We start from the raw sequence: 230,686 nt of genomic DNA on the forward strand, positions 1-230,686 counted from the left end.
CCGCGACCGCCGCCAGCAACTCCGCGCGGCCGGGGCGGTACAGGGGGGCGCGGTAGACGGCGGCGTACAGCTCGTGCAGCAGGTCGGTGGCGGTGCGGCGGTAGCCGGAGAGGCGTACGACCCCGTCGGGCGCCAGGTCCTCGCAGTCCGCGGCGACGGCGTCGAGCAGCGTGCTGCGGCCCGCGCCGGACGGCCCGGTGACCCGCACCGACCGGCCGCGGGCGAGCAGCCGGGCCAGCCGCTCACGCTCGTCCTCGCGCTCCAGTATCGGCACCTCGAAGGCCACCGCGCCCGCGGGCAGCGGCGGCGCGGCGGCCCGGCGCAGCTCGGCGCGCTCGTGGGGGCCGCGGCGCTCGGGGCGGGCGGGCCGCTCGCCGGGCGGGCAGGGCTCTATCTCGCTGCCGTCGACCGGATTGATCGTCAGCAGGTAGTCGCCGGAGACCAGTTTGACGGTGCGCACGGGCGCGGGTGTGGGGCTGCCGCCCTCCGCCGGGCGCGGGGGCGGGGTGTCGCGGCCGTGCTCTTCGGGTCTGCGGTTCGTCGGATCCATGGTGAAAGCCCCCCAGGTGCGTGGCGTTGTCCCAAGCTTCCGGCCTGTCCGCACGCTCGCCTTGCCGTCGCTTCCGGTGCGGTGCCCGCCGAAGGGAAATCGTGTCCGGCGGAGTTACCGAACCTAGATCTCCCCACAGTATCCACCGACGGGGAGCGGGCTCGCGCCGCCCCGGAAGCCCGCGCGCCGCGCTCACACCCGCGGCAGCGACACACCCACCATCAGCACACCGCCGGCCCTCGCACCAGGCGGCAGCCCGCGCTCACACCCGCGGCAGCGACTCCGCTTCGAGCCCGCCCTCGATGGCCAGGATCCGGTGCAGCCGGGTGGCCACCAGCAGCCGCTGCATCTGGGGCGGCACCCCGCGCAGGACCAGCCGCCGGCCCGCTCGGCCGGCCTTCCGGTGCGCCCCCATGATCACGCCGAGCCCGGTGGCGTCCCAGGAGTCGAGCTCGGTCAGGTCGAGTACGAGGTCCCCACCGCCGGATTCCAGGGCGGTGTGCAAGGCCGTACGGGCGTCCGCCGCGCTCCGAACGTCGAGTCGACCCCCGACGGCGAGCTCGGTGTGGTCGCCCCTGATGTGCATATGCGCTCCCCAATATGGTGCTCCCCCGGCTACCGCTCGGAGGTGCCCCCTGTCTCCCATGAGTCAGTCTGGTCTACCGAACTGACTGTGTCTCATGCGGTGAAGTTGCCGCTTGTAAGCGAACCGATACCGAATTCACCCGCAAGGGTGCACCTGCCCCTGATTGTGTTTGAGATGCGCGACAGGGGCAGGATCGCCGTGCGGGCGGGTCGGGTCAGTAGGGGTAGAACCCGCCGCCGCTCTTCCGTCCGATGTCACCGGCGTCGACCATGCGGCGCATGATCTCCGGCGGCGCGAACTTCTCGTCCTGAGACTCGGTGTAGATGTTCTCCGCGGCGTGCAGCAGGATGTCCACGCCGGTCAGGTCGGCCGTCGCGAGGGGTCCCATCGCATGGCCGAAGCCCAGCTTGCACGCGATGTCGATGTCCTCGGCGGTGGCCACCCCGGATTCGTACAGCTTGGCCGCCTCGACGACGAGCGCGGAGATCAGACGGGTGGTGACGAACCCCGCGACGTCGCGGTTGACGACGATACAGGTCTTGCCGACGCCCTCGGCGAACTCCCGTGCGGCGGCGAGGGTCTCGTCGCTGGTCTTGTACCCGCGCACCAGCTCGCACAGCTGCATCATCGGCACGGGCGAGAAGAAGTGGGTGCCCACGACCCGCTCGGGGCGCTCGGTGGCCGCCGCGATCTTGGTGATGGGGATGGCGGAGGTGTTGGAGGCGAGGATCGTCTCGTCCTTGACCAGGCCGTCCAGGGTGCGGAAGATCTCCCGCTTGACCTCGATCTTCTCGAAGACGGCCTCCACGACGACATCCGCGTCGGCGGCGGCCTCCAGGTCGGTCGTGGTGGTGATGCGCGCCAGGGCCTGCTCGGCGGCCTCGGCGTCCAGCTTGCCCTTGGTGACGAACTTCTCGTACGAGGCGCGGATGGCGTCCGTCCCGCGGCGCAGCGCCTCGTCGGTCACGTCACGGAGCACGACGTCCCAGCCCGCCTGGGCAGAGACCTGCGCGATGCCGGATCCCATGAGTCCGGCCCCGATGACCGCGAGCTTCCTGGCCACGTCCACGTCCTTTCGTACGTTGTGTAACTGACGCCGTTGGCCGGACCTTAACGCCCGTTCACCTCTCCTGGCAGCCCCTAGTAAGGCGAGTCACGGTGTGTTCTTCACCGCATAGTTGAGCACGCGATCGCTGAGGAGCGACTCCATCACGTCGATCTGCCGCAGCAGCTCCGCGGAGATCCGCTCGGGGGTGCCGCCCTCGGCCTGGGCGCGGCCGATGCTGCGGTGGACGGCGTTCTGCATGCCGACGAGCTGGTGGGCGATGAACTCGGGTGTCGGATCGTCCGCGGCGGCGCCGGTCTCCTCGCGCAGGGTGGCGGCGAGCCGGTCGACGGTCCTGCCCTGCATCCGCAGCACCCGGGCCATCAGCGTCGGCGATTCCTGGACGACCTGCATGAAGCGTGGATAGCCCGGATCCATGCCGGCGTACGGGTCCCGCTCCGCGATGTCCCGGCGCAGCCGGTCCAGCACCGCCCGCGCCGCGGACACGCCCGCCGCGCGCTCGCGGACGAGCACCGAGGGGCGCTCGACGACCTCCTCCTCGCGGTCGAAGAAGAGGTCTTCTTTGGCGGGGAAGTAGTTGTAGATGGTGTTGACCGAGACGTCGGCGACCTCGGCGACCGCGGCGATCGTGACCGCATCGAAGCCGTGCTCCAGGAAGAGCCCGGTGGCCATGTCCGAGATGCGCTGCTTGACCTGCCGCTTCTTCCGCTCCCTGAGTCCTTCCGCCATGCCCTCATCCTAGCTTCGATGGAGCCTTTCAATTTTTGGGGTCATTGCAAACTTTAAGAGACCCTGCTTTTCTAGGCGCATGCCAGTCATCAGCACGGCCGGGCTCGCCCGGACCTTCCAGACCAAGCACGGCCCCGTCGAGGCCGTCCGCGGCATCGATCTCACCGTCCGGCCGGGCGAGATCCTCGGCTTCCTCGGCCCCAACGGCGCGGGCAAGACCACGACCCTGCGCATGCTCACCACGCTGCTCCCCCCGACCGGCGGGGCCGCGACCGTCGCCGGATACGACCTCGCTGGCGACCCGGCGGGGGTGCGCCGGAAGATCGGGTACGTCGCCCAGTCCGGCGGCGTCGACCCGTCCGTCTCCGTCCGCGAGGAGCTCGTCACCCAGGGGCGCCTGTACCGGCTCGGCAAGACGGAGGCAGCCGCGCGCGCCGAGGAACTCGCCGCCGAACTCGGCCTCACCGAGCTGCTGGACCGCAAGTGCGGCGCCCTGTCCGGCGGACAGCGCCGCCGCCTCGACATCGCCATGGGCCTCACCCACCGGCCCGCGGTCCTCTTCCTCGACGAGCCGTCCACCGGGCTCGACCCGGGCAGCCGGGCCGATCTGTGGGAGTTGATCCGCCGGCTGCGCGCCGGCCACGGCATGACGGTCTTCCTGACCACCCACTACCTCGACGAGGCGGAGGCGCTGGCCGACCGGCTGGTCATCGTCGACCGCGGCACGGTGGTCGCCGAGGGCACCGCCGCCGCCCTCAAGGCCGAGTACGGCGGGTCGCCCGACGCCACCCTCCAGGACGCCTTCATCGCCATCACCGGGCGCGGAGCCGCACAGCCCGACACCGCCCCTCTCACCGTCTGACCGCCCAGGAGGATTCCGCCGTGTCCAACCTGCTCTCCGACACCGGCCTGATCTTCGGCCGCTATCTGCGCCAGGCCCTGAACTCCAAGGTCGGCGTTGTCTTCGGGCTGCTGCAGCCCATGTTCTACCTCGTCTTCTTCGGCCCGCTGCTGCACGACGTCCCGCTCGGCGGCGAGGGCGACTCCTGGCAGACGCTGGTCCCCGGACTGCTCATCCAGCTCGGCCTGTTCAGCGCCGCGTTCTCCGGCTTCGGCATCCTCGTCGAGAAGCAGTTCGGGGTGATCGAGCGGATGCGGGTCACCCCGGTCAGCCGGCTCGCGCTGCTGCTGGGCCGAGCGCTCAAGGACGTGGTCCAGCTGCTGGTCCAGTCGCTGGTCCTGGTGGTCGTCGGCGTCGCCCTGGGGCTGCGCGCACCGGTGCTCGGGGTAGTCGTCGGCTTCGTCTTCGTCGGCCTGCTCACCATCTCGCTGGCCTCGCTGTCGTACGCCCTGGCCATGCGGGTCGACAGCCCGCAGGGCTTCGCCCCGGTCGTCAGCACGGTCAACATGCCCGCGATGCTGCTGTCCGGCGTCCTGCTGCCGATGGCCCTGGCGCCGGGCTGGCTGGACACCGTCTCGCGCTGTGTGCCGTTCCGCTACCTCGTGGACGCGGTGCGCGCCGCGTATGTCGGGGACTACGGCTGGGACACGGTCGGCCTCGGCGCACTGGTCGGACTCGCCCTGTGCGCCGTCTCCATGACGGTCGGCACCCGGGTGTTCCGCAAGGCCGGCGCGTAGGGCCGGCGACGTACCGCGCGTAGGCTCGGAGACATGGTCAGACTCACCCGCATCTATACGCGTACCGGGGACACGGGCACCACGGCCCTCGGCGACATGAGCCGCACCGTCAAGACCGACCCGCGGATCGCCGCGTACGCCGACGCGAACGAGGCGAACGCCGCGATCGGGGTGGCCATCGCGCTGGGGGCGCTCCGCCCGGAGATCGTCAACGTGCTGGTCCGCGTCCAGAACGACCTGTTCGACGTGGGCGCGGACCTGTCCACCCCGGTGGTCGAGAACCCCCCGCACCCGGCGCTGCGCGTCGAGCAGAGCTACATCGACAAGCTGGAGGCGGACTGCGACCTCTTCCTCGAAGGGCTGGAGAAGCTGCGCAGCTTCATCCTCCCCGGCGGCACACCCGGTGCGGCCCTGCTGCACCAGGCGTGCACCGTCGTACGCCGGGCCGAGCGCTCCACGTGGGCGGCGCTCGCCGAGTACGCGGAGTCCATGAACCCGCTCACCGCCACCTATCTCAACCGCCTCTCCGACCTGCTGTTCATCCTGGCCCGGGTGGCCAACAAGGAGGTTGGCGACGTGCTGTGGGTGCCCGGCGAGAACCGCTGAGCCGTTACGTCCGCCGCATGCCGGTGGAGCTTTCAACTGATGAACAGGCCGCGGCGTATGTGCCGTGGCCGGTGGTGGAGCACCTGGCCGGGCAGCTGGGCATCGAGGACGCCTCGTGTGTGCCAGCGGTACACGGACCGGCGGCAGACGGTGTACGACCACGCACGGGAGATCCGCGATGCGTACGGCTACCACCAGTACGAGGACCACGACCGGGGGCGGAAGTTCCGGGCGTTCCTGCACGGGCGGGCGTGGACGGCGCACGCGGAGGGTCCGAAGGCGTTGTTCGATCACGCGGTGGGCTGGCTGCGCAGGCACCGGGTGCCGCTGCCGGGGGTGAGCGTGCTGGCCCCGGCAGGTCGCCCAGGTCCGCGTCATCGCGGACCGGCGGCTGCACACAACGGTCGCCAAGGCGGCCCGGCGGGCGGATGCGGCGCTGCCCGGGGACCTGGTGGCAACGCTGAAGACGCCGGAGGGCAGGCGGTATTCGGAGCTGGAGCGGACCAGTGAGCCCAAGCGCACGGCGATGCTCACCGCTGTGATGTGGACGTGGCCGCGCTGTGGCGGGCGCTGGAGGAGGTCGCGCCGAGGGCCGCGCTCTCCAGCGCGGCCGCTACGGTGGTGAGCCTGGTGCCGGAGAACGACGACACGGCCGAGACCGCGCTGCGCGGGGCGCTGGCGCTGCGCTACAACACCGTCAAGCCCTTCCTGTCGCTGCTGGGCGAGACCTCGGCGCTCGGCGCGGTGACCGGCGGGATGCGCGTCCTGACCGGGGTGCGGCGGCTCCCGGCCCTCTCACGGCGGAAGGTGAGCGAGAAGCCGCTGCTGCCGCGCGAGATCGACGACAAGCTGGTGCCGCCGCACTGGCGCAAGGCGGTGTACGCGCGAACGCGGACCTGCCGGAGGGGGCGGTGGACCGCGACGCGTACGTGGTGTGCGTGGCTGGAGCAGCCGTTCCGTGCCCTCAAGCGCCGCGATGTCTTGGCCTCCCCCTCGCATCGCTGGTCCGACCCTCGTGCTCGCCTGCTTCAGGGCAAGGGCTGGGAGGCGGTGCGCGAGGACGTCCTGGCGGGCCTGAGCTTGGACGAGAACGCCGCACAGCGCCTGGGGGAGCTGATCGAGGTGCTGGACGCGACGTGGAAGCAGATGGCCGAGCGCCTCGAAGAGGCCGGCACCGACGCGAAGATCGGCGTCGAGGTGCAGCCAGGCGGACGCGCGAAACTGAACGTGGAAAAGCTCCACGCGCTCGGTGAGCCGAAGTCACTGGACTGGCTGCGCAAGCGGGTCGAGAAGATGCTCCCGAAGATCGACCTGCCCGACCTGCTTCGCCAAGACCCTGCACCTGCTTGCCGTCGTCGACCCGGTCGACGACACCTACCGCCGCCAGATGCACAAAGAGCTCACCGTCCAGGAATCCCGCCACAAGCTCCAAGGACAGGATGGAGGACCAGCTCGGCTCGCTCGGCCTGGTCCTGAACGCCGTGGTGCTGTGGACGACGCGGTACATCGACGCCGCAGTCGCCCAGCTGCGCGCCGAGGGCCATGAGATCCGGGACGAGGACGTGGCCCGGCTTTCGCCGCTCAAGCACCGGAGCCTCAATGTGCTGGGCCGCTATAGCTTCACCGCCTCGCAGCCGGTCGACGGGCTGCGGCCCCTGCGCGACCCGGACGCCGTCGACCTGGACGATGACGACGACGGCGAGGAACAGGCATGCGCCGGGCGGGGCTCTCACTGTCCCCGCCCGTGCAGGTCTCCAGGGTTCAGCCTCGGGGCTTCTTGGCTGGCTCACATCGCCACTTGCGGTGTGCTGCCAGCAGGCTCTCGCGCTGGTCGGGCTTGGCATCGCGCAGCACCATGCGCAGGGTGATCAGGTCGCGGACGTCACGGACCAGTCCCACCGGCTTCGACTGGGCCTTGCGCCGCCGCAGCACAAGCACCCCCAGTAGCAGAACGGGGCCGCTGACCAACGCCAGTTCGATGGTCATCTGGTACTCCTCAACAACGATCGTGCCGATTCAGACGGGACCGGCCGGCCGGTCGAGTACAGAATTGGCACACGAGGCGTTCACCGGGTTCACGTGAACAAGATGAACAACAAGGTCAGGGGGCAGGGGTGGCCTATACGGGGTCGGCAGGGCGCGACGGCGCCAACAGGGAACTGAAGAATCGGCTGAAGGCCACTCTGGCTCGCCAAGGGCTGAGCCAAGCCGACATCGTCAGGCAGACACAACTCAACGGCGAGTCGGTCAGCAAGGCGGCGGTCAGCAACGCGCTCAACCCCGAGAAGGGGCCGCCAGTGGCCCTTACTATCGGGGCAATCCTCAACGCGGCGGGCATCAGCGGTACGGAGAGAGACGAACTGTTCCGTCTGCACGATCGGGCGGAATCTCATGGCACGACCCAACTGGAGGCGTACCTCGAAGCCGCCGAGAAGGCGGCACGCCAGCACTCCTATCCAGGTGTCATAGGCGCCCCGAACCCGCCGGCGCTGGCCGATGTCTACGTGCACCAGCAGGCTCGTACCCCGGCAGCGGACAACGAAGCTGCCCCCGCAGTGCCCGCCGCCGAGGTCTTCGGGGAAGACCGTGCCCTGTGCGTCCTCCTGGGTGGGCCCGGTGTCGGCAAGTCCACGCTGCTCCGCGCTCACTTGGCCGGCTGGATGGGCGCCATGACCGGGAAGACGATCCCGGTCATGGTGAGCGCATCCGCTCTGACCGGCACGGACCCTCTGCCCACGGCCCTCGCCAAAGCCGTAACCGGCGACCTTCGGCAGGTCGGGCTGCTTGACGAACTGGGCGCGGACTTCTTCCGTCACCCCCCACGCCCTGGGGTGTCCTGGCTGGTGCTGGTCGACGGCCTCGACGAGATCCCCGACACCGATACCCGCAGCGCTGCTCTGACGATGCTCGCCGGCGCGGCTTCGGCCGGGCCAGGGCTGTACCGGTTCGTTGTAGCAACCCGTCACCTACCGGTAAAGGAACTCGGCGCGCTGGGTCGGCACGTGCCGCACTACGAACTACAGCCCTTTTCCCCCCACGACCTCCTCGCCTACGCCGCGCACTGGTTCCGAGACCTGGACGACCCCAGCCGCCACGCCAACGCGTTCATGGCAGGGCTCAAGCGCTCCCACCTGGAGACCCTGGCCCACACCCCGCTGATGGCCTTCATGCTGTGCCAGCTCTACGCGGCCGATCCCGCCCGTCCTCTGCCCGACGGCCGTACCGGCGTCTACCAGTCGTTCGTCGAGCTGATCTACGAACAGAACGCCCACAAGAACATCAAGAGCACCCACGACGAGGCCATCCGCCGCCTGAAGGACCGCTACCAGATCCCCAAGGACAACCTGGCCGCCGAACAGGCCACCCGACAAGTACGCGATCACCTGCCAGAGCTGATCGACCACCTCGCCTACGAAAGGATCAACGGCAGCAACGCGCCCGCTGTCGACATACTGGCCTCACACTTGCAGGCCAGCCGCCCGCAGAAGGTGAAACCGCACCTGTGGAACTCATTCCTGACTGACCTCCTGCGGCCCACCGGCATCCTGGCCCAGCGCGCGGACGACTTCGACTTCCTCCACCAGACCCTCCTCGAATACCACGCCGCCCGCCACGCCACTCGCGACGAAGACGCGAGCAGCCAGGTGCTCCGGGACCTGTTCCCCTTGCGATTTGATGCAGACGGAGACAGCTGGGAGCCACCGAATCTGGAACCGTCCTATCTCGGATTCCTCATCGACCGGCTCCTCACCCACCAGGACTCCATCTCAAAGGCCACCACCCAAGCCATGGAGCGCGTCACTTCAGTCGCGTTCTGCTTCTTCCTTGCACGCCAGGTCCAACTCGGAACCAGCCTTCCCACGCACATCACCGCCCGCCACCTCAACCACTTCGTCAACAGGCTTACTGATGAGGGCCACATGCGTGTGAACATCGTCTCGGTCCTGGCTCGGGTAGAGGGGCAACGAGATCATGCTGCCGGACTGCTCGTCGGCTTCGCCCACGACACCGATCTGGACGAGGACGTCCGTGTACACGCTGCCCAAACTCTGGCGAAGGTAGATGGGCACCGCGAGCATGGCATCGAGCTGCTCACCGCTCTCACCACCGAGAGCATCCTGAGCGGACATGGCCAAGTCGCGGCCGTCCGGGCCTTGGCTGAAATCACCTCGGCACGGCTCACCGCGCTTGCCAACGACAGCACCGTGGACAGCTACACCCGTTTGTCGGCCGCCAAAGCTCTGGCTGAAGTAGACGGGCACCACGAGCACGGCGCCGAGTTGCTCGCCGCCCTCACCACCACCCTGGAGGGCTACGACCGTGTGGACGCGGCCTGGTCGCTGACCAGGATCGAAGGGCACCGCGAGCACGGCGCCGCGCTACTCGCCAGCCTCACCACCGATACCGCCCTCGCCGCCAGGCTCCGGTTGCAAGCTGCCCAGGCCCTGATTGAGGTAGACACGCACCGAGATCACGCGGTCGAGCTGCTGGCCGCCCTTACGACCGACACCACAATGTCTCCCCACGACCGCATAGGTGCGGCCAGCGCGCTGGCGAGGGTGGACGGGCACCGTGAGCATGCCGCCGCACTGCTAACCACTCTCACGACCGACATCACCCTGCCTCTGCACAGCCGGATGGGTGCGGCGAGGAAGCTGGCCGGATTTGACGGGTACGGGCAGCAAGCCGCCGATGTGCTCGCCGCCTGCGCCAACGACACAACCTTGGACGACCGCACCCGCGTACATGTGGCTTGGGACCTTGCCAGGGCGGACGGGTGCGGGAAGCGAGGCGCCGCCCTGCTGGCCGCCCTCTCCGCCGACACGACCCTGGACGAGCACAAACGAGTGGAGGCTGCCCGGTTCCTGACCTTGGTCGATGAACATCAGCAGCACGGGACCGTACTGCTTGCCGCCCTCACCGCCGACACCACTTTGAGCAAGTACGGTCAGGTCGCGGCTGTCCGGGCTCTGGCTGAGGGCGCCGCCGAGTATGCCTCAGAACCGCTCGCCGCCTGTGCTGTCGACACCTCGCTGGACGGCTACACCCGAGTGGATGCCGCCAGGGCTCTAGCTGGGATGGACCGGCGCGAAGCGCTCGGCGCGGAACTGCTAGCTGCCCTCACCACCGACGCCGCCCTCGACATCGCCGACCGGGTGGGAGCCGCCCGGGCCCTGGCCGAGCTAGATGGACACCAAGATCAGGCCGCCGAACTGCTTACCACCCTCACCATTGACAGCACTTTGGGGGACTATGGGCAGGGGTACGCGGCTGAGGCCCTGTCCGAGGTGAATTGGGGCCGGGAGCATGCCGACACACCACGCTGGGGAGATTGGTAAGCCGGTCCCTCATACCGCGAGCTGTGGGACAAGCAGGTCACCTTGCTCAAGATCGACGGCACCAGCGATCGCCGTCTCATTGAGGGTGTCCGGTGATCTGTACGGTGAGCGGGGGCTATGGTGCCGGTCAATCCGCGGTCGAGGTGGATCCGATCCTCGGGGACACCGAGGGAGAGCAGGGTCTCTCGCAGGGCGGTGAGGTCTTGGGAGTCTGTCGAGCAGCGGGCATAGCCCGCCAGGAGTCCGGCCACGGATCAAGAGTGTACGGATCAGAGCCTGGTGAAGGTCATGGCCTGGTGAGGGACCGGGGCCGGCCCTGGTCCCCCTCGCCGGCCCGCTTCTTGTTCTTCGAGGGCCAGACGGTGTAGCTGACGGCCACCAGCAGGTGGATGCCCACCACCATCAGCATCTGCCGCTGCCACCCCACCATCGGGTCGCTGCGGTCCGCGTCGCCGATCAGCCATACGCACACCTGCAGCACGGCCACCGCGATCACCGCGGCCAGCAGCGTCATCAGCCACAGCCGCCACTCGTGGCGCGCCCGCGCCGCCCCGTACTTGGGCGGCTTGACCGGGGGCGGCCCGCCCGCGAACCGGTGCGCGAAGCGCCCGTCCGCCCACTTGATCATGTAGTGCCCGTACGCGACGGAGAAGCCGAGGTAGACCGCGGCCAGCCCGTGCGCCGTCGACGGCTCGGCGCCCCGCCGCAGATCGATCACGGTCGCGACCAGCAGCACCAGGTCCAGCAGCGGTACGCAGGCCAGCAGCGCCGCGCCCGCCCGTGGTCGGCGCAGGAGGTATCGCACGCACAGGCCTCCGAGCAGCACCACCCAGAAGCCGACCTCACTCGCGACGATCAGCCCGACGATCACAGCTCGTTCTCCCTTCCCTGCCCGTCTTCCGTGCATCTCCCTTTACCGTCCCGCGCGATCGGGCTGGTTTCGTCGTCGGCGACGACGAAACCGGACTGCATCCTTCGATGTACGCCGCGCGCCCCCGGACTCGTCCGGAAGCGGACGCGGCCGCGGCGGGCTCGTGTTGTGATGGACCCATGCCGCCCCGACTGCCGCCGCCGCACCGCGTCGACGTCGCCATCGCCCTGGGCGGACTCCTCGGCGGACTGCTGCTGACGGGGCTGGGGCTGCGCGGCGGGGTGTATCTGGGCGAGCTGTCCCCCATCGCGCTGCCCTACTGGTCGACGATCACCGCGCTGGTCGCCATGGCGGGCGCCGAACTGCTGCGCCGCGTGGCCCCGCGCACCGCCCTGTCGCTCGGCACCGCCGCCCTCGCCGTGGACCTGTGCGGCGGCTCGCTCATCGCGACCGTCCTGATGTACACGGACCTGGTGTACGCGGCGGTCCTCTACGGCCCGACCTCCCTGGCCCGGCGGCTGCCCTCCGGGTGTGTGCTGGCCACCGTGGTCGCCACAGTCGCCCCGCTGGCGCTGCTGCGTACCCCCGAGTCGCTGTTCATCGGCCTGGTCACCGCCCTGCTCACCCTCGCCCCGGCCGGCACCGGGGCCATCGTGCGCAACCACCAGGAGGCCGCCGAGGCCGCCCGGCTGGAGGCCGAGCGGACGGCGCTGCTCGCCGAGTTGGACCGGCGGGAGGCGGTGGTGGCCGAGCGCGGCCGCATGGCCCGCGAGCTGCACGACCGGGTCGCCGGGCATCTGTCGGCCATCGCCATCCACTCCACCGCCGCGCTGTCCCTGGGGGACGCCGCCGCGACCGACCAGGCGCTCGGCGTCATCCGGGAGAACAGCGTGCGGGGCCTGGCCGAAATGCGCCGCCTCATCGAGCTGTTGCGCGACGCGGACCGGGAGACGGAACCCACCGCGGCGCCCACTCTCGACGCCCTGGACGCGCTGGTCGAGCGCGCCCGCTCGGACGCCGCCTCCGTCAGCGGGCTGAAGTTCACGCTGTGCGACGACCGCCCGCCGGGCGGCGCCGCGCTTCCCGCGCCGGTCGAACTCGCCGCGTACCGCATCGTCCAGGAGTCCCTGACCAACGCCCTCAAGCACGCGGCCCCCGGCGAGGTGACCGTACGCCTCGCCCAGGACGCCGACGGGTCCCTGGATGCCGGCGCGCTGGAGGTCAGCGTCACCAGCCCGTTCGACACCCGCCCCGCCCCCCGCGCGCCCGGCTCCGGCATGGGCCTCATCGGGATGCGCGAGCGCGTCTGTCTGCTCGGCGGCACCCTCGAAGCGGGCCCGCACACCGGGCCGTCCGGCACGGTGTGGCGGGTACGGGCGGCGCTGCCCCTCGACGGCAAAGGAGCCAGGACACGGTGAAGGAGCTGCACGGCGGGGCGAAGGAATCCGAGGGGGAGGCGGCGAGCGGCGAGGGGCCGGTCAGGGTCCGGGTCCTGGTCGCCGAGGACCAGTTGGCCGTACGGGCCGGGCTGGTGCTCATCCTGCGGTCCGCGCCCGACATCGAGGTGATCGCGGAGGCGGCCGACGGTGAGCAGGCCGTGCGGCTGGCCCGGGAGCTGCGCCCCGACCTGGTGCTGATGGATGTCCAGATGCCGCGCCTCGACGGGGTCTCGGCCACCCGCGAGATCGTCGCCGGGCAGCTGGCCGACGTGCTGATCCTGACCACTTTCGACCTCGACGAGTATGTCTTCGGCGCCCTGCGCGCCGGGGCCGCGGGCTTCCTCCTCAAGGACAGCGACGCGGCCGGCCTGCTGGAGGCCGTACGGACGGTGGCCCGCGGCGAGGGCATGATCGCCCCGGCCGTGACCCGCCGCCTGATCGCCGAGTTCGCCCGCCCGCGATCCGCATCGGCCGTCACGACCGCCGACCCGGCGGTGCTCGCGTCCCTCACCCCGCGCGAGCGCGAGGTGTTGGGCGCGGTGGGCCAGGGGCTGTCCAACGCCCAGATCGCCGACCGCCTCGCCATGGCGGAGGCCACCGTGAAGACCCACGTCAGCAGGGTGCTCGGCAAGCTGGAGCTGCGCAGCCGGGTACAGGCGGCGGTGCTGGCCCAGGAGTTGGGGGTGGCGGGGCCCTGAGGCCGGCTGAGGCTTGCGGGGCCCGGCTGCCCCGACCACGTCCAGGTGCGTGAAGTCCGCCGAGGCGCCGCGACGCCCGCTCGCCGCCGCTCCGTCAGGCCACGTTGACCCGCTGTCCCGGCGGGGCAGCCTCCAGCCAGGCGAGGAAGCCGGTCAGCGCGTCCTCGCTCATCGCCAGTTCCAGCCGGGTGCCGCTGTGCAGACACGCCAGCACCACGGCGTCGGAGAGCAGCGCCAGCTCCTCCTCGCCCTTCGGCGTGCGGCGCTCCAGCACCTCGATCGAGGCCCGCTCCAGCACCCGGCGCGGCCTGGGGGCGTACGAGAAGACCCGGAACCACTCGATCCGGTCGCCGTTGTAGCGGGCGACCCCGTACACCCAGCCCTTGCCGCTGGGCTCCGGCTCGGCCTCGGGTCCCGGCGCGTGCCACCGCAGTGAGCAGTCAAAGGTTCCGCCGGACCGCTGGATCAGCCGCCGCCGCAGACCGAAGACGAAGAGTCCCACCACCACCAGCGCGACGACCACGCCGCTCACGAGCAGAGCGAGGACCATCTTCACCGACCTCCTCGCGTCATCCGGAAAAACCGCACCTGCATTGCCTCAGCCGCGGACCGGCGCAGGAGGGTTCCCACGCGGCCCGCGGCTGAGGGTATCGACCGTTCGTGACAGGCTTCAGTGCACTCCCGCCACCGCGCGCAGCCGGACGTCGGCGCGCCGCTCCGCGGCGGCGTCCGTCTCCGCCTTGGCACGCTCCAGCGCCCGCTCCGCCCGCTTGACATCGATCTCGTCGGACAGCTCCGCGATCTCGGCGAGCAGCGAGAGCTTGTCGTCCGAGAACGAGATGAACCCGCCGTGGACCGCGGCGACGACCGTCCCGCCCTCGCTCGTGCGGATGGTCACCGGGCCGGACTCCAGCACACCGAGCAGCGGCTGGTGGCCGGGCATGACGCCGATGTCACCGGATGTGGTGCGCGCGATGACCAAGGTGGCCTTGCCGGACCAGACGCTACGGTCCGCCGCGACCAGCTCGACATGCAGCTCAGCAGCCAACGTGGCTCCTCGGGTCTCCACCTGCCGGGTACGACAGGGCTTTCGTCAAAGGATAACGGGCGTACGGAGAGGGGCGGGACGCGGCCCACCCCTCTCCAGGAAGCTCGGGCCTCAGGAGACGCCCAGCTCCTTCGCGTTCTTCTTCAGGTCTTCCAGGCCACCGCACATGAAGAACGCCTGCTCCGGGAAGTGGTCGAACTCACCGTCGGCGATCGCGTTGAACGCGGCGATGGACTCGTCCAGCGGCACGTCCGAGCCGTCGACACCGGTGAACTGCTTCGCCGCGTGGGTGTTCTGCGACAGGAAGCGCTCGATACGGCGGGCGCGGAAGACGGTGAGCTTGTCCTCCTCGCCGAGCTCGTCGATACCGAGGATGTTGATGATGTCCTGCAGGTCCTTGTACTTCTGCAGGATGGACTTGACCCGCGAGGCACAGTCGTAGTGGTCCTGCGAGATGTACCGGGGGTCCAGGATCCGGGAGGTGGAGTCCAGCGGGTCCACCGCCGGGTAGATGCCCTTCTCCGAGATCGGGCGGGAGAGCACCGTCGTCGCGTCGAGGTGCGCGAAGGTGGTCGCCGGGGCCGGGTCGGTCAGGTCGTCCGCGGGGACGTAGATCGCCTGCATGGAGGTGATCGAGTGACCGCGGGTCGAGGTGATGCGCTCCTGCAGGATGCCCATCTCGTCGGCCAGGTTCGGCTGGTAGCCCACCGCGGAGGGCATACGGCCGAGCAGGGTCGAGACCTCGGAACCGGCCTGGGTGAAGCGGAAGATGTTGTCGATGAAGAACAGCACGTCCTGCTTCTGCACATCGCGGAAGTACTCCGCCATGGTCAGACCGGCCAGGGCGACCCGCAGACGGGTGCCCGGGGGCTCGTCCATCTGGCCGAAGACCAGCGCGGTCTTGTCGAGAACGCCGGCCTCCTCCATCTCGACCATGAGGTCGTTGCCCTCACGGGTGCGCTCGCCGACGCCGGCGAACACGGAAACGCCCTCGTGCAGCTTGGCCACACGCACGATCATTTCCTGGATGAGAACGGTCTTGCCGACGCCCGCGCCGCCGAACAGGCCGATCTTGCCGCCCTTGACGTACGGGGTCAGCAGGTCGACGACCTTCAGGCCGGTCTCGAACATCTCGGTCTTGGACTCGAGCTGGTCGAAGGCCGGGGCCTTGCGGTGGATGGACCAGCGCTCGGTGACCTCGGACTCGGCCTCGGGGTCATTGAGGATCTTGCCGAGGGTGTTGAACACCCGGCCCTTGGTCATGTCACCGACCGGGACGGTGATGCCGTCGCCGGTGTTGGTCACCGGGGCCTGGCGGACCAGGCCGTCGGTGGGCTCCATGGAGATGGCGCGTACCAGGCCCTCGCCGAGGTGCTGGGCGACCTCGAGGGTGAGCGTCTTGGTCTTGCCCTCCTCGGAGGGGTCGGCGACCTCGACGTTCAGGGCGTTGTAGATCTCCGGCATAGCGTCGACGGGGAACTCCACGTCGACGACCGGGCCGATGACCCGCGCGACGCGGCCGGTGGCCACGCCGGCAGGAGCGGTCGGCTCAACAGTGGTGGTCATAGTTGTCAGTCACTCCCCGCAGAGGCGTCGGCCAGGGCGCTCGCGCCACCGACGATCTCGCTGATTTCCTGGGTGATTTCGGCCTGGCGGGCCGCGTTGGCAAGCCGCGTGAGCGACTTGATGAGCTCTTCGGCGTTGTCGGTCGCCGACTTCATCGCCCGGCGGGTGGCCGCGTGCTTGGACGCCGCGGCCTGCAGCAGGGCGTTGTAGATCCGGGACTCGACGTACCGCGGCAGCAGCGCGTCGAGCACCTCCTCCGCCGACGGCTCGAACTCGTACAGCGGCGCGATGACATCCTTCGCCACCGCCTCCTCCGCCGTCTTCTCGAGGCTCAGCGGCAGCAGCCGGTGGTCGACCGGGGTCTGCGTCAGCATCGAGACGAACTCGGTGTAGACGATGTGCAGCTCGTCCACGCCGCCCTCGGCGGTGGCCTGCTGCACGGCCTCGATGAGCGGGCCCGCGATCTTCTTGGCGTCCGCGTAGGTCGGGTTGTCGGTGAACCCGGTCCACGACTCCGTGACCTTGAACTCGCGGAAGCCGTAGTAGGCGACACCCTTGCGGCCGACGATGTAGGTGTCGACCTCCTTGCCCTGCGCGGTGAGGGTCCGGGTGGCCTGCTCGGCCGCCTTGATCACGTTCGAGGAGTAGCCGCCGGCCAGACCGCGGTCGCTGGTGATGAGCAGCAGCGCGGCCCGGGTCGGCTTCTCCGCCTCGGTGGTGAGCGGGTGCTGGGTGGTGGAGCCGGCGGCAACCGCGCCCACCGCCCGGGTGAGCTCACTGGCGTACGGAGTCGACGCGGCCACCTGGCGCTGCGCCTTGACGACGCGCGAGGCGGCGATCATCTCCATCGCCTTGGTGATCTTCTTGGTCGCCGAGATGGACTTGATCCGCCTCTTGTAGACCCGGAGTTGGGCACCCATGCTCAGCCCTCGCCCAGCAGCTTGCCGTCCGAGGTCTCGAACTGGCGCTTGAAGCTGTCCACGGCCTCGCCCAGCGCGCCGAGGGTGTCGTCGGACATCTTGCCGCCCTCGACGATGCTGGTCATCAGGCCCTTGTGCTCACGGTGCAGATAGTCCAGCAGCTCGCGCTCGAAGCGGCGGATGTCCTCGACCGGTACATCGTCCATCTTGCCAGTGGTGCCCGACCAGATGGAGACGACCTGGTCCTCGGTGGCGAACGGGGCGTACTGCGTCTGCTTGAGCAGCTCGACCATGCGCGAACCGCGCTCCAGCGAGGCCTTGGAGGCCGCGTCCAGGTCGGAGCCGAAGGCGGCGAACGCCTCGAGCTCACGGAACTGGGCGAGGTCCACGCGGAGCCGGCCGGAGACCTGCCGCATGGCCTTGTGCTGGGCCGAGCCACCGACGCGGGAGACCGAGATACCGACGTTCAGAGCCGGGCGCTGGCCGGCGTTGAACAGGTCGGACTCCAGGAAGCACTGGCCGTCGGTGATGGAGATGACGTTGGTCGGGATGAACGCCGAGACGTCGTTGGCCTTGGTCTCGACGACCGGCAGACCGGTCATCGAGCCGGCACCCAGGTCGTCGGAGAGCTTGGCGCAGCGCTCCAGCAGCCGGGAGTGCAGGTAGAAGACGTCACCCGGGTAGGCCTCGCGGCCCGGCGGGCGGCGCAGCAGCAGCGAGACGGCGCGGTAGGCGTCGGCCTGCTTGGACAGGTCGTCGAAGACGATCAGGACGTGCTTGCCCTGGTACATCCAGTGCTGGCCGATGGCCGAACCGGTGTAGGGGGCCAGGTACTTGAAGCCCGCCGGGTCGGACGCCGGGGCGGCGACGATCGTCGTGTACTCCAGAGCGCCGGCCTCCTCCAGCGCGCCGCGCACGCCGGCGATGGTGGAGCCCTTCTGGCCGATGGCGACGTAGATGCAGCGGACCTGCTTCTTCGGGTCGCCCGAGCGCCAGTTGTCGCGCTGGTTGATGATCGTGTCGACGGCCAGCGCGGTCTTGCCGGTCTGCCGGTCGCCGATGATCAGCTGACGCTGGCCGCGGCCGATCGGGGTCATCGCGTCGACGGCCTTGTAGCCGGTCTCCATCGGCTCGTGCACCGACTTGCGCTGCATGACCGTGGGGGCCTGCAGCTCGAGGGCGCGGCGGCCCTCGGTGTCGATCTCGCCGAGGCCGTCGATCGGGTTGCCCAGCGGGTCGACGACGCGGCCGAGGTAACCCTCGCCGACGGCTACCGAGAGCACCTCGCCGGTGCGCTGCACCTGCTGGCCCTCTTCGATGCCGCTGAACTCGCCGAGGACGACCGCGCCGATCTCGCGCTCCTCCAGGTTGAGGGCGAGGCCGAGGGTGCCGTCCTCGAACTTCAGCAGCTCGTTCGCCATGGCCGAGGGAAGACCTTCGACCTTCGCGATGCCGTCGCCGGCAACGGTGACCGTACCGACCTCCTCGCGCGAGGCCGCGTCCGGCTTGTACGCCTGGACAAAGTTCTCCAGCGCGTCCCGGATCTCCTCCGGCCGGATCGTGAGCTCCGCCATCTGGGTTCCCTGCTCTCCTTGTTGGGCCCGAAGTATCTGACTACGGCCCAACTCGGGCCGCTTACATGCTTGTTGAGTTGGCTTTTGAGTTGGTACGGCCTGCGTCAGCCGGCCATCCGCCGGGCCGCCTCGTCCAGGCGGTCGACGATGGTGCCGTCGATGATCTCGTCGCCGATGCGGACCTCGATCCCGCCGAGGACCTCGGGGTCCACGTCCAGGTTGAGGTGCACCTTGTGGCCGTACAGCTTCTCCAGAGCCGCACCGAGACGCTGCTTGTGCCGGTCGCTGAGCGGCACGGCCGAGGTCACCACCGCGACCAGGCGGTCGCGGCGGGCCGCAGCGAGCCGCGAGAGGGCCTCCAGCCCCGCTTCCAGGCTACGTCCCCGCGGCTGTGCCACAAGACGGGCGACCAGCCGCTCGGTGACCGGCTTGACCCGGCCGCCCAGCAGCTCGCGCACCAGCGCGACCTTGGCCGAGGTGGTGGCGATCCGGTCGGTCAGCGCGGACCGCAGCTCGGTCGACGAGGAGATGATCCGGCCGAACCGGAACAGCTCGTCCTCGACGTCGTCGAGGACGTCGGCGCGCTGGGCCGCCACGAGGTCGGCGGAGGCCGCCAGCTCCTCGATCGCGTCCACCAGGTCGCGCGAGCGCGACCAGCGGGACCGGACCATGCCGGACACCAGGTCGATGGCCTCGCCGCCGACCTGGCCGGACAGCAGGCGCGTGGCCAGCTCGGCCTTGGCCTCGCCGGGCTGCGCCGGGTCGGTGAGGACCCGGCGCAGCGAGACCTCGCGGTCGAGCAGCGCGGTGACGGCGGCCAGCTCGTCCGCGAGCTTCGTGGCGTCGACGGAGGTGCTGTCCGTCAGCGCGTCGAAGCGCTCGCGCGACGCGGCCAGTGCCTCCCGGCTCGCTCCGTTCATCGGCCGGCCTCGGCCTTCGTCTCGGCCGCGGCGTCGGCCTTCGTCTCGAGCTCGTCGAGGAACCGGTCGATCACGCGGCTCTGCCGGGCGACGTCCTCGAGGGACTCGCCGACGAGCTTGCCGGCCAGGTCGGTGGCGAGCTTGCCGACGTCCTGGCGCAGCGTCTGCGCCGCCTGCTTGCGGTCGGCCTCGATCTGGGCGTGGCCCGCGGCGATGATCTCCTCACGCTGCCGCTGGCCCTCCGCGCGCATCTCGGCGATGAGCGCGGCGCCCTGCTCCTGCGCCTCCTGGCGCAGCCGCGCGGCCTCGTGACGGGCGTCGGCGAGCTGAGCGCGGTAGTCCTCGAGGACCTGCTGGGCCTCGGCCTTACGGGCCTCGGCCTCCTCCATGCCGCCCTCGATCGCCGCACGGCGCTCCTCCAGAACCCGGTTGATGTTCGGGAGGAGCTTCTTGGCGAAGAAGAAGAAGACGATGGCGAAGGCGATGAGGCCGATGACGAGCTCTGGGATCGGCGGGATGAGCGGGTTCTCCGGCTCGTCAGCCGCCAGGATTGTCAAGGCGTTCACATCATTGCCTTTCGTCCGGTGGACCGGTCGTTCGCCGCGGTCACTTGTACGGGTAGACGAACGGCATGACCAGACCGATCAGGGCGAGCGCCTCACAGAGGACGAAGCCGAGGATCTGGTTGGCGCGGATCAGACCGGCCGCCTCGGGCTGACGGGCCAGCGCCTGGGTGCCGTTGCCGAAGATGATGCCGACGCCCACGCCGGGGCCGATGGCCGCGAGGCCGTAGCCGATCGAGCCGAGGTTGCCCTTGAGCTGGACAGCGTCGGCAGCGAGGGTCTGGAGAGCGGACATGCCGTTTCTTCCTTCTCTTTCACGGACCGGTGGGGGTTGGCCACCGGACGCCTGTTTGGGACGGGACTGGCCGGTGGCTCAGTGGTGCTCGGCGAGAGCGCCCTGGATGTAGGCGCAGGCCAGCAGGACGAAGACATAGGCCTGAAGGGCCTGGATGAACAGCTCGAAAGCGGTCAGCAGGATGACCATCACGAACGAGACGCTCGCGTACGCGATGCCGATCCCGTTCAGCAGGTACCAGCTGGCGATCGTGAAGATCAGCAGCAGGACGTGGCCCGCGAACATGTTCGCGAAGAGCCGGACGGCGTGGGTGAACGGCCGGATGACGAGGTTGGAGAGCAGCTCCAGACCCATGACCAGCGGCAGCACCGGGCCCAGCGACTTGTCGTAGCCGCTGATGTTCTTCCAGCCGCCGACGAAGCCGTGCTTCTTGAAGGTCAGGCTCACCCACAGGATGTAGACGAGCGCGGCGAGGCCCGCCGGGAAGGCGATGATCGACGTCACCGGGAACTGGGCCAGCGGAATGACCGACCAGAGGTTCATGATCCAGATGAAGAAGAACAGCGAGACCATGAGGGGGACGTACTTGTCGCCCTCCTTCTTGCCCAGGGCCTCGTAGACGACGCCGCGGCGTACGAAGTCGTAGCCCGCCTCGCCGATCAACTGCAGCTTGCCGGGGACGACCTTGGCCTTGCCGAAGGCGGCCCAGAAGAAGACCACCACGACCACGGTGCCCAGCAGAGCCAGCAGGATGGGCTTGTTGAGCTCGAAGCCTCCGATCGTGGCGATCGGCTCGAACGTGAACGAGTGGAGCCCTGGGGCCGGGAAGCCGCACCCGTCGAAGATGTGGCAATCGGTCTCGAAGGCGAGCGTCTGGTCAGGACTCACCGCGAGCTCCTTCAGCGTGGCGCATGGGTACGGCAACCTCGTTGTGTCGGCGCGGCGCATGGCCCGCGGAACGGCACTGGACTGGTCTTACGAATGTGGGGGCGGCTTGCCGGCGCAAGTCCGGTGTAGTCGGTGGGCAGCAGCTGCATGGGCCGCCGATTCCGTCCCGTGGAATCCGGGGGTTCAGCCGCCTGCGCCCGCTGTGCCTCAGATGGCACCGGACGATAGCAGGTGAGCGGACGTGCCCTTATACCGGCCCTACAGATCACGATGGGGACCCGGCGGGGGAGGCCTTCTTCTCCCCCGCCGGGTTCCGTTCGTCTTCGGACTCGGGCTGCACATAGAAGATCTTGGCCTTCATGTGCGCGCGGGTCTGTGCGGTGATCCACGTCAGCGTCGCGGCGAGCAGCGAGAACGCGAAAGCCCGGGTGCTGAAGAGAGTGGTGTCCTTGAAGATGCCGAGCACCACCGCCATCAGCAGGAACTGCACGGCGTAGAGCGCGAGACCCATCATCTGGAAGATCTGCGGAAGCTTGTTGGCGGTCCGCACCAGCACGATCAGGTCGATCGTCATCAGCGCGATCACCAGAATCGCCCCGAACGCGGCCCCCAACGCGCCCTTGCCTCCGGCGAGCACGGCACCGACGGCAATAGCGGCGGCGCCGACGACTGCGGTGGGCAGGGCACACTGCAGGAGCGTTCGGGCGTCGTTGGACTGCATGAAGGGTTCTCCGGCAAGAGTCGGAAGCAACGGTTCGTCGTTGACGAGCGTATCCCCGGGGAAGAAAGGAACCTCACGACGAAGGGCGGTCGCACTACGGCCCTTCGGCTCTGGCACCGGGTTTTCGTGAACGGTATCACAAACTATTTGATGAGGTCTTTACCTACCCGATGTGCTGCATGTCACACGGAAGGGTTAATGGATCCGTCTCACGCTGACTACCAAGAGCTACCGATCTTGCTCCCTCGGCTACCGCTGGGAGGTGTCCCCTGCTGCGAGAAGCGGGAGCGGTCGCCGATCGCGGTGGCTCCGTTGATCCCCGCCGGGACCGGGCCCCCCTGCTCACGCCCGGACTCACGCCCCGGCTCACCGCCCGGCTCGCTCCCCGGCTCGAGCCCCGGCTCTCCGTCGACAGCCTCCCGCGCGGTCTCCTGCGCGGCTCCGGCTGCCACCACCCGGCCCTTGCGGCGGTACCGCGGCGGAACGAAGCGCTCCGCCCAGTGCGGCACCCGCGGGGTGAAGCGCGGCAGCAGCAGAAGGACCAGCCCCACCGCGCTCAGCCCCACGATCGAGAGCACGAACCACATGCTGACCGAGTTCACCGAGTACGCCACGGCGCCGAAGGCGATCAGCGCCGACCAGAAGTACATGATCAGCACCGCGCGGCTGTGCGAGTGGCCGATCTCCAGCAGCCGGTGGTGCAGATGGCCGCGGTCCGCGGCGAACGGCGACTGGCCCCGCCAGGTGCGGCGGACGATGGCCAGCACCAGGTCGGCGAACGGCACCGCGATCACGGTCAGCGGCAGCAGCAGCGGGATGTAGACCGGGACGGTGGCGTGCACCGCGGCCGTCTCGGAGCCGGTGAACAGCCTCATCGCGTCCGGGTCCACCTGGCCGGTGATGGAGATCGCCCCCGCCGCCAGCACCAGGCCGATCAGCATCGAGCCGGAGTCGCCCATGAAGATCCGGGCCGGGTGGATGTTGTGCGGCAGGAAGCCCAGGCACATCCCCATCAGGATGGCGGCGAACAGGGTCGCGGGGGCGGCCGACTCCAGGCCGTAGCCGTACCAGATGCGGTACGCGTACATGAAGAACGCCGCGGCCGCGATGCACACCATGCCCGAGGCCAGGCCGTCCAGGCCGTCCACGAAGTTCACCGCGTTGATGGTGATCACCACCAGCGCGACCGTGAGCAGCGTGCCCTGCCAGGGTGTCAGTGAGACCGGGCCCACCCCGGGCACCGGCAGCCACAGGATGGTGAGCCCCTGGAGCACCATCACGCCCGCGGCGATCATCTGGCCGCCCAGCTTGATCAGCGCGTCCACGCCCCACTTGTCGTCCAGGACACCCAGCAGCCAGATCAGCCCGGCCCCGGACAGCAGCGCGCGCGGCTCGTTGGACAGCTCGAAGACGCCCTTGAGATTGGTGAGATGGGCGGCCACCAGCAACCCCGCGCACAGCCCGCCGAACATCGCGATGCCGCCGAGCCGCGGCGTGGGCTCGCGGTGCACATCGCGCGCGCGGATCTCCGGCATCGCACCCGCCACGATGGCGAACTTACGAACCGGCCCGGTCAGCAGATAGGTGACCGCGGCCGTGACGCACAGAGTCAGCAGATATTCACGCACAGACTGCCCCACAGATGTCGCCGGCCATCTCAGCAACACACACTAGCCGCCTCCGACGAATGAGACGGGCCATCGACGAGGACGTTGTCCATCCTTGAGTCGGTTCCGCCGACTCCGGCCCGCGCATTCTCCGGCGGTCCGGACGATCAGGACGACCGGGTCGGTTCGGGCGCGGAGTGACTCTCCCGCTGAATTTCCTCCAATACCCGCACCGCGTTCTCCGCTCCGTTCTCCCCGGCGACCTTCCGGGCCAGCCGGTCGGCGTTCCGGGCGATGTCCGCATCGGTCAGCGCCGTATGGACGGCGGCGGCGAGCGCGTCCGCGGTGAGATCGCGCTGCTTCACGGGCGGCGGGGCGACACCGAGGTCGTGCAGGTGATTTCCCCACATCACCTGATCCTTGTGGAAGGGGCAGGACACCTGCGGTATCCCGGCCTCCAGGGCCGTGTTGTGCGTCCCGGGCCCACCCGCGTGCACCGCCGCCCGTACCCGGGGGAACAGCCAGTCGTACGGGACGTCGCTCTCGATCCGCACCTGCTTCGGGGGGTCCGCGACGCTGATTCCGCCCCAGCCCGTGACGATCAACGCGCGCACCCCGGTACGCCGCACCGCCTCGATCACCAGCTGCCCGGTGGCCTCGGGGTCGACGCCGAGCAGACTCCCGAAACCGATGAACACGGGCGGCTGGTCGCCGTCTTCCAGGAAGCGCAGCAACTTTGGCGAGGGCTGCCAGTCGGCCTGCCGCGGAAGTGACCAGAAACCGGTGGTGTGTACCCAGGCGGGCCAGTCCGGCGCGGTCTCCAGAACATGTGGGCTGAAGCCGTGCAGGACGGGGGCCGGACTGCCGTCGGCACGGTGCCGGAAATCCAGGAACCCCTCGCGAGGCGGAAGTCCCAGGGTCTTCTCCCGCCAGGTCGAGATCAGATCCACGAGCAGCGGCTTGAGTGGCTGCCGAGCGGCCCGCTGGTGCTGTTCCAGGTTGTCCGGCCGGGCATCGAAGGTGCCCATCTGGCTGGGGTACCGGCGGGAGGCGACGAAGTGCGGATACAAAGTGGCCAGCACATGCGGGACGCCCAGTTTCTCCGCTATCTGGTGCATGACCTGGCGTGAGTGATGGGAGTGGATCACGATGTCGGCACCGTCGCGGGCCGCGTCCCACAGCTGCTGGAGCATCACGGGATAGGTCCTGGGCATGACCTCGTTGAATATCTTCTCCCGGGCCTTGCGGTATTCGCCGATCTCGCTCTCGGGCCGGTCGCTGTTCAGCAGGATCCTGCGGAAATCCGGCCGGGAGAGGGTTTTCACCCCTTCGTCGGTGAGCGGCTCGAAGCGCACGCCGTACGCGGCCGCGAAGGAGGCGTACATCTGCGGTCCGACCAGCGTGGCGGTGTGCCCCGCTCGGTTGAGGGCGTACGCCAGGGCCAGGTACGGCTGCAGGTCCCCACGGGTGCCATGGGAGTAGATCAGCGCCTTCACGCTCGTAGCGTAGGCGGGGTCCGGGGCGGCCGAATGGACGCGTTCTGCACGGCCCAAGCTGCCTCTTGTCCACCCGTTCCGCGGCCCGCGAGGATGCGTGGCTCGGGACCGGACCGGAAAGGGCTGAAGCCGATGAGGGCGCTGGTGTACTGCCACGGAAGCCGAGGCGATGTCGAGCCGTATCTGGCGCTCGCGTACGCGCTCAACCGCGCCGGGCACACCGCGGTGCTGGCGGCCCCCGCCGTCTTCGCCCCGTTCGCCGCCGCCTACGGGGTGGAATTCGCCCCGCTGGACGACTGGTCGCTGACCGTGTGGCGCCGCCCCGAGGTCCGGGAGCTGCGGTGGACGAGCGACCGGCGGACCCCCGAGGCGGAGGCCAAGCGGGCCGCCCTGCGGCAGGAGGCGACCGAGCGCTATCCGGTGCTGCTGCGTGACATGTGGGAGGCGGCCGCGGACCACGCGGACAGCGCCGATGTCATCATTCACTCCCAGTCGTCCCGGGAGCAGATCGCCCAGATCGCCGAGAAGCTGGGGATCCCGAATGTGCTGGCCGTCCTCTATCCGAACTTCGTGGTCTCCCGGAAATATCCGGCGTTCGGCCGGCTCTCGGAGGTCTTCACCGAGCGGGAGGATCCGCGGGGCACGGACCCCAGGAGCTATATCTCGCCGGAGCTCATCGAAATGATCGCGCACTGGCGGGCGGAGACGCTCGGGCTGCCGCCCCGGGAGGGATTCCTGGATTTCCGGTACCGCGCCGACGGCAGCCCGACCCCGGTGCTCCATATCTTCAGCCCGCGGGTCATCGAACCGGCCGCCGACTGGCCCGACTCGGTCCACACACACGGCTTCTGGCATCTGCCGCCCGCGCCCGGCTGGGAGCCGCCGGGCGATCTGGTGCGCTTCCTCGACGAGGGGGACACACCGCTGTTCATCGGCTACGGATCCACCATGAGCCCGGACCCGGAGGCGAACGCACGGACCGTCCTGGACGCGCTCCGTGACACCGGACACCGCGCCGTGGTCGTCGAGGGCTGGGGAGGGATCGAGATCAGCGACGCCCCCAACGAGGTCATGGTGGTCAAGGACGTGCCGTACGCCTGGCTGCTTCCCCGGGTGCGCGCGGCCGTGCACGCGGGCGGGCCGGGCACCTACAACGCCGCGCTGCTGGCCGGGATCCCCCAGGTGATCTGCGCGTTCGAGACGAGCCAGCGGATGTGGGGCGAGCATCTCCACCGGCTGGGCGTCGCGCCCGCCCCCCTCATGCAGCGCGAGGCCGCGGAAGGGCTCGCGGCGGCCGTCCGCGAGGCCGTCACCGATCCCCGGATCACGGCCAACGCGGCCCGGATGGGGGAGGCACTGCGGGCGGAGGACGGGTTGGGGGCGGCGGTCAAGGTGCTGGAGGAGATAGCGGGGTGAGCTCCGCCGCCTTGCCCCGCCGCCCCGCCGCCCTCATCAGGTCCAGGTGACCACCGTGGCGTCGTCGATGAACCCGAAGATGCCCGCCAGGGTGGTGCGCCTGCTGCCTGCGCTGGTGTTGGGCTCCACGGCGTGGACATGCGTGCCGTTGAAGACGTACACGTCGCCGGGGGCGATGTCGATCTCCTGCCGCGCGATGCCCTCCAGCGCTTGGGGCGGATACGGCGAGCCGGTGTAGTGCAGCCCCAGCCGTTGCTTGGAGGCGTCGTCGGGCCGGATGTTCCACACCAGCAGCCGGCCGCCGTCGCCGTTCTCCAGGCAGATGTTGAGGGCCGTGACCTGGTGGTCGACCACCCGCTGGATCTCGAAGTCCGCCTGCTGTGGCTCGGTGCACTGGGAGCGGTCCTCGTGCGGGTCCAGGGCGTAGCGCCCGTCGCCGTGCCAGGAGCGCAGCAGCGCGCGGCACGCACGGCGGCCGCCGTGCTCGGCCGGCCGCACGGTCACCCCCTCCGGGGCGAGTGCCTCGGCCAGCCCTCCGTAGAAGGCGGTCAGCGGATCGCCGGGGATGTCGAGCACCCGGTCCAGCGCCGCGGCGGTCCGCTCGGAGTCGTCCAGGTAGTCGGCGGTCGTCTTGTGGTAGTGGTACGTGCCCAGGTAGTAGCTCGGAGCCTCGGTGCTGCGCCGCAGCCGGTCGGGGCTGGCCCAGAACCTGGCCGACAGCTCGGCGCACGGAGCGGGGCTCACCATGCCGCGGAAGACGACACCCGCGCTGATGCCCCGCAGGACGTCGATGACGGCTCGCGGACGGAACTCCCGGTACTCACGGAAGGCGAAGTACTCGTCGTCACCGCTCCAGCCGGTGAGCCCCTGGCTCTTCCCGGCCCGTACCGCCGTTGCCTCGGACGCGGTCATCCACTCTCCTCCCTGGGGGCCGGCCGATCCGGTCGATTCCGTCGCTAGCCACCCATCTGCTCGATGAGGCTCTTGGGCCGCATGTCCGTCCAGTGCTCCTCTATGTAGTCCAGGCACGCCTGGCGGCTGTCCTCGGGGTGGACGATCGTCCACCCCTCGGGCACCTCGACGAATTGCGGCCACAGCGAGTGCTGACCCTCGTGATTGACCAGAACGACATACCGGCCGTCAGGGTTCTCGAACGGGTTCGTCATTCGGTCTCTCCTCAACGTCCCGAAATCACGAATGCGGCGTTACGGCAGAAGGGCACGCGTCTTTATGCGGCGCTACTTCCACCGAAACCCAGATATTGCCCTGCGGGCGCCCGGACGGACTGTACTCGACCTATACGCGAAACTGCCTGTTCCGGGTCTCCCCGGTCTTCGCCAACAACATCTGGCATGGCCGGGAATGGAGTTGTAGGCTGCGGCTGCTGAAGCAGGTGAATCGGTCCCCACATGCGAGCGGAAATCGCGGGGCAGCAAGGAATGTATGCCCGGATATCGACCCTGGGAGTGCCGTGAAACGGGGAATCGGTGATCTCGCGCTGTTCGGAGGGCGGCCCGCCTTCCTGCATCCGTTATATGTCGGCTCGCCCGGCCCGGTGGACCGCGGTCGGCTGTTCGACCGGATCAACTGGGCGCTGGACAACCGGTGGCTCTCCAATGGCGGGCCGCTGGCCCTGGAATTCGAAGGGCGGATGGCCGAGCTCGCGGGCGTTCGCAACTGCGTCTCCACCTGCAATGCCACGGTCGCGCTGCAGCTGGTGTGCCAGGCGGCGGAGCTGACCGGTGAGGTCATCATGCCCTCGCTGACCTTCGTCGCCACGGCACACGCGGTGCGCTGGATCGGTCTCGACCCCGTGTTCGTGGACATCGACCCGCTGACGGGTCAGCTGGACCCCGCCTGTGTGGCCGGCGCGATCGGGCCGCGGACCTGCGCGATCGTGGGCGTCCATCTGTGGGGTCGGCCGTGTCCCGTGGAGGAGCTGGAGAAGATCGCGGCCGACCACGAACTGCCCCTGTTCTTCGACTCGGCACACGCCATCGGCTGCACCGTGGGCGGCCGCCCGATCGGCGGCTTCGGCACCGCGGAGGTCTTCAGCTTCCACGCCACCAAGGTGGTCAACGGTTTCGAGGGCGGCGCGATCGTCACCGACGACGACGCGTTCGCCCAGCGCATCCGCTCCCTGCAGAACTTCGGCATCGGCCTGCCCCCGGGGGGCAGCCCCGCCGGGGGCACCAACGGCAAGATGAGCGAGGCGTCCGCCGCGATGGCGCTCACCTCGCTCGACGCCTTCGAGGGGGCGGTCGAGCGCAACCGGGCCAACTTCGAGAGCTATCTCGCGGAGCTGGCCGCGACGTCCGGCATCTTCGTGGTGCCCCACGACCAGCGTGAGTCCAACAACTACCAGTATGTGATCGTCGAGCTCGACGAGGACCTGACGGGCCTCAGCCGGGATCTGCTCATCGAGGTGCTGCGGGCCGAGAACGTCATGGCGAAGCCGTACTTCTCCCCCGCCTGCCATGAGCTGGAGCCCTACCGGTCCCGGCAGCCGGTCCGCCTTCCGCACACCGAGCGGCTGGCGTCACGGGTGCTCGCGCTGCCGACGGGCTCGTCGGTCTCCCGCGAGAGCATCCGGCGGATCTGCGACGTCATCCGGCTGGTCGTCGCCAAGGGCCCGGACGTGACCGCCCGTCGGCAGAAGGGGTGACCGAGATGACTCCGGCAAGCGATCCGAGGGCGGAGGCCGTCGCGCGCTGCGCGGCTCCCGGCGGCGACCGGGAGGAGGCCGCCGCGGCCGTACGGCGGCTGCTGGTGGCGGACGGCCACTGCCCGCCGGAGGAGGCGGACGCCGCGGCGGCCGACCTGGTCGGTCTGGCCCGGCACTACGGCAACCGTCCCTTCACCCCGCTGGAGGAGGTGCGGCGCGAACTCGGCCTGGACCGGGGTGGCTTCGGTCGGCTGCTGGAGCTGTTCGCCCGCCTTCCCGAGCTGCGCTCCGCGGTGCTGGCGGGGCCCGCCGGGAAGTACTGGTCGAACACCCTGCTGCCGCTGGAGGAGCGCGGGGTGCTGGACGCGGCCTTGGCGGGCAAGCCCGCGTTTCCGCATATCGTCGGCCTCTATCCTGGGCCGACCTGCATGTTCCGCTGCCATTTCTGCGTCCGGGTGACCGGGGCCCGCTATCCGCACTCCGCGCTGGGAAACGGAAACGCGGCGCTGGCGTCGGTCATCGACGAGATGCCGACCGACAACCCCCACGCGCTCTATGTCTCGGGCGGTCTCGAACCCCTCACCAATCCCGGCCTCGGCGATCTGATCAGCCGGGCGGCCGGCCGCGGGTTCTCGATGACGCTGTACACGAACTCCTTCGCGCTGACCGAGAAGGCGCTCGCCGGCGAGTCCGGGCTGTGGGACCTGGGCGCCATCCGCACCTCGCTGTACGGCCTGACCGACGAGGAGTACGAGGCCACCACCGGGAAGCGGAACGCCTTCCGCCGGGTCGACGCGAACCTGCGGCGCTTCCAGCGGATGCGCGCCGAGCGCGAGGCTCCGGTACGGCTGGGGCTGAACCACATCGTGCTGCCGGGGCGCGCCGAACGGCTGCTGGACGTGGTGGACTTCATCGCCGAGCTCAACGCCGTCGCTCCCGAGCGGCCAGTGGACTTCCTGAACCTGCGCGAGGACTACAGCGGCAGGCCCGACGGCGCCCTGTCCGTCCAGGAGCGCGCCGAGCTGCGGCGGATCCTGCTGGAGTTCGAGGAGAAGGTCCGGCGGGTGACGCCCACCCTGGCCGTCGACTACGGCTATGCGCTGCACGCGCTGAAGTCCGGCGCCGACGCGCAGCTGGTGCGGATCCGCCCGGAGACCATGCGGCCCGCCGCACACCCCCAGGCCGCCGTCCAGGTCGATGTGCTGGGCGATGTCTACCTCTACCGCGAGGCGGGCTTCCCCGGCCTGCCCGGGGCGGACCGCTATATCGCGGGGCGGGTGGGGCCCGGCTCCTCGCTCTCCGGCGTCGTGGAGCGCTTTGTGAACGAGCGCGTCCATGTCGCGCCGAGGCCCGGCGACGAGTACTTCATGGACGGCTTCGACCAGGTGGTGGCGGCCCGGCTGAACCAGCTGGAGGCCGATGTCGACGCCGGGTGGCGGGAGGGCCGCGGCTTTCTGCGCTGACTCCTGGCGGCCACCGGCGGGGCTCAGGTCCCCGCCAGCCGCGCCACGACGGGCTCGAACTCCTCCGCCCGCGCGGCGGGCACCACCCAGTAGCTGATGCCGTACCGCTCCCGCCGGGCCCGCAGCCGGTCGCAGATCTCCGGGACCTCGCCCGCGAGCACCACGGGCGAGTCGAGGACCTCGTCCGGCGGCAGTCCGAAGGCCGGGGCCAGGACCCGCTCGGCGTGGTCCCGGCTGTCGCGGACCACCGCCGCGGCGGTGAGCAGGCACTGCAGCTCCAGTGCGGCCAGCCGGTCCCCGGCGTCCTCGCGGATCCAGGCCACCCGCTGGTCGAAGCGTTCGGCGGCCGCGTTGGCGCCGAGCGGGACCTCCTTGCGGGCGGCGGAGAGCTGAGCGGTCAGGGAGATGATGTCCGCGTGCCGCGCGGCGGTCCGCAGCATCGTCCGGCCGCCGCCGCCCATGACCCACCGGGCCGGGGCGGGGCGCGGTTCGCCGATGGCGTCGATGGCCGAGCAGTACCGGCCCCGGTAGGTCACCGCGCCCTTGTCCCACAGCTCGCGCACGATGTGGACGGTCTCCTCCAGCCGGGCGATCCGGATGGCCGGGGGGTCCATGGGTACCCCGGCCCGCGCGAAGTCGGGGGCGAACCACCCGGCCCCGAGCCCGATCTCCAGCCGTCCGGGCGCCGCCTGGTCCAGCGTCGCCAGCTCCTTGAACAGCACGGCGGGACGGCGCAGATCGGCCGCGAGCATCAGCGTCCCGAGCGTGAGACGCGAGGTCCACCCGGCCGCCAGCGCCAGGGAGACCAGCGGCCCCCACCGCTGGTCCAGGTGGTCGGGCACGAGCAGGGAGGAGTACCCGGTCTCCTCGGTCCGCCGGACCAGCCGGCGGAAGGCGGCCAGGTCGGGGCAGGCCCCGGCCAGGACGCCGAAGCGGAACGGGCGGTGGCCGGGCACGGCCTCGGTTCTGTCCGTCAAGCGTGGTCCTCCTCGCCGGCGCGGTCCCGCCACTCCTCGAGGCGGGCGGTGATGACCGGGCCGATCTCGGCGAGCGGTTCCGGCAGCATCATCTCCTGGTGGCGGCAGCGGACCGGGTGGGTGAGTACCCGCCCCTCGACGTAGGGGCGCCAGCGCCGGGCGCCGTCGCCCGGGCCCTGGTCGCCGTCCGGCCGGGCGGCGACGAGCAGCGCGTCGCCGTGGAACACCCGGGGCACGAAGGCGTACCGGAGGGCCACATGGTCCCCGAAGGCCCGCAGGATCGTCTCCAGGTTGTCGGCGAGCAGGTCGATGAGGGGATTGCCCTGGGCGCGCAGCGCCTCGGCAGCCGCCTCCCGGGTCAGCGGCTCAGCGGCGCCGGGCTCATCGGCGCCGGGCGCGTCGCCGCGAGCGGTGGCTCCCGGGGCGGCCACCTCCAGCAGCGCCCGCATCAGATCGCTGTCCGCCTCCCCGGCCTCGTCGGCGCGGTCCCGGGCGGGCGGGGCCGTGCCCGCCGCGACCGGGTACGCGTCCAGCATCGCCAGCAGCCCCACCTCTTCGCCCTGTTCCTGCAGCCTGGTGGCCACGGCGTGGGCGACAAGACCGCCGAAGGACCAGCCCAGGAGGTGGTACGGCCCGCTGGGCGCCACGCTCCTGATCCGCTCCAGGAAGTCGGCGGCGATCTCCTCGATGTCCGCGGGCCGGTAGCCCGGGGTGCTGAAGGCGCGCGCCTGCAGGCCGTACACCGGGTGCTCCGGCGGCAGATGGCGCAGCAGCCCGGCGTAGCGCCAGCTGAGGCCGCCGCCGGCGTGGAAGCAGAAGACCGGGGGGCGGCTGCCCGTGGTCCGCAGCGGCAGCAGGACCTCCAGGCTGTTGTGCTCGTCCGGCCCGAGCCCCGCCTCCAGACGCTCCGAAAGACCGCCGGGGGTCGGCGCGGTGAACAGCGCCTGCATGCTCAGCCGGGAGCCCAGCGTGGTGCGGATGCGGCTGATGAGGGCGGCGGCCGTCAGCGAGTTGCCGCCCAGCATGAAGAAGTTGTCGTCGATGCCGACCTCGGGGACGCCGAGCGCGTCGGCGAACAGCCCGCACAGCACCTCCTCCTGGGGGCTGCGCGGCCGGCGCGCCCGTTCCGCGGGGTAGTCGGGGACGGGCAGGGCCGAGCGGTCCAGCTTGGTGTGGTCGGTCAGCGGCAGCGCGTCGAGCACGACCAGGGCGGAGGGCACCATGAAGTCCGGGAGCCGCGCGGCGAGCCGCGCCCGCAGCGCGGCCGGGTCGGGAGCGGGGGCGCCGGGCTCCGGCACCACGTATCCGACCAGGCGCTTGTCCCCGGGCCGGTCCTCCCGGACCAGGGCCACTGCCTGGCCGATGCCGCCGCAGGAGGTGAGGGCGATCTCCACCTCGCGCAGTTCGACCCGGAAGCCGCGCAGTTTGACCTGTTCGTCGGCCCGGCCGGCGAACTCCATCAGGCCGTCCTCGCGCCACCGCACCAGGTCGCCGCTGCGGTACATCCGGGTGCCGGCCGGGCCGAACGGATCGGCGACGAAGCGTTCCGCGGTCATGGCCGGGTTGTTCTCGTAGCCCCGGGACACCCCGGAACCCGCCAGATACAGCTCCCCGACCACCCCGACCGGCACCGGCTCCAGGCCGGGGCTGAGGACGTAGGCGCGAGTGCCGTCCAGCGGGCGGCCGATGGGCACGCTCTCCGGCACCGGGTCGCCGGCGCGCATCGAGTGGCGGGTGGAGAACACCGTGGTCTCGGTGGGCCCGTAGCCCGCGGTCACCACCGTGTCCGGGCAGTTGGCGAGGGCCTTGCGGACCGCGTACGCGGGCACCACGTCGCCGCCGGTGCGCACCTCCCGCAGCCCGGCGAAGCAGTCCGGACGCACCTCGGCGAGCAGCCGGAAGAGGCCGCCCGAGGCCCACAGCCCGGTGATCCGCTCCTCGACCACGAGCTCGGCGAGGGCGTCGAGGTCGAGCCTGCCCGGCGGGGCCACCACGATCTCCCCGTGGTTCAGCAGCGGGACCCACCACTCCAGGGTGGAGGCGTCCCAGGCGTGCGGGGAGTGGAAGAGCACCTTGTGGGCCGGATCCAGCCGCCACCACTGGTCGTCCGCCAGTTCCACCACGTTCTCGTGGGTGACGGCCACGCCCTTGGGGGTGCCGGTGGAGCCCGAGGTGTAGATGACGTAGGCCAGTTGGCCGGGGTCCACGGTGACCTCGGGCGGGGTGGGGGCCTGGGCGGCGAGCCGGGGGTCCGCGTCCACGGCGACCGTCCGGACGCCGTCCGCCGGCTCCGTCTCCCAGGCCGCGGCGCGCCGCCGGTCGGTCAGCAGCACGGGCGCGGCGGTCTCGGCCAGCAGCAGCCGCAGCCGCGCCCTCGGGTGGTCCGGCTCCAGCGGCACATAGACCGCTCCGGCCTTGAGTACGGCCAGAACGGCGACGACCAGGTCGAGGCCGCGGTCGAGTTCCACCACGACCCGGGTCTCGGGGCGCACGCCGAGGTCGCACAGCAGCCGGGCCAGCCGGTTGGCCCGCCGGTCCAGCTCGCGGTAGGTGAGCCGGTGCTCGCCGTAGCGGACCGCGGTGTCGTCCGGGCCCTTGGCCACGGCCTCGGCGAATCGCCCGTGGATCGTCATCGCCCCCGGCGGCGGGGGCGGTTGGTCACCGTTCCAGCCGTCCACCAGCCGGCGCCGCTCGTCCGGGCCGAGGATGTCGATCCGGCCGACGGGCCGGTCCGGGTCCGCGCTGACCGCTTCGAGCACGCGCACCAGCCGGTCCAGCAGCGTTTCCACGGCGGGGCGGTCGAACAGCTCGGGCCGGTAGTCCAGCCGCAGCCGCAGTCCCCCCGGTGTCATGGAGGCGATCAGCGCCAGCGGGTAGTGCGCCGCGGCACGGCTCTCCGACGCCCTGGCGCGCAGCTCGGTGGGGGGCCGGCCGCCGGCCGGGGGCAGGGGGAAGTTCTCGTAGACCACGAGAGTGTCGAAAAGCTCGCCGACCCCCGCGAGCTGCTGGATCCGGGCCAGCCCCATCTGGTGGTGGGCACTGAGGGCGGACTGCTCCAACTGGAGCCCGGCCACCGCCGACCGCCAGCTGCGGGCCGGGTCCAGCCTGACCCGTACGGGGAGGGTGTTGATGAACAGGCCGACGATGGACTCGATCCCGGGGATCTCCGGGGGGCGGCCGGAGACCGTCGTCCCGAAGACCACGTCGTCGCGGCCGAGCAGCCGTCCGATCAGCACCGCCCACGCGCCCTGCAGGATCGTGTTGATGGTGACCGCTGAGCCGGCCGCGTGGTCCCGCAGCGCCGTCGTGAGAGGGGGCGGCAGCTCCCGGACGATGGTCTGGGGCATCCGGTCCGGGGGGCCGGCGTCGGCGGGTGCCAGCAGGGTGGGCTCGGTCAGCCCGGCCAGGGCCCGGCGCCAGGCGTCCTCGGTCGCCGCGGGGTCCTGCTCGGCGAGCCAGGTCAGATAGTTCCGGTACGGCACCACCGGGGGCAGGGCCGCCGGGTCGCCGCCGTGGTGGTAGAGCGCGATCAGGTCCCGCAGGAACAGCGGCACGGACCAGCCGTCCAGCAGGATGTGGTGCTTGAGGATCAGCAGCCGGTGCCGCTCCGGCTCGACGCGGATCAGCCGGAAACCGAGCAGCGTCGACCGGCCGAGGTCGAAGCGGTGGTGGCGGCCCTCCTCGGTGAGCCGGGTCAGCTCGGCCTGCCGCTCGGGCCCCGTCAGGCCGGACAGGTCCGACTCCTCCCAGGGGAGCTCGGCGTGGCGCGGAATGATCTGCACCGCGTCGCCCGCGGCCCGGTGGCGGAATCGGGCGCGCAGATTGGGGTGGCGCTCCAGCAGGGCCCGCGCGGCGGCCCGCAGCGCCCCGGCGTCCAGCGGGCCCTCCAGGTCCAGCGCCATGTGCATGGTGTAGACATCGGGCCCGGTGCCGGCGTACAGGGCGTGGAAGAGCAGCCCTTCTTGCAGGGGCGAGAGCGGGAGCGCGTCCGCCACCCCACCGGGCTCCGCCTCCCAGGCGTCGATCTCGGCCTGGGTGGCGTGGACCAGGGGCAGATCGGCGGGGATGAGTCCGCCGGCGCCGGGCCGCCGCGCCCGGTCGGCCAGCGCGCGCAGCGCCCGCTGCCAGGTGTCGACCAGGTCCTGGATCTCCGCCGCCGTGAACAGGGCGCCCGGCCAGCTGCAGTTGACGCTCAGCCGCGGCCCGCCCGAGCTGCCGGGGCCGTCCGGGCTGTCCCGGGTGATCGCGCTGATCTCCAGGGCGTGCGCGAAGGGCATGTCGCCGTCGGCCGGGGCGAGATGGAGTTCGGGGTGGGAGGCGATCGACCACGCGGCGGGCTCGGGGCCCTCGCCGAGCGCGCCGCCGTTCATCCGGCCCAGGTAGTTGAATCCGATCTGCGGCGCGCCGTATTGGGCGAGCGGTCCGGCGGTGTCGGGGTTGAGATAGCGCAGCAGTCCGTATCCGAGGCCGTTGTCCGGGAGTTCCCTGACCCGGCCCTTGATCCGCTTCAGGGCGTCCGCGACCGCGCGGCCCCCGGTGAGGGCCTCGTCCAGGTCCAGCTCCCCCGGGTCCAGCCGGAGCGGATAGACGCTGGTGAACCAGCCGACGGTGCGGGACAGGTCCACCTCGTCGGCGATCTGCTCCCGGCCGTGCCCCTCGACGTCGACCAGGAGCGTACGGTCGGCGCCCCAGCCGTGCCGCTCCCGCCAGCTGGCCACGGCGAGGGTGAGCCCGGTCAGCAGGATCTCGTTGATCCGCGCCTGGTAGGTCTCCGGTACGGCGGTCAGCAGGGCGCTGGTGAGGTCCGTGGGGAAGGGTACGGTCAGGTGCTCGGCCGTGGCCCGGGTGTCCCGGGAGCGGTTGAACGCGTCGGCGCCGAGCCGGGGGTCGGGTCCGTCGAGCATGTCCGTCCACAGCTCCAGCTCCGCCGCGCGCTCCGGGTTCTGGCCCTCGGCGAGGAGCAGCTGCGCCCAGCGACGCAGCGAGGTGCCGACCGGGGCGAGCCGGGGCGTCCCGCCGTCCTTGGCGGTCTGCCACGCGGCCACCAGGTCGGGCATCAGAACGCGCCAGGACACCCCGTCCACGACCAGGTGGTGGGCGATCAGCAGCAGCCGGCCCGGCCGGTCGGCTCCGGCGTCGAACCAGACCACCTGGAACAGCGACCCGGACTCCGGGTCCAGGCGCAGCCGCGCGGCCTCGCCCTCCGCGGCCACCAGGGCGGCCAGTTCGGCGGAGCCGTCGGGGTGTCCGCTGATGTCCACCCGCCGTATGTGGTCCTCGGCCCGCACGCTGCCGTGCGGGGTGACCTTCAGCCCCCAGGTGATGCCCTTCGGCGTGCCGGACAGAACGGCCCGCAGGGCGTCATGGTGGTCGAACAGGCTCTGCACGGCGGCCGTCAGCGGGGCGAGCCCGAGCGCCGGGACGGCCAGCAGGACCGACTGGTTGAGGTGGGCCAGGGGTCCGCGCCGCTGGGCGAGCCAGCGCATGACGGGGGTGGGCGGTACGGCTCCGACCCCGTCGCCCCGGGGCCGCTCCGCCTCCTGTGGCTCGGGCTCCCGCACGGCCGCGGCCAGTTCCGCCACGGTCTGGTGGCGGAAGAGGTCGCGAGGGGTGAGGACCAGGCCGGCCCGGCGGGCCCGGCTGGCCACCTGGAGGGCGGTGATGCTGTCCCCGCCGAGGGAGAAGAAGTTGTCGTCCACCCCGACGTGCGGCAGGCCGAGGAGGTCGGCGATCACCTGGCACAGGATCTCTTCCGGGCGGTTGCCGGGGCGGCGGCCCGCGTCGTCCTCCGGTCGTGCCCGGCGCGCCGGCACCCGGGGTGCGGGCAGCGCCTCGCGGTCCACCTTGCCGTTCACCGTCAGGGGGATGCGCTCCAGCACCACCAGGGCCGCCGGGACCATGTAGTCGGGCAGCAGCTCGCCGAGTCGGGCGCGGATCCGCTCCACATCGACGCCGCCGCCGCCGGCGCCGGGGGCCGGGGTCACGTATCCGACCAGGCGCTTTTGGCCGGGCTGGTCCTCCCGTACCAGCGCGACCGCCTGGCCCACCTCCGGGAGGGACTCCAACCCCGCCTGAACCTCGCCCAGTTCGATACGGAAGCCGCGGATCTTGACCTGGCCGTCCGCGCGGCCCACGAACTCCAGCTGCCCGTCGGCGCGCCACCGTACGAGGTCGCCGGTGCGGTACATGCGGCCCCCGGGGGGTCCGAAGGGGTCCGCCACGAACCGCTCCGCCGTCAGGGCGGTACGCCCCAGATAGCCCCGGGCCACGCCGATCCCGGACACGTACAGCTCGCCGGGGACCCCGACCGGGACGGGCCGCAGCAGGTCGTCCAGGACGTAGGTGCGCAGGTTCGGCAGCGGGCCACCGATCGGCGGTATGCCGTCCACGGCCGGAAGCGGACCGGCCATGGTGCACGAGACGGTGGTCTCCGTGGGCCCGTACGCGTTGAACATCCGCCGGCCGGCGGCCCACTTGGGCACCAGTCCCGGCTGGGCCGCCTCGCCCGCGATCACCAGGTTCCGTACGGACGGCAGGCTGTCGGCGGGCAGCTGGGTGAGGATCGCCGGGGGCAGCGTGGCGTGCGTGATCCCGTAGCGGCGGATCAGCTCGGGCAGCTCGTCCGCCTGGGCGAGCATGTCGGCCGGCCCCAGCACCAGGCACGCCCCCGCGCTCAGCGGGGTGCAGATCTCGGACATGGCGGCGTCGAAGCTCAGCGACGCGAACTGGAGCGCCCGGCTGCCCGGCCCCATCCCGTAGGGCCCGATTCTGGCCAGCACGATGTTGGGGACGGAGCGGTGCTCCACGACCACGCCCTTCGGGCGCCCGGTGGATCCCGAGGTGTAGATGACATAGGCCGGGGTGCGGGGGGTCAGCGGCGCTCGGCGGTCCGCGTCGGTCAGGTCCGTCCCCGGCAGGCCCAGCGACTCCTCCGCCGTGGCCGGGCTGTCCAGGACGACCCGGGTGCCGGGCGCCGTCTCGGGCAGGGTGCGCGCCGTCTCGGTGGTGGTCACCACCAGCGCCGGACGGGCGTCGTCCAGCATGTACGCGATCCGGTCGGCCGGGTACGCGCTGTCCACGGGCACATACGCCGCGCCCGACTTCAGCACCGCGAGCACGGCGACGATCATCTCGACGGAGCGCGGCACCATCAGCGCGACCCGCCGCTCCGGACCGGCGCCCCGCTCGACCAGCAGCCGGGCCAGCCGGTTGGCGCGCGTGTTCAGCTCCGCGTACGACACGGTGGTGTCCTGGCATCGCACGGCCGGGGCCTCGGGGATGCGGGCCGCCTGCTCCTCGAACATCCGGGGCACCAGCGTGCCGGGCAGCGGACGGGAGGTGTCGTTCCAGCCGCGCAGCAACTGGTGGCGCTCCACCGCGTCCAAAATCTCCACCTCGGCGATCGGGCGGCCGGGGTCGGCGACGGCCGCGGTCAGCAGCCGGACGAACCGCGCCACCAGCGCGTCCACCGTGGCCGGGTCGAACAGGTCCCGCGCGTAGGCGAAGGAGCCCGTCAGGCCCTCGGGGCCGCCCTCGGCGGAGCGCCGCTCACGCAGCCGCACGGACAGATCGAACTTCGCCTTGCCAGGGCCCTCGACGGGCGGGGTCATGCCCTCGACGGGCGGGGTCGTGCCCTCGTCGCCGCGCAGCCCGTCGAGGGCCGCGTCGGGGCGGGCGAAGTTGTCCAGCACCAGCGCCACCTGGAACAGCGGGTGGTACGCGGGCGACCGGGCCGGGTTGACCGCGTCCACCACCCGCTCGAAGGGCACGTCCTGGTGCGCGTAGGCGGCCAGGTCCGTCTGCCGCACCCGGTCCAGCAGCTCCTGGAACGAGGGGTTCCCTGAGGTGTCGGTGCGCAGCACCAGCATGGTGACGAACAGGCCCACCAGGTCGTCCAGCGCTTCGTCGCCGCGTCCGGCCAGCGCGGTGCCGATGGGGATGTCCTCACCCGCTCCCGACCGGGTCAGCACGGCGGCGAGGGCCGCCTGCAGCACCATGAACGCCGTGGCCCCGCGGGAGCGCGCCAGCGCCAGCACGGCCTGGTGCACCCCGGCGTCCAGCTCGAAGGGCACCACACCGCCGCGGTGGCTCTGCTCCGGGGGGCGGGGACGGTCGGCGGGCAGGGCCAGCTGCTCGGGCAGACCGGCCAGGGTCTCGGCCCAGTAGCCGAGTTGCCGTGACATCTCGCTGTCGGGATCGCCGTCGTCGCCGAGCAGCTCCCGCTGCCAGAGGGCGTAGTCGGCGTACTGGACCGGCAGCGGGGCCCAGCCCGGGGCGGTGCCGCCCCGGCGGGCGGCGTAGGCGACGGACAGGTCGCGCAGCAGCGGCCGGACGGACCCGGCGTCACCGGCGATGTGGTGCAGCACCAGCACCAGGATGTGCTCCCGCGCCCCGAGCGTCAGCAGGGTCGCCCGCAGCGGGGGGTGCGAGGTCAGGTCGAAGCCCTCGCCGCGCGCGGCGGCCAGGGCCTCGTCCACGGCGTCCGGCGAGGTGACCTCGACGGCCCGCAGCAGCGGACCGGGCACCTCGGCCGGGGCCAGCACCCGCTGGCAGGGCTCACCGTCCACCTCGGGGAAGACGGTCCGCAGACTCTCGTGGCGGGTCACCACATCGCCCAGCGCGGCCTCCAGGGCCGCCCGGTCCAGGGCGCCGCGCACCCGGGCCACCAGGGGGATGTGGTACAGCGGGCCGGTGTCCTCCAGCCGGCCCTGCACCCACAGCCCGCGCTGGGCGAACGACAGGGGCGGCCTGTCCGGGCGCGGCCGGGGCGCGGGGCGCCGCCGGGCGGCAGAGGCCCGCCCCGCGTACGCCGCGAGACCCGCGACGGTGGGGGTCTCGAACACGGCCCGCAGGGGCACCTCGGCACCCAGGGCGGTGCGGATGCGGGAGACCAGCCGGGTGGCGAGCAGCGAGTGGCCGCCCAGGTCGAAGAAGCTGTCGTCGATCCCCACCTCGGCCACGCCCAGGACGTGCGCGAACAGCCCGCACAGGATCTCCTCCCGCGCCGTGCGCGGCCCCGGGCCCGGCGTGCCCGACGACGCCTCGGGCACCGGCAGCGCCGTGCGGTCCACCTTGCCGTTCGGGGTCAGCGGGACGGCGTCCAACGCCATCACCACCGAGGGCACCATGTAGTCCGGCAGCTGGGCGGCCAGCGCCTCCCGCACCGCGCGCGGATCGCCCGGGAGGTCGTCTCCCACCACGTACCCGACGAGCCGGGGGTGGCCGCCCGGGCCCGGCAGCACCGCCGCGACGGCGTCCGCCACGCCGGGCCGGGCGCGCAGCCGCGTCTCCACCTCGCCCAGTTCGATCCGGTGGCCGCGGACCTTGACCTGGTCATCGGCGCGGCCCAGGAACTCCAGCTCGCCGCGGGCCGACCAGCGCACGACGTCGCCGGTGCGGTACATCCGCGCCCCGGCCGGACCGTACGGGTCGGCCACGAACCGTACGCCGGTCAGGCCCGGCCGGCCCAGATAGCCGCGGGCCAGGCCGCCGCCCGCGAGGTACAGCTCGCCCGCGACACCGTACGGGACCGGGCGCAGCCTCGCGTCCAGCACATATCCGCGGGTGTTCGCCAGCGGTGTGCCGATGGGCGGCGGCCCGTCGGGACGGTCCGCCGTCACGGGCGCGCTCGTGGACCAGATGGTGGTCTCGGTCGGCCCGTACATGTTCCGTACCCGGGCGGCCCGTTCCGCCAGGGCCGACGCCAGCGCGTGGTCCAGCGCCTCGCCGCCGACCAGCACCCGCAGGCCGTCGACGGCCGCCGGGTCGGCCTCCAGCAGCGCCCGCCACAGGCTGGGCGTCGCCTGGGCCACCGCCCCGGGCCGCGCCCGCAGTTCCCGGCCGAGCTCGCGCGGGTCGCGCACCATCTCCTGGTCGGCCACCACCAGCAGGGCGCCCGAGACCAGCGGCGCGAACACCTCCAGCAGCGCGATGTCGAACCCGAAGGTGGTCACCGCGAGCCAGGTGTCGCCCGGCGCCAGGCCCACCGACGGGGCCACCGCCGACACGACACCGTTCAGGGCGCCATGGGGGACGACCACGCCCTTGGGCCGCCCGGTGGACCCCGAGGTGTAGAGCACATACGCCGGGTGTTCGGGCCGCGGCGCGACCACGGCCGGCGGCCGCTCGGCGAGCGCGGCCTCGTCGAGCATCACCACGGGCACGCCCAGGTCCTGGGGCAGCCGTGGCAGCGCCTCACGGGCCGTCAGCAGCACGGCGGGCGCCGCGTCGCCGAGGACGAACCGCACCCGGTCGGCCGGGAAGTTTGGGTCGACCGGGAGGAACGCGGCGCCCGCCTTGCCCGCGGCCAGCATGGCCACCACCGCGTCCACCGAGCGCGGAAGGGCCAGCGCCACCACCGACTCGGGGCCGACGCCCCGCCCGGCCAGCAGGTGCGCCACGCCGTTCGCGCGGGCGTCGAGGTCCGCGTAGGAGAGGGTGACGCCCCGGCAGATCACGGCGGCGGCGTGCGGTGTACGGGCCGCCTGGGCCTCGAACCGCGCCGGGATCAGCGGCGACGGGGGCGGCGCGGCCGTGTGGTCGTGGTCGTGGCCGTGGCCGTGGCCGTACAGCAGCCGCCGCCGCTCCCCCGCCGTCAGGATCTCGATGTCCCCGACCCGCGTGTCCGGTTCGGCGGCCACGGCGCGCAGGACGCGCTCCAGCCGCGCCAGCACCGACTCGACCGTGGGCGCGTCGAACAGCTCGGTGGAGTAGTCGACCAGGCCCTCCAGGCCGTCCGGTTCGCCGTCGGCCGTGCGCAGCTCGCCGAGGCCGAAGGAGAGGTCGAACCGGGCCCACCGGCTTTCGCCGGGCACGCCGACGACGGTCAGGCCGGGCAGCCTCAGCTCGGCGGCCCGGGTGCTCTGCACGGTCAGCATCACCTGGAACAGCGGGTGACGGGTCAGCGACCGCCGCGGGTTGAGCTCCTCGACCAGCCGCTCGAACGGCAGGTCCAGGTGGTCGTACGCGGCGAGGTCCGTCTCCTTGACGCGGTCCAGCAGCTCCTGGAACGAGGGGTTCCCGGAGGTGTCCGTGCGCAGCACGAGCGTGTTGAGGAAGAAGCCCACCACCTCGTCCAGGGCCGCGTCACCGCGACCGGCCACCGGGGTACCGATGGGGATGTCCTCGCCCGCGCCCAGCCGGGTCAGCGTCGCCGCCAGGGCGGCCTGCACCACCATGAACAGGCTGGTGCCGCTCCGGCGGGCGAGCGCCAGCAGCCCGCCGTGCAGCTCGGCGTCGAGGTGGAAGCGGAGCCCCGCGCCGCGCTGGGGGCCGAAGGCGGGGCGCGGGTGGTCGGTGGGCAGGGGGAGCTCTTCGGGCAGGTCCGCCAGCGCGTTTGTCCAGTAGGCCAGTTGGCGGGACATCTCGCTGCCCGGATCGCTGTCGTCGCCGAGGAGTTCGCGCTGCCAGAGCGTGTAGTCGGCGTACTGGACCGGCAGCGGCTCAAAGGCAGGGGCCTCGCCGCCCAGGCGTGCCGCGTAGGCCGAGGCCAGGTCGGCGGCGAGGGCACCGACCGACCACGCGTCGCCCGCGATGTGGTGCAACACCACGACCAGGGCGTGTTCCTGGGGCCCGAGCGCCAGCAGCGTGGCCCGCAGCGGGGGCTCGATGGTCAGGTCGAAGCCCTCCCCGACGAGGGGGGAGATCGCTTCGGCGAGGCCGCTGTCGCCGCTGGCCCCGTCGTCCGCGGCCACGTCGAGGGTCCGCAACCGCGGGCCGGGCACCTCGGCGGGGGCCAGCACCCGCTGGCAGGGCTCGCCGTCCGTCTCGGGAAAGACGGTCCGCAGACTCTCGTGGCGGGCCACCACATCGCCCAGCGCGGCCTCCAGGGCCACCCGGTCCAGGGCGCCGCGCAGCCGCATCGCCAGCGAGATGTTGTACAGCGGGCCGGTCGGCTCCAGCCGGTTGATGAACCACAGGCGGCGCTGGGCGAAGGACAGCGGAATCGCGTCCGGCCGGGGGCGCGGCGTCAGGGCCGCGCGCGCGGCCGGCCCGGTGGCGAGGCGGGGCGCGAGCCCGGCCACGGTCGGCGTCTCGAACAGCGCGCGGATGGGCAGCGTCACATCCAGCGTGGCGCGGATCCGCGACAACAGCCGGATGGCGAGCAGCGAATGACCGCCCAGGTCGAAGAAGCCGTCATCGATGCCCACCCGGGCCACGCCCAGCACGTCGGCGAACAGCGTGCACAGGATCTCCTCCCGGGGCGTGCGCGGCCCCCGGCCGGCCCCGGACAGCTCGGGCGCGGGCAGCGCGCCCCGGTCGACCTTGCCGTGCGGTGTCAGCGGCACCGAGTCCAGCACCACCACGGCGGACGGCACCATGTACTCCGGCAGCACCGCCGCGAGTTCGCGGCGTACCGCCGCCGCGCCCACGCGCGCGCCCGCGGCGGGCACGGCGTAGGCGACCAGCCGCCGGTCCCCGGGCACATCCTCGCGTACGACGGCGACGGCCCCGGCCGTCCCGGGAAGCGAGGCGACCGCCGCCTCCACCTCGCCGAGCTCGATCCGGTAGCCGCGCACCTTGACCTGGTCGTCGGCGCGGCCGACGAACTCCAGCTCACCGGAGCGCGTCCAGCGCGCCACATCCCCGGTGCGGTACATCCGCGCCCCCGGCGGGCCGTACGGATCCGCCACGAACCGTTCGGCCGTCAGCCCCGGCCGCCCCCAGTACCCGCGCGCCACGCCGCGGCCGGCCACATAAAGCTCCCCCGGGACGCCGTCCGGCACCGGTGACAGCCGCGCGTCCAGCACGTACACCCGGGTGTTTTCCATCGGGCGCCCCACCGGCACCGCCCCCTCCGGCACCGCCGCCCCGGCCGGAATCCGGTGGTCCAGGCAGCCCACCGTGGTCTCGGTGGGGCCGTAGTGGTTGACCACCTCCGCCTCGGGATGCCGGGCCCGCCACGCGGACAGCTGACCGCCGCGCAGCGCCTCGCCGCCCACCACCAGCTGCCCGGTCGGCGAGCACGCGTCGGGCAACGCCTCGAGGATGGGCAGATGGCTCGGGGTGACCTTGGCGAAGGTCACCCCGCCGGGCACCGACAGCCGCTCGTCCAGGTCGGCGATCACCAGGCAGCCGCCGGCCGCCAGCGTCCCGTACAGGCCCGTCAGTCCGAGGTCGAACGAGAGCGGCGAGTGCAGCAGCGTCCGCCCCGCGAGCCCCGGATAGGCCGCCACGCAGCGCACCACGTAGTCCGTCAGCGCCCCGTGCTCGACCACCACGCCCTTCGGCCGGCCGGTGGAGCCCGAGGTGTACATCACATACGCGACCTCGCCCGCCGGCACCGGCACCCCGGGGTCGTCGGCCAACTCCCGGTCCAGCGCCGCAGCCGTCTCGGGCGCGTCCAGCACCAGCGCCGGGGTCGATCCCCACGCCGGTGCCACCCCGGCACAGGTCACCACCAAAGACGGCCGCGCGTCCTCCAGCACAAGACCCAGCCGGGCCCCCGGGGACTCCGGGTCCAACGGCACATACGCCGCCCCCGCCTTGCCCACCGCCAGCATCGCCACCACCGCGTCCACCGAGCGCGGCAGGGCCAGCCCGACCAGCGACCCGGCACCGACGCCCCGCCTCCGGATCAGCCGTGCCAGCCGATTCGCCCGCGCGTCGAGCTCCGCGTAGGTCAGCGCGGAGGTCGGCGCGGAGGTCGGCTCAGGCGGTCCGCACACCACCGCCGGCGCTTCCGGCGCCGCCGCCACCCGCTCCCGGAACACCTCCGGGAACGAACCGGCCGGCACCTCACGCGCGGTGTCGTTCCGCAGCGTCAGCACCTCGTGGCGCTCGGCCGCGTCCAGCAGCTCCACCGCGCCGATCCGCCGCCCCGGATCGGCCGCCACCGCCTCCAGCAGCCGCACCAGCCACCCGGCGATCGCCTCCACCGATGCCCGGTCGAACAGGTCCGCCGCGTAGGTGATGGTCCCGGCCAGGCCCGCCGGGGCGCCGTCCTCGGCGCGCTGTCGCGCCGCCTGGACCAGCAGGTCGAACTTGGCCCGCCCGGCCTGTTCGGACAGTGGGGTGTCCACGCCGCCGACGCTGGTCAGGCCGGACAGCTCCACCCGGTCGCGGTCGAAGTCGTCCAGCACCAGGCGGACCTGGAACAGGGGGTGGTACGCCAGCGAGCGCTCCGGGTTGAGCTCCTCGACCAGCCGCTCGAACGGCAGGTCCTGGTGGTCGTAGGCCGCCAGGTCCGTCTCCCGCACCCGGGCCAGGAGTTCGCGGAAGGTGGGGTCGCCCGAGGTGTCCGTACGCAGCACCAGCGTGTTGACGAAGAAACCCACCACCTTGTCCAGGGCCGCGTCGCCGCGCCCGGCCACCGGGGTGCCGATGGGGATGTCCTCGCCCGCGCCCAGCCGGGTCAGCAGGGCTGCCAGGGCCGCCTGCACCACCATGAACGGGGTGGTCGCGGTGGAACGGGCCAGTGCCAGCAGGGCGGCGTGCGGCTCGGGGGCGAGCGTGAACGGCACCACGCCGCCCTGGTGGGTGAGGGCGGCCGGGCGGGGGCGGTCGGTGGGCAGGTCCAGCTTCTCGGGCGCCCCGGCCAGGGCGGTCTTCCAGTAGGCGAGCCGGCGGGACAGCTCGCTGTCGGGATCGGCGTCGTCGCCGAGGAGTTCGTGCTGCCAGAGGGTGTAGTCGGCGTACTGGACCGGCAGCGGCTCGAAGGCGGGGGCCTCGCCGCCCAGCCGGGCCGTGTAGGCCGAGGCCAGGTCGGCGGCGAAGGGGCCCACGGACCACGCGTCGCCCGCGATGTGGTGGACCACCAGGACCAGGACGTGTTCCCGGGGTCCGAGCGCCAGCAGGGTCGCCCGCAGCGGCGGCTGGGAGGTGAGATCGAAGCCCTCCCGTACCCCCTCGAGGGCCGCGGCGAGGCCGCCCTCGTCCGTATCGACGACGCGCAGCGGCGGACCCGGCACCTCGGCGGGGTCCAACACCCGCTGGCAGGGCTCGCCGTCGAGGGCGGGAGACACCGGAAACACCGTCCGCAGGCTCTCGTGGCGGGCGGTCACATCGCCCAGCGCGGCCTCCAGGGCCGCCCGGTCCAGGGCGCCGCGCAGCCGCACGGTCAGCGTGATGTTGTACAGCGGGCTGGTGGTGTCGAGCTGGTTGATGAACCACAGGTGCCGCTGGGCGAAGGACAGCGGCACCGCCGACGGTCTGGGGCGCGGCGTCAGGGCCGCCCGCGCGGCCGGGCCGCCGTCCAGGCGGCGGGCGAGGCCGGCGGCGGTGGGCGACTCGAACAGCACACGGATCGGCAGGTCGGCGCCGAGCGTGGCGCGGATCCGCGCCATCAGCCGGGTGGCGAGCAGCGAGTGGCCGCCCAGGTCGAAGAAGCTGTCGTCGCCCCCCACCCGGGCCAGGCCCAGGACGTCGGCGAACAGCCCGCACAGGATCTCCTCCCGCTCCGTGCGCGGCCCCGGGCCCGGCGCGGCCGACGCCGCCTCGGGCACCGGCAGCGCCTTGCGGTCCACCTTGCCGTTCGGGGTCAGCGGGAGAGAGTCCAGGCCGACCACGACCGACGGGACCATGTACTCCGGCAGGGCCTCGCCCAGGGCCCGCCGTACGGCCCCCGGGTCCGGTGCCCCCACCACGTATCCGACCAGCCGGGGCCGGCCCTCCGGGCCGGGGACGGCGGACGCGACCGCGTCGGTCACCCCGGGCCGGGCGCGCAGATGGGCCTCGACCTCGCCCAGTTCGATCCGGTGGCCGCGGATCTTGACCTGGTCGTCCGCGCGGCCGAGGAACTCCAGCGCACCCTCCCCCGCCCAGCGCACCACATCGCCGGTGCGGTACATCCGCGCCCCGGGCGCGCCGAAGGGATCGGCCACGAACCGCTCGGCGGTCAGCCCGGGCCGGTTCCGGTACCCGCGTGCCACCCCCTCGCCCGCCACGTACAGCTCCCCCGCCACCCCGTCCGGCACCAGGCGCAGCCCGCCGTCCAGGACGTACACCCGCGTGTTCGCCAGCGGCCGGCCGATCAGCACGGGGGCGTCCGCCTCGACCGCCGCGGCGGCCGACCAGATCGTGGTCTCCGTCGGCCCGTACATGTTCCGCACCGACACCGCGCGGGACGCGAGCCCCGATGCCAGCGCCCCGTCCAGTGCCTCCCCGCCGACCAGCGCCCGCAGCCCCTCCACCGCTTCCGGGTCCGCCTCCAGCAGCGCCCGCCACAGGCTCGGCGTGGCCTGCATCACCGACACCCGCCGGGTACGCGCCATCCGGCCCAGCGCCACCGGGTCGCGGACCACCTCACGCCCCGCCACCACCACCTCGGCGCCGGACAGCAGCGGCAGGAACACCTCCAGCAGCGCGATGTCGAAACCGAAGGTGGTCACCGCCAGCCACCGGTCGTCCGCCCCGAGCTCCACCGACGGCGACAGCGACGTCAGCAGGTTGCGCAGCGCCCCGTGCGGGACCACCACGCCCTTCGGCCGCCCCGTCGACCCCGACGTGTACAGCACATACGCCGGATGGCCCGGCTCCACCGCCACCGGGGGCAGCGGCTCCGGCTGGTTCTCCGTCCCGTGCTGTATCTCGTGCTGGATCTCGTCCAGCAGCACGACCGGGACGTCCAGGCCCGCGGGCAGCCGGTTTTGCACCTCACGGGTCGTCACCACCACAGCGGGCGAGGCGTCCCGGAGCACGAACGCCACGCGCTCCGCCGGGAAGTCCACGTCCACGGGGAGGAACGCCGCCCCCGCGGCCATGACCCCCACCATCGCCACCACCGCGTCCACCGAACGCGGCACCAGCAGCGCCACCACCGACTCCGGGGCGGCCCCGTGCCCGGCGAGCCGCCCGGCCACCCGGCGCGCCCGCGCGTCCAGCGCCGCGTACGACAGGGCCGCCTCGCCGTCGGAGACCGCCACCGCGTCCGGTGTACGGGCCGCCTGGGCCCGGAACAGCTCCGGCACCAGTGACGGCGGCAGCCGGCGCGCGGTGTCGTTGCGGCCGAGGAGCAGCCGCCCGCGCTCCGCCGCGCCCAGGACGTCGATCTCCCCGACCGTGCGTTCCGGCTCCGCCACCGCCGCGCGCAGCACCCGCTCCAGGCGCTCGAGCACCGACTCGGCCATGGACCGCTCCAGCAGGTCGGACCGGTAGTCCACCCGCACCCGCAGCCCGTCCGGGGACGTGGCCACGACCAGCGTCAGCGGATAGTGCGTGGCGTCCCGGCCCTTGGCTCCCACCAGCCGCAGCCCGGAGGGCAGCCGGGAGGCCGTCGCGGGGTCCACGGGGAAGTTCTCGACGATCAGGGTGGTGTCGAACAGCTCGCCGGCCCCGGTGAGGGCCTGGATGTCGCTGAGGCCGAGGTACTGGTGGGGTCCCAGGTCCGACTGTTCGTCCTGCAGCCTGACCAGCGCCTCGGCGACGGGCTCGGCGTCGTGCAGCCGGACGCGCACCGGGACGGTGTTGATGAACAGTCCGACCATGGACTCCACGCCGGGCACCTCGGCGGGCCGGCCGGAGACGGTCGCACCGAACACCACGTCGTCCCGTCCGGTCAGCCGGCCGAGCACCACCGCCCAGGCCAGCTGCAGCACCGTGCTCAGCGTCACCGCGTGCCCGGCCGCCAGCCGCCGCACGGCCTCGGCGAGGCCGGGCGGCAGCAGCGTCTCCAGGCGCTCCGGCATCCGCTGCGCCCGGCCCGGCTCCGCCGGGGTCAGCCGGGTGGGTCCCGTCAGTCCGTCCAGCGCCTTGCGCCAGGCCTGTTCGCTCGCGGGGCGGTCCTGCGACGCCAGCCACTTCAGGTAGTCGCGGTACGGGGTCACCGGCGGCAGGGCGGCCTCGCCCCGCTCGTAGACGGTGAACAGCTCGCGCAGCATCAGGGGGGTCGACCAGCCGTCCAGCAGGATGTGGTGGTTGGTGATCACCAGCCGGTGCAGCTCGGGACCCTGACGCAGCAGCAGACAGCGCATCAGCGGGGGCTTGGCCAGGTCGAACCGCTCGGTGCGGTCCCGGTCCGCGAGCCGGGTCGCCTCCGCCTCGCGCGGCGCCTCGTCCAGCCCGCTGAGGTCCGCCTCCCGCCAGCCCACCTCGGCCTGGTCCGGGACGATCTGGACAGGTTTGCCCGAACGCAGGGTGCGGAAGCCGGCCCGCAGGTTGGGGTGGCGCCGCAGCAGCGCGGCCAGCGCGGCCTTCAGCCGTGGCCCCTCCAGCGGCCCGGCGAGGTCGACGGCGAGCTGGACCGTGTAGACGTCCTCGTCCGCGCCCGTGTGGCCCGCGTAGCGGGAGTGGAACAGCAGGCCCTCCTGCAGCGGTGACAGCGGCAGGACGCCCTCCAGCCCGGACGACGCCTTCCCCTCCGGTCGGACGTTGCGGGTCACGTCAGTTCCTCCAGTCAGCTTCGAGCTCGCCGAGCTCGTCGAGCTCGCCCGGGTCCAGATCCACCAGGGAGAGGTCGGTCAAAGTGGCGCCGTTCACCTCGGACCGGGCGGTGGCGGCGTCTGACGTGGCGTAGGACGTCAGGGCGTCGAGGGCGGTGCACCACAGGTCGTTCAGCTCCTGGACCGCGGTCTCCTCGAAGAGCCCGGCGGGCCACGACCAGACCACGTTCAGCCGGGGCCCCTCGGCCCGGTCGTGGGTGATGACGTTGAGCTCCAGGGAGTGGGCGAAGGGCATGCCGGGGTCGGCGGGCGCCACCCGTACGTCCTCGGGGGCCGCGCTCCACGCGCCCGGCCCGTTGTCGGGGCGGACCCGTCCCAGGTAGTTGAACCCGACCTGCGGGCCTGGGGCGTCGGCCAGCAGGGCGGCGGTCCTCGGGTTCAGATGGCGCAGCAGGCCGTATCCGACGCCCTTGCCGGGCAGCGCGCGGGACTGGTCCCGGACCCGTCGCAGCGCCTCGCCGACGGCCGGGCCCCCGGCGAGGAATTCCGCCCAGCCCACGCCGGGGTCGACCCGCAGCGGGTGCATGGCGGTGAACCAGCCGACCGTACGGGAGAGTTCGGCCTCCGCGCCCTCGCCCCGGCCGTGGCCCTCCAGGTCCACCAGCACCGGGCCGCCCCCGCCACGGCCGCGGCGGCGCCGCCACTCGGCCAGAGCGAGCGCGAATCCGGTGAGCAGGACCGCGTCCGCTCCGGTGCCCGCCGCGTCGGGTACGGCGGTCAGCAGGGGCGCGGTGCGCTCGGGCGGCAGCACGGCCCGGTGGCGGCGCAGCGTCCGGTGGGTGTCCACGGCCGGGTCCAGCGGCCGGTCGGACAGCAGCGGGTCGGGGGCCTCGGTCATCCGCCGCCACAGCGGGAGTTCGGCCACGACGGCCTCGGTCCCGGCCCGCCGGTGCAGTTCCCGCGCCCAGGTGCGGAACGAGGTGCGCACAGGCTCCAGCCCCGCCGCGGCGTCCTGCCAGCAGCCCATCAGGTCGGGGAGGAGGATGCGCCACGAGACCCCGTCGACCACGAGGTGGTGGGCCATCACCAGCAGCCGCCCGGGCCTTCGGTCACCGGCGTCGAACCAGACCACCTGGAGCATCACGCCCGCGTCCGGGGCCAGTTCCCGGCGGGCGGCCTCGGCGTGCTCGGCCAGCACCGGCTCCAGCGTCCCCTCCGGGCGGTCCGCGATGTCGACCCGGCGCACCCGGCCCGCCGCGTCCACCGCCCCGGCCGGGGGCACTTCCAGCCGCCAGGGCCCCTCGCCCGACCGGTCGAGCCGGGCGCGCAGCACGGCGTGCCGGTCGAGGACCGCCCCCACGGCGGTGACCAGCGCGTCGTGGGTGAGTCCCGGGTCCACCTGGAGCAGCACGGACTGGTTGAACGCGGCCACCGGGCCGCCCAGTTCCCTCAGCCACTCCATGATCGGGGTGGCCTGGACGGTGCCGGTGCCGTCGTCGGGCGCGTGCGCCGCCGGATCCTCGCCCGCCGCGGCGGCGACCAGCGCGAGCTGTGCGGGGGTCTGGTGCTGGAACACATCGCGCGGGGTGATCACCAGGCCGGCCTGTCGCGCCCGGCTGACCAGCTGGATGGAGACGATGCTGTCGCCGCCCAGCCGGAAGAAGTTGTCGTCCACGGAGACCTCGGGGGCGCCGAGCAGCTCCGCGAACAGCGCGCACAGCAGCCGCTCCCGGTCGTCGCGCGGCGCCCGGCCACCGCCGCCCGGGTAGTCGGGCACGGGCAGCGCGGAGCGGTCCAGCTTGCCGCTGCGCCCCAGCGGCAGGGCGTCCATGGGCACGAACACCGCGGGCACCATGTAGTCCGGCAGCAGCTCGGCCACATGGCCGGCCAGCGCGGCGGTGTCCAGGGCGGTGCCGGCGGCCGGCACGGCGTAGGCGGCCAGCCGCCGGTCCCCCGGCCGGTCCTCGCGGACGACCACGACGGCCTGGGCCACGCCGGGGAAGGACGCGACGGCGGACTCCACCTCCCCCAGCTCGATGCGGAAGCCCCGCACCTTGACCTGGGCGTCGGCCCGGCCCGCGAACGCCAGGGTGCCATCGGGGCGCCACCAGACGCGGTCGCCGGTCCGGTACATGCGCGAGGACGGGGGCCCGAAGGGGTCGGCGACGAAGCGCTCGGCGGTCTGCCCCGGCCGCCCGTGGTAGCCGCGGGCCACGCCCTCACCGGCCACGTACAGCTCGCCGGTGACGCCGGGCGGCACGGGCCGCAGCCGCTCGTCGAGGACGTACACCCGGGTGTTGTCCAGGGGCCGTCCGATGGGGATGGCCGCGCGGCGCCCCGCCCCCTCGACGTCCTCGCGGGTCAGCTCGTGGTGGATGACGCACTGCGTGCACTCGGTGGGCCCGTAGGTGTTGGTCAGCCGGGCCCCGGGGACGCGGTCCATGACCTTGCGGGCGGCCACGGAGGACACCGCGTCACCGCCGACGTAGATGTCCTTCAGGCCGTCGAAGCTTTCCAGGTGGTTCTCGGCGAGCAGCCGGAAGACGCCCTCACTGAACAGACCCACGGTGACTCGGTGTTCGGTCATGGCGCGGGCGAGGGACGCGATGTCGGTGGCCTCGCCGTCGTACGCGACGATCCGGCCGCCCGTCAGCAGCGGCCCCCACAGCTCATAGGTCGAGGCGTCGAACGACACGGGCAGGTGCATCAACATCCGGTCCTCGGCGGTGTGCCCCCACCAGCGGTCGAGGACCATGTCGACGACGCTGCGGTGGGAGACCGCCACGCCCTTGGGCCGGCCGGTGGAGCCCGAGGTGTGGATGATGTACGCGAGGCCGCCGGGCGGCACGGCCGGGGCGGTGCGTCCCGGGCCGGCGGCGCCACGCGGCGGCGCCGGGTCGTCGGCCAGGACGAGCGAGGCGTGGCCGCGCGGGACGCGCGGGGCGGTCCGGCGGTCCGCGATCACGGCCACGGCCTGGGTGCCGGCCAGGATCTGCAGCAGCCGGGCCTCAGGGCTGCGCGCGTCCAGCGGTACGTACACGGCGCCCGCCTTGGCGACGGCGAGCACGGCCACGACGTGGTCGGCCCGCTTGTCCAGCAGCAGCGCCACCCGGTCCTCCCAGCCGACGCCCCGGGCCAGCAGCGCGGCACACAGCTCGTCGGAGCGGGCGTCGAGCTGCTCGTACGTCAGCCGCAGCTCCCCCTGGACCAGCGCGGTGGCGTGCGGGGTACGGGCCGCCTGCCGGCGGAACAGCTCGGGCAGGGAGGCGTCCGGCAGGGCGTGCGCGGTGTCGTTGCGGACGACCAGCAGCTCGTGCAGCTCCTCCTCGGACAGCACCGGGAGCGCGCCGATCGGGCGCTCCGGCTCCGCGACCGCGGCGGTGAGCAGCCGGGCCAGCCTGGCCGCCCAGGCCTCCATGGTGGCGCGGTCGAACAGGTCCGCGGCGTATCTGATCTGTCCCCGGATGCCCGCGGCGGCGCCGGCGCCGTCAGCGCCGTCAGCGCCGTCAGCGCCGTCAGCGCCGTCAGCGCCGTCAGCGCCGTCATTGGAGTAGTGCTCCGTCAGGCTGAACGACATGTCGAACCGGGCCACAGGGGCCTCAACCCCTTCCACCCGCCCGCGCAGACCGGGCAGATCGAGCTCCAGCCGGCCCGTGTTGTGCAGGATGAGCATCACCTGGAACAGCGGGTGGCGGGCGAGCGACCGCGTCGGGTTGACCTCCTCGACCAGCCGCTCGAACGGCAGGTCCTGGTGGTCGTAGGCCGCCAGGTCCGTCTCCCGCACCCGGGCCAGGAGTTCGCGGAAGGTGGGGTCGCCCGAGGTGTCCGTACGCAGCACCAGCGTGTTGACGAAGAAACCCACCAGCTCGTCGAGGGCGTGGTCGGTGCGGCCCGCGCTGGGGGCGCCGAGCGGGATGTCGGTGCCCGCGCCCAGCCGCGTCAGCAGCGTGGCGAGAGCGGCCTGCAGCACCATGAAGACGCTGACGCCGCTCGCCCTGGCGAGGGCCACGACACCGGCGTGCGTCTCGGCGGTGAGCGCCACGGGCACGCTGTCGCCCCGGTGGCTGGCGACCTCGGGGCGAGGGCGGTCGGTGGGGTACGCCGGCTCCTCCGGCAGGCCCTCCAGCGCGGCGGACCAGTGGCGCAGCTGCCGGGAGAACTCGCTGCCGGGGTCGGTGTCGTCGCCGAGGAGTTCGCGCTGCCAGAGGGTGTAGTCGGCGTACTGGACCGGCAGCGGCTTCCAGTCGGGGGCCTCGCCGCCCAGGCGCGCGGCGTACGCCCGCGACAGGTCGCGCAGCAGCGGGGTGTGCGACCAGCCGTCACCGGTGATGTGGTGCATGACCACCACCAGCGCGGCGGTGTCGCCGCAGACCAGCAGCCTGGTCCTCAGCGGCGGCCGGCTGACGAGGTCGAAGCCGGAGACGACGGTCGCCTCGATGGCGTCCGCCAGCTCGTGCGGGGCGACCTCGGACTCCTCCAGGCCGGGGATCCCTTCCTCGATGCCGAGGACCCGCTGGAAGGGCACGCCGTCGATCGCGGGGAAAACGGTGCGCAGGCTCTCGTGCCGGGTGAACACATCGCGCAGGGCCGCGCGCAGGGCGGGGCGGTCGAGGTCCCCGGTGAGCCGCAGCACGAGCGGGATGTTGTAGGTGGGGCTCGGTCCTTCCAGCTGGTTGATGAACCACAGCCGGCGCTGCGCGAAGGACAGCGGGACCGTCTCGGGCCGCGGCCGGGCCGCCAGGTGCGGCCGGGCGGGCGCCTCACCGTCGAGGCGCGGTGCGAGCCCCTCGACGGTGGGGGCTTCGAACACGACGCGCAGCGGCACGTCCACGCCGAGGGTGGCGCGGATGCGGGACACCAGCCGGGTGGCGAGCAGCGAGTGGCCGCCGAGGTCGAAGAAGTCGTCGTCGACGCCGACCCGGGCCACCCCCAGCACCTCGGCGAACAGCCCGCACAGGATCTCCTCCCGGGCGGTACGGGCCGTCCGGCCGGCGGTCACCGGCACCTCGGGCGCGGGCAGCGCGCCCTTGTCCACCTTGCCGTTCGGGGTGAGCGGCAGCGCGTCCAGGACGACCAGCGCGGGCCGCGCGTAGTCGGGCAGCCGCGCGGCCACCCAGGCGGCGAGCGCGGCCGGGTCCACAGCCGCGCCGGCCCCGGTGGCGGGCACGGCGTAGGCGACGAGCCGCCGGTCGTCCGCCCGGTCCTCGCGGACGAGGGCGACGGCCCGGTCCACCCCGGGGAACGACGCGACCGCCGTCTCCACCTCGCCCGGCTCGATCCGGTATCCCCGCACCTTGACCTGGTCGTCGGCCCGGCCCACGAACTCCAGCAGGCCCGGGCCGGTCCAGCGGGCGAGGTCCCCGGTGCGGTACATCCGGGAGCCGGGCGGCCCGAAGGGATCCGCGACGAACCGCTCCCCGGTCAGGCCGGGCCGGTTCAGATAGCCACGGGCCACGCCGGTGCCCGCGATGTACAACTCGCCGGCCACGTTGTCCGGCACCGGGCGCAACCCGGCGTCCAGCACATACGCCCGGGTGTTCCACATCGGCCGGCCGACCGGCACCGGGCCGTCGGGCAGCGCCGCCCCCGCCGGGATCCGGTGGTCCAGACAGCCGACGGTGGCCTCGGTCGGGCCGTAGTGGTTGACCACCTCGACCTCGGGGTGCCGGGCCCGCCACGCCGTCAGCCGGGCGCCGGTGAGCACCTCGCCCCCGATGACCAGTTGCCCGGTGGGTGAGCAGGCGTCGGGCAGCGCCTGAAGGATCGGCAGGTGGCTGGGGGTGACCTTGGCGAAGGTCAGCCCGCCCGGCACCGACAGCCGCTCGTCCAGGTCGGCCACGTGCAGGCAGCCGCCCGCCAGCAGCGTCCCGTACAGCCCGGTCAGCCCCAGGTCGAACGACAGCGGGGAGTGCAGCAGCGTACGGCCGGCCAGCCCCGGATACGCGGCCACGCACCGCGCCGCGTAGTCCACCAGCGAACCGTGCTCGACCACCACGCCCTTGGGCCTGCCGGTCGAACCGGAGGTGTAGACGACATACGCCGCGTCCCGCGCGGACACCGCCACCCGGGGATCGGTGTCGCTCGCCGCCGCCAGCGCCGCCACGGTCCCGGCCGCGTCCAGCGCCACCACCTCGGCCGCGCCGCCGACCGGCGCCACCCCGGTCAGGGACAGCACCACCGCGGGCCGGGCGTCCTCCAGCACGAGCCCCGTCCGCTCCCCCGGCTGGTCCGGGTCCAGCGGTAGGTACATCGCGCCCGTCTTGAGCACCGCCACCATCGCCACCACCGCGTCCGCCGAACGGGGCAGCGCCAGGGCCACCAGGGACCCGGCGCCGACGCCCCGGTCCAGCAGCAGACGGGCCAGCCGGTTCGCGCGGGCGTCCAGCTGCCCGTAGGTCAGCTCCACCGCGCCGCACACCACCGCGGGCGCGTCCGGGGCGGCCGCCACCCGCGCCCGGAACAGCTCCGGCAGCGACGCGGCGGACACCTCGTGCGCGGTGGAGTTGCGCTCGGTCAGCACCCGCTGCCGCTCGGCGGCGTCCAGCAGCTCCACCGCGCCGATCGGGCGGTCCGGATCGGCCACCACCGCCTCCAGCAGCCGTACGAACCGCGCGGCCACCGCCTCCACGGTCTCCCGGTCGAACAGCTCGGCCGAGTAGCCCACGAACGCCTCGATACCGGCCGGGTCGCCCTGGTCGTCATGGCGCTCGGAGAGGCTGAACTGGAGATCCAGCTTGGCCAGGTCGGGGTCGTACGGCAGGACCTCGGCCGCGAGGCCGGGGAGGGCGAAGCGGGGCCGGGCCAGGTTCTGCAGCAGCAGCTTCACCTGGAACAGGGGGTGACGGCCCAGCACTCGCCGGGGGTTGAGCGCCGCGACCAGCCGCTCGAACGGCAGGTCCTGGTGGGCGAAGGCGTCGATGTCAGTGCGCCGCACGCGCCGCAGCAGCTCGCCGAAGGTGGGGTCGCCCGAGGTGTCCGTTCGCAGCACCAGCGAGTTGACGAAGTAGCCGACCACCTCCTCCAGGGCGTCGTCGCCGCGGCCGAACACCGAGGTGCCGACCGGGATGTCGGTGCCCGCGCCGAGCCGGGTGAGCAGCGCCGAAAGGGCCGCGTGCACCACCATGAACGGGGTCGTCGCACTCGCCCGGGCCAGCCCCACCACCGCGCGGTGCGTCTCCGCGCTCACCCGGAACGGGACCACCCCGCCGCGCAGGCCGGCCGCCGCCGTCGGCCGCGGCCGGTCGGTGGGCAGCCGCAGCTCGTCCGGCAGCCCGGCAAGCCGGTCCTTCCAGGAGGCGAACTGGCGGGAGATCTCGCTGTCTTGGTCGGACTCCTCTCCCAGCAGCGCCCGCTGCCACAGGGTGTAGTCGGCGTACTGCACGGGCAGCGGCTCCCAGGCCGGGGCCTCGCCCCGCAGGGCCGCCTCGTACGCGGTGGACAGGTCTCGGGCGAGCGGCGCGGCGGACCAGCCGTCGCTCGCGATGTGGTGCGCGACGACGACCAGGATGTGCTCGCGCGCGCCGAGAGCCAGCAGCGACACCCGCAGCGGCGGCTCGTGGGCGACGTCGAATCCGGTGCTCGCCGCGGCCGCGATCAGCGCTTCCACAGCCTGGTCGTCCTCGCCCGCCGCGTCCACGACGGACACGGCCGGCGCGGCGTCGGCGGGGTCGAGCACGACCTGCCGGGGGACGCCGTCGGCCTCGGGGAACACCGTGCGCAGGCTCTCGTGGCGGGCCGCCACGGAGGCGAACGCCGTCTCCAGCGCGGTGGTGTCGAGCTCGCCCGACAGCCGGACCACCACCGGGATGTTGTACGTGGCCCGGCCGGCCTCCAGCCGGTTGATGAACCACATGCCGCGCTGTACGTACGACAGCGGCAGCACCTCGGGCCTAGCCTGGCGCGCCAGGCCCGGGCGGGCGGGCCCGGCGGCGTCCAGGCGCCCGGCGAGCGCGGCGACGGTGGGCGCCTCGAACAGCGCCGCGACCTCGACCTCCACGCCAAGGGCCGAGCGGATCCGGGACACCAGACGGGCTGCCAGCAGGGAGTGTCCGCCCAGGCCGAAGAAGTCGGCGTCGACGCCGACCCGTTCCAGGCCCAGCGCCTCGGCGAACAGCCAGCACAGAATCTCCTCCCGCGGGGTGCGCGGCTCCCGGCTCACCGTGCCGGGGGCCTCCGGCACCGGCAGCGCCTTGCGGTCCACCTTGCCGTTCGGCGTCAGCGGGACGGCGTCCAGCGCGACGACGGCCGACGGCACCAGGTGGTCCGGCAGCACGGCGGCGAGCGCCTCACGCACCGCGCGCGGGTCCGGCCGCCCGTGGCTCTCCCCCACCACGTACCCGACGAGGCGGGGCTGGCCGCCGGGGCCCGGCACCACGGAGGCCACCGCGTCCGCCACCCCGGGCAGGTCCCGGAGCCCGGCCTCGACCTCGCCCAGCTCGATCCGCCGACCACGGATCTTGATCTGGGTGTCGCGGCGGCCCAGGAACTCCAACTGCCCGTCCGGCAGATAGCGCACCCGGTCGCCGGTGCGGTACATCCGGCCGCCGGGCGCGGCGGAGGGGTCGGCGAAGGGGTCGGCGACGAACGTGTGCGCGGTCTTGGCCGGGTCGCCCAGATATCCGCGGCCGACGCCGACGCCCGCCACGTACAGATCGCCGACGACACCGACCGGCACCGGCTGGAGTTCATCGCTGAGCACATACAGCCGGGTGTTGCGGATCGCCCGCCCGATCGGGGAGGTGGTGCGGCCGGGGTCCCGGGTGATGACCGCGTGGGTGACGTCGTCGGAGCACTCGGTGGGGCCGTAGGCGTTGACGACCGGGATCGCCGGGAAGCGGGCGAACCAGCGGCGGCACAGCTCGCCGGGCAGCTCCTCGCCGGTGACGACCAGCCACCTCAGGGACGCGAGGGCGGGCAGGGGCTCGCCGTCGTCCCAGGCGTCCAGCGCCGCGCGCAGCAGTGAGGGCACCACCTCCAGGACGGTGACCTCCTCGTCGGCCGTCCGCCGGAACAGCCCCGACGGGTCGGCCGCGAGACGCTGCGGGGCCGCGAGCGCCCGGCCGCCGACGACCAGCGGGGCGAGCATCTGCCACAGGGAGATGTCGAAGGTCAGGGGGGCGTTCTGGACCACCGTGTCGGCGGCGGTGAGGCCGAGGTCGGCCACCTTGGCCGACAGGTGGTTGTTCATCCCCCGGTGATGGACCATCGCGCCCTTGGGCCGGCCGGTGGAGCCGGAGGTGAACAGGACGTAGGCGAGCTGATCCGCGGGCGGCGGGCCCGCTTCCGGTACGGCCGCGGGCCCGGGTTCGCCACCGTGGCCGGAGTCGCCACCACGGCCGGAGTCGCCACCACGGTCGGTGCCGCCGGTGCCGTCGTCGGCCGGGCCGAGGGGCAGCACCTCCACCCCGCCGGAGGTCTCGCCGGATGTTCCGCCCGCCGCCTTTGCGGCCGTCTCCCGGTATCCCGGTCCGGCCAGCAGCCACCGCGCTCCGGCGTCGGCCAGCGCGGCGGCGGAGCGCTCCACCGGCGCGCCGGTGTCCAGCGGCAGATACGCGGCCCCGGCCGCCAGCGCGCCCAGCAGCGCGGTCACCGCCCAGCGGCCCCGGTCGGCCAGGACGGCGACCACCGCGTCGGGGCCCGCGCCCGAGGCCTTCAGCCGCCTGGCCAGCCGGTCGGCCCGGGCGACGAGTTCGCGGTAGCCGAGGTCTCCGTCGGCGTCGGTGACCGCGACGGCGTCCGGCCGCTCCGCCGCCAGTTCGCGGACCCGGGCCCAGACGTCGCGCAGCGGCTCGGACGCGGCGGTGTCGTTCCAGTCCCGCAGCAGTCGGCGGTGCTCCTCGTCGGCGAGGATCCGGGCCGTGGCGACGCGCGCGTCCGGGTCGGCCATGACGGCGCTCAGCAGGCGGCCGTAGCGCCGCAGCAGCTCCCCGGCGGTGGACTCCTCGAAGACGTCGGCGCGGTACTCCAGCGCCACCCGGATCCCGTCCGGCTCCCCCTCGGGGGTGAAGTTCTCCCGGACGTTCAGCGACAGGTCGAACTTGGCGGTGCCCGCGGGGACCTCGAGCAGCCCCAGCCCCAGCCCGTCGAGCTCCGGCGGGGTCGCGGGCGAGCTGTCCATGGCCAACATGACCTGGAACAGCGGGTGCCGGCCCGCCGAGCGCGGCGGGTTGAGCGCCTCCACGAGCCGCTCGAACGGCAGGTCCTGGTGGGCGTAGGCGGCCACGTCCGCCTCGCGCACCCGGGCGACGAGCTCACGGAAGGTCGGGGCGCCCGAGGTGTCGGTACGCAGCACCAGGGTGTTGACGAACAACCCGACCAGATCCTCCAGCGCCTCGTGCGGGCGCCCGGCCACGGGCACGCCGAGCGCGATGTCCTCCCCGGCTCCCAGTCTGCTCAGCAGCGCAGCCAGGGCGGCCTGGAGCACCATGAAGGTGCTGGCGCCGCCGGCCCGGGCGAACTCGGTGATGCCGCGGTGCAGCGAGGAGTCAAGGCCGAGGGTGACCAGGGCGGCCGGGGCGGTGGCGACCCCGGGCGGGTGGGGCCGGTCGAAGGGCAGGTCGAGCTGGGCGGGCAAACCGGCCAGCCGCTCCTTCCAGAAGGCGGTCTGCCGCGCCGTGACGCTCCCCGGGTCGGCGGCGTCGCCCAGCGTGCGGCGCTGCCAGGCGGCGTAGTCGGCGTACTGCACGGGCAGCGGCGGGAATCGGGGCGCGTGCCCGGCCCGGCGGGCCCGGTAAGCGACCGCGAGGTCGCGCAGCAGCGGGCCGTAGGACTCCGCGTCGGCCGCGATGTGGTGCACCAGCAGCAGCAGGACGTGCCGTCGCGCATCGAGCCGGAACAGCCGGGTCCGCAGCGGCGGCTCGACGGCCAGGTCGAACGGGCGGGCCACGGCCGCGGCCAGTTCCTCGCGCAGCCGCGTCTCGGCGCGGACCACGGTGGCCGGCGCGGGGCGGGCCGGGCCGCCGGACGGCAGGACGCGCTGGACGGGCACGCCCGCGCGGTCCGGGTAGACGGTGCGCAGCGGCTCATGGCGGTCGGTGAGGTCGCCGAGAGCCTCGGCCAGGGCGTCCGCGTCGAGGTCGCCGTCGAGGGTGAGGACCAGCGGAATGTGGTACGCGGCGCTGGGGCCCTCCAGCCGGTGGAGGAACCACAGCCCCTGCTGGGCGAAGGAGAGTTCCAGGTCGCCGTCGCGGGGTATCGGGGTCGGCCCGGGGCGGGCGGAGTCGGCGGGCTCGGCGGCGTCCAGCTCCCCGGCGAGCCCGCGCACGGTGGGGGCGCGGAAGAGCACGTCGATCCCGCACTCGGTCCCCAGCCCGGAGCGGATCCGCTGGGTCAGCCGGGCGGCCAGCAGGGAGTGCCCCCCGAGGTGGAAGAAGTCGTCGTCGATGCCGACGGTCTCGACGTCGAGCACCTCGGCGAAGAACCGGCACAGCGTCCGCTCCCGCTCGGTGCGGGGCGGGGTGTGGGACCGTTCCGGGGCGCCCGCGGGGTCCGGCAGGGCCTTGTGGTCGACCTTGCCGTGGGGGGTGACCGGCAGCGCGTCGAGGGCCGTGAAGGTGGCGGGCACCAGATAGCCGGGCAGCTCCCGCTCCAGCGCCTCGCGCAGCGCGGCGGGTTCCGGCTCCGCCCCGGCGGCGGGGACCAGGTACGCGGCGAGGGACGCCTCGCCGCGCGCGTCCCGGCGCACCACCACGGCGGCCCGGCCGACAGCGGGCAGCCTCAGCAGGGCGGCCTCGGCCTCGCCGGGCTCGACCCGATAGCCGCGGATCTTGACCTGGTCGTCGGCGCGGCCGAGGAACTCCAGCGCCCCGTCCGGGCGCCGCCGCACCAGGTCGCCGGTGCGGTACATGCGCTCGCCGGGGAATCCGTAGGGGTTGGCGACGAAGCGTTCGGCCGTCAGCGCGTACCGCCCCAGATACCCCCGGGCGACGCCGGCGCCGGCCACGTACAGCTCGCCGGGGACCCCGGGCGGCGCCGGGGCGAGCCCGCTGTCGAGCACATACACCCGGGAATCGCCGACGGATGTGCCGATGCCGGGCGGGTCGTCCGGGCGCAGCGCGTCGGACATGGTCGCGCAGACCGTGGTCTCCGTCGGGCCGTACGCGTTGACGAACCGGCGGCCCGGCGCCCAGCGGGCCACCAGGTCCTCGCCCAGCGCCTCACCGGCGGACACCAGGGTGGTGACCGAGCCGAGGTCCCGGGGGTCCAGCGCGGACAGGACGGCCGGCGGCAGGGTCGCATGGGTGACGCCGTGCCGTGCGATGACCTCGGTGAGCCCGGCGCCGGGCAGCAGCCGGTCCGCGGGGGCGACCACCAGCCGCGCGCCCGAGCACAGGGCCATGACGAGCTCCCAGGCCGCCGCGTCGAAGCCGGGCGAGGCGAACTGCAGCACCCGGCTGTCGGCGCCCACCCCCAGCCTCTCGGCCTGGGCGGCCGCCAGGGGGGCGATGCCGCTGTGGGTGACGACCACGCCCTTGGGCCGCCCGGTGGAGCCCGAGGTGTAGATGACGTACGCGGGCCGGTCCGCGGTCAGCGGCGCGGTGCGCTCGGCGTCGGTCAGGTCGCCGTCCGGCAGATCCGCCAGGAGGTGCGCGGTGGCGGGCGCGTCCAGCAGCAGCGGCGAGCGGCCCGCGCCGGAGGCCGGGTGGGCGGTGGCGGCGTGGGCCAGGACGCATACGGGCGCGGCGTCGTTCAGGAGGTGGGCGACGCGCTCGGCCGGGTAGCCGGGGTCGACCGGCACATAGGCGGCGCCCGCCTTGAGCACCGCGAGCGCCGCGGTCACCAGGTCCACCGAGCGGGGCAGCAGCAGCGCGACCCGGTCCTCGGGGCCCACGCCCCGTGCGGCGAGCAGCCGGGCAAGGCGGTTGGCCCGCCGGTTCAGCTCCGCGTAGCCGAGGGAGGTGTCCTCGTACTCGACGGCGGCGGCCTCCGGCGCGCTGCGGACCCGCTCCTCGAACAGACCGGGCAGCGTGGGGCCGGATGCCGGGCGCGCCGCGGCCCGGTCCGGCGGGACAAGGGCGGCGCAGAGTTCCTCGTCGTCGAGCAGCGCCACCCGGGCCAGCCGCGTCCCCGGCTCGTTCAGGGCCCGGACGAACCGTCCGACGAACCCCATATAGCGGTCCTGGTGCCGGGCGAGTTCGGCGGGGCCGTACAGCTCGGGATGGGCGTCGAAGTCCACCCGGATCCGGCTGCCGCCGTTCCGGTCGTACACCGAGATCGCCAGGTCCTCGATGAGGCGCTGCGACATGTTGTGCGTCTCGGCGGGGCTGCCCGCGAAGCTCAGCTCGTAGTCGAACGGCACGACGTTGAGCAGCGGCCCGAAGAACCTGCGGTGGTCGTTGGGCAGACCGAGGTCCCGGCGCAGCTGCTCGCCCCGGTAGCGCTGGTGGGCGAGCAGCCCGCGCAGCGCCGTGCGGGTGCGCTGCAGCAGATCGCCGACGGTGGTGTCGGGGGTGACCGCCACCCGCAGCGGCAGCACATTGGCCGCGAGGCCGGGGACGTTGCGGGAGGGCCCCTCGGGGCGGGCGGGGACCGGCAGGCCCAGCACCACATCCGTGGTTCCGGTCATCCGGTGCGTATAGGCCGCCGTGGCGGCGACCACGATCCGGGACCGGGAGACCCCGGCGCGCTCGGCCGCCCCGGCCAGGTCGCGCCGTATCTCCTCGGGCAGCCAGGCGCCGCGGCGGATGAAGTCCGCGGTGGGGCGTAGCGGGCGCGGGGACAGGGCGACGGGATCGGGCAGGTCGGCGTACGCCTCCCGCCAGAACTCCCGGTCCGCGCGGAAGGTTTCCGAGTCGCGGTAGGCGAAGTCGGCGGCGAGCAGGGTGCGGACGGGTTCGAAGGGGGTGGGGTCCGGCTCGGTGCCGGCCGCGAGCGCGCTGTACACATGCGCGACCCGGCGGACGAGCAGGGAGGTGGCCACGCCGTCCAACAGGATGTGGTGGTAGGCGTAGTACCAGAACCAGTGGTCGGGGGCGGCCTGGAACAGGGCGTAGGTGAACAGCGAGGGCCCGGTGAGGTCGATCCTCTTGCGCAGGTCCCGGCCCATCCACTCCTCGGCGGCGCGCCGGGGGTCGGGCTCCGCCGAGACGTCCATGACCCGCAGCCGCCACCGGGGTTCGCACCCCAGGACCTGCCGGGGCCCGTCCTCGGTGTCCAGGAACCTGATGTGCAGGGAGTCCGCCTCGGCGACCACCTGGCCCAGGGCCCGCTCGAACACGCCGGGGTCGACCGGGCCGTGGATCTCCACACATTCCGCCGCCCGGAAGATGGGGCTGTCGGGTTCGACCCGCTGGGCGAACCACACGCCCGCCTGCGCACCGGTCAGCGGAAGCGATGTGTGTTCCCCGCCGGCTTCCCGGTCGGCCTTACCGCCGGCGAAAGCCTGAGATCCGTCCATGACTCCCCGCTATTCCTCGATGCAGGACCCTAACCAGGCCCTTCGCCACCCGACTGGACGGGTCCTGTACGGATTTCTGCCGCTGGGTGATCCGGGCTCACACCAGCGGGGTGAAGAAGAAGGTGTCCCGCCGGGAGAAGCGCCCGTCCTCGCCGAGCTGGAAGAAATCAGCGAAACGCACCCGCACGGACTTCCCGTCCTTCAGCAGTCCTTCGAAATCTCCGTGCACCGCGACCCGGTCCGGCTCGGCCACCACATCGCGCAGGAAGTGTTTTCCGGAAACGATGACGCGGTCGTCGTGGTAAAAGCGCTCCAGATCCCCCGTCCCGCGCATCGGCGGATAACCGGGGCGTTCGTACACGGCATCCGCCGTGAACAGCGACACCAGGCCCGGAATATCGTCCCGGTCCACCAGGTCGTAATACCGCTCGACGCGCCGTATGGATTCTTCGGCAGTGATCATACGAAGGACACCCCGTTCGCGTTCGCCCCCGTGAGATGGCGCGCCACGAAGGCCATGGCGGCGGGCAGCGCGCTGTTCACGAAGTCCATGTCATGACCGCCCGGCCGCTCGTGGTACTCCGGGCTCCAGCCCCCGCTCCGCAGGGCGTCGCGCGTCCGGCGGTTCATCCGGATGACGCGGTCGTAGTCCCCGGTCCCCACGTCCAGGTGGAGCGGGGACCGCGGGCCGGCGGGCGGCCGGCCGATGAGCCGGTACGGGTCGTACAGCAGGCGGGTGGCGCTCCCCGGCGGCCCCCAGACCCGCTGGTGGCTCGCCTCGGTGGGCATCACGAAGCCGGGGTCGGCACGGTGCGCGGCATAGGGGTCGCCACGCCGCAGCGGCGCCTCGAAGGCGCCCGCGTGGGACACCGCGGCACCGAACACCGAGGGGTGCCGCAGGGTCAGGAACAGCGCGGCGGCCCCTCCCATGGAGAAGCCGCCGACGGCGCGCGACGAGCGGTCGGCGCGGGTGTTGAACCCGGCGTCCACGGCCGGTACGAGGTCCTGGACGAGGTAGTCCTCGTAGCGGAGCCCGGCGTGGTCGTTGATGAACCACCGACGCCCGCTCTCCGGCAGCACCACGATCAGCCGGCTGTCGCGCACCAGCTCCACCAGGCCGGTGCGCAGCAGCCAGGTGTCCCGGCCGCCGCCGTAGCCGTGCAGCAGATACAGCACCGGATGCCCCGGGCCGCGGTCCGCGTACCCGTCGGGCAGCACGATGTTCACGCGTTTGCTCCGGCCCAGTGCCGTGCTGGGCCACCGCCGCGTCACGACCTCGACGGGCACGGCACCTCCTCGTCCCGTGCCGCCGCGGCGGCCAGCGCACGGCGATCGGCCTTGCCCGTCGAGGTGCGGCACAGGTCGGTGACGAACCGGAAGCGGGCCGGGACCATATAGCGGGGCAGCGTCTCCAGGCAGTGGCGGCGCAGCCGCGCCTCGTCCGGCTGTTCCCCGGCGACGGGCACCACATAGGTCTCCAGCCGGACCCCGGCGCCGGGGTCGTCGCCGTCGGGGGCCGCGACGCACACCGCCTCGTGGACCTCGGGCAGGGCCAGCAGCGCGGCCTCGATCTCGGCCGGTTCGATCCGGTAGCCGCGGACCTTGACCATGTGGTCGCGGCGGCCGACGAAGCGGTAGCCGTGCTCGCCCTCGTGGCGCACCAGGTCACCGGTGCCGTGGGCGCGCGCGGGCGGCGCCGCCGGGTCGGCGGCGCCCCAGTAGCCGAGCATCACCGAGTCGCCCTCGACGACCAGTTCGCCCTCGGCGCCCGGCGTCGGCGGCACGGCCCGGCCGTCGGCGTCGATCAGCCGGGTGGTCGCGTACGGGCAGGGGCGGCCGATGGGCGGGGGTGCGGTGCACCCGGGGGCGAGGTCGGCGTCGGTGACCCGGTGGTAGGTGCAGACGTTGGTCTCGGTGGGGCCGTAGAGGTTGTACAGCTCGGCGTCCGGCAGTGCCGCGCGCAGCCGCCGCAGATGCTTGACGGGGAACTCCTCGCCGGCGAACAGGACTCTGCGCAGCCCCGAAGAGCTCAGCTCCTGGCGGTTCTTGGCGTCCAGCATCCGCACCAGGGCGCCCGGTACCGAGTACCAGACGGTGATGCTCTCCTCGGCCACCAGCCGGTTCAGCGCCACCCCGAGGGCCTTGTGGTGCTCGGGGACCAGCACCAGGCAGGCTCCGGCGGCCGCCGCCGCGAAGACGTCGAAGACGGACAGGTCGAAGTGGAGCGGGGCGTGCGAGGACAGCCGGTCCCGCGCTGTGATCCCGAACTCGGCGACGGCCCAGTCCACGAAGGCCAGCGCGTTGCGGTGGGAGAGCATCACCCCCTTGGGCACTCCGGTGGAGCCCGAGGTGTACAGCACATAGGCCAGATCTCCCGGGGCGACGGGCGTGGGCGCGAAGCCGTCGGGCAGCGGCCGTTCCACCGCCCGCCGCCAGCCGGTGACCGCGGCGGGGGCGTCCGGCGCCGGTTCGTCGAGCAGCACCACCGGCCCCGGCGCGGGCCGCTGCCGGGCGCCGAGGGCGGTCAGCGTGGCGAGCCTGGCGCTGTCGGTGATCAGGCAGCTCACCGCGCAGTCGGCGAGGATGTACGCCGTGCGGGCCGCGGGCGCGGCCGGGTCGATCGGCACATAGGCGGCCCCGCACATGAGCACCGCGTGGACGGCGACGACGGTCTCGGCCGACTTGGCCGTCCACAGCCCCACCCGGTCCCCCGGGCCCACCCCCGCCTCCCGCAGGGTGGCGGCCAGGGCGCCGGCGGCCCGCTCGAGCCCGGCGTAGTCCAGCGAACTCCCGCGGTGGCGGACCGCCTCGGCCAGGGGGCGCTCGGCCGCCGTCCGGGTGAGCAGGTCAACGAGCGTCGCCACCGCCCTCACCCCCCGCCGCGCGGGCCGGCGCGGTGCGGCGCGCCCGGGCCGTGATCCCCATCTTCTCGGCGATCACCCGGCGTTGCATATCGGAGGTGCCCGAGGAGATCCGGGTGCCGAGGGCGTCGCGGAGGTTCCGTTCGACGTCGGTGTCGGTGGTGTAGCCGAGCCCGCCGTACACCTGCATGGCGTCCAGGAAGGTCTGGACGGCGGCTTCACTGGTCCGTAACTGGGCCGCCTCCGGGAAGACGGAGGTGGTGCCCTCCTGAAGGTCCCAGGCCGCCCGGTAGGTGAGCAGCCGGGCCTCCTCCAGCCGGACCCGCATGTCCACGATGCGGTGGGAGACCGCGTCGTTGCGGCCGATGATCCGGCCGAACTGGACCCGGCTCCTGGCGTGGCCGACGCAGGCGTCGATCTGCCGCCGCATGGTGCCCAGCATCGGCGCCAGGATCAGGGAGCGCTCCCAGGCCATCGCCCGGGCCAGGATCCGTGAGCCCTGCTTCTCGGCGCCCAGCCGCCGGTCCGCCGGGACCCGGCACTCCTGGAGGGTGACCTCCCCCCAGGGCGCGGTGCGCAGCCCGGTCTTCTCGAAGCGGGTCTCCACCGTCAGCCCCTCCTGGCCCCGCTCGACCAGGAAGGCGGTCACCCCGGTGAAGCCCAGGGCCGGGTCCACGGTGGCGTAGACGATGAAGACGTCGGCGATGGGCGCGTTGGTGACGAAGCGCTTGGTGCCGCTGAGCACATAGCCGTCGCCGTCGCGGTGGGCGCGCGCGGTCAGTGCGAGGGCGTCGGACCCCGCGTCGGCCTCGGTGATCGCATGGGCCCCCACCAGACGGCCGTCGCTGAGCGCGGGCAGATAGCGGCGCTTCTGCTCGGCGGTGCCGAACTCCCGGAGCGGCAGCTCGACCGCCCACAGATGGGCGCCGAGCGCGAGCATCAGCCCATTGTCCCGGCAGCCGAGGCCCAGGCCCTCCATGGCGTAGGCGCAAGCGAGCGGGGACAGCCCGAGCCCGCCGTACTCCTTCGGTACGGGCAGGCCGAGGACCCCGGCCTCCGCGCACCGCTGCCAGTCCCCCGGCTGCAGGCTCTGCGACCGCTCCCGCTCCTCCACCGCTTCGCCGAGCTTCTCGCCGAGGTCGCACAGGCGCTCGCCGAGGGCCCGCTGCTCCTCGGTCCAGTCGAAGTTCATGACGTCGCACCGGATGCCGCACCGGACGCCGCACCGGTGGGAAGGACGTCGGGCAGGGCGGCGAGCGAGGCGGCGATCCGGTCATCGGAGACGGTGTGGTCCTCCAGCCCGCCCGCCAGGTACTGGTCGTAGGCGGACAGGTCGAGCAGCCCGTGGCCGCTGATGTTGCACAGGATGACCGTGGACCTGCGCTCCTGCCGGGCGCGTACCGCCTCGTCGATCACGGCGCGGACCGCGTGGGCGGACTCGGGGGCCGGTACGACGTTCTCGGTGCGGGCGAACAGCGCGCCCGCCTCGAACACGGCGTTCTGGCCGTAGGCCACGGCCTCCATGAGACCGCGCTCGTACAACGCGCTGACCAGGGGCGCGGCGCCGTGGTAGCGCAGCCCGCCGGCATGGAGGCCGGGCGCGACGAAGGTGTGCCCGAGGGTGTACATCTTGGTCATCGGCGTGGTGCCCGAGACGTCGTTGTAGTCCCAGGCGTAGCGGCCCCGGGTCATCTTGGGGCAGGCGTCGGGCTCCACGGCGACCAGCCGGGTGGCGGCCTTGGTGCGCAGCCGTTCCCGGTGGAAGGGGAACGCGAGGCCGGCGAAGTTGCTGCCCGCTCCCATCGAGGCGATGACGACGTCGGGGAACTCGCCCGCCAGCTCCATCTGGCGCAGCGCCTCCTCGCCGATGACCGTCTGGTGCAGCAGGACGTGGTTCTCGCCGCTGCCGACCGCGAACCGGCCACCGTCCACCCGGCGGGCGTGCTCCAGGGCCTCGGCGTTGGCGATGGCCAGGCTGCCGTCGCTGTCCGGGGATGCGGCGAGCACCTCGCGCCCGGCCTCGGTGTCGGGGCTGGGGCTGGGGATCACCCGGGCGCCGTTCAGCCCCATCAGGACCCGGCGGTACGGCTTCTGCTCGTAGCTGCAGCGGACCATGAAGACGGTGCAGTCCAGCCCCATGGACTGGCAGGCCATCGCCAATGCGGTGCCCCACTGCCCGGCCCCGGTGCCGGTGGTCAGCTGCCGCACCCCGGCCTTCTTGTAGAAGTACGCCTGGGCCAGCGCCGAGTTGAGCTTGTGGCTGCCGGCCGCGTTGGTGCCCTCGTACTTGTAGTAGATGTGCGCGGGAGTCTCCAGGGCGGCCTCGAGACCGCGGGCGCGCACCAGGGGCGTGGGCCGCCAGCGCTGGTACCGCTCGCGCACCTCGGCCGGGATCTCCACGAAGCGCTCCCGGCCCACGCTGCCCCGGTACATGGACAGCGGGATGTTGGGGGCCTGCCGGCCGGGCTCGGCCGGCTGGTCGGCGCGAGCCCGGCGCACCTGGGCCACCGGTACGTCGAGGTCGGCGAGGATGTTGTACCAGTGCGTGGGGACATCGCTCTCGTCCAGCAGGAACCGGTTGCGGGCCGCCTTCACGCGTCGCCCTCCGTCCGGGGGCCGGGCGCCTGGCCTTCGCTCACCTGGCCCGTCCGCACCTGCCCCAGCACCAGATCGAGGAGGTCGCCGACGGTCTCCAGGTCCACCTCCATGACGTCCTCGTCCTCGATATGGCAGCCGAACTCCTCCTCCACCGCCACCAGGAGTTGCAGCAGGTTCAGGGAATCGAGCTGAATGGTCGGCGAGTAGAGCGCGATATCGGGGGTGATCTCCTCCGGGCTCAACCGCAGATCCAGGACATCGACCATGAGCTTGCGTACCCTGTCCGCGACCTCGTCGTCGGTGCAGTTCATTCAGGACTCCTCTCCAGGAGCGCTTCGAGTCCGAACTCGCGCGCGGCCTCGACCGCGTCCTTCGCCGCCTGGGGCGGGAGTTCCCGGCCGTACCGCTCCAGGTACTGGGCCAGATATTCCGGATCGTCCTTGAGGAACGGAAAGTCGGTGGGGACCATGTGCCGCATCGCCAGCAGCGGGACGGGGCTGCGCAGCGGGCGGAAGTCGGGGTTCCACAGCCCGGGCTTCGCGGGCGGTCCGTCATGGAACTCACCGATCATCAGGCCGTGTGAGACATAGTCGGCCTTCAGCAGGTCCTGCGCCCCGTCGATGACGCCGGACACCTGGTCCGGCGGCAGTTCCGGGAACAGCACCAGGATGGTCGTGTAGTGCGCGGCCGGTCCGTTCGCGGCGGCGAGCTCGATGAACCAGTCGCGGTACGCGCGCAGCGACTCGGCCACCTCCAGCAGGTCGCCCGGCACGCCGGGCTGCACCGCCAGATAGAACAGACCCTTGTTCATGGAGGATTTCACGAAGGGACAGACATGCCCCCTTCGCCCTATCTCCGGGTGCGGCTGGGTCAGATACCCGGACGCCCACTCGACGATGTCCCGAATCGGCTTCTCATAAGCAACCAACGAAGCGGGCAGCCCGGCGCGCCCCATATCATCCAGTTCAATCAGTAATAGCCTCGACTTACCCCCATGAATCAGCATGCCCCAATCGCCCCCCGTGCAAGCAATTTCTCGGCAGATGACCCCGGGCACAAACAATGCCGCGATGGATCCGGCTCGACATTCATGTGTACGGAACCCATCTGCGGCAGGTATTGTCACGGAGAAGCACGCACGTAAAGGGGATGCTACAGACACCACTCAACAGCACACTGGACATGCCCTATACGCGCGACCTGCCTCTTCCCCGCCACCACTCCGGCATGTGGAATACGGAACGACCAAGCGCTGTCAGCTCGGACAGCGTCTACGGTGCGGGGTCCGGCAGATGCGCTTGGCGGCGCACCCGAACGGGCTGCTCGCTTTGCGTTAACAGCAGAGACCGAAAGGCCATTGTTGAAACGGGGCAGTTAGTGGCAAACGGACAAAGAGCTATTCCCGGTCGCCCCGGCCACCTGGGCGAGGTGGTCAGGGATGCCAGGGACCGGGCCCGGCTGAGCCAGCGCGCCGTGGCCGAGAAATCCGGCGTCAGCCTGCGAACTCTTCGCGAGATCGAAAGTGGCCGGGTCCGCATGCCACGGCTTCGGTCCATGGAGCGCCTGGCCGCGACGCTGCAGGATTCCCGGCTGCTTGAGCACGGTACGGCGGGTGCGTCCGGGGGCGATATCGCATACGGACACGACGACCGGCTGATATTGCGGGTACTGGGGCCCCTCAGCGCAACCCGGGGCCGCGCCGTGCTCAATGCGGGTACTCCGATGCAGCAGAGCCTCCTGGGATTGCTGGCACTCCACGCCAACCGCAGCGTATCCCAGGAAGAAATGGCTCACGTCCTGTGGGGAGAAGAGCCGCCCAACTCATTCCACCAGTTGATTCACACCTATGTCTCACGGCTCAGAGCATTGCTGACGGAGCATCAGGACCCGCAGACCGGGTCCCCCTCGATCGTGCGCCGCAACGTCGGTTACGAACTTCGCGTCGAGGCCGGTTGTCTGGACCTTCTGCGATTCCGTGAACTGACGGAGAAGTCCGAACGCGCCCGGGTCAGCGGCGACCTCACGCTCGAGGTGCGGCTGCTGCGGGAGTCCCTGCAACTGTGGTCGGGTCTGGTGCTCGAAGGGTTCTCGCCGCGCCTGCGGGAGCATCCGCTCGCCGTGGAATGCGGCCGGCAGCAGATCTCCTCGGCGCTGCGCTTCAGCCACCTCGCCGTCACCTCGGGCCACTACGAGCAGGCGATCGACCAACTGCAACCGATCGTGCGGCACCACCCCTTACACGAGGGGCTCCACGCCCCGCTGATGGTCGCCCTGGCCGGCGCCGGACAGCAGGTGGAGGCTCTCGCCCTCTTCAGCAGGCTGGACCGGGCCCTCCGCAACGACTTCGGCATCGAGCCGGGAGCGGAGCTTCGGGCCGCGCAGTTGGCGGTGCTCCGGGGCGTCACCCCGGCGGGGAACGGCGTGCCCGCGGCGGACCACGTACCGGGACCGGGTCCGGAGCTGGAGCGGCCCTACGAACTGCCCCCGGACACCCCCGATCTCGTGGGCCGGGACGAACACCACCCGGTCCTGCTCCATCTCACCCAAGGCGACGCGCACACCGGCTCGTTCGGGCCCTCACCGGTCGCCGCACTCTGCGGTCCGCCCGGCGCGGGGAAGTCCACCCTTGCGGTGCGGGTGGCGAATTCCAGCCGGTTCCACTACGTCGACGGAACGCTCTACGCGGATATACGGAACGAGCCCTCCGGCACCGCCCGGACAGCGGCGATACTGGAGCGCTTCCTCAAGGTCCTGGGCATGCCGGAGCGGGACATCCCCCGGGGGCTGACCGAGCGCAGTTCCTGCTACCGCAGCCTGCTGGCGGAGCGCCGGGTCCTGGTGGTCGTCGACAACGTTGCCCACGAGGAGCAGATACAGCCCCTGCTGCCCGGTGGATTCAGCAGCGCGCTGCTGTTCAGCAGCCGGGTGCCGCTCTTCGGTGTGACCGGTGCCCGCCATGTCCCGCTGCCGCTGTTCACCACCGAACAGGCCGTCAGGCTGCTCATCAGGATCGTGGGAGAGGGCCGCGCCCACGCCGAGCCCGGCCGGGCCGAGGAGATCGCCGAGCTGTGCGGCCATCTGCCGCTCGCCATCAGGATCGTGGGCCAGCGGCTGGTCGCACGTCCCCACTGGTCCCTCGCGCGCATGGTCCGGCGGCTTCACGACGAGGACCGCCGGCTGTCCGAGCTCACCCACGGCGACCTCGACGTACGCTCCCGCCTCGATACCCACCTCGACTCGCTGGAGGAGCCCCTCGAGCGAGCCCTCAGGCTGCTCACCGACTCCACTGATGCGTTCACCATCGGCACCGCCGCCGCCACGCTCGGCTGTACGCCCGCGTCCGCCGAAGACCTGATCGACGGCCTCGTCGACCACCAGCTGCTCACCGGGCCCGACTCGACGGGGCGCTATGAGTTCCCCCTGCTGACCCGCCTCCACGCCCGGACACGAGAGTAGGAGGTTCACTCCGGATACGGCGCGAACCTCCCGGCCAATTCGGCCGCCTCCCCCCGTACCGTCCGCTCCCCGCGCAGCGCCGCCACCAGCAACTCGGCGATGTGCGCCATCTCCTCCGTCCCCATCCCCTGCGTGGTCACCGCCGCGGTGCCCAGCCGGATGCCCTTGACGCAGCCGCCCGGCTCGGTCGCGGACGCCACGGCGCAGCTGTCCAGCACGAGGCCCGCCGCGGCGCAGCGGGCCCGGGCGGCGGGGCCGTCCAGGCCCAGCGGGGCGGGGTCGGCGGTGATCAGATGGGTGTCGGTGCCGCCGGTGGTCACCGGGACGCCCTCGGCGACCAGGGCGTCGGCCAGCACGTGGGCGTTGGCGACGACCCGGTGGGCGTACACGGTGAACGCGGGCTGCGCGGCCTCGCCGAACGCGACGGCCTTGGCGGCGACGGTGTGCATCTGCGCGCCGCCCTGCGTGAAGGGGAAGACCGCGCGGTCGACCCGTTCGGCGAGGTCCGCGCCGCACAGCATCATCCCGCCGCGGGGTCCGCGCAGCACCTTGTGCGTGGTCGCGCACACCACATCGGCGTACGGCACCGGGTTGGGCGCCGCCTTCCCGGCCACCAGGCCGATGGGGTGGGCGGCGTCCGCGATCAGATACGCGCCGACCTCGTCGGCGATCTCCCGGAAGGCCGCGTAGTCCAGGTGGCGGGGGTAGGTGATCGAGCCGCAGACGATCGCCTTGGGGCGGTGGGCCCGCGCCAGGTCGCGGAGCTGGTCGTAGTCGATCAGGCCGGTGTGCGGGTCGACGCCGTAGCCGATGAAGTCGAACCAGCGGCCGGAGAAGTTGGCCGGGGAGCCATGGGTGAGGTGTCCGCCGTGCGCCAGCGCCATCGCCAGGACCGTGTCGCCGGGCCGCAGCAGCGCGGCGTACGCGGCGAGCACCGCCGAGGAGCCCGAGTGCGGCTGCACATTGGCGTGCTCCGCGCCGAACAGGGCCTTCGCCCGGTCGATGGCGATCCGCTCGGCCACATCGACCAGCTCGCACCCGCCGTGGAAGCGGGCCCCGGGGTAGCCCTCGGCGTACTTGTTGGCCAGCGGCGAGGCGAGGGCAGCGAGCACGGCCCGGGAGGTGAAGTTCTCCGCGGCGATCAGTTGCAGCCCGCCCCTGACACGGTCCAGCTCGCCCAGGACGACCCCGGCGATGTCGGGGTCCTGCCGGCGCAGCGCGTCGAAGCCGGATTCCCATGAAGCGGCAGCACCGGCAGCACCAGGCTGGCCGGTCTGCCCGGTCGGGGTGCCGCGCGGCGGCGCGGGGGTAGCGGCCATCGCCAGCTCACAGCCTCAGGTAGGACAGGCCCGGGAGTACGAGGGGAGAGCGTCTGTGGTGTGTCCTCCCAATGTAGGCCCGGGCCCGGCCTGAGGCTACGCGGGAGCGGGCACCCCTGTCAGGGCCGTCACCACCGGGTCCAGCGCCTCGTGGATCTCGTCCCCGATGCTGCGGAAGAAGGTGATCGGCGCCCCGTACGGGTCGTGCACCTCGTCCGCGTCCTCGGTCGGCGCCAGCAGCCACCCGCGTAGCGCGGCCGCCGCCTGCACCAGGGCGCGGGCCCGGTCGACCACGCCGCCCGCCTCCTCCGGGTCGGGCAGCGTCGCCGGATCTATGGCCCGTACCAGCCGGGTGAACTCCTTGAGCGTGAAGGTGCGCAGCCCCGCCGAGTGCCCCATCGAGATGACCTGGGCGCGGTGGTCGCGGGTCGCGGTGAGGACGAGGTCGGCGCGGATGACGTGCTCGTCGAGCAGCTCGCGGCCGAGGAAACCGGCCGGATCGGCGCCGAAGTCGGTCAGGACGGTGGCGGCGTGCGCCTCCATGGGCGCGCCCTCGTGGCCCCAGGTCCCGGCGCTCTCCACGATCAGCCCGCTGGTGCGTTCGCTCCCCAGTCGGTCCGCGAGGGCATGCCGGGTCAGCCGCTCGGTGATCGGCGAGCGGCAGACGTTGCCGGTGCTGACGTGGAGGATGCGGAAGGTGTGGTCGGCGCTGTGGTGACGGTGTTCCGCTATGCCACGCCCCTCAGGGGCTGTCAATTGGCCACCTCGAGGTCGGGTACGACCTCCCGGAGCTGCTCCGCGCTCAGGGCGCCCGCGCGCAGCAGCACCGGCACCTTGCCGGTCACATCGACGATGGAGGACGGCACGGCGGCGGGGGTCGGCCCGCCGTCGAGGTAGACCGAGACCGAGTCGCCGAGCATCTCCTGGGCCGCGTCGCAGTCCTGCGGGGACGGGTGGCCGGTGAGGTTGGCGCTGGAGACCGCCATCGGGCCGAAGTCGTTCAGCAGCTCGATCGCGACCGGGTGCAGCGGCATCCGGACCGCGACGGTGCCGCGGGTCTCCCCCAGGTCCCAGGTGAGCGACGGCTGGTGCCGGGCGACCAGGGTGAGCGCGCCCGGCCAGAAGGCGTCCACCAGCTCCCACGCCTGCTCGGACAGGTCGGTGACCAGGCCGTGCAGGGTGTTCGGGGAGCCGACGAGGACGGGCGTGGGCATATTGCGGCCGCGGCCCTTGGCCTCCAGCAGATCGCCGACGGCCTCGGCGTTGAAGGCGTCCGCACCGATCCCGTAGACGGTGTCGGTGGGCAGCACGACCAGCTCGCCGCGGCGGACGGCGGACGCGGCCTCACGCAGGCCGGTCTTGCGGTCGATCGGGTCGCCGCAGTCGTATCGCCGTGCCATCAATTCTCCTTCGCTGGGTATCCGGTAGTGCGAGGCGTCACCGGATCGCTACTTTCCGTCAGCCGGGGTCACGGCATGGCCTTCCGCGCCGTGGCGAAGCGGGGCCGCTTGTTCAGGTCGGGGTGGTCGGCGGCGTCCGCCCAGCCACGCTCCTCGGTGAAGATCCACGGCACCTGGCCGCCCTGGGTGTCGGCGTGCTCGATGACCACGACCCCGCCGGGGCGCAGCAGCCGGTGGGCGGTGCGCTCGAGGCCGCGGATCACATCGAGGCCGTCCTCGCCGGAGAACAGCGCCACCTGGGGGTCGTGGTCGCGGGCCTCCGGCGCGACGTACTCCCACTCGGTCAGCGGGATGTACGGCGGGTTGCTGATCACCAGGTCCACCTGTCCGTCGAGCTCGGGCAGGGCCGACAGCGCGTCCCCGTGGTGGAGAACGACGCGGGACCCCTCGACGTTCTTGCGGGCCCACCGCAGGGCGCCCTCGTCCAGCTCCACGGCGTGCACCCGCGAGCGCGGCACCTCCTGCGCCAGCGCGAGGGCGATGGCCCCGGAGCCCGAGCACAGGTCGACGATCAGCGGTTCGACGACGTCCATGGCGCGTACCGCGTCTATGGCCCAGCCGACGACCGACTCGGTCTCCGGGCGGGGCACGAAGACGCCGGGGCCGACCTGGAGCTCCAGATAGCGGAAGAAGGCGCGCCCGGTGATGTGCTGCAGGGGCTCGCGGGCCTCGCGGCGGGCGACGGCCTCCCAGTAGCGGGCGTCGAAGTCGGCGTCGGCGACGCCGTGCAGCTCACCCCGCTTGACGCCGTGCACAAAGGCGGCCAGCTCCTCGGCGTCGAAGCGCGGAGACGGCACGCCGGCGTCGGCCAGCCGCTGGGTGGCCTGCGCCACCTCGGCGAGCAGCACATTCACTGAATTCCTCCAGCCGGTCCGGACAAAGGCTACGGGACTTCCCTGTGGGGGTGCGGCCCTACTGCGCGGCCGCGAGCTTGGCGGCGGCGTCGGCATCGACGCACGCCTGGATGACCGGATCGAGTTCGCCGTCGAGCACTTGGTCCAAGTTGTACGCCTTGAAGCCGACCCGGTGGTCCGAGATCCGGTTTTCCGGAAAGTTGTAGGTGCGGATGCGCTCGGACCGGTCCACCGTGCGGACCTGGCTGCGCCGTGCGTCCGACGCCTCCCGCTCGGCCTCCTCCTGGGCCGCGGCCAGCAGCCGTGAGCGCAGGATGCGCAGCGCCTGCTCCTTGTTCTGCAGCTGGCTCTTCTCGTTCTGGCAGGAGACCACGATGCCGGTGGGCAGATGGGTGATGCGCACCGCGGAGTCCGTGGTGTTGACCGACTGGCCGCCGGGGCCCGAGGAGCGGTAGACGTCGATCCGCAGGTCGTTCTGGATGATCTCGACCTCGACCTCCTCGGCCTCCGGGGTGACCAGCACTCCGGCGGCGGAGGTGTGGATACGGCCCTGGGACTCGGTGGCGGGCACCCGCTGCACGCGGTGTACCCCGCCCTCGTACTTCAGCCGGGCCCACACCCCCTGGCCGGGCTCCGCGCCGCCCTTGGCCTTCACCGCGACCTGGACGTCCTTGTAGCCGCCGAGGTCGGACTCGTTGGCGTCGATGATCTCGGTCTTCCAGCCGACGCGCTCGGCGTAGCGCAGATACATCCGCAGCAGGTCGCCCGCGAACAGCGCCGACTCCTCGCCGCCCTCGCCGGCCTTGACCTCGAGGATCACGTCCTTGTCGTCGCTGGGGTCGCGCGGGACCAGCAGCAGCCGCAGCTTGTCGGTCAGCTCCTCGCGCCGCGCGTCCAGCTCCTTGACCTCGTCGGCGAAGTCGGGGTCGACCTGGGCCAGCTCGCGCGCGGTGTCGACGTCCTCGCCGGTCTGCTTCCAGGAGCGGTACGTGCCGACGATCGGGGTCAGCTCGGCGTAGCGCTTGCTCAGCCGCATCGCCTCGCGCTGGTCGGCGTGGACCGCGGGATCGGCGAGCCGCTTCTCGAGGTCGGCGTGTTCGCCGATCAGTTCCTCGACCGCCTCGAACATCAAGGGCTCCTGGATGGGTGGAATGGATGCGTGTGGGGGATGAACGTTGTTACGACAAGACTGCTGCGACAAGCCGTGACGACAAAACGCCGGTCCGGCCGCCCCAGGGAAGGGGCGGCCGAAGACCGGCGCCGTGCGGGTCGCTACTTCTTGGCGGACCCGGCGTTCTTGCCGAAGCGGGCCTCGAACCGCGCCACTCGGCCACCGGTGTCGAGGATCTTCTGCTTGCCCGTGTAGAACGGGTGGCACTCGGAGCAGATGTCGGCACGGATGGTGCCGTCCGCCACGGTGCTACGGGTCGTGAAGGAGGCGCCACAGGTGCAGCTGACCTGCGTCTCGACGTACTCCGGGTGGATTTCGCGCTTCAAGGGATGCTCCTAGGTTCGGGAGGGCGCCGGGTCGACAGGCGGGTTGCCTGACGTGAACCGGGGCCGACAGTCCAGTCTGCCAGGACTGGCCGCATCCCCCAAAACCGGGGGTAGGGCCCAGATATTCCGGGGTGGCCCGGACGGGGGTCAGCCGGGGCGGGGGGTCAGGGGTTCTTGACGACCTTGTTGGCGTCGCCGGTCGCGTCGCCCGCCGAGCCCTTGGTCGCGGACGCGGGGATCGGCTTGTCCCAGCGCAGCGCCCGCCACACCTCCCGGGCCTTGGAGTCGATCGGCAGCACGCGGTTCGGGTCGTTCGGGTCGTACCGCACGGGCAGCGTCACCATGTGCATGTCCCCCGAGCCGATGTTCTTCAGGCTCTCGGCGAAGCCGCGCAGCTTGTTGACGGAGGCCAGCTCGGAGTCGACGGTCAGCGCCTTGGTGGAGGTGTCGGCGAGGTCGTAGAGCTTCGTCGGGCTGGAGAACAGGTCCACGGACTTGATCTGGTCCAGCAGCGCCTTGATGAACGCCTGCTGGAGCTTGATCCGGCCCAGGTCGCTGCCGTCGCCGACCCCGTGCCGGGTGCGCACCAGGCCCAGGGACTGCTCTCCGTTGAGCGTGTGCTTGCCGGGCTCCAGATCGAGGTGGCTCTTCTGGTCGTGGATCGGCTGGGTGGTGGTGATGTCCACGCCGCCGAGCTGGTCTATGAGGCGCTTGAAGCCGGAGAAGTCGACCTCGAGGTAGTGGTCCATGCGGATGCCGGTCATGGACTCGACGGTCTTGACGGCACAGGCCGGACCGCCGACCTCGTACGCGGAGTTGAACATCGCCAGACGCTGGGCGGGGACCGTCTTGCCGTCCTTGGGGCAGGCGGGGCGCCGGATCAGGGTGTCACGCGGGATGCTGACGACGCCGGCCTTCTTGCGGCCCTTGTAGACGTGCACGACCATCGCGGTGTCGGAGCGGGAGGTGCCCTCGTCGGTGCCGTACTTGGCGTTCTGGCCGGCCCGCGAGTCTGAGCCGAGGACCAAGATGTCCATGGAGCCGTTGTCGACGTTCTTGGGGCGGTCGTCGTCGAGGGCGCCGTTGATGTTGACCGCGGTGATATTGCCGTTCAGCTTGTAGTACAGATAGCCGAGGCCCGCGCCGCCCAGGACCAGCACGGCCGCCAGCGTCCACACCGTCCCCAGCAGCGCCTTGCGGCCCGTGCTACGGGGCGCCGGGGCCTTGCCGTGGCGGCCACCCTTGCGGGCTCGACGGCCCGAATTCACCGGTGTGCTGTTGCGGTCCTCAGCCATGCGCTCCTCAGTCCTCGCTGTCCGGGTACCCCCACCATCACGGTTAGGCGTGTTCTCGCCGTGATTCGACCTGACAGACGACAGGTCGTCCGCCAGGGTTGCATACGGAGGTTTCCCGTCCCGGAGCCGAGCGCCGCGGCCCCGTGTCGGCCCGCCTGCCTGGCTCGCGCCGCTGACCTGGGATTTCGCCGCGTATGACGGAGATCGCGCAGGTCGAGGGGGGTGTCGGCCGATGTGTCCCAGATCTCACACCAACGTGACGAGGGCCTCCCCGCGGTGTGCGGGGAGGCCCTCGTCGATCAGGCGTCGATCAGGCGTCGATCAGGAAAGCGCCGCTGATCAGTCGCCGTTGCCCGGGGTGGGCGTGGTCTTGGCGATCTGCATCAGGAATTCGGCGTTCGACTTCGTCTGCTTCATCTTGTCCAGAAGCAGTTCGATCGCCTGCTGCGAGTCGAGCGCGTGCAGCACCCGGCGCAGCTTCCAGACGATGCTCAGCTCCTCCGGTGCGAGGAGGATCTCCTCCTTGCGGGTGCTCGACGCGTCGACGTCGACCGCCGGGAAGATGCGCTTGTCGGCGAGCTTCCGGTCGAGCCTGAGCTCCATGTTGCCGGTGCCCTTGAACTCCTCGAAGATCACCTCGTCCATCCGCGATCCGGTCTCGACCAGCGCGGTGGCCAGGATGGTCAGCGAGCCGCCGTCCTCGATGTTGCGCGCGGCGCCGAAGAACTTCTTCGGCGGGTAGAGCGCGGTCGAGTCGACACCACCGGACAGAATGCGGCCGGAGGCGGGCGCCGCGAGGTTGTACGCGCGGCCCAGGCGGGTGATCGAGTCCAGCAGGACGACCACGTCATGACCCAGCTCGACCAGGCGCTTGGCCCGCTCGATCGCCAGCTCGGCGACGGTGGTGTGGTCCTCGGCCGGGCGGTCGAAGGTCGAGGAGATGACCTCGCCCTTGACCGACCGCTGCATGTCGGTGACCTCTTCCGGCCGCTCGTCGACGAGGACGACCATCAGGTGGCACTCGGGGCTGTTGCGGGTGATCGCGTTGGCGATCGCCTGCATGATCATGGTCTTACCGGTCTTCGGCGGGGCCACGATCAGACCACGCTGGCCCTTACCGATCGGCGCGACGAGATCGATGATGCGGGTCGTCAGCCCGCTGGCTTCGGTCTCCAGACGCAGTCGGTCCTGCGGGTACAGCGGGGTCAGCTTGCCGAACTCCGGCCGCCCGCGCCCGGTTTCGGGCGCCATGCCGTTGACCGAGTCGAGGCGGACCAGCGCGTTGAACTTCTCGCGGCGCTCCCCCTCGCGGGGCTGGCGGACCGCGCCGGTGACGTGGTCGCCCTTGCGCAGGCCGTTCTTGCGGACCTGGGCGAGCGAGACGTACACGTCGTTCGGGCCCGGCAGGTAGCCGGAGGTCCGGATGAACGCGTAGTTGTCGAGGATGTCGAGGATGCCCGCGACCGGGATCAGGACGTCGTCCTCGGACACCTGCGGCTCGTTGCCGAAGTCGTCGCGGCCACGGCGGCCACGGCGGTCGCGGTAGCGGCCGCGGCGCCCGCGGCGCCCGCCCTCGAAGTCGTCGTCGTCCTCGACGCCGGCGCCGGCACGCTGCTGGCCCTGGCCACGGCTGTCGCGCTGCTGGCGGCCGCCGCCCTGTGCGGCGCCGTCCTCGCCCTTGCCGCCGCGGCGGTCGCGACCGTCACGGCCGTCACGCTCGCGCTGGCCGTCACGCTCCCGCTGGCCGTCACGCTCGCGCTGACCGCCGCGCTCCCGGCGGTCGCCCTTCTGGCCGCGCTCGGCGCGCTCGGACCGGTCCTGGCCCTTGGCGCCCTTGCCCTCGGCGGTGTCCACGGCCGCCTCGGCCTTGGGCTCGGTCTTGGTCCCGACGGCGGTGGCCTCGGCCTTGGTCTCCGTCTTGGCTGTCTTGGCCTCGGTCTTGGTGTCGACGGCGGTGGCGGTGGGCGCGGTGTCGGTGGTGGTCACCGGCGCGGTGGCCCGCCGGCGGCGGCGCCCCTCGGCCGGCTGCTCGTCGGCGGCAGGCTCGCCCGGCTGGCCCGGGATCTCGATCTGCTGCTGAGCGGTGGCCTTCTCCGCCTTCGCGGCCTGGTCGTCCTTGGCGGCCTTGGTGCCCTGCGCCTTGGCCGCGGCCGGCTCGCTCTCCTCGCCCGTACGGGCCTTGGAGGTCGCGCGGCGCTTGGGCTTTGTCACCCCCTCCGCGGCGGCGGGGGCGGCCTCGGCGGAGGCGCCGGAGCCGGAGGCCTGCTTCTCCTTGATGACCTCGATCAGCTGGCTCTTGCGCATCCGCGCGGTGCCCCTGATGCCGAGGCTCGAGGCGAGCTGCTGCAGCTCGGCCAGGACCATGGCGTCGAGGCCGGTGCCCGAGCGGCGTCGCCGCGGGGCAGCGCCAGTGGCAGCACCGGTGGCAGGCGCGGCGGGAGCGTCCGTGGCGGGCGCGGCATTGCCGACACCGCTGTCGGAGGTGCCGGAGGCGTTCACGCCCATCAGATCGGTGGTGTCGCTCACGAAGGGTCCTTCCCTGGAGCGGGCGTCGGCCTGTCTGGCTCGGCGACCGGTTGTGCTGTCCGGCTGTGGTCCTTCTCGTGCGGACCGGCCGGGGCGGTGGTCCGCCAGGTATGGCGGAGAGATCAATTCATTGGTTCCCGACGCGACGGAGGCTTCGCCTGGATCCGCCGCGCCATTTCCGGAGCGTGCTCGGAACTGCTCAGGCAGGCTGCTCAGGCAGTTTGGGAGGCTCCCGGAAGAAGGGTGGTCCCGGATGGGGACACTGAGCACTGCGCCTCCCAGCCCGGCGATTACTCCGAGCATGAGGCATCAAGTGCAGACTTGAGGTTAACACTACCGGATCCAACAAACATTCCCCCTCTCCAAGACCGGCTATTGAGATTTTCGGGACTCCCGGGGCCGTCTGGGCCGCCTCGGGCGTCCGCGGAGTCAGGTGAGCGGCAGGACGCTCGCCCCCCCGGCGTCGAGAGCCAGCCGGTTGGCCGCCCACCCCTCGCCCGCCAGCCGTGCGACCTTGTCGGCCGCACCGTCTTCGACCAGCGCGAGCACCGTGGGGCCCGCGCCCGAGATGACCGCGGGGACGCCGTCCGCCCGCAGTCGGTTCACCAGGGCCACGCTCTCGGGCATCGCCGGAGCGCGGTATTCCTGGTGCAGCCGATCCTCCGTCGCCGCGAGCAGCAGCTCGGGACGCCTGGTCAGGGCCTCCACCAGCAGCGCGGCCCGCCCCGCGTTCGCCGCGGCGTCCACATGCGGGACGGTGCGCGGCAGCAGCCCCCGCGCGGTCGCCGTGAGCAGCGGCCGACCGGGCACGAAGACCACCGGAACGATGGAATCGGAAGGGTCCATTCTGATCGCCCGGGCGGCCCCCGCGTCGGTCCAGGCGAGGGTGAAGCCGCCGAGCAGACAGGCGGCGACATTGTCGGGGTGGCCCTCGATCTCGGTGGCCAGCTCCAGCAGCGCCGCGTCGTCGAGCCGCTCGGCGCCGCCTATGGTCACCGCGCGGGCGGCCACTATCCCGGCGCAGATGGCGGCCGAGGAGGAGCCCAGGCCCCGCCCGTGCGGAATCCGGTTGGCGCAGACGACCTCCAGGCCGCGCGGCTGTCCGCCCAGCAGGTCGAAGGCGGTGCGCAGGGACCGTACGAGCAGATGGTCCTCGTCGCGCGGCAGCGTCTCGGCGCCCTCACCCGCGATGTCGACGTGCAGGCCGGAGTCGGCGACCCGGACCACCACGTCGTCGTACAGCCCCAGGGCCAGGCCGAGGGCGTCGAAGCCGGGACCGAGGTTGGCGCTTGTGGCGGGCACGCGCACTCGGACGGCGGCGGCGCGGAACGCTGGACCGGCCATCGCTCGATGACTCTCCTTGTGTGACTGGGATTACTCGATTACTCGATTACTCGAAGAGGTACGGAACACCGCGAGGGCCGTGACGGGAAGTACGGCAACGCCGTGCAGAGGCGGCTGCTCTGCGTCGGGGCGGATTCAGTACAGCCTATCGAAGGAAGGTTCTGTGGCGACATAGGGCGCACGGGAGGCGCACGGTGCGTGTCGCGCTCCCTCTCGTCGTCCGTGACCACTCTACTGGAGCGTTCCGCGCGCCCTCCTCGCTCCCGGACTTCTCCGCCCGCACTCTAGTGGATCTTGAGACGCGGCGCCGGGCAACGGGTGGGGGGACACCCCGCCGCTGCCCGGCGCCGCGTGAACCCGGGCCGGAACCAACCCAGCCCGGAAATCAGGCCAGCCCGAGCCGCTCGGCGGCCGCGTCGGCGTCCACCGGCACCGTGACCGGCTGCGGCGCGCCCGCCACCGCCCAGTCCGGGTCCTTGAGGCCGTTTCCGGTCACCGTGCACACGATGCGCTGGCCGGGGTCGACAAGACCCTCCTCGGCGGCCTTGAGCAGACCCGCGACGCTCGCCGCGGAGGCCGGCTCGACGAAGACGCCCTCCTGGGCGGCGAGCAGCCGGTAGGCGGCGAGGATTTGACGGTCGGTCACCGCGTCGATGAGCCCGCCGGACTCGTCGCGCGCCTGCTCGGCGAAGGCCCAGGAGGCGGGGTTGCCGATGCGGATCGCGGTGGCGATGGTGCTCGGGTCCTTGACCGGCACACCGCGGACGATGGGCGCCGCGCCGGAGGCCTGGAACCCCCACATCCGGGGCGTACGGGAGGCGGGGGCGCCGAGCGGGCCGTCCGTCGCGTACTCCTTGTAGCCCTTCCAGTAGGCGGTGATGTTGCCCGCGTTGCCGACCGGCAGCACATGGATGTCGGGCGCGTCGCCGAGCATGTCAACGATCTCGAAGGCGGCGGTCTTCTGCCCTTCGATACGGGCCGGGTTGACCGAATTGACCAGCGCCACCGGGTACTTCTCGGACAGCCCGCGGGCCAGCGTCAGGCAGTCGTCGAAATTGCCGTCGACCTGGAGGATCTTGGAGCCGTGGACCAGCGCCTGGCCCATCTTACCCAGCGCGATCTTGCCCCGCGGGACCAGCACGGCGCAGACCATTCCGGCCCGTACCGCATAGGCGGCCGCGGAGGCCGAGGTGTTGCCGGTGGAGGCGCAGATGACGGCCTGGGCGCCCGCCTCCTTGGCCATGCTGATGGCCATGGTCATGCCGCGGTCCTTGAAGGACCCGGTGGGGTTGGCGCCCTCGACCTTGAGGTGCACCTCGCAGCCGGTGCGCTCGGAGACCACCTGGGCGGGGACCAGCGGGGTGCCGCCCTCGCGCAGGGTGACGACGGGGGTCGTCCCGCTGACCGGCAGCCGGTCGCGGTACTCCTCGATGATGCCCCGCCAGCCCTGCCAGCGGCGGGTGCCGGACATCGCGGGCCCGGCGTCAGCGATTGTGTTCATGATCTTCCTTTACTCCCCTGCTCCCCTACTCGCCCTCGACCCGCATGATGCTGGCGACACCGCGGACGGTGTCCAGCCTGCGCAGCGCCTCGACGGTCGCCGTCAGAGCGGCGTCGCTCGCCCGGTGGGTGACGACCACGAGGGACGCCTCGCCGTCCTTGCCCTGCTGGCGGACGGTATCGATGGATACGCCGTGCTCGGCGAAGACCGTGGCCACCTGAGCAAGAACCCCGGGTTTGTCGGCGACGTCCAGACTGATGTGGTAACGCGTGATCACATCGCCCATGGGGCTCACGGGCAGCTGGGTGTACGCGGACTCGCCCGGCCCGGTGGTCCGGGCGAGCTTGTTCCGGCAGGCGGCGACCAGGTCGCCGAGGACCGCCGAGGCGGTCGGCGAGCCACCGGCCCCGGGCCCGTAGAACATCAGCCGGCCGGCGGCCTCGGCCTCGACGAACACCGCGTTGTACGCCTCGCGGACGGAGGCGAGGGGATGGCTCAGCGGGATCATGGCCGGGTGCACCCGGGCGGTGACCGAGCGGCCGTCCCCGGCGCGCTCGCAGATCGCCAGCAGCTTGACCGTGCAGCCCATGCGCTTGGCGGAGGCGATGTCGGCGGCGGTGACCTCGGTGATGCCCTCGCGGTGCACATCATCGAGGGTGACGCGGGTGTGGAAGGCGATCCCGGCCAGGATCGCTGCCTTCGCGGCGGCGTCGAAGCCCTCCACATCGGCGGTCGGGTCGGCCTCGGCGTACCCGAGCGCGGTGGCCTCGTCCAGCGCCTCGCTGTAGCCGGCGCCACTGGAGTCCATCCGGTCCAGGATGAAGTTGGTGGTGCCGTTGACGATGCCCAGGACCCGGTTGACCTTGTCCCCGGCCAGGGACTCGCGCAGCGGCCGCACCAGCGGGATCGCGCCCGCGACCGCGGCCTCGTAGTACAGGTCCGCGCCGCGCTCCAGCGCGGCCGCGTGCAGCGCCGCGCCGTCCTGCGCGACCAGCGCCTTGTTCGCGGACACCACGCTGGCGCCGTGCTCGAAGGCGGTGGTGATGAGGGCACGGGCGGGCTCGATGCCGCCGATGACCTCGACCACGACGTCGATGTCGCCGCGTTTGACCAGTGCGGTGGCATCGGTGGTGATCAGCTCGGCCGGAACCCCCTCGCGCACCCGCTTGGGGCGCCGCACGGCGATCCCGGCCAGCTCGACCGGGGCGCCGATGCGCGCCGTGAGGTCCGCCGCGTGCGTCGTCATGATGCGCGCCACCTCTGAGCCGACCACTCCACAGCCCAGCAGCGCCACTTTCAGCGGACGCGTACGCATCATCCGACCTCGCTTCTCATCCATCTAGGTGGTACACCAGTCTCACTCACTGGACGGGACTTTCTATCCCCGGTCCAGTATCCGAGATTTGTTTCTCGCTAGCCGACATCGAGCCGCAGGAGATCTTCCTCCGTCTCGCGCCGGACGATCTCGCGCCCCTGCCCGTCCTTCACCGCGACGACGGGCGGGCGGAGCGCGTGGTTGTAGTTGCTCGCCATCGAGCGGCAGTACGCGCCGGTGGCCGGGACCGCGATCAGGTCCCCGGGCGCCAGGTCGGCGGGCAGGAAGGCGTCCCGTACGACGATGTCGCCGGACTCGCAGTGCTTGCCGACCACGCGGGCGAGCATCGGCTCGGCGCTGGACGTACGGGAAACCAGCGCCACCGAGTACTCGGCGTCGTACAGCGCGGTACGGATATTGTCCGACATCCCGCCGTCGACACTGACGTAGGTCCGCAGCGCCGGCAGCTCCTTGACCGTCCCCACCTCGTACAGCGTGAACGTGGTCGGCCCGGCGATCGCCCGCCCCGGCTCCACCGACAGCCGCGGCACGGACAGCCCCGCCGACTCGCACTCCCGGTGGACGATGTCGCGCAGCGCCTTGGCGATCTGATGCGGCTCGCTCGGGTCGTCCTCGGAGGTGTACGCGATACCGAGGCCGCCGCCGAGGTCGATCTCGGGCAGCTCGACCCCGTGCTCGTCACGGATCTCCTTGAGCAACCCCACCACCCGGTGGGCCGCCACCTCGAAGCCGGAGGTGTCGAAGATCTGCGACCCGATGTGCGAGTGGACGCCGATGAGCTCCAGCCCGTCGAGCTTCAGCGCCCGCCGCACGGCCTCCGCGGCCAGCCCGCCGGCCAGCGGAATGCCGAACTTCTGGTCCTCGTGAGCGGTCGCGATGAACTCATGCGTATGCGCCTCGACGCCGACGGTGACCCGGATCTGGACGCGCTGCCGCTTGCCGAGCCGCTCCGCGATGTGCGCGACCCGCACGATCTCCTGGAACGAGTCCAGCACGATCCGCCCCACCCCGGCCTCGACGGCCCGGCGGATCTCCGCCTCGCTCTTGTTGTTCCCGTGCAGGGCGATGCGCTCGGGCGGCATCCCGGCCGCCAGCGCGGTGGCCAGCTCCCCGGCGGAGCACACGTCGAGGTTGAGCCCCTCCTCGTTCAGCCAGCGCACGACGGCGCGGCACAGGAACGCCTTCCCTGCGTAGAACACGTCGGCGTCCGCCCCGAACGCCTCCCGCCAGGCCCGGCAGCGGGCCCGGAAGTCGGCCTCGTCGAGGAAATACCCCGGCGTCCCGAACTCCTCGGCCAGCGTCTTCATATCCACCCCGCCGACGGTGACCACGCCGTCGGCGTTGCGGCCGACCGTACGGGCCCATACGCGCGGGTCCAGGGCGTTGAGGTCGGTGGGCGGCGCGGTGTAGTGCCCCTCGGGCAGCACATCGGCGTAACGGGGCCCGGCGGGGTGTGCGGAACGGCTCATGGCGTCTCTCTCAGGTGTCTCACAGATGTTCCGGTGCGCTGATGCCGAGCAGGTGCAGGCCGCCGGCCAGCACCGTCCCGGCGGCCTCGGCGAGGGCCAGCCGGGAACGGTGGGCGGCCGAGGGTTTCTGCTCGCCGCGGGGCAGGGGCGGGCACGCGTCGTGGAAGCGGAAGAAGGCGTCGGCGGTGGCCTCGAGGTGCCGGGCGAGCCGGTCGGGGGCACGGTGGCGGGCGGCGGATTCGAGGAGGCGGGGGTAGTCGCCGAGGAGGGAGACGAGGGCGGCTGCGGTGGGGTGGTCGTACGCACTGTCGGGGTCGCTGTGAACCCCCAGCTCCCGCCCATTCCTCAGCAGGCCCCGCACCCGGGCATGGGCATACCGCACCCGGAACAGGGCGTTGCTCTCCCGCTGGGCGAGGAGCCGACCGGGATCGAGATCGGGCAGATCGTGCGCGGCGGCCCGCAGCAGGGCCCAGTGGGCGGCGTCGGAGCCGAGCCGGCTGAGCAACTCCTCAGCACCAAGCCCAACGCCCCGTACGCCCAGCACCTCACCGCCGTCAGCCACCTCGGCCTCTCCACCACAAACGTCCACGAGCCGCAGCACGACGGCCCGGACGACGGCCCCCCGCACGTCCCGTCCCGGCGCAAGCCGCACCGCGGGGGTCCCGGCCAGCGCGTCCGAGCGCCCGTAGGCCTCTCCACGCTCCAGCACGCCCCGGACCAGTTCGGCATGGCCGCCGGGCTCGACGGTGATGTTCAAAAACCCGGGCCCGGCGATCTCCACCGCCGCGATCCCGGCCGTACGCACCAGCCGCCGCCGCAACACCTCGGCCACCCGCAACGCAGCCGCGGGCCCCCCGCCCTCGGCCCCGTCGATGCTTCCGGCGAGCTGAAGCGCCACATTCGTCGCGTAATCCCCACACCCCGCCCGCCGCGGAGTCTGCACCTTCACCCGCTCCGGCACCACGGCCACCCGCAGCTCGTCGGCCTCGACGGCACGACGCACGGTCTGCAGCACGGTGCGGGAGAGCTGGGCGGGTGTCACGGCACAAGCGTATGGGAGGAGGGGGGCGCCCCCGCGAATGGGTTTCGCCCCTCGGACGACGACCGAACACGGGGACCCGGACAGGACGCGGGGACCGGGACAGGGGACAGCCCGCCCCGGCCCCGCGCCCAGGCCCACGGACTCAGCCCGTGGGCCCTCCAACGGGCTCCGCGTCCCCGGGCGCCGCCGCGGCGGCGCCCGGCGTCATCAACCGACGCACCAGCTTCACCAGCGCGGCGGGGTCAAAGGGTTTCGCGAGGAACGCATCCACCCCCGCGGCCCTGCCGCTATCCACTTCGTACTGCGTACACGCGCTGATGATCGCTACGGGCACATGACACGTACGCGCATCGGCACGTAACCGGGACGCCGCGTGCAGCCCATCCAGTCTGGGCATCACGACATCGAGAGTGATCACATCGGGCCGCACCTGGTGAACGATCTCCAGGCACTCGGCACCATCGGCCGCGGTCACGACCTCGAAGCCCTCAAGCTCGAGGTTGACCCTGATCAGCTGCCGGATGACCTTGTTGTCATCAACAACAAGGACCCGGCCGGACAAGCCAGGCACATCTCGAAGCGTAGGCGCGCACCCAGCGCTGCGTCCGGGTTTTGCCCACTTCCGCCACGTGCGGGGGACCTTTAAGCAAGACGCCACCACCGAAGCCCCCGATGCGATATGCCCCCCTCCGCTCCCCACCCGGGCCCCCGCCGGCCACCCCCTCCACCCACCCCCGAAAAGCGTTCATGACCACCCCGAGCAAGCTGGTAGGGTTCTACCCGTCGCCGCAAACAACAGCGACAGCGCCCCCGTAGCTCAGGGGATAGAGCAACGGCCTCCGGAGCCGTGTGCGCAGGTTCGAATCCTGCCGGGGGCACTTCAAGTGAAGTGCCAGAAGACCCCGCCACCAGCCAAGACGCTGGATGCGGGGTCTTGTCGTATGTGCAGCCGGACGCCGCCGAATGCAGCCCCATGACAGTGATCACGTTGTCATAGCGTGATGATCTTGATGCGCTTCCCCGCAGGTCAGCGGGCGTTTTCGGTGCCGTCTCAGAGTAGTTGCCGGACATGACGAAAGCCCCGGATCGCTCCGTGGCTCGCGTCGGCCAACGACAGTCAGGGCCGTTTCACTTTTCGGGGTCGTGCCCCTTTCTCCTCCGGTTCTTCCTCTCCGAGGCCCTTCATGATCCGGTCGTTCATCTCCCAAGGCCGCGCGGAACGCCGCCTCGGCACCACTGAGCGGCTCCGCAGTCAGCCTCCCGCGCCCATCCGTCCACACCTCGACCCGGGCACCTGCCCGTCTCTCGTGCGGCACCCTGGCCTGACCGATACGCGCCGAGCCGTCCGGCGCGGTCCAGCGCACCGTGGCCCACACGCGGGGGACGACGTCCGACTTCATGGCCCTGGGCGCCGGCACATCCTCCGTGAGCACGGCCGTGACGGACCGCCGGTCTGCCCGTTGTCGTTCGAGGTCCCGGTCCGCCGCTCCGGCCGTGACCAGACCCGCGACCGGGCCACCCACGACGACGAGAGCGATGACGTCACTGCGTCGCCGAAGCGGGTTACTCCGCCACCACCACCAGCGCACCCTCGCCGAGCGTGCCCTTGCCATCGGTCGACGCCCCCTCGTGAATACCGACAGCCCCTGTTCCAGGGTCGCGCCGGGAACGTGTCCAAGCGCTGGCCCGACACTCCCTGCACACCCGTCACCCAAGCACTGTCAGGCTCCGGTGACAGGCGGCAAGCTGCGCCCCGTCCGCACGCTCAGGCCGCCTCCGCCCGCGCTTCGACGTCCTCGATGCCGGTCGGCCGACCGGCGCGGTTCCACCGCAGGTACAGCCCGCCCGCGATCAGCAGCGTGGCCACCATCGACAGCACCGGCCAGCCGCGCAGCAGGTTCACCACCAGGGTGAACGCGACAGCCGCCGCGGCCAGGCCGTTGACCCAGGCCAGAGCCGGCTTCCGCTCCCGCCTCGCGAAGCGGGCCATGGCGACCAGGCCGACCAGGAAGCTGACGAACACGGCGACCGCGTAGAAGAGCACCAGCTCCTGCTCCTGACCCGCCGCCGCCACAATGATCACCGCGGCGGCGGCCAGGTACACCACGACCGACCAGTACGGGGTGTGATGGCGGTTGGTCCGGCCGAGCACCGGCGCCAGCACCCCAGGCTTCTCGGCCGTGCCGGCCAGCGCCTTCAGCAGACCGGGGCCCGCCTGGAAGGACGAGCTGGCCGCGGCGAGCAGCAGCAGCGAGCTGGTCAGCTGGAAGGCGCCATACAGCCAGCCGGGTCCGGCCGCGGCGTGTGCGATGTCCGCGATCTGCGTGGAGTCGGCGCCGGGGATGCCGATGTGCAGCCGGACCGCGAGCGCGGTCAGCGCCAGCGTCAGCCCGCCGACGATCACCACCAGCAGCGCGAGCGTGCCACGGCCGAAGCGACGCCGGTGTGTGTCGTCGAGCTGCCCGAGCTGGGCGATCGCGGTCGAGGGTGCCTCGACGCCGGTAGCCAGCGCCATCGCCACCGGGAAGGCCAGGACCACGGCGAGCATCGCGGAGTGGCCCGGGTCGGTGGTGGCGACCGCGTGGCCCGTGGCGTGGGGCGAGGTGAAGCCCAGGACGAGAACGGCCACGGAGATGACGACGAAGGCCACGGTCATCACCGCGAACAGCAGCCGCCCGCCGTGCCCGAACCACGTCAGCCCGGCCACCACCACCAGCAGCACCAGCGCCAGCGGGATGCGGACCGGCGCCAGGGCCGGGAACAGGGCGATCACCGCGCTGGCCGCGGCGGCGATCGAGATGCCGATGGTCAGCACGAAGTCCACGACAAGCGCGCCGATCGGCAGGAACGTCCACCGGGCGCCGAATGCCCGCCCGGCCGCAGCGGCCGCCCCGCCGCCCTTGGGGAATCGGCGTACCAGCTGCCAGTAGTTGGCGGTCACCACGACGACGAGGCCAATGACCAGGCTCATGGTGGGCAGCAGCAGCGCCAGGTCACCGTCGAGGGCGCGCAGCGCCGCCTCGATCGCGTACGCGACGGAGGACACCGGGTCGGCGATCACCGCGAAGGCGAACGCGAAGAAGAGTACGGAGCGGCGCGGTGTACGGCCGGGCACCGTGTGAGGGGCGGCCGTGGTCACGGCAGCCTGGCGGGCGGCGGTCATCCGAGGACCTTTCCTGAGCGGAGAGTCGAAACGACATCGCCGACCAGACTTCCCGGCACACCAGTGGCAACACTACGTCAGGAGAGCGTCAGTGAGCCGTCAAGGATGCGTTAAACCCGATCACAGCTCGGGCCGGTGAACCCCGCCGCAGCCGAGCGATGGCTCGCGCGCATCGCCGCCCTGCGACAGGGGAGCACATGATCAGCGTCACTGTACGGCGCTGCCCATCTCCGCGGCGAAGACCACCGGGTCGCTGTCGAACCCCCGGACCATCTCGCGCAGCTCCCAGGCCCCGGAGTCCTCCCGGACGAACTCCGCGACCGTCGCGGCAGTGGCCCCGGCGACGCGCGTGAAGTCGTCCGCGAGCAGTTCCCTGTACCCCTCGACGACCAGCACCCCGGCGTTCGATATATCGCCGAAGGCCCGGGGGCCGCCGTCCTGGTGGATGGCCACGCCCACGACGACTCGCCCATAGGAGGACGCCAGCCGCTCGAACTCCAGGACCATCACCTCGACAAAGCCGAAGCCCAGGCCGGTCTCACTGTGCCGACTCATGTTGATCGTGCCGTCCGGCGACCGGCTCTCGGAGTGGACGACGTACACCGGCCGCCCATAGAGATCGTCCGTCGAGTAGGTCGCGGCAATGATGTCGAGATGGCGAGGCGCCTCGCCCAGGGGACTCGGATCCCACCGCAGCCTTACCTCGACCTTCCCCAGCCCCTCGCCGACGCCGCTCACGCCGCCTCCCCGCATCAAGCCACCACGAGACGCCCCCGCAAGGTCAAGTATGGCTTACGACCAGCACTTTGATGCCCCGTTAACGGCGTGGGCTGTGGGAGAGCGGAGCGAGCGCCGCGTGACCCGCTCCCCCGCTGCCCCCGGAGGCACCCTCGTGCTGGACAGCGAGGGCCTGGCCAAAGCAGTCCTGCGGGACCGCCCAGTCATCGCTGGCTCGCCCTCGCCCGCGCCGACGGCCTACGCGTGATCACTTCTGCGGTCACCCTGGTGGAGGTCGTCCACTCTCGAATCAACCGCCCGGCCCCCTGTCCCGCCTGGTCGTCGAACCGGTCACCGAGCCGATCGCCCGCCACGCCGCCGCACTCCTCCTCACCTCCGACCCGGAGGACCGCAACGCGACCGTCCCGTGCGTTTCAGCGAGGTTCCGCTGAGGCAGCCGATGTCTGGAAGCACACCGGCGCTGGCGCCGTTCTGATAGCGGCTGCCACCCCGCGGGTGTAGCGTGGTGATCCAGCAGTCGTGGTTCCGAAGTCCCGTTCGCCCGTGATCGCCATCACGGGCGTTCTTGCCTTTCAGCGCCTCTCCGGACCAGGGCGATCACCTCCCGGGCACGCAGGGTGCGGGCCCGGTTTCCCTCGAAGGAGACGGCCATGGCCAAGGGCACTGTCAAGTGGTTCAACAGCGAGAAGGGCTTCGGCTTCATCGAGCAGGAGGGCGGCGGCCCCGACGTCTTCGCCCACTACTCCAACATCGCCGCCCAGGGTTTCCGCGAGCTGCAGGAGGGCCAGAAGGTCGAGTTCGACGTCACCCAGGGCCAGAAGGGCCCGCAGGCGGAGAACATCCGCCCTGTCTGATCCCCGCTGCAACAAGGCCCGGCATACCGACTTGAGGCCGCCGGGCCTTGTCGCCTGCCGTGTCCGAGCAGCAGGCCAGTGTCCCAGACCGAGCCTGGGCCGTCGCCAGGTACGGGTCAGGCCCGCTAAGACTGCACCGCCTGTCTGATCAAGCTGCGGGGTGATGCCACAGGCGGTGACAGCTCCGCTCCCTCGCGCCTAGGGTGCGCCCATGCTCGACGACGCAACCGTTCAGCGGGCCACAGCCAATCTGCTCTCCGCACCCCATCCCCTCGGGCGCGCGGCTGCCGCCCTGCCCACTACCGCAGGCGTGTACGCCTGGTGGGCGCCCCCCGAAACCCTGGCCTCCTTCCCCGGACCGGTCAATACCGGCGATGCCGGACAGCGACTGCTCTACCTGGGCAAGGCGGGCCGCCTGCGGTCCCGCGTCGCCTCCAACCACCTGAGGGACTCCGGACGGTCTACCCTGCGCCGAACCCTGGCCGGACTCCTCATGCCCACCGAGAGCTACCGCACCACCTGGACCGACCGCGTCGTCCTGGTCCCCGAGGACGAACAGCGCCTCACTCACTGGATGCGGCAGCACCTCACCCTCACTTGGAGCGAGCACCCCGACCCGGTCCCGCTGGAGAAAGAGCTGATCTCCCAACTGCACCCACCTCTGAACGTCGAGGGAGCGGAGCATGGCGCCTCCCGGGACGGCGTCAAGCAGGCACGAGCCTTCTACTACGCCAGTGCTGGCCCGCGGCCGGACAAGTAGCCGGCGTAGTCCATTCGTCCGGGCCCGTATGCCTCGGCGGCTGCCCTGCGCGCGGCGACCGGCGGCGAGTGCAATGAGCGAGCCCTACCGGCAAGTACTCGATCACCATGCCGCGCGACATCGCCGAGGCCGCCAAGGCCCGCAGCGGACTCTCCGGCCTGTCTGCTTACGTGGCTGCCGCCGTGGCCTGCCAGATCGAGCGCGACAACCTCAACGAACTCATCACCGTCGCCGAGGCAGAGCACGGGCCCGTCACCGACGATAAGATCCAGGCCCTGCGTGACCAGCTCCACCAGGCCCGTGACAACCAGGCGTCGGGCGGAGCGAGCGCCGCGTGAGCCGTTCTCCCGCCGTCCCCGGTGGCACCCTCGTGCTGGACGGCGAGGGCCTGGCCAAGGCGGTCCTTCGCGACCGTACGGTCACGGCCTGGCTGGCCCTGGCCCGCGCCGACGACCTACGGCTGATCACCTCCGCGGCCACCCTGGTGGAAGTCGTCCACCCGCGGATCAACCGCCCGGCCCTGGAGTGGACTCTCTCCCGCCTCGTCGTCGAACCGGTCACCGAGCCCATCACCCGCCACGCCGCCGCACTCCTCGCCGACGCCGGCCTGCACGGCCACAAGTACGCCATCGACGCCATGCTCGGCGCCACCGCCCTCGCCGCCACCGGCCCCGTCACGATCCTCACCTCCGACCCGGAGGACCTCACCGCGTTGTGCGGCGGACGCGCCACGACAGCCGTCTGCATTCACGACCAGGTGCGGCCGGGCACCCCGCGCAACCGATCCGGGACCCTGAGGACTCACCACCGGTCCGCACACGCAGGGCTGCGATTCCAGAGCGTCGCAGCCCCCACGCCGAGCACATCCGGGCCAGGAACAGCGGCGCCGCCTTGGCTTTGGTACGCGCCGGCTGCCCGAGCCGACCTTCGCCCGCTCCGGCAGCGGCCGGCAAGCCCTCGCGGCGTTCCGCTCGCAGGTCCACCGTCGGAGTCCTGCCAAGTCCTACCCTCCGGCCGACCCAGCTCCTCGCGTGGAGCAGGGCCGCGGTGCCAGCGCTCCGGCACAGCACCGGCAATGGGCCTCTCACCCGCCCACGCCGCGAGCCGGAACCTCATCACGGGTACACGCCCGCCACTCACGTTCGCCCCAGGCGCCGCTTGGCCTCACGGTCAAGCGGCGGGGTGGTGGAGGTGGGCTTCGGCATCGTCAGTCGTAGACCAAGCAGGCGATCCGTACGCTGAGGGGCTAGATGTGTGTTGAGGTCCCCGCTACGCGGCCAGGTGGCGGATTCCCGCCCGGCTAGGAGGCACCGCCGTGGCCTGGATCCCGATGACCTCGACTTCGACGCCCCAGGCCTCAAGGAGCTTGGCCGTCTGCACGAGGGTGACCTGGGAGAACGGGAACAGCGTGTCGGCGGTGAGGTCGGTGCCGTCCTTCAGAAGGATCGCGAAGACGACCCTAGACGGCCGGAAACCCTCCGGCAGAGGCCGGCCGGGCCGGGCCGCAGCCACCTTCCGGGCGAACCCGTCCCCGGCCTCCGGCGAGTGCAGCAGGGTCTGTACGGCGACGACGGCCTGACCGAACAGATGGCTCAGCGCGTCGGAGCCCTTGGCCCGCTTCACCATGACCAGGACGTCGTCCGGGCTCAGCAGGTCGCAGATCTCCACACCGTTGCCCCGGTGCAGCGCGGTCCGGACGTTGTCACGGTCGAAGCAGACGTACCCGGGCCGCAGGTCGGGCACCGACTCGTTGTAGTTCCGCTCCTTGTCCCCGAGCACCCAGGCCGGAAGGTCGACCGAGGGCGTGTTGGTGATGAGCCGCTCCACCTGCGAACGGATCGCCTCCAGGTACGCCTCACCGATCTCGTACCACTGCCCGTCCAGCAGGAAGAACCGGCGGGCACCGAGCGCCACCTCCGCCTCGATCCACCGCAGCACGCTCGACGTCCAGATGACGTCGCCCTTCTCCGCCCGGGTGTGCGCGTAGAGGGTGACCGTGCCGTCCCGGAGCGCGGCGAAGCGCGTGCCGGGCCTCTGCACGCGGGCCCGGTCGAGGACGTACTCCAGGCTGAACTCGTCGCTGAGGCGCGCCGCCGTGCTGCGCTTGTGCACCTTGATGGCGAACGCCTGGGCGGCGCCGTAGTCGTCCCAGTGATCGGAGGGGACGGCGACCGCGATACGTCCGTCCGGTACCTCGCCCAGCATGTCGTCGAGCCGCTCCTCCAGCCGCGTGACGAGGCCAGCGCCCTTGACCGGGACGATGTGCTCGACGAACTCCAGTTCCGGAGCCGGGGCCTCGTCCCGACGGACACGAGCGATGGCCCGGATGTCCGCGACCAGGTCCGCGGCGTCGATGCCGAGGCGCATCCGCAGCCCAGTACCGCCCTCGACGCTGGAGACCTTCGTACGGCTGTCCTGAGCGATCGTGAGCTCGATCCCGCCCAGCCGGCCGCCCAGCCGCCGCACGATCTGCGCGTGCTCCTGGACGCCCAGGCTCCAGACCGGAGCGCCGCCGGGCACCAGGGTGATGTCGGTCCGGCCGCCGCCCGGTGTATGGGAGACCAGGTCCCGGATCTGGGCGGGGTCCACCCTGCGGATCACGAAACTCAGTCCGAACCGCCGGTCCTTGACCTGGTCGGGCACCAGGCGGAAGCCCTGGTCGTAGCCGATGGCGTACACCTCGCCGTCGACCGCGAGCATCAGTAGCCCAGCCGAGCGGTTCACCGGCCGCGACACCTCGCACCCGGTCGTGCGGTGGATCTCGCCACACCAGGTCGCCACCGGCTGCTCGAAGCTGCCCGTGACCAGCAGCGCCGGAACGCCCAACCGCTCCTCCGGGACGTGCAGTTCCGCGTCAACGGCTTCGAGCCGAGCCGGGTCGAGGGCGTCGAACATCGCGTCGACCGTGGGAGCGACACCCGTGAGCCGGTACAGGGTGCGCTTGGACGTGCCGGAAGTGCTGGTGGCCATGGTGCCGCTCCATTCGAATCAACGTGTTGTGGGCAGGGGGGAGCCCGGGAGGCCCGGGGAAGCCGGGAGCCGAGTGAAAGCACAACCAGTAGAGCGACAACTGAAAGCACTGTCAAATACTTCACAGCGGTTGGGTGTCGGTATAGGGTGAAGCCGTCCAGCACGCCCGCCCCCACGTCACCCGGCAGGAGCCCATGAACCAGCAGGCCAGTGCCTTCGTGACCGCCGCCGACATCTCGCGGCTAGCCGGAGTCACCCGCGCCACGGTGAGCAACTGGCGTCGTCGGCATCCGGACTTCCCGGCCCCTGCGGGAGGCACGGACACCAGCCCCACCTACGACCTCGATGCCGTCCGCGCCTGGCTCTCCGCCCGTGGCCAACTCCCCGAGGACACACCGGCGGACCGGCTTCGCACCGCGCTGCGCACCCACCCCGGCGACGGCGAACTGGCCCTGCGCCTGCTCCCTGTGGTGCTCGCGGCTGCCCGGCTGGACCGGAGAGAGCGCGAAGCCCTTCCCGAACTGCGTGACGACGCACTGCTGCGATGGGTCGGGTCAGCTGCGGACGACGGAGCCCAGGACATCCCGGGAACCGAGGACGCCGCATACGGCCCCGAGGCGTCCGGGCCGCTGAGGGCCTTGTTGCAGTGCGTCGTCAGGGATGGCGCCGAGGCTGCGACGGATGTCCTGGCCGAACGCCTGCTGGAGGACACGGGGGGCACCGGCACCTACCTCACGCCGCGCCCCTTGGCCGACCTCATGGCCCGGCTCCTGACCGACAGCGCAGGTGCTTTCCCCGCGAGCGTTCTCGACCCCGCGTGCGGTACCGGATCGCTGCTCGCCGCTGCGGCATCCGCTGGCGCGACGGCACTGCACGGCCAGGACGTCCTGGCCGCCCAGGCCGCCCAGGCCGCCGTGCGGCTCCGGCTGAGCGCCCCCGAGGCGGCGATCTCCGTACGTACGGGGGACAGCCTGCGTGCCGACGCCTTCAAGGGCCTCACCACGGACGCCGTCCTGTGCAATCCCCCGTACGGGGTGCGTGATTGGGGACACGACGATCTGGCGTACGACCAACGCTGGGCCTACGGCGTGCCTCCCAAGGGCGAGCCGGAACTCGCCTGGGTCCAGCACTGCCTGGCCCACCTCACCCCCCGCGGCCGTGCCGTACTACTCATGCCACCCGCCGTCGCGGAGCGCACCGCCGGCCGGCGCATCCGGGCTCAGCTCGTACGCGACGGAGCCCTCCGCGCGGTCGTCTCGCTTCCCCAGGGCGCGGCCACCCCGCTCCACATCGGCCTGCACCTGTGGGTGCTCGAGCGCCCCGAGCCACAGGCTGAAGCCCCGGGGACGGTCCTGCTCGTCGATGCCGCCGCCGAGATCCGAGATCTCGACTGGGACGCCGTCAACGACACCGTGCTTTCGGCGTGGCGGCCCTATCTCGACGACCAGGACGGCTTCACGGGAGCCCCAGGTATCGCCGCCGCCATGCCGGTCACCGACCTCCTGGACGAGGCCGTGGACCTGACCCCGGCCCGCCGCACCCGGACGCCTTCCCGGCAAGCACTCCGCCCCGCCCTGCTGGCCCGGCAGGCATCGGAGCTGTACGACCAACTCCGCGAAGCGGCAACGCACTTGGTCGGCCTGAGCGCCGAGGGCGAATGGCCGCCGGCCGACGACCGGCCCCGCGACTGGCGCACCGCAACGGTTGCGGACCTTCTGCGCGGCGGCGCTCTCAGCCTTCTCCACACCGCGTCCCCGGCCCGGCGGACCCGTAGCGGCCAACCGCTGTCGCAGCCCGAGCCGGAACCCGCCGCATGGCCGGCGCTCACGGCTGCCGACGTCTTCGAGAACCGGCCCGCCTCCGGAACGGAAGCGGACCTTCCCACCGGCGTCGCCCTGCCGCTGGTCCAGGAAAGTGACGTGCTGCTCACGGAGATCCTCCGCGCGGGACGCGCGGCCGTGGCCCGGGTCGTCGAGCCGGGCGAGGCCGGCTGCTTCCTGGGGCCCCACCTCCTCCTCTTCCGCCCGGACCGGCGTCGGCTCGACCCATGGTTCCTGGCCGGATTCCTCGCGGCGGAGCAGAACGTCAACGCCGCCGCCACCGGCACATCCCTCGTCCGGGTGGACCCCCGGCGACTACGCGTTCCCTTGCTCCCGCTCGCCGAACAGCAGCGCTACGGCGCCGCCTTCCGCCGTCTGCACGAACTGCGCACCGCCGCCCGCCGTGCCGACCAGGCCGCCGAGGAAGTCACACGTCTCCTCGGCACCGGCCTCACCGGCGGCGCGCTGTTGCCGGACGGTCACGGATCGGCGTGAAACGTGCGGCCCGGCACCACAAACGACCAGACTTGACGTCTCTGTCCCGCTGGGACGGCGAACACCGGAAGGACTCCGTTGAACAGCAGTAAGCACACGGAACTGGCGAACCACGCGTGGTCTGTCGCCGATCTCCTGCGCGGCGACTACAAACAGTCCGACTACGGCAAGGTGATCCTGCCGTTCACCGTACTGCGGCGCCTCGAGTGTGTCCTCGCCCCGACCAAGGACAAGGTCCTGGAGGTTGCCGCCCGCTACCAGGACCAGGACATCAACCCCGACCGCTTCCTGCGCAAGGCGTCCGGCCACAGCTTCTACAACACCAGCACCTACACGCTGAAGGCCATCGCGGGCGACCCCTCGCACGCGGCGAAGTACCTCAACGAGTACTACGGCGCCTTCTCCCCCAACGCCCGGGAGGTCCTGGAACGGTACGAGTTCGCCCAGCAGATCAAGCGGCTGGAGACGGCGAACCTGCTGTACCAGGTGGTCGGACGGTTCGCCGACCTCGACCTGCGACCGGTGAAGAGGGACGCCGACGGCAATGTCGTGCTCGGCGAGGACGGCAAGCCAATCGAGATCGTCTCCAACCACCAGATGGGCTATGTCTTCGAGGAGCTGATCCGGCGCTTCGCCGAGCAGTCGAACGAAACGGCCGGTGAGCACTTCACGCCCCGGGAAGTCATCCGGCTGATGGTCAACCTGCTCGTCGCGCCGGACAGCGATGCGCTGGCCCTGCCGGGCACCGTCCGCACGGTCATGGACCCGGCCTGCGGGACCGGCGGCATGCTCAGCGCGGCCGAGGAGCACATCACGGCCCTCAACCCGGACGCCACGGTCAAGGTCTTCGGCCAGGAACTCAACCCCGAGTCCTGGGCTATCTGCCGGTCGGACATGATGATCAAGGGCCAGGACCCGGAGAACATCAAGTTCGGCAACTCGTTCAGCGACGACGGCCACGCCGGAGCCACCTTCGACTACCTGCTGGCCAACCCGCCGTTCGGCGTGGAGTGGAAGAAGGTCAAGGACGCGGTCGAGGGGGAGCACGAACGCCTCGGTGAGAGCGGGCGGTTCGGAGCCGGTCTGCCGCGCATCACCGACGGCTCGCTGCTCTTCCTCCAGCACATGATCTCGAAGATGAAGCCGGTGGACCCTTCCGGGTCGGGCGGCAGTCGGATCGCGATCGTCTTCAACGGCTCCCCGCTGTTCACCGGGGCGGCGGAGTCGGGTGAGTCCAGGATCCGGCAGTGGATCCTGGAGAACGACTGGCTGGAGGGCATCGTCGCCCTCCCCGACCAGCTCTTCTACAACACCGGCATCTCCACGTACTTCTGGGTGCTGAGCAACCGCAAGGCCAGGGACCGGCGTGGCAAGGTCGCCCTGCTGGACGCGCGCGACTACTGGCACAAGATGCGGAAGTCCCTCGGCGACAAGCGCAAGGAACTGGGCGAGCAGCACATCTCCGAGATCACGCGGCTCTACACGGAGGCGCTGGCGGTCCTCGACGCGGCGGAGAAGGGCGGCGGCCACGACCTGGCCGACCGGGCCGGGAAAATCAAGGTCTTCCGCAACGAGGACTTCGGGTATCGCCGGATCACCGTCGAGCGGCCGCTGAAGCTCCGCTTCGAGGTGGCAGAGGAGACGCTGGCGGCGATCACCGCGTCCAAGCCGATCGCACGGGCCACGAACGTCGAGGAGTTCGCGGCGGCACTGCGCCCGCTGGTCGGCAAGTCCTGGACGACGAAGTCCGACGCGTGGATCGACCTCAAGGACGCGGTCGTCGCGGCCGGCCTGACGTGGCCTACGGGCGCGCCGTTCGGCAAGGCGCTGCGGGAGGCGGTCGGCGTCCGGGATCCGGAGGGTGAGATCCAGCGCATCAAGGGCAAAGCGGAACCGGACCCGGAGCTGCGCGACTACGAGAATGTGCCGCTGGAGGAGGACGTGGAGGAGTACCTGCGGCGGGAGGTCCTGCCGCATGTCCCGGACGCGTGGATCGACCACAGCAAGACGAAGATCGGCTACGAGATCCCATTCACGCGGCATTTCTACGTGTACCAGCCGCCGCGGCCGTTGGCGGAGATCGACGCGGAGCTGAAGACGCTGGAGGCCGAGATTCAGGAGCTGCTTGGGGAGGTGACGAAGTGACCGGGGCAAGCACGACGACGCTCCGCTCAGCCGCGGAGGTTGCTCTTGGAAGGCAACGATCCCCTCAGCACGCTGACGGCGAACACATGGTGCGTTATCTGCGAGCCGCCAACGTAAAAGACGGTGCCCTCGACCTCACCGACGTTCAGTCGATGAACTTCACCCCTGCCGAACAGGGCAGCTTCGCACTGCGACCCGGCGATGTCCTCGTAACCGAAGGCAGCGGGAGCCTCAGCAGCGTAGGTGCTTCAGCGGTATGGCGAGGCGAGTTGGAGGGCACGGTCTGCTTCCAGAACACTCTGCTTCGACTTCGCCCCCGGGTGGGCGTTGATGGACGATACCTCGAGTGGTGGGCTCGCTCAGCTTTTGGCTCTGGAGTATTTGCGTCAATTGCATCGGGCGCGAACATCTACCACCTGAGTGCGGAACGTGTACGTGCGCTCCCAATTAGCCTGCCGCCGCTGGAGGAACAGCGTCGCATCATCGACTTCCTCGACGCTGAGACCAGTCAAATCGAGCGCTTGATTCAGCTGCGAAACCGTCAGATAGAATTGCTCGGTCAACGCATCGCGCAAATCGTGGACGGTATCGTCGCGGGCAGCGTTGAATCCCTCACTGAGATCGGCGAGTCCCAGACCGCCGAGGATTGGGAATGGAAGAGAGTTTCACACCTCTGCGAGGTAATTCCTGGATACGCTTTCCCCAGTTCAGGATTCTTGATTGATGGAAGCGGGGTGAAGCTCCTGAGGGGTGTAAACATTGACACCGGATCCCTAACGTGGGGCGAGGTCGTCTCGTGGGATATCGAGACTTCGCCTATTCATGATCGATTCCACCTACGCGCCGGGGATCTCGTATTGGGAATGGATCGCCCATGGATTTCCAGCGGCATGCGAATTTCTCTGATCCAAGAGATGGACCTGCCCGCTCTACTTCTGCAGCGAGTAGCATGCTTGCGCCCTAAGGGGCTTGTGGACATGTCATATGTGCGATGGGTTCTTGATTCCGCACACTTTCGCCAGTCAGTTGAGTCTGAGATGACCGGAGTATCCGTTCCTCACCTTAGCGGTGAACAGATCGGTGGCTTCACTTTTCGCGTTCCTCCCAAGCAATCCCAAACTCGAATTTCAATGGCCCTCGCAGATCAAGTTGAGAAAACTGGGCAGCTGCAAGCTTCCATCTCCAGGCAGATTGAACTCCTCGCCGAGCGCCGCCGAGCCTTGATCACCGCCGCCGTCACCGACCAGATCGACGTGTCCACCGCCAGCGGACGAGGGATCGAGGAATGATCGCGCCATGAGTCCCGCCGCGCCTCACCGCCCGATGCCGTTCATCACCCGTGTCCGGGTGGACAACTACAAGTCCATCGCTCACTGCGACGTAGCTCTCGGCCGGTTCACCGTCCTGCTCGGACTGAACGCCGCAGGCAAGTCGAACTTCCTGGACGCCCTGCGCTTCGTCCGCGACGCGTTGGTGAAATCCCCGGCCGAGGCCGTGGCGGCGCGCGGCGGGTGGGAGGAGGTGCTGCGCCGGGTCCCCGAGCCGGCGACCTCCTGCACGATCGGTCTGGAATTCCACCTGCCGGCGATCACCCATGACGCGAAGCCCTGGGTGGGGCGGTACGAGATCACCCTGGCGCCGCCGACCGTCCCCGAGACGGGGCGCGATGCGGGGCCTGGTGTCCGTATCCAGCGGGAGTTGTGCGAGATGCGTCGCCTGGGCGTCAAGGGTCGGGCGAACGCGGAGCGCTTCCTGATGCGCGACCGCACGGGGAAGGGGCGTCGCCAGAAACGACTGCAACTCTCACACCTGAGTGAGGGCGAGCCGTTCGATGAACTCTTCGGGGCCCTCACAGAGATGTTCTTCTACAGTCCTGACCTGGCCAATCTCCGCAAGGCCAGCGCGAACACGCCAACCACCGGGGCCTTGGGCGAGGACGGCGGCGACTTCGGCCCGGCCCTGGCCGCGCTCGGAGAGCAGGAGCGTGAGCGCGTCTCGCAGTACCTGGGGGTGATCGTGCCCGGTGTCATGGAGGTCGGTCCCACAGACCCCGCCGCCGACTACATCGCGGCGCGGATCAACTTCGCCACCGACGGCGAGACGGAACCCCACGTTTTCCGGGCCGAGTCCATGTCGGAGGGCACCATCCGGGCCATCGGCCTGCTGACCGCTCTTTTCCAGCCCGATGCCCGTGAAGGCTGGATTCCGCTCATCGCCATCGAGGAGCCCGAGCTGGCGCTGCACCCGCTCGCGGCAGGGGCCCTCTACGACGCACTCACGGAAGCGAGCGAGCACGTACAGGTCCTTGCCACCACGCAGAGCGCGGAACTGTTCGACCGCAAGGAGGCCGACCTGTCGGCCATCCGCGTGGTCGCCGCCGAGCACGGGGTGACGGTGATCGGTGAAGTGGACCCCGTGAGCCGGTCGATCGTTGCCGACGGCCTGGCGACGACGGCCGAACTGCTGCGTTCCGACCAACTACGCCCGGTCGTCGAAGCCCCTGCCCAGCCGGACGAGCAGCCGGAGGGTGAGGAGTGAACCACCCGAGGGTCACGATCGCCTCCGTCGTGGAGGGTGAGGGCGAGATCAGCGCCCTGCCCGTCCTGCTACGGCGGCTGATGTACGAGACGCAGATCTGTGACGCGGACATCCAGCCGCCCTTCCTGGTCGGCCGTGGCCGACTCGTCCGGCCGGGCGGGCTGGAAGCCGCCGTGGAGGCCCAGGCTCGACGCTTACCCGCCGACCACCCGGGCGGCATTCTGGTCGTAATCGACGCAGACGACGACTGCCCGGCAAGCCTCGGGCCGTCGCTGCTGGCCCGGGCTGAGGCCACCCGCCCGGACCGCTGGACGGCCGTCGTGCTGGCGAACCGGGAGTTCGAGGCGTGGTTCCTCGCCTCAGCGCCCTCGCTCAGCGGCAGGGCGGGGCTCGCCGAGCAGCTGGAGGTCCCGGCCAACAGCGAAACGTTACGCGACTGCAAGGGCTGGCTGACCCACCACCGGCGCGACGGGGTGCGGTACCGCCCCCGCGTGGACCAGGCGGCACTGACCCAAGACATGGACCTCGACCTTGCCCGCGCCAACTCATCCTCGTTCGCCAAGTTCTGCCGTGACATCACCTACCTGATCACCGGAAAGCGGGGGGAATAGCCGCTCATGCCCGTCCACGACGAAGCAGCCTTCGGGAACGCGATAGTCGCCACCATGCTGGAGCGCGGTTGGCGTGAAGGCAACCGGCAGCACTACCGCCCCGACCTCGGTCTGGACACCGCCCAGCTCTTCGAGTTCATCGGCAAGACCCAAGCCGACGACTGGGCCGAGCTGATCGCCCTCTACGGCGGGGACCCCAACACCGCCCAGGCCGGGTTCGCCAAGCGCGTGGACCAGGCCATCGCGACCGACGGTGTCCTGGACGTACTCCGCAAGGGCGTGAAGGACCACGGTGTCCTGATCAGGCTCGCCTACTTCAAACCGTCACTCGTCGCGTCGGACGCGGTGCTGGACGACTACCGGGCGAACCGGCTGACCTTCGTCAAGGAGCTGGAGTACGCAGCCAAGCAGGCGGACAAGGGCAAGCGCCTCGACCTCACCCTCTTCCTCAACGGGATCCCGCTGGCGACTGCCGAGCTGAAGAACGCCCTTACGCGCCAGGGAGTGGAGGCCGCCAAGGACCAGTACCGCACGGACCGCGACCCCACCGAGCTGATCTTCACGCGGCGCGTGATCGCGAACTTCGCCATCGACACGGATCTGGTGTTCGTCGCGCCGGAACTGCGGGGCAAGCCGACGCGGTTCCTGCCGTTCAACACGGGATCGGAGGGCCCGGGAAAGCCCGGCGGCGTGGGGAATCCGGCGCCCACCGTCCTCGGGACGTACGCGACCTCGTACCTGTGGGAGCAGATCTGGGAGCGGGACACCTGGCTGGACCTGATCGAGCGGTTCGTACACCTCAGCAAGGAGAAGGGCCCGGACGGGCGGACACGCAAGAAGCTGATCTTCCCGCGCTACCACCAGTGGGACATCGTCAAGAAGCTCGCCAACCACGCGGCCCGTCACGGCGCCGGTCACAACTACCTCGGCATGGCCTCCGCCGGCTCCGGCAAGTCGAACACCATCGGGTGGCTGGCGCACCGCTTGTCGTCGCTGCACACGCCCACCGACCCGGCCGAGATCGACCCCGATGCGCTGGCCGCCGGGCTCAAGCCGGGCGCGCCCGTCTTCGACAAGGTCGTGATCATCACCGACCGCCGCAATCTCGACGCCCAGCTCCGCGAGACCGTGGGCAGTTTCGAGAAGACCGCTGGTCTGGTCGTGAAGATCGACGAGAAGCACGGCGCGAAGTCCGACCAGCTCGCCAAGGCGCTGTCCCGCGAGACCGGGAAGATCATCACGGTCACGCTGCACACCTTCCCGGCCCTCATCGACTACCTGCGCCGCAACCCCACCGAGATCCAGGGCCACAACTTCGCGATCATCGTGGACGAGGCGCACTCCTCGCAGTCCGGCGGCGCGGCAACGGATGTCCGCGCGGCGCTGCGTGACATGGGCCTGGATTCGGACTCCGACGAGCCCGGGGCCACCGAACAGGCAGCGGCGGCCACCACCGATGCCAAGCTCCGTAGGAAGGCCATCCAGCGCAGCAAGGCCGCGAACCTGTCCTACTTCGCGTTCACGGCCACGCCCAAGGCCAAGACGCTCGAACTCTTCGGCACTCTGACCACAGTCAACGGCAAGCCGGCGTACGTCCCCTTCCACACGTACTCGATGCGCCAGGCCATCGAGGAAGGCTTCATCCTCGACCCCCTACGCACCTACGTCACGTACAACACGTACTGGAAGCTGGTGAACAAGAACCCGGACGAGCGCGAAGTGGACCCGTCCAAGGCGAATCCGCTGCTCGCCCGGTACGCGCTCACGCACGACTCCACCGTGACCCAGCAGGCGCAGGTGATCGTCGAGCACTTCCGCACGCACACCGCTGGCCGGCTCGGCGGGCGGGCCAAGGCCATGGTGGTGACGGCCTCCCGGCACAGCGCCGTGCAGATGGCCCGTGCGATCAAGAAATACATCGACGACCGCGCGTATGCCGACCCCGGGGTCCTGGTCGCGTTCTCCGGCAGCCTGACGTACGACGGCAAGGAGACGACCGAGCCGAAGGAGAACGGCGGCCTGGCCGAGTCCGCGCTGCCGAAGGCGTTCGCGTACACACGCAAAGACGACAAGTCCGTGCGCACCGGCGGGAAGGCGACGCAGCGCGAGTACCGCATCCTGGTCGTCGCCGAGAAGTACCAGACCGGCTTCGACCAGCCGCTCCTCACCACGATGTACGTGAACAAGAAGCTGGCGGGCATCAGCGCCGTCCAGACCCTTTCCCGCCTGAACCGCACAGCCGACCGCAAGTCGCAGGCGGACCTGGCCGTTCTGGACTTCGTCAACGACGCCGAGGACATCAAGGAGTCCTTCCGCCCGTACTTCGAGGAAGCGAACACGCTCCCCTCCGATCCCAACCTCCTTTACACGGCACAGAGCAAGGTCATGCAGCCCGACATCCTCGTCGAGGACGAGATGCTGGAGTTCGCCAGCGCCTATCTGGCGGCCGAGGAGAAGGCGGCAGGCTCGGCGGCCCGATGGGAGAAGCTGCACGCGGAGCTGTACCGGCATCTCGGGCCCGCTGTGGAGCGGTTCACCGAGCTGCTGGACCGCAAGGACGAGGCGGGCGACGCGGACGAGGACGCCCAGGAAGCCGCTGAGCAGTTCCGCACGGACCTCAACGACTACGTCCGGAAGTACGGCTTCCTCTCGCAGATCGTGCCCTACCGCGACGCCGACCTCGAATGCCTCTACCTCTACGGCCGCCACCTGCTCAACCGCCTGCCGCGACGCGGAGACGGCGGCGTGGACATAGGGGATGTCGACCTCAGTCACCTGCGCATCCAGAAGACCGGCGAGCACGACCTCGCGCTGACCTCGGAGGGAGCGGCGGAGCTGCGCGGCTTCGGCGAGGGCGCGGGCGGTGCCAAGGAGCAGGAGAAGTCGCTGCTCTCGGAGCTGATCGAGAAGTTCAACGACAAGTTCGGCACTGACTTCACGGAACAGGACGTGCTCACGCCGTTCGACGAGGCAAAGGCGGACCCGAAGGTCCGCGCCGCCGCCGTCAACGACGAGGAGAACTTCGGGCTCGTCTTCGACGAGGTCTTCGAGGACAAGATGGCCGAGCACATCGACACCATCGCCGACATGGGACGCCAGTACTTCAGCCACGACGACAGCTTCAAGCAGTCGCTCAACCAGAGTGCGCGGCGGGCGGCTTGGCGGATGATCCGCCGGGAGGAGAACATCGACGACGAGGCGGCCTGACACGCACGCCGGGCCTTCTGGCCCCTCCCCGGGGACGGCTCCGCGGGGTCAACCGCCCTGACGGAAAGGAAGACCCGCGATCACGGACGTTCCGCGCGTGGGGCGGGGCCGGACGGTCCAGGCGGTGGCGAGGCTGTCGACGAGGATCAGACCCCGACCGCTCTCGGAATCCGTGTCCGGGCGAGCCAGTTCGGGCTTGCCGGTACCCGGGTCGGAGACGGCGAGCCAGTAGTGTCCGTCGGCGGGCCACAGGACGAGTTCGATGAAGTCCTCGTCCTCCCGGCAGGCGCCGTGGCGGATGGCGTTGGTGACCAGCTCGGAGGTCAGCAGGCCGAGGTCGTCGCCGAGGTGGGGGCGGAGGCCGTACGGCAACGACTCGGCGACGGCGTGCCGGGCCCGCCGTACGGAGGTGGGGTGGGCGGGGAAGCGCCAGTGGGCAGGTACGAGGGGGATCTCGGGCATGGCGAACTCCACGGCTGTGTGAAGGGTTGGGGTCGCCGGTGGCCTGCCGCCCTGGTCGCGGACACACCCGCCCCAGGGCAGGCGGGCGTGCTCGCGCGGTGCGCTTCCGGCATCGCGGTGTGTAGCTTGCGCGATACTGACAGTAGAGCAAGCGGTGGTAAATTTTCCACGCGCTTCGAGAGAATTCACCACGGAGAGGTACGGCGGCTTCCGAGTGCGACCGAGTGGCACCCGCCGGATGAAAGGAACCCCATGCCCCCAAGAACGACCCCCACGGAACGGCAGAAGCGACTGGGAAGTGAGCTGCGGCGTATCCGTACTGTGGCAGGCAGGTCCGCAGAGTTCGCGGCGGGTCTACTGGGCGTGGACCGAGGCAAGATCTCCAACATCGAGTCAGGGGTCCGGGGTATCAACGCCGACCGCCTGCGCACACTGGCCTGCAACTGCGATGTGACCGATGAGGCATACGTCGAGGCGCTCGTCGAGATGGCCCAGGTGAGTAAAGGCTGGTGGGAGCGCTACCGAGGTATCCTGCCCCAAGGCCTGCTGGACATCGCAGAAACGGAAAGCAACGCTGTACGCATGCGCGGCGCCAACACCGTGCACGTGCCGGGCATGCTCCAGACATCGGAACAGGCGATGGCCATCTTCCGAGCCGCGGTCCCTGCCCTGCCCGAGCACGAGGTTGCCCTGCGACTCGCGCTGCGTTCGGAACGCCAGCAGGTGATCACCGGCGACACCGCGATCCCGTACGTCGCTGTCATCCACGAGGCCGCACTGCGGATGCAGTTCGGCGGTACCGACGTGGCCCGTGCCCAGTTGGAGTACCTGCTGGAGGTCTCCGAGCGGGACAACGTCACCGTGCTCGTCCTCCCCTTCACCCACGGCGCCTTCCCTGGAGCCGGGCAGACCGTCGTCTACATCGAAGGATCCGTACCGCAGCTCGATACCGTGCAGGTGGACAGTTCCCACGGACCCACCTTCCTCCACGCCGAGGGGCAGTTGGCGAAATACCGAGCACAACTCGATCTGTTGGAAAGTCTGGCTCTGCCGCCAGAGCAGTCCCGAGACTTCATTCGTGAACTCGCACGCCAACTGTGAGGAGCACCAGTGCCCGACATCACCTGGGAAAACCCATTCTGTGCCGAGGGCAGCTCCTGCTTCCGCCTCGGCACCGACGCCAACGGCAACGGTTACATAGCCGTGGCCGGCCAAGAGGACCACTACCTCACCGACTCCCTCGAAGCCCTGCGCACCCTCATCACCGACATCAAGGCCGGCAAAGCCGACCACCTGCTGTAGGGCCCGCAGCGCGCGCCGCCGCCAGTCGGTACCGTGTACAGCGATCGACTGACGTGACATCAGGACGACGGGGGCGCAACGCGTGGCGCAGGCAAGGAGAATCGGCGAGCAGGGCCGCTATGAGCTGATCGAGGAGATCGAGTCCGGCGGCATGGGCACGGTCTGGCGCGGCTACGACGCCGTTCTCGACCGGGAGATCGCGGTCAAGCTCATCCGGCCCGATGCCGTCGCGTCGCCCGCGCAGGCGAAGGAGTTCACCCGCCGCTTCGAACGCGAGGCGCGCGTCACCGCACGGATCGGGCACCACGGCGTGCCGCAGGTGTTCGACGCGGTGTTGGACGAGGCGTCTTACGACAGGCTGTACCTGGTGATGGAGTACGTGCGCGGGATCTCCCTGCGCAGTGTGCTCGCGAACACCGAGGACGGCACGGCGGGGCGGCTCCCGGTGAGCTGGGCCGCGTCGATCGCCGCGCAGATCTGCACGGTCCTGTCGTACGCCCACGCCATCCCGGTCGTGCACCGCGATCTGAAGCCGGACAACGTCCTGATCGCTGCGGACGGTACGGTCAAGGTGCTGGACTTCGGCATCGCGAAGCTGCTGCGCACGGACGTCACCAGGCTCACGGCCACGGGCAGCCGGATCGGTACCAGCCGCTACATGCCACCCGAGCAGATCGACTGCGCGCAGATCACACCGCTGAGCGACCTCTACGCGCTCGGCTGCGTGCTGCACGAGCTCCTCGCCGGAGAGCCGGTCTTCAGCGGCGACAGCGACTACCAGCTCATGCACCAGCACATGGACGTTCAGCCGACGCCGGTGCGCGCCCTGCGGCCGGAGGTGCCGGAGGATCTGGAGGCGCTGACCCTCGACCTGCTGGCCAAGGTGCCCGAGCAGCGTCCGGCCGACGCGTACGCGGTGTACGAGCGCCTGTCGCCGCACCTGCCGGCGCCGGGTTCAGCGGCCGACCCCGTGGCCTTCGCCGACGATGGCTCCCCTTCCGGGTTGCCCGACCCGACGGTGGTCTACCGACAGCCGAACGCACCACTGCGACGGACCACGCCACCCGCACCCTCGCCCGAGCCAGCGGCTCCCGTACGGGTCCCGGCGCGCGCCGACACCGCGCTGCGGGACGCGATCCGGGACGCCTACGCCCGGTCCACGGACCTCGCCGAGGGTGGGCGGTTCGCCCAGGCCGCGGACGTCCTCAAGGCGGCAATCACCACGGCGGCCACCGCCCTCGGCGAACACAACCCGCGGGTGCTCGGCCTGCGGCTGCAGCGGGCGGCGGTCCTCATGGCCGGCGGTGACTTCCGGCGCGCCCTACCGGAGTTCGACGCGCTGGCCGCCGTCTACGCCCGTACGGCGGGACCGGCCGGCGACAAGGCGCTGGAGTGCCGTCGGCACGCCGCCCACTGCCGGGCCAACCTCGGCCAGGCCACCGCCGCCCTGCGGGAGTTCCAGGAGGTCCTGGAGGTCGTGTCCGACACGGACACGGACGCCTCCGAGATCGCTCTCGACCTGCGCCGCAGCATCGGCGTCCTTCTCTTCTCCGAGGGCCGCCGCGCCGAGGCCGATGGCGTCCTCGACGCCCTCCACGAGGACATGTGCGTCGTATACGGCGAGGACCACGAGGAGACCCGCGAAATCGCCGACCTCCTCGCCCGGCTGCACCGCCCGGAGGGGGCAGGCCCCTACTGACGTCCCGCCGGTACCGTCATGCCTCGTCCTCGCCCTCTTCGCTGTGGATGCGCTGAACCAAACCCCACAGGCTCGGGCCATCCGCGAGGAACCAGCGAGCTGTCCCCTGGTTGGCCACCGGCCGATCGTCCCATTCGGCATCCGCCCACATCTTCGACACCAGCCCGGACGGCGAGTACTGCTGCTCGTCGTACGCCCACAGGATCGGCTTGGTCCGGTGATTGACCCAGGTCGCCTGGCGTCGCCTTTCGTCTTCGACAAGCCACTCTTCCATGGCGTCACGCTCGGGCTCGTTCTGAGCCACGTATCGGAGGGGAAATCCGTCCTTGATGACACGGCGGTCGACCAGGAGCGGCACAGTGTTCGGGCGACGCGGCTTGCGCTCCTTCGCGGGAGGTGCGGGAACGGCGACGCCATCGACCAGGTCGCCGAGGACCTGCTTCGCGAGCTCTCGGCATGTCTCTGCGGTTTGGAAGGCGGTCCTGATCTGGGGACGCGGCCCGTGTCGAGTGACGAGCTGGTGCGTCAGCCGACGCACGAGATCCGGTACGAGGGCCGGGATCTTCTCCAGGACCTCGCTGTCCCAGTCGAAGTCGGGGTCATCGATACTCGTGGCACCGAGATGCTGGAAGATCAGGTAGGTGACGAGAAAGCCACCGTGCTCCGCGGTTGCCGCCTCGCGGCTGTTCTGCCCGCTGCCCAGTTCGTAGACCGCGCTCCGTGCTGCCCGCAGCGTGAGCACGGAACGCCACACCTTCTGGGGAGAGGGTTCGCGTTTGAACAGCAGGGTGTGGCTGCCCTTGGGACCCTGCTCCCAGAGGTTCTCCGTGGAACTGGCGGCCCGGGCGGCCTGTTCGGCATCCGGGTACAGACAGGCAAGAGCGAGAGCGAGTTCGTCCAGTGAACAACCGGTCTCGGGCGCAGCGACCGGCTCGCCCCGCTTGATCACGTACTGCTTGCGTAGTTCGGCGCGCAGGTTGGCCTTGATCGCCTGGTGCACGGGTTCCAGCGCGATGTGGTCGCGCTGCTCGATGGCGTTCTGCCGGTTCGCCGCCTGCGAGACCTGTACGCCGAATTCACGGTCCTCATGCGTGTTGATGACCTTGATGCTCAGAGTGGCATGGGCCGCGGCCTCACCGTCGTCGTGCATGGCCCTGGCGACAGCCCGTACCGTCTGAGCGCCGTTGACGATGCTCGCCCCCATCACGGTGAGAGTGGTCGGCCTGCTCTGTGGTGCCTTGGCGCTGTCGTGCTTCGCCGTGAGCGAGTCGCAGATCATGGTGATGCCGTTGTTCAGGTGCCAGAATTTGGTGGGATCGGACGTAAGGGTCTGGCCGATCTCCGCATTGGTGACGGTGGTCCCGAGCGGGGCCCGGAGATTCTGCTCGAACAGGCCGGTACCGTGAGTCTCGTACCACTCGGCGACGCTCTCGGCGAAGACCGTGCCCTGATAGGCCTCGAGCGGTCCCTTCTGCTGGTACCAGTCGTCGAGGCGTACGTCCAGGCAGATCGGCTCCGGCCGTAGATCCGCATGGATCTGGTCATGGAAGTCTGCGGCGTACAGCACCTCGACGCTCAAGCGGGCGCCGTGCTTGTTGAACTCGTCGAGAGCGTTGTCGAGAACCTCGCGTGCGGGCGGGGAGGGCTCCACGGTGCCCATCAGCGCGATGACCAGAGTGGCTCTCTTGTTGACGATGAACGGCCTGGCCTCCAGGGCCAGGGCACCGGCACGCTGGTTGAACTGGTCGTACAGCTCGTTCTCGATCCGGTTCAGGCCGTCCACCATCGCCTTGGCGGCGTCCACGTCGAAGGTCGCCGTGCCCTTGTCGCTCCACTTCGCCTGGACGAGCAGAGCCTGCCCGCTCTCCGGCAGGGGGGCGATGGCGTCCAATCCCTGGTCCGCGATGCCGTCCGTGACGAACCGGGCCGCCTCGGCCACACTGCATTGGGCCACGCGTCGTACCGCGAGGGCTGCGAGAGCGCGAGAGAGGAAGCGCTGTTCGTAGTTGCCCCCTCGGAAGTGGGCGATGTCGCTGTCGTCTATCACCCCGTCGAATGTCTCGTGCAGTTGCTCGCGGACCTGCGTTACCTGGCGAGGCGTGTTCGCCCCCGAGGTGGCCATGGATGGTTGCCTTCCCACTGGTGGTGTCATGCGATGCCCTGAGCCCGCATCCCGATCCCTGCGCCGTTGCCACGCGGCCGACTGCTGAAGTCGATGACCACCAAAGCGACACCGACCGTTTCGACAGTGGCCTCCGCCCAGTCCAAGGCCACTTCGAAGGGCACCTCGCGCGCACCGAACCAGCCGTCGCGCACCAAGCGGGCGAAGTCGGTCGGCACCAGGTGTCGGGTGAGCATGTCGGTGGAAAGACCTGGGAGACCATGCACCGCGGCGGCCGAGGCCGCTGCCGCAATCTGGCCGTAGGGGTAGATCGCACCGGAGCTCGTCCGGTGCAGAGCAGCAGTGAAGGGCACCTGCTCGTGAATGCGGAGAAAGAGAGGGTCGTCCAGCAGGCCGTAATCGTCGGCGCTGCGTCGGGCGGATCTCGGCAGGCGGTGAACACGGCCGAGGAAATCGTCCAGACTGTGCCGGGCGTCGGACGACAAGAGCCCGTTCGGGCCAGGACACAGGTAGCGCAGGACGACGAGCGTCCGGGTGTCGACATGGTAGTAGTAGGCGTCGAGGGAGCCCTCCCCGCCGTCGACCACCCACTGATCGGTTATCGACGTGACTTCGAGGTCATAGCTTTGGCGGCCTTTGCCGCTCGCGAACGCCTGGACGACGGTCTGGCCGACGCCGTTGAACCTCTCCGCTGCCCGCCCGCGGATGTCGTCGAACATTGGCTGAACCGCAGTCCCGGTGAGCCCGCTGAGGAAGCTTGTCTGGGCGGCTTTCCCATCCCAGCCCCGTACCGGCGCGAAGTCATTCGGAGTCAATCCGGCTATCTTGGCGAAGAGCAGCAGAGCGTCACGCTCATCGCGCCAGCGGAGCTCCCGATCGCTCCAGCCTTCGCCGTCGTCGAGTAACGGCAACAGCCTCTGGACTTCCCCCTCGACATCAGGGGAGATGCGCCGGAGATTGGCGAGCACGATGTCCGCGCCGACCGTGACAGGACCGCTTTCCGGTAACGACCTGGCGAGTGTGCCGTCCTGCTTGCCGCCGGCGCACCAGAGCCCCGAGAAAGGCACCAGGCCTTGAACCCTTCGTGCATGGGTGACGATGACCTTCCGGTCCCAGTCAGTCGGGTGGGCAGGGCGCACGATGCCCAGCCCCCAGATCCGCTCCGGTTGCTCCCGGCCACCTTCGTCACCCTGCTGGTCGGCAGGAGCAAGCAGGATCGCGAGGTGTGACTTGACCTCGGGCCATTCACGGCATGATTGGGAGTAGGACCTTTCCTTGGTGCGGTCACCATCGAGCAGACCAAGTAAGCCACGCTCAGGGCGCAGAATCGCCAGCCGCGGCGATCGCGCCGAAGACGGGAAATCTATCCGCCTTGGTTGTGCGAATGCCATCCACTCCCCCAAATCGCCTGCCGCCACACCAAGCCAGGCTCAGGGGGATGGTAGCGCGCCAGCTCCAACCTCTGGCTCACGCGTCCCCAATCCTCAGCGCTTCGGCTGGCTCCGTTACGTGTTCGCCGCCCCCCGGTCACCGTGCTCACCCGGGCTCTGACCACCCGATCACCGCAGCCGGGGTGCAGTCTGAGGGGGCCAAGCTCGCTGAACTTCAGCCCGTCGCCCCTTCCTTAGACGGTGCTCGGCGAGGTGTCGCACCGTCCAAATGGACCACCACGGCGGTGTAGAAGCGGTGTACCGCATCGTCTACGCTGCGGATAAAGCCTGACTCGGCATTGCCCCGACTGCTTCCCATGGTCTTGACGAGGGACAGACGGAAGCCGACGATCTGGGTGCCGTTCTGCTTGGGCAGCATGTCCGCTGGCTCGGGGCGGAGCCGTTCGAGCGTTCCCCGTGGGCCGCTTGTTTCCCCTTCGATGAGGGTTTCGATGTGGAGATCCGCCGGTGCCTCGGCCAAGCGCCGGACGAGCCGCTTCGCCCACGCCAGGCGGTAGCCTTGCTCAGATGCCGGAATCTCGATGGAAGTGCGGAGCTTTCCTGTACGCAGGTCTGCGCTGATCGCCAGGACGCCGGGCGTTCCCTCAATGCGCAGCTCCGCTTGAAGTTTCCCGTCGAGACAGAGCTGATCGGCGACGCGGCCCCGGAGTGCTTTCGGATCGGTTCCCCGCCTGGTGCGGTGGACGGGTAGGACTTTCTGCCCCAGTTCGCCGCCCAGCCGGAGGCAGACCTGGCGGATGAGCCGCTCCCAGCTCTCGACGACATCCAGTGCGCGTGAGTCTCCCTGGCACAAAGTTTCGTCGTCGATTCCGTTGCGTACTGGTACCCAGGCCGGGCCCATGTTCTGGAAGCCGTGGCAGCCGGAGTTCTCGTGCTGCAAATAATGCAGCAGTTCCTGGAGAAGCCAGGCGTGCGCCGTATTGCCGACGCCCTCGTGCCGGATCAACATCTGCGCCTGATGCGCGACTTCCGCCCATGACAAATGCCAGAGAGCTACCTTGTGCTTGCGCCTTCCGTCGATCTTGACATCGACGAGCGGGCTGCCCTCCAACGCGACGTCGTTCGACAGCGTGATCACGGCCTCGTAGGCACGGCGCGCGGCGATGTCCATGTATGCCTGTACCTGATCGGCCTTGAGGGCGTTTCCGTTGGTCTTCGTCTCGACGAGCGCCGTCCACAGCTTGCCGGCCCGTTCAACCCGGATCACTCCGTCAGGGCGCCGTGGGGTGTCACTGTGCGGCAAGGTGACCTCGGTGAAGGTCTCCATGCGGCCAGCCGGCGCTCCGAACGCGGCGGTGAGCCTCCTGCCGAATTCCGGCACCTGTGCCATCACCGACAGCAGCACCGAGGTCGCACGCGTTTCACGGTCCCGGTCGCTCTTGAGCGCCGAGACTGGGAAGAGTCTGGCCTCTTTCCACGACTCGTTCTCTGCCAGCGTCTTCTTGGCCGCCTTAGGTACGGTGACCTTCTTCTTCGCAGTACGAGGTCGTGCGGTCGGTTTCCTCGGCTGGACCTCGTCGTCAGGCTGACGAGGGGCAGGGAAGGCCCCAAGCGTCCCATGTGGCTTCGGTTCGTTGGCTGACGCCGGTGCCGTAGTGTCCGCCTGATCGTCGATGGCGGCCTTGTTCCGCACTTCCTCGACAGCCGCGTCGTCCTCGATCTCGACGCCGAAGTCCGTCGCCAGGCCGGCGAGACCCGTGTCGTAGCCCTGGCCGACGGCGCGGAACTTCCAATCCACCCCACGCCGGTACAGCTCGCCGAAGATGATCGCGCTCACCGAGTCCGCGTCGTCGATAGCGAAGCGGAGAAGTTCCTCACCGCTCCCGTCCGCCAACGACAGCTTCACGCCATCCAGTTCTCCGAAGCGAGCGCTCTCGTACCGGCTGGCAGCCACGACGATGCGGTCGACTTCAGAGGGGACCGCGGTCAAGTCGAAGCTGATCCGGTCCTCGCTTCCGTCAGCCGTCGGCGTCTTGCCCAGAAGCTGCACGCTCCCGTCAGCGGCAACCGGGTGGTTGTAGAAGCAGAAGTCGGCGTCGCTGCGGACCTTGCCGTTTGCGTCCAGCAACAGGACGGACACGTCGGCATCCCCTTCGCCAGTCGGGCTCCCCCAGCTCAGACTGACGATCACCGAACCGATGTTCTCGCTCAGGGCTGCGAGAGATACATTCGAACCCTTGACCATTTCATCCATAAATCCCCCCAAACGATGCAACCTGGGCACGAGAGCACCCCCGCCCCCAGCTGCCCTTATGCGCAGCACTATGTGACGAGCCGCACACAGGTAACTGTAGTGGCCCTAGGGTGCAACCGTAGGGGGCCGCACAGAATCTGTGAATTGTTCGTGGAGAGGACTTGAGAAGGTGGCCGGGGAGCACAAGGATCACAGCGATCAACGCCTCGTTGATGCCATTGCGCGTGTTCGGTGCAGGGTACGGCCACTTCATGGCGAAGTGCTTCAAGGCGAAGGCGTACCACCACGTCCTCGACGGCACCTTCTCGATCACGGAGTCGGGCAGCCCTGTCACCGTGTCGAACTCTTCGTCATCCCGGGTCGCGAGGAGGAGCTAGGAGCGGTAATGGTCCGCGAGCCCCTTGATGCGGAACTGCTCGGAGAAAACCTTCCCGGTCACGATCCATCTGACGTCATAAAACGGCTCCTTGATGTTCCTCCTCCCGACGCCCCAGACCTTCACGTCGAGAGACTTCACGCCGCCGCCCTGAGCGCCCTCACCGAAGGCATGGGATCTCGGGAATCCTCGGATCTTGATCCATCACTTCGCAGATGACGTCCGATGCCATGCGACGCAGCCCCAGCTCATACAGCCCCACCACGTACTCGGCGGCGTTCGCCACCAACTCCGATACGGCCAGCACGGCACCATTCACCGCTTCGCCGTCATGACGGAGACCGCTCAGGGCATACCCCAAGACGCCCCAGGCACGAGCCGGACCCCCTTTGGGCAGCCCCGAGCGAACGGAAGCCGACCGCTGCTTCAGCTTGTTTCTGTCAACTGACGTTCGATGTCCTCACACACCGCCGCTGCGCGAGAATCGCCGAAGTCGGCGAGGAGCCTCAGCGCCTGTGTCCAGTGCCGACAAGCTTCCTCTGAGCTTTCGCCGAGTACGGCCGAGCCCAGACCGGCGAGGGCCAGGGCCTGGTGCCACGTATCGCCAAATCGCGGTGCGCCGAGACAGCCCGACGGTAGAAGTCGGCCGCCTCCGCATGACGCCCAAGCCGGCGATACACCTCGCCCACGCCCTGCCAGGCCAGTGCCTCGCGGCTGCGGTCCGCGAGGCGTCGGTGCAGTGTGGCGGATCGCTGATAGGAGGTCAGGGCCTCGGCGAACTGGCCCTTGGCCTGCTGGGCAGCGCCGAGCGTCAGCAGCCAGAAGCCCTCCAGACGCAGGTTGCGGAGGCCAAGGGCGATGTCGAGGGCTGCCTGGGCCAGGACCAGGGCTTCCTCGGCATTGCCCTGCTCGCGGCGGACGTCGCTCAGCACGCGCAGGATGTTGCCCTCGCCGCGCTGGTCGCCCAGAGCGCGGTGCGCTGCCAGGGCTTGGTCGATGGCGGTCTCCGTCTCCGAAAGCCGCCCGGCGCGGTAGTGGGTGGTCGCGAGGTTGGACAGCGCAGTGGCGGTCCAGTGGGCGGCGTCCTGCTCCTGGAAGATGGAGATGGCCTGCTCGAAGTGGAGGGCAGCGGTGTCGAGTCGTCTGCCGCGGAGATGGTTGAGCCCGCTCAGGTTGAGCGAGCGGGCCTCGCCCAGGCGGTCACCAAGGCCGCGCCGGATCGTCAGCGCGTTTTCGTGGCATTCGAGACTTTCGGTCAGGCGGTTGGTACGGGTATAGGCCATCCCGAGCCAGGTGAGGAGTACGCCTTGCGCGACGCGATCACCCAGCCGTTCCGCTGCCTCCAGCCCGATGCGGCCCACAGCCGGCCAGCTCGCGCCCGAAGCGGAAGGAAACTGCGCGTTCCACAGGACTGCCGACAACTGCCAGGCCAGTCGGTCCTGCCTGGCGTCGGCTGCCGTGCGTACGGCCTGGAGGAGATTGGCGTGCTCCCGCTCGGCCCAGTCCACGGCGGCGTCGTAGTCGGGGAACGTCAGTGGGCTGACATCGCCCGGGGCAGGCAGGAGGGTCAGGCGGTCCTCGGCGGGGTTGATCCAGCTCTGCGCGGCATCGGCGGTGTGCAGATACCACTCCAGCACCCGGCCCAGGGCTGCCTCCCGCTCGGCAGGCGGCTCCTCGTGCTGGGCCTGGTCGATGGCGTAGGCGCGCAGCAGATCATGGAACTGGTAGCGATCCGGGGCGGTCTGTTCCAGCAGATGGGCACCGACCAGGGAGTCCAGCAGCTGCCGGGTCCGACTGCTGCTGGTCGATCCGGCCAGGGCCGCAGCGGCGTACAGCCCGAACTCGGGTCCGGGGTGCAGGCCGAGCAGGCGGAACAGACGGGCGCCTTGCTCGGACAGGGCGCGGTAGGACCACGCGAAGACGGTGCGGACGGCTTCGGCCTCCTCGTCGTCGCCCGTGCTCAGGGCGTCCCAGAGGGCCGATTCGTCGCGCAGGTCTGCGATCAGGTCAGCCAGTCGCAGGTGGGGATGGCTGGCGGCGCGTTCTGCGGCTATACGCAGCGCCAGCGGAAGTCGTGCGCACAGGCGGGCCAGTTCGGCGAGTTGCATCTCGTCGTCCACCGGCCGGTATCCGGTGGTGACAGCCCGGAGCAGGGCGACCGCTTCCGGCTCCGGCAGCACGCCGAGTGTAAGTCGGCGGGCCCCGTCACGGACAGCGAGGCCGGACAGGCGGCTGCGGCTGGTGACCAGCACCAGGCTGTGCGCGCTTCCGGGCAGCAACGGCCTGACCTGGCCCACGCTGGCCGCGTTGTCCAGGACGACCAATACCCGGCGGTCGGCCAGCAACGAGCGGTACAACGCGGCAGCAGCGTCGAGGTCCTGCGGTACGGCATCCGCCGGGACGCCGAGAGAGGTCAGAAAGCGGTGCAGGGCCTCACGCGCCGCGACCGGCTCTCCGGGGTCGTAGCCGCGCAGATTGGCGTACAGCTGGCCATCCGGGAAACGCTCCCGGACCTGGTGTGCCCAGCGCAGTGCCAGCGATGTCTTTCCGGCGCCGGCGGTGCCGGCTATCACTTATACGGATACGACGAGTGGACCGCCGTCCTCGCTGGTGAGAACGGCGTTCAGTTCACTGAGCTCATCGGTGCGGTTGACGAATCCGCGTACGTCAGCCGGTAACTGGCGCGGGGTGGGGCTCGCGGAACTTCCCCGGTCCGGCTTCCCCCGCGTGTGGAAGTGGATGCCTCCGTGGACATTCCTCGCCTGGACGACGTCACGTGAGGATCCCGACAGCTCGGAATGGGTGCTGCCGGAGTGCTCGTCCCCTCCGTCTGGCGCTGTGATCGGCTTACTCCCTTCCTGCGCTCAGCGTCGGCGGGGCAAGGTGCGCCACCTCACGGTCGAAGTAGGAGACCACGTCCTCACCCACCGTGTAGAGCGCCTTGATGTAGTTCTCCCAGCGCGTCACAAGGTCACGGTCGGTGTAGCGGATCGCGCCGTTCGCGACCCCTGTCTCGGTGTACAGGACCTGGAAGAGGGTGCGACCGCCGAGCACGACCACTTCCGGGAGCGAGTGGGCGCTCTCCGAAGCGGCCACCTGTTCGGCGGGGACGACCCTGATCCTCTGCCCGTACCGCGCACGTTGCCGCTGGGAGTGGAGTTCCCACTGCACATACGGTGTCAGCGGCTTCTCGACCACCCGCACGCGATGAAAGGCATAACTCCTGCGCGCCTCCTCCTGAGCGGCCGCGGCCAGGGTGTCGCGCCGGTCGGCGAGGAGCCGCAGCGCCTCCTCCCAGTCGCCCCGACGCAGGGCGTCCCGGCTGGGACTGCCCTGCTCCTCGAAGTGCTGCCGACGCTCCAGCTTCCAGGAACTCCCGTCACGGATCGCCTCCTCCCGTTCCCGGAAGTCCTGCTTGTAGGCGGTCCGGGCGAGCCGTTCACCGTGCTCGGAGATGAGGACAGGGGCAAGGAGATCAAGCATCGGGGATGTCCTTCTTTGCCGCGCTGAGCATGTTCCCTGGGATGACCACCAGCCGCTCGTCCGGAGCGAGGTTCACGCCCTGTGGCAGGTGAGTGCGGTAGGCGGCTGTCAGATCCCTGCCGATCACGGCCACGTCACCGTTGTCGAGCTGCCAGATGTCCGGGCACTCGTCATTGCCATCGGAGTTCCCGAGCTCTGCGGCCGACTTCCCCAGCCGACGCTCGAATAACGCGGACGGATCTGCCTCCCAGGCACGGGCCATGTCTGCCTCCGGACGAGGTGGTGGAGCGCGGCTGTTTGCTACGCAGTGTATCCAGGGCTGCACCCAAAGGTGAGAGGTCTCCCCACGGCCGTCACGCGGATGGTCGCCACCGGCAGCGGCGGCCCTGTCGACGGCAGATCGCCGGTCCCGGTGCCACGCCTGGCCATGAGGAGGCCCCAGCGAACCAAGTGGGTGGCGAAAGCAGCCTGGTTCTTGCACCACCCGGCGGCTCTGCCGCAGCAGGACGCCGGGGCGCGACAGGGGCCGCGCGGGGGCGCCTCGTCCCCGCCCACCAATGGCTCGGTCTGGCCCTTCGCCGGGGCGCCCCTTATGAGGTACCTAGAGACCCCGTGAACAGCGGAACGCTCTCAGGCTTCCGCCCCCCAGTCCCACAGTGCCTGGAGGACAGGGCCGAGGCGGTGTCCACTCGGGGTGAGGGCGTAGCGCACTCGTGGCGGCCAGCCCGGTCGGCGGTCGCGCTCGACGACGCCGGCCTCACCGAGCTGTGCCAACCGGTCGGACAGCACCTTGTCCGACAACATGGGCAGGGCCATGCGCAGCTCGCTGTAGGAGCGGTCGCCGCGCAGCAGCTCTCGAACCACCAGCGTCGTCCAGCGGCCGTGCAGGGCGGACAGCGTGATCTCCACGGGGCACTCAGGGGTGGGCTCAGTGACAGTCGCGCGCGGGTCGTCGGGGAGCCCTGCCGGGTGGCCAACCGTTCGGTGAGTCACGAGATCGTCTCCTAACGTGTCGGGCACTTCGATTCTCCCGGCCTGGAAGGACGTCTGTCGATCATGCGAGAACTGGCCGATCGGCCCGAAGAGGTGCCCGCGGTGTTCGCCGAGCGGTTCAACAGCGGCGACGCCACCGCGCTGGCGCAGGTCTACGAGGACGCTGCGGTGCTGGTCCCGGAGCCGGGAACACCGGCGACCGGTCCGGACCTGCACGCCGCCAACGGCCGCCTGCAGAAGCTCGGAGTTCCCATCTCGGTCCGTCCGCGGCACGTGTACCGCAACGGAGACCTGGCGCTGCTGATCGTGGACTGGGTCATCGACGGGCCCGACCGGGAAGGGCAGGCTGTGCACGTCGAGGGCACTGCCACCGATGTCGCCCGGCAGGGTCCGGACGGCCGTTGGCGGTATGTCATCGACAACCCCTTCGGCACCCGCGCACAGCAACTCCTCACCGAGGACACCGAGGACACCGAGGAACCAGCGTTCTGAGCAACGCACCTGGAAAACGCCGAGGCCCCTGGTGGATGCCCGGGGCCTCGGACACGGCAGGCGGGGTCACTCGTACCCGCCGGACAGGTCCTCGGTGCGGCGGCTGGGGACGTCCGGCCGTCCATCAAGGCACTTCGCGTACCGGGTCAGCAGGACCTCAACCCTGTTGCCGGCACGCTCGGCAACCTCCGTGAGGCCGACTCCCGCATTGAGCCATGTCGACAGCGCCGAGTGCCGAAGGCCGTATGGCCTACGCGCAAGCCGCGAGGACGCAACGGCCGGCGGAAGTGCCAGCACCCGCGCCTCCTGCCACGCCCGGTAATACGTCGAGGACGGGACAACCGAGCCCTTCTCGCCTGCACGACAGTTCGCCGGCGCACATATCAGATATACGGTTTGTGATCCACAGCATGGGTCCGCCGCGGCGCTGCGGACCGACCGGAAGAAGAAGGCGACCTCCTCATGAGCACCAAGTGGGCCCGGACGCGGCGCATGGTTCTGCGCAAGCGGTTCTGCGAAGAGGAAGTCGAGCGCTTCGCGCAGGAGCTGGGCTGGCCGAGGTGCGAAACGGACCAGGCAGACCCCGAGGAAGGCATCGCCTATCACGTCTTCTGGGCGCCGCCCGGAGCCGCGCTCGGGCTCCACTACACAGAGGACGACCTTGCCAGGGACAGCTACGTGACAGTGATCGGTAAGAATGCAGAAGCGGTCCACGGAGCCCAGGAGCTGGTCGAACCACGCTTGAACACCTGGCCGTTGGCGGAACTGCTCGCGGAAGTGGACGGCGCCTCCACGCCAGTCTCACTGGCTCGGGCCGTGCTCCGCGCCGGACTCGGCGCTCCCCACGAGTTCGATGAGACGTTCTTCGCAAGGATCAACGCCGCATTGCACCACTCTGATCGGCGGGTACGGGAGACCGCGGTCTGGGCGGTCACCTTCTCGCCGTACGCCGAATACCGCCCCGCGCTCACCGCGATCCGGGAGAGCGATGAAGATCCCTTGCTGCGCGACCACGCCGAGATCCTCCTCGAAGGGTTCGACGAGATCGGAAGCCAGGAACAGTGACGCGCCGCGCAGACCTCCCCGACCCATCCGCTCCGGCATAGTCGTCGCTGCTGGATGCACCGTGCAGCCAGGGCTGTACGCAAAGGTAAGAGCCTTGACCTCGAGCACCTCGCGATCGCCCGGAAGACCGTCACCGCCCTCGCCGACCTGATCCCTACCCGGGCCGCCTCGCCGGACCGGCCCGAACACCCGGACTACCCGCGCATCCTCGCCATCTTCAACGAGGCCACCGGCCCGCCGCGGGCCCGGGATGTCTGCGAAGCCCTCGACCACGAACTGCTGCCGAAGAACATCGAAGGCACCCGCGCCAAGCTGAAACGCCTGGTCAAGCTCAACATCCTCACCGAGGGCGACGCCGGCAGCTTCGCCAGGAAGCAGTAACCGACCGAGCACCGCGATCAGCAGCCCTGCCTCAGCCTCACCCGGAAACTGGCTCCGTTCACCTCCTCGGAAACCATGCCGACGGCCGTTCCCACGGGAGTTCTCGACAGTGCTCACCTGTGAGTCTGATCACCGGGGCGAGTGTCGAGATGACGGCAGTCTCACGCCGCCGCAGGCACCTTCCCGGTCGCGGAACGGCGCTTCCAGTACGCGACGGTCAGCACGGCCAGCAGCGGCCCCCACAGGGTCAGCGGCGCGTAGCAAAAATAGAACCAGGCAGCTTCCCAGCCGCTGGCTTGGCTTGGGTAGTCGGCCGACAGGTCGCCGCCTCGGATCGTGGTGCCCCTGATCTCGGAGACGATGAACAGGAGAGTGAACAGGAGGGTGAGGATCATGGCCCCGATAGCAGCCGGGAGGACCGCCGCCTTCCTCGGAACCCGGCGGCCGCGCAGGACCGGGATCCAGCGCGGGAACACCTCGCCCCAGCGGGCGATCAGGCCGATCGCAGTGAACGCGAAGACTTCGGACAGGATCGACAGGAAGACGACGTACGCCCGTTCGCCTAATACGAGACCGCCGTCGAACGCGGCCGGGAGTCGCCAGATGCTGGAAGGAAGGACAGTTAACGGAACGGCGTAGGCAACGAGTTGCATCCGCCGCGACACTCCGGCAACGGGCTCGTGGGCGGTCCGCCACTTGGCGTGGAATCGTCCGAGGCGTGCGGTAGTGGGTTCTTCGGCGTGCAGGAGTGGCCGCATGTGCGCTCCTCGGTTTCGGTGGACTGCTGTTCGACCCGTTCCGTAATGACGATCCCAGTCAAAGGGGCTCCGAGGATCGCTCTGGGGGCTGAACTCGCTCCGTCTGACGGCTGACGGAGCGGTGCGACCGGAGAATGACGGCAGGGGCCCGGCGGTAACCAGCGGCACGGCTGGGCACGTTGGAACCAGCTCCGTTGAGACGTCATCTGCGTGCGGCACGGACCATTCCAAGCGCCGGAGCGCATTGACGCGAGGACTACCCGCGGCCAGTAACTCCCCTTAACTGGCCGCCCATGGAGGTGTTTCACCTGGCTGTCAACAGCTGGCCGTCGAGGCGGGTAGTGGCAGAAGCCAGCCGGTCCAGGCGTGCCCTTCGGCTCGGGCTCTGGGTGCTGCCCCGGCAAGAGACCCAGCTTCACGACTCGCGAATAAAGCCACGGAACAGACGTAAACTGACGAACCGCCCCGTGAGTTTCTCGCCGGCAGACGCAGGGGAACGCTGACGTTCTCAAGGCGGCGATCCGGCCGCCGACGTCCCGAGTGCTCGCCGTGCGTCACAGGCTCTGCTGACGGAACCATTCCAGCGTCTCGGCAAACCGGACCAGCCCACCGCCGCGCAGGACGCCCAGTGGAAAGCTCGGCCGTCGCCGGGGCAATTCCGCATCGGGGACGGTCAGCGTCACCCCAGGAATCGCCCGGATCCGGTCACGGAGTTCCGCGAGTAGCACTGGCCTGGTGAAAGGCTCCCGCCTCGCCAAGTGTGCGAAGACCACTTCGACGACTCCCGATCGCGGATAGATGCTCACGGGCCATATCGAACCCTGCGAGCCGTTTCCTGCGCGGAGCATCGGCGCGCAACTCGTCTCCTCGGCGAGGCCGTATCCGAGCCACCCGCCATCCGCCTCCCACTTGCGCAGCAGGGTCAGCAGCCCGTCGGCGAGGTCGGGGTGGTGAGTCCTGAGTAGCTTGCCGAAGTTCTCCGCCGCACGGTCGGCGATAATGCCCTCGGCCTCGGATGCTGCCGCGGCCTCCGCTTCCGCCTCACGGGGCCTGTCGAGACCGGCCAGATCGGCCAGCTCTTCCGTGGTCAGCTTCCGTTCGGGGTCGGCCACCGCGCCGTTGAAGCGGACACCCTCACGCTCGAGCGCCTCCCGCTGGGTCTCCTTACGGCCGTCGAGCCAGGCGAAGTCGGGCGAAGACGTGCCGTTGGCCCGAAGCACCCGATGGGCGTTGGGGATATCGGTGCGGGTGGCCAGATAGTTTCCGACGGTCTGGGGAGAGCCGGCTCCGGTCACCGCGGCGAGGTCCTTGTATGTGGTCCACTTGCCGGAGGGCAGGGCCGCCAGCACCTTCCGCAGCCTCAGCCACTCCGAGCGCTCACCGGACTGGCCGCCGTCACCCGCGAGGGGCCCGGGCCACATGCGCACCGCGCGATCGGCGAGCCGGTCGGCGCGGCTGAGAATCTCTCTCCTCCCCCAGCGTTCGGTGGCGGCGATCTCCCGGTTCATCCGCAGGGCGCTCTGGTCGAAGATCTGCTGCTTGCGCTCGTAGGGGTGGTTGGACAGGCGCGTGTTCTCACCAGTGAGGGTCAGATTGCCCAGAGTGTGAACCAGCGTCTCGTGCAGTTCCTCTGCCCGCTCCCCCTCCTCGGCGTCCTCGGCCAGCATGGCAAGCCATTCCTGTCCGGGCCGCTGCGGAAGTACGTGCTCGATGGTCGCCCAGGCCCGCGAGAAATCGACCGGCTCCGGAGCCATGCAGTCCTCCTCGAACCGCCTGAGCACGTAGGCGCGGTGGCGGCTGCTGCCCTGCCAGTAGAAGGGCTGGGTACGGATCGCCTCACGCAGGTCCTCGTCCCGTGGCCACCCCCGCCGCAGGCCGGACAGGTAGCGGCGTACCGCCTCCGGCAGCGGACGGTCCCGCTCAATACCCGAAGGCAACGTGGCCAGAATCTGCCGAACGCTGTGCGACGGTTCCCGACAGATCATGCGCCGGACGAGGAAGCTCTCCACAAAGCTGAGCGCTTCGACGGCCTCCCTGGGCTCGACCGTCCCACGATCCACTCGGTCCAGAACATGGAGTGCCGGAGGATAATGGGCTTCCCCGCCCCACTGGACAAGACGCTGCAGCACCGCGCGCAACTCGGCGTCGGGCTCGCGCTCGGGCTCGAAGACCCGCATGAGCAGGTGGCCAAGGCGACGGAGACGGGCCAGATCGTCCCGCAGCCCTTCCTCATCGGAAGCAGCGACAATTTGGCCCATCCGCCGTTGTTGCCCCTGGTAGACCTCGCTGATGGTGACCCGCGACTGTCCCTGCAGAACGAGGTCCAGCCACGCCAGAGTAGTCAGTCGCTCCGGCCCGAGTTCCGTCTGCAGGGGAAGCCATATCTTGTCGTACACGTGCTCGCCCAGACGCGGGAGCTGCATGAACACGTAGTTGCGCAGGAGGTCGGCCTGGCTCAGCGGCTTGCCCGTGTTGTTCAGGGACTCGAAGATTCGAAAGGCGTTGTCCTGTGGCCCGGCGGTGATCGTCACCAGCGTAAGCCGGTGCCGCAACGCCTGGTCGATGTGACGAACGGTGTCCCACTCACCGGCAGGGTCATACTCGGCGAGCGCCGCCAGGAAGAACCGGTAGGCGACGCCGATACTGTCGTCCCCACCCGCCTGGGGATCGTTGTCCACACACGCGAGGTACGAAGGCCGGTCGGCCTGTGTCGGGAGCAGACGGTAGGCGTCGAGGCCACCGTAGTCCTCTTCGTTGATCAGGTACCGACGGTGAATGAGATCGGCCTTGACCTTGTCGAACCTCCGCACGTGATCACGAAGGGCGCAGGCAAGCAGCATCAGCGTTGTCAACCGCTGCTGACCATCGATGACGACCCAGCGTTGCACGGTGTCGGGCATGGGCGGGCGGGGATCGAGCACCAGCGAGCCGAGGAAATGGCCGCTGGGCGCCTGTGATGCGTCCGAGCCGACCGTCGCCTGCTCCACCAGGTCGTCCCACAGCCGTTGATGGTCGTCGACATCCCAACTGTAGGTGCGCTGATACAGCGGAACCTGAAACTGGTTGTCCCCCTGTATCAGCCGCTCGAAGGTTGTCTCCCGCGCTTCCACCGATCCTCCGCCTCCCCCTGCGCCGGGACCTTCCGCCCGGCGTCCCCAAGGCTGACAACCTAACGAGAATGCGTCACGCGAGCAGAGCTGCCTGTGCGCTTCCGGGGTTCCTCCGCCATCTTGGCCGAAAACGTGATACGCCCGGCGCTCTGCCCGACAGGTGGGCCCGTACGGTCCGCAGTTGATTCCACAGGGGCGGCTCTCTATCTCTGCCCCGACTCTCACGCCATCTGCTGGGGATGGGAGGGCGGGCTGGTCCGGCCCCGCCACACTTGCGTCGGTCGGATCGCCGACTAAGCCGGACATTCAGCCACGCCGGTGAAACTGCCGGGATAGACCTCTCATAGCGCGTGTTTCTGCCCGTGGCCTCAGCGTCCTTGAATCTCAGCAGTCTTCCGGGGATCGTGCGCCAGAATGTGGGTCGCGAGTCGCCGTACCTGCTCTTCCACGGACTGGTCGCGGGTAACGAACAACTCATACCCGTAGAAATCTGTACGCTCGCCCGGTCCCCGGGCCTGGTGGAATTCGACATCAACGCCCTCGGGGCTTGTGAGCTCCTCGGGGATGCCGGGCTCCTCACGTCGTGGCGAGACACTCGTGAGGACGCAACCCCACTGCTCGAACCAGCCGCTGTCCGCGAGGGTCTGCTCGAGCAGCCGGGCAATGGTGTCCACCGGCTCTTCCCAACTGCGGTCCGCCGCGGCCCGCGCGAGTTCAGCCTCGTACTGGGAGGCATCGAAGCGGAAGTCCGGGGGCACGGCAGTGATGTCGCTGGTGTTTTCCCAGCCGTCCCAGATCACCCGATCGCCCTCGCGGCGCATGGTGACGTACAGGGCGCCGCAGCAGCCGGCCGTGCAGGTCGGCTCGGTGATCATGACCCGGCGGGGTTCCTCCGTGACAGCCAGCGGCCAGCTCTCGGCCGGCCCCCTCCAGTGTCGGCAACTGAGTGCCATCCCTTCCGGGTGGACCTCCTTCAGGACGTCCACGCCGCCGATCAGGGGCCGCACCTCGGCCCAGGGATCCGCCGCCCAGTCGTCTGGAATCCTGTGCTGCAAAGTCAAGGTACTGATCGCCAGCTGATCGGTCATCATCACATTCTCGGTTGACGCCGCGTAGCCGCATACTCATTTTCTGGCTGGCTGTGATCACCCTCGGCCGGCCACCGAGCGCGGCCACCGCTCGGTTGTCCGTCCCGCCCCAGCCGACGTAGCGGCGGGCGAGGTACCAGGCCTCCTGCCACACCTGCCAGTAGGTCGACGTGCCGAGCAGGTCGCCGCGCTCGTTGGGAATGAGGCGCCCATCCGGGGCCGTGCCGAACTCCTTCACGTGATCTCGGAGCAACGTCACGAGCACGGGTGGGATAGGCACGGAAAGCTCTGTTCCGGGGTCCCCCGACTTCAGCCCTCGCTTGTCGTGGCGCTGCCCCGAGTCGGTCCACCTCTTGCCGGAGATCGGCCGAGTCTCGCGCAGCGTCAGAGTCCCCCATCCGATCTCTGGGAGGTGGCCGTCCGGCAAGCGCAACAGGCCAACCGCCTCTGCCGGCCTCATCGCGGCGTGTCGAGAGCCCCACTGGACACGGAGGTATCAGCTAAATTGGAGTTACGTAAACTGGTTCTACCTAGAGGGGGGTCATCATGCCCGCACCATCCCCCACACCTTTCGTCGGCCGTTCAACCGAGCTCAAGCTGCTCCACAAACGACTCGACCGCGTCACCCAGACGGGGGCGGGCATCGCTATCGCCATAAGAGGACGGCGACAGGTCGGCAAATCGCGGCTGGTCCAGGAGTTCTGCGACCAGGCGCAGGTGCCGTATGTCTTTTCCTCCGCGATCAAGGGTGCCTCACCCGTCGAAGGGGTGACGGCTTTCCTCGATGAGCTTCGCGAGTCGTCGTTGCCCTCAGACCGCGAGCTGGTTCCGGTGCATACCTCCGCGAGCTGGGCCGACGCGTTCCGGGTACTCACTTCCGTACTGCCCGCGAGCCCGTCCATCGTGGTACTCGACGAGCTCCCCTGGCTCGCCGAGCAGGATCCGGTCTTCGACGGGACGCTGCAAACCGCGTGGGACCGCCTGCTGTCCAGCCGGCCTGTGCTGTTGATATTGCTGGGCAGCGACCTGCACATGATGGAGCGGCTCACCGCCTACGACCGCCCGTTCTACGGCCGTGCCGACAACCTGGTGCTGGGACCGCTCAACCCGGCCGAAACAGGGAGCGCACTGGGCCTGCCCCCCTCGGAGGCCATCGACGCGCACCTCGTGTCCGGAGGCCTTCCGGGCATCATCCGCGCCTGGCCGCACGGCACACCCGCCCTGACGTTCATCGAGGCCGAATGCGCCGATCCCGCCTCACCGCTGTTCAGCATCCCGGATTCGGCTCTCATGGCCGAGTTCCCCGCGCCGGACCAGGCGCGCCGCGTACTGGAGGCGGTCGGAAGCGGTGACCGCACACATGCCAACATCGCCGCCACGGCGGGCAGCCAGAGCGGAGCCCTGCCGTCCGGCGCTCTCTCGCCCCTCCTGCGCCGCCTCACGGATGAGAAGCGCGTGCTCGCCGCCGACAGTCCACTGTCCACCAAGGCCGGTAAGCCGGCCCTCTATCGAGTGGCGGACAGCAACCTGCGGCTGTACTTCGCCGTACTGCGCACCGCGCAGCAGTTGGCTCTGCGCGGACGTCCGGAAGCCGCTTTCCAGCTGGTACAGCGTCGTTGGAACGCCTGGCGGGGACGTGCCGTCGAGCCCCTCATCCGTGAGTCGCTGGAGATCGCCGCGGCGAGCGGCGCCTTGCCGTGGCCCGACGTGGAGGCGGTGGGCGGCTGGTGGAACCGTCAGTTCAACCCCGAAATCGACCTGATCGGCACGGACAGGTCGCCTGTCGCTGCACAGCTCTTCTTCACCGGATCGGTCAAATGGCTGGCGTCGCCGTTCGACCAGCATGATCTCGCGGCCCTTCAGAAGGGCGCGGCACTAGTGCCCGGCTTCATTCCCGGCAGCACGGGGATGGCTGTCGTCTCGCTGTCCGGTACTGCCGAACAGCTGGACACCTCGACAATCGATCTCCTCTGGGGGGCAGCGGATGTCGTCGCCTCCTGGCAGTCATGACATGAGCCCTTGCGGCAGGGCAGCATGCGAGAGTCGCTGCCGCTCCGGTCGTACGGGCGCGGCTTTCGGGGCCGGTTGTGGGTTCACAGGCCGTGCTGGTCGAGGAGCCGCATCAGGTTGCGCTTACGCTTCTGGTCGGCGCGCAGGGCGATGAGGTACGTGGTGAACTCGTCCTTCGTACCCAGGCGGCAGTGGCAGTCGCGGATGCTCAGCAGCAGGCTGGCGAGTTGCTCGTAGACCGCGTTGCCCGTCTGCTTCATGAGGGGTTCAGCCAGGCGCCAGTAGACGCGGAGCGCGTCGGCGGGGCGGGTGGCGCGGGTCTGGTCGGCGAGGGTGAGCCACTGTCCGTCGTGGGCGCCGGTCTCGGTGGCGGCCTGCCAGGCGGCGTCGGGGCACCGCGAGCATGTCCCGGACCAGGGCGTCGTACTCGCGTCGGCCGAACGGATGGGACTCCAGCCACTTGACCGAGCCGATGAAGTGCACCGCGCCCGCGACCGGTTCGCGGTCGGCGCCGATCAGGTCGATCTCGGGGCTGTTCTGTCGGTTCCACCAGCCGCCGACCGCTTCCGCGTGGGGCCATCTGCCATCGGGGAGCAGGCGCAGCAGCGACTCGCGGATGACCGGCTCGACCGCACGGCCTCGCCAGGTGGTGCCCACCGCCGGCAGCGGCGCCTTAAAGATAGTTTCGATCTTACGTAGACTGGATCTTACTTGGGTGTCGGCTCCCTTCTTTGGGCAACGCGGGCGATTCCCAAAAGGTCGACACATCGACTCGGCATTCTCACGGTCTTGGGCAGACACCCCGAAGGTCTGACTGGCAGAGGCCGCGAGGGGCGGCCCCGTCCGCAGCGGCCGAAGCGCCAATCGTCTCCTTGCCCCCTCGATGCACCGGGACGGCCGTCTGGATCACCAGCTCACCGCCCACCAATGGCCCGGTTCGTCCCCATGTACCGGGTCCTCCGCCGGGGGCACCCAGAAAATGGGAATGGATACGACGGTTTTGCCGTGATTGTCCATCCTGGGTGTCATGATCGGGTGCCAGCACTTCGGTGCGGGCGCCCGATTCTTTGTTCCAAGCAGATGCCCCGGGATCGTCACCCGCAGGGTCAGCTCTTCGCCGGGCCGGCTGTAGCGGACCTCCAGCCCGAATGCGTTGTAGAGCCGCCGCTGGATCTCTTCTGGGACCCAGGCAAGGTCGATGTTGAGGCGCGGAATCGCATCCAGTAGGGCCGCGTTGTCGGCGGGGCGTGCCGCCTGCTTCGGGGGCTCCCAGACGGGCCAGCTGCTCAGCGAGCTCCGTGCGCTGCCTGCCCAGGGTGGCGTGCTCCAGTCGGATCGCGTCGTGGAACTCCTTCTCCTGACCGGATCGCAGCGAACAGCTCCGTCCGCGACAAACCCATCCCGGCCTCCCGACACGACCCTGATCAAGCAACACGGCCTCCGACGTGACCGTGATCGACGCACAAACCCTGCCGTCGCCGGGCGGACGGAGCAGTGCATTCACTCCAAAGAGGGCACGTCGCAGACCCGCTCGTCGGCGTACCCACGAACGTCACCAGCCTTTGGAACGGAACTCTCCGTCGCGCTAAAGGCTGCCCCGAAAGGCGCCGTTTGTGGTTCGCCAGCTGCTTGAAGTCCTCGGGCCAAGCGTGCGAGCGTCTCAGGGACCCCGCGCACGGTCACGCTCTGTTGCAGGAGTTCGAGGTCGGCGCCGTGAGCGCCGAGGTGGGCCAGGAGCGGCTGATACCGATCAGGGCGATCGCGGAGGAACTCGGTGGTCAGCCGGAGCTCCAGCCGCACGCATTCGATGCGGTGCCCGCCGCAGTCCACGGTGACGTAGTGCTCCCAAGGGCCGGGCCCCTGGCACTCCCACCCATCCTCGTCGCACGGTACTTCCACCGTGCTGACGCTGAATCCGACGCCGTCCAGGCTGTAGCAGGCGAAGTACTGGCCAGCAGATGCGAGCCATTGCGGAGCGGTCACACACGGCACGTCCGCCAGCGCTTCGGCAACGGCGTCGACGTCGTGGCGCCGGTCGACGAGGATGTCGACATCGCCCACCGGCAGGTCGACACCCTGCAAGCAAGCCGCTGCCGTGCCGACGAGCCGGTACCGGAGCCCCGGAGCAACAGTCCTGATCAAGTCAAAGCCGGTACGCAGCACCGCGTCCAGGTCGTGGCGATCGTGCAGCGGCCGAGTTTCGATCCCATCCATGGTCGACAGGATGCCCACCGGGTCTGACATTGCTCGCTCCCACCGACCGGCCAGTCTGACGCTACGCAGCCGAGGGGAGCCAGATCAACTTCTTACGTATGGAGCCACTTCTGATCCGTGCGGTGGAGCCCAAAGAGGTGCTTACAAACACTCTTAACCCTGCCAGTCGCCCCAATAGCCCGCCAGCATCTCCCCCGGCCAATCAGGCTCCCTGACCTCGCCGCTAGGTCCCATTTCTTTGAAGTACGGAGATAGGTCGAATACGGGGCTGCCATCGATGGCGTCCAGATCCGTCACGTGAAGGTCGAGGCCATCCACCTTCAAGAGGCGCGGGAAGGATTGCGCGAGCTGATTCGGACGCCGGTGGTTGCGATGGACGAAGGTTCCGGTAGGCGGCCACACGGGATTGTTGCGCGGGCTCCGGGCGTGCAGCGCGACATCATTCGGCGATGCCTCGTGAAAGTGCCAGACGACCAACAGGTGGGAGAACTCCTCAAGGCCCTGGACGACCTTGACGGGGAAGTCCGGATTCAGACGGATGATCGCCGTGCCGCTCCAGTGGTCGTCGGTAGGCTCGACACGTCCGCCCACTACGGTCCCGATGGGCTTGATCTCCAGTGGCCGTGTCATGCGCTCGTCCTCGTCCCTTCGTCGTGACGCGGTCAACCCCTCCATCACTTCGAGGACGTCGCTCCGGGTGGCGCACGCCTCTTCCACGCTGCCAGCAGCGATCTGCGTGGCACCCAGGTACCCGAGCGTCACCACTGCCGGATGGCTCCCGGGCCATCACTGGAGTCCCGCAAGGTGCACGCGGTCTCGTGTGCCAGCCATGCCTCCGCGAAGAAGAACGTGCGATGTGGTTCCTCGATGTCATCGTTGGCGGAGGCAAGATCGTCCTCGGCTCGCAGAAGGGCTTTCGCCGCTGCCTGCTTCTTGCCGTCGGCGGCCAGCCCGCGGGCATGAACCACCCCGAGCAGGGCCCGCTCCCGCGGAGTAGCTGAGGCGTGGTGCTGTCCCGCGATGGAGGCGGTCGCCAGTTCGAGGCCTTGTTTGAAGAATCCGAGGTCAATGGCCTGATGAGCCACGGCGCGCAGGATATGGCCAGTGAGTGGCGGATTGCCGGCACGCGCGGCCAGTTTCACGGCCAGGATGAAGTACCTCCGCGCGAGGGCGTGCTCGGCGTTGTCGAACGCCATCCAGCCCGAGAGATAGGCCAGTTCCCCAGCGGCGGAGAACATGTCGCGCCGCACCGGCTCGTCGGGAAACGTTCCCCGCAGGAAGCCGGCGACGTCCGCGAGTGCAGATACTGCGCCAGCGCCTTTCTGCCGTGGCCACCGCCGCGCCGCTGGTCGGTTCGCGAGAAGGCGACGGTGAGTCCCTGAATCGTTGCCACATCACCGCGTCCGACGCGCTGTTGCTTCGGCAGGGCCGAGGCGGGCGGCGGTGCTGCCATGGTCTCCCACCACGAATCCTCGGGCAGTGACAGAGATGCCACGGAGTACACCGCGCCTGTCAGAAGGGTTCTCCGGTCCGCATCCTCCCCGCCTCCGCCACGGAAGGCTGTCAGCGGCCAGTCCGGAATCCCCATGTACGGCCAGTTGAGCTGTCACTCTCGGTTTCGGATTGACCGGTTCCTGATGTGGCCGGTCACGTACAGGTGGACGCGATGGGATGCCGGCCAGGTCGGTACCGGGCACAGGCGATCAACTGTCTGCGCAGGCGTCTTGGCCGACGAGCTGTGCCACGCGCTCCATGCAGCGCATCCGGGCAGGAGAGAAGTCGTAGGGCATCTTGGTGATCGCCTCCGAGGCGCCCATCTGCGTGTCCTCCTCCTCTGACAGATCGGCGTCGTAGGTCTCGAAGAGCTCGTCATCGGCCGTGTCCAGCCCGGCTGCCGTGATGGCCTGCAAGAGGGCCATGTGGTGGGTGTATCGCTGTACGGCGATTTCCTCGACACGCGGGTCATCGGGGTCGACGCCGTCGTCGAGGGCGGCCTCGGCCTCGTCGAGACGGTCCTCCTCGGCCCGTAGGTCGGGATGGGTGGCCAGCACGATGTACACGCTGGCCTGTATTGCGGAGCCGAGCGGACCGAAGATCCGTTCCGTGACCAGCAGGGCCTCCATGTCGGAGGCGCGCAATGCACCAGGGGGCAGGTGGCTGAGCCGATCCGTCACCAGCTCGGAGAGCAGGCCCTGCGGGCTGCCCACAGCCCGCAGGCGCCCGACGGCCGCGCGCTGACGTTTGATGTCGGCCTCCTGGGCAGCCAGGGATTCCTCCAGCCGGCCCAGGGTCTCCTCGATGTCCCCGGATTCGTCGAAGGCAGCTCGCATGTCGTCCAGACTGATGCCGACCTCCGCCATTCTGCGGATCCACAACAGGCGGATCATGTCGTCGTAGCCGTAGCGGCGGCGGCCGTCTCCACCGCGCTCGGGTTCCGGCAGCAGACCGATCTGGTGGTAGTGGCGGATAGCGCGTGGGGTGGTCCCGGCGAAGGCGGCAGCAGCGCCGATCTTGACCTGGCGGGGCGGTGTGACGGAGGGGTACATCGCAGACGGAGCCTTTCGTGCTGTGGTGCCTCGACGACACCACATGCCGCTACGGCAGGTGCAACAACACACCGGGTTCCACCGACCGCGAGGCCCTGGCCACCGCCGGAACCGATCACTGTGACGAGGCATCCCGTATCCCACTGGCAGACCTCTGCCCCTCATCCGCCAGCCGTTGTGTGCCACGAATTAACACGCAGAGTGACACCGGCGGCCAGATAACTCCCCATGGCGGGCGGCCAGGACCGAGGGGGCGGCGCTGCAGGCCCGCCCGACGGAGGGCGCGCTTGGGCCGGGCGCGGGTCACATCACCGGCGACGGGCAGAAACCATCCGACCGCCCTTGGCGTGTTCCTGACTGACTGCCCGCCAGTTCTTGCTAGAGATCTTTAACGGTGCGGGTTACGCCGGGGCGTGAGGGCTGTTGTGGGCTGCGCTATGCCGGGAGAATGAGGACGCGGATTCCGGGAGAACCGCTGGCGGCGGGCGTTGGCTTCAGGCGGTCGGCAGGCTCTGGCTTCCAAGGGCCCCGGCGGCGCCCCCAAAGCCCTCGGCCGCCCGGTACGACGCATTCACGTTCAGGAGCCGCCCAACCACTCCTTGCGCCACGAGTCGAAGTCGATCTTCTCGGACCCGAACTCCTCCAGCCAGTCCACGAACCGGGCGCCGTACTTCTTGCGGCCCGACCCCAGGATCTCGTCGGCTTCCGCGTCGGTGGGAGGGGTCAGACCGAATGTCTCCTTCAGCCAGACCACGTACGCCTCGTGCCCAGGGGAGTGCTCCTCGTCGGGGTCCGCCTCGCGCTCCTCGTCCCAAGGGGTGAACCACTGGTCGTCGATCGCGAGCAGCCGGAATAGGTTTCGCAGGCCCTCGATGATGTCGAGATCGCCTTCGTCGCCGAAGCGGATGATGGGAAGCGTGGCGAGGTCGGTGCGGTCGTCGCAGTGCCACAGGGCGTAGAACGAACCCGAGCCGGTGGCCTGGGCGAACGGGGTGAGCCGGTTGAGGTGGCCTCGTGTCTCCTCTTCGCGCCTCTCGAGGCTCAGCCACTCCACCAGACCGGCGTCGGGTCGGTTGTACTCGTAGAACTCGAACCCGTCGGAGAAGTAGGCATCTCCAGGGCCGTCGGAGAACTCCTTGAGCAAGTTCAGTTCAGAAATGGGCGCGTAGGTGTTGGTCATGTCTTCTCCGGTGCGGAATCGAGTGGTTGACGTGTGGCGCGCACGCTACCGCCCGAGACTGACACCGAAGGCCGCCCTGTGCGTTCACGGGTCGAGCCCGGTCTTGGCGATGAGACCCTCGATGAGGCGGGGGCGGTACTGCATCCGTTTCAGCCGCGTCTTCACCAACGCGGTGAGCTGGTCGAGGCTGTGTTTGGTGAGGTTGGCCAGCGACCTCTTCAGGTGCGACCACACACCCTCGACGGGGTTGAGTTCGGGAGCGTATGGCGGCAGCTGGTAGACGGTCAGCCATAATCGAGCGGCGATCAGCTCGTGCATGGTGCGGCTGACGTGCGTGTTCAAGTTGTCCCACACCAGAACGATGGGGCTGCCGAGCTGCTGGTGCGCGGCATCCAGCAGGCGGGTGTAGTCGGTCTCGGTGAAGCCCTTGCGACGGCCCTTGGCGGGACCACGGTCGAGGTGGATGCGGTAGATCAGCCGTGGCCGGTGGCCGGCTTTGGTGCAGATCAGCGCCGCCATCGAGACACGTTTGGTGCCTGCGGCGGTGACCCGCACCACCGGGGTGCGGCCCCGGCGGCCCCAGGTTCGGCCCTTGGGCGGCCTCAGGCCCTGGCCGGCTTCGTCCTCGAAGCAGACCCAGGCGCCCAAGTCCGCCGCCTTCTTTTTATGACGGGCCACTGCTCGTCCTTCCAGGCGGTGATCTTCGACTCGTCCCGCTCGGTGGCCTTGCGGGATGGGACCTGCACGCTCCAGCCGATGCGGTGCAGCAACAAGTCCAGCCCGGCCAGGGTGTACTCGACGCCGAACCGGCGGCGCACGATCTCAGCGATCCGGGCCAGCGTCCAGCACTGGTCACTCCAGCCGGAGGCGGCCGGGCCAGCATCCAACACCGCCTCCAGAACGTGGAGTTGTGCCGGGTCGAGCTTGCAGCGGGCGCCGCCGGCGCCCTTGGAGGCCAGGGCCTGCCGACCGCCCGAAGCCAACGCCCGCCGCCAGCGGTTCGCCGACATCCGGGTCACCCTGAACCACCGGGCCACCTCCCGGTCACTGGCCCCGGCCTCGATCAAGTCAGCAGCTGCGAGCCGGACTTGCTCACGCCGAGCCCGTTCCTCGGCCGTCAATCCACCGCCATCGGGATACCTCATTCTCCCGGCATAGCGCAGCCCACGACAGCCGTCACGCCCCCACGTAACCCGCACCGTTAAAGATCTCTAGCGTAACGATAAGTAGTCGAATCAGCCGAATCCGGGGGGTAAGGATGACATTCGACAGGGAATGGGCGGAGCTGGTATCCGCTGCGAAGGAACAGCAGTCGGTCGGAATGCGACTCAACCGGGCCGAGCCGGGATCGGGGGGTTCCGGGACGAATCGCGATCTTGTCGTCCACCAGGACGATCTCGGAGCAGTCGGGCATGAGGCCTTCGATTGAACGTCCTGACCCGGTACTGCGTGTTCGAGGTCGACCGCGACCTGCTGGTCATGCGGCCCTACCAGATCGTGGCCACCGAGCGGATCCTGCAGCGGATCGAAACCTCCACGCACTACCGGCGCACCGGGACCATCGACGCCGGCGGGTACGTGTGGCACACCACCGGGTCGGGCAAGACCCTGACCAGCTTCAAGACCGCGCAGCTGGTGACCCGCATGAGCGGTGTCGACAAGGTCTTGTTCGTCGTGGACCGCAAGGACCTCGACTACCAGACCATGCGCGAGTACGAGCGCTTCGAGAAGGGCTCGGCCAACTCCAACACCTCCACCGCCGTGCTCAAGAAGCAGCTGGAGGACCCGGACTCCCGGATCATCATCACCACGATCCAGAAGCTGTCAACCTTCGTGAAGCGCAATAAGCAGCACCCGATCTACGGCGAGCACGTGGTGATCGTGTTCGACGAGTGCCACCGCTCCCAGTTCGGCGACATGCACTCCGCGATCACCAGGACATTCAGGCACTACCACCTGTTCGGGTTCACCGGAACACCGATCTTCGCCGACAACGCCGGCACCAGCGGCAACCCGAAGCGTCGCACCACCGCGCAGGCCTTCGGGGACAAGCTCCACACTTACACGATCGTGGACGCCATCGGCGACAAGAACGTCCTGCCGTTCCGCATCGACTATGTCAACACCATCAAGGTCGCCTCGCAGGCCACCGACAAGCAGGTGACCGCGATCGACACCGAGTCCGCACTGCTGCACCCCGACCGGGTGCGCATGGTGGCCGGGTACATCCTGGACCAGTTCGACCAGAAGACCCGCCGTGGCGAGGGATACGTCCTCAAGGACAAGCGCGTGCGCGGGTTCAATGCGATGTTCGCCACGGCTTCCATCGACGCGGCCAAGCGGTACTACAACGTCATCGAGAAGCTCCAGCGTGAGCGGGAGCAGGCAGCCCAGGCCGCGGGCAAGCGGTACGAGCCCCTCAAGGTCGCGCTGATCTACTCCTTCGCCCCCGACGAGGAGGCGCCCGATGGCCTGCTCGGCGAGGAGGACTTCGAGCCTGACGGCCTGGACATGGCCTCCCGCGACTTCCTGGAGGACGCGGTCCAGGACTACAACGAGCTCTTCGGCACCTCGTACGACACCTCGTCGGCAAAGTTCGAGAACTAGTACAAGGACGTGTCCGGCCGGCTCAAGAACCGTGAGATCGACCTGGTCATCGTGGTCAACATGTTCCTGACGGGGTTCGACGCCACCACCCTCAACACCCTGTGGGTGGACAAGAACCTCAAGCAGCACGGCCTGATCCAGGCGTTCTCGCGCACCAACCGCATCCTCAACTCGGTCAAGAGCTACGGCAACATCGTCTGCTTCCGCGATCTGGAGGACGAGGTCGACGACGCCCTGGCGCTGTTCGGGAACAAGGACGCGGCCGGCATCGTCAAGATCGCCCCCTATGGGGACCACTACGCCACGTACCAGCAGAAGATCGCCGACCTGCTCGACCGCTTCCCCCTGGGCAAGGAGATCGTTGGGGAACAGGCTCAGAAGGACTTCATCAGGCTGTTCGGGGCGATCTTGAGCCTGCGTAACATCCTGGTCGTCTTTGACGAATTCGCCGGCCACGAGATCCTCACCCCGCGGCAGACGCAGGACTACCAGTCGGTCTACCTGGACCTGTACGAGGACTTCCGCCGAAGCGCTGACGGGGACAAGGAGTCCATAAGTGAGGACGTCGTCTTCGAGATCGAGCTGGTCAAGCAGGTCGAGGTTGGCGTTGACTACATCCTGATGCTGGTGCGCGAGTACCAGGGCCAGAAGGGCAACGGCGCTGACAAGGAGCTCGAGGCCCGCGAGAACATCGCCCGCGCCCTGGACGCCAGCGCGTCGCTGCGCAACAAGAAGGACCTGGTCATGGCGTTCGTCGACTCCATCTCCGCCGACACCGACACCGACGACGCCTGGCGGGCCTACATCGCCCACAAGAAGCACGACGAGCTCGAGCAGATCATCACCGAGGAGAACCTGAAGCCTGGGCCCGCCCGCGACTTCGTCAAGGACGCCTTCCGTAACGGCGAGATCCCCACCGGCGGCACCGCGATCACCAAGATCCTGCCTCCGGTCTCCCGGTTCGCTCGCGGCAACAACCACGGGGCCAAGAAGGCCGTCGTACTGGAGAAGCTCAAGGCCTTCTTCGACCGGTTCTCCAGCCTGTCCTGACCCTGTTGGCGCCCCGCTCGGCCCGGGCCGGCAAGTGCCGCGGCCGTCCGGAGCGGCGCGTCCGGCGTGCTCAGTGGTGGTCCAGCAGTTTTTTGATCTGTCAGGCCCTCGAACATCCCCAGCCGGCGGGCAGGGTCTACCCTGTGGCCTGCCGTCACCATCTGATCTTCGTGTGTCCACAGATCATCACCTACGCCTGGAGTACGAGTGCTCGCCATCCGACAAAAGATCCACGCGTCTGTACCGGACGCTGGGCGAATAGGGTCCCGGTGGAATTCGATCTTGTAAGGGCTCGTGCCGATACGCCGGGCGTGGCTCATGTGGTGCATTTGAACAATGCGGGTGCGAGTCTCACACCGCGGGTGGTGACCGAGGCCATGACCCAGCACCTGGAGCTGGAAAGCACCATGGGCGCGTACGAGGCTGCCGAGCGGTCTCAGGACTCCCTCGACCACGCGCACGGTGCGATCGCGACGCTGATCAACGCCAAGCGCCAGGAAATCGCCGTACTCGACAGCGCGACCCGGGCGTGGGGCATGGCCGTGGCCAGTATTCCGTTCACGGCGGGCGACCGTATTCTGGCCTCGTCGGTCGAATACGGCAGCAACCACATCCTGCTGGTGCACCTCGCCGAACGCCTCGGAGTGTCCCTGGAGTTCTTACCTGTCGACGCGAACGGGCTGGTGGACGTCGCGGAACTGGAGAACCGGCTCGACGACCGCGTCAAGCTCATCGCGATGGTGCACGTCCCGATGCACGACGGGCTCGTCAACCCGGTGGCCGAGGTCGGCGCACTGGCCCGCAGGTCCGGTGCCCTGTTCATGGTGGACGCATGTCAGTCGGCCGGGCACCTGCCGGTGGATGTCCAGCGCATCGGGTGCGATCTGCTGGTCGGCTGCGGGCGCAAGTTCCTGCGCGGACCACGAGGCACCGGCTTCCTGTACGTCCGTCAGGCGGTCGCGAGCCGGCTCACCCCGGCCGTGCTCGGTCTCGACGGCGTCAGATGGAACTCCGGCACCTATCATCTGGCCCCCGGTGCGCCGCGCTTTGAGACATGGGAGGTCAACGCCGCCGCCCGGATCGGCCTCGGTGTGGCGGTCGACTACGCGCTCCAGTGGGGGGTGGAGCACACATGGCGGCGCATCCGGCACCTCGCGGCCGATCTGCGCGAGCGCCTCGCCGCGGTGCCAGGGGTACGGGTGGAGGACCGGGGGGTGGAGCAGTGCGGCAACGTCGCCGTCACCTTCCGGGACCTCGACCCCTTCCACGTCAGGTCGGAGTTGCTGCGGTCCGGGATCAACACCTGGGTGTGTCTGGACAACGCCGCATGCCACGACATGCAGCTTCGGGGGCTTTCCAGGCTGCTCCGCATATCGGTGCACTACTACAACACGGAGGAAGAGGTGGAACGCCTCGGCTCGGCACTCGAAGTGCTGACCGCCGGCCGCACGGCGGGGGCGTTGGCATGAGTTCCGCCCCTCGCGCCCTGCCGTCTACGGCTCGGCCAGTTCCTCCGCCAGGCGCTGGAACTGGCCCAGGTCGTAGTTGGTCAGGGCCTTGTCGAGGTTGGTCAGGGCACCGAGGTGTTCCACAAAGCCCTGGGGGTCGTACTCGATCTGGAGGGTGACCCGGCTGGTGGTGTCGCTCAGCCGGTGAAACGTGACCACGCCCGCGTGATGGACGCCGGCGACGGTCTTCCAGGCGATCCGCTCCTGCTCTATGACCTCGGTCAGTTCCGCGGTGAAGTACTTGTCCGCGCCGGGCAGCGACAGCCACCACGCGAAGCGGCGCTCATCGAGCGGATCGACACGCTCCACGTGGCTCAGGAATGACGGCCACTTCCTCACATCGCTCCACAGCTTCCAGCTCAGCTCGACGGGCGCGTTGACGTCCGCGGTTTCCACCAGGGAAGACGACAAGGTCTCGGCTCCTCTGCGCGTCTGGGTGTTCGTTCCTCTGTGTCGGGGCGATCCTCCGTGTACCCCCACCTCCGCGGTTGATTCGCAGGGCTGTTCGGCGAGAAGCGGGGCACTCGACGCCCCGGGCGCAGTTGCCGCCCCTGTCGGTGAACCACTCGTCTGAGGAGGAGTTGAGGATCCATGGCTCAGTTACCGGGTGCTGGTCGGGCCACGGCGGTCGGTGTCGCGTGTCTTCTCGCGTGCACCGCCCTGACGGCGTGCGGAAGCGATGCCGAGCCGGGGCGCAAGGCGGACGGGAGTGCGTCGAGCTCAGGCGGCGACGACGGCGCGGCGGTCCGTACCGCGTTCGACAGGACTGCCGAGGCCGATACGGCGCGCATGACGTTGCGGACCCAGACCTCGGCCGCCGGGCAGAGCGCCACCGCCGACGGTAAGGGCGTCATCGACCTCTCGGCCGGCGACAGCACCATGACCATCAGCGCCGCAGGCCAGAAGATCGAGCAACGCGTCGTCGACCAGGTCGTCTACCAGAAGGTTCCCGAGCGGCAGCGGGCCCAGGTGCCGGGCAAGAAGCCGTGGGTCAAGATCGACCTGAAGAAGGCCGCTGCTCAGCAGAACGGGCAGGGCGGCAGCCGGATCAGCGACCCGGCGGAGTCCGCGGGGTTCGCCAAGGGCATCACGGACAAGGACACCCGGAAAGTCGGGACCGAGAAGATCGACGGGGTCAACACGACCCATTACCGGGTCACCGTGGACGTCGACAAGCTGTCCACGGGAGCCAAGCTGAAGCGGCAGGTCGGTCCGACGCTGCCGATGGACGTGTGGCTGGATGACAAGGGCCGCATCCGCCGCCAGCAGGTGGACATGACCATCAAGGCCACCACGGGGCAGACGGACAGCGCGGACACCCCGCGGAAGGCGAAGGTCCACACCCGGATCGAGTTCTCCGACTTCGGCACCGAGGTCGAGGCCCAAGCTCCCCCGGCCGACGAGACCGCGGATCTGACGGACAAGCTCTCCCAGACGCGGCACTGACCCGTTCCACAAGAGCCGCCAACGGCCCGCCAGGACACTGGCGGGCCGTTGGCGGTTGAGGTTTCACCTCTGTCCCACCAGGCACCCTCATCGCGATGGGAGCGCTCCCATCGCCTCCCATTGCCCATCGACGCAATCCCCCCACGGACGATGGAGATCCCCATGAATTGTCATGATCACAGCAACCCCTTACGCTGGGCGCTCCGCGCCCTCGGCCTGCTGTCCGCCACCCTGCTCACCCTGATCCCGTGGACAGGCACCGCCTCCGCCCACGGATCGGTCATCGACCCCGCGTCCCGCAACTACGGCTGCTGGCTGCGCTGGGCGAACGACTTCCAGAATCCCGAGATGGCACAGAAAGACCCCATGTGCTGGCAGGCGTGGCAGGACAACCCGAACGCCATGTGGAACTGGAACGGCCTGTACCGCAACGGCTCCGCCGGCAACTTCCCGGCCGTCGTCCCCGACGGCCAGCTCTGCAGCGGCGGCCACACCGAGAGCAACCGCTACAGCTCCCTCGACACCGTCGGCGCCTGGCAGACGACGAACATCAGCAACAAGTTCACCGTGAAGCTGTACGACCAGGCCAGCCACGGCGCGGACTACTTCCTGGTCTACGTCACCCGCCAGGGCTACGACCCCACCACGCAGCCGCTGAAGTGGAGTGACCTGCAACTGGTCACCAAGACCGGCAAGTACGGCCCCAGCCAGAACTACTCGATCGACGTCAGCACCTCGGGCTACACCGGGCGCCACGTCGTCTACACGATCTGGCAGGCCTCGCACATGGACCAGACGTACTTCCTGTGCAGCGACGTGAACTTCACCTGAGCCGTCCCTGCGACATGAAAGGCGGCCCGCCGGGAATCCGGCGGGCCGCCGGCTCATATGCGCGACGGGGCAGCCACGCGACACCGGATGCTTGACAGCTTCAGCTCCGCTGGTGAACATTATTAGGGTTCATAGCGTTCGATGATAGCGTCGATCGCCGATACCCGATCCCCAGGGAGCTCGCGCCATGAAGAACACCATCCCGTTGCCGGCGTCGGCCGCACCGTCCACCCACCTGCTGATCGTCAACCACCACCAGCCGCTCCGCTGGGTCCTCACCGACCAGCGCATGGCCTTCGAATCGCGCCGGGCCGACACCGCGCGCCGGGCCGTGCGCCGGTACGACGAAGCGCTGATCTACGCGACCGCCGGCTGCTTCCAGGGCTCGGCGCCCGGGCGGGTCATCGGGCTCGCCACCGTCACCGGCGCCGTCGGCCCCCTCGCGCGGCCGGTCGCCTTCCAGGGAAGGCGCTTCGTGTCCGGATGCTCGCTGCGCGTCCACGGCCTGACCCCGTACGGCGAGGGCGTGGCACTCCGTGACCTCGTCCCCTGCCTGCGCACCTTCGCCGGCCGCGGGTCCTGGGGCGTGCTTCTGCGGCGGCCCGCTCTCACCCTCTCTCCGCCCGACGCCGACCTCCTCCGCCGGGAGCTGCAGCCGCTCCTGAGGCCGTATGACGCCACGGTCGGCGGCTATGACGTCCCCAGCGCGGCCTGACGCGCCCAGTTGACAAACCGCCCACTCAGCGGGCTCCAATAGCCCTATGAATGCTATTGACGTCGATGACGAGACCTATAGGAAGATCGTCTTCGCGGCGCGCATGATGGGCTGTACACCCTCCGAGGTGGTACGCAGACTCGTGGACGCTTCCAGCACGGAACTCGGCACCGCCGCGGAGAAGCCGACCGCCGGGGACCCCCACTCCGTGCCTGTCCACGCCCTCTACCGCGGCCGACGCGTCGAGGCGACGTTCGACCGGAACACAAGGGCCGTGACCGTCACGGACGGCCCGCACGCGGGCACCACGTACCCCACCCCGAGCGCCGCCGCCTCGGCCGTGGTCCAGGTCCTCAACCCGGACCGCAATCCGAACACGAACGGCTGGAACTTCTGGCGGCTGAACTCCAGCGGCGACGAACTCAAGGCCCTCCGCCGGTCCGCCTGACGAGTGCCCCGCGCGCCGGCTCCGGCTCGTCCTCCCTGGGGAAGACGTCCGCTGTCTCGGCTCCAACCGAGGTGCGTTAGCGGGACGTTAGCGGAGCGTTAGTCGGGCGGCAGTGGTGCGGCAGCGGGCGGGGGCAGGGTGGTTGCCGTACCGATCAGCCTTCTCCGACCCCCGCGGGAGATCCGCCATGCGCCCCGTCACCTTCGCCGAATGCCGTGCCCACGCGGTGCAGATCGCCGCCGTCGCCCTGACCACGGTGGCCGCCCTGACCGTGGTCGTCTGTGGCAGCGTGGACGGTACGGGGCTGCGTACGGAGGGGAATGCGGACCACGGTCGCGGGGCGCAGACGGTCACCGTCGACCCCATACGGGCCTCGCTCGTTGCTGACACCACCCAACCCATGGGGCGGTAGGGGCTCACCCCTGCGGGCACGGGGCGCCGGGGGCGAAGCGGTTCGGAGAGCAGGTCACCAGCGCCAGGGACAGGAACGACGTGCGGCCGACGTAGAAACCGACGGACACATCGCCCCCGCGCGCCAGCGCGTCAGCGGCCGTGGCGACCAGGCGGGCCAGCCGGGTCGTGTCCGCTTCCTGCTGGGAGTGGAAGCCCGGGGCGTGCTCGGTGAGCTGCCTGCCCAGCCACGCGGCCGCGTCCTTCGGCTCCTCGAAGGTCTCGCGGATGAGGCTGGGCGTCTTGAGCAGCCAGTGCGCGGTCTCTATCGGGGGCAGCTCCGAGCGCCTGAAGGCATCGACCTGCTGCCGGTGGTACTCCTGGTCCTCCGGGGTGACCGGGGGCCTGGGGCGGTCCGGCGGGCGGCGGAGCATGTCCCGGTCGAACAGCTCCTTCTCACCCAGCCAGGAATACGCGTGGATGTGCACGCGACAGCTGTTCCCGCTGCCGCGCCATCCGTTTCTTTCAGCCGGTCTCCTTCACCGAGATGTCGGCAACCGTGTCGTAGAACGACAGATGGTCCTTGATCTCGGCAACCGCGTCGAGCGGGTCCGGGTAGGCCCACACCACATCGGGCCGCGGGCCGCTGCCACCCTCCGTGCCCCGATACGTCCAGTACGCCGCCTCGCCCTTGAACGGGCAGGTGGTGTGCGTGTCGGTCGGCTCGAAGAAGGACAGGTCCACGTCCTGCGGGGGCAGGTAGTAGCGGACGGGCAGCCCGGTCTCGTGGAGGAGCAGCGGGCGGCGCGACTCGGCGACGACCCGGCCGTCGATCGTGACCGTGACGTGCTGGGTGCCGGGCACCACCTCCACGCGGTGGCCGGTGCCGGTGCCGGGGTGCTGGGTCGTCATGGCGGATCCTCCTGCGGTGCGGTTCCGGGTGCCGGGGGTTCCGGGCGGTTCCTCATGTACGTCAACGCCTCTCCCGGCCCCGCGATTCCGCCCCCGGCACGGGTGCGGCCTCCGGGCGCGGCCACGACCGTCCCTCGTCTGCCTCCACCTCGCGGTTGAACCGCGTCAGCGCGTCCTCGAACCGCCTCACCTCCTCGGGCGTCCAGCCCGCGAGCACCCGCGCCAGCCCCGCGCGGCGGCGCTCCCGGTCGGCGGCGAGGCGCTCGGCGCCGAGGGAAGTGGCACGCAGTTTGCGGGCGAGGCCGCCCTGGGGGTCGGGGATGCGTTCGAGCAGGCCCGCGCGGAGCAGGGCGCCGGTCTGCCGGTTGACGGTCGAGACATCGAGCCCCATGGCGTCGGCGAGCTGGCCGATGGACAACGCGCCCTCGGTGTCCAGGAAGGAGAGGAGGAAGTACGCGGAACGGTCGAGCCGGTCGCCCGAGCACTGGCCGGTCTGGCCCGCCGGAGTGCCCTGACTGTTCTGGCCACCCTGTTTGCTCGGTCCCCCCTGGGCACTCTGCACGCCCCGACCCTTGCGGTCCCGGGGCGTCAGCAGATTGCACCTGGCGACCAGCATCAGCTCGCGTTCCAGCCTCTCCAGCACGTTTCCTCCTCGTCCCCCGGCTGCCCGACGCGGGAAGTGTGCACGATACACATGATGTGTAGGATGCACATCTCACACTTCCTTATGCCTTTCACATGCCAGGACACCCGCTTGGAGGCAACAGCCGTATGTCCCCGTCAGCTCCAGCAGCCCGCGTCGAGCCAGTGAGCGCCGCGCCGCCCGGCCAGAAGCTGCCGCGCGACCAGAATCCCCCACGCGAGGTGGGCGGCGGCTTCGTGGCCGTGCTCGCGTTCTGCGGGATCGCCGTCTCGGTGATGCAGACGCTGGTCGTCCCGCTGGTGACCGAGCTGCCGCAACTGCTGCACACCTCCAGCTCCAACGCGTCCTGGGTGATCACCGCCACCCTCCTCGCGGGCGCCGTGTCCACCCCGGTCATGGGGCGGCTCGGTGACATGTTCGGCAAGCGCCGGATGCTGATGGTGGCCCTCGGGCTGCTGGTCGTCGGCTCGCTGGTGTGCGCCGTCACCTCCGAGCTGGTGGTCATGGTGATCGGCCGGACCATCCAGGGCGGCGCGATGGGCGCGATACCGCTCGGCATCAGCATCATGCGCGACGAGCTGCCGCCGAAGAAGCTGGGCTCCGCGATGGCCCTGATGAGCTCCTCGCTGGGCATCGGCGGCGCCTTCGGCCTCCCGGCCGCCGCGTTCGTCGCCCAGCACACCAACTGGCACGTGCTGTTCTACGGGGCCGCCGGGCTCGGCGCGCTCGCGATCGCCCTGGTGCTGATCGTCGTCCCCGAGTCCGCCGTACGCACCCCCAGCCGCTTCGACGCCGTCGGCGCGATCGGGCTCTCGGCCGGTCTGCTCTGTCTGCTGCTCCCCGTCACCAAGGGCGGCGACTGGGGGTGGACCAGCAGCACCACCCTCGGGCTGTTCGGCGCGTCCGCGGTGATCCTGGTGATCTGGGGGTTCGTGGAGCTGCGGACCGCCGAGCCGCTGGTGGACCTGCGGACCACCGCGCGCCGCCAGGTGCTGCTGACGAACCTCGCCTCCATCATGGTCGGGTTCTCCTTCTACGGGATGTCGCTGATCCTCCCCCAGCTGCTGCAGCTGCCGAAGGCCACCGGCTACGGCCTCGGCCAGTCCATGGTCATGGCGGGCCTGATCGTCGCGCCGATGGGCGTGGCGATGATGCTGGTCTCGCCGCTGTCCGCGCGGATCAACGCCACGAGCGGGCCCAAGGTCTCGCTGATCCTGGGGCTGATCGTGATCGGCGCCACGTACGGCGGCGGCATCGTGATGATGGACCACGTCTGGCAGGTCGTGGTGCTTTCGACCGCGCTCGGCGTCGGCGTCGGGATCGCGTACTCGGCGATGCCGACCCTGATCATCAGTGCCGTGCCGGCCGCGGAGACGGGCGCCGCGAACGGGCTGAACACCCTGATGCGGTCCATCGGCATGTCCACCTCCAGCGCGGTCGTCGGCGTGATCCTTGCGCACCAGACCACGGACTTCGGCCCGCTCGCGCTGCCGAACACGGACGGGTTCAAGATCTCGTTCGCCGTCGCGTGCGGGGCCGCCGCGGTGGGTCTGCTGATCACCCTGTTCCTGCCCAACCGGCGCCGTACGCCCCTGACGGGCCAGCCGCAGACGGCCCAGGCGCCGGCGGACGACGCGGCCCAGGCGGTCGGGGCGGCCCAGGCGGCCCGGCCCGCGGCGTCGCCCGAGTCCGCGGGACCGGCCGAGGCCGCTGAGCCCACCAAGGGCGCTGAGCCCGCCGAGCCTGCCGGACCCGCCGAGCCGGCTCCGGCCGTCGCGCCCCTCGCCGGCGGCGGCGTCCAGGGCCGGGTGCTCGGGCCCGGCGACGCCCCGCTGGCGGGCGCCGCCGTCACCCTCATCGACAACACCGGCCGCCAGCTCGGCCGTACGGTCAGCGGCCCGGACGGCCGGTACTCCCTGGCCGCGCCCGACGCCGGCAGCTTCGTCCTGATCGCCTCGGCCCCGGGCCACCAGCCGCAGGCGGCCACGCTCCTGCTGTCCGACGCCCCCGTCACCTGTGACGTACGGCTGGCCGGAGGCGGCGGGCCCACCGGGACCGTACGGACCCTCGGCGGCGAGCCGCTGGCCGGGGCGACGGCCACCGCGACCGGCCCCGACGGTGCGGTCGCCGCCACGGCCACCGCCGACGAGAAGGGCGACTTCGCCCTGCCCGAGCTCGCCCCCGGCTCGTACACGCTGACCATCAGCGCCGAGGGCCACCGTCCGCACGCCGCGCCGCTGGAGATCACCGGCCACGGGCAGCTCCCGCGGATCGACGCCGAGCTGCGGCCCGCGGCCAAGGTCCGCGGCACCGTGCGCGCCCAGGGCGGGCGGCCGGTCGAGGACGCGCGGGTGGCGCTGCTGGACTCGGCGGGCGATGTCGTCGGGCAGTGTGTGACCGGCGCGGACGGCGCGTTCCGATTCGAGGGGCTCACCGGCGAGCACTACACCGTGGTCGCCAGCGGTTACGCACCGGCGACCGTCCCGGTCACGCTCGGCGGCGCGGGCGGCGCCGGGAGCGGCACCGAGGCGCGGAACGTCGACTTCCTGCTGAGCCACGGCTGAGGGAGCCGGTCTGGCTCGTACCGGGTCGGACCGCGCCAGTACCGGAGCCGGTACTGGGCCCGGGTCGATCCGGGCGCCGGCGGCTACCTCGGCCGACCGGCGCCCCATATCCCCGGCATGCGCCCCCCGGAATGCTCTATTCCTCCATGGCGCCCTCCCCCTCCGGAAGGCCCTCCCCCTCCGGGAGGCTCTCCCATGCCTCCCCCCTCCTGAACAGCTCGTACCCTTCCTCATCCGCGATCGACTCCGCCTCAGCGCGACTGTGGAGGGGGACCTCATAGGTGTGGCTGTTGACCGTCGCGTGGACGCCTTCGCCGTCGGTGATCGTTTCGATCGCGTGCGTCTCGTAGATGACGCGCCCCGGCTCGGCCGTGCTCCAGACCACGTGCATGCTCACTGCCATCGGACACTCCCGAAGGACGAGCCCCCTGGTATCAGGGTCTCACCTGCTGACCTGGTCTTCACCGACTCCCGGTGCGGCACCTGGAGCATTGGGCAACGCAAGCTCTGAATCAGGCGTATGTGCAAGGGTGTTGGCGAAAGGATGTTGACGACGGGCCGGGACCGCACCTTCCCCAGGAACCGGCAGGGGTAGAGGAAGGAAGCACGACGATGACGAGCATCGCAGCGGATGCCGAGGCGTGGATCAGGCGGTACGAGAAGTCCCCGGACAGCGCGTTACGGCTGGTGTGCCTGCCGTACGCCGGAGGGTCGGCCAGCTACTTCTTCCCGGTGGCGAAGGCGCTGGCGCCCTCGATCGAGGTACTCGCCATCCAGTACCCCGGGCGCCAGGACCGGCACCGTGAGCCCTGCATCGACGACATCGGCAAGCTCGCCGACGCCGTCGTCGGCGCGCTGGACGGGCTGGACGACAAGCCGCTCGCGCTGTTCGGCCACAGCATGGGCGCCACGCTGTCGTACGAGGTGGCGCTGCGGCTGGAGGAGCGGAAGGTGATGCCCGTCAGGCTGTTCGTCTCGGGCCGGCGGGCGCCGTCCCGGGTCCGTGAGGAGTCCGTGCACCAGCGGGACGACGCGGGGGTGCTGGAGGAGTTGCGCATGCTGAACGGCACGACCGGCGCGGTGCTGGAGAACGAGGAGCTGCTGCGGATGGCCCTCCCGGCGATCCGCGGCGACTACCGGGCCATCGAGGCGTACCGCTGCGAGCCCGGGCGGCGGATCAGCTGCCCGATCACCGCGCTGACCGGGGACGCCGACCCGAGGGCGTCGGTCGACGAGGTGCGCGACTGGGCGAAGCACACCACCGGGGAGATGGAGCTCACGGTGCTCAGCGGCGGGCACTTCTTCCTCAATGACCATGTGCCTCAGGTCCTCAAGATCATCTCGGAGCGACTGCTGCCGGCGACCCGCTCCTGAGCCGGGGGGCCTGAGGGTGGGGCCCGGGCCCGGGGCATCGCCGTACCCCGGGCCCAGGGCCCCGTTTCACCGATGGCGCACGACCGCCACGTTCACCAGGGCCAGCACCGCGAGCGCGCCCCCGAACCACATCACACTCGACACCGCGATCCCGTCCGCCGCCCGCCCGCCGAGCAGCGCGCCCAGGGATATCGCCACGTTGAACACCCCGACGAACAGCGCCGAGGCCGCCTCCCGCGCTCCCTGCTCCGGCACCGCCTGCAGCACCCATGTCTGCGAGGTGACCGACACCCCTCCGTACGCCAGCCCCCACAGCATCAGCAGCACCGTGGCCCCCGGCGTCGTCCCGCCGGCCACCGGCATCAGCAGTACCGCCGCGGCGAGCAGCGCGAAGATGACCATAAGGGTGCGGCGCGGGTCGCGGTGGGCGGTGGCGCCGGCCAGGAAGTTCCCGGCGATGCCCGCCACGCCGTACGCGAGCAGCAGCGTGCTGATCAGCCCCGCCCCGACCGCCGAGACCTCCTCCAGCACCGGGCGTACGTAGGTGTACGCGCCGAAGTGCCCGGTCACCAGCAGCAGGGTGGTGACCAGGCCGGTGCGCAGCCGGGCGTTGCGGAACAGGCCGGGCACCTCGCTCAGCCGGATCGCGCGGTCGGCGGGCAGCGGCGGCAGGGTGACGGCCATCGCGGCGGCGACGGCCAGCGAGAGCGCGGCCATCACCGCGAACGCGGCGCGCCAGTGCACCAGATCGCCGATGAGCGTGCCGACCGGCACGCCCAGGACCGACGCCACGGCGATGCCGCTGAAGACGACCGACGTGGCGTGGCCGACGGACTTCTCCGGCACCAGCCGGGCCGCCAGGCCCGCCGCGATGGACCACACGCCGCCGATGCTCACCCCCACCAGGACCCGGGCGAACAGCAGGACGGCGAAGCCGGGCGCGAGCGCCGACAGCAGGTTGGCGGCGGCCAGCAGCCCCATCAGGCCGATGAGCAGCAGCCGCCGGTCGAGCCGGCCGACGGTGGCGGCCAGCAGGGGCGCGGAGATGGCGGCGACGAGGCCGGGCACCGTCATGGCCAGGCCGGCCGTGCCGGCCGAGACCTCGAGCGCGGAGCCGATCGAGGTGAGCAGGCCGACCGGCAGCATTTCGGTGGTGACGACCGAGAAGGTGCCGACCGCCACGGCGGCGACGGCGAGCCAGTTCCTGAGCGGCGAGCGCACGGATCCGGCCCCGGACCCGGACTTGCCCTCCGAGGTGGTGAGTTCCGTGGTGTTGGACATGTCTCAAGCGAACAGCCGGTATCGGCCGGGAACAACGGCGAATTCCTCAGCCTTCTATGAGCCGGGCTCATCGACGCACGGAACCGAGGAGGTGGCCGGGGGTGGGGACGAGCGGTCTGGACATCCGCGAGCTGGAGTGTTTCCTGGCGCTCAGCGAGGAGTTGCACTTCGGCCGGGCGGCGGAGCGGCTGTACGTATCGCAGAGCCGGGTCAGCCAGCTGCTGCGCTCGCTGGAGGGGCGCGTCGGCGCCCGGCTGCTGGAGCGCACCAGCCGCCGGGTGCGGCTGACCCCGCTCGGCGAGCGGTTCCTGGCCGACGTACGGCCCGCGTACGCGTCGCTGCACGGCGCCCTGGAGGCGGCGCGCGAGGCGGCGCGCGGGCTCGAGGGCGTTCTGCGGATCGGCTTTCAGGGGACCGCCGACGAGCGGGTGATGGAGGCGGTCGCCGCCTTCCGTGACCGGCACCCCGGCTGTGAGCTGGAGACCGTGGAGATCCCGCTGGCGGACCCGTTCGGCGCGGTGCGCGGCGGAGAGGTGGACGCCGCGATCGTCTGTCTGCCGGTCGCCGAGCCCGATCTCGTCCTCGGCCCGGTCTTCTCCCGGCAGCCGCTGACGCTCGCGGTCTCCACCCGGCATCCGCTCGCGCGCCGGGTCGCCGCGGGTGAGGCGGGTTCGGCGGGCGCTGCGGGTTCGGCGGATGGGGTGGCCGTCGGCGTGGTCGACGCCGAGGAGTTGGCCGACCACCCGGTCATCGGGCCCGGCGAGCCCGCGCCGCGCTACTGGCGGGACGTCGTGGCGCCCGCCACCACGCCCGGCGGCCGTCCGGTCCCGCGCGGGCCGCGCGTGTGCACCCTGCAGGAGGGCCTGGCGGCGACGGCGGCGGGCCGGGGCACGATGCTGCTGTGTGCGCCGACCGCCGCGCTCCACGGCCGGCGCGACATCGCCTTCGTACCGGTCGAGGGCCTGCCGGAGTCGGCCCTGGGCCTGGTGTGGCGGCGGGCCGGGGAGACCGCGCGGATACGGGCGTTCGGCCGGGCCGTGGCCGAGCTGTGCGCGACGCCCGCTCAGTCGGCCTGACCGCGACGGCCCGGCGCGCCCCGCACCTCCATGTGCGTCACGAGGCCGTCGCGGAAGGTGTAGACGTGTTCGATGGTCTCCTCGGCCCAGTGGTCTCCCTCGGCGTCGCGCATCCCGGGCCGCACGGCGACCACGACCCGCCCGTCGTCGGCCAGTGACAGCCCCTCCAGCGACACCAGCGGATGCGCCACGTCGAACTGGGCCTGCCAGTAGGCCCGTACCTCGGCGTGGCCGTGCAGGCGGGTGTTCTCGGCGACGTTCGGCCAGTCGACCTCGGGGTGGAGGGCTTCGGCCATCATCGCGTCGACGTCCTGGGTGTTGAACACGTCGTACATGCGGCGCAGCAGCGCCTCGGTCTCGGGCGGGACGGAATCGGGCATACCCGCACCCTAGACACCCAGCGCCGCCGCCCCCAGCGATTGCGTCCACAGCGATTGCGTCCACAGCGAACGCGCGCCGCGCGGGGCTGGGCGCGGGAAGCCGTCAGCCCACCTCCCGCAGCATGCACACCCGCGGCCACCGGTCCAGCCCGTGTGCCGCCTCGCTCCGCCGGATCTCCCGTAGCCCGGGGGTCAGTTCGTCCTCCTCCAGCGTCCGGAACCCGCACCGCGCCGCGTAGTACGGGGCGTTCCACGCCACATCGACGAACGTGGTCAGCGTCAGCGCCGACGCCCCCTCGGCCACCGCCCGCCCCGCCGCGTGCTCGATCAGCGCCCGGCCCACGCCGCGCCGCGCGCTGGCGGGGTGCACGGACACCTGCTCGATGTGCATGTTCCCGTCCACCGGGTCGGTGATCAGATACGCCACGGCCCGGTTCTCGCCGTCCGCCGCGACCCACGCCCGCCCGGCGCGCTGGTACGTCCCCAGCTCCTCCAGGCTCAGCGGCTCGTCGTCGGCGATCTCGTCCATGCCGATGTCCCGGAAGCACAGGCCCGCGGCCCGCTCGATGTCCTGCAGGACGGGAAGCTCTTCGATGGTGCTCAGTCGTATCCGCACGCGCCTATCATGCTCCCGACGGCCCTCCGGGAGCCCGCCAGCACGGCCGGACAGGTCACACGGGACGCACCGGACGCACCGGCTGCCGCAGGATCGTGCGCATCTTCGCCGGATCGGTCTCGCGGACGTCGGAGAGGTAGATCTCGTGGTGCGTACCGGCCCGCGCCAGGCCCTGCTCGGTCATGTACTCGTCCAGCAGGGCCAGAGAGGCGGGCTCGTCGGCATAGTGGCCGTGGTGGGTCAGCTGCACGCACCGCCCCTCGGTGAAGGTGACCAGCTGCACCCGGTCCACCGCGAGGCCCGACGGCCGGGCGTCTTCGCGCGCCCGGTCGACCACGGCCGGATCCAGGTCGTCCGGCAGCCGCAGGAACAGGTGCCAGCGCCACTGGTCGCGCGGCACCTCCAGGTACGGGCGCGCATCCTCCACCCACCAGCGGCCTTCCAGCGGTGCCAGGTGGGGCGAGGGCAGCGCGCCGGCGACGGCGTACAGCGCGGAGACGCAGATGCCGTACTCGCTCCCGCCCGGTTCGCCCTGCCCGGTCACCCCCAGGCCATGGACCGGCCCGAACGTCACGAGCTCGGGCTGGTCGGCGGCGGTGTACCACGCGTCCGGGTCGTTCACGATGTCTCCTCCAGGGGGATCAGCAGTTGGGTGACCAGGTGGTCGGGGGCCGTGGTGGCGGGGTCGTTGAGGTAGACCTCCCGGATGGGCCCGGTAGGGGCGTGGCCGCGTTCGACGCACCAGGCCAGCAGGGCGTGGGCGGTCAGGTCGATCTGGTCGTACGGGCCCGTGTGGGTCGCGCAGGCGAACGTGCCGCCGGGGAGCAGGTCCGCCGTGGCGCCCGGCGGCGCGGGGCGGCCCTCGGGGAGCGCGGCGGCGATGGTGATGGGGATGTACTCGCCCAGGTCGACGGGGAAGAGCCCGATCAGCCGAAGCCCTTCCCCCTGCGCTCCCTGCGCTCCCTGCTCCCCCGCTGCCAGCAGGGCCAGAAGCCTGCCCACGCACGCGGAGGTGACCCGCCCGATGTCCTGCGGCGAGTCGGCCACATCGCGGACGACGGCCGCCCGCTGCGGCTCCTCCCGGCGCAGGGTCACCTCGGCGGTGGGCAGGCCGCGGGCCAGGATCCGCTCCAGGGCGGCGAGGGACCGGCGGCGCCGGGCGAGTTCGTCGTCGAGCCGGTCGCGTACGTCGCTCAGGGCGCTGGCGGGGTCCTGCCCGGAGAGTACGTCCTTGATGGCGGCCAGCGGCACATCCAGCGAGCGCAGCAGGCCGATGGACAGGGCGTCGCGCGCCTGGTCCGCGCGGTAGTAGCGGTATCCGGTGTCAGGATCCACCCGGGCGGGCGGCAGCAGGCCGAGGTCGGCGTAGTGGCGCAGCTGTTTGACGCTGAGCCGTACGAGGCGGGCGAACTGGCCGATGGCCAGGGGGTCGTCGTCGTTCACGCGCCCCAGCATGGTCTCTCCTACGGGGGGAGAGTCCAGCCGCAGCCCCCGCTCAAGGGGGCGATCCTCTTTCTCGAACACCAGAGAGGCACAGGGCTGGGGGAGATCGACCACGCGCTGACCCGGCCGACCCGTACCGGGGCTCTGGAACGGGTTGCACGGTGTCGCGCTCGGCCAGTTCATCGGCTTCGACCAGGATGCCGATGACCCGACCCTGAGAGGATGGGGCATCGCCGACGTCCTGCGTGGCCGACTGACTCGCCTGGGCGTTCCTGTCCTCGGCGGGCTCCCTGCCGGACACGGCCCACACCCTCCGACCATCCCGCTCGGCACTCAGGCCACGATCGACACCGCCGCCGGAACCCTGACGGTTCAGCCAGCCGTCACCTGACCGTCGACTGCCTTACCCGGGCAGCGCCCACAGCGGTGGCCGACTGCCCGGTCGTGACTGTGTGTCGGGGCTCTGCAGCATGATGATCGCCGTGAATACCGAGATACTCGCCGACGTCTGGCAGCGCGTTCTCAGCGACCCTCGCAAGTCGTGGGTGCTGTTCGAACACGGCACCTGTGTGGTGCTTACCGCACCCGATGGAGATCTTGCCGAACAGACCACCGAGATCCTCAGGGAGTTCGGTCCTGTGCGTGCTGGCTCTGCTGCAGGAGACTTCGGGGTGATCGACGTCAAGGGCGCCGACGGCTGGGTCGTCACCGGTCACCACCAGGACGTCCTTACTTATGTCGCGCCCGACGAGCCCAGTGGTCGAGAGAACTTCGCTGTCGGGATGTGCGGACGTTCCAAGCGCCACCGGGATGGCGCCGAACTGCGCATCGTCCACGTCGAAGACCGGCGTGGCTCCGCGGGTCGCGCGTAAGGACGTGGTAGTCGAGAGCCCGGGCAACGACGGGGCAGGGGCTTGAAGCACGAGCTGGCGGATCGCTGAGCTTGTCGTTCAACGTCCCGGTCCGAAATCGCACTCGAACTTGGTCGCTTACCTGCTCGGCGGGCTGCCGGTCGAGATCCTGGGCCGAATGCGCTCCGACCGTGTCCTGCGCCGCCCGACCCCACCACGCGTCTACAACCCCAGGGGCGGTCGTCCGCCCAAGCACGGCACCGAGTTCGTCTTCGGTGACTCATCCACCTGGGGCGCCGAGCAGGCCGTCACCCTCACCGACACCCCGTCTGTATGGCAAGGCGGTCGCGCGGGCCTGGGACCGGCTGCATCCACGGCTGACGAAGCGGGCGGCCTGGCTCGACCCACGATGGCCCTCTGCCCCTCATCGAGGGCACCGTCATCCGGTTGAACGTTGAGCACCTTCCGTCCAGCGGGAACAACAAACCGGTCTGGCTACGCTCCCTCCGGTGACCACACATCCAACGAACGAAACCACCATCCAGCAGTGGAACACCATGCCCCGCAAGGTGATGGAGGCGATGGAGCCTGACGGCGACTTCGCCAAACGCCACCTGATCAACCCGGTGCTGCTGCGCATGCTCGGCGACGTGCGGGGCCTGCGCGTCCTTGATGCCGGATCCGGCCAGGGCTACCTCAGCCGCATGCTGGCCACCCGCGGCGCTCACGTCACCGCAGTGGAGCCCACCGACGCGATGTTCACCTACAGCCAGGAGAAGGAGCAAGCCCTCCAGCAGGGCATCCATCACGTCCAAGCCGACCTGAGCCAGCTGCCGGATCTCGGCGGCGGGTACGACGCCGTCCTCTGCAGCATGGTGCTACCCGCCATCCCCGACTGGAAGCCGGCCATGCGGGCCTGCGTGCAGGCCCTACGGCCCGGCGGGCTGTTCGTCTTCTCCGTCAACCACCCGGCCTTCGAGCAACTGCTGGCCACCTGGCGCAAACACGGTGAGTACCGCCTGAGGCGATACCTGGAGGAGTACGAGATCCCCCTCACCCACGCAACCGACTTCCACCGGCCGATCTCGGCCTACCTCAACGAACTAACTGCCCTCGGATGCCGACTACGCGAGATCGCCGAGCCGGGCCTCGAACCCCACATCGCGCGGGAGGCAGCGGACACCGAACCCGGCATCGAGAGCTACGTCCACCTCCCCAACTTCTTGATCGTCGCAGCCGAGCGCCCATGAGGGCGCAGGTTAAACGACAAGCTGAGTGCCCGTTTCCTATCCCCGTTTTGAGTAGCTTTGGGCTCTAGGCTGGTTGGGTGTCGGGGGAGGCCGGAAAACGGTTGTGGGGGGGGCTGCGGTGAACGGCTGCGGCCGGACGCACGGCCCGCAGTCGTGTACTGCTCAGCGGCGTGTCGTGCCAGGCAGTGGCGCCGGGGCCGCCGGTTGCGCAAGCGGGTGGCCGCTGAGTTGAGCGGTGCCGGCCGGGCCGAGTGCCCCGAGTGCGGGGCACTCGGGTGGTCGGGGTGGATCGGCGTTCGAACGCGGTTCACTGCTCGCGGCGGTGCTTCACGAGGGCCTGGAGGGCCCGGAAGGAAACGTTTGGCGAACGGTCACAGTGACCGCATCGCAAACGCATCTGGAGTCCAACTCGGCTCAGAACTCGGTCAATTACGGTCGTACCGGTACGCGGAGATCGTGGCCGAGCTGCGGAAGCTGGTGGAGACCGCCAGCCGGATCCAGTGCACGGTCGGCGACTACGCTCTCGAAGTCGAGCCGATGCGCGAGTCCGGCGGTCAGGAGCGGAGCGACTCGCTGTTCACAGTCAAGGAGTCGCCGTTCCGCCTGGCCGAGGACATCGGGCTGTCCTACGCGATGGTGGACAAGGCCCGGTGGACCGCGTCGAAGTGGCCGAAGGACCGGTGGAAGGCGGGAATGTCGTTCACAGTCCACCAGATCCTGGCGTCCATCGCCGACGGCGAGGAACGGTTCGCCACCATCCTCAACCCGCCCGAGGCAAGCCCCGCTGGGCGCCGGACGAGGCGGACCGAAGGGTCGGCCGACAGGTCGTCAAGCCCGTCACCCCGCAGGAGAACGTCAGCGCGATGCACACCCTCGCCCAGGACGAGGAGGTCGCCGCCACCGTCACCGGTGATCTGCTGCGGCGTCCGGCGGTCGTCGCGCAGGTCAAGGACGAGGACGAGGTCCGGGCGGTGGAGGAACTGACCCGGGAGGACGAGGTCGCGGCGGCCGTCGCCCCGGATTTCTGGCGCCGCCCCGCGGTCGTCGCCCGCGTCGCCAAGGCGGACAAGGTGAAGGTCGTCGAGGAACTGACCCGTGACGAGCACGTCGCCGCCGAAGTGACCACCGGCCTGCTGCGCAGGCCGGACGTCGCCTTCCGGGCGATGTCGGACGATTATCCGGACTACGACCAGTGGTGGGGCCAGGAGGTTCTCCTGCCTGCGGCGTAGAGCCGCATCGGGTCGGCATCATGCCTGGTCACGAGCCCTCAATACTCACCTGACCGCAATGGCCTCGGAAAGCTACTGTTCGAAGTGTGACGTCATATGAAGGAATGAAGCTGGGGGCAGAGGCCGCGCATCTGTTGGCCGCCGCCGGCTGCTGTGAGATAGAGCCTGGCCTGAGCGACGTCGAGTTGCGGCGAATTGAAGAAGCGTACGGATTCGAGTTTGCCGACGATCACCGCGCCTTCCTGGCAGCCGGGTTGCCGGTGAGCGAGCCGCCCGAGGAAGGGGCCACCTGGGAGAATCCGTGGCCTGACTGGCGTCATGGCGATCCCGCGAAACTGCGGGAGCATCTTGAATGGCCGGTCGAAGGCATCGTCACGGCGGTCCAGCACGGCTACTGGCACCGAGGATGGGGACAGCGGCCAGCAGAGTCCCATGACGCGGTCCGCGAGGCGAAGACGATACTGGCCCAGGTGCCGAAGCTCGTTCCCGTATACGCGCATCGATTCCTGCCCGCAGGCCGCGGATCTCACGGTCACCCAGTCCTGTCGATCTGGGGCACCGACATCATCTACTACGGTGCTGACCTCGCCGACTACGTCAACCACGAGTTCGACGACTTCAGCGCGCACACCCCTGACGATTGGGACCCGAGAGCGACCATCGCATTCTGGCAGGACTTCCTCTCATAACTTCTCCGAACCGGCAGGCGCGGGCTCGGGTGGACCCGTCACCGCGGTCTGGTGATGACGGGCATGCCGAGGTCGGTGGGACCACCGCGGCCGGTGCTGCGGCTGCGTTCCAGACTGCGGTCGAGGGCGACGAGTTTCTCCTTGGCCTTGGTGAGGCTGACTTGGAGTCCTTGGACTTCGCCGAGCCAGCCGTTCGTCCGCGCTTCTGTGATGCGCTCGGAGAGGTTGCGGATGATCTCAATCAGCCGGGGCCGCTGCCCGGGAGAAACCCGCAGCATCGGGCAGCGCAGACACGAGTGCTCATGCTGACAAGGGGTTCCGTAAGGACGTGCGCAGTCGCCCAGCTCCAGCTTGCGGGTATGGCAGTGTTCCTGGAACTCGCGCCATTCATCCGTCGTGGGTTCGCGGTATTCCTCTTGGGGCCGTGTCGCTCGCCGCTGGTCGAGGAAGGCCCGGTAGGAGCGGATCAGGTCCTCCTGGAAGACGGCCAGGTACGCCTCCGTGGTGCTCGTACTGGTATGGCCGAGCAAACGGGCGGCGATATGGACGGGTAGTCCGCCGGCGACGGCCTCGGTCGCGAAGATTCTGCGGAAGTCGCGCGGCGTGAAGTGCAGGGGCTCGCCCGTCTGGTCGGTGCTGACGTCGCGTTTCCAGCCGATCCGGCGCTGGAAGAGGTGCGGCAGCGGTTGACCAGCGGGCTGTGCCCGGCCCCGATCCAGAACTCATAGAAGCTGCGGACGACGGCGTTGCTGTGCCGGATCGTCCGGGGCTGGTGCTGATCTCCGGGGTTCCGTTTGCGGGTGATCGAGTTGACCGCCGAGGTGGCCCTGTCCCACTCGACCTGAACAACGCGCAGCCACCGCCACCACCGCAGCAACGCGTACGCGTAACTGCGTACAGATCCGGGCCGGTTCTGGACGACAAAGTCCCGAAGGTAACCCCAGAACGGGCTCTACCGGCACACCCTCCGGATCGACCACGAGCCAGGGCACCACGCCGTCCGACGGCACGACCTTGTCCCACCGCGGCAGACGGATCGAACCGAGATCCCGTTCCACCTCATCCAACGACCTCACGCAGCTCTCCTTCTCTTTGCTGCTTGAGATCTACCGGTCAGCCCCTGCCCCGCCAATGCCTCGGAGTGTCGTTCAGTAGTCCGGTCAACAGAGACACCGCCCGTCACCAGGTCAACCACGCCCAGGTCGAACACGGGCGGCAGGCCCGCGAGGGCCCGCGACCGCCATCTCGGCGACGACGCACCATCGTGCACGAGAACGTCGCCCGGGTCCGGGCGACCCTGGACTGGATCGAGACCGCGGGTGGACACCTGCAAGGTGGACGCCGACGGCGAACTGGCCCGCCCTGCTGCAAGGTGAGTAGGCGATGCCCCGCGCTTCCGAGTGCAGATCACCCGCCGCCCAGCGGCACGCCGACACCGTCCGGTTCGTGCTCTTCGAAGCACGCCCGGCCGGTCTGACCTTCCCCCAGCTGCTCAGGTCCAGCGAACTGTCGCCCCACCAGACCCGCTCGGGCCTGGCCTGCCTGCGGGACATCATCACCGAACGCAGCTGGCCGCCGCTGATCTGGACCAGGGCGGACGGCTACAAGTTCTGCGCCGACCCCACGAACTCCAGGCATACGAGGTCGCGGTCATCCGCGGAAAGCTCACCGAGATCCGCCGGTTCATCACCGGGACCGTCGCCCCGCACGCCCTCATCCAGCCCAAGGGACAGTGGATCAAGCACCTCAACACCCAGCTCAACTCGGTCGAGTCCACGCTCGACGTCATCGCCGACTTCACCGACGCCTGATCGGCGGGCCCGGCCGCGAAGCGGCCGGGCCCGCCCCGTCTTTAAGGGAGGGCGTTGGCGCGCAGGCGCTGCTACCCCCTCCGACACCTGGGATGACGAATGGGCCCTGATCGAACCACTGCTGCCGACACCGGTCTGCGAGACCCCGACCGGCGGGCGGCCGGAGAAGCACCCCCGCCGGGACATCGTCGACGCCATCCGCTACGTCGTCGACACGGGATGCAAGTGGCGGGCCTTGCCCAAGGACTTCCCGCCCTGGCGCACGTGTTATGGGTTCATGGCCCGCTGGGCAGCGGCCGGCGTCATCGGGCAGTTTCGTGACCAGCTCCGCAAACGCATCCGCCGCGAGATGGGCAAGGCGCCCGGAGCGGTCGCCACCGTCATCGACTCCCAGTCGGTCAAGGCCGCCGAGACCGTCGGCAAGGGTTCCCGCGGCTATGACGCCGGCAAGAGGATCAACGGCCGCAAGCGGCACCTGGTCGTGGACACCAAGGGTCTGCCGCTGTTCGTCATGGTCACCCCGGCCGACATGACCGACCGCAACGCGGCCAAGGAAGTGCTGTTCCGGCTGCGGCTGATGCACCCCGAGATCACCATCGTCTGGGCCGACTCCGCCTATGCCGGACAGCTCGTGACCTGGGCAAAGACTTACCTGAACCTGCACGCGCGGGACTACGAACGGCTCATCCGGCACTCGGAATCGCTCAGCACCTGGGCCGCGATCACGCTCATGACCAGGAGAATCACCCGCCGAAACTCCCGCAGGAGTGGACAGCCGGCCTCCCGCGAGGCTCAGCGCGACTGATCGTCTCGGCACTGACGGTCAGCAGTCCCCCCAAGAAGTCACCAGGCCTGTAATCCGGCCCGATCGAAGCGAGTGATGCGCGAGAGGCCCTGTACCGCGTGGCGACGGGTCGCGGTCAGAATCGCCCAAGACCTGCCTCGACCTGATCCTGAATCACCCCCGGCTGGGGGTGCACGGTGACTGGCCGCTCAAGGGCAAGCCGGCGGTCCTGACGTTGAGCCGGGGCGGCGGCTACGGGCCCGGCACCCCGAAGGAGGGCTGGGACCACGCCACGCCCTACCTGCGCAGGATCCTCGCCGACGTCTTCGGCCTCGACCTGCACGTCGCCGAGGCGGAGCTGACCCACGCGTTCTGGAACCCGGAGATGGCGTCGCTGCGAGGGCTGGCCGAAGAGTCGATGAAAACGGGGCACGAGCAGGCTGCCGAGCACGGGCTGCGGGTCGCCCGGCTGATCAGGGCCTGACCGCCCCGGGGCCTGTCTCGTAGATCACCGCGAGCTGCGCGCCCCCCGCGCGGCACCTCCCGCTTACGGGGGACTGGCTGCGCTGGCGCCGTCGCGCAGAGGATCCCGGGCGAGCGTCCCTCCGCCGCCTTGCGATTCATCCACGCGGACGGCGGCTCGCCACCACACTGATCTGCGAGACAGACCACTGGCCGTATGAGGGCTCGACGTTGGTGACGCTCTCGCGGAGGCGTGCTGCTGGCGGCTTTCTGGCGGCAGCACTATGCGGCCGATGGTAGTTGTAGTGGATGTTCCACACTGCGATCGCGGCTGACCGGGCGTCCTCGCTGGTGAACTCGCGGGCGTAGAGGACTTCCTCAGCCATGATGCGCTGGTAGCGCTCCACCTTCCCGTTGTGCCGAGGTCTGTATGGCTTGGTTCTCTGATGCCGGGTGCCTTGCCCGACGATGCGGGCGAAGTCGCCGGAGCGGTAGCAAGCGCCATTGTCGGTGACGACCCGGTGGATGTGGTTGATGCCGTGGGCGGCGAACCAGACCTTCGCCCGGGCGAGGGATCCGGCCGACCTTCTTCACATCCAGGTGCACCATGTGTCCGGGCCAGCTGACAGTCCGGTGGTCGAGCGGGCTGACCTGGTTCATCGGCTGTCCGGGTTGCCGGCCAGGGAACAGCCAGGCCCGGCTGCGGCTGCTTGTCCGGGCGAGGCCAGGCTGTTCGGCCGAGAGCAATCTCAGCGCCGACCACGGTTCGTTTGATCCCCGGGGCCGTCGTTACCGGGTCAGGCCCAGCGCCTTGAGCACGCCGTCGCTGAGGGCCACGTCGTTGTCCGGCCCGGCCTCGGCGTGGCCGGCCTCGACCCCGTAGTAGCCCTGGGTGGTGTTCACCAGTACATACCTCCCATCGTCCATGCGCTCCAGCAGCAGGACGTACTCGTGCCGGGCGGCGAGTTCGGGCCCGGCGGGCAGAGCGGCGCCCGGGCTGGGGTACGACGCGTCGATCGTACGGCCGGGGGGCTTGCCCTTACCCGTCGCGACCACGCTCACCGTGGCGGTGGTCTCGCCGTCGGCCTCGCGTGTGGCGTCGAGGCGCCCGCGGACGATCACATCGGCGGACCGCTCCAAATCCCCGGTGGTCGCGTAGTACGGCTCGTCGGCGGCGGGGGGCCGGGCCGGGCTGCCGGAGCCACCGCCCTGCGAGCCGAACACGGTGGCGAGGGTGACGACGGCGGCGACGGCGGCCACGGCCCCGCCCAGCACCAGCCCTCGGCGGCGCGACGGCCGCCCGGACGGCTCGGCCGACTCCCCCGGAACCACCGCAGGGACCGGATTGGCGTGCTGCATCAAGGACTTCACACGGATCACGCTGACTCCAGAGGCGAGGGGGCCGGGGCCCGGTAGAGGTCACGAAACGCCTTGCGCGCGCGGTGCAGCCGCACCCACACCGCCGGTGCGCCGCACCCCAGGACCGCGCCGGCCTCGGCCGCGCTCAGCCCGTCCCAGTAGCTCAGCGTCAGCACCTCGCGATGGTGGGCGGGCAGGCGGTCGAGCGTGTCCAGCACCGCCGAGTCCTGGCCGGTGGCCGCCGTACGGCCCAGCTCCTCGGTGATGCGCCGGTGAAGCTCGCTCAGGCGGGCCTCGGCGCGGTAGTGGTTGCCTACGAGATTGCGCGCGGTGACGAACAGCCAGCCGACCGTGATCTCGCCCCCGTCCTTGAGGGTGTGCTCCCACGCGATGCGGAACACCTCCGCCGCAAGCTCCTCGGACGCGCCACGGTCGCCCACCCTCCGGTACACGAAGGCGACGACGCGCGGGTGCTCGCGCGCGTACACCTTGGTGAACCACGCCGAGCGCCCACGCTCGCCCCCCGTTTGAATCGTCTTCACGCCCCCTATATGTCTCGCGCCGGCGGCATCCTTACAGGGCCGCACCGAGAACGCGCCGGAGCCCCACGAACTCGAACTCCCCGAACACCGCCACCGCCACCGCTCCTACGACCATGAACACCCTCCCCAGCGCGGTGAGCTCCACCACGTCCGTGCAGGCGAGCAGCACGAGCCCCACGCACGACAGCGAGTTGACCACGACCACAGCCGCTGCCAGCCGCGCCGGGATCCGCGGATACCCGGCGATCAGCGCGAGCACGGCGGCCCCGCCCAGCATGGCGATCCCGAACGCGACCGACCAGTTCACCGGCAGCCCCAGCAGGCCGTCGAACCACTTCGCGCAGGCGAGCATGACGACGCCGAAGGCGGCGGTGGACCAGCTGTCGACGCGCAGGGCGGTGCGCAGCAGGTCCGGCGCCGCGGTCCTGGACGGGGTCATGGACTGGGTCATGGCCTGAGTGCTCATACGGGTCCCCTCAGTACGTGGGCCGGGGCCTGGCCCGGCCCCTGGTCTGCGCAAACGGTGGCACTCCCCGGTCATGGACTCAATGACCTCCGAGGTCATGGCCGCGATGACCCACCGGCGGCTACGCTCCCGGCCATGGATGTCGATCAGCCGTCCCGCGTGGGTGCCCTGCTCCGGGAGTGGCGCCGACGCCGCAGGCTCAGCCAGCTCGAACTCGCCCTCCTCGCGGACACCTCCGCCCGCCACCTCTCGTGCGTGGAAACCGGCCGTTCCCGCCCCAGCCGAACGATGGTGCTGCGCCTGGCCACCGCCCTGGACGTCCCCCTGCGCGAGCGCAACACGCTCCTGCTGGCCGCCGACTACGCCCCGGCGTACCGGGAGAGCAGCCTCGACGACGAGGACATGGCGTCCGTGCGCGCCGCGCTCGACATGATGCTGACCTCCCACGAGCCGTATCCGGCCGTCGTGGTCGACCGGCTCTGGAACGTGCTGACCGGCAACCGCGCCATGTCCGTCCTCACGGACGGCATCCCGCCCCGCCTGCTGACCCCGCACCCGAACGTCTACCGGCTGACGCTGCACCCCGACGGCCTCGCCCCCCGCCTGGCCAACCTCGACGAGGTCCGCACCCTCTTCCTCGACCGGCTACGCCGCCAGGCCGACGCCACCGGCGACACGGAGCTGCGGGCTCTGTACGAGGAGGTACGCGGCTACCCCACTCTCGGGGAGGAGGTCGCTCCCGACGCCGACGCCGAAACCCCTGCGGCGCGGCCGAGCCCCATCCAGGTGCCGCTGCGGGTGCGCACGCCGATGGGCGAGCTGTCGATGTTCGGCACGATGGCCACGTTCGGGGCTCCGGCGGATGTGACGCTGTCGGAGCTGGCGATCGAGCTGTTCTATCCGCTCGACGAGTTCACGGCGAAGGCCCTGCGCGCGCTGGGGTCCGCCCTCAGCCCGTAAGGCGATCGAAGTCCCGGCCTTCGCGGCGGCGACGGAGGCGGCCCATATCGCGCGGGTCGTCGCGGCGGTGACGCGAAGTCGTCGAAGTCACCCGCCTTGATGGCAGCTATGAAGGCTGCCAACCTCGCACGGGTCGTCACCGCGACCACGTCCGGGGCGTCACTCTCCCGTAGAAGAATCAGCCTGTCGGCGCCGACAGCCACCTCGACACAGTTGCCGTTGCCTCCCCCGCTGTACGAAGACTTGCGCCACGCGAGCTGAGACATCCTTCTCCCCTACAACCTGTACATCAAGTGCTGAATAAGGCCCAGCGAGTCGCGGGACTCGTGGGACTCCGGCGTGGCCTTTGGATCGACAGGAGCCAGCGCCGACTCAGACAGCCGTCCAAACATTTTGGCGTACTCATCGATGTGGCCACCATCCCGGAGGAACGTGGAGTTCAGCGGATTCTCGAGGATCACTGTTTCCAGCCCCCGCACACCCCTGCCGAAGAGACCGAAAGAACTACTGAAGGCTGAGTACGGGCCCGCCTCGAACGGGAAAACCTGCCTGCGCAGTGGCTGCTCGACACCCGTCACACTCTGCAAAATCTTGGGCCGGGCCATAGCCCCGCTGCGGGACGCGGCAGCCGTACAATCCACCCGCTGGGCGCTGTGGCGCGCCCTCAACCAGATGCTGCCCACCCACATCGCCTCCGGCGGCCGCACGAAATGGAACCGCACCCGCTGCGGACTCCCCAAGTCCCACACCCTCGACGCCCTCAACGTCGGCAAACTCGACACAGTCACCGAAACCATCACCCCCATACTGGTCGCCGGATGCTCAGGGCGCGGCCAGCACCAGCGCACCAGCCCCGACCGCCACGGCTTCCCCCGCCGCACCAGCCCCCGCATCAAGACCGTGCACGGCTACACCACCGGCGACCTCGTGACCGCTTCCGTACCCAAGGGCAAATACACCGGCACCCACACCGGCCGCGTCATGATCCGCACCACCGGCAGGTTCGACATCCGCACTCCTCACGGCCTCGCCGCAGGAATCCGACACACCAACATCCGCCTCCTCCAGCGAGGCGACGGATACACCTACACTCACCAACCGGAACCCACCTGTGCGTGAATCCGCGTCAGAGCAATCCGAAGATGCGATTTCTCCCAGGCGCAAACGCATGAGGTTCCTCGCAAGATCACGCTGACGTCGGAGTGATCGGAGTTCACCGTGCGTCTATCCCGCCTGCTTACCGCCTGCGCCGCCGCCCTGATCGGCCTCTCCCCCACAGCGGTCGGCTCCGCCTCGGCGGCGCCGTCCCCGGCCGCCGCGCCCGAGCGGGTGACCGGGACGGTCAGCCTGTGGTCGGCCGACTACAAGGGCGGCGGGAATTACGTCGACTGCCCGAGGATGGACCACCCCATCGACATCGCGCTCGTCCTGGACACTCCGCCCCTGGAGCGGCAGTACATCGATCGCTGCAACGACTCGCTGCGCGTCGAGTGGTTCGTCACCTACGGGTATGCGAGTCCGGCCCAGAACTCCAATATGGCCGCCGCCAGGGAGAACCAGGTCAACGTCCATGTCCACGGAGTCCTGTACTCAGGAGACTCCGAGCAGACGATGAGCAAAAAGGGCGAGATCGACAGGGACTTCTCCATTGCGCCCGGCCGCCCGCTGCAGCAGACGGTCGAGATTCTCAACCAATCGGAAGCCAGCCCCAACGACGCCAGAATGACCGACAAAGCCTGGGCCCAGTTCGACCTCAACGACGAAAATCCGCTCGTCCCGCCCCAGGATTCCCCGCTCTCCCCACTGAAGCTGGACAAGCTGCCCGGCTTGGGCAAGTTGCCCGGCTTGGACAAGCTGGGCAATGGGGGCGGGCTGTTGGACAAGGTGGGCGGCCTGGGCGGAAAGCCCCTCTCCATCCCCTGACGGCCGAGCCCCGGGCAATCAGTGGCCGTCGGTCAGTCGGCCCGCAATCCCGTCCCGCAGCTTCACCGCGCGCACGTCGTCGTAGTCGGCCAGGAGGCGTAGGGCGTCGGTCCAATGGCGCCCGGCCTCCGCCTCGTCTTCGGCGAACAGCGACATCGCGAGGCCGTTCAGGGCCAGGGCATGGTGCCAGGAGTCGCCCAGTTCCTGGTGGACCGCGGCGGCACTGCGGTAAAGATCGGCGGCTTCGCCGGTGCGCTCAAGGCGCTGGTATGTTCTGCCCGCGCCGCACCATGCGAGCGCCTCGCGGCTGCGGTCGCCCAAGCGGCGGTGAATTGTGGCGGATCGCTGGTAGGAGATCAGGGCCTCGGCACACTGCCCGAGCTCTTGCTGGACATCGCCCACATAGAGCAGCCAGTAGCCCTCCATCACGTGGTCGCGCAGCTCCAAGGCGATATCCAGGGCTTCGTGCGCCACCCGGTCGGCTTCGGTCAGCTCACCGCGCTCCAGATAGATCGCACTGCGAATGCGGAGGACATTGCCCACGCTGCCCTTGCTGGCCATACGCTCATACACCACAAGGGCTTGCTCAAGATTGCTTTCCGCTTCCGTCAAGCGGCCGGCCTCGAAGTGCACTGTGGCGAGATTGGCGCGGGTGACCGCCTCCCAGTGCGCGGCACCGAGTTCGTGGAAGATGGCCATGGCTCGAACGAACTGCTCTTCAGCGTCGCGTAACCGTCGCGTACGCAGGGCGAGCAGTCCCAGAGCGTTCAGCGCGGATGCCTCACCCCGCGTGTCGCCGAGTTCGCGTCGGATTGCCAACGCCTCGCGATGCGAGTTCAGGGCCTCCGGAAGGTCGTTGAGTCGCCGGTAGGCGAATCCGAGGCTCTCCAGTATCCCAGCTTCGCCGACTCGGTCGCCAAGACGGCGTACCGCACGCAGGCCGATCTCCCCGGTGACAAGCCAGTCGGTGACGGCGGCCGAGGGCGCCTGAGCGCTCCAGAAGACCGCGGACAGTTGCCAGGCGTGGCGATCGAGCCCGGCCTTCTCGGCAGCGCGCGTCGCGGCGACGAGATTCGTCTGCTCCCGCTCGGACCAGTCGACGGCCTGGTCGTAGTCGGCAAAGGACAGGGGAACGACCTTCTCGTCCGCCGGATCCAGCGGGACGTGTTCGCGGGCAGGGGTGATCCGACTCTGCGCGGCATCGGCCGTGTGCAGATACCAGTCGAGGACGCGCCACAAGGCCGCGGCGCGGCTGTCGGCCGTCTCCTCCAAGCGGCTCTGCTCAGTCGCGTAAGCTCGCAGAAGATCGTGGAACTCGAACCGATCAGGTGCGGTCTGCTCCAGCAGATGCCCCCCGACGAGCACATCCAGCAACTGCCGCGCCTGCCGCACGCTGATACCGGCCAGAGCGGAGACCGCTCCCAGACCGAAGCCGGGCCCCGGGTGCAGACCGAGCAGTCTGAAGAGGCGGGCCGCGGCCGGGGACAACGCCCGGTACGACCAGGCGAACACCGAGCGCACCGCGTCGGCGTCCTGCTCGTCCCCCGTGCTCAAAGCCGCCCACAGCGCGGACTCGTCGCGCAGGTCGGCGATCAGTTCGTCCAGCCGCATATGGGGGTGGCTCGCGGCACGCTCCGCCGCGATACGCAAGGCCAAGGGCAGTCGTGCACAGAGTCGGGCGAGCTCGGCCAGCTTCTCCGCGTCGTCCTCAGGCCGATAGCCGGACGTCACGGCGCGCAGAAGAGCGACCGCCTCCGGCTCAGGGAGTGTGCCGAGGGTGATGCGGTGTGCACCGTCCCGCACTGCAAGTCCGGACAGACGGTCCCGGCTGGTGACGATCACCAGGCAACCCGCGTGGCCGGGGAGCAGCGGCCGCACTTGGGCAACGGTGGCGGCGTTGTCCAGGACGATCAGCACCCTGCGGTCGGCCGACAAGGAGCGGAACAGCGCTGCGGCGGCCTCAGTATCCGTCGGCACCGCGCCCGGCGGGACACCAAGCCCGGTGAGAAACCGGTGCAGTGCTTCCTGCCCGGTGACCGGCTCGCCCGGATCGTAGCCCCGTAGGTTGACGTAGAGCTGGCCGTCGGGAAAGTCGGCCTTCACTTGATGGGCCCAGCGCAGGGCCAGAGAAGTTTTCCCCGCTCCGGCAGTACCGGCGATCACACATATGGCGACGACGACGGAGTCGCCCTCACCACCGGTCAAGATCGCGTCGAGACGGTGCAACTCCTCCGTGCGATTGACGAAGCCCCTGACGTCACCGGGCAGCTGCCGCGGGACGACCCGAGCGTCTTCCGCCGCCCGGGTGTTGTGGAAGTGCACTCCTCCGGAGATGGCTCCCGCTTGCACGACATCGCGAGAGGATCCCGACAGTTCATTGTCCGTGTCTCCCCGACGCCCCTCATCCGCGTCGTCTCTGTTGATCGCCTACACCGCTTTCGGTTGCGGCGGCGGAAGGTGCGCCACGCGGCGTTCGAAGTAGGACAGCAGATCTTCGCCGGCTTCGTACAGCTCCTTGATGAAGCTCTCCCAGCGCTTGGTCAGCTCGGCGTCCGTGAAGCGGATGGCCCCATCCAGGACGCCGGCCTCGGTGTAGACGACCTGGTACAGGATCTGGCCGCCGACCACGACGACTTCGGGCAGCAGGCCGGGGGTCTCCAGGGTGCCCAGGGCGGCGGGCGTGACGACGCGGACCTTCTTACCGGACTCCGACTGCACCCGCAGCGCGTGCAATTCCCACTGCATGTAAGGCGTCAGCGGCTCTTCCACCACTCGAACGCGGTGGAAAGCGGTACCACGCTCCCGGTCGCGCTGAGCCGTCTTGAGCAGCGCTTCCCGCTCCTCGTCGAGGAGCCTCAAGGCTTCCCCCCAATGACCTCGGCAAAACGCTTCCCAGCTGTCGTCCGGTTCTTCGAATTGCTGCTGCCGCTCGAACTTCCAGGAGTGACGCTCTCGGAGCTCCGCGCGACGCTGCCGGTATTCGCTCCGATAGGCCTCGAGGGGCAGTCGTTCCCCTTCGGCTACGGGGAGTTCGAGGGCGCTCCGGTCAGGCATCTGTGATGTCCGGCTTCGCCGAGCGGAGCATACTTCCCGGAATAATCACCAGGCGCTCGTCCGAGGCGATAGTGACATCCGCGGGCAGACGTGCGGCGTAGGCCTCGGTGAGGTCCCGTCCGACGATGGCGATGTCACCGTTGCCGAGTTCCCAGATGTCCGGGCAGCCGTCTTCGTCCTTGGTCGTGCCCAACTCCTTGGCCGATTTACCCAAACGCCGCACGAATAACGCGGACGGATCGGCTTCCCACGGACGGGCCATGTTGTCTCCCCCTATGCGTTCTTCTCAACCGCTACCGAGCGTATGGATGCTGCTTACCTACCGCAAGGAACGCGTCGGCCAACATGGCTGAGGAGCGCCCGCTCGGTCTACGGCAGCCTTCCCAAGGGAGTGCACAGCCCGGCCCCACTGAGAGCAAGAACCGCCAGGGCGCCCAGGGCGATGCGGGGCATGGGGTAAGTCCTTTCGCGGGGCGGGGGAGCATCGGTTCGTCGTCGTCCCTGCCCACCGGTGTGCGCGGGGGATACCGGGCGCGCGGAAAGATCACCCCACTGGACGATGCTTGATTGCACTCGGGCGCCGCTCCGCCGTCACGCCATCGCCGAGACCCACCCGGGCAGCGGCTCCCGCCGTCCCAGCCAGGCGGACGGGACGGCCGATACCCCCGTGCCCGCTCCTACGACGCCGCCCACGATCGCGCAGGTCGTGTCGACGTCGCCGAGGCCCTCCGCCGTGGCCCACAGGGCGGCGATCAGGTCGTCCTGGTGGCGGGCGGCGCACCAGAGGGCGAAGGGGACCGTGTCGTCGGCTCGGATGCGGCGGCCGCTGCCGAGGAGGTCGGCAGCCTGGCGCGGGGTGGTGGTGGGGGGCAGGGCGATGGCGTGGATCAGGCCGTCGCGGACCGGGCCCGGCGGGGTGCGGTCGGCGACCTGGGCCAGGAGGTCCGGGGTCGGGGCCGTGGGGTTCGGGAACTCCGCGGTGAGGGCCGCCGCTACGGCGACCGCGACCGCGCCGGCTATGCCCTGCGGGTGGGCGTGGGTGACCTCCGCCGAACGGAGGGCCTGTTCGGCGGCGCGGTCCAGGTCCGCGCTGAACCACGCGCCCAGCGGCGCGACCCGCATCGCCGCGCCGTTGCCGAGGCTGCCCTCGCCGCCGAACAGGGCGCGGGTGGCGGACGGCCAGGAGGTGGGGGCGGCGGAGAGCGACGGCAGGAGTTCGTGCATGCCGCTGCCGTAGCCGCGGCCGGGGTCGGACAGGAAGGTGTCGGCCAGGACTTGGGCCAGCCGGGGCTGGTCGATCTTCCCGTGGTCGTTCAGCACCCTCAGTACGCCGAGCGCCATCGCCGTGTCGTCCGTCCAGGGCCACGGCGACTCCTCCGGGACCGCCCGCGCCCGGATCTCGTCGTACGCCCGCCGCCGGTCACGGAAGAGCGGGAACCAGCGCTCGCCGAAGGCGTCGCCGAGGGCGAGGGCCTCGATGCTGCGGCGGGCGGCCGACGGGTTCGGGGTCGGAGTCGGGGGCGCGGTCATGGTGGGCATCGTGCCAGTGGGGGGAGGTCCGCGCACGGCGGTTTTCCACGCACCGCGTTTCCGCGCCGCGGTGTTGGCTCTTACGCGCGTCCGCGTGTGAAGTGGGCCCCGACCGTGATCGCGGTCTGCCCCTTCATCATGCCGAGCCGGTTCCAGGTGAGCCCGAAGTCGGCCGGGTCGACGGACAGTTCGGCGGTCAGGGTGACCCCGTCCGCGGTGGCGCCCGGCGCGGTGGCGGTGAAGGCCAGCGGGCGGGTGGTACCGCGGACCGGCAGAGCTGCGGCTGAGCCCAGGCTGACACGCTCATGACACAGCGGTCACGATGGCCGGTGCCGTCATTCGGCGATGGCGGCATTGAGGAAAGGGTTATGCGGCCGGAATCCGGTGGGCCAGTTGGTCACCGAGAGAGCTACGGCGGTACAGGACCTGCCGTCCATGGCGCGCCCGGGTGACCAGGCCCGTGGCGTACAGCACGCGAAGGTGCTGGGACACGGCGCTGGGGGTGACGCTGAGGCGGCGGGCGACCTCCGCCGTTGCCAGCGGCTCTTCGAGGATGCGAAGCAGTGTGGCTCTGGGCGCGCCGAGCAGAGAGGCGAGAGCCGTCGCATCAGGGGTCGACGGCGGGGCCCAGAGCGTCGCTACCGCACGGCTGGGGTATGCCAGCACCGGCGGATCGTCCGGGTTGATGGGGGGTGCTGGCTTATGTGCGAACACGGACGGTATCAGCAGTAGCCCTCGGCCGGAGGCCGTGGTGCGGTGCTCGCTGAGCACCTTGTCGATGTACAGCACGCCGTCACGCCATCGCAGGTTCGCGTGCATGTCGGTAAAGAGCAGGCGTGCGCCTCCTTTGGCCAGTTGCCGCGCGCGGTAGGTCATGTCGGCTTCCAGCGTGAGTCGTATCTGCGGCCACATCGGTTTGATGGCGAGCTCCCAGTACTGACCCAAGAGTTCGCAGATGGTGTCGCAGAGTCTGACGACCCTCGTGTCGGTGGCAGTGGCGTCGCGCAGAGCTTCGGGGAGCGGGCCCGGCGCGTGTGTGGCCAGCAGGTCGCGGCGAATCAGATCGGGGGAGGCCTGGCGGGCGATGGCCAGTTCGTCTTCGAAGGCCGGTGCGAAGCGCGTGGGGCGCGGGGTCAGGAAGTCGGGAAGTATGTGGCGCTTTCCGACCAGGGACACCAGCAGTTCAGTGTCGAGCGTGCGGAGTCCGGGGAGCACGGACCTGTGCCACGGCAGATGCAAGGCGGACAGGCCCGGATCACGTAGCACCCGCAGGCTGAGCACGGTCTCCTGCAAGGGTGAGACGGCAAACCGGGTGTCGGCGAGGTCCTCGACACCGAGCACGAAGCTGATCATTAAGCTGGACGCTACATCGTTTGCCCAGCGCCACAGCGCTGCCGTGGACTTCACCGCATGACACACGAAGTCCAGGGGCAGCACATGGCGATCGCCACGGGCGCGGCACGTGGCATCGATGCCGTGACGACCGATGATCGACCGACCCTTCCGCCCGGCATGCGGGCCCAGCTCGATTCGTCCTCGTACATGGGCGTGCCGACGTTCGGCCTGCGGCCCCACCTGACCGAACCGGAGCAACTCGACGAGTGGAAGCCTGACGTCGCCGTGATCGGCGCGCCATGGGACGACAACACGACCAACCGCCCTGGCGCTCGTTTCGGCCCCCGGGCGCTGCGCGCCAACGCCTACGATGCGGGCAGTTACCACCTCGATCTTCAGATCGAGATCTTCGACCACCTTGAAGTCGTCGACTACGGTGACGCGATCGTTTCACCCGGTATGTGGGATCTATCGCGTGATGCCATCTACCGTCGGGTATCCGATGTAGTGAGCCGCGGCATCATCCCCGTGGTGATCGGGGGTGACCACTCGGTGACGTGGCCGAGTGGGATGGCGGTCGGCGCGCATTACGGCCACGGTCGGATCGGGATGATCCATTTTGACGCGCACGCTGACACGGCTGACATTCTGCGCGGCAACCTCGCCAGTCACGGAACACCGATGAGGCGGCTGATCGAGTCGGGAGCGATCGCCGGAAGAGACTTTATCCAGGTCGGGCTTCGGGGTTACTGGCCACCGGCCGACGTACAGGAGTGGATGCGTGAGCAGGGAATGCGCCATCACACGATGCAGGAGATCTGGGAGCGCGGCATCAAGGATGTGATGGACGATGTCATCGCCGAAGCGATCGACGGCACGGATGGTGTCTACCTCTCGATTGACATCGACGTGCTGGACCCGGGGTTCGCCCCAGGGACGGGAACACCCGAGCCTGGTGGCCTCGCGCCGATCGACCTGCTCAGAGCCGTTCGCCGGATCGCTCTGGAGACCAACGTGGTCGCGGTCGACGTCACCGAGGTCTGCCCCCCGTACGACCACGCCGACCTGACGGTCAACAACGCCCATCGGCTGATCTGGGAGACACTCGCCGGCCTGGCCTACAAGCGTGCCCGACGAACTGAGTAACCCCAGGAGCGACGACGCCCTGTCGATCATTCCGACCGATCTCCAGTGGCACCCTGACCGGGAGGCGGCCGAGCGGCCTGCCGCGCTCGGCCGCGAGTTCCGCTGTCGACGCCAGCAGGAAGAGGCGGCGGGACCTGTTGTTGCTTGGCGAGTTCGGTGTCGACCTCGACATTGATGGTGCCAAGAAGTTCACGTTCTCGCTGTGGGCCGGGGACACGTGCGCGAGGAGTTGCGCCGCCAGATGGTCGCGGCGTCCATCTGGAAGGCGGAGCTGACCCGGCTCGGCTCAGGCGAGTTCGCCCGGGTGTTCGCGCGCGCCTTCGTCAACCCGCAGGTGTACGCGGACGTCGGACTCGACCCGCGCGCGGCGGTCGAGCAGGTGCGCGCGAGCGCCCATCGGCGTGAGGTGATGCGTACGGGCGCGAAGCGGCTGACCGACTTCCTCGACGACATCGGCGTGCCGCGGGGCACCGGGCGGCGGTTGTGGCAGAGCTCGGGCCTGCTGGCGTAATCGCACGCAGGGCCGGTTACGCTGCCAGGCATGACGACAGGCAGCGGCACCGCCCCGGCGCACCCGGCGGCAGCGAACCGTGCCGCGGCCGCGGGGGCCGCGGCACCCGCCACGCCGACACCCGCCATACCGGCGGCCAACCCCGCGGCTGCGGCGCGGCCCGCCACGCGGCCCGCGCGCCGCGGCGCCTATCGCCGGCTCAGTGTGGAGGAGCGGCGCGCCCAGCTGATCGCCGCCGCGCTCGGGCTGTTCGCCCATCGCGCGCCCGAGGACGTGTCGCTGGACGATGTGGCCACCGCCGCCGGGGCCTCCCGGCCGCTCGTCTACCGCTACTTCCCCGGCGGCAAGCAGCAGTTGCACGAGGCGGCGCTGCGCAGCGCCGCCGACGAGCTGGAACTGTGCTTCGCCGAGCCCCGGAGCGGCCCGCTCACGGTACGGCTGCGCCGGGGGCTCGACCGCTATCTCGCCTTCGTGGACGAGCGCGACGCCGGGTTCAGCGCGCTGCTGCAGGGCGGCAGCGTCGCCGACACCTCGCGGACCAACGCGATCGTCGACGAGGTGCGGCGGGCCGCCGCCGACCAGATCCTGCTCCATCTGGAGGTGGCGGAACCCGGCCCGCGGCTGCGGATGATGGTGCGCACCTGGATCACCGCGGTCGAGGCCGCCTCGCTGATGTGGCTGGACGACGGCAAACAGCCGCCGATGGCACAGTTGCGCGACTGGCTCGTCGACCACTTCGTCGCGCTGATGGCCGCCACGAGCGCGAGCGACCCGCAGACGGCGCGGGTGCTGCGCGCGGCACTCGCGCTGGAACCGGCGGAGGGGCAGGCCGGGGCGCTGGCCCGGCGCGTGCTGCCGGTGCTCGGCGACGCCTCTCACCTGCTGTGAGACTGGGCCGGTGAGAAGCGAGGAGACGCCCTTCGCGGGCGGGCCGCTGGACGGCCGGGTGCTGCCGGTGCTGGTCGGGCTGACCGGGCAGCCGCCGAAGACATACGAGGTGCCGGTCCCCGACGAGGGCGGCGGACCGCCGACGGTGTACGTCTACCGCCGGGTGCCGGCCGCCACATCGCGGCGGCTGGGGCTGGTTCGCGGGTGGCGGTATGAGTACGACCCGGAGGGCAAGCCGCACGACGGGCTGAAATGGCCCTGGTCAAAGCCCGGCTGACGGTACGACAGCAGGCGTGCGGCACACACGACGGCGCGAACTCGGCAACGCCCGCCGACACAGTCGCTCGTACGCACATGCGACAGAACGGGCGGGCGGACCACCGCCGGACGGGTGACCGCATTGACCCGACTCGCCGACAATTCTCCTAATATACGACTGGTCATGTCACGATCGCCCCGAGGTCGATTTGTCGAGCCCGGAGGTGAGACCGTGTCAGGACGCATCGTGGGGTCGGTCTGCGCGGTGGCGCTGACCGCGGCCACCGCGCTGGCCGCGCCCGTCCCGTCGGCGCCTGCCGCCGCCGCACCCGCCGCACCCGCCGATCAGTCGGTCGCCGAGCTGCTGACGCAGCTCAAGACGCTGTACCGCAAGGCCGAGGAGGCGACCGAGGCGTACAACGCCACCGAGGACAAGCTGCACAAGCAGCGCGCCAAAACGCGGGCGCTGGCCGCCGCCCTCGCCCGCACCCGTGCCCACCTCGCGATCAGCCACGACGAGGCGGGGCGGCTGGCCCGCGAGCAGTACCAGGGCCGCACCCAGCTCTCCTCGTACTCCTTCCTGATGGCGCTGCTGTCCCCCAGCCCGGACCAGGTCGCCGAGCAGACACGCGAGCTCGGCCGGGCCGCCGACCGCCAGGCGATCCTGGTCGAGCGGCTGACCAGAGGGGAGGCACATGCGGAAAGGCTCGCCGAGCGGGGCCGGGCCGCGCTCAAGAAACAGCTGTCCCTCGCGACCAAGCGGAAGAAACAGCGGGACAAGGTCGAGAAACGCCTCACCACCATCGAGCGGACCCTGGCCTCGCTGACCCTCGGCCAGCTGCGGGCGCTGGAGGAGCGGGAGCGCCAGGACACCGAGAGGGCACAGGACGAACTGCTCGCCTCCGGGGCCCTCGACCCGTCGGCGGGCGACACCGCGATCGACTCGGGGGGCTTCGACACCGGCGGCGATACCGGCGGCGACATCGGCCACGGCACCGACCATGACATCGACCGCGACACCGGCAGTCACTTCAGCAGCCACGCCCGCGGCAAGGACCCCACCCCCGAGGCCGAAGACACCCCGCCGGGCACCCCAGCCGACACTCCGCCCGACACCCCGCCCGACACCCCGCCCGACACCGCCCCGGACCCCGAGGACACCGGTGCCACCCCGGAGCCGGAGGAGGCCGAGGACCCGCCTCCGAAGGCCAAGAAGCCCGCCCGCCGGACCGCGCCCGGCCACCGCCGTGCGCCCCGCCGCCCCTTCGCCTCCGCGGCGGCCGGGCACCGGGCGCTGCGGTATGCGCTGAACCAGATCGGCAAGCCGTACGTCTGGGGCGCGGAGGGGCCGGGCTCCTTCGACTGTTCGGGGCTGACCTCCCAGGCGTGGGCGCACGCCGGGCGGACCATCCCGCGCACCAGCCAGGAGCAGTGGCGCCGACTGCCGCGCGTGAAGCTCAACGAACTGCGCCCCGGCGATCTCGTGGTCTATTTCAAGGGCGCGTCCCATGTGGCGATCTACGCGGGCGACGGCATGGTGGTGCAGGCCCCGCGCCCGGGCAGCCGGGTCAAGCTGTCCCCGCTCGCCTCCAATCCGCTGCGCGGCGCCGTACGCCCGACGGCGGGCGGCGGGACCAAGGGCTGACTCAGCCCACCTGCTCGGCGGCCTCGGTGGCCACATCGACCGTATCGGCCGCATCACCCGAACCAGCCGAACCGGCTAAGTCGGCCAACTCGGCCGAATCGGCCGTATCCGTTCCTGTGTCCTCTCCTGTGTCCTCTCCTGTGTCCTCCGCGGATCCGACTGCCTCCGCCTCCTCCAGATACGCCGCGGTCTTGTCCGGCTCGTAGAAGAAGTTCTCGAAGTCGGCAGGGTCGTCGAAGCCGTTGGCCAAGCGGTGGGCGACCGCGGGCAGTTGGCCCGCCGCGCCCAGGAGGCGAACGATGTGCGCGGGCGGCGGGGCCAGCATCGCGTTCGTCCACTTGGTCACATGCCGCGCCGTCGCCCAGAACCGCGCGAACGTCCGCCGCATCCAGGTCTCATCGAAGGGCCGGTCACCGTGCTCGACGATGCTCGCCAGATACGATGCGGCGCATTTGGCCGCGGAGTTGGACCCCTGACCGGTGAGCGGGTCGTTGGTGACCACGACATCGGCCACCCCCAGGACGAGCCCGCCGTCCGGCAGCCGGCCGACGGGGTCGCGGACGGTCGGGGTGTAGCGCCCGGACAGCGTGCCGCCCGCGTCCGTCAGCTCGACCCGGGTGGCCCGCCCGTACTCCCAGGGCGTGAACCACTCCATGAGTTCAAGGGTCAGGGCGAGATGCTCGGAAGGGTCGGTGACGCCCTCGAAGACATCGGCGGGGCCGCCGGGGATGGCCTCCCAGAACAGGATGTCGGCCCGCCCGGAGGTGGTGAGGGCGGGCATGACGTACAGCTCCCCCACGTCGGGCACCAGATTGCAGCGCACCGCTTCGAGTTCGGGGTGTTCCAGCCGGGGGGCGAGACCGTGGACATAGGCGACGGCGAGGGCGCGCTGCGGGGAGGTGTACGGGGAGCGGGCGGCGTCCCGGCCGAAGAGGGAGCCCAGTTCGCCCTTGCCCGCCGCGACCAGCACCAGGTCGTAGCGCTCCGCGAAGAACTCCAGGTCGGAGACGGCCGCGCCGTGGATGACCAGCCGGCCGCCGCGCCGTTCGAAGGCGTCCATCCAGCCGGCCATCTTCAGTCGCTGGTCGACGGACTGCGCGTAGCCGTCCAGTTCGCCCACCCAGTCGACCAGGCGCGGATGCCCCAGCGGGGTGACGGGACCGGCCACCGAGACGCCCAGGCCCTGGATGCGCGGGGCCTGCTCCTCCCAGAAGTTGATCTCCTGGTCGCGCTCGTGCTGCAGCGCGGTGCGGAACATGCACTGGGTGGACATCACACGGCCGACGCGGATCTCATCGGGCGTGCGGTTGGACATCAAGGTGACCTCGTACCCCTGGGCCTGCAATCCCAGGGCGAGCTGGAGGCCGGACTGGCCGGCCCCGACGATGAGCATCCTGCGCATGGCCGGGCCGGTTCACTCGGGCGAGATGTCCACGGCGAACCTCACCAGCGCGAGCAGCGCGTCGGCCACCGAGACGCGGTTGCGGGCGTCCACGATCACCACGGGCACCTTCGCCGGGACGGAGAGCGCGTCCCGCACGTCCTCCGGCTCGTACAGCGGCGTCCCCTGGAAATGGTTGACCGCGATGACGTACGGCAGCCCACAGCTGTCGAAGTAGTCCAGCGCCGGGAAGCTGTCCTCCAGCCGCCGCGTGTCGACCATCACCACCGCGCCGATCGCGCCGCGCATCAGGTCGTCCCACATGAACCAGAACCGCTGCTGGCCCGGCGTGCCGAACAGATACAGGACCAGGTCGGAGTCGAGCGTGATCCGGCCGAAGTCCATCGCGACCGTCGTGGTCAGCTTCTCCGGGGTCGCGGCGAGGTCGTCCACGGCCTCGCTGGCCCGCGTCATCAGCGCCTCGGTCTGCAGCGGGGTGATTTCCGAGACCGAGCCGACGAATGTCGTCTTGCCGACGCCGAAACCCCCCGCGACGACGATCTTGGTGGCGATGGGTGCCCGCGAACGGTCCTCCTGCCACCCCTGGAGCCCCTCGTCGGCCCCCGGTATCTCCGGCACCCGCACTGGTGCCGCCGTTATCGTCTCAGAGTCTGCGAAGTCCACTGAGCACCCTTTCGAGCAACGCGCGTTCCGGCTGGCCGGGGCTCCGCCCGGTGCCGTACACGCGGATCTTTCCCTGGTCCGCGAGGTCGCTGAGCAGCACGCGCACCACACCGAGCGGAATCTTGAGCAGCGCGGAGACCTCCGCGACCGAACGCATCCGACGGCAGAGGTCGATGATGGCCCGGATTTCCGGCACCATCCGGGAGGCCGGCCCGCTGAGCGCGGGCTCGACCGCCCCGTCCGGTGTCTCCAGCGTGGCCACGAAGGTCTCGACCAGCAGCACATGGCCGGAGCGGGTCCGGCCGCCGGTGAGCGAGTACGGGCGTACGCGGGCGGCCTTGTGGGACGCTGACGTCACTGTGCGGACTCCAGGGACCGGCGCAGCTCGGTACGGAGTTCAGGGGTGAGCACATGCCCGGCCCGGCCGACGAACAGCGCCATGTGGTACGCGACCACGGTCATGTCGCAGTCCGGCGTGGCGTGCACGCCCAGCAGCGAGCCGTCGCTGATCGACATGACGAACAGACTGCCCTGGTCCATAGCGACCATCGTCTGCTTGACGAGCCCGCCGTCCATCAGCTTGGCCGCGCCCAGCGTGAGGCTGCCGAGGCCGGAGACGATGGTGGCCAGGTCGGCGCTCGACCCCTTCGGACCGTCCTGGGCCGTCGGATCGGCGGCCGCCGCGGTGTGCCGCGCGTCCGAGGACAGCAGCATCAGCCCGTCGGAGGAGACGACGGCGACCGAGCGGACGCCGGGTACCTCCTCGACCAGGTTCGACAGCAGCCAATGCAGATTACGGGCCTCGGAACTCAGCCCATAGGTACTCGTGGGCGCATTCACCTGCGTGCCTCCTCAACCGTGCCACCCTCGTCCTGCGCCCCCGATTGTCCCCGCTGCCGCTCCCCCGCCGGGTCGCGACCCGCGAACTCGGCCTCGGCGTCGCGACGCCCCTTCCGGGCGCCCTTCTGGAAACCGCCGAGCCTGCGCCGCAGTTCCTCGGCGTTGACCGCGCCCGTGCGCTCCAGGGGGTCGGTCTCCGGCAGGGCCACGTTCTTCGGGGTGCGCTTGGGAAGTCCCTTGTCGGTGCGGCGGCGTTCGCGCACCTCTGCTTTTTCCGGGGCTCGCTGCCCGGGCACCCCGGACGACGCGGTCTGCGACCCACCCGGGGCCGGCCGCCCGTCGGAGGCGGTGGACAACTGCTCGTCCGCGGCTGCCGCGTCGGCCCCGGGCCGGGTGTGCTCGGCGGGCTCGGCCAGATACGACCCGGTCACCGATCGGGTGGCGTCCGCGGGCGCGGCCGGTGCCGGGCCCTCGGCCGGTCCCCAGGCGTCGGCTCCGACCGGGCGTATGCCGTGGCCGCCGATCGTCTCGCCGCCGCCCCGCTGGGCCGGCCGGCGCGGGTCGGGGGCCGACTGGTCGCGGTGCCCGGAGAGTTGGATGGTCCGCTCGGCGGCCTCCACCAGCGGGTCGGGGGCCTGCTTCGGGGCGCGCCGCGGAAGCATGGGCAGGGTGCCGCCGTCCGACGGGGCCGGGGCCGGGTGGCCGCGCGGCGGGGTCGGGTCGGGGGCCATCTCGACGCCGGGGGCGGCCGCCGCGGTGGAGTCCGCGATCCGGGGCCGCCGCTCCGGGGCCTGGTCGCCGGCCGCCGAACCGACCGGCGATCCGGACGCCGAACCGGCCGGGGTCCCCGGGGGGTTCGCCGCCGTACGGGCCGGGCCGCCGGAGCCGTTCTCCGCGCCAGGGCGCGGCAGCCCCAGGCGCCCGCCACGCCGGTGCGCGAGCGTCCGCGGCGACTCCAGGTCGGCGGCGGAGGTCCCGGAGGCGGTGGTTCCGGCGAGGGCCGGACGGGACTGTCCCGGAAGGGTGTTGGAGTTGGCCTCGGCCACCGAGCCCGGGAAGGACGGCAGCGAGGTGCCGCCGTACGAGGCTCCCACGGGCGCGGCGGGCGGCAGTCCGCCGCCGGGCGGCCCGGCGGGCAGGATCTTCGTCGGGAGGACCACCACGGCCGCGACCCCGCCCGGCTTCTGCTCGCGCAGCTGCACCCGTACGCCGTGGCGCGCGGCCAGCCGGGTCACCACGTACAGACCGAGCCCCAGCGGGTCCTCGGGCTGCGGGCCCTGGCAGTACTCCGGCACCGGGTCGGACAGCCGGTTGTTGAGCTCGACGAAGCGCTCGGGCGTCATGCCGATGCCCTCGTCCTGGACGGAGAGCATGACCTCGCCGCTCTCCAGCAGCCAGCCGGAGATCTGGACCATGGTGTCCGGCGGCGAGAACGTGGTCGCGTTCTCCAGCAGCTCGGCGATCAGGTGGCTGATGCTGTCCGCCGCGTACCCGGCGACCTGGGCGTGCTGCGGCAGGGCCTGGATCTGCACCCGGTCGTACCGCTCGACCTCGCTGATCGAGGCGCGCAGCACATCCAGCAGCGGCACCGGCCCCGGGTGCGCGGCCTTGTTCTCGGAGCCCGCGATGACCAGCAGGTTCTCGCCGTAGCGGCGCATCCCGGTGGCCAGGTGGTCCAGCTGGAAGAGGGTCTGCAGGCGGTCCGGGTCCTGCTCGCGCTCCTCCATGTCCTCGATGATGGTCAACTGGCGCTCGATCAGGCCGAGGGTGCGCAGCGCCAGACTGACGAAGCTGCCGTGGACGCGGGCCCGCAGACCGTCGAGGCGGGTGGCGACCTCGTCTCGCTCGCGGCGCAGCTCGGACCGCTCGTCGGCGAGCCTGCGCCGCTCGTCGACCAGGCGGGCCCGGTCTGCCTCCAGTTTCACGGCGCGCTCATGCTCGCGCACCGCCGCCTGGTGCATCTGGTTGACGGCCCGCACGGCGTCCGCGAACTCGTCGTCGCGCCCCTTGAAGGCGATCGGCTCCTCGGCCAACGGGTCGGCGGCGACCCGCCGCGCGCCGAGCCGCAGCGCCGCCAGCGGCCGGGTCATCGAGCGGGCGGCCTGGATGCTCATGCCGATGGCCAGCAGCAGACAGGCGCCGAGGATGCCGATGCCCACCTCGAGGTCGGTGACCTCGTCGTCGCGCAGCTTCTCCAGATGCTCGATCTCGGCGGTGGCCAGCGAGGACTCGACGCCGCGCATCCGGTCGATACGGGCGGACAGGCTGGACTCGACGCGCTCGCCGTTGAGGAAGAGGTCGGTGTCGGAGAGCTGGGGCTGGTCGGTGAGGCGGGCGATGTAGCGCTCGGCGGCGGTGACCTCGGTGCCGTTGACGGTGCGGGCGAAGCGGTCGCGGGCGGAGGCCGGGGCGAGCTGGTTGAAGTCGGAGAGCGCGGACTGCTCGCGTACGTTGGTGCGCTGGGCCGCCGAGGTGAGCTTGGGCTGGCTGCCGCCCGCGGAGAGCGCGCCGAGCAGCAGCCCGCGGGTGGCGGAGGCCTCCTCCGTGGCGCGGCCGAGGGGGGCCAGCGCGGCCGCGGAGCCGTCGTCGGCGCCGGCCGGGAGCTTGCGGGCCAGGGTGTCGGCGAGGCCGCCCAGCGCCTGGACGGTCTCGGTGTAGCTCTCGTACACATCCAGCGCCGAGCCGTCTCCGGTCAGCGCCTGCTGCCGGACCTTGGGCAGCGCGTCCAGTAGCCGCCGCACCTCGGCCGGGGTGCCCGGACCCACCTCTTTGACCTGCCGGTCCACCCGGGCCCGCTGGCTCTCGGAGACACCGGCGCCGGAGGCGGAGTTACGTCCGGCCGCGACGTACTCGATCATGGCGTCGCGCTCGTCGGCGAGGGCGTGGGCGAGGGTCACCGCGCCGCGGTTGGTCTCGGCGAGGTCGACGAGCTTCTGGGCGTCGGTGGTGTCGTCCAGCGCGCTCAGGACGGCCGGGGCCCCGGCCCCGAGAACGGCGAGGGAGACGACGGCGACGGACACGGCCAGCCGATTACGGACCCGTGCGGTGCTGCGCTGCGGCAACGCCTCCTGCCGGCGTGGCTCGCCGCCCTGCTCGTGGTTGCTGCCCCGAAGCCGCTTCTTCCGCACCGGTGCTCACAATCTTTTCTCGCCCGACCCACTGTGGTTCAGAGGTGACGACGGTTCAACAATTGTGTTTCCCCACCTCTGGTAGGGATTCCGACCCTTTCAGGACGACTTCGGGACGGGCACACATCACCCACCCCACCGCCCGAACGAGTGAACCCCATTGCGTAGTTGACCACCAAACTTCGGTCGCGGGCCATACCCTCCGACAACCTTTCGCGGGTTGGAAATCGCCCGGCCTCCTGGCAAGATGCTCCCCCGCAGGTTCCCGTAACCGTCAATCGCGGCCAATCCGGCAAACCGCCGCGTGCGCCCACCTCTCGGCGCCCAGGAGTGACGGGCCCCGGTCCGGCAGACTGGCCAGATGCGCATCGAGCTCGCCACCGCCCCCGGTGATCACCAGGTCCCCAACGAGGACTACGCGTCGGTAGCACTGCCGGCGTCAGGTCAGGGCGGGGCACTGGTCGTCCTGGACGGGGTGACGCCACCCGAGGAAGACTACGGCTGCGTCCATGGCGTGCCCTGGTTCACCGCCCGGCTGGGCGGGGCGCTGCTCGAACTGTCCGGATCGCGCCGGGATATGCCGCTGGCAGACTGCCTCTCCCGCGCGATCGAACGAACGGCCGACGCGCACGGCCCAGAATGTGACCTTTCTCACGTTAGAACGCCTCAGGCGACGGTCGTCGCGGTGCGGTGGGATGCGGAGCGGGTCGAGCATCTGGTGCTCTCCGACTCCGCGTTGCTGATCGAGCGGACGGACGGCACGGTGACGCCCGTGCTCGACGACCGGATCGACCGGCTGCGCGCCGCGGGGCGGCGGCCGCTGGCCCCGCTGCGCAATGTCGAGGGCGGCTTCTTCACCGCCGCCGCCGACCCGGCGGTCTCCCGCAGAGCCGTGACCGGCGCCTCCCCGCGCGCGGGGATACGGGCGGTGGCGGCGCTCACCGACGGGGCGGCGCGGTGGGTGGAGATGTTCCGCGAGGGCGACTGGACCGAGTGCTTCGCGCTGCTGCGGAAGGAGGGCCCGCAGGCGCTGATCGACCGGGTGCGGGCGGCGGAGGACGCCGACCCGGAGCGCACCGCGTTCCGCCGCTACAAGGCGCACGACGACGCGGCGGTCGTCTTCGCGGAGTTCTAGCGGAACCCCGGCAAAGTCCCAGGCCCGCGCGTTCGCCCGGGCGGCCCCCGCCGCGCCCCGGCGGCCAAGACCACCTCCGGCCGTCCCCCGAACGCCGCACCCGCGTCGCCGGGTCGGCGGAGCTTGCCGATCCTGACGTACATGAGAGGCCTAGTCCTGCGGCGAAGCTGCGCCCTGTCCGGGCTCCTCGGTGGCCTGCGCGGAGTTCAGCCGGTGCAGCAGCCGGGCGAGTTCGGCCACCTCGCTGCGCTCCCACGCCGCGAGGCGGCGCGCGTACCGCGCCCGCCGGGCCCCTCGTACGCGACGGAACCTGGCACGCCCCTCATCCGTCATCTGAACCAGGAAGGCCCGGCCGTCGGCGGGGTCGGGGGCCCGGGCCACCAGCCCGAGGTCCTCCAGCGCCCGCAGCTGGCGGCTCATGGTCGCCTTGCCGACGCCGAAGTAGGCCGCGAGATCCGTGGCCCGCTGCTGTCCGGCGTCTTCCAGCCGCATCAGCAGTCCGTACGCGGCGGATTCCAGCTCCGGGTGGACTTCCCGGGCCAATTCACCCGAAGAGGCGCGGGCTCGACGAAGGAAAACCGCCAATTCGCGCTCCAGAGCCAGGAATGCATGGTCTACACCAATTCCGCCCATGGTGCGTTCCTCACCCCCCTCGGGGGGCAATGCCCCGTTGTTGTGCACGTCAGAGCCCTCTCCGGATTTTCACGGCGTGAAATTTTCTTTCAGGCGCGGCCGTCGCCGCAGCTCCGTCAGTATTTCGCAGGATTAGACCAACGGCAGCAACCCTCCCCCCTTCCGCGCCGCGTATCTACGCCCGTAGCGTCCTACCTGACATGGCCATTCCAATGACATGTGCACCTCTCCCCACACGAGGCCCTCGGAGGCACGCCATGCCCAAGCACAGACCTGGTACGACCCGGCGCACCCTGACCGCGCTTGGCGGCATTCTCGCCGGTCTTCTCGCGATGAGCTTCACGCTCTCCGGTCCGGCTTCGGCCGCCGAGAGCGGAAAGGCCATCCCCCACCCCGAGGACGACTGGGCGGGCTCCCAGATACTTAAGCACGAAGGCGGTTCCACGACCGGTGAGGAGCCGCCCGGGCTGCTTGCCACCGTCGAAGGCGTGGACGTCAGCAGCCACCAGGGCAACGTCGCCTGGTCGACGCTCTGGAGCAGCGGAGTCCGCTTCGCCTACGTCAAGGCGACGGAGGGCACCACCTACACCAACCCGTACTTCTCGCAGCAGTACACCGGGTCGTACAACGTCGGCATGATCCGCGGGTCGTACCACTTCGCGCTGCCGGACAACTCCAGCGGTGCGGCGCAGGCCACGTACTTCGTCAACCACGGCGGTGGCTGGTCGAAGGACGGCAAGACGCTCCCCGGCGCGCTCGACATGGAGTACAACCCCTACGGCGCGACCTGCTACGGCAAGAGCGCGAGCGCGATGGTCAGCTGGATCAAGGACTTCACCACCACGTACAAGTCGCTCACCGGGCGCGACGCGGTGATCTACACCTCGACGAGCTGGTGGAAGAGCTGCACGGGCAACTCCAGCGCCTTCGGCGGCACCAACCCGCTGTGGATCCCGCGCTACGGCTCCTCGGTCGGTGAACTCCCGGCGGGCTGGGGCTTCCACACCATCTGGCAGTACACCTCGTCGGGCGCGACGGTCGGCGACCACAACAAGTTCAACGGCGCGATCGACCGCGTCCAGGCCCTCGCCAACGGCTGAGCCCCACCCTCGGCGCTTCGCCCTCCGCCGTACGGACCCGGCTGTCCGTACGGCGGAGGGCGTCGGCTGTTCGGGCCCGTCACGCCGCCACGGGAACCTCCGGGGTGGCCGACGTGGCCGACGTGGCCGCCGGGGTGAGGGCCACTTCCAGGACCCGGCGGACGTCCGAGACCGGGTGGACCTCCAGCTTGTCCAGGACCTCGGCGGGGACGTCGTCGAGGTCGGGCTCGTTGCGCTTGGGGATGATCACGGTGGTCACCCCGGCCCGGTGCGCCGCCAGCAGCTTCTGCTTGACGCCGCCGATGGGCAGCACCCGCCCGGTCAGCGAGACCTCGCCGGTCATCGCCACGTCCGGGCGCACCTGGCGGCCGGAGAGCAGCGAGGCCAGGGCCGTGGTCATGGTGATACCCGCGCTCGGGCCGTCCTTGGGCACCGCGCCCGCCGGGACGTGCAGGTGGATGCCGCGCTCCTTGAGGTCACCGACCGGAAGCTCCAGCTCCGCGCCGTGCGAGCGCAGGAAGGAGAGCGCGATCTGGGCGGACTCCTTCATCACGTCGCCCAGCTGGCCGGTGAGGGTCAGCCCCGCGCCGCCCGTCTCCGGGTCGGCCAGGGACGCCTCGACGAACAGCACATCGCCACCCGCGCCGGTGACCGCGAGCCCGGTCGCCACGCCCGGCACGGCGGTGCGCCGCTCGGCCGGGTCCTGGGCGGACTCGGGGGTGTGGTGCGGACGGCCGATGAGCGGCCGCAGCTCGCCGGTGCCGACCGTGAAGGGCAGCTCGCGCTCGCCCAGCTCGTGCTGGGCCGCCACCTTGCGCAGCAGCCGCGCGATGGAGCGCTCCAGGGTCCGTACGCCCGCCTCGCGGGTGTACTCCCCGGCCAGCTTGCGCAGCGCGTCGTCCTCCAGCGTCACCTCGCCCGGCTCCAGGCCGGCCCGCTCCAGCTGGCGGGGCAGCAGGTGGTCGCGGGCGATGGTGACCTTCTCGTCCTCGGTGTAGCCGTCCAGGCGCACCAGCTCCATGCGGTCGAGCAGCGCCTCGGGGATGGCCTCCAGGACGTTGGCCGTCGCGAGGAAGACCACGTCGCTCAGGTCGAGTTCGACCTCCAGGTAGTGGTCGCGGAAGGTGTGGTTCTGCGCCGGGTCCAGGACCTCCAGGAGGGCCGCGGCGGGGTCGCCGCGGAAGTCGGAGCCGACCTTGTCGATCTCGTCGAGGAGGACGACCGGGTTCATCGAGCCCGCCTCCTTGACGGCTCGTACGATCCGGCCGGGCAGCGCCCCGACGTATGTACGCCGGTGGCCGCGGATCTCCGCCTCGTCGCGGACGCCGCCGAGCGCGACGCGCACGAACTTCCGCCCCATCGCGCGGGCGACCGACTCGCCCAGCGACGTCTTGCCGACGCCGGGCGGGCCCACCAGAGCCAGCACCGCGCCGCCCCGGCGGCCGCCGACCACACCCAGGCCGCGGTCGGCGCGGCGCTTGCGCACCGCCAGGTACTCGGTGATCCGCTCCTTGACGTCCTCCAGGCCCGCGTGGTCGGCGTCGAGCACGGCCTTGGCGCCGGCGATGTCGTACGCGTCCTCGGTGCGCTCGTTCCAGGGCAGCTCCAGGACGGTGTCCAGCCAGGTGCGGATCCAGCTGCCCTCGGGGCTCTGGTCGGAGGCCCGCTCCAGCTTGTCGACCTCCTTGAGCGCGGCTTCCCTGACCTTCTCCGGCAGGTCGGCGGCCTCCACCCGGGCCCGGTAGTCGTCGGACTCGTCTTCCGGGTCGCCGTTGAGCTCGGCCAGCTCCTTGCGGACCGCCTCCAGCTGCCGCCGCAGCAGGAACTCGCGCTGCTGCTTGTCGACGCCCTCCTGGACATCCTTGGCGATCGACTCGGCGACGTCCTGCTCGGCGAGGTGTTCACTCAGCCAGCCGACGGCCAGCTTGAGGCGCGCCACCGGGTCGGCCGTCTCCAGCAGCTCCACGCGCTGCTGGACCGACAGGAACGGCGAGTAGCCGGAGTTGTCGGCCAGCTGGCCGACGTCGTCGATCTGCTGCACCCGGTCCACGACCTGCCAGGCGCCGCGCTTGCGCAGCCAGCTGGTGGTCAGCGCCTTGTACTCCTTGACCAGCTCCGAGACGGCACCGGGCAACGGGTCCGGAACGATCTCCTCGACCTGGGTGCCCTCCACCCACAGGGCGGCCCCGGGACCGGTCGTCCCCGCGCCTATGCGCACCCGGCGCACCCCGCGGATCAGCGCGCCCGGGTCGCCGTCGGAGAGCCGGCCCACCTGCTCGACCGTGCCGAGCGTGCCCATGCCCGCGTACGTCCCGTCGATGCGCGGCACGAGCAGGACGCGCGGCTTGCCGCCGCCGCTGCCGCTTGATCGGGCGGCGGCCTGTGCGGCCTCCACCGCGGCTCGTACCTCACTGTCGGACAGGTCCAGCGGCACCACCATGCCGGGCAGCACCACCTCGTCATCGAGGGGCAGCACGGGCAGGGTGAGCGGTGTGGACGTGGAAGCCATGATCTCCCCTTCGGCAGGCAAGTTGAGCTATGCAGACTCAATGCGCGGAGGCCCACCGATGTTCCCGGCCCGTTGTTCGCTCTGAGCGATCACCCGTTCCTGCGGTGCGTCAGCGGAACGTGAACCGTCACCCCTTCGGTAAGCGATAGAGGGGCGTGAGACTGTTCCGCCCGATGGGGTCAGACCGAAGCGACGGGGAGTTGCTGCGAGCCGTCGCGCGGGGAGACGCGCAGGCGCTCGCCACGCTCTACGACCGGCACGCGGGCTGGCTGCACGCGCGCCTCACGCGCCGCTGCCACGACCCCGAGACCGTACGCGAGGTCCTGCAGGACACCTTCGTCACGGCCTGGCGCACGGCCGGCGCGCACCGCGGCGGCGAGGCGGGCGGCTGGCTGTGGACCATCGCCGCCCGCCGCCTCGTCGACGCCCAGCGCGCCGCCACCCGCGCCGCCCAGGCCCAGGCCGCCCACGCCCGCCACCAGCCGGACCCGGCCCACGCCACGGCCCCCTCCGCGGAGGAGCGGGCCCTCGACGCACTGGAGTACGGCGACGTCGGCACCGCCCTCGACCGCCTCTCCCCCGAACTGCGCGCCGTCCTGCGCGCCACGGTCGTCGACGGGCTCACCACCCGCGAGGCCGCGCAGCTCCTCGGCATCCCCGAAGGCACCGTCAAAACCCGCGCCCAACGCGCCCGAAGAGAACTCCGCGCCGCCCTCACCGAGCGGCGCACCACACCCCCGCACCTCCTGGACGCTCTCGGAGGCACCGCATGACGCGCCGGCGACTGACGAACCGCGGCGGCCCCGCCGCCACCTGGCACGTGACACCCGCACACGCGGCGTCCTACGCCGACGGCTCGCTGCCGGAGACCGACGCGTGGTCGGTCGAGAAACACGTCGAGGCCTGCGCGACCTGCGCGGAGCGCGTCTCGGCCGCCGTCCGCGAAGGCGCGGCGGCGCCCGCGCTGGCGGAGATCCGGGCGACGGTGCTGACCTTGGCGGGGGCGCAGGCGCAGGCCCAGGCGCCCAACGATGCGCTTGCCGGGACGGGGGCCGGGGTCGCAGCCGGGGCCGGGGCTGCGACCGGGACCGGGGCCACAGCCGCGACCGCAGCCGCAGCCGGGGTCGGCGGCGCGGCTCCGGCCGTGGGGGCGGCACGACACGGCGGGGAAGCCGTCGCGTCAGGCGCAATGGCCGCCCCCCATACCGCCGGCCGGGAGGGCCCAGCCGGCATCGGCGACGCCGCTCCCGTCGCCGGGCGGCGCCGCTCCCTGCTGGGCCTCGGCCGGGGGCCCGCCCGGGGCCCCCGGGCGTGGATGGTGTGGGCCGCGGGGCCCGCGGTGCGCGGGCCTTGGCTGGTCGCGCTGCTCGTGACGGGGGTCGTCGCGGCCGGGGCCGCGCGGGCCGCGGGGGTCTCCGGTGTGCGGCCGCTGTTGCTGGCGCTCGCGCCCGTACTGCCGTCCGCCGGGGTGGCCGTCTCGTACGGGCGGCACGCCGACCCCATGCATGAGCTCGCCGCGTCCACGCCATCCGGCGGTCTGCGGCTGCTGCTGACCCGTACGGCGGTCGTACTCGCCGTGTCCGTGCCGCTGCTGACCCTCGTCGGGCAGCTGCTGCCCGCGGCCGCCGGGGCGCCCGCGGCCTCGGCCTGGCTGCTGCCCGGGCTCGCGCTCACGCTCGCCGCGCTCGCCCTCGCCTCGTACGTCGGCTGCCGGATCGCCACCTGTGCGGTCACCGCGGGCTGGCTGCTGGCCGTCGGTGCCCCGGCGGCCCTCGCACACTCCGGTGACCCCCAGGGACCCACCCTCGGGGGCGCCGTGTCCGATTCCCTCGCCACTGTCCTCTCCGGCCCCGCCGCTCAGGGCGGCTGGGCAGCGGCGGCGGCTGTCTGCGCGGGGCTGCTGGCCCTGCGCCGTACCTCCTTCGACCATCTGGAGCGCATGTGACCAGCGCCGTCTCCGTCCGTGTCCACGGGTTGACGGTCCGGCACCGCCGGACCACCGCCCTCGACGCCGTCGACCTCGCCTTCGGGACCGGTGTCCATGGCCTGCTCGGCCCCAACGGGGCGGGCAAGACCTCCCTGATCCGCGTTCTCGCGACGGTCGCCGCGCCCACCGCCGGGCGCGTGGAGCTGCTCGGCGGCGACATCTCGGCGCCCGCGCACCGGACCGCCGTACGCCGCAGGCTCGGCTATCTGCCGCAGGAGTTCGGCTACTACCCAGGCTTCACGGTGCGCGAGTTCGTCGCCTACATGGCGTGGCTGAAGGAGATACCGCGCGCGGACGCCCCCGCCGCGGTCGAACGCGCCGTCGCGCGGGTCGGGCTCGCCGACCGCATCGACGCGAAGGTCCGCAGCCTGTCGGGGGGCATGGTGCGGCGCGTCGGCATCGCGCAGGCGATCGTCAACGACCCGGCCGTGCTGTTCCTGGACGAGCCGACGGCCGGTCTCGACCCGGAGCAGCGGGTGGACTTCCGGGCGCTGCTGCGCGAGCTGGGCCGTAACGCGACGGTGCTCGTCTCCACCCATCTGGTGGAGGACGTCGCCGCGGCGTGCACGGAGGTCACCCTCATCGGGTCGGGCCGGGTGGCCTACCAGGGCACACCCCGGGCACTGGCCGAGCTGGGCGCCGAGGCGGAGACCGACGACTTCGGCGACAACCCGATCGAGCGCGGTTACGCCGTGGCGCTGCGCCGCCACCGGGCCGGCCAGGGCGCCTCCGCGGGATGGACGGTGACCCGATGAGCCGGACCCCGACCCTGCGCCCGCGCGTCACGCACTCCGCACCCGAGACCCGCCCCCCGCGCGTCGCCCGTCCCCTGCGCGCCGAGCTCCGCCGCGGCGTCGGACCGCCCGCGGGCGCCGCCGTGCTGGCCACCCTGCTCTTCACCATGTACACCAAGGCCGACAGCTGGCAGACCGGGTGGACGGACACGACCGACATGCTGCGGGCGGCGGGGGCACTGCTCGGCGCGCCGCCGGCGGCCGCGGCCGCGTGCTGGCAGGGCGGGCGGGAGCGACGGCGTGGGACGGAGGAACTGCTGGCCACCGTGGCGCGCAGCCGCCTCCGGCAGACCCTGCTGGCCGCGGCGCCCACGATCGTGTGGCCGGTCGTCGGTTATCTGCTCACAGCCGCCCTATGCCTGCTGGCGACCTGGCCGTACGCGGGCGACGGCCACCCGTTCGTATCGCTGATCGCGGCCGACGCGACGGCCATCGGCTCGTTCGCCGCGCTGGGGTTCGTCGCGGGGCGCGTCGTGCCGTGGCGGCTGGCCCCGCCCGTGGTCGCCCTGGCCGTCTACCTCATTCAACCCTTCATCGGCGTTCAGGACGCCCCCGCCTCCTGGCTCAGCCCCGGCAAGGAGCACATCTTCTCCTGGGACCGGCCGGTGTGGTGGTTCGGGCCCGCCTCGATGGTGTGGACGGCCGGGCTCGCGGCAGCGGCGCTCCTGGCCTACGCCACCCGCCGCCGCGCCCGCGCCCTGGCCCTCGCGCCGCTCGCCGCCGCGGCCACCGCGGCCGTCCTGATCGTGCAGACCGGCGACGGCCTGTGGCGCCCTGACCCGGCGAGCGCGGTGCTGGTCTGCGACGACGGGACGCCGCGCGTCTGCGCGACGCGGGCGCACAGCCACCTGCTGCCGGGCGCGTCCGCGGCGCTGGCCGGGCTGGCGGCGAAGCTGCGCGGCGTACCAAACGCCCCCACCCGCATTGTCGAGAGCCTGGACGACCGCCGGGTGCGCCGCACCGACGCACCGTTGTCCGGCTGGAACTCCTACTTCCGGCGCGGCCGAATGGTCGAGCCGGAGATGTTCGCGGCCAACGCGGCCTTCGGCGCGACGGCGCCGTCCTGCCCCGGCGTCTCCGATATGGAGCGCTACAACGACATCAGCGAGGCCGTCGCCGAATGGCTGGCGCCGATGCCCAGGCCCAAGCGCGTGCCGGCGGGCTGGAACGAACCGGGCTACACCCGCAACCTGAAGAGGCTGAAGACCATGCCCGACGATGAGCGCACGCGCTGGCTCGGCGACTACTTCGCCGCCGTGCGCACGTGCCGCCTTGAGCGGGTGACGGCCCCGTGAACCTGAACCTGCTCCTGTACGCGCGCTCGCGCGCCCTGCCCACGACCATCGTCGTCCTGCTCGCCGCCGCGCCCGCCACCGCATGGTGCGCGGACTGGCTCGTGGCACAACCCGACCTCGGACCGCGGGCCCGCCTGCCGGTCGTCGTCCTCGCGCCGGTACTCGTCGCCGCCGCGATCGGGACGAGCCTGTACACCCACAGCGACGAGTTGGACCGGACCGCCGTACGCCCCTGGTGGCCGCGGCGCCTCGCCCAACTGCTGCTGCTCACGGCGGTGGCGGCCGGGCTGCTCACGACCGCCGTCCCGGGCCATCCGGAGCTGTACGGGGCGCCCGCCATGGTCCGCAACGTCCTGGGCGCCGTGGGGGTCACCGCCCTGGCCGCCGCGCTCATCAGGGCCCGGCTGAGCTGGCTGCCGATGCTGGCGCACACCAGCGCGGTCTACTTCAGCGCGCAGGCCGAACCGGGCGGGCCCGGCGCGGTGTGGGCCTGGTCGGTGCAGCCGGGGTCGCAGCAGACCGCGTGGTGGACGGCGGCCGCGCTGTTCGCCGCGGGCACCTGCCTCTACGCGGTGCGCGGCGCCCGCCCGGAGAGCCCCGGCTCGCGCCGCTGAACGGCCCGCCGCACATACGGCCGGCACAGGACGCCGGTCGCCAGGGCGAGCAGATGGCCCCAGTCAGTGAGCGGATCGGCGAACTCCACCAGATCCAGGACGAGCACCAGCGCGATCCCGCCGAGCACCGTCGAGCGCAGCCAGGGCCGCAGCAGCCCGGCGAGCGCGGCGGTGCAGGCGAGCAGCCCGTAGCTGATGCCGTAGTCGAGCCGGCGCAGCGAGCTCTCGGGCAGGTGTCCGGCGGCGACCGAGGCGGCCACGGGCAGCTCGGTCATCAGCGTCGCCAGCACATGCCCGAACAGGAACACCCCGGCGGTCCGCCACCCCCCGAGCCGCCGCTCCAGCGCCCCGACCACGACGAGGAAGGCGAGGATGTACGGCGACGACAGCCCACCCACGACCCACACCGCGCTGGCGACCAGCACCAGCACCGGCCGGTCGGCGAGGTTCACGACATCGGTGCTGGAGCGGGTCAGAACGTCGTGCACCAGGTCCGGGTCCGCGAGGTCGGAGAAGGCGCTGGTGACGATCAGGACCAGGGCATAACAGAACGTGAACGGCGCCCCCGCCGGCCTGGGCAGACCCTGCACCACCGACCCGACCCACCGCGGCCGGGCGCCGACGCGGGGGGTGGGGGTGGCGCGTGGGACTCGTACGGCGCGTACGGCCCCTGCGACGGAAAGCTGTGGGGTCGCGGCGTCCGGGGCCGCGGGGCCCGAGAGGGGGGCTGCGGCCGCGCGGCGCGCGGCGGCGGGACGGCAGGACTTCGGCCGGCGCGCCGCCCGCCGTGGTTCACCGGCCGCGGTACCGGCCGCTCGCGTCTCCGTCACGCCCCGGCTCCTTCCTCTGCCACGCCCGCCGTTCTCCCCGCTTCTGATCACAACAACGGCCGGGCCGCACTTCATGTCCCCAACCCTCCGGTTGTGAACGCCGCCACAACCGCCCGGCCCCGGTAGGTAGATTCGGGCAGGGGCGGTGGCCGCAGAGCCCGCCGCGGCCGCCCCTGCCCGGATGAACTCAAGCCCGAGCCGCCCCCGGGAGCCCCGAGCTCCCCAGGAAGGACCTCGCCCCGTGTACCCGCCGTACGACACCGACACCGACACCGCCGCCAACCCCGATGCCGACCGCCCCGTGACCCTCGACCGTCGCGAGGGCCCGTACGGCGAGGTGGTGCTGCGGCGGCGCGGCGGGGGCGGGAGCGGCCCGGACGCCGACGGCCAGAACGCAGGCGGCCCGCATGCCACTGCCCCCGTCTTCGAAATCATCGCCAACGGGTGCTTTCTGATGGACACCTCCGACGGCCGCTCCGAGCGCCTCCTGATCCGCGCCGCGCTGAACGCGCTGCCCGCCGCCCGGCAGGCGCCCGCGCTGCTGATCGGCGGGCTGGGCGTCGGGTTCTCACTGGCCGAGGCGGCGGCTGAGCCGCGGTGGGGCCGGATCGCGGTGGTGGAGCGGGAGGAGGCGGTCATCGACTGGCACCGCACCGGCCCGCTGGGGCGGATCTCGGCGGCCGCGCTCGCCGATCCGCGCACCGAGGTCATCCGGGCCGATCTGGTCTCCCACCTGCACGCAGGCGTCTCGCACCCTGACACAGGTGTCTCTCACCCGCACACAGCCACGGCATCCGCGCCCTACGACGCGCTCTGCCTGGACATCGACAACGGCCCCGACTGGACGGTCACCGAGGACAACGACAGCCTCTACTCCCCCGCCGGTCTCGCCGCCTGCCGGGCGAGCCTCTCTCCGGGCGGAGTGCTCGCCGTATGGTCCGCCCAGCCCTCGCCCGCCTTTGAGGAATCTCTCCGGAATGCCGGTTTCACGGGGGTGCGGACGGAAGAGATCAGCGTTGCCCGAGGTGTCCCGGACGTGGTTCACCTCGCGATTCGAGGCTCGTAGCCGAGCCGCGTAGGCTGCCTTTACGCTGCTTGCCAGCGCGCGCGGCCGGGCAGATGACCAGCCAGGAGCCGCGGTTTCACAGAATAAAGCAGGGGCGGGCGCATGGAGCAGACTCACAGCAGCCACAACGGGACCGCCACGACCACCCCGGGGGCACAGCGCCGGGTCCTGGTCGTCGAGGACGATCCGACCATAGTGGACGCCATCGCGGCCCGGCTGCGCGCCGAGGGGTTCCAGGTGCAGACGGCCGGGGACGGCCCGGCGGCCGTCGATACGGCGGAGGCGTGGCAGCCGGACCTGTTGGTGCTCGATGTGATGCTGCCCGGGTTCGACGGCCTGGAGGTCTGCCGCCGGGTGCAGGCCAGGCGCCCGGTGCCGGTGCTGATGCTCACCGCGCGCGACGACGAGACCGACATGTTGGTGGGTCTGGGGGTCGGCGCCGACGACTACATGACCAAGCCGTTCTCCATGCGCGAGCTGGCCGCGCGGGTGCATGTACTGCTCAGACGCGTCGAGCGGGCGGCGCTGGCCGCGCACACCCCGCGCAGCGGCATTCTGCGGCTGGGCGAGCTGGAGATCGACCACGCGCAGCGCCGGGTGCGGGTGCGCGGCACGGATGTGCATCTCACCCCGACCGAGTTCGATCTGCTGGTCTGCCTGGCCAACACGCCGCGCGCGGTGCTCTCCCGGGAGCAGCTGCTCGCGGAGGTCTGGGACTGGGCGGACGCGTCGGGCACCCGGACGGTGGACAGTCACATCAAGGCGTTGCGCCGGAAGATCGGCGCGGAGCGGATCCGTACGGTGCATGGCGTGGGCTACGCCCTGGAGACCCCGGCGGCATGAGGCCATCCGGCCGCCGGACGGCCGTCTGGAGCCGCGAGACGTGGCGCGAGACCTGGCGCGCCGCCTGGGGCCGCCAGTGGGACCGGCTGCGGGGCCGCCAGTGGGACCGGCTGCGGGGCCGGCTGTGGGAGGCGCTGAAGCCCTTCGACCCGTACCGGTCGGTGAAGGCCGCGCTCGGCGCGCTGGTCATCGGCTCGGTGATCATCACCACGCTGCTGGTGTTCGCGGCGATGCACTCCGACACCGAGCTGCGCATCATCACCATCTTCTCGATCATCGCCTCGCTGCTGATCACCCAGTTCGTGGCGCACGGCCTGACCGCCCCGCTGGACGAGATGACCGAGGTCACCCGGGCGATGGCGCACGGCGACTACACGCGCCGGGTGAGCGCCGCACAGCGGGGGGACGAGTTCGGCGCCCTGGCCACCTCCTTCAACCGGATGGCCGCCGATCTGGAGGCGGTGGACACGCAGCGCAAGGAGATGGTCGCGAACGTCTCCCATGAGCTGCGTACCCCGATCGCGGCGCTGCGCGCGGTCCTGGAGAACGTCGTGGACGGGGTCTCGGAGGCCGACCCGGAGACGATGCGCGTCGCGCTGCGCCAGACCGAACGGCTGGGCCGGCTGGTCGAGCAGCTGCTCGACCTGTCCCGGCTGGACAAGGGTGTGGTGCCGCTGTACGCGCGGCGCTTCGAGGTCTGGCCGTATCTGGCCGGGATCCTCAAGGAGGCCAGCATGGCCAAGGGCGCGTACGCGGACGGCAGCTCGGGCTCGCACGCCCGTAAGGACGTCCATCTCAACCTGGACGTCTTCCCGTCCGATCTGACCGCGCACGCCGACGCGGAGCGGCTCCACCAGGTCGTCGCGAATCTGATCGACAACGCGGTGAAGCACTCCCCGGCGCACGGCCGCGTCACCGTGCGGGCACGGCGCGGCGAGGGCCCGGAGAGCCTGGAGCTGGAGGTGCTGGACGAGGGCCCGGGCATCCCGGAGGCCGAGCGGCACCGGGTCTTCGAGCGCTTCAACCGGGGTGGCCCGTCCGCCCAGAGCGGAAAGCCTGGGGCGCCGCGCGGGCCGGGCCAGGGCAGTGACGGCGGTACGGGGCTGGGTCTCGCCATCGCGCGGTGGGCGGTCGATCTGCACGGGGGGCGGATAGGCGTGGCCGAGTCCCCCCGGGGATGCCGGATCAAGGTCAGCCTGCCGGGGACGCACACCAGGGAGCCCAGAGACCACTGAGGCGCAGACCCCAGCCAGACCCCAGACAGACCCCAGCCAGACCCCAGCCAGACCCCGGCCAGATCTCTGGCAGATCTCCTAGACGAACCCACCCCCCACAGAGATCAAAATTGACGTAAAGTCGTCAACGAAGGCGCACAGACGTCGACGGTCGCGCACATCCGAGCGGGTGTGGGCGCATTTTCGCGTTCCAGCCGACACCAAAACCAGCGGTGATTCCCGCCATTTCAGGCCTCGAAACCAGCCGATCAATGTGACTTGCGCGACGATGACCAGTGCGGCCTGCACGTAAGGGGTCGAGAGGCGTAGCCTTTATTCCCGCTGTCCACCACCTTAGGAAGCGGAAGAGGGCGGTTGCCGCCGTGTCGCCACAGTCCCCCAACAGTTCGAGCATCTCGACCGACCAGCAGGACGGTCAGGGGAGTAACCCTGCCGCCGCGTTCGGACCCAACGAGTGGCTCGTCGACGAGATCTACCAGCAGTACCTCCAGGACCCGAACTCGGTCGACCGAGCCTGGTGGGACTTCTTCGCCGACTACAAGCCGGGCCAGGACACCAGCTCCGCGGTGGCCGAGCCCGCGACGGCCCCGCCGGCCCCGGCCGCCGCGGGGGCGGCCGGTACCGGTGCCGCCGCGCCGGCCCCGGTGAGCAACGGCGCCGCGCCGGCTCCGGTGAAGCCCGCCGCCCCGGCCGCGCCGCCCGCTGCCCAGCAGGCCGCGCCGGCGAAGGCCGCGGCTCCGGCCCCGGCCAAGGCCGCTCCGGCCAAGGCCGCGCCCGCGAAGGCCGCGCCCGCCAAGGCTGCCGAGCCGACCGCCCCGGCCGCCGGCCCGGAGTACGTCACGCTGCGCGGCCCCTCCGCCGCCGTCGCGAAGAACATGAACGCCAGCCTCGAGCTGCCGACGGCCACCTCCGTGCGCGCCGTCCCGGTCAAGCTGCTGTTCGACAACCGCATCGTCATCAACAACCACCTCAAGCGCGCCCGCGGCGGCAAGGTGTCCTTCACGCACCTGATCGGCTACGCCATGGTGCAGGCGCTGAAGGCGATGCCCTCGATGAACCACTCGTTCACCGAGAAGGACGGCAAGCCGACCCTGGTCAAGCCCGAGCACGTCAACCTTGGCCTCGCCATCGACCTGGTCAAGCCCAACGGCGACCGCCAGCTCGTCGTCGCGGCGATCAAGAAGGCCGAGACGCTGAACTTCTTCGAGTTCTGGCAGGCCTACGAGGACATCGTCCGCCGCGCCCGCGCGAACAAGCTGACGATGGAGGACTTCACCGGCGTCACGGCCTCCCTCACCAACCCGGGCGGCATCGGCACCGTGCACTCCGTGCCGCGGCTGATGCCCGGGCAGGGCCTGATCATCGGCGTCGGCGCCATGGAGTACCCGGCCGAGTTCCAGGGCACCTCGCAGGACACCCTGAACAAGCTGGGCATCGCCAAGATCATGACGCTGACCAGCACCTATGACCACCGGGTGATCCAGGGCGCCGCCTCCGGCGAGTTCCTGCGGATCATGAGCCAGCTGCTGCTCGGCGAGAACGACTTCTACGACGAGATCTTCAAGGCGCTGCGGATCCCGTACGAGCCGGTCCGCTGGCTGCGCGACATCGACGTCTCGCACGACGACGACGTCACCAAGGCCGCGCGCGTCTTCGACCTGATCCACTCCTACCGGGTCCGCGGCCACGTCATGGCCGACACCGACCCGCTGGAGTACCGCCAGCGCAAGCACCCCGACCTGGACATCATCGAGCACGGGCTCACCCTGTGGGACCTGGAGCGCGAGTTCGCGGTCGGCGGCTTCGCCGGCAAGACGATGATGAACCTGCGCGACATCCTGGGCGTGCTGCGCGACTCGTACTGCCGCACCACCGGCATCGAGTTCATGCACATCCAGGACCCGAAGCAGCGCAAGTGGATCCAGGACCGCGTGGAGCGCCCGCACGCCAAGCCGGAGCGCGAGGAGCAGCTGCGGATCCTGCGCCGGCTGAACGCGGCCGAGGCGTTCGAGACCTTCCTGCAGACGAAGTACGTCGGCCAGAAGCGCTTCTCGCTGGAGGGCGGCGAGTCCGTCATCCCGCTGCTGGACGCGGTGCTGGACGCGGCCGCCGAGTCGCGCCTGGACGAGGTCGTCATCGGCATGGCCCACCGCGGCCGCCTCAACGTCCTCGCGAACATCGTCGGCAAGTCGTACGCGCAGATCTTCCGCGAGTTCGAGGGCAACCTCGACCCGAAGTCGATGCACGGCTCCGGCGACGTGAAGTACCACCTGGGCGCCGAGGGCACCTTCACCGGCCTGGACGGCGAGCAGATCGCGGTCTCGCTCACCGCCAACCCCTCGCACCTGGAGGCGGTGGACCCGGTCCTGGAGGGCGTCGTCCGCGCCAAGCAGGACATCATCGGCAAGGCCGGCACCGACTTCACCGTCCTGCCCGTCGCCCTGCACGGCGACGCCGCCTTCGCGGGCCAGGGCGTCGTGGCCGAGACCCTGAACATGTCGCAGCTGCGCGGCTACCGCACCGGCGGCACCGTGCACATCGTCATCAACAACCAGGTCGGCTTCACCGCCGCCCCGGCCGCGTCCCGCTCCTCGATGTACGCCACGGACGTCGCGCGCATGATCGAGGCGCCGATCTTCCACGTGAACGGCGACGACCCGGAGGCCGTGGTGCGCGTCGCGCGCCTCGCGTTCGAGTTCCGCCAGGCGTTCAACAAGGACGTGGTGATCGACCTCATCTGCTACCGCCGCCGCGGTCACAACGAGACCGACAACCCCGGCTTCACCCAGCCGCTGATGTACGACCTGATCGACAAGAAGCGCTCGGTGCGCAAGCTCTACACCGAATCGCTCATCGGTCGCGGCGACATCACCCTGGAAGAGGCCGAGCAGGCGCTGCAGGACTTCCAGGGCCAGCTGGAGAAGGTCTTCACCGAGGTCCGCGACGCCACCTCGCACCCGGCCCCGACCGAGGTCCCCGAGCCCCAGCCGGAGTTCCCGGTGGCGGTCTCCACGGCCGTCAGCCAGGAGGTCGTCAAGCGGATCGCCGAGTCCCAGGTCAACATCCCCGACCGGATCACCGTCCACCCGAGGCTGTACCCGCAGCTCCAGCGGCGCGCGGCGATGATCGAGGACGACACGATCGACTGGGGCATGGGCGAGACCCTGGCCATCGGCTCGCTGCTGATGGAGGGCACCCCCGTCCGCCTGGCCGGCCAGGACTCCCGCCGCGGCACCTTCGGCCAGCGCCACGCGGTGCTGGTGGACCGGGAGACCGGCGAGGACCACACCCCGCTGCTCTACCTCTCCGAGGAGCAGGCCCGCTACAACGTCTACGACTCGCTGCTCAGCGAGTACGCGGCGATGGGCTTCGAGTACGGCTACTCGCTGGCCCGCCCGGACGCGCTGGTCATGTGGGAGGCCCAGTTCGGTGACTTCGTCAACGGCGCGCAGACGATCGTCGACGAGTTCATCTCCTCGGCCGAGCAGAAGTGGGGCCAGACCTCCGGCGTCACGCTGCTGCTCCCGCACGGCTACGAGGGCCAGGGCCCGGACCACTCCTCGGCCCGTATCGAGCGCTTCCTCCAGCTGTGCGCGCAGAACAACATGACGGTCGCCGCGCCGACGCTGCCGTCGAACTACTTCCACCTGCTGCGCTGGCAGGTCCACAACCCGCACCACAAGCCGCTGGTCGTCTTCACCCCGAAGTCGATGCTGCGTCTGAAGGCGGCGGCCTCCAAGACCGAGGAGTTCCTGAACGGCTCCTTCCGCCCGGCCATCGGCGACGAGACGGTCGACCCGGCCGCGGTCCGCAAGGTCGTCTTCTGCTCCGGCAAGGTCTACTACGACCTGGCCGCCGAGCGGGACAAGCGCGGTGCGACGGACACGGCCATCATCCGGCTGGAGCGGCTGTACCCGCTGCCGGGCGCCGAGCTGCAGGCCGAGATCGCCAAGTACTCCGGCGTCCAGAAGTTCGTCTGGGCGCAGGAGGAGCCGGCGAACCAGGGTGCGTGGCCGTTCGTCGCGCTCAACCTGATCGACCACCTGGAGCTCTCGGTGGGCGCGGACCTGCCGGCCTCCGAGCGGCTCGTCCGGGTGTCCCGGCCGCACTCCTCCTCCCCGGCGGTGGGGTCGAACAAGCGGCACCAGGCGGAGCAGCAGGCGCTGGTCAGCGAGGTCTTCGAAATCTGACCGGCTGCGGATCCCGTCCGTACGGAAGGCCCGGCTCCCGCGCGAAAGTTGCGTGGGGCCGGGCCTTCCGGCTGTTCAGACGAGCAACGGCTCGAAGTTCCACAAGACGCGGGCGGGTCCCAGGAGGCCGTGCTCCGTCCCGAAGACGGCCGCCAGCTCATCAACGGCCGCCCGCTCGATCGCCCACGCCTCCTCCCGTCCGCCCTTGATCTCCCGCAGGTCGGCGGCGAGCGCCAGCCGCGCCACCAGGGTCAGCGGATGCCGCTGCCCCAGCACCCGCTCGGCCCGCAGCGCGGCCTCCCGGCTCAGCGCACAGGCGTCCGTCCTGTCCCCCACAATCTGGTGGGCGGCGGCGGTGTTGACGGCGATGCCCAGCGTCCAGGGGTGGTCCTCGCCGAGTGCGGCGGTCATCTCGGTCAGGGCCTTCTCCAGCACCGTCCGCGCCAGCCCGGCATCGCTCGACAGCAGCGCGGCCCCGTGGCTCGCCGCCGCCCCGATGGCGTACGGGTGCAGGGCTCCCAGAGTGAACCGATAAGCGTCCGCGACGAACTCCGCCAGAGGCCTGCCCTCTTCGAGGCGGCCCCTGCTCCGCAGCGCACTGGAGTAGTGGCAGGCGATCATCAGGGAGAGCGGCGCGTCCTCGCCCAGCAGCCGCCGCGCGCGGTCCAGCACCACGGCGAGCAGGGCGGTGCCGGATTCCATCTCACCGCAGTTGAGCCGGCACATCGCCAGGGCGCACTCGGCCAGCAGCGTGTGCGGGGTCTCGCTCCCGACGGATGCGTTGTGCCGCTCGACGCTGCGGGACTGGTGGCCCAGTGCATCCGCGTAGCGGCCCATCAGCAGCAGGTCCCATCCGTAGGCCGTCTCGGAGGCCAGCGTCTCCAGATGGTCGCTCCCCAGGGTCGCTCTCCGGCGCTCCAGGACCAGCTCGTCCACGTCCAGCGCCGACTGGTAATGGCCGAGCGCCCGCAGCGAGGCGGCCAGTTCGGCCCGAGCGCGTAGGTGGTCCGGGCTGTCCTTGGGCGGCGAGGAGAGGTCCGCCTGCCGCTGGCAGAGCTGGTACGCCTCGGCGTAGCGGCCCAGGCCCCGCAGGTCGGCGGAGAGCGCGTTCATCGCGGCGGGTGAGTCGGCCTCGTCAGACTCATCCAGGACCTCCCGGTCCAGCCGCTCGGCCCGGGCGTAGTTCCCGGTCGCCCGCAGCAGGGCGCTGCAGCGCAGGATGAGCTCCCTGTCCAGAGCGGGCGCATCGGGCGCATCGGTGACCTCGTCGACGAGGCGCAAGGCCGTCGCGTAATCGCCGCTGAGCGTCAGATACGTCAGGCAGTCGAGGCCCAGCCGCCCGCTCGACCATTCGAGATACGGCACAAGCTCGGCGTAGCGGGGCCAGGTTGCGGGGTCCTCCGGTGGTCCCGGATGAGCCGCGGCAAGGGCATGACGGATGACCCGGTCGTCCTTGTCCCGGCGGTCGTCCGGCCTTCTTCTGCGGACCGCGTCACAGACGAAGCGGTGCAGCCGCAGCGCCTCCGCCTCCCTCCGGACCGCGGAGTGCTGCACGAGCTTGCCCACGGTGACCTCGAAGTGGCTGGGGTCCTCCAGCAGCGCCGCCACCGCCGGGGAGACCAGCTCCCCCGGAACGGCCCGCAGCAGCGCGAGCGGCACCAGGCCCGGCCCGAAGACCGCGCAGAGCTGCAGCAGATCGGCGGCCAGCTGTGAGTGCGCCTGCAGCCGCCGGATCAGCTCCTTGAACGCGGAGGCATACGGCGCCGGGTACACCACCCCGGACTTCACGGGCACCGACCCGCCCTCGCGCAGCCGGCGGCTGTACTCCTCGGCGGGCATCGTCGAACCGTTCAGCCACCCAGCCGTCTGGTCGAGCGGCAGCGGCAGGTCTTCCACGGCGGCGGCGAGCGCGTCCGCCTCCTCGCGGCCCAGCCGCGCGGCGCGGGCCCGTACGAACGCCACGCTCTCGTCCCTGCTGAACGGCGGCACCTCCAGCAGCTCGACGTAGTGGTCGGCCCAGCCACGGTTCTGCGAGGTGATCAGCACATGGCCGCGCCCGCCCGGCAGCAGATCGGCGACGGCCTCCGGGGCGTCGGCCCCGTCGAGCACCAGCAGCCAGCGGTCGGACGGCACGCCCCGGCGCAGTTTGTCCAGCGTGGCCCCGGCCCGGGCGGACGTGGAGTACCCCTGAACGTCCTTGCCGTAATCCGCCAGATGCCCGCCCAGCCGCTCCTCCAGCACCCCGCGCTCATGCGCCGAGGCCCACCACACCACGTCGTACTCCGCGCCGAAGCGATAGGCGTACTCGGTGGCGAGCTGGGTCTTGCCGATGCCCGGCAGCCCCACGAGGGCGCACACGGCGGCTTCGGCGGGGGCACCCCGCAGAAAGTCGTTGATCCGCTCCAGGAGAACGTCGCGGCCGGTGAAGGTGGGATTGCGGCGCGGCACCCCGTCCCACAGCTCGGGCGGGTGCCCGGGCAGCCGTGACCTGTGCCGACCAGCGTTTGTCCTGGCTTGGGCCGCGCCCATCCCGAGCGCCCGCAGCAGCCGGAACTCGCACTCCACCTCGTCGACCACCCCCAACAGCCCGACGGCACCCAGCCGGGCGACGCCGACCGGCAGCGGGTGATAGCTGACGACGAAGGCGGCGATCCGGTCGGCGCGCCGGCGTACGGCAACACTCCCCAGCGCTGCCTCCCACTCGTCCGCGGTGCGGACCGCGTCGAGGGCGAAGAAGTGCTCGCTCAGCAACAGCAGATGGAAGGCGTCGTCGCCGAGCAGATCGGCCACCGCGCGGTCCAGGTCCTGGGACGGCTCGGCCGTGGGGTCCCAGCGCCGGACGGTGATGTCCTCGCGCGCGACGCCCGTCGCCGCCAGGCGCTGGGCGACCCAGGCCGCCCAGGGGCGGTTGGGTCCGGCGTACGTCACGATGACGGGCAGATGGCCGGGCAGCCCGCCCGTGGGGCCGCCGGTGGGGCCGCCGGACGCGCCTGGGCTCAGCGGCGTAGGCGCGTACACCACATCCCCCGGGTGCCCCGCGACCACCCGGTCCCCCGGGGAGGAGGCCGGGGAGACCCGCCCGCCGTCCTCGCCCCGCATCCGGGCAAGCTCCCACTCCAACCGCCGGGCCCGCTCCTCCGCGGCGATGGCCTGCTCCTCCGCGAGCGACAGCCGGCGCGCCACGGGGTCCTCGGCCTCGGCCTGCTCGGCCGCGGCCTCCTCCCCTGCCTGGAGCTGGTGCTCCAGCTCCTCGCACCGCCGCTCGGCCTCCAGCGCCTGCCGCCGCGCCTGGTCCAACTCTCCTTCCAGCCGGGAAACCTCGTCCTTCAGCCGGTCCCGTTCACCGCGTAACCGCTCCCGCTCGTCCCGCAGCAGCTCCACCTCGGCGCCGCGTCCGTCGCGCTCGACCGACATCGAGACGGCGAGCTGCCGCTGCTCGATCTCCATCTCCGCGATCCGCTGTTTCCGCGCCTGCAACGCCTCGGTCAGCGCCTCCGCGCGCACCTCGGCCTGCTGGCGCCGCCGGTCGGCGTCGGCGAGCTGGTCACGCAGGTTCTGCAGCTCCCAGCCGGACCTGTTGGTGGCCTGCAACGCCCGCCGTTGCAGGCCGTGCACATGAGCGATGACCTCGGGCGACGACGGCCGCCTGGTGGCCTTGGCGGCGTGGGTCAGCAGCGTGTCCACGAACTCGGCCGGGGCGACGACCGTGCCGTTCAGATAGCGCGACACGGTGCCCGGATCGCGGTGCACCCGCAGCGCGAACACCCGTAGGGACACCCCGACCGCCCCGAACAGCCCCCGCAGCGCTTCCGCCAACTCGGCGCAGGACCGCTCCACATGACCGGGTATCGGCTTGAGGTCCCCGACCCGCCCGGGGTCCCCCGCGAGCGGCACCAACTCCCCGCGCAGCTCCTCCTCGTCCTCCACGCACGCCCCTCCCCCGTTGCGGCGATCGGCAACGCGTGACACCTGCCGCAACACCCGGCGCCCCACGCAAGGTGAAAGTACCCGGCGAACCGACCGGCCGCACGGAAAGGACCCCTCCCCATGCCACCCGCGAACCACCCCGCCCCCCGCCCGCTCCTCGCCCTCGCCGCCGCCGCGGTCTCGGGCGCCGTACGCGCCCTGGTGGGCTGGCTGCTGGAGCGGACGGTGGGTTGAGAGTCATCGCCGCCTCAGGCCGCGGCTCGTTGTCTCCTGCTCTTCCGGAACAGCAGCAGGCCCCAGGTCACCAGCAGCACGCCGCCGCCGACCGCGCCGAGGCCGATCGCGAGCACCTCCGTCTCCATCGGTGGATGGGCGATCTTGCTGGTGCCGGTCGGCGACGCGAAGTGCTTGACGCTTCCCTTGTAGGGTTTCGGCGCGGTGTCGATCTTCGGCGGGTTGGCCGCCGCGCGCACCGCGGCCGCGGCGTTGATCTGGCCGGCACCGACAAACGCGTTGTGCCCGCCTGCCGGATGGTCGGCCGTGCGCATCAGGATCGCGCGGGTCTGCGCCGGGGTCAGGTCCGGGTTCTTCGCCAGCATCAGCGCGGTGACACCGGCGGCGAGGGCCGCGGCCGGGGAGGTGCCGTTGATCTGGCGGTAGCCACCGTCCTTGTCGGCGCTGGTGATGCCGACGCCGGGGGCGGCGATGGTGTTGTGGGTGCGCACCGTGGAGAAGTCGGCGCGCTGTCCGCCGGGCTTGGTCGCGGCGACGGAGATCACTTCCGCGTATCCGGCGGGGAAATTGCCGTCGTTGAGCTCGTCTCCGCTGTTGCCCGCGCTGGCCAGTACGGTGACGCCCTTTTGCACGGCGCGGGCTATGGCTGACACTTCGGTGCCGTCCAGGTCTCCGAACAGGCCTCCGCCGAGGGACATCGAGATCACGTCGGCGTCGTTCTCCACCGCGAAGTCGATGCCCTTCGCGAGCGGAGTGACGCCGTCCTTCGTGCGCTCGAACTTCAGCTCATCACTGTCGTTGATCACCCGAGCGGTGATGATCTTGGCCTTGGGCGCGACCTTGAGGACGTCCGAGACCATGGCGGTGCCGTGCTCGCCGTACCCTTCGTCGCCGGACTTGAGGCCGTCGGAGTCGTAGAAATCGGGGCCGACCTTGGTCACCCGGCCCTTGAGCGCCGGGTGGTCTGGGTTGATGCCGCTGTCCAGCACCGCCACGGTCACGCCTTCGCCCTGGCTGGCCTTGTGCGCCGCGGGCAGGCCGAGGGCGGCCGACTCCCAGCCGGCCGGGGCGTTCTCCGCGGCTGCGGCGGGGACCGCGCCCCAGGAGAGAGCCGCGCCTATCAGGACCGTCAGGGCGGCACCGCTGACGGCGGTATCGCGTATGGAGCGGATGCTCACCGCGGGTCTCCCATCTGCATGCGGTCGATGTGGGCGCGGAAGAGACCGACGAGGTCTTCGGCGTTGGCGTGCCAGGACTCGAGGTCGGTGTCGTTGCCGCCGTACTCGCCCCACTCGCCGGGCAGCACACCCGCGACGTAGCCGTCCGCGGAGCCGATGCTGGCGCCCAGGACGTACGGCAGGTTCTCGCCGTACGCCGCGGTGACGTAGGCGCCGTTGCGGTCCTTCCACTTGGCGGCCAGGGTGCCGGGCACCGCGTACGGAGCGACCGCGCCCTCGGTTTCCCGCTTGTCCTCGTAGGCCGTGACGACCTTCTCCTTCGGTCCACCCTCGGGCAGCACCACGAGCGCGACCGTCGCGACCATGTTCCCGGTGGAGTCGACGTACGTGGCGCGCAGGACCGCCTTGCAGCCATTGGCCTTGGCAGCCTTCAGCGTGGCGCGCGTGAGGCCCTTGTCGCAGTCGGTCTCCGGTGATATCCCCACGCGGTTCCACACCGCTTGCTTACGGTCGTAGAGCCCGCCGTTGTAGCCACCACTGCCGCCGAGCGTGGCCGGGAACACCTTGTCCACCGGTTCGTCACGCCACATCACCTTGCCGTATGCGTAATTCGGCAGCTCCTGGCGGTAGTTGCTGTACGTGTGCGCGGTGAGCGCGCCGCCGCCGATGAGCAGCAGCACTCCGAGGACAGCGAGGAACGAACCCAGCACCTTTCGGCCCCCGCCACCCCCCGAACCCCCGCTCGGTGGGGCCTGCGGCGGCCAGGGCGCCTGTCCGGGAGGCGGAACGGGTGCGCCCTGCGCAGGCCATGGACCCTGCCCGGGAGGCGGGACGGCTGGGCCTTGCGCCGGCCAGGGCGCCTGTCCAGGAGGCGGAACGGCCGGGCCAGGCGGTGGTGTGGCCGGCATCGGCGGCTGCGAAGGATACTGATTCGGACTGCCCGGGGCGCCAGGCGGCGGGTAGGACATCGGTTCTCCCACTCCCCCATGAAGACTTGCTGATGGGAGCGGCCGCCTTCCTAGCTGCGGCAATGCCCAGCTCGCCGGCCCGGCCGCGACGTTCCCGGCGAGGATACGACAGGCGGTGTCGGCCGAGGGCGTTGCCCCTGGTCCTTGCCGGAGAGGGGACCGTTTTAACCGCTTCGCGTGGACACAACGTGGCCGTGACATGCTGCGCCGCCTTTCGCAAGGCGGCGGCGCCCGCCACCCGGTGTGGGTGGCGGACGCCGCCGCAGCAAAAACGATGTGACATCAGACATGCGCAACAGGCCGGGAGGCAACGGCCTCGGTGGCGCGCTCACCCACCGGCTCGGCCACCCGCGCGGGCGCGGGCCGACGCAACCCCAGCGCGACGAGTGCAGTGACCACGATCCCCGCCGCCGCGACGAAGACCGCCGTACGCAACCCGTCCGTGGTGGCCGCGCGCAGCGCCTCGCCCCGCTGCCCGCCGAGGCCCGCGCCCGCCACGGCGACCAGCAGGGCGAGCCCCACCGCGCCGCCGACCTGCTGGCTGGTCGAGGCGACACCCGACGCGATGCCCTGCTCCTCGGCCGCCACCCCGAGCGCGGCGGCCCCGAACATCAGGGTGTAGCCCGCGCCCTGGCCCAGCCCCATGACCACCAGCCCGGGGACCAGCGCGAGGTACGAGGCGCCGACGGACATCGAGGCCCCGACCGCCACCGTGCCGGCCGCGCCCACCACCAGCGCCGCGATCAGCACCGCGCGGATGCCGTACCGCGTGGCCAGGCGGCCGGCGGACTGCGAACCGACCGCGATCGCGACCATCGGGACCAGGAACGCCAGCCCGGCGCTCAGCGCGTCGTAGCCGTGCACGCCCTGGAAGTAGCCGGTCAGGAAGTACATCAGGGTGCCGAACGTCCCCATGTACAGGAAGGTGACCACGGCCCCGACACTCAGATTGCGGTTGGCGAACAGCCGCGGCGGCAGCAGCGGATCCGCGCTGCGCCGCTCCACCGCGACGAACGCGGCCAGCAGCACCCCGCCCGTGGCCGCCGAGCCCAGCACGGCGGATGAGGTCCAGCCCGACTCGGGCCCCTGCACCAGCGCGAACACGACAGCGGTGACCGCGACCGTGGAGGTCAGCGCCCCGGCGATGTCGAACGAACGGCCGCGGGCGCGCGGGGCGTCCGGGGCGATCAGTACGTACGTCAGCCCGGCCGCCAGACCCGCGAGCGGCACGTTGACGAAGAACACCGATGCCCAGCCGAACGCGTCGGTGAGCACACCGCCGAGCAGCGAGCCGAGGATCATGCCGCTGCCTCCGGCCGTGCCCCACACCGCGAACGCCCGGTTGCGCTCCCGCCCCTCGGGAAAACTCGTCGAGACGAGCGTCAGCGTGGCGGGGAACAGAAACGCCCCGCCGACCCCCTGTACGGCCCGCGCCGCGACGAGCAGCCCCGGCGTCCCGGCCAGCCCGCCGAGCAGCGACGCGACCGCGTAGAGACCGAGCCCCAGCGCGAACATCCGGCGCGGCCCGAACAGATCGCTCGCCCGGCCGCCCAGCAGCAGAAACCCGCCGAAGGCGACGGCGTACGCGCTGATCACCCACTGGAGGTCGCCCGCCGAGAAGCCGAGGCCGGATCCGATTTCGGGGAGGGCGACGTACACGATGTTGTAGTCGATGGAGATGATCAGCTGGGCGAAGGCCAGCAGAGCGAGGGTGAGGCCGAGCCGCCGGGGCGGCGGTGGCACGGGCGTACTGGTGGAGGGCATGGCGAAGCCTGCTGTCGGCGCGTGAGGACGGGGTTGCGGTGGAGTGGGGAAGGGGTGGGGCTCAGCTGCCCGTACGACGCCCGGCGAGCTCGCCCTGCCACACGGGGCTCTCGTAGTAGTGGTTGTCGTACGTCTCAGAACTCTCGCGAATCTCCTGCACGCTCGCCTCACCCCGGTACACGCGCTCCAACAGCCGGTAGTAATCGAAGCGGTGTAGCCCCGGCGTAAACACCACCAGCAGCTCCGCGGTGCTGTCCGCCGCCGGCGCGAACGCGTGCGGGACGGTCGGCGGCACGGTCAGGAAGTCACCCTTGCCGAGGGTGTGCACCTCGTCGCCGACCAGGATGCGCATCGTGCCGTCGAGGACGAAGAACATCTCGGTGGCCTTGGTATGAAAGTGCGCCGGAGCCCCGGGTGACCCCTTCTCGAAGGTCGCCTTGTTGGCCGTGAGTGCCCCACCGGTCACGCCCGCGTCAGCGAGCAGCGTGATGAGGCTGGTGGCACCGTCCTGAAGCGTCTCGGCCTGCTCGGCGCGGACGAGGACGGGGGCGGTGGGCTCGGTGGCGGTGGTGTTGTTGCTGCTCATGGTGGCTCCCAGCTGCTGCTTGTGGCGGTTGTCCCCTTGACACCAACCAAACTAGGCCGCCGAAAGACCCATTAGATGGTTCATTCAGACGTCTATTTCATAGGTCAATTCGGCGGGCGGCGGCAGCTCCCACCGACAACCGCTACTACTGGATGAGCACCAGCAGACCTACCATTCGCACGGGCGTACGACCGTCGCCCAGAGAATCGACGAGGCTGATCCAAGCCGCCATGGAGGTCTGCGACTCATGCCAACCACCCCGGACCTGAGCACGGCTGTGTGGCGCAAGTCCAGCTACAGCAACACGCAGGGAGGCTCATGCGTTGAGGTCGTCGACGGCATACCCGGGATAGTCCCGCTCCGCGACAGTAAGAGCCCCGAGGGCCCGGCCCTGGTCTTCGAGTCTGCAACCTGGACCTCGTTCGTACAGGCCGTCAAGCGCGGGGAGTTCCACGCCGCCTAAGCCCTGAACCGCGGGCGACTTCGTAGTGGATACGAGACACGGACACGCCGTGGCGTCGGCGTGTCCGTGTCCTGCTCGGGCCACCGCCACTTCAGACGGGCAGCTCCCACCGACGGCCACGTTCCGGGTCCGCGTGCCATACGACCTGCCGGTCAGAGGTCACCGTGAGCCCGAACTCATAAAGCTCCGGCTCCCCGGCCGCCCGCCACCACTGGTGCGCGCCCTCCACCTCGGCGAAGAGGTCTCGCGGGCCCCATTGCTGGACGCCTCCGTCGCGTACGTACGCCCACGAGTCGGCCGTGGCGAACCACCACGCGTCGCCCTCCCGGTCGGCATGCACACCGGGAAGCCGGAGGCCCAACGCGAACCGTGCGTGAAAGTTGTCGTCCAGGGACGACAGGTCGAGGTTGGTACGGCTATCGCGGCTCTCGTCCCAGGACTTGGTGGTGTACACGTCCTTGAGCGGGAACTCCGGCCGCCGCTGACCCCGCAGGTCCATGAACGACATCGGGCGCCCGAAGTGTCCGCTCGCGGAACCGCCGTCCTCGGACACCCGCAAGCAGGCCATTCCGTGAGGCTGCAGCGTCGTCTTCCACGGCGTGACGATCAGGCCACCGGGCCGGGTCTGCTCTACCCACGCGAAGGGAACTCGGCGCAGCGACGCCGTGCACAACACCCGGTCGTACGGCGCGCAGCCCGCCCATCCGCACTCCCCGTCGCCCGCCACCACGCGCGGCAGATACCCGGCTGCGGCCAGCCGTCGAACGGCCTCCTCCGCCAGCCCAGCGTCCACCTCGACCGACACGACGTTCGCCTCCCCGGCCCGCTCGCAGAGCAGCGCGGCGTTGTAGCCGGTACCGGTGCCGATTTCGAGCACCTTCAGGCCGGGGTGCACATCGGCGGCTGCGAGCATGGTGAACACCGCGTTCAGGGCGCTGATCGAGCTGGTGGGCAGGGCCCCGCGCGCGTCCGCGGCTCCGCCGTCGACCTGCCCGTCGTCCACCTGTGTGACCAAGGGGTGCCGCGGGTCGTACACCAACGAGGCCCACGTGTCCGGTTCGTCGGAGGCACGAACCGGCCGGTAGGCGTCCTGCCGCCAGACCCACACGGTGTCGGGCACGAACACGTGGCGCGGCACCTTCAGGAAGGTCTCGCGCATCCAGGGCCCGGGAAACCCGTCCAGGCCGCCGATGATCTCGGCGGCCTGGACGCGCAGTTCATCGAGGGTCATTTGCGGTGCGTCCCGCCGCCCGGCTTCGAGACATCCGGTGCTGACTGTCGCTGTCACTCGGCGACGGCTCCTTCGGCTGGGGGTTCGGGGCTGGTGGCTTTCCGTGGCTACCCATCGGCTTTCCTTCCTTTCGCCGATTCCAACGCACTACTCCGGGCAGGGTCACCTGCCCCGCTGTCGGCAGCGCGGACACTCGCACGGCGGCCAGACAGACGACAGGCTGAAGGGATCGCCGTAAGCCATCGGCGGGCACGACCACGAGGAGACTTCCGTCCGCGATCGTGTCGTGGGGTTCAGCTTGTAGACCGTGACCGTCATCGCGGACCTGATCAGACGGAGATTGCGGGGCGGTTGCTCGATACGGCCGTCCTTCACCGAACCTGCTTTCGTTGCGTGCCGTATTCCAGCACTGACTACCGTGTGCAGTGCAAGCGTCGCGCTCAGTGCGTACTGTTGGACAGGGAGGCGCTGTCTCGCAGCTGGGGGAGAGACAGCGCACGTCGCCCCGTCGTTAAGCCCGTTCCGGAGCAGAGAGGGAGGGACCAATGACGTTCCAGCCAAGGCCGCTGAACCCGAATCGATCAGTCCGCCACTTCTACGGCTCGGAGATGCGCCGCCTGCGGGGTGGGGCGGGCATGTCGCTGGCCCGGCTGGCCGAGGTCCTGAAGTACAGCAAGCCGCACCTGGGGCGTATCGAGACGGCGGAGTCGATGATCCCGGAGGGCCTGTCGGAGAAGCTGGATGCGGCGTTCGGCACGGACGGCCACTTCACCAGGCTGTACGAACTGGCACGGCATGAGGTGCACCCGGACAAGTACCGGCGGTACATGGACTTCGAGGCGCGGGCCGAGTCCATCGCGCATTGGTCGTCGTGCGTGGTGCCGGGCCTGTTGCAGACGGAGGCATACGCACGTGAACTACTCAGCGCTGGTGCTGGTGAGGCGACAGAGGAGGAGATCGAGCAGCGGGTCGCGGCACGACTGAGTCGTCGGGAGCGGCTGCGGGGCAACGCAGCGCCGCACGTGTGGGTTGTGCTCGACGAATCGGTGATTTGGCGGCAGATCGGCGGACCAAAGGTCATGCACGAACAACTGGCGGCGCTGCTGCCCCTGATGGACACGCCGCGCAGCAAGATTCAGGTCTTGCCGTACAGCCATGGCGCACACCGGTTGATCGGCGGTGACCTCGACCTTCTTGTCCTCCCTGACAGCTCCATGGTGGCGTACGACGAGGGCATCGACGCCAGCCATCTCTACGAGGGAGAGACCTCGGTGCAGGAGCGCCGGCGGGCCTACGACGTGCTACGGGCGTACGCCTTAACGCCCAAGGAATCCGCGAGGCTGATCCGAACGGCCATGGAGGTCTGCGAGTCATGCCCATCATCCCGGAGCTGATCTTCGAAGCCGCTACCTGGACCTCGTTCGTCCAGGCACGGCGGCTCTGGGGCGACAGGACAGCGGCTGGTCGGAGGGGGCGAGTTCGTGGATCCGGAGATGGTCGCGCTGGCGAGTACGGCAGGGACGACCCTGGTCACGATGCTGACAACCGAGGTGTGGCAAAGCGTCAGAGAAGGCTTCGCCTCGTTATGGCGTCGTGCTCAGCCGGACCGGGCCGACGCAATTTCCGCCGAACTCGACGCGACGCGCAGCGACCTGCTCGCTGCGCAGGCCAATGGTGACCTCGACTCCCGCGAGGAGCTGGGCGCAGAGTGGCAGGGGCGTGTCCGGCGGCTACTCGTGACCCATCCGGAGGAGATGGAGGCCTTGCGGACGCTGTTAAACGAACTGGCCCCGCACACGCCCGAAGCCCCATCGGTGACTCAGCACGCCACAGCCTCCGGTCAGGCAAGGGTCTACCAGGCCGGCCGCGACCAGAACTTCGGCCAGCGGTGAGCGGCCGCAATGACGCCTGGGCCGATGGCCAAGGCCGCGTCTATCAAGCCTCCGGTGACCAGCACATCATCGAGCATCACCATCACACCCCCGACTGGTCGGGGCCCGACTCCGTACGCCGCCCGGCGGTTGGCCGCGCTCCCGTAGTGCTTCGCGACCGGGCCGGGGAGATGGACCGACTGCGCGCCGCCGTTGAGCCTGGCGTCGGCAACCGCGTCTACGTCCTCCACGGGCTGGGCGGATGCGGCAAGACCGCAGTTGCCTATGCGCTCTTCCACCACGCCACCGGCGAGGCCGGTCGACTCGGGCTGTGGGTCAACGCATCCGACCCCGCCTCCCTACGCTCCGGCATGCTCGCCGCCGCAGCCGACCGCGGAGCCACCGATGGCGAACTGGTGGGAGCACGCAGCGGACTACGCCCCGCCGCCGACCTCGTGTGGCACTACCTCGACCACTCCGACGAGCCCTGGCTGCTGGTCCTCGACAATGCCGATACCCCCGCCATCCTCCGCGACGGCGGCTGGCTGCGCACCAGCCCGGCCGGCACTGTCGTCGTCACGACCCGGCAAGCAGCAGCTCACTGGTGGCCCGGCGCCGAACTCCTGCAATTCGGCGTGCTTCCACGCGAGGATGCCGCTCTCGTTCTCCACGACCTCGCACCGCATGCCGGGTCGGCCGAAGACGCCGCTGAGGTCGCCGACCGCCTCGGACGGCTGCCCTTGGCGCTCACCCTCGCCGGCGGATTCCTTGCCCACCAGGTGATCGACCCATGGACTCTCGCGGACTACAGCCGCCGACTGGACGGCGGCGGCTCCGGTCTCAACCCCACCGATCCCATCGAGCTCATCGACCAGGGCGCCGCAGCCGTCGGCGGTGACTCGCGGCACCTGCTCAGCCACACCTGGCAGCTCTCCCTCGATGCCCTCGCCACCCAAGGCCTGCCCGAAGCGGGCCGCCTTCTGAGCCTCCTCGCTTGCTGGTCCAGTGATCCGTTGCCGCTGTCGGTCCTCTCCGGAGTCGAGCTCGACCCGACGCTCCCGGCTTTTCGCGTTGAATCAGCCCTGCGCGGACTTCTTGATCACTCCCTGACCGAGCTCGTACCTGGGGAGATGCGCTGCCTGCGCACCCACGGCGTACTCCTCGACAGCGTGGCCCGAACCACGCCCGCTGACCAGCGCGAGCAGCTCTCGGCCACGGCCGCCCGCCTACTTCTCGCTGTCTTGCCTGAGGTGCCTGACCGAGGAGCGCAGGAACCCCGGGTGAACCTGCTCGCGCCGCATGTGATCGCGCTACTGCGGAGAACAGCGAATTGGGCACCCAGCCAATCGACGGTGGAAGCTGCGGCAGAGTGCGCTCTTCGGCTCGTCACTGCTGTCCACAGGGCTGGCGACTACGCCTCAGCGCTCGCATTGGGCAGTGAGGCTGTGGAGTTGGTGACTCCCCGACTCGGTCAAGGCCATGTCTTGGCCATCAGGTTGCGTCAGCGTATGGCACGGGCCCTTTTTCGGCTTGGCCGATTCGAGGAGTCCGAGGCCCTATATCTGCACGTGCTGGAAGACTGCGAACGGATACTAGGTCCAACAGCACCGGATACTCTGCAAACTTGTTTGAAGCTAGCCGGTCCGCTCTTCAACCTTGGTCGAGAGCAGGATGGCACCTCGCTGATGCGTCGAGCGGCCGAGGGCCACACCCAAGCCTTGGGATCTACCCACCCCCTTACGCTTCTCGCTAGGTCGTCTCTCCTGGAGGTATCCACCCAGCCGACCGAGGTAGCCGCAGGGTCGACCTTGGTCGCGGATTGCCTCCGTGAGGTCGGAGAAGACCATTCCATCACGCTTGATACACAGCTCAACTATGCATACGCCCTCTATCAGGGAGGGCGATCCGCGGAGGCACTACCACACATTCGCTCCGCCTTCGCGGAGTATGTGCGACGTTTCGGTCCTGATTACCCGATCGCGCTGAACGCCCGGGCAACACTCAGCATGATTCTTGCGGCACTGGGCCAATACGCAGAGGCTATCGAGCACGCAGAGAACCTTGCGGAAAGACGAACCAGAGCGCTTGGCCCAGCTCATCCGTGGACACTTTTCGCCAAGGATCTCTTGGAACAACATCGACGCTCCCAAAGAAACGCCTGAGTGCACCAAACCGGCCCCCATTCATCTGCGTCCGAGTCACGCGAGCCGTAGCGGCTTTGTGGTGAGTATGGGACAGCGACACGCCGAAGTCACGGCGTGTCGCTGTCCCATACTCACCACAAACTCATGTGTGCCGCTGATGGCTCCGGGCCATGGCGCGCGTATGTACGGCGCCCCGCTACCCGCCCACCGCCGCCAGCGCGCCCCCTTCTCGTTGAGGCAACAGCCGCGGAGATGCGCGAACAGCGCCTGAACCGTCAAGCGGGACGATTTCCGCCGCTCCTGAGCGCCAGCGGAACAGAGGAGGCGCGGCGGCGGCAACGCGCAAAGCAGAAGGAGGCGGAGCTGCGGCGCCAGCGCGCCGAGTAGGAGGAGCGCCGGGCGCTGGAGCCGGCGAGGCGTGGTGGGGCCGGCTGTCCGGGCAACAGGTCCGGGAGCTGTTCGCCGCAGTGGCCGACCGCGCCTGGCGCGAGGAGCTGCTGCGGGTGGAGGTTCCCGGACATGTGCCCGGGACTCGCCCGGCCGATCTCACACGGTGCGGCTGACCGCTGAGGGCCCGTCCTGAGCCGCGCGGTGGCCAAGCGGGCGTTCAGTACCATTCCTGATACGACATGCCATTGCAGGGGAAGGTGCGCAGCCCGTAGTCGAGGCTGTCGTCGAGGCACCGTCCGGTCGCCTCGTTCCTCAGTGACAGCGTGTTGTTGTTGTGGCGGATGACATACCAGCTCTGGTAGGGCGTGGCGTTGCAGGAGAAGGTGCGCAGCCCGTACTGGTTGCTGTCGTCGAGGCACTTGCCGATGAACTTGTTTTTCAGCTCGCGCGTGCCGTCGGACCACGCGTGGACGTTCCATTGCTGGGCCGGGTGACCGTCGCAGCGCGGAGTGGTGTAGCCATATTCCAGGCACTTTGAGGTCGCATGGTTCTTGAACGTGTTGATCGCGTCTGCCTTCGCTGAGGAAGCGTTGGCCACACCGAGGCCGAAGACTCCCGCCACAAGTGCGGCGGTCAGTCCGGCCACGCGACTGGGGCGTCCGGATCGTAATGCAAGCATGACCGTTTCCTTCTCCGGGGCCGAACCCTGGCGACCCCTGGTCATCCCGGTGACCTGTACGGTCACCGGCCCTGTCTCTCATGATGGCCAGGCCAGCCCGGGACCGGTCCCGGTGGCCTGTACGACCACCGGGCCTGTCACTCATGAGCTTGACTCTGGATCTTGTGGTCGTCGAGGTCATCGCCAGCACAGGCATGCGACCTGCCCGGGGAGGGCAACCTCCGCTACCCGCCCGTCAGGTGCTTGCGGGGCAACCGACGGCACCACCGACGCGGCCCCTGACCGGGTCAGGCTGCCCCAGCCCGTGTGAGCATCTCGGCGATCTCGTCGCGGCCCTTCTCCCGGGCGATGCCGAGCGGCGTGTCGCTGCCGACCCTGAGCCCGGACGGATCGGCGATCCGGGCGTTGACGTCGGCCCCGGCGGCGATGAGCGTCTCGATGATGCCGGTCCCGGCTTCCCGCCACACCGCGTAGTGCAGGGGCGTCGCGCCTGCCGTCGTGCGCGGGTCGGGATCGCCGGCGCGATCGAGCATCAGCCGGAGTGTCTCCTGGTGGCGCTCGGCGGCGGCGTGCAGGGCGGATACGCCTTTGATCCCGAACAGGTTCTTGTGCACGGTGCGCCGCGCCGGGTCCGCGCCGGCGTCGAGCAGCGCCGCGACGAACTCCGGCGCGTCGACTGCCACCAGCAGCGGCGTCAGACCGAGCCGGTCCTCGGCCTCGACGTCCGCGCCGGCATCGATGAGGCAGCGCAGGATCTCAAGCCGCTCGGCAGCCGGCCGCTCGCGCTCGTGGCTGAACCGGCTCTCGGCCACGACGTGCAGCGGCGTCCTGCCGAGGCGGTCGGTCGCCCGCGGGTCGGCGCCGGCGTCGAGCAGCGCCCGTACCACCTCCGCCGAGGGGCCTGGCCGGTCGGTGCGAAACGGTCCTCTGACGGCCATCCAGAGCGGTGTCACATCGCGCTCGATCCGCTCCATGCCGAAGTCGGCGGAGTGCAGGCCGAGCTCCGTCAGGAGGCTGTCGTGGCGGGTCCGCGTGCCGGTGTCGGCGCCCGCGGCCAGCAGCGTCCGCACCGTCTCGGCCGAGCCCGACATCACCGCGAAGTGCAACAGGGTCATCGCCGAGCGGTCACCCTCGGCCGGCCCCAGCGGGACACCCGCGGCGATCGCGGGGGCCACGGTCTCCAGGTCGCCGTGGGCACAGGCGTTGGCCAGCCGGGCGGAGTCCGGCGGCGCGTAGACGGTCAGCTCGGCCAGCATCCGCGACAACCGCCGCGGATGACCTAAGGCGTCCGCCGCGTCGGACCCGTCGTGGTCAATCCGGTAGACGTTGGGATCGCCGGGCCGCGGATCGTCGAGGTCGACGACCCAGTAGCGCTGCGTCGACTCGTTGAACCCGATCACGAAGCACGGCCGGTCCACCCCGAACGGATCGCCCCCGCCGGCCCCTTGCGGAAAGCTCACCCGGTCGCCGTCCTCGGCGGTGACCAGCAAAGTACGCGGCGGCCACGTGATAGCCATCAGCGTCTCGGTCTCCGGCGGCAGCGGCCTGGACGCGTCGGTCCAGTGCACGCCCGCTTCGATCGTCCCGGGTATGGTTCCGCCGAGCCGCTCGATCTGACGCAGTACGTCGGTGTGCACGCCTTCGCCTCGCATCGCGTCAAGCTAGCAGCAGATCACTCAGTCCCTTGCCCCGGCAAAACTTTACCGAAGCCGCTCAGACCTTCCCCAGGTCGGCCGCGAGGTCCGCCGCGCGAGAGAGTTCGTCCGCCAGTTCCGTCCGCTCGGCTTCGCTCAGTGTGAGCGCGGCGGCCTCGGCGAGACGGGCGTGGGCCGTGGCGGGGTCGTCGAGTTGGGCGGCGAGGTCGGCGCGCAGGAGCAGGGCGCGGTAGTGCTCGGCGGGGCCGGACGGGGTGTCCTTCGTGAGGGCGTGATCGAGGATGCGGGCGGCTTGGGCGGGGTCTCCCTTGGAGATGCCGATCAGCCAGGCGTTGTGCACCGCGCGGGCGAAGGGCTCCTTCGGCGCGGGTGCGTGCTCGGTGGAGGCGCCGGTGGGCTGGCCGATGCGGACGCAGTTGCCGCCGGGGTCGGTCATCAGGAACTGCCGCATGCCGTACGAGGTGTCTTTGAGCTGCCCGATGCGCGGGATGCCACGGGTCGGGATGCGGCCGAGGGAGGTCTTGAGCCGGGCCCGGAAGGTCTCGTACAGCTCATCGACGCGATCGGTGGTGATGTAGCAGGTGGACCAGGACTCAGCCGGGACAACCGACTTGTTGCCGAAGAACTGCAGCTCGATGTCCTCGCCGTAGCTCAGTGCCGCATACGGGTTGGGGCGGGTCTGCAGGTGATCTACAGCGAAGCCGAGGCGCTCATAGAACTCCACCAGATCGGGGATCGACGGGCAGGGGAGGATGGGGATCACCTTCTCGACCATGCTCCAGACAGTAGGTTGCGGATTCCCTCTAGTCAAACTTGACTAGCGATCAGAGCCGACAGGCACACGGCTTGCCCGCTACCCAGCCACCACCGCCCGCACCTCATCCACCAGCCCACCCGCCCGGGCCACCCGCGCCCCCGACTCCCCCAGCAGCGACTCCGCCCGCCCCACGAACCCGGCAGGCGTGTCCGGCATCCGCGCCACCGCCGCCAGCGCGCCCTTCTCGTTGAGACACCACCGGCGGTGGTGTGCGAACAGCGCCTGGACGAGCAGTCCGACGGCCCGGGACAGGCTCAGCGACACGTGCAGTACGTCACCGCGCCGGGCCGACTTGGCGGCGTTCGCCACCAGGAACCCCGCCTCCCACACCGCCCCCGCCGTCAGAGCCTCCCGCAGCGGTTCCGGATAGTGCCCCGCCTCGCGCCGCAACTCGCCCAGTTCCCCGCCCGGATCGGCCAGCACCCGCCCGAGGGCCACCTCGCCCGCGTAGCAGGGCGACCAGAACCCGAGCGGGTGTCCGACCTGCGTGCCCACCTCGTACCGCCCGGCGCGGCAGTCCTCCCACACCGCCCGCACCCGGTCCACGTCCCGCAGGATCCAGTCCACCGCCTGCCCGTCGACGTTCAGCCACGCCCCGCCGTTCACCCACGGCCCCCACCCGCCCGGCCCCGCGACCTCCACCGGCCCGCCGACCACCTCGGCCGCCGACAGCCGCAGCCGCTCCACATCCAGCGGGCCCCGGTAGTACACGCCCAGGTCCCCGTCCGAGTCCGGGGCGTGTTCGCCCCGCGCCGGCGCCTTCGACGGGTTGAGCGCCCACCAGCGGTCCGAACTCCTGGCCCGCGCCGCCGCCAGGAAGAACGGCTGAGGGTGCGGGTTTGGCAAGGCACGGTGGAAGCATGGGAATCGCCGGGGCGGGCGCTCGCGCGGGGCACCCGGGTACGCCTTACGGGGCGGCCTACGCCGACGCCTTCGGCAACGGCCGGCTCCAGGTCATCCCCGAAGCGGGCCATCTGCCGCAGATGGAGCGGCCGGAAGCCACCTTCGCCCTGATCGACGCCTACGTTCGCCAGGTGAGCGGCCGGTGAGGCGTCCTAGGCCGCCGCGATGAGGACGGCCGTGAGAGTCAGGAGGCCGAGCCCGGCGAGGAGGCAGTCGACCGCGCCCCGGATGAGGCGGAACTTCCGCGTGGCGAGCTCCGCCATGAACTTCACGTGTTCCACCTGGTAACCGGAGGTCAGGCGCTCGTCCAGCTGGTCGTTGCTTAATCCGGTCCAGCTGGTCCAGTCGTTGCCCCCGACGTGCGGACGCACCGCGAGCAGCAGGATCACGGTCGTGGCCAGCAGCGCGGCGGCGCCGAGGGCACTCGTCACGGCGGCCGGGACGGTCGGGTGGAGGGCGGACGCCGTGGAGCCCAGTGCCACGAGTGCGGCTCCGGACAGGGCGAGCAGCAGGCTGGCTTTGGATTCGGAGCGGGCCAGGTCGGCCTGAAGGGACGTCATCGTCGCGGCGATACGGTCTTGCGCCCGATCCGGTCGCGGGTCAGGTGTGGTGGTGGCCATGGGTGTGTTCTCCCGTCGCGTCGGCAGGCTCTTCGAGCGCGGTCTGCTGAGAACTGAGACGCCTCGGTCGGCCATACCCGTTGCCGCCCGACAAGCCGACCCGCTTCCGCCCGGCCGTACGAGGGCACGGCGGGTAGCCTCACCATCGCAACTGTCCAGGGGGGGGCGCACATGAACACCGGCCGGCACACGGGCCAGCACGCGGTCCATTTCGAACTCACCCACAAGGGCTCCGCTCACGGCCGCTTGAGGAAGAGGGCCACCCACACCTGGGCCGGGGACGTGCCCGGTTCCGGGCCGGTCGAGCTGGCCTGCCCGGCCGAGGAGGACCTCGCCCAGGACACCATCGCCGCATGGGTGTCGGGACACGGGACACCCCCCATGTCCTTCGTCGGCATCGACTTCCGCGACCGGCCGCGCCTGGCCAGGATGACGCTGACCGCCGACGGGTGGACGGGCAGGCTGACCCGCCGCCACCTGGCGGTGACGGCGCGCGGGCGGGCGCTGCGGATCGAGATCGCCGAGCGCTCGTACCGCTATCAAGTGCTCGGCAGCAAACTCCGGCACGAGCTGCGGCGCGAAGGGGCCGTCGTGACGATGTCGCGCTCGACGTGGCGGCATCCGCGCGTCCTCTCGGGGGTGGGGCAGGGCGGCTTCGACGGGCTGGACATCGGGCTGGCGATCCTGCTGGAGGGCGTCTACACGCGCAATCTCTCCTTCGGTGGCGCGCTGTATTCGTGGCCTGGACGCTTCCTGAGCCGACTGGATGTTCTGGACCTTCTTCCGGATTTCTGAATCACGGCCTACGGAAGGTCAGGGGCGAGGGCTACGAGCCCGCCTCCGCTACCACCACATAGAGCGTCACCGCCGCGAAGAACGGCCCTGCGGCGAGGTGGTCGAGAAACCGCCGCGCCGCGTCCGCGCTGAGGTATCCGGCCGCCGCCGCGCGCTCCGCGTTGCGCTGGAAGCCGAGGATCCGGTCGGCCGCCTGGGCGTCCCGGAAGACGGAGGTGACCGGGACGACCGACGGGACCGCGAAGCCGGCCTCCGTCGCGAGCCGGGGCAACTGGCGGCCGATGACGGCGTTGCGGACGATCCGGTCGGTGATGTGGCGGGTGTACGCGCGGGAGATCTCGGGGTCGGGGTGGTCGATGGCCAGCGAGTCCCAGTCGGGCTCGCCCATGGCCAGCCGCCCGCCCGGCCGCAGCACGCGCCGCGCCTCGGCAAGGACCTGGGCGGGGTCCGTGACGTGCTGGAGGGTGCGGTCGGTGCGGGCGCGGTCGACGCTCGCGTCCGCGAGGGGGAGGGCATGGGCGTCGCCGAGCCGTACGTCCACCGCGGGGAGGTCCGCCGTACGCTCACGGGCCCGGTCCACCATCTCGGGGTCGGCGTCGATGCCGAGCACCGTCCCGGTCGGGGTGACCGCCCCGGCGAGGGCGGCCAGATCGGTGCCGGGGCCGCAGCCGAGGTCGAGCGCGGTGTGGCCGGGACGGGCGTCCAGCGCGTCGAGCATGACCTGTTTGTACGAGCGGGCGTGGTCGGTCCCGGCCAGCCGGTCGAGATAGCCGATCCGGTCGGGAACGGCCACCTCGAACATCCGGTCCGTGACCTCGGCCATGGACCTCAGCTCCCGTTCCAGCACCTCGCGCCCTTTGGCCGTGAGCCGCACCGGGCGCTGGCGGCCCTCCCCGGCCAGGGGCTCGATCAGCTCCTTGGCCTCCAGCCGCGACAGGGCTCCGTAGAGGCTGCCGGGGCCGAGGCGTCCGCCCGACAGCTTCTCGATGGCCGCGTTGATGGCGTAGCCGTGCAGGGGCCCGTCTGCCAGGGTGCAGAGCACCAGCATCTGGGCGTCGTTGGTACGCATGGGGGCTCCTCGGCTCCGGCGAACGGGCACGCCGCGATCTCCATGCTACGCGGTGCGTACTACGTGATGCGTAGTATTCACGGAAGGGGGCCCTGGCCGCTCTATCCTGGGCCCGTACGCACCACCCGTACGCACCACCCGTACGCACCACCCATCCGCACCCGCAGACCCTCTCAACCCGACCCGGAGCGCCCCCTTGTACTTCACCGACCGCGGCATCGAGGAGCTGGAGAAGCGGCGCGGCGAGGAGGAGATCACCTTCGAGTGGCTCGCCGAGCAGCTGCGCACGTTCGTGGACCTGAACCCGGACTTCGAGGTCCCCGTGGAGCGGCTCGCGACCTGGCTGGCCCGGCTCGACGACGAAGACGACGAGGACTAGCCGAGTAGTCGAGGAGCCCCACCACCGCCCGCTCAGGCCGTGTAGCCGCCGTCGACGTTGATCGTGGCGCCCGTGATGTACCCGGCCTCCGGTCCCGCCAGGTAGGCGACGAGGCCGGCCACCTCGTCGGCCGTGCCGTACCGGCCCACCGCGAGGTGCGGGAGGGCGGCCTCCGCCCACGGCCCGTCGGCCGGGTTCATGTCGGTGTCCACCGGGCCGGGCTGGACGTTGTTGACGGTGATGCCGCGGGCCCCGACCTCACGGGCCAGACCGCGGGTGAAGCCCGCCACCCCGGCCTTGGTCAGCGCGTAGAGGCTGCCCCCGGCGAAGGGGACGCGTTCGGCGTTGACGCTGCCGATGGTGATGACGCGGCCGCCGTCGCCGATGTGGCGCAGCGCCTCCTGGGTGACGGTGAAGACGGCGCGCAGGTTCACGTCGGCGACGTGGTCGTAGTCCGCGTCGGTCATCTCCTCGATCGGCCGCATGACGCCCACCCCGGCGTTGTTGACCAGAATGTCCAGCCGCCCGAACCTCTCGACGACCTCGGTGACGGCGGACCGCAGCGCCGCGCGGTCCGCGGCGTCGGCCCGTACCGCCATCGCCTGCCCGCCGTCCGCGATCACCGTCTTGACCAGGGCCTCCGCCCGATCTGCCGAGGCGTTGAAGGTCACCGCGACCGTGGCGCCCTCCTCGGCGAGCCGGCGCGCGATGCCCTCGCCGATCCCCCGCGAACCGCCGGTGACGAGCGCCACCTTGCCGCTCAGCCTCCGCACACCCGAAGCCCGCGCACCCGAAAAGTAATCGCTCACAACCCGTGCTGCCGCCTGTGCCGCCTGTGCCATCGGACTCGCCCCCTCATTTCTTGAATGTGCATTCAAGATGTCACGCCCACGGGGACCGCGCAACTGATATCTTGAACGTGCGCTTAAAAAGTCAGGAGGGTCACCGCCATGGCGAAGGGACGGCCCCGCGAGTTCGACATCGACGACGCGCTGTCAGCGGCGGTCGCCGTCTTCTGGGCCAAGGGCTACGAGGGCACCACGATGGCGGACCTGTGCGCCGCCACCGGCCTCAAGGCAGGCAGCATCTACGCCGCCTTCGACTCCAAGGCGGGCCTGTTCAAACGGGTGCTCGACCACTACGCCGACACGGTCTTCTCGTACGGCGCCAAGGCCCTGGAGGCCGGCACCGTCCGCGAGGTCGTCAGCCGGTGGCTCAGGGGCGCGGTCGAGGCCACGACCGGGACGGCCACCCCGGCCGGGTGCCTCCTCGTCCATGGCGCGCTGGTCACCGGGGACGCCGCGAGCGAGGTGAAGGCCGATGTGCGCACCCGGCGCCAGGCGGGCGAGGTCATGCTGACCGAGCGCTTCGAGCGGGCCCGTCTGTCCGGCGACCTCCCCGCCGGCGTCGACCCGAAGGACGCCGCGCGGTACGTCTTCGCCCTCACCGAGGGCATGGCCGTCCAGGCCGCGTACGGCGCCGACCGCGCCGACCTGGAGCGCCTGGTCGGCCTGGCCCTCACCCAACTGCCATGGGAACACGCCGAGCCCGGGGCCGGGGCCGAGCCCGAACCCGGGGCCGGGCCCGGGGCCAAGCTCCCGGCTCAGCCGTCCAGGTAGATGAGCGCTTCCGTCCGCGCGCTGTCATAGCGTTCCTGTCCGGAGCCGATGAGGTGCCGCGACAGCCCGCTGTCGGGGCCGTGGCCGTTCTCCTTGGCCCAGCCCGCGGCCAGGGCGTTCACCTGCTTCTGGCCGGTGGTGAAGTGATACTCCGTATCCGCCGCGGCCGCCTGCGTTGCCTGGGCGATCTGGTCTTCCTTCCAGTCGTAGGTGCCCGCGTAAAGAATGCGGTAGGCGACGTCCGTGGCGAATCCGATGCCCGGGCCCTTGCCGGCGAGCGAGGCACCGGCGCCGGCACCGGCCTGGAGGCCGCCGGTGACGACGAATTCGCCCGTCTGGACGTGGTTGGCCCAGGAAACGGCGTCGTCCTTCTTGTCGCGGGCGATATCAGAGCTGAGACCGTCGTAGAAACCGAAGACGGAGGATGCCCCCTCAATGGCCGCGGCGCGGTCATTGGGGTTGTTGAAGTCCGTCTGGGACAGCGTCCCGGCGGAGTAGAAGCTCTCGGCGTCGTACATCTCGCGGAACGCCTGACCGTCTTCCGCCACACCGCGCATGATGCGGGTCAGGCTCTCCCTTGAGACGGACATATGGGCGTCCTTGGGGTCGCTCGTGCCGTCGTTCCACACCCCGTCCTTGTCCATGTACATACCCGTGCGGGTCAGGATCTCGTGGGTTTCCGGCGTGTAGTCGACGAGCATGCCGGCCATACTGGACCGCAGGTTCGGGTGCAGATCGGCCCCGTGCCGACCCTCGTCCAGGATCTTGATGGTGTCGCGCATGATGCGGGCCTCGGCATCGGTGTGATAGCCGAGCTTGTAATCCGTGCCGGGGACGTTTCCGGTGGCCCCCGCCTCCAGCGCCGCCCCCAGGCCCAGGCGGCTTCCGGGGAGGTCCATGTTGAAGACCCCTCCCGCGTGGGCCGTGCTCTGCTTCGGCCACTCACGATCCTTGAGTAGATACGTCAAGTTGTCGGCCTTGCCGTCCGTACCGGGATCGAGGAAGGACGTCGCGACGTCGGGCTGCCTGCCCATGATGCCCAGCAGGCTGTCGAGCGGGTCGGTCGCTACGTCCTTGTGGCCGGCGCCCCACTGGGTCCACCTGCCGCTGCCGAGCTTGTCGCTCTTCTCCAACGCGATGATGTCGTTGCCGACGTCGTGCAGGAACTGCTTGCCGTAGTTCTTGCCATGCGTCATCAGATTGACGAACGACTGATAGCCGTAGAGCGGGTTCGTGTTCTTGCCGAAGTTGTCGTCGCCCACCTTGCGCAGCCCCTCGCGCCACTTCTTGTAGAAGGGATCGGAGGGCGACTGCGTCGCGGTGGCCAGGGAGGTGGCCACGCCTTCCTGGAGGGCGCGGAAGTCCTTCTCGTCGTCGCCCTTGGCGAGGCTGTTGAACTTGTTGTTCAGCTGGATGGTGCCCTTGAGGCCCACGCCGTCCAGGAACGTCTGGCTGAACACCTTGTCGTGCTGGTTGTCCCGGACCAGCCGCTGGAACTCGGCCAGTTCCTTGTCGCTGAGCTTGCCGTCGGAGTTGAGCTTGGTCGCGAGCTCCTTGGCTTCCTCGCCCTCGACCTTCTCGATGTCGCCTTCCGCCTTGCCGTTGAATCCGTTGGCGGCGGCATCGACGGGGTTGGGATCCGCCACGGCCGCCTTGAGCGCGAGCTTCACGCCCTGGTCGGCGTCGTCGACCGCCTTGACCGCCTCCTGGATGAGCCGGGTCCACGACACCTCGGCTTCGTGCACCTTCGCCTGGTACCGCACGGCATTCGCCTCGGAGGCACTGACCTTCGAGAAGTCGTAACTCGCGGTCCCGGTGTCCGAGACCTTCATTCCGGCCTTCACCGCGTCCGCGACGGCCGACTTCACCTTCCCGCGCAGCTCCACGAACTGGGCGTGCGCGTCCCGCAGGATCGAGGCGATGGCGCGGGCTTCCTTCGGAGCCGCGGTGAACTGCTGGTCGGTCACCTGCATGTTGGTGCCCGCGACCAGCTGTGACCAACCGGTCCAGGACCCGTCGAGCCCGACCGACTTGACCTTGCTGTCGTAGATCTTCTGTACCGCTTCGAACTTCTTGGCGGCCTCGTCCCACTTGGTGGCGGCCGTCTCAAGGAGGGACAGGTCGATGGTCATGACCTGGTGGTACGTGAGCACAAGTTCCCCTTCAGCGGTTCTTCGATGCGCGCGACGGGAACGGGGAGGGCGTGTCTTGCGAATATGGAGCGAGCGGGATGAAATGCATGATTCCCCCGTGGCCAGTTATCAAGTGGAACGCCACATTCGGCGATTGCACCCTATGAAGCTAGCAGCGCCGCGTACACCCCTGGTTCGAAGACCAGAAGCTTGAGGACGATCTGAGGCGGACAGCGGCAGCGGCGACCGCCTCGGCGACCTCCTCGACGGTGCACCCGTCGGTGTCGACGCGCAGGTCCCCCAGGGCGGCGCGGTCCAGCGCCTCGGCGTCGGCCGTCGCCGCGTCGGCGACCTGGAGCAGCCGCGCGGTGGGCCGCCCCTTCAGCGGGTCGCCCGGCTGCGCCCAGCTGCCGCCGTCTCTGCGGCTCAGGATTCGCCGCGTCAGCTGCTCGCGCCCGGCGTGGAGCCGGCAGAGCGTCACGGTGGCCGGGGCCAGCGCGTCGGTGTACGTCCTGATGGCGGACTCGTCCTCGGCCTGGCCGACGACCGTGAGGCACCGCGCCCCCGCCGCGCGGTACGTCTGCCATACGGCGGCCAGGTTGCGGGCCTTCACCCGGTGGTTGCCGGGGTCGTCGGCCGGGGCGGGGGCACAGAAGCCGATCTGGTCGAGGTCGAGGTACGCCGCCATGTGTCCGGCCCTCAGGGCCCTTTGGAAGAGCGTGAAGCCGACCGTCGACTTCCCGACGCCGGTCGCCCCGCACAGCCACAGGACCGAGCCCTCGCCGGGGACGGGAGCCGGCACCTCGCCAGCCAGGGAGGGATGTTCGGGGGCGGCCAGGACCGGCCATCCGCCGGCGCGCTCCCGCACCCGCCGCGCCACCTCGGGCACCGACAGACCGCTGGTCTCCACGCACACGCCGGCGACATCGCTCGCGTCCATGGCCTCGGCGTCCCGCAGCGCGTCCGCCATGACCACGGTCGACCCCGTACGCCCGAGGAAGCGCCGCGTCAGCTCGTCGTGGCCGACGCGCAGTCGGCATACGGTCAGCGCGGCGCCCGGGATCCGGTCGGCGTGGACGCCGTGGGCGGTGTCCACGACACCGGACACGACGACACACCGCGCGCCGGCGGCCCGGAAGGTGTCCACCACCGCGCCGACGTTGCGCGCCTGCATCAGATAGCGGCCCGGGTCCGCCGCCGGCTCGGGAAAGCACATGCCCAACTGGTCGACGTCCACATAGCCGGCCCCGGCCCGTCCGAGCTCGCGGTAGATCTCCCAGCCGACCGTGGTCTTCCCGACCCCTGGCGGGCCGCACAGCCACAGGACGGGGAGCAGATCGCCGCTCACGCCACCACCGGGCCCCGCCCGGGCGCCCCCGCCTCGTAGTCCAGCCGGGGGTCGGACGCGAGCACCGCCTGCTGCAGGCGCTGCAGCTTCGCCGACGGTTCGAGCCCCAGCTCCTCCGTCATGGCGAGGCGCAGCCGCTGGTAGACCGCGAGGGCGCGGGTGCGCTGGCCGGAGCGGTGGAGGGCGAGCATGTAGTGGCCGTGCATGCCCTCGTGGAAGCGGTGCTCGACGACGAGGGAGGCCAGGTCGCTCAGCGCCTCCTGGTGGCCGCCGAGCCGCAGCCGGGTCTCGATGCCGCGCTCGGTGACCGTGAGCCGGGACTGTTCGAGCCGGGCGACCTCGGCCTGCAGGGGGCGCCCGTGCGGCGCGACGTCGACCAGGGCGGGGCCCTGCCAGATCGACAGGGCCTGCCGGAAGGCCGCGTCGGCGGCCCGCTCGTCGCCGGCCTCCAGCCCGTGTTCGCCCTCGGCGACGAGGTCGCGGTAGCGGTGGACGTCGAGCTGGCCGTAGCCCAGCTCCAGGGCGTAGCCGCCGG

General features: G+C 70.7%; 179 protein-coding genes, 1 tRNA gene and 14 pseudogenes (2 of these 194 running past the window's edge). 78 read left to right on the forward strand and 116 right to left on the reverse strand.

The features are described 5' to 3' along the window. The 4 genes from PV419_RS06880 to PV419_RS06895 form a co-directional block, all read right to left on the reverse strand. On the reverse strand, positions 1 to 550 hold the 5' end (the start) of the coding sequence (locus PV419_RS06880; RefSeq protein ID WP_319686835.1) for an ATP-binding protein. It extends 2,162 nt beyond the left edge of the window; 550 of the gene's 2,712 nt are visible here — the first part of the coding sequence; the start codon lies at positions 548 to 550; its stop codon lies off the left edge, out of view. Positions 551 to 812: 262 nt separating this feature from the next. Next, complete coding sequence (locus PV419_RS06885) at positions 813 to 1,136, reverse strand: STAS domain-containing protein (protein WP_319686836.1); 324 nt, start codon at positions 1,134 to 1,136, stop codon at positions 813 to 815. 214 nt (positions 1,137 to 1,350) lie between these two features. Then, entirely contained in the window at positions 1,351 to 2,199 is an 849-nt protein-coding gene (locus tag PV419_RS06890; protein ID WP_319686837.1) for a 3-hydroxyacyl-CoA dehydrogenase family protein, read from the reverse strand. 90 nt (positions 2,200 to 2,289) lie between these two features. After that, the gene (locus PV419_RS06895) at positions 2,290 to 2,931 is read right to left on the reverse strand and encodes a TetR/AcrR family transcriptional regulator (protein ID WP_319686838.1); all 642 of its coding nucleotides are present in this window, start codon (positions 2,929 to 2,931) and stop codon (positions 2,290 to 2,292) included. A gap of 79 nt (positions 2,932 to 3,010) precedes the next feature. On the opposite strand from PV419_RS06895, the gene PV419_RS06900 reads away from it, so the two are divergent. From PV419_RS06900 to PV419_RS53195, 4 genes and pseudogenes are all read left to right on the forward strand, one after another. Further along, a complete protein-coding gene (locus tag PV419_RS06900) occupies positions 3,011 to 3,793 on the forward strand; it encodes an ABC transporter ATP-binding protein (protein WP_319686839.1) in 783 nt (260 codons plus the stop codon). A 20-nt stretch (positions 3,794 to 3,813) separates the two neighbouring features. Further along, complete coding sequence (locus tag PV419_RS06905) at positions 3,814 to 4,569, forward strand: ABC transporter permease (RefSeq protein ID WP_319686840.1); 756 nt, start codon at positions 3,814 to 3,816, stop codon at positions 4,567 to 4,569. Positions 4,570 to 4,602: 33 nt separating this feature from the next. Beyond that, positions 4,603 to 5,175 (forward strand): cob(I)yrinic acid a,c-diamide adenosyltransferase, encoded by a 573-nt coding sequence (locus tag PV419_RS06910; protein ID WP_319686841.1) that lies wholly within the window; start codon positions 4,603 to 4,605, stop codon positions 5,173 to 5,175. A 59-nt stretch (positions 5,176 to 5,234) separates the two neighbouring features. Further along, positions 5,235 to 6,881: pseudogene (locus PV419_RS53195) on the forward strand (DUF4158 domain-containing protein); the annotation flags it as partial. 55 nt (positions 6,882 to 6,936) lie between these two features. On the opposite strand, the gene PV419_RS06930 reads toward PV419_RS53195, so the two are convergent. Continuing rightward, positions 6,937 to 7,161, reverse strand: a complete 225-nt coding sequence (locus PV419_RS06930; RefSeq protein ID WP_319687581.1) for a hypothetical protein — start codon at positions 7,159 to 7,161, stop codon at positions 6,937 to 6,939. 128 nt (positions 7,162 to 7,289) lie between these two features. Between PV419_RS06930 and PV419_RS06935 the strand changes: the two genes are divergently transcribed. Next, on the forward strand, positions 7,290 to 10,514 hold the full coding sequence (locus PV419_RS06935) for a hypothetical protein (protein WP_319686844.1): 3,225 nt from the start codon (positions 7,290 to 7,292) through the stop codon (positions 10,512 to 10,514). Positions 10,515 to 10,800: 286 nt separating this feature from the next. Here PV419_RS06935 and PV419_RS06940 read toward each other — a convergent pair whose 3' ends face one another. After that, positions 10,801 to 11,385, reverse strand: a complete 585-nt coding sequence (locus PV419_RS06940) for a hypothetical protein (RefSeq protein WP_319686845.1) — start codon at positions 11,383 to 11,385, stop codon at positions 10,801 to 10,803. 179 nt (positions 11,386 to 11,564) lie between these two features. Between PV419_RS06940 and PV419_RS06945 the strand changes: the two genes are divergently transcribed. Continuing rightward, positions 11,565 to 12,803 carry a sensor histidine kinase gene (locus PV419_RS06945; RefSeq protein ID WP_319686846.1) on the forward strand — a complete coding sequence of 413 codons (1,239 nt, stop codon included), beginning with the start codon at positions 11,565 to 11,567 and terminating at the stop codon, positions 12,801 to 12,803. Positions 12,804 to 12,808: 5 nt separating this feature from the next. After that, on the forward strand, positions 12,809 to 13,522 hold the full coding sequence (locus PV419_RS06950; protein WP_319687541.1) for a response regulator transcription factor: 714 nt from the start codon (positions 12,809 to 12,811) through the stop codon (positions 13,520 to 13,522). A 94-nt stretch (positions 13,523 to 13,616) separates the two neighbouring features. On the opposite strand, the gene PV419_RS06955 is transcribed toward PV419_RS06950, so the two are convergent. The 12 genes from PV419_RS06955 to PV419_RS07010 form a co-directional block, all read right to left on the reverse strand. Further along, a complete protein-coding gene (locus PV419_RS06955; protein ID WP_319686847.1) occupies positions 13,617 to 14,072 on the reverse strand; it encodes a DUF2550 domain-containing protein in 456 nt (151 codons plus the stop codon). Between the two features lie 120 nt (positions 14,073 to 14,192). After that, entirely contained in the window at positions 14,193 to 14,570 is a 378-nt protein-coding gene (locus PV419_RS06960) for a F0F1 ATP synthase subunit epsilon (RefSeq protein WP_319686848.1), read from the reverse strand. A 111-nt stretch (positions 14,571 to 14,681) separates the two neighbouring features. Then, a complete protein-coding gene (atpD, locus tag PV419_RS06965; protein ID WP_319686849.1) occupies positions 14,682 to 16,136 on the reverse strand; it encodes a F0F1 ATP synthase subunit beta in 1,455 nt (484 codons plus the stop codon). Between the two features lie 5 nt (positions 16,137 to 16,141). After that, positions 16,142 to 17,056 (reverse strand): F0F1 ATP synthase subunit gamma, encoded by a 915-nt coding sequence (locus tag PV419_RS06970; RefSeq protein ID WP_319686850.1) that lies wholly within the window; start codon positions 17,054 to 17,056, stop codon positions 16,142 to 16,144. Positions 17,057 to 17,058: 2 nt separating this feature from the next. Continuing rightward, the gene (gene atpA, locus PV419_RS06975) at positions 17,059 to 18,630 is read right to left on the reverse strand and encodes a F0F1 ATP synthase subunit alpha (protein ID WP_319686851.1); all 1,572 of its coding nucleotides are present in this window, start codon (positions 18,628 to 18,630) and stop codon (positions 17,059 to 17,061) included. 104 nt (positions 18,631 to 18,734) lie between these two features. Next, positions 18,735 to 19,550 carry a F0F1 ATP synthase subunit delta gene (locus PV419_RS06980; RefSeq protein ID WP_319686853.1) on the reverse strand — a complete coding sequence of 272 codons (816 nt, stop codon included), beginning with the start codon at positions 19,548 to 19,550 and terminating at the stop codon, positions 18,735 to 18,737. Further along, positions 19,547 to 20,116, reverse strand: coding sequence for a F0F1 ATP synthase subunit B (locus tag PV419_RS06985; protein ID WP_319686854.1), 570 nt, complete (start codon positions 20,114 to 20,116; stop codon positions 19,547 to 19,549). Before PV419_RS06985 ends, PV419_RS06980 begins: the two co-directional genes overlap by 4 nt. 40 nt (positions 20,117 to 20,156) lie before the next feature. Further along, positions 20,157 to 20,408, reverse strand: a complete 252-nt coding sequence (locus tag PV419_RS06990; protein WP_311727896.1) for a F0F1 ATP synthase subunit C — start codon at positions 20,406 to 20,408, stop codon at positions 20,157 to 20,159. A gap of 78 nt (positions 20,409 to 20,486) precedes the next feature. Next, on the reverse strand, positions 20,487 to 21,296 hold the full coding sequence (atpB, locus tag PV419_RS06995; protein ID WP_319686855.1) for a F0F1 ATP synthase subunit A: 810 nt from the start codon (positions 21,294 to 21,296) through the stop codon (positions 20,487 to 20,489). Positions 21,297 to 21,561: 265 nt separating this feature from the next. Beyond that, on the reverse strand, positions 21,562 to 22,017 hold the full coding sequence (locus PV419_RS07000) for a hypothetical protein (RefSeq protein WP_319687543.1): 456 nt from the start codon (positions 22,015 to 22,017) through the stop codon (positions 21,562 to 21,564). A gap of 218 nt (positions 22,018 to 22,235) precedes the next feature. Next, positions 22,236 to 23,645, reverse strand: a complete 1,410-nt coding sequence (locus tag PV419_RS07005; protein WP_319686856.1) for an undecaprenyl/decaprenyl-phosphate alpha-N-acetylglucosaminyl 1-phosphate transferase — start codon at positions 23,643 to 23,645, stop codon at positions 22,236 to 22,238. Positions 23,646 to 23,791: 146 nt separating this feature from the next. Further along, complete coding sequence (locus tag PV419_RS07010) at positions 23,792 to 25,120, reverse strand: glycosyltransferase (RefSeq protein ID WP_319686857.1); 1,329 nt, start codon at positions 25,118 to 25,120, stop codon at positions 23,792 to 23,794. 132 nt (positions 25,121 to 25,252) lie between these two features. Between PV419_RS07010 and PV419_RS07015 the strand changes: the two genes are divergently transcribed. Next, a complete protein-coding gene (locus PV419_RS07015; protein WP_319686858.1) occupies positions 25,253 to 26,536 on the forward strand; it encodes a glycosyltransferase in 1,284 nt (427 codons plus the stop codon). A 36-nt stretch (positions 26,537 to 26,572) separates the two neighbouring features. Here the strand turns inward: PV419_RS07015 and PV419_RS07020 are convergent, their stop codons facing one another. Further along, positions 26,573 to 27,448, reverse strand: coding sequence for a hypothetical protein (locus tag PV419_RS07020; RefSeq protein WP_319686859.1), 876 nt, complete (start codon positions 27,446 to 27,448; stop codon positions 26,573 to 26,575). Positions 27,449 to 27,492: 44 nt separating this feature from the next. Further along, entirely contained in the window at positions 27,493 to 27,702 is a 210-nt protein-coding gene (locus tag PV419_RS07025; RefSeq protein WP_319686860.1) for an MbtH family protein, read from the reverse strand. 305 nt (positions 27,703 to 28,007) lie between these two features. Between PV419_RS07025 and PV419_RS07030 the strand changes: the two genes are divergently transcribed. Next, on the forward strand, positions 28,008 to 29,201 hold the full coding sequence (locus PV419_RS07030; RefSeq protein WP_319686861.1) for a dTDP-4-dehydro-6-deoxyglucose aminotransferase: 1,194 nt from the start codon (positions 28,008 to 28,010) through the stop codon (positions 29,199 to 29,201). A gap of 5 nt (positions 29,202 to 29,206) precedes the next feature. Next, positions 29,207 to 30,664, forward strand: coding sequence for a dTDP-4-amino-4,6-dideoxy-D-glucose ammonia-lyase (gene desII, locus PV419_RS07035; RefSeq protein WP_319686862.1), 1,458 nt, complete (start codon positions 29,207 to 29,209; stop codon positions 30,662 to 30,664). Positions 30,665 to 30,687: 23 nt separating this feature from the next. On the opposite strand, the gene PV419_RS07040 is transcribed toward desII, so the two are convergent. The 10 genes from PV419_RS07040 to PV419_RS07085 all read right to left on the reverse strand — a co-directional run bounded on the left by PV419_RS07040 (position 30,688) and on the right by PV419_RS07085 (position 70,818). Then, on the reverse strand, positions 30,688 to 31,641 hold the full coding sequence (locus tag PV419_RS07040) for a TIGR03621 family F420-dependent LLM class oxidoreductase (RefSeq protein ID WP_319686864.1): 954 nt from the start codon (positions 31,639 to 31,641) through the stop codon (positions 30,688 to 30,690). Then, complete coding sequence (locus PV419_RS07045) at positions 31,638 to 49,958, reverse strand: non-ribosomal peptide synthase/polyketide synthase (protein ID WP_319686865.1); 18,321 nt, start codon at positions 49,956 to 49,958, stop codon at positions 31,638 to 31,640. Before PV419_RS07045 ends, PV419_RS07040 begins: the two co-directional genes overlap by 4 nt. Position 49,959: 1 nt before the next feature. After that, the gene (locus PV419_RS07050; protein WP_319686866.1) at positions 49,960 to 64,353 is read right to left on the reverse strand and encodes a non-ribosomal peptide synthetase; all 14,394 of its coding nucleotides are present in this window, start codon (positions 64,351 to 64,353) and stop codon (positions 49,960 to 49,962) included. Between the two features lie 97 nt (positions 64,354 to 64,450). Beyond that, positions 64,451 to 64,816 carry a nuclear transport factor 2 family protein gene (locus tag PV419_RS07055; protein ID WP_319686867.1) on the reverse strand — a complete coding sequence of 122 codons (366 nt, stop codon included), beginning with the start codon at positions 64,814 to 64,816 and terminating at the stop codon, positions 64,451 to 64,453. After that, positions 64,813 to 65,640, reverse strand: coding sequence for an alpha/beta hydrolase family protein (locus PV419_RS07060; RefSeq protein WP_319686868.1), 828 nt, complete (start codon positions 65,638 to 65,640; stop codon positions 64,813 to 64,815). The genes PV419_RS07055 and PV419_RS07060 overlap by 4 nt, the downstream gene beginning before the upstream one ends. Further along, entirely contained in the window at positions 65,622 to 67,217 is a 1,596-nt protein-coding gene (locus PV419_RS07065; RefSeq protein WP_319686869.1) for an amino acid adenylation domain-containing protein, read from the reverse strand. Before PV419_RS07065 ends, PV419_RS07060 begins: the two co-directional genes overlap by 19 nt. Next, entirely contained in the window at positions 67,201 to 68,406 is a 1,206-nt protein-coding gene (locus PV419_RS07070; protein ID WP_319686870.1) for an acyl-CoA dehydrogenase family protein, read from the reverse strand. Before PV419_RS07070 ends, PV419_RS07065 begins: the two co-directional genes overlap by 17 nt. Beyond that, positions 68,403 to 69,809, reverse strand: coding sequence for a TrpB-like pyridoxal phosphate-dependent enzyme (locus PV419_RS07075; protein ID WP_319686871.1), 1,407 nt, complete (start codon positions 69,807 to 69,809; stop codon positions 68,403 to 68,405). The genes PV419_RS07070 and PV419_RS07075 overlap by 4 nt, the downstream gene beginning before the upstream one ends. Beyond that, entirely contained in the window at positions 69,806 to 70,123 is a 318-nt protein-coding gene (locus tag PV419_RS07080) for a phosphopantetheine-binding protein (RefSeq protein WP_319686872.1), read from the reverse strand. Before PV419_RS07080 ends, PV419_RS07075 begins: the two co-directional genes overlap by 4 nt. After that, positions 70,120 to 70,818, reverse strand: coding sequence for a DUF6875 domain-containing protein (locus PV419_RS07085; protein WP_415925246.1), 699 nt, complete (start codon positions 70,816 to 70,818; stop codon positions 70,120 to 70,122). The genes PV419_RS07080 and PV419_RS07085 overlap by 4 nt, the downstream gene beginning before the upstream one ends. A gap of 221 nt (positions 70,819 to 71,039) precedes the next feature. Here PV419_RS07085 and PV419_RS53200 point away from each other — a divergent pair. Both PV419_RS53200 and PV419_RS07090 read left to right on the forward strand, forming a co-directional pair. Next, positions 71,040 to 71,381: pseudogene (locus tag PV419_RS53200) on the forward strand (helix-turn-helix domain-containing protein); the annotation flags it as partial. A 153-nt stretch (positions 71,382 to 71,534) separates the two neighbouring features. After that, on the forward strand, positions 71,535 to 73,268 hold the full coding sequence (locus PV419_RS07090; RefSeq protein ID WP_319686874.1) for a BTAD domain-containing putative transcriptional regulator: 1,734 nt from the start codon (positions 71,535 to 71,537) through the stop codon (positions 73,266 to 73,268). Positions 73,269 to 73,273: 5 nt separating this feature from the next. On the opposite strand, the gene glyA is transcribed toward PV419_RS07090, so the two are convergent. The 14 genes from glyA to PV419_RS07160 all read right to left on the reverse strand — a co-directional run bounded on the left by glyA (position 73,274) and on the right by PV419_RS07160 (position 89,473). After that, positions 73,274 to 74,587, reverse strand: coding sequence for a serine hydroxymethyltransferase (gene glyA / locus PV419_RS07095; RefSeq protein WP_319686875.1), 1,314 nt, complete (start codon positions 74,585 to 74,587; stop codon positions 73,274 to 73,276). 96 nt (positions 74,588 to 74,683) lie between these two features. Further along, positions 74,684 to 75,343 (reverse strand): protein-tyrosine-phosphatase, encoded by a 660-nt coding sequence (locus PV419_RS07100; RefSeq protein ID WP_319686876.1) that lies wholly within the window; start codon positions 75,341 to 75,343, stop codon positions 74,684 to 74,686. Next, on the reverse strand, positions 75,340 to 75,987 hold the full coding sequence (locus PV419_RS07105) for an L-threonylcarbamoyladenylate synthase (protein ID WP_319686877.1): 648 nt from the start codon (positions 75,985 to 75,987) through the stop codon (positions 75,340 to 75,342). Before PV419_RS07105 ends, PV419_RS07100 begins: the two co-directional genes overlap by 4 nt. A 68-nt stretch (positions 75,988 to 76,055) precedes the next feature. Next, positions 76,056 to 76,901 carry a peptide chain release factor N(5)-glutamine methyltransferase gene (prmC, locus tag PV419_RS07110; protein WP_319686878.1) on the reverse strand — a complete coding sequence of 282 codons (846 nt, stop codon included), beginning with the start codon at positions 76,899 to 76,901 and terminating at the stop codon, positions 76,056 to 76,058. A gap of 58 nt (positions 76,902 to 76,959) precedes the next feature. After that, entirely contained in the window at positions 76,960 to 78,030 is a 1,071-nt protein-coding gene (gene prfA / locus PV419_RS07115) for a peptide chain release factor 1 (protein WP_319686879.1), read from the reverse strand. Between the two features lie 143 nt (positions 78,031 to 78,173). Beyond that, positions 78,174 to 78,398, reverse strand: coding sequence for a 50S ribosomal protein L31 (gene rpmE / locus PV419_RS07120; RefSeq protein ID WP_319686880.1), 225 nt, complete (start codon positions 78,396 to 78,398; stop codon positions 78,174 to 78,176). 164 nt (positions 78,399 to 78,562) lie between these two features. Further along, a complete protein-coding gene (locus PV419_RS07125) occupies positions 78,563 to 79,693 on the reverse strand; it encodes an LCP family protein (RefSeq protein WP_319686881.1) in 1,131 nt (376 codons plus the stop codon). Positions 79,694 to 80,032: 339 nt separating this feature from the next. Further along, positions 80,033 to 82,219, reverse strand: a complete 2,187-nt coding sequence (gene rho, locus PV419_RS07130; protein WP_319686882.1) for a transcription termination factor Rho — start codon at positions 82,217 to 82,219, stop codon at positions 80,033 to 80,035. Between the two features lie 429 nt (positions 82,220 to 82,648). Then, a complete protein-coding gene (gene thrB, locus PV419_RS07135) occupies positions 82,649 to 83,563 on the reverse strand; it encodes a homoserine kinase (RefSeq protein WP_319686883.1) in 915 nt (304 codons plus the stop codon). Positions 83,564 to 83,948: 385 nt separating this feature from the next. Then, positions 83,949 to 85,034, reverse strand: coding sequence for a threonine synthase (gene thrC, locus PV419_RS07140; RefSeq protein ID WP_319687544.1), 1,086 nt, complete (start codon positions 85,032 to 85,034; stop codon positions 83,949 to 83,951). Between the two features lie 55 nt (positions 85,035 to 85,089). After that, complete coding sequence (locus PV419_RS07145) at positions 85,090 to 86,382, reverse strand: homoserine dehydrogenase (RefSeq protein WP_319687545.1); 1,293 nt, start codon at positions 86,380 to 86,382, stop codon at positions 85,090 to 85,092. Between the two features lie 95 nt (positions 86,383 to 86,477). Continuing rightward, entirely contained in the window at positions 86,478 to 87,869 is a 1,392-nt protein-coding gene (lysA, locus tag PV419_RS07150; RefSeq protein WP_319686884.1) for a diaminopimelate decarboxylase, read from the reverse strand. A gap of 19 nt (positions 87,870 to 87,888) precedes the next feature. Next, positions 87,889 to 88,911, reverse strand: coding sequence for an ArgS-related anticodon-binding protein NrtL (gene nrtL / locus PV419_RS07155; protein WP_319686885.1), 1,023 nt, complete (start codon positions 88,909 to 88,911; stop codon positions 87,889 to 87,891). Between the two features lie 142 nt (positions 88,912 to 89,053). After that, positions 89,054 to 89,473, reverse strand: coding sequence for a response regulator (locus tag PV419_RS07160; RefSeq protein WP_415925247.1), 420 nt, complete (start codon positions 89,471 to 89,473; stop codon positions 89,054 to 89,056). A 244-nt stretch (positions 89,474 to 89,717) separates the two neighbouring features. Here PV419_RS07160 and PV419_RS07165 point away from each other — a divergent pair. Continuing rightward, positions 89,718 to 89,789, forward strand: a tRNA-Arg gene (locus tag PV419_RS07165). 887 nt (positions 89,790 to 90,676) lie between these two features. Here the strand turns inward: PV419_RS07165 and PV419_RS07170 are convergent. Both PV419_RS07170 and PV419_RS07175 read right to left on the reverse strand, forming a co-directional pair. Further along, positions 90,677 to 92,074, reverse strand: a complete 1,398-nt coding sequence (locus tag PV419_RS07170) for an amino acid permease (RefSeq protein WP_319686887.1) — start codon at positions 92,072 to 92,074, stop codon at positions 90,677 to 90,679. 207 nt (positions 92,075 to 92,281) lie between these two features. Beyond that, a complete protein-coding gene (locus PV419_RS07175) occupies positions 92,282 to 92,827 on the reverse strand; it encodes a TerD family protein (RefSeq protein ID WP_415925248.1) in 546 nt (181 codons plus the stop codon). A 103-nt stretch (positions 92,828 to 92,930) separates the two neighbouring features. Here PV419_RS07175 and PV419_RS07180 point away from each other — a divergent pair. From PV419_RS07180 to PV419_RS07200, 5 genes and pseudogenes are all read left to right on the forward strand, one after another. Next, a pseudogene (locus PV419_RS07180) lies at positions 92,931 to 93,180 on the forward strand (DNA-binding protein); the annotation flags it as partial. 282 nt (positions 93,181 to 93,462) lie between these two features. Next, a complete protein-coding gene (locus PV419_RS07185) occupies positions 93,463 to 93,666 on the forward strand; it encodes a cold-shock protein (protein ID WP_020120296.1) in 204 nt (67 codons plus the stop codon). 211 nt (positions 93,667 to 93,877) lie between these two features. Then, a complete protein-coding gene (locus PV419_RS07190; RefSeq protein ID WP_319686890.1) occupies positions 93,878 to 94,426 on the forward strand; it encodes a GIY-YIG nuclease family protein in 549 nt (182 codons plus the stop codon). Positions 94,427 to 94,533: 107 nt separating this feature from the next. Then, entirely contained in the window at positions 94,534 to 94,764 is a 231-nt protein-coding gene (locus tag PV419_RS07195) for a CopG family transcriptional regulator (RefSeq protein ID WP_319686891.1), read from the forward strand. Continuing rightward, positions 94,761 to 95,159 (forward strand): annotated as a pseudogene (locus PV419_RS07200) (PIN domain-containing protein); the annotation flags it as partial. The gene PV419_RS07195 and the pseudogene PV419_RS07200, both read left to right, overlap by 4 nt. Positions 95,160 to 95,695: 536 nt before the next feature. Here the strand turns inward: PV419_RS07200 and PV419_RS07205 are convergent. Next, entirely contained in the window at positions 95,696 to 97,396 is a 1,701-nt protein-coding gene (locus PV419_RS07205; protein ID WP_319686892.1) for a TIGR04141 family sporadically distributed protein, read from the reverse strand. A gap of 194 nt (positions 97,397 to 97,590) precedes the next feature. Here PV419_RS07205 and PV419_RS07210 point away from each other — a divergent pair, with 194 nt between their 5' ends. The 6 genes from PV419_RS07210 to PV419_RS07235 all read left to right on the forward strand — a co-directional run bounded on the left by PV419_RS07210 (position 97,591) and on the right by PV419_RS07235 (position 108,212). Beyond that, positions 97,591 to 99,711: an N-6 DNA methylase gene (locus PV419_RS07210; protein ID WP_319686893.1), complete on the forward strand. Its 2,121-nt coding sequence runs from the start codon at positions 97,591 to 97,593 to the stop codon at positions 99,709 to 99,711. 78 nt (positions 99,712 to 99,789) lie between these two features. Continuing rightward, a complete protein-coding gene (locus PV419_RS07215; protein ID WP_319686894.1) occupies positions 99,790 to 101,856 on the forward strand; it encodes a class I SAM-dependent DNA methyltransferase in 2,067 nt (688 codons plus the stop codon). A gap of 86 nt (positions 101,857 to 101,942) precedes the next feature. Continuing rightward, positions 101,943 to 103,145, forward strand: coding sequence for a restriction endonuclease subunit S (locus tag PV419_RS07220; RefSeq protein ID WP_319686895.1), 1,203 nt, complete (start codon positions 101,943 to 101,945; stop codon positions 103,143 to 103,145). 7 nt (positions 103,146 to 103,152) lie between these two features. Next, positions 103,153 to 104,394, forward strand: coding sequence for an AAA family ATPase (locus PV419_RS07225; RefSeq protein WP_319686897.1), 1,242 nt, complete (start codon positions 103,153 to 103,155; stop codon positions 104,392 to 104,394). After that, positions 104,391 to 105,005 carry a DUF4276 family protein gene (locus PV419_RS07230; RefSeq protein WP_319686898.1) on the forward strand — a complete coding sequence of 205 codons (615 nt, stop codon included), beginning with the start codon at positions 104,391 to 104,393 and terminating at the stop codon, positions 105,003 to 105,005. The genes PV419_RS07225 and PV419_RS07230 overlap by 4 nt, the downstream gene beginning before the upstream one ends. Before the next feature lie 6 nt (positions 105,006 to 105,011). After that, complete coding sequence (locus PV419_RS07235; protein WP_319686899.1) at positions 105,012 to 108,212, forward strand: type I restriction endonuclease subunit R; 3,201 nt, start codon at positions 105,012 to 105,014, stop codon at positions 108,210 to 108,212. 48 nt (positions 108,213 to 108,260) lie between these two features. Here PV419_RS07235 and PV419_RS07240 read toward each other — a convergent pair whose 3' ends face one another. Beyond that, the gene (locus PV419_RS07240) at positions 108,261 to 108,674 is read right to left on the reverse strand and encodes an ATP-binding protein (RefSeq protein ID WP_319686901.1); all 414 of its coding nucleotides are present in this window, start codon (positions 108,672 to 108,674) and stop codon (positions 108,261 to 108,263) included. Between the two features lie 252 nt (positions 108,675 to 108,926). On the opposite strand from PV419_RS07240, the gene PV419_RS07245 reads away from it, so the two are divergent. From PV419_RS07245 to PV419_RS07255, 3 genes are all read left to right on the forward strand, one after another. Beyond that, positions 108,927 to 109,775, forward strand: coding sequence for a helix-turn-helix transcriptional regulator (locus tag PV419_RS07245; RefSeq protein ID WP_319686902.1), 849 nt, complete (start codon positions 108,927 to 108,929; stop codon positions 109,773 to 109,775). 9 nt (positions 109,776 to 109,784) lie between these two features. Then, entirely contained in the window at positions 109,785 to 109,976 is a 192-nt protein-coding gene (locus PV419_RS07250; RefSeq protein ID WP_319686903.1) for a hypothetical protein, read from the forward strand. 82 nt (positions 109,977 to 110,058) lie between these two features. Then, positions 110,059 to 111,675 (forward strand): serine/threonine-protein kinase, encoded by a 1,617-nt coding sequence (locus PV419_RS07255; protein ID WP_319686904.1) that lies wholly within the window; start codon positions 110,059 to 110,061, stop codon positions 111,673 to 111,675. A gap of 16 nt (positions 111,676 to 111,691) precedes the next feature. Here PV419_RS07255 and PV419_RS07260 read toward each other — a convergent pair whose 3' ends face one another. From PV419_RS07260 to PV419_RS07295, 8 genes are all read right to left on the reverse strand, one after another. Next, on the reverse strand, positions 111,692 to 113,797 hold the full coding sequence (locus PV419_RS07260; protein WP_319686905.1) for an AIPR family protein: 2,106 nt from the start codon (positions 113,795 to 113,797) through the stop codon (positions 111,692 to 111,694). 26 nt (positions 113,798 to 113,823) lie between these two features. Further along, positions 113,824 to 115,188, reverse strand: coding sequence for a hypothetical protein (locus PV419_RS07265; protein WP_319686907.1), 1,365 nt, complete (start codon positions 115,186 to 115,188; stop codon positions 113,824 to 113,826). Positions 115,189 to 115,402: 214 nt separating this feature from the next. Beyond that, entirely contained in the window at positions 115,403 to 117,442 is a 2,040-nt protein-coding gene (locus PV419_RS07270) for a TerD family protein (RefSeq protein ID WP_319686908.1), read from the reverse strand. A gap of 373 nt (positions 117,443 to 117,815) precedes the next feature. Further along, positions 117,816 to 117,959 (reverse strand): hypothetical protein, encoded by a 144-nt coding sequence (locus tag PV419_RS07275; protein WP_319686909.1) that lies wholly within the window; start codon positions 117,957 to 117,959, stop codon positions 117,816 to 117,818. 365 nt (positions 117,960 to 118,324) lie between these two features. Further along, a complete protein-coding gene (locus PV419_RS07280; protein ID WP_319686910.1) occupies positions 118,325 to 120,391 on the reverse strand; it encodes a tetratricopeptide repeat protein in 2,067 nt (688 codons plus the stop codon). Between the two features lie 274 nt (positions 120,392 to 120,665). Beyond that, a complete protein-coding gene (locus PV419_RS07285; RefSeq protein WP_319686911.1) occupies positions 120,666 to 121,301 on the reverse strand; it encodes a DUF6879 family protein in 636 nt (211 codons plus the stop codon). Then, positions 121,294 to 121,563 (reverse strand): hypothetical protein, encoded by a 270-nt coding sequence (locus PV419_RS07290; RefSeq protein WP_319686912.1) that lies wholly within the window; start codon positions 121,561 to 121,563, stop codon positions 121,294 to 121,296. The genes PV419_RS07285 and PV419_RS07290 overlap by 8 nt, the downstream gene beginning before the upstream one ends. 368 nt (positions 121,564 to 121,931) lie before the next feature. Next, positions 121,932 to 122,210: a helix-turn-helix domain-containing protein gene (locus PV419_RS07295; protein WP_319686913.1), complete on the reverse strand. Its 279-nt coding sequence runs from the start codon at positions 122,208 to 122,210 to the stop codon at positions 121,932 to 121,934. A 147-nt stretch (positions 122,211 to 122,357) separates the two neighbouring features. On the opposite strand from PV419_RS07295, the gene PV419_RS07300 reads away from it, so the two are divergent. Then, positions 122,358 to 122,786, forward strand: a complete 429-nt coding sequence (locus PV419_RS07300) for a YybH family protein (RefSeq protein WP_319686914.1) — start codon at positions 122,358 to 122,360, stop codon at positions 122,784 to 122,786. Between the two features lie 66 nt (positions 122,787 to 122,852). On the opposite strand, the pseudogene PV419_RS07305 reads toward PV419_RS07300, so the two are convergent. Continuing rightward, positions 122,853 to 123,140, reverse strand: a pseudogene (locus PV419_RS07305) (site-specific integrase); the annotation flags it as partial. A 138-nt stretch (positions 123,141 to 123,278) separates the two neighbouring features. Here PV419_RS07305 and PV419_RS07310 point away from each other — a divergent pair. Further along, on the forward strand, positions 123,279 to 123,851 hold the full coding sequence (locus tag PV419_RS07310; protein ID WP_319687582.1) for a HEAT repeat domain-containing protein: 573 nt from the start codon (positions 123,279 to 123,281) through the stop codon (positions 123,849 to 123,851). A 54-nt stretch (positions 123,852 to 123,905) separates the two neighbouring features. Beyond that, the gene (locus tag PV419_RS07315; RefSeq protein ID WP_319686915.1) at positions 123,906 to 124,232 is read left to right on the forward strand and encodes a hypothetical protein; all 327 of its coding nucleotides are present in this window, start codon (positions 123,906 to 123,908) and stop codon (positions 124,230 to 124,232) included. Between the two features lie 161 nt (positions 124,233 to 124,393). Here the strand turns inward: PV419_RS07315 and PV419_RS07320 are convergent, their stop codons facing one another. The 3 genes from PV419_RS07320 to PV419_RS07330 form a co-directional block, all read right to left on the reverse strand. Continuing rightward, positions 124,394 to 124,990, reverse strand: coding sequence for a hypothetical protein (locus PV419_RS07320; RefSeq protein WP_319686916.1), 597 nt, complete (start codon positions 124,988 to 124,990; stop codon positions 124,394 to 124,396). 554 nt (positions 124,991 to 125,544) lie between these two features. Beyond that, positions 125,545 to 128,100 carry a GmrSD restriction endonuclease domain-containing protein gene (locus tag PV419_RS07325; protein ID WP_319686917.1) on the reverse strand — a complete coding sequence of 852 codons (2,556 nt, stop codon included), beginning with the start codon at positions 128,098 to 128,100 and terminating at the stop codon, positions 125,545 to 125,547. A gap of 368 nt (positions 128,101 to 128,468) precedes the next feature. Beyond that, positions 128,469 to 129,188, reverse strand: coding sequence for a hypothetical protein (locus PV419_RS07330; protein WP_319686918.1), 720 nt, complete (start codon positions 129,186 to 129,188; stop codon positions 128,469 to 128,471). A gap of 546 nt (positions 129,189 to 129,734) precedes the next feature. On the opposite strand from PV419_RS07330, the gene PV419_RS07335 reads away from it, so the two are divergent. After that, entirely contained in the window at positions 129,735 to 131,198 is a 1,464-nt protein-coding gene (locus tag PV419_RS07335; protein WP_319686919.1) for an ATP-binding protein, read from the forward strand. 83 nt (positions 131,199 to 131,281) lie between these two features. Here the strand turns inward: PV419_RS07335 and PV419_RS07340 are convergent. From PV419_RS07340 to PV419_RS07380, 9 genes and pseudogenes are all read right to left on the reverse strand, one after another. Continuing rightward, positions 131,282 to 131,587 (reverse strand): annotated as a pseudogene (locus PV419_RS07340) (hypothetical protein); the annotation flags it as partial. Position 131,588: 1 nt separating this feature from the next. Then, positions 131,589 to 131,890, reverse strand: a pseudogene (locus PV419_RS07345) (DUF234 domain-containing protein); the annotation flags it as partial. A gap of 808 nt (positions 131,891 to 132,698) precedes the next feature. Next, positions 132,699 to 133,442, reverse strand: coding sequence for a hypothetical protein (locus tag PV419_RS07350; RefSeq protein ID WP_319686920.1), 744 nt, complete (start codon positions 133,440 to 133,442; stop codon positions 132,699 to 132,701). A gap of 123 nt (positions 133,443 to 133,565) precedes the next feature. Further along, the gene (locus PV419_RS07355) at positions 133,566 to 134,042 is read right to left on the reverse strand and encodes an SAM-dependent methyltransferase (protein ID WP_319687546.1); all 477 of its coding nucleotides are present in this window, start codon (positions 134,040 to 134,042) and stop codon (positions 133,566 to 133,568) included. Positions 134,043 to 134,170: 128 nt separating this feature from the next. Further along, positions 134,171 to 134,650, reverse strand: coding sequence for a hypothetical protein (locus tag PV419_RS07360; protein ID WP_319686921.1), 480 nt, complete (start codon positions 134,648 to 134,650; stop codon positions 134,171 to 134,173). 465 nt (positions 134,651 to 135,115) lie between these two features. Beyond that, a complete protein-coding gene (locus PV419_RS07365; RefSeq protein ID WP_319686922.1) occupies positions 135,116 to 135,958 on the reverse strand; it encodes a MerR family transcriptional regulator in 843 nt (280 codons plus the stop codon). A 577-nt stretch (positions 135,959 to 136,535) separates the two neighbouring features. Beyond that, complete coding sequence (locus PV419_RS07370) at positions 136,536 to 137,138, reverse strand: hypothetical protein (protein WP_319686923.1); 603 nt, start codon at positions 137,136 to 137,138, stop codon at positions 136,536 to 136,538. Positions 137,139 to 137,222: 84 nt separating this feature from the next. Then, positions 137,223 to 137,744 (reverse strand): transposase, encoded by a 522-nt coding sequence (locus PV419_RS07375; RefSeq protein ID WP_319687547.1) that lies wholly within the window; start codon positions 137,742 to 137,744, stop codon positions 137,223 to 137,225. Next, positions 137,741 to 138,283, reverse strand: a complete 543-nt coding sequence (locus PV419_RS07380; protein ID WP_319686924.1) for a winged helix-turn-helix domain-containing protein — start codon at positions 138,281 to 138,283, stop codon at positions 137,741 to 137,743. Before PV419_RS07380 ends, PV419_RS07375 begins: the two co-directional genes overlap by 4 nt. 334 nt (positions 138,284 to 138,617) lie before the next feature. Between PV419_RS07380 and PV419_RS07385 the strand changes: the two are divergent. From PV419_RS07385 to PV419_RS07395, 3 genes and pseudogenes are all read left to right on the forward strand, one after another. After that, a pseudogene (locus PV419_RS07385) lies at positions 138,618 to 139,943 on the forward strand (HsdR family type I site-specific deoxyribonuclease); the annotation flags it as partial. Positions 139,944 to 140,021: 78 nt separating this feature from the next. Then, positions 140,022 to 140,795 (forward strand): type I restriction endonuclease subunit R, EcoR124 family, encoded by a 774-nt coding sequence (locus tag PV419_RS07390; protein ID WP_415925269.1) that lies wholly within the window; start codon positions 140,022 to 140,024, stop codon positions 140,793 to 140,795. Between the two features lie 323 nt (positions 140,796 to 141,118). Next, complete coding sequence (locus PV419_RS07395) at positions 141,119 to 142,264, forward strand: aminotransferase class V-fold PLP-dependent enzyme (protein WP_319686927.1); 1,146 nt, start codon at positions 141,119 to 141,121, stop codon at positions 142,262 to 142,264. A gap of 24 nt (positions 142,265 to 142,288) precedes the next feature. On the opposite strand, the gene PV419_RS07400 is transcribed toward PV419_RS07395, so the two are convergent. Continuing rightward, positions 142,289 to 142,714, reverse strand: coding sequence for an SRPBCC family protein (locus PV419_RS07400; protein WP_319686928.1), 426 nt, complete (start codon positions 142,712 to 142,714; stop codon positions 142,289 to 142,291). 180 nt (positions 142,715 to 142,894) lie between these two features. Between PV419_RS07400 and PV419_RS07405 the strand changes: the two genes are divergently transcribed. The 5 genes from PV419_RS07405 (at position 142,895) to PV419_RS07425 (ending at position 146,155) form a co-directional block, all read left to right on the forward strand. Continuing rightward, positions 142,895 to 143,749 (forward strand): LppX_LprAFG lipoprotein, encoded by an 855-nt coding sequence (locus PV419_RS07405; protein ID WP_319686929.1) that lies wholly within the window; start codon positions 142,895 to 142,897, stop codon positions 143,747 to 143,749. A 162-nt stretch (positions 143,750 to 143,911) separates the two neighbouring features. Continuing rightward, positions 143,912 to 144,580 (forward strand): lytic polysaccharide monooxygenase, encoded by a 669-nt coding sequence (locus PV419_RS07410; protein WP_319686930.1) that lies wholly within the window; start codon positions 143,912 to 143,914, stop codon positions 144,578 to 144,580. A 187-nt stretch (positions 144,581 to 144,767) separates the two neighbouring features. Next, positions 144,768 to 145,295: a hypothetical protein gene (locus PV419_RS07415; protein WP_319686931.1), complete on the forward strand. Its 528-nt coding sequence runs from the start codon at positions 144,768 to 144,770 to the stop codon at positions 145,293 to 145,295. Between the two features lie 46 nt (positions 145,296 to 145,341). Then, positions 145,342 to 145,743 (forward strand): hypothetical protein, encoded by a 402-nt coding sequence (locus PV419_RS07420; RefSeq protein ID WP_319686932.1) that lies wholly within the window; start codon positions 145,342 to 145,344, stop codon positions 145,741 to 145,743. A 187-nt stretch (positions 145,744 to 145,930) separates the two neighbouring features. After that, positions 145,931 to 146,155 carry a hypothetical protein gene (locus PV419_RS07425; protein WP_319686933.1) on the forward strand — a complete coding sequence of 75 codons (225 nt, stop codon included), beginning with the start codon at positions 145,931 to 145,933 and terminating at the stop codon, positions 146,153 to 146,155. A gap of 4 nt (positions 146,156 to 146,159) precedes the next feature. Here the strand turns inward: PV419_RS07425 and PV419_RS07430 are convergent, their stop codons facing one another. The 3 genes from PV419_RS07430 to PV419_RS07440 all read right to left on the reverse strand — a co-directional run bounded on the left by PV419_RS07430 (position 146,160) and on the right by PV419_RS07440 (position 147,688). Continuing rightward, positions 146,160 to 146,621 (reverse strand): hypothetical protein, encoded by a 462-nt coding sequence (locus PV419_RS07430; protein ID WP_319686934.1) that lies wholly within the window; start codon positions 146,619 to 146,621, stop codon positions 146,160 to 146,162. Positions 146,622 to 146,658: 37 nt separating this feature from the next. Continuing rightward, complete coding sequence (locus PV419_RS07435; protein ID WP_319686935.1) at positions 146,659 to 147,045, reverse strand: DUF427 domain-containing protein; 387 nt, start codon at positions 147,043 to 147,045, stop codon at positions 146,659 to 146,661. Positions 147,046 to 147,106: 61 nt separating this feature from the next. Further along, positions 147,107 to 147,688 carry a MarR family winged helix-turn-helix transcriptional regulator gene (locus PV419_RS07440; protein WP_319686936.1) on the reverse strand — a complete coding sequence of 194 codons (582 nt, stop codon included), beginning with the start codon at positions 147,686 to 147,688 and terminating at the stop codon, positions 147,107 to 147,109. A gap of 128 nt (positions 147,689 to 147,816) precedes the next feature. Here PV419_RS07440 and PV419_RS07445 point away from each other — a divergent pair, with 128 nt between their 5' ends. After that, positions 147,817 to 150,252 (forward strand): MFS transporter, encoded by a 2,436-nt coding sequence (locus tag PV419_RS07445; protein ID WP_415925249.1) that lies wholly within the window; start codon positions 147,817 to 147,819, stop codon positions 150,250 to 150,252. A gap of 136 nt (positions 150,253 to 150,388) precedes the next feature. Here the strand turns inward: PV419_RS07445 and PV419_RS07450 are convergent, their stop codons facing one another. After that, complete coding sequence (locus PV419_RS07450; protein WP_319686938.1) at positions 150,389 to 150,655, reverse strand: hypothetical protein; 267 nt, start codon at positions 150,653 to 150,655, stop codon at positions 150,389 to 150,391. A 209-nt stretch (positions 150,656 to 150,864) separates the two neighbouring features. Here PV419_RS07450 and PV419_RS07455 point away from each other — a divergent pair, with 209 nt between their 5' ends. After that, a complete protein-coding gene (locus tag PV419_RS07455) occupies positions 150,865 to 151,626 on the forward strand; it encodes a thioesterase II family protein (protein WP_319686939.1) in 762 nt (253 codons plus the stop codon). A 66-nt stretch (positions 151,627 to 151,692) separates the two neighbouring features. On the opposite strand, the gene PV419_RS07460 is transcribed toward PV419_RS07455, so the two are convergent. After that, positions 151,693 to 152,907 carry an MFS transporter gene (locus PV419_RS07460; protein WP_319686940.1) on the reverse strand — a complete coding sequence of 405 codons (1,215 nt, stop codon included), beginning with the start codon at positions 152,905 to 152,907 and terminating at the stop codon, positions 151,693 to 151,695. A gap of 56 nt (positions 152,908 to 152,963) precedes the next feature. Here PV419_RS07460 and PV419_RS07465 point away from each other — a divergent pair, with 56 nt between their 5' ends. After that, on the forward strand, positions 152,964 to 153,983 hold the full coding sequence (locus tag PV419_RS07465) for a LysR substrate-binding domain-containing protein (protein WP_415925250.1): 1,020 nt from the start codon (positions 152,964 to 152,966) through the stop codon (positions 153,981 to 153,983). On the opposite strand, the gene PV419_RS07470 is transcribed toward PV419_RS07465, so the two are convergent. From PV419_RS07470 to PV419_RS07485, 4 genes are all read right to left on the reverse strand, one after another. Further along, positions 153,971 to 154,363: a nuclear transport factor 2 family protein gene (locus PV419_RS07470; protein ID WP_319686942.1), complete on the reverse strand. Its 393-nt coding sequence runs from the start codon at positions 154,361 to 154,363 to the stop codon at positions 153,971 to 153,973. The genes PV419_RS07465 and PV419_RS07470 overlap by 13 nt on opposite strands. A gap of 103 nt (positions 154,364 to 154,466) precedes the next feature. Further along, positions 154,467 to 154,979 (reverse strand): GNAT family N-acetyltransferase, encoded by a 513-nt coding sequence (locus PV419_RS07475; RefSeq protein ID WP_319686943.1) that lies wholly within the window; start codon positions 154,977 to 154,979, stop codon positions 154,467 to 154,469. A 55-nt stretch (positions 154,980 to 155,034) separates the two neighbouring features. Further along, positions 155,035 to 155,601, reverse strand: a complete 567-nt coding sequence (locus PV419_RS07480; protein WP_319686944.1) for a GyrI-like domain-containing protein — start codon at positions 155,599 to 155,601, stop codon at positions 155,035 to 155,037. After that, entirely contained in the window at positions 155,598 to 156,434 is an 837-nt protein-coding gene (locus PV419_RS07485) for a MerR family transcriptional regulator (protein WP_319686945.1), read from the reverse strand. The genes PV419_RS07480 and PV419_RS07485 overlap by 4 nt, the downstream gene beginning before the upstream one ends. Before the next feature lie 142 nt (positions 156,435 to 156,576). Here PV419_RS07485 and PV419_RS07490 point away from each other — a divergent pair, with 142 nt between their 5' ends. The 6 genes and pseudogenes from PV419_RS07490 (at position 156,577) to PV419_RS07515 (ending at position 160,441) form a co-directional block, all read left to right on the forward strand. Beyond that, entirely contained in the window at positions 156,577 to 156,813 is a 237-nt protein-coding gene (locus PV419_RS07490; protein WP_319686946.1) for a hypothetical protein, read from the forward strand. 79 nt (positions 156,814 to 156,892) lie between these two features. Further along, positions 156,893 to 157,294 carry a hypothetical protein gene (locus PV419_RS07495; protein ID WP_319686947.1) on the forward strand — a complete coding sequence of 134 codons (402 nt, stop codon included), beginning with the start codon at positions 156,893 to 156,895 and terminating at the stop codon, positions 157,292 to 157,294. 112 nt (positions 157,295 to 157,406) lie between these two features. After that, positions 157,407 to 157,771 (forward strand): annotated as a pseudogene (locus PV419_RS07500) (transposase); the annotation flags it as partial. A gap of 11 nt (positions 157,772 to 157,782) precedes the next feature. After that, the gene (locus PV419_RS07505; protein WP_319686948.1) at positions 157,783 to 158,523 is read left to right on the forward strand and encodes a class I SAM-dependent methyltransferase; all 741 of its coding nucleotides are present in this window, start codon (positions 157,783 to 157,785) and stop codon (positions 158,521 to 158,523) included. A 693-nt stretch (positions 158,524 to 159,216) separates the two neighbouring features. Next, positions 159,217 to 159,752 (forward strand): annotated as a pseudogene (locus PV419_RS07510) (DUF6192 family protein). Between the two features lie 104 nt (positions 159,753 to 159,856). Continuing rightward, entirely contained in the window at positions 159,857 to 160,441 is a 585-nt protein-coding gene (locus PV419_RS07515; RefSeq protein WP_319686949.1) for a hypothetical protein, read from the forward strand. 38 nt (positions 160,442 to 160,479) lie between these two features. Here the strand turns inward: PV419_RS07515 and PV419_RS07520 are convergent, their stop codons facing one another. Next, positions 160,480 to 161,160 carry a site-specific integrase gene (locus PV419_RS07520; protein WP_319687548.1) on the reverse strand — a complete coding sequence of 227 codons (681 nt, stop codon included), beginning with the start codon at positions 161,158 to 161,160 and terminating at the stop codon, positions 160,480 to 160,482. Positions 161,161 to 161,824: 664 nt separating this feature from the next. On the opposite strand from PV419_RS07520, the pseudogene PV419_RS07525 reads away from it, so the two are divergent. From PV419_RS07525 to PV419_RS07535, 3 genes and pseudogenes are all read left to right on the forward strand, one after another. Then, positions 161,825 to 162,252: pseudogene (locus PV419_RS07525) on the forward strand (RacP protein). Positions 162,253 to 162,328: 76 nt separating this feature from the next. Continuing rightward, a pseudogene (locus tag PV419_RS07530) lies at positions 162,329 to 163,165 on the forward strand (IS5 family transposase); the annotation flags it as partial. A 61-nt stretch (positions 163,166 to 163,226) separates the two neighbouring features. Next, entirely contained in the window at positions 163,227 to 163,520 is a 294-nt protein-coding gene (locus PV419_RS07535; protein WP_319686950.1) for a hypothetical protein, read from the forward strand. Positions 163,521 to 163,656: 136 nt separating this feature from the next. Here PV419_RS07535 and PV419_RS07540 read toward each other — a convergent pair. From PV419_RS07540 to PV419_RS07555, 4 genes and pseudogenes are all read right to left on the reverse strand, one after another. Then, a pseudogene (locus PV419_RS07540) lies at positions 163,657 to 164,076 on the reverse strand (integrase core domain-containing protein); the annotation flags it as partial. 211 nt (positions 164,077 to 164,287) lie between these two features. Then, positions 164,288 to 164,878, reverse strand: a complete 591-nt coding sequence (locus tag PV419_RS07545; protein ID WP_319686951.1) for a hypothetical protein — start codon at positions 164,876 to 164,878, stop codon at positions 164,288 to 164,290. Beyond that, positions 164,875 to 165,399: an RNA polymerase sigma factor gene (locus PV419_RS07550; RefSeq protein ID WP_319686952.1), complete on the reverse strand. Its 525-nt coding sequence runs from the start codon at positions 165,397 to 165,399 to the stop codon at positions 164,875 to 164,877. The genes PV419_RS07545 and PV419_RS07550 overlap by 4 nt, the downstream gene beginning before the upstream one ends. A 31-nt stretch (positions 165,400 to 165,430) precedes the next feature. Beyond that, entirely contained in the window at positions 165,431 to 165,865 is a 435-nt protein-coding gene (locus tag PV419_RS07555) for a hypothetical protein (RefSeq protein WP_319686953.1), read from the reverse strand. A gap of 135 nt (positions 165,866 to 166,000) precedes the next feature. On the opposite strand from PV419_RS07555, the gene PV419_RS07560 reads away from it, so the two are divergent. Then, on the forward strand, positions 166,001 to 166,825 hold the full coding sequence (locus PV419_RS07560; protein ID WP_319686954.1) for a helix-turn-helix transcriptional regulator: 825 nt from the start codon (positions 166,001 to 166,003) through the stop codon (positions 166,823 to 166,825). Here the strand turns inward: PV419_RS07560 and PV419_RS07565 are convergent. Both PV419_RS07565 and PV419_RS07570 read right to left on the reverse strand, forming a co-directional pair. After that, a complete protein-coding gene (locus tag PV419_RS07565; RefSeq protein WP_319686955.1) occupies positions 166,762 to 167,091 on the reverse strand; it encodes a DUF397 domain-containing protein in 330 nt (109 codons plus the stop codon). The genes PV419_RS07560 and PV419_RS07565 overlap by 64 nt on opposite strands. A gap of 9 nt (positions 167,092 to 167,100) precedes the next feature. Next, positions 167,101 to 167,514, reverse strand: coding sequence for a Scr1 family TA system antitoxin-like transcriptional regulator (locus tag PV419_RS07570; RefSeq protein ID WP_319686957.1), 414 nt, complete (start codon positions 167,512 to 167,514; stop codon positions 167,101 to 167,103). On the opposite strand from PV419_RS07570, the gene PV419_RS07575 reads away from it, so the two are divergent. Further along, entirely contained in the window at positions 167,417 to 167,944 is a 528-nt protein-coding gene (locus tag PV419_RS07575) for a hypothetical protein (RefSeq protein ID WP_319687583.1), read from the forward strand. The genes PV419_RS07570 and PV419_RS07575 overlap by 98 nt on opposite strands. A 99-nt stretch (positions 167,945 to 168,043) precedes the next feature. Next, positions 168,044 to 168,748, forward strand: a complete 705-nt coding sequence (locus PV419_RS07580) for a hypothetical protein (RefSeq protein ID WP_319686958.1) — start codon at positions 168,044 to 168,046, stop codon at positions 168,746 to 168,748. Between the two features lie 18 nt (positions 168,749 to 168,766). Here the strand turns inward: PV419_RS07580 and PV419_RS07585 are convergent, their stop codons facing one another. The 6 genes from PV419_RS07585 to PV419_RS07610 all read right to left on the reverse strand — a co-directional run bounded on the left by PV419_RS07585 (position 168,767) and on the right by PV419_RS07610 (position 174,685). Next, complete coding sequence (locus PV419_RS07585) at positions 168,767 to 171,070, reverse strand: ATP-binding protein (protein ID WP_415925270.1); 2,304 nt, start codon at positions 171,068 to 171,070, stop codon at positions 168,767 to 168,769. Between the two features lie 105 nt (positions 171,071 to 171,175). Next, positions 171,176 to 171,802, reverse strand: coding sequence for a DUF6879 family protein (locus PV419_RS07590; protein ID WP_415925251.1), 627 nt, complete (start codon positions 171,800 to 171,802; stop codon positions 171,176 to 171,178). Beyond that, a complete protein-coding gene (locus PV419_RS07600; RefSeq protein ID WP_319686962.1) occupies positions 171,795 to 172,064 on the reverse strand; it encodes a hypothetical protein in 270 nt (89 codons plus the stop codon). Before PV419_RS07600 ends, PV419_RS07590 begins: the two co-directional genes overlap by 8 nt. A gap of 329 nt (positions 172,065 to 172,393) precedes the next feature. Beyond that, complete coding sequence (locus PV419_RS07605; protein WP_415925252.1) at positions 172,394 to 173,332, reverse strand: ADP-ribosylglycohydrolase family protein; 939 nt, start codon at positions 173,330 to 173,332, stop codon at positions 172,394 to 172,396. 80 nt (positions 173,333 to 173,412) lie between these two features. Next, entirely contained in the window at positions 173,413 to 173,646 is a 234-nt protein-coding gene (locus tag PV419_RS53205) for a YceI family protein (protein WP_415925271.1), read from the reverse strand. Positions 173,647 to 173,698: 52 nt separating this feature from the next. Continuing rightward, on the reverse strand, positions 173,699 to 174,685 hold the full coding sequence (locus PV419_RS07610; RefSeq protein ID WP_319686964.1) for an ArsR/SmtB family transcription factor: 987 nt from the start codon (positions 174,683 to 174,685) through the stop codon (positions 173,699 to 173,701). 84 nt (positions 174,686 to 174,769) lie between these two features. On the opposite strand from PV419_RS07610, the gene speB reads away from it, so the two are divergent. The 5 genes and pseudogenes from speB to PV419_RS07635 all read left to right on the forward strand — a co-directional run bounded on the left by speB (position 174,770) and on the right by PV419_RS07635 (position 179,115). Then, on the forward strand, positions 174,770 to 175,813 hold the full coding sequence (gene speB, locus PV419_RS07615) for an agmatinase (RefSeq protein WP_319686965.1): 1,044 nt from the start codon (positions 174,770 to 174,772) through the stop codon (positions 175,811 to 175,813). 217 nt (positions 175,814 to 176,030) lie between these two features. After that, positions 176,031 to 176,324: pseudogene (locus PV419_RS07620) on the forward strand (diiron oxygenase); the annotation flags it as partial. A 30-nt stretch (positions 176,325 to 176,354) separates the two neighbouring features. Next, on the forward strand, positions 176,355 to 177,212 hold the full coding sequence (locus PV419_RS07625; RefSeq protein WP_319686966.1) for a helix-turn-helix domain-containing protein: 858 nt from the start codon (positions 176,355 to 176,357) through the stop codon (positions 177,210 to 177,212). 10 nt (positions 177,213 to 177,222) lie between these two features. After that, on the forward strand, positions 177,223 to 177,489 hold the full coding sequence (locus tag PV419_RS07630; RefSeq protein WP_319686967.1) for a hypothetical protein: 267 nt from the start codon (positions 177,223 to 177,225) through the stop codon (positions 177,487 to 177,489). A 213-nt stretch (positions 177,490 to 177,702) separates the two neighbouring features. Continuing rightward, positions 177,703 to 179,115: an NlpC/P60 family protein gene (locus PV419_RS07635; protein WP_319686968.1), complete on the forward strand. Its 1,413-nt coding sequence runs from the start codon at positions 177,703 to 177,705 to the stop codon at positions 179,113 to 179,115. 1 nt (position 179,116) lies between these two features. Here the strand turns inward: PV419_RS07635 and PV419_RS07640 are convergent, their stop codons facing one another. Genes PV419_RS07640 through PV419_RS07660 form a run of 5 tightly spaced genes read right to left on the reverse strand, consistent with a single transcriptional unit; the run spans position 179,117 to position 185,148 of the window. Then, a complete protein-coding gene (locus PV419_RS07640; RefSeq protein WP_319686969.1) occupies positions 179,117 to 180,517 on the reverse strand; it encodes a styrene monooxygenase/indole monooxygenase family protein in 1,401 nt (466 codons plus the stop codon). A 12-nt stretch (positions 180,518 to 180,529) separates the two neighbouring features. Further along, positions 180,530 to 181,180 (reverse strand): GTP-binding protein, encoded by a 651-nt coding sequence (locus PV419_RS07645; RefSeq protein WP_415925253.1) that lies wholly within the window; start codon positions 181,178 to 181,180, stop codon positions 180,530 to 180,532. Next, positions 181,161 to 181,538, reverse strand: a complete 378-nt coding sequence (locus PV419_RS07650) for a DUF742 domain-containing protein (protein WP_311728876.1) — start codon at positions 181,536 to 181,538, stop codon at positions 181,161 to 181,163. Before PV419_RS07650 ends, PV419_RS07645 begins: the two co-directional genes overlap by 20 nt. Beyond that, positions 181,535 to 182,020, reverse strand: a complete 486-nt coding sequence (locus PV419_RS07655; protein WP_319686971.1) for a roadblock/LC7 domain-containing protein — start codon at positions 182,018 to 182,020, stop codon at positions 181,535 to 181,537. Before PV419_RS07655 ends, PV419_RS07650 begins: the two co-directional genes overlap by 4 nt. Further along, the gene (locus PV419_RS07660; protein WP_319686972.1) at positions 182,017 to 185,148 is read right to left on the reverse strand and encodes a nitrate- and nitrite sensing domain-containing protein; all 3,132 of its coding nucleotides are present in this window, start codon (positions 185,146 to 185,148) and stop codon (positions 182,017 to 182,019) included. Before PV419_RS07660 ends, PV419_RS07655 begins: the two co-directional genes overlap by 4 nt. Positions 185,149 to 185,509: 361 nt before the next feature. Here PV419_RS07660 and PV419_RS07665 point away from each other — a divergent pair, with 361 nt between their 5' ends. Then, positions 185,510 to 186,283: a protein phosphatase 2C domain-containing protein gene (locus PV419_RS07665; protein ID WP_319686973.1), complete on the forward strand. Its 774-nt coding sequence runs from the start codon at positions 185,510 to 185,512 to the stop codon at positions 186,281 to 186,283. 150 nt (positions 186,284 to 186,433) lie between these two features. On the opposite strand, the gene PV419_RS07670 is transcribed toward PV419_RS07665, so the two are convergent. Next, the gene (locus PV419_RS07670) at positions 186,434 to 186,916 is read right to left on the reverse strand and encodes a MarR family winged helix-turn-helix transcriptional regulator (protein ID WP_319686974.1); all 483 of its coding nucleotides are present in this window, start codon (positions 186,914 to 186,916) and stop codon (positions 186,434 to 186,436) included. A gap of 257 nt (positions 186,917 to 187,173) precedes the next feature. Between PV419_RS07670 and PV419_RS07675 the strand changes: the two genes are divergently transcribed. Continuing rightward, positions 187,174 to 188,016 carry a GH25 family lysozyme gene (locus PV419_RS07675; RefSeq protein ID WP_319686975.1) on the forward strand — a complete coding sequence of 281 codons (843 nt, stop codon included), beginning with the start codon at positions 187,174 to 187,176 and terminating at the stop codon, positions 188,014 to 188,016. A gap of 79 nt (positions 188,017 to 188,095) precedes the next feature. Here the strand turns inward: PV419_RS07675 and lon are convergent, their stop codons facing one another. Beyond that, entirely contained in the window at positions 188,096 to 190,525 is a 2,430-nt protein-coding gene (lon, locus tag PV419_RS07680; protein ID WP_319686976.1) for an endopeptidase La, read from the reverse strand. Positions 190,526 to 190,698: 173 nt separating this feature from the next. On the opposite strand from lon, the gene PV419_RS07685 reads away from it, so the two are divergent. The 5 genes from PV419_RS07685 to PV419_RS07705 are packed head-to-tail and all read left to right on the forward strand — an operon-like array spanning position 190,699 to position 195,215. Next, positions 190,699 to 191,298: an RNA polymerase sigma factor gene (locus PV419_RS07685; RefSeq protein ID WP_319686977.1), complete on the forward strand. Its 600-nt coding sequence runs from the start codon at positions 190,699 to 190,701 to the stop codon at positions 191,296 to 191,298. Then, positions 191,295 to 192,470 carry a zf-HC2 domain-containing protein gene (locus PV419_RS07690; RefSeq protein WP_319686978.1) on the forward strand — a complete coding sequence of 392 codons (1,176 nt, stop codon included), beginning with the start codon at positions 191,295 to 191,297 and terminating at the stop codon, positions 192,468 to 192,470. The genes PV419_RS07685 and PV419_RS07690 overlap by 4 nt, the downstream gene beginning before the upstream one ends. After that, positions 192,467 to 193,267, forward strand: coding sequence for an ABC transporter ATP-binding protein (locus PV419_RS07695; protein WP_319686979.1), 801 nt, complete (start codon positions 192,467 to 192,469; stop codon positions 193,265 to 193,267). The genes PV419_RS07690 and PV419_RS07695 overlap by 4 nt, the downstream gene beginning before the upstream one ends. Further along, positions 193,264 to 194,601: a hypothetical protein gene (locus tag PV419_RS07700; RefSeq protein ID WP_319686980.1), complete on the forward strand. Its 1,338-nt coding sequence runs from the start codon at positions 193,264 to 193,266 to the stop codon at positions 194,599 to 194,601. The genes PV419_RS07695 and PV419_RS07700 overlap by 4 nt, the downstream gene beginning before the upstream one ends. Then, positions 194,598 to 195,215 (forward strand): hypothetical protein, encoded by a 618-nt coding sequence (locus tag PV419_RS07705; RefSeq protein WP_319686981.1) that lies wholly within the window; start codon positions 194,598 to 194,600, stop codon positions 195,213 to 195,215. Before PV419_RS07700 ends, PV419_RS07705 begins: the two co-directional genes overlap by 4 nt. Here the strand turns inward: PV419_RS07705 and PV419_RS07710 are convergent. Further along, positions 195,167 to 196,045 (reverse strand): rhomboid-like protein, encoded by an 879-nt coding sequence (locus PV419_RS07710; protein ID WP_319686982.1) that lies wholly within the window; start codon positions 196,043 to 196,045, stop codon positions 195,167 to 195,169. The two genes, PV419_RS07705 and PV419_RS07710, sit on opposite strands and share 49 nt — an antisense overlap. 241 nt (positions 196,046 to 196,286) lie before the next feature. On the opposite strand from PV419_RS07710, the gene PV419_RS07715 reads away from it, so the two are divergent. The 4 genes from PV419_RS07715 to PV419_RS07730 all read left to right on the forward strand — a co-directional run bounded on the left by PV419_RS07715 (position 196,287) and on the right by PV419_RS07730 (position 203,379). Beyond that, positions 196,287 to 197,111, forward strand: a complete 825-nt coding sequence (locus PV419_RS07715; protein ID WP_319686983.1) for a spermidine synthase — start codon at positions 196,287 to 196,289, stop codon at positions 197,109 to 197,111. 102 nt (positions 197,112 to 197,213) lie between these two features. Continuing rightward, positions 197,214 to 197,954, forward strand: a complete 741-nt coding sequence (locus PV419_RS07720) for a response regulator transcription factor (protein ID WP_319686985.1) — start codon at positions 197,214 to 197,216, stop codon at positions 197,952 to 197,954. Next, positions 197,951 to 199,189 (forward strand): HAMP domain-containing sensor histidine kinase, encoded by a 1,239-nt coding sequence (locus PV419_RS07725; RefSeq protein ID WP_319686986.1) that lies wholly within the window; start codon positions 197,951 to 197,953, stop codon positions 199,187 to 199,189. The genes PV419_RS07720 and PV419_RS07725 overlap by 4 nt, the downstream gene beginning before the upstream one ends. Before the next feature lie 362 nt (positions 199,190 to 199,551). Then, entirely contained in the window at positions 199,552 to 203,379 is a 3,828-nt protein-coding gene (locus PV419_RS07730; RefSeq protein WP_319686987.1) for a multifunctional oxoglutarate decarboxylase/oxoglutarate dehydrogenase thiamine pyrophosphate-binding subunit/dihydrolipoyllysine-residue succinyltransferase subunit, read from the forward strand. A 75-nt stretch (positions 203,380 to 203,454) separates the two neighbouring features. Here the strand turns inward: PV419_RS07730 and fxsT are convergent, their stop codons facing one another. The 5 genes from fxsT to PV419_RS07755 all read right to left on the reverse strand — a co-directional run bounded on the left by fxsT (position 203,455) and on the right by PV419_RS07755 (position 212,036). Then, the gene (gene fxsT, locus PV419_RS07735; RefSeq protein WP_319686988.1) at positions 203,455 to 207,306 is read right to left on the reverse strand and encodes an FxSxx-COOH system tetratricopeptide repeat protein; all 3,852 of its coding nucleotides are present in this window, start codon (positions 207,304 to 207,306) and stop codon (positions 203,455 to 203,457) included. A gap of 248 nt (positions 207,307 to 207,554) precedes the next feature. Next, positions 207,555 to 208,718, reverse strand: coding sequence for a S8 family peptidase (locus PV419_RS07740; RefSeq protein ID WP_319686989.1), 1,164 nt, complete (start codon positions 208,716 to 208,718; stop codon positions 207,555 to 207,557). Next, a complete protein-coding gene (locus tag PV419_RS07745) occupies positions 208,715 to 209,428 on the reverse strand; it encodes a hypothetical protein (RefSeq protein WP_319686990.1) in 714 nt (237 codons plus the stop codon). The genes PV419_RS07740 and PV419_RS07745 overlap by 4 nt, the downstream gene beginning before the upstream one ends. A gap of 540 nt (positions 209,429 to 209,968) precedes the next feature. Continuing rightward, positions 209,969 to 211,450: an MFS transporter gene (locus tag PV419_RS07750; RefSeq protein ID WP_319686991.1), complete on the reverse strand. Its 1,482-nt coding sequence runs from the start codon at positions 211,448 to 211,450 to the stop codon at positions 209,969 to 209,971. 61 nt (positions 211,451 to 211,511) lie between these two features. Next, positions 211,512 to 212,036, reverse strand: coding sequence for a cupin domain-containing protein (locus PV419_RS07755; RefSeq protein ID WP_319686992.1), 525 nt, complete (start codon positions 212,034 to 212,036; stop codon positions 211,512 to 211,514). A gap of 247 nt (positions 212,037 to 212,283) precedes the next feature. Here PV419_RS07755 and PV419_RS07760 point away from each other — a divergent pair, with 247 nt between their 5' ends. Beyond that, positions 212,284 to 212,499, forward strand: a complete 216-nt coding sequence (locus PV419_RS07760) for a DUF397 domain-containing protein (protein WP_319686994.1) — start codon at positions 212,284 to 212,286, stop codon at positions 212,497 to 212,499. 91 nt (positions 212,500 to 212,590) lie between these two features. On the opposite strand, the gene PV419_RS07765 is transcribed toward PV419_RS07760, so the two are convergent. Further along, positions 212,591 to 213,730: a methyltransferase domain-containing protein gene (locus PV419_RS07765; protein ID WP_319686995.1), complete on the reverse strand. Its 1,140-nt coding sequence runs from the start codon at positions 213,728 to 213,730 to the stop codon at positions 212,591 to 212,593. A 545-nt stretch (positions 213,731 to 214,275) separates the two neighbouring features. On the opposite strand from PV419_RS07765, the gene PV419_RS07770 reads away from it, so the two are divergent. From PV419_RS07770 to PV419_RS07780, 3 genes are all read left to right on the forward strand, one after another. After that, positions 214,276 to 215,124: a helix-turn-helix transcriptional regulator gene (locus PV419_RS07770; RefSeq protein ID WP_319686997.1), complete on the forward strand. Its 849-nt coding sequence runs from the start codon at positions 214,276 to 214,278 to the stop codon at positions 215,122 to 215,124. 87 nt (positions 215,125 to 215,211) lie between these two features. Beyond that, positions 215,212 to 215,622 carry a hypothetical protein gene (locus PV419_RS07775; RefSeq protein WP_319686998.1) on the forward strand — a complete coding sequence of 137 codons (411 nt, stop codon included), beginning with the start codon at positions 215,212 to 215,214 and terminating at the stop codon, positions 215,620 to 215,622. Beyond that, a complete protein-coding gene (locus PV419_RS07780) occupies positions 215,619 to 217,763 on the forward strand; it encodes a tetratricopeptide repeat protein (protein WP_319686999.1) in 2,145 nt (714 codons plus the stop codon). Before PV419_RS07775 ends, PV419_RS07780 begins: the two co-directional genes overlap by 4 nt. 589 nt (positions 217,764 to 218,352) lie before the next feature. On the opposite strand, the gene PV419_RS07785 is transcribed toward PV419_RS07780, so the two are convergent. The 4 genes from PV419_RS07785 to PV419_RS07800 all read right to left on the reverse strand — a co-directional run bounded on the left by PV419_RS07785 (position 218,353) and on the right by PV419_RS07800 (position 222,132). Next, positions 218,353 to 218,880, reverse strand: coding sequence for an RICIN domain-containing protein (locus PV419_RS07785; RefSeq protein WP_319687000.1), 528 nt, complete (start codon positions 218,878 to 218,880; stop codon positions 218,353 to 218,355). 221 nt (positions 218,881 to 219,101) lie between these two features. Continuing rightward, positions 219,102 to 220,466: an ankyrin repeat domain-containing protein gene (locus PV419_RS07790; RefSeq protein ID WP_319687001.1), complete on the reverse strand. Its 1,365-nt coding sequence runs from the start codon at positions 220,464 to 220,466 to the stop codon at positions 219,102 to 219,104. A gap of 61 nt (positions 220,467 to 220,527) precedes the next feature. Continuing rightward, complete coding sequence (locus PV419_RS07795) at positions 220,528 to 221,244, reverse strand: VOC family protein (RefSeq protein WP_319687002.1); 717 nt, start codon at positions 221,242 to 221,244, stop codon at positions 220,528 to 220,530. 78 nt (positions 221,245 to 221,322) lie between these two features. Then, positions 221,323 to 222,132, reverse strand: coding sequence for a DUF4037 domain-containing protein (locus PV419_RS07800; protein WP_415925254.1), 810 nt, complete (start codon positions 222,130 to 222,132; stop codon positions 221,323 to 221,325). Positions 222,133 to 222,146: 14 nt separating this feature from the next. Between PV419_RS07800 and PV419_RS07805 the strand changes: the two genes are divergently transcribed. Beyond that, positions 222,147 to 222,335, forward strand: coding sequence for a hypothetical protein (locus PV419_RS07805; protein WP_319687003.1), 189 nt, complete (start codon positions 222,147 to 222,149; stop codon positions 222,333 to 222,335). A gap of 6 nt (positions 222,336 to 222,341) precedes the next feature. Here PV419_RS07805 and PV419_RS07810 read toward each other — a convergent pair whose 3' ends face one another. After that, positions 222,342 to 222,749, reverse strand: coding sequence for a Pycsar system effector family protein (locus PV419_RS07810; RefSeq protein ID WP_319687005.1), 408 nt, complete (start codon positions 222,747 to 222,749; stop codon positions 222,342 to 222,344). A 231-nt stretch (positions 222,750 to 222,980) separates the two neighbouring features. Between PV419_RS07810 and PV419_RS07815 the strand changes: the two genes are divergently transcribed. Then, entirely contained in the window at positions 222,981 to 223,604 is a 624-nt protein-coding gene (locus PV419_RS07815) for a hypothetical protein (protein ID WP_319687006.1), read from the forward strand. Positions 223,605 to 223,635: 31 nt separating this feature from the next. Here the strand turns inward: PV419_RS07815 and PV419_RS07820 are convergent, their stop codons facing one another. Continuing rightward, on the reverse strand, positions 223,636 to 224,673 hold the full coding sequence (locus PV419_RS07820; protein WP_319687008.1) for a methyltransferase domain-containing protein: 1,038 nt from the start codon (positions 224,671 to 224,673) through the stop codon (positions 223,636 to 223,638). Positions 224,674 to 224,869: 196 nt separating this feature from the next. Here PV419_RS07820 and PV419_RS07825 point away from each other — a divergent pair, with 196 nt between their 5' ends. After that, positions 224,870 to 225,052, forward strand: coding sequence for a DUF6104 family protein (locus PV419_RS07825; RefSeq protein ID WP_089511158.1), 183 nt, complete (start codon positions 224,870 to 224,872; stop codon positions 225,050 to 225,052). A 32-nt stretch (positions 225,053 to 225,084) separates the two neighbouring features. On the opposite strand, the gene PV419_RS07830 is transcribed toward PV419_RS07825, so the two are convergent. Beyond that, a complete protein-coding gene (locus PV419_RS07830; protein WP_415925272.1) occupies positions 225,085 to 225,816 on the reverse strand; it encodes a 3-oxoacyl-ACP reductase family protein in 732 nt (243 codons plus the stop codon). Positions 225,817 to 226,002: 186 nt separating this feature from the next. On the opposite strand from PV419_RS07830, the gene PV419_RS07835 reads away from it, so the two are divergent. Beyond that, positions 226,003 to 226,671 carry a TetR/AcrR family transcriptional regulator gene (locus tag PV419_RS07835; protein WP_319687017.1) on the forward strand — a complete coding sequence of 223 codons (669 nt, stop codon included), beginning with the start codon at positions 226,003 to 226,005 and terminating at the stop codon, positions 226,669 to 226,671. Here the strand turns inward: PV419_RS07835 and PV419_RS07840 are convergent. The 3 genes from PV419_RS07840 to PV419_RS07850 form a co-directional block, all read right to left on the reverse strand. After that, entirely contained in the window at positions 226,656 to 228,803 is a 2,148-nt protein-coding gene (locus tag PV419_RS07840) for a hypothetical protein (protein WP_319687019.1), read from the reverse strand. The genes PV419_RS07835 and PV419_RS07840 overlap by 16 nt on opposite strands. A 169-nt stretch (positions 228,804 to 228,972) precedes the next feature. Beyond that, positions 228,973 to 230,151 carry a hypothetical protein gene (locus tag PV419_RS07845; protein WP_319687021.1) on the reverse strand — a complete coding sequence of 393 codons (1,179 nt, stop codon included), beginning with the start codon at positions 230,149 to 230,151 and terminating at the stop codon, positions 228,973 to 228,975. Next, positions 230,148 to 230,686, reverse strand: partial view of an AfsR/SARP family transcriptional regulator gene (locus tag PV419_RS07850; RefSeq protein ID WP_319687023.1) — the 3' portion only. It continues 277 nt past the right edge of the window; only the last 539 of its 816 coding nucleotides appear in the window; its start codon lies beyond the right edge, outside the window; the stop codon is at positions 230,148 to 230,150. The genes PV419_RS07845 and PV419_RS07850 overlap by 4 nt, the downstream gene beginning before the upstream one ends.

Source organism: Streptomyces sp. ME19-01-6 (assembly GCF_033793745.1).
Classification (GTDB): Bacteria; Actinomycetota; Actinomycetes; order Streptomycetales; family Streptomycetaceae; genus Streptomyces.

Bases quoted from the DNA above. Each gene is read 5' to 3' on its own strand.
- PV419_RS06900 (WP_319686839.1), top strand. From the start codon at position 3,011: ATGCCAGTCATCAGCACGGCCGGGCTCGCCCGGACCTTCCAGACCAAG.
- PV419_RS07760 (WP_319686994.1), top strand. From the start codon at position 212,284: ATGCCAACCACCCCGGACCTGAGCACGGCTGTGTGGCGCAAGTCCAGC.
- PV419_RS06930 (WP_319687581.1), bottom strand. From the start codon at position 7,161: ATGACCATCGAACTGGCGTTGGTCAGCGGCCCCGTTCTGCTACTGGGG.
- PV419_RS07640 (WP_319686969.1), bottom strand. From the start codon at position 180,517: ATGCGCAGGATGCTCATCGTCGGGGCCGGCCAGTCCGGCCTCCAGCTC.
- atpD (WP_319686849.1), bottom strand. From the start codon at position 16,136: ATGACCACCACTGTTGAGCCGACCGCTCCTGCCGGCGTGGCCACCGGC.
- PV419_RS07315 (WP_319686915.1), top strand. From the start codon at position 123,906: ATGCACCGTGCAGCCAGGGCTGTACGCAAAGGTAAGAGCCTTGACCTC.
- PV419_RS07470 (WP_319686942.1), bottom strand. From the start codon at position 154,363: ATGCCCGATTCCGTCCCGCCCGAGACCGAGGCGCTGCTGCGCCGCATG.
- thrB (WP_319686883.1), bottom strand. From the start codon at position 83,563: ATGGCCGGTCCAGCGTTCCGCGCCGCCGCCGTCCGAGTGCGCGTGCCC.
- PV419_RS07590 (WP_415925251.1), bottom strand. From the start codon at position 171,802: ATGCCTGACCGGAGCGCCCTCGAACTCCCCGTAGCCGAAGGGGAACGA.
- PV419_RS07815 (WP_319687006.1), top strand. From the start codon at position 222,981: ATGAACACCGGCCGGCACACGGGCCAGCACGCGGTCCATTTCGAACTC.
- PV419_RS07565 (WP_319686955.1), bottom strand. From the start codon at position 167,091: ATGTCTCAGCTCGCGTGGCGCAAGTCTTCGTACAGCGGGGGAGGCAAC.
- lysA (WP_319686884.1), bottom strand. From the start codon at position 87,869: ATGAGCCGTTCCGCACACCCCGCCGGGCCCCGTTACGCCGATGTGCTG.
- PV419_RS07000 (WP_319687543.1), bottom strand. From the start codon at position 22,017: ATGCAGTCCAACGACGCCCGAACGCTCCTGCAGTGTGCCCTGCCCACC.
- PV419_RS07485 (WP_319686945.1), bottom strand. From the start codon at position 156,434: ATGCTGGGGCGCGTGAACGACGACGACCCCCTGGCCATCGGCCAGTTC.
- PV419_RS07240 (WP_319686901.1), bottom strand. From the start codon at position 108,674: ATGCCCGAGATCCCCCTCGTACCTGCCCACTGGCGCTTCCCCGCCCAC.
- PV419_RS07195 (WP_319686891.1), top strand. From the start codon at position 94,534: ATGCCGCGCGACATCGCCGAGGCCGCCAAGGCCCGCAGCGGACTCTCC.
- PV419_RS07370 (WP_319686923.1), bottom strand. From the start codon at position 137,138: ATGACCAACACCTACGCGCCCATTTCTGAACTGAACTTGCTCAAGGAG.
- PV419_RS07600 (WP_319686962.1), bottom strand. From the start codon at position 172,064: ATGGCCCGTCCGTGGGAAGCCGATCCGTCCGCGTTATTCGTGCGGCGT.
- PV419_RS07360 (WP_319686921.1), bottom strand. From the start codon at position 134,650: ATGTTCTCCGCCGCTGGGGAACTGGCCTATCTCTCGGGCTGGATGGCG.
- PV419_RS07450 (WP_319686938.1), bottom strand. From the start codon at position 150,655: ATGGCAGTGAGCATGCACGTGGTCTGGAGCACGGCCGAGCCGGGGCGC.
- PV419_RS07085 (WP_415925246.1), bottom strand. From the start codon at position 70,818: ATGCTGATTCATGGGGGTAAGTCGAGGCTATTACTGATTGAACTGGAT.
- PV419_RS07300 (WP_319686914.1), top strand. From the start codon at position 122,358: ATGCGAGAACTGGCCGATCGGCCCGAAGAGGTGCCCGCGGTGTTCGCC.
- PV419_RS07405 (WP_319686929.1), top strand. From the start codon at position 142,895: ATGGCTCAGTTACCGGGTGCTGGTCGGGCCACGGCGGTCGGTGTCGCG.
- PV419_RS07795 (WP_319687002.1), bottom strand. From the start codon at position 221,244: ATGGTCGAGAAGGTGATCCCCATCCTCCCCTGCCCGTCGATCCCCGAT.
- PV419_RS07460 (WP_319686940.1), bottom strand. From the start codon at position 152,907: ATGTCCAACACCACGGAACTCACCACCTCGGAGGGCAAGTCCGGGTCC.
- PV419_RS07260 (WP_319686905.1), bottom strand. From the start codon at position 113,797: ATGGCCACCTCGGGGGCGAACACGCCTCGCCAGGTAACGCAGGTCCGC.
- PV419_RS07380 (WP_319686924.1), bottom strand. From the start codon at position 138,283: ATGAGGTATCCCGATGGCGGTGGATTGACGGCCGAGGAACGGGCTCGG.
- PV419_RS07495 (WP_319686947.1), top strand. From the start codon at position 156,893: ATGATGATCGCCGTGAATACCGAGATACTCGCCGACGTCTGGCAGCGC.
- PV419_RS07050 (WP_319686866.1), bottom strand. From the start codon at position 64,353: ATGGACGGATCTCAGGCTTTCGCCGGCGGTAAGGCCGACCGGGAAGCC.
- PV419_RS07170 (WP_319686887.1), bottom strand. From the start codon at position 92,074: ATGACCGCCGCCCGCCAGGCTGCCGTGACCACGGCCGCCCCTCACACG.
- PV419_RS07225 (WP_319686897.1), top strand. From the start codon at position 103,153: ATGAGTCCCGCCGCGCCTCACCGCCCGATGCCGTTCATCACCCGTGTC.
- desII (WP_319686862.1), top strand. From the start codon at position 29,207: ATGACTCCGGCAAGCGATCCGAGGGCGGAGGCCGTCGCGCGCTGCGCG.
- PV419_RS07560 (WP_319686954.1), top strand. From the start codon at position 166,001: ATGGATGTCGATCAGCCGTCCCGCGTGGGTGCCCTGCTCCGGGAGTGG.
- PV419_RS07290 (WP_319686912.1), bottom strand. From the start codon at position 121,563: ATGGCCCGTGCCTGGGAGGCAGATCCGTCCGCGTTATTCGAGCGTCGG.
- PV419_RS06955 (WP_319686847.1), bottom strand. From the start codon at position 14,072: ATGGTCCTCGCTCTGCTCGTGAGCGGCGTGGTCGTCGCGCTGGTGGTG.
- PV419_RS07185 (WP_020120296.1), top strand. From the start codon at position 93,463: ATGGCCAAGGGCACTGTCAAGTGGTTCAACAGCGAGAAGGGCTTCGGC.
- PV419_RS07625 (WP_319686966.1), top strand. From the start codon at position 176,355: ATGACGACAGGCAGCGGCACCGCCCCGGCGCACCCGGCGGCAGCGAAC.
- PV419_RS07270 (WP_319686908.1), bottom strand. From the start codon at position 117,442: ATGGATGAAATGGTCAAGGGTTCGAATGTATCTCTCGCAGCCCTGAGC.
- PV419_RS07410 (WP_319686930.1), top strand. From the start codon at position 143,912: ATGAATTGTCATGATCACAGCAACCCCTTACGCTGGGCGCTCCGCGCC.
- PV419_RS07515 (WP_319686949.1), top strand. From the start codon at position 159,857: ATGAAGCTGGGGGCAGAGGCCGCGCATCTGTTGGCCGCCGCCGGCTGC.
- PV419_RS07570 (WP_319686957.1), bottom strand. From the start codon at position 167,514: ATGTGGGTGGGCAGCATCTGGTTGAGGGCGCGCCACAGCGCCCAGCGG.
- PV419_RS07335 (WP_319686919.1), top strand. From the start codon at position 129,735: ATGCCCGCACCATCCCCCACACCTTTCGTCGGCCGTTCAACCGAGCTC.
- PV419_RS06970 (WP_319686850.1), bottom strand. From the start codon at position 17,056: ATGGGTGCCCAACTCCGGGTCTACAAGAGGCGGATCAAGTCCATCTCG.
- PV419_RS06885 (WP_319686836.1), bottom strand. From the start codon at position 1,136: ATGCACATCAGGGGCGACCACACCGAGCTCGCCGTCGGGGGTCGACTC.
- PV419_RS07025 (WP_319686860.1), bottom strand. From the start codon at position 27,702: ATGACGAACCCGTTCGAGAACCCTGACGGCCGGTATGTCGTTCTGGTC.
- PV419_RS07670 (WP_319686974.1), bottom strand. From the start codon at position 186,916: ATGGGCGGAATTGGTGTAGACCATGCATTCCTGGCTCTGGAGCGCGAA.
- PV419_RS07605 (WP_415925252.1), bottom strand. From the start codon at position 173,332: ATGACCGCGCCCCCGACTCCGACCCCGAACCCGTCGGCCGCCCGCCGC.
- PV419_RS07235 (WP_319686899.1), top strand. From the start codon at position 105,012: ATGCCCGTCCACGACGAAGCAGCCTTCGGGAACGCGATAGTCGCCACC.
- PV419_RS07285 (WP_319686911.1), bottom strand. From the start codon at position 121,301: ATGCTTGATCTCCTTGCCCCTGTCCTCATCTCCGAGCACGGTGAACGG.
- PV419_RS07770 (WP_319686997.1), top strand. From the start codon at position 214,276: ATGACGTTCCAGCCAAGGCCGCTGAACCCGAATCGATCAGTCCGCCAC.
- PV419_RS07455 (WP_319686939.1), top strand. From the start codon at position 150,865: ATGACGAGCATCGCAGCGGATGCCGAGGCGTGGATCAGGCGGTACGAG.
- PV419_RS06990 (WP_311727896.1), bottom strand. From the start codon at position 20,408: ATGTCCGCTCTCCAGACCCTCGCTGCCGACGCTGTCCAGCTCAAGGGC.
- PV419_RS07725 (WP_319686986.1), top strand. From the start codon at position 197,951: ATGAGGCCATCCGGCCGCCGGACGGCCGTCTGGAGCCGCGAGACGTGG.
- PV419_RS07020 (WP_319686859.1), bottom strand. From the start codon at position 27,448: ATGACCGCGTCCGAGGCAACGGCGGTACGGGCCGGGAAGAGCCAGGGG.
- PV419_RS07015 (WP_319686858.1), top strand. From the start codon at position 25,253: ATGAGGGCGCTGGTGTACTGCCACGGAAGCCGAGGCGATGTCGAGCCG.
- PV419_RS07320 (WP_319686916.1), bottom strand. From the start codon at position 124,990: ATGCGGCCACTCCTGCACGCCGAAGAACCCACTACCGCACGCCTCGGA.
- PV419_RS07420 (WP_319686932.1), top strand. From the start codon at position 145,342: ATGAATGCTATTGACGTCGATGACGAGACCTATAGGAAGATCGTCTTC.
- PV419_RS07810 (WP_319687005.1), bottom strand. From the start codon at position 222,749: ATGACGTCCCTTCAGGCCGACCTGGCCCGCTCCGAATCCAAAGCCAGC.
- thrC (WP_319687544.1), bottom strand. From the start codon at position 85,034: ATGTCCGGCACCCGCCGCTGGCAGGGCTGGCGGGGCATCATCGAGGAG.
- PV419_RS07175 (WP_415925248.1), bottom strand. From the start codon at position 92,827: ATGCGGGGAGGCGGCGTGAGCGGCGTCGGCGAGGGGCTGGGGAAGGTC.
- PV419_RS07080 (WP_319686872.1), bottom strand. From the start codon at position 70,123: ATGAACTGCACCGACGACGAGGTCGCGGACAGGGTACGCAAGCTCATG.
- PV419_RS07145 (WP_319687545.1), bottom strand. From the start codon at position 86,382: ATGATGCGTACGCGTCCGCTGAAAGTGGCGCTGCTGGGCTGTGGAGTG.
- PV419_RS06980 (WP_319686853.1), bottom strand. From the start codon at position 19,550: ATGAACGGAGCGAGCCGGGAGGCACTGGCCGCGTCGCGCGAGCGCTTC.
- PV419_RS07720 (WP_319686985.1), top strand. From the start codon at position 197,214: ATGGAGCAGACTCACAGCAGCCACAACGGGACCGCCACGACCACCCCG.
- PV419_RS07350 (WP_319686920.1), bottom strand. From the start codon at position 133,442: ATGTCAGACCCGGTGGGCATCCTGTCGACCATGGATGGGATCGAAACT.
- PV419_RS07365 (WP_319686922.1), bottom strand. From the start codon at position 135,958: ATGTACCCCTCCGTCACACCGCCCCGCCAGGTCAAGATCGGCGCTGCT.
- PV419_RS07665 (WP_319686973.1), top strand. From the start codon at position 185,510: ATGCGCATCGAGCTCGCCACCGCCCCCGGTGATCACCAGGTCCCCAAC.
- PV419_RS07750 (WP_319686991.1), bottom strand. From the start codon at position 211,450: ATGCCCTCCACCAGTACGCCCGTGCCACCGCCGCCCCGGCGGCTCGGC.
- PV419_RS07755 (WP_319686992.1), bottom strand. From the start codon at position 212,036: ATGAGCAGCAACAACACCACCGCCACCGAGCCCACCGCCCCCGTCCTC.
- PV419_RS07820 (WP_319687008.1), bottom strand. From the start codon at position 224,673: ATGCGTACCAACGACGCCCAGATGCTGGTGCTCTGCACCCTGGCAGAC.
- PV419_RS07790 (WP_319687001.1), bottom strand. From the start codon at position 220,466: ATGCGAGGCGAAGGCGTGCACACCGACGTACTGCGTCAGATCGAGCGG.
- PV419_RS07090 (WP_319686874.1), top strand. From the start codon at position 71,535: ATGCAGCAGAGCCTCCTGGGATTGCTGGCACTCCACGCCAACCGCAGC.
- PV419_RS06945 (WP_319686846.1), top strand. From the start codon at position 11,565: ATGCCGCCCCGACTGCCGCCGCCGCACCGCGTCGACGTCGCCATCGCC.
- PV419_RS06910 (WP_319686841.1), top strand. From the start codon at position 4,603: ATGGTCAGACTCACCCGCATCTATACGCGTACCGGGGACACGGGCACC.
- PV419_RS07210 (WP_319686893.1), top strand. From the start codon at position 97,591: ATGAACCAGCAGGCCAGTGCCTTCGTGACCGCCGCCGACATCTCGCGG.
- PV419_RS07070 (WP_319686870.1), bottom strand. From the start codon at position 68,406: ATGAACTTCGACTGGACCGAGGAGCAGCGGGCCCTCGGCGAGCGCCTG.
- PV419_RS07425 (WP_319686933.1), top strand. From the start codon at position 145,931: ATGCGCCCCGTCACCTTCGCCGAATGCCGTGCCCACGCGGTGCAGATC.
- PV419_RS07555 (WP_319686953.1), bottom strand. From the start codon at position 165,865: ATGAGCACTCAGGCCATGACCCAGTCCATGACCCCGTCCAGGACCGCG.
- PV419_RS07265 (WP_319686907.1), bottom strand. From the start codon at position 115,188: ATGGCATTCGCACAACCAAGGCGGATAGATTTCCCGTCTTCGGCGCGA.
- PV419_RS07245 (WP_319686902.1), top strand. From the start codon at position 108,927: ATGCCCCCAAGAACGACCCCCACGGAACGGCAGAAGCGACTGGGAAGT.
- PV419_RS07765 (WP_319686995.1), bottom strand. From the start codon at position 213,730: ATGACCCTCGATGAACTGCGCGTCCAGGCCGCCGAGATCATCGGCGGC.
- speB (WP_319686965.1), top strand. From the start codon at position 174,770: ATGGCGATCGCCACGGGCGCGGCACGTGGCATCGATGCCGTGACGACC.
- PV419_RS07435 (WP_319686935.1), bottom strand. From the start codon at position 147,045: ATGACGACCCAGCACCCCGGCACCGGCACCGGCCACCGCGTGGAGGTG.
- PV419_RS07330 (WP_319686918.1), bottom strand. From the start codon at position 129,188: ATGACCGATCAGCTGGCGATCAGTACCTTGACTTTGCAGCACAGGATT.
- PV419_RS06895 (WP_319686838.1), bottom strand. From the start codon at position 2,931: ATGGCGGAAGGACTCAGGGAGCGGAAGAAGCGGCAGGTCAAGCAGCGC.
- PV419_RS07355 (WP_319687546.1), bottom strand. From the start codon at position 134,042: ATGACACGGCCACTGGAGATCAAGCCCATCGGGACCGTAGTGGGCGGA.
- PV419_RS07310 (WP_319687582.1), top strand. From the start codon at position 123,279: ATGGTTCTGCGCAAGCGGTTCTGCGAAGAGGAAGTCGAGCGCTTCGCG.
- PV419_RS07685 (WP_319686977.1), top strand. From the start codon at position 190,699: ATGGGGTCAGACCGAAGCGACGGGGAGTTGCTGCGAGCCGTCGCGCGG.
- PV419_RS07205 (WP_319686892.1), bottom strand. From the start codon at position 97,396: ATGGCCACCAGCACTTCCGGCACGTCCAAGCGCACCCTGTACCGGCTC.
- PV419_RS07675 (WP_319686975.1), top strand. From the start codon at position 187,174: ATGCCCAAGCACAGACCTGGTACGACCCGGCGCACCCTGACCGCGCTT.
- PV419_RS07055 (WP_319686867.1), bottom strand. From the start codon at position 64,816: ATGATCACTGCCGAAGAATCCATACGGCGCGTCGAGCGGTATTACGAC.
- PV419_RS07445 (WP_415925249.1), top strand. From the start codon at position 147,817: ATGTCCCCGTCAGCTCCAGCAGCCCGCGTCGAGCCAGTGAGCGCCGCG.
- prfA (WP_319686879.1), bottom strand. From the start codon at position 78,030: ATGTTCGAGGCGGTCGAGGAACTGATCGGCGAACACGCCGACCTCGAG.
- PV419_RS07700 (WP_319686980.1), top strand. From the start codon at position 193,264: ATGAGCCGGACCCCGACCCTGCGCCCGCGCGTCACGCACTCCGCACCC.
- PV419_RS07610 (WP_319686964.1), bottom strand. From the start codon at position 174,685: ATGATCAGCTTCGTGCTCGGTGTCGAGGACCTCGCCGACACCCGGTTT.
- PV419_RS07220 (WP_319686895.1), top strand. From the start codon at position 101,943: ATGGTGCGTTATCTGCGAGCCGCCAACGTAAAAGACGGTGCCCTCGAC.
- glyA (WP_319686875.1), bottom strand. From the start codon at position 74,587: ATGGCCGCTACCCCCGCGCCGCCGCGCGGCACCCCGACCGGGCAGACC.
- PV419_RS07690 (WP_319686978.1), top strand. From the start codon at position 191,295: ATGACGCGCCGGCGACTGACGAACCGCGGCGGCCCCGCCGCCACCTGG.
- atpA (WP_319686851.1), bottom strand. From the start codon at position 18,630: ATGGCGGAGCTCACGATCCGGCCGGAGGAGATCCGGGACGCGCTGGAG.
- PV419_RS07465 (WP_415925250.1), top strand. From the start codon at position 152,964: ATGAGCCGGGCTCATCGACGCACGGAACCGAGGAGGTGGCCGGGGGTG.
- PV419_RS07190 (WP_319686890.1), top strand. From the start codon at position 93,878: ATGCTCGACGACGCAACCGTTCAGCGGGCCACAGCCAATCTGCTCTCC.
- PV419_RS07840 (WP_319687019.1), bottom strand. From the start codon at position 228,803: ATGACCATCGACCTGTCCCTCCTTGAGACGGCCGCCACCAAGTGGGAC.
- PV419_RS07105 (WP_319686877.1), bottom strand. From the start codon at position 75,987: ATGGCACGGCGATACGACTGCGGCGACCCGATCGACCGCAAGACCGGC.
- PV419_RS07805 (WP_319687003.1), top strand. From the start codon at position 222,147: ATGGGAATCGCCGGGGCGGGCGCTCGCGCGGGGCACCCGGGTACGCCT.
- PV419_RS07415 (WP_319686931.1), top strand. From the start codon at position 144,768: ATGAAGAACACCATCCCGTTGCCGGCGTCGGCCGCACCGTCCACCCAC.
- lon (WP_319686976.1), bottom strand. From the start codon at position 190,525: ATGGCTTCCACGTCCACACCGCTCACCCTGCCCGTGCTGCCCCTCGAT.
- PV419_RS07125 (WP_319686881.1), bottom strand. From the start codon at position 79,693: ATGGCTGAGGACCGCAACAGCACACCGGTGAATTCGGGCCGTCGAGCC.
- PV419_RS07835 (WP_319687017.1), top strand. From the start codon at position 226,003: ATGGCGAAGGGACGGCCCCGCGAGTTCGACATCGACGACGCGCTGTCA.